The organism is Streptomyces sp. MP131-18, assembly GCF_001984575.1.
Classification (GTDB): Bacteria; Actinomycetota; Actinomycetes; order Streptomycetales; family Streptomycetaceae; genus Streptomyces; species Streptomyces johnsoniae.
In genome coordinates, this window is sequence record NZ_LZNS01000001.1 from 3,345,881 (window position 1) to 3,574,734 (window position 228,854).

200 protein-coding genes, 3 pseudogenes and 1 riboswitch (1 of these 204 cut by a window edge) are annotated in these 228,854 nt (G+C 73.9%); of the genes and pseudogenes, 95 read left to right on the forward strand and 108 right to left on the reverse strand.

Features of this window, described 5'->3' with window-relative positions:
* A pseudogene (locus tag STBA_RS14895) lies at positions 1-207 on the forward strand (ABC transporter ATP-binding protein); the annotation flags it as partial.
* Positions 204-2,768, forward strand: coding sequence for an ABC transporter permease (locus STBA_RS14900; RefSeq protein WP_077059715.1), 2,565 nt, complete (start codon positions 204-206; stop codon positions 2,766-2,768). The pseudogene STBA_RS14895 and the gene STBA_RS14900, both read left to right, overlap by 4 nt.
* A gap of 89 nt (positions 2,769-2,857) precedes the next feature.
* Here STBA_RS14900 and proC read toward each other — a convergent pair whose 3' ends face one another.
* From proC to STBA_RS14925, 5 genes are all read right to left on the reverse strand, one after another.
* Entirely contained in the window at positions 2,858-3,664 is an 807-nt protein-coding gene (gene proC, locus STBA_RS14905) for a pyrroline-5-carboxylate reductase (protein ID WP_077059716.1), read from the reverse strand.
* Positions 3,665-3,719: 55 nt separating this feature from the next.
* Entirely contained in the window at positions 3,720-4,478 is a 759-nt protein-coding gene (locus STBA_RS14910) for a class I SAM-dependent methyltransferase (RefSeq protein ID WP_077059717.1), read from the reverse strand.
* A gap of 197 nt (positions 4,479-4,675) precedes the next feature.
* Positions 4,676-4,963, reverse strand: coding sequence for a hypothetical protein (locus tag STBA_RS14915; protein WP_077059718.1), 288 nt, complete (start codon positions 4,961-4,963; stop codon positions 4,676-4,678).
* The gene (locus tag STBA_RS14920; protein ID WP_077059719.1) at positions 4,960-5,292 is read right to left on the reverse strand and encodes a winged helix-turn-helix domain-containing protein; all 333 of its coding nucleotides are present in this window, start codon (positions 5,290-5,292) and stop codon (positions 4,960-4,962) included. The genes STBA_RS14915 and STBA_RS14920 overlap by 4 nt, the downstream gene beginning before the upstream one ends.
* Before the next feature lie 102 nt (positions 5,293-5,394).
* Positions 5,395-5,913 (reverse strand): hypothetical protein, encoded by a 519-nt coding sequence (locus STBA_RS14925; protein ID WP_077059720.1) that lies wholly within the window; start codon positions 5,911-5,913, stop codon positions 5,395-5,397.
* Between the two features lie 208 nt (positions 5,914-6,121).
* On the opposite strand from STBA_RS14925, the gene STBA_RS14930 reads away from it, so the two are divergent.
* The gene (locus STBA_RS14930) at positions 6,122-8,290 is read left to right on the forward strand and encodes a serine/threonine-protein kinase (protein ID WP_077059721.1); all 2,169 of its coding nucleotides are present in this window, start codon (positions 6,122-6,124) and stop codon (positions 8,288-8,290) included.
* Here STBA_RS14930 and STBA_RS14935 read toward each other — a convergent pair.
* The 3 genes from STBA_RS14935 to STBA_RS14945 all read right to left on the reverse strand — a co-directional run bounded on the left by STBA_RS14935 (position 8,287) and on the right by STBA_RS14945 (position 13,363).
* Positions 8,287-10,308, reverse strand: a complete 2,022-nt coding sequence (locus tag STBA_RS14935) for a phosphatase PAP2 family protein (protein WP_079251930.1) — start codon at positions 10,306-10,308, stop codon at positions 8,287-8,289. The genes STBA_RS14930 and STBA_RS14935 overlap by 4 nt on opposite strands.
* Before the next feature lie 115 nt (positions 10,309-10,423).
* Positions 10,424-12,289, reverse strand: coding sequence for a dihydroxy-acid dehydratase (gene ilvD / locus STBA_RS14940; protein WP_077059723.1), 1,866 nt, complete (start codon positions 12,287-12,289; stop codon positions 10,424-10,426).
* Positions 12,290-12,430: 141 nt separating this feature from the next.
* Entirely contained in the window at positions 12,431-13,363 is a 933-nt protein-coding gene (locus STBA_RS14945) for a hypothetical protein (RefSeq protein ID WP_216355929.1), read from the reverse strand.
* Positions 13,364-13,399: 36 nt separating this feature from the next.
* Between STBA_RS14945 and STBA_RS14950 the strand changes: the two genes are divergently transcribed.
* The gene (locus STBA_RS14950; RefSeq protein ID WP_077059724.1) at positions 13,400-14,332 is read left to right on the forward strand and encodes a Ppx/GppA phosphatase family protein; all 933 of its coding nucleotides are present in this window, start codon (positions 13,400-13,402) and stop codon (positions 14,330-14,332) included.
* A gap of 10 nt (positions 14,333-14,342) precedes the next feature.
* Here STBA_RS14950 and STBA_RS14955 read toward each other — a convergent pair whose 3' ends face one another.
* Positions 14,343-15,080: an ABC transporter permease gene (locus STBA_RS14955; RefSeq protein WP_077059725.1), complete on the reverse strand. Its 738-nt coding sequence runs from the start codon at positions 15,078-15,080 to the stop codon at positions 14,343-14,345.
* Positions 15,077-15,949, reverse strand: a complete 873-nt coding sequence (locus STBA_RS14960; RefSeq protein WP_079251931.1) for an ABC transporter ATP-binding protein — start codon at positions 15,947-15,949, stop codon at positions 15,077-15,079. The genes STBA_RS14955 and STBA_RS14960 overlap by 4 nt, the downstream gene beginning before the upstream one ends.
* 72 nt (positions 15,950-16,021) lie before the next feature.
* Between STBA_RS14960 and STBA_RS14965 the strand changes: the two genes are divergently transcribed.
* On the forward strand, positions 16,022-16,864 hold the full coding sequence (locus STBA_RS14965) for a sugar phosphate isomerase/epimerase (protein ID WP_077059726.1): 843 nt from the start codon (positions 16,022-16,024) through the stop codon (positions 16,862-16,864).
* The gene (locus STBA_RS14970) at positions 16,861-17,592 is read left to right on the forward strand and encodes a TetR family transcriptional regulator (protein ID WP_077059727.1); all 732 of its coding nucleotides are present in this window, start codon (positions 16,861-16,863) and stop codon (positions 17,590-17,592) included. The genes STBA_RS14965 and STBA_RS14970 overlap by 4 nt, the downstream gene beginning before the upstream one ends.
* A 10-nt stretch (positions 17,593-17,602) precedes the next feature.
* Here the strand turns inward: STBA_RS14970 and STBA_RS14975 are convergent, their stop codons facing one another.
* Positions 17,603-19,273 carry a sigma-70 family RNA polymerase sigma factor gene (locus tag STBA_RS14975; RefSeq protein WP_143659485.1) on the reverse strand — a complete coding sequence of 557 codons (1,671 nt, stop codon included), beginning with the start codon at positions 19,271-19,273 and terminating at the stop codon, positions 17,603-17,605.
* 126 nt (positions 19,274-19,399) lie between these two features.
* Between STBA_RS14975 and radA the strand changes: the two genes are divergently transcribed.
* Together radA and disA are read left to right on the forward strand one after the other, a co-directional pair.
* Entirely contained in the window at positions 19,400-20,797 is a 1,398-nt protein-coding gene (radA, locus tag STBA_RS14980) for a DNA repair protein RadA (protein ID WP_077059729.1), read from the forward strand.
* Positions 20,798-20,839: 42 nt separating this feature from the next.
* Positions 20,840-21,964: a DNA integrity scanning diadenylate cyclase DisA gene (gene disA, locus STBA_RS14985; RefSeq protein ID WP_077059730.1), complete on the forward strand. Its 1,125-nt coding sequence runs from the start codon at positions 20,840-20,842 to the stop codon at positions 21,962-21,964.
* Between the two features lie 38 nt (positions 21,965-22,002).
* On the opposite strand, the gene STBA_RS14990 is transcribed toward disA, so the two are convergent.
* A complete protein-coding gene (locus STBA_RS14990; RefSeq protein ID WP_077059731.1) occupies positions 22,003-22,815 on the reverse strand; it encodes a hypothetical protein in 813 nt (270 codons plus the stop codon).
* Positions 22,816-22,949: 134 nt separating this feature from the next.
* On the opposite strand from STBA_RS14990, the gene STBA_RS14995 reads away from it, so the two are divergent.
* A complete protein-coding gene (locus tag STBA_RS14995; protein WP_077059732.1) occupies positions 22,950-23,867 on the forward strand; it encodes an A/G-specific adenine glycosylase in 918 nt (305 codons plus the stop codon).
* Positions 23,868-24,354: 487 nt separating this feature from the next.
* Here STBA_RS14995 and STBA_RS15000 read toward each other — a convergent pair whose 3' ends face one another.
* On the reverse strand, positions 24,355-24,774 hold the full coding sequence (locus STBA_RS15000) for a GNAT family N-acetyltransferase (RefSeq protein WP_077059733.1): 420 nt from the start codon (positions 24,772-24,774) through the stop codon (positions 24,355-24,357).
* A gap of 81 nt (positions 24,775-24,855) precedes the next feature.
* Positions 24,856-25,542, reverse strand: coding sequence for an NAD(P)H-dependent oxidoreductase (locus STBA_RS15005; protein WP_079251933.1), 687 nt, complete (start codon positions 25,540-25,542; stop codon positions 24,856-24,858).
* A gap of 100 nt (positions 25,543-25,642) precedes the next feature.
* Here STBA_RS15005 and STBA_RS15010 point away from each other — a divergent pair, with 100 nt between their 5' ends.
* Entirely contained in the window at positions 25,643-28,321 is a 2,679-nt protein-coding gene (locus STBA_RS15010; RefSeq protein ID WP_077063337.1) for a BTAD domain-containing putative transcriptional regulator, read from the forward strand.
* Between the two features lie 61 nt (positions 28,322-28,382).
* Here STBA_RS15010 and STBA_RS15015 read toward each other — a convergent pair whose 3' ends face one another.
* A complete protein-coding gene (locus STBA_RS15015; protein WP_077059734.1) occupies positions 28,383-29,213 on the reverse strand; it encodes an NAD(P)H-binding protein in 831 nt (276 codons plus the stop codon).
* Between the two features lie 81 nt (positions 29,214-29,294).
* Here STBA_RS15015 and STBA_RS15020 point away from each other — a divergent pair, with 81 nt between their 5' ends.
* Positions 29,295-30,185, forward strand: a complete 891-nt coding sequence (locus STBA_RS15020) for an AraC family transcriptional regulator (RefSeq protein ID WP_077059735.1) — start codon at positions 29,295-29,297, stop codon at positions 30,183-30,185.
* Here STBA_RS15020 and STBA_RS15025 read toward each other — a convergent pair.
* Positions 30,143-30,568 (reverse strand): ATP-binding protein, encoded by a 426-nt coding sequence (locus STBA_RS15025; protein ID WP_077059736.1) that lies wholly within the window; start codon positions 30,566-30,568, stop codon positions 30,143-30,145. The two genes, STBA_RS15020 and STBA_RS15025, sit on opposite strands and share 43 nt — an antisense overlap.
* 243 nt (positions 30,569-30,811) lie before the next feature.
* On the opposite strand from STBA_RS15025, the gene STBA_RS15030 reads away from it, so the two are divergent.
* On the forward strand, positions 30,812-31,777 hold the full coding sequence (locus STBA_RS15030) for an AraC family transcriptional regulator (RefSeq protein ID WP_077059737.1): 966 nt from the start codon (positions 30,812-30,814) through the stop codon (positions 31,775-31,777).
* A gap of 377 nt (positions 31,778-32,154) precedes the next feature.
* Here STBA_RS15030 and STBA_RS15035 read toward each other — a convergent pair whose 3' ends face one another.
* The 4 genes from STBA_RS15035 to STBA_RS15050 all read right to left on the reverse strand — a co-directional run bounded on the left by STBA_RS15035 (position 32,155) and on the right by STBA_RS15050 (position 34,686).
* Positions 32,155-32,559: a hypothetical protein gene (locus STBA_RS15035; RefSeq protein ID WP_077059738.1), complete on the reverse strand. Its 405-nt coding sequence runs from the start codon at positions 32,557-32,559 to the stop codon at positions 32,155-32,157.
* A 100-nt stretch (positions 32,560-32,659) separates the two neighbouring features.
* Positions 32,660-33,271 carry a DNA-3-methyladenine glycosylase I gene (locus tag STBA_RS15040; protein WP_077059739.1) on the reverse strand — a complete coding sequence of 204 codons (612 nt, stop codon included), beginning with the start codon at positions 33,269-33,271 and terminating at the stop codon, positions 32,660-32,662.
* Between the two features lie 218 nt (positions 33,272-33,489).
* The gene (locus tag STBA_RS15045; protein WP_077059740.1) at positions 33,490-33,696 is read right to left on the reverse strand and encodes a hypothetical protein; all 207 of its coding nucleotides are present in this window, start codon (positions 33,694-33,696) and stop codon (positions 33,490-33,492) included.
* A gap of 105 nt (positions 33,697-33,801) precedes the next feature.
* Positions 33,802-34,686 (reverse strand): arylamine N-acetyltransferase, encoded by an 885-nt coding sequence (locus tag STBA_RS15050; protein WP_077063338.1) that lies wholly within the window; start codon positions 34,684-34,686, stop codon positions 33,802-33,804.
* A 567-nt stretch (positions 34,687-35,253) separates the two neighbouring features.
* Between STBA_RS15050 and STBA_RS15055 the strand changes: the two genes are divergently transcribed.
* Together STBA_RS15055 and STBA_RS15060 are read left to right on the forward strand one after the other, a co-directional pair.
* The gene (locus tag STBA_RS15055; protein ID WP_077059741.1) at positions 35,254-38,388 is read left to right on the forward strand and encodes an NACHT domain-containing protein; all 3,135 of its coding nucleotides are present in this window, start codon (positions 35,254-35,256) and stop codon (positions 38,386-38,388) included.
* 123 nt (positions 38,389-38,511) lie between these two features.
* On the forward strand, positions 38,512-41,100 hold the full coding sequence (locus tag STBA_RS15060; RefSeq protein ID WP_077059742.1) for an NACHT domain-containing protein: 2,589 nt from the start codon (positions 38,512-38,514) through the stop codon (positions 41,098-41,100).
* 98 nt (positions 41,101-41,198) lie between these two features.
* On the opposite strand, the gene STBA_RS15065 is transcribed toward STBA_RS15060, so the two are convergent.
* The 12 genes from STBA_RS15065 to STBA_RS15120 form a co-directional block, all read right to left on the reverse strand.
* Complete coding sequence (locus STBA_RS15065) at positions 41,199-43,721, reverse strand: ATP-dependent Clp protease ATP-binding subunit (protein ID WP_077059743.1); 2,523 nt, start codon at positions 43,719-43,721, stop codon at positions 41,199-41,201.
* Between the two features lie 740 nt (positions 43,722-44,461).
* A complete protein-coding gene (locus STBA_RS15070; protein ID WP_077059744.1) occupies positions 44,462-44,806 on the reverse strand; it encodes an Lsr2 family protein in 345 nt (114 codons plus the stop codon).
* Between the two features lie 163 nt (positions 44,807-44,969).
* Entirely contained in the window at positions 44,970-45,542 is a 573-nt protein-coding gene (locus STBA_RS15075) for an amino-acid N-acetyltransferase (protein ID WP_077059745.1), read from the reverse strand.
* Positions 45,499-45,918: a BlaI/MecI/CopY family transcriptional regulator gene (locus STBA_RS15080; RefSeq protein ID WP_077059746.1), complete on the reverse strand. Its 420-nt coding sequence runs from the start codon at positions 45,916-45,918 to the stop codon at positions 45,499-45,501. Before STBA_RS15080 ends, STBA_RS15075 begins: the two co-directional genes overlap by 44 nt.
* 209 nt (positions 45,919-46,127) lie before the next feature.
* Positions 46,128-46,310 (reverse strand): hypothetical protein, encoded by a 183-nt coding sequence (locus STBA_RS15085; RefSeq protein WP_077059747.1) that lies wholly within the window; start codon positions 46,308-46,310, stop codon positions 46,128-46,130.
* Positions 46,311-46,690: 380 nt separating this feature from the next.
* Positions 46,691-47,488: a type III pantothenate kinase gene (locus STBA_RS15090; protein ID WP_077059748.1), complete on the reverse strand. Its 798-nt coding sequence runs from the start codon at positions 47,486-47,488 to the stop codon at positions 46,691-46,693.
* Between the two features lie 2 nt (positions 47,489-47,490).
* Positions 47,491-48,537, reverse strand: a complete 1,047-nt coding sequence (nadC, locus tag STBA_RS15095) for a carboxylating nicotinate-nucleotide diphosphorylase (protein WP_077059749.1) — start codon at positions 48,535-48,537, stop codon at positions 47,491-47,493.
* Entirely contained in the window at positions 48,534-50,300 is a 1,767-nt protein-coding gene (locus tag STBA_RS15100) for an L-aspartate oxidase (protein ID WP_077059750.1), read from the reverse strand. Before STBA_RS15100 ends, nadC begins: the two co-directional genes overlap by 4 nt.
* Positions 50,297-51,160: a pantoate--beta-alanine ligase gene (gene panC / locus STBA_RS15105; RefSeq protein ID WP_077059751.1), complete on the reverse strand. Its 864-nt coding sequence runs from the start codon at positions 51,158-51,160 to the stop codon at positions 50,297-50,299. Before panC ends, STBA_RS15100 begins: the two co-directional genes overlap by 4 nt.
* Positions 51,157-52,116 (reverse strand): DUF2520 domain-containing protein, encoded by a 960-nt coding sequence (locus STBA_RS15110; RefSeq protein ID WP_077059752.1) that lies wholly within the window; start codon positions 52,114-52,116, stop codon positions 51,157-51,159. Before STBA_RS15110 ends, panC begins: the two co-directional genes overlap by 4 nt.
* 107 nt (positions 52,117-52,223) lie before the next feature.
* Positions 52,224-52,901 carry a response regulator transcription factor gene (locus STBA_RS15115; RefSeq protein WP_077059753.1) on the reverse strand — a complete coding sequence of 226 codons (678 nt, stop codon included), beginning with the start codon at positions 52,899-52,901 and terminating at the stop codon, positions 52,224-52,226.
* A 47-nt stretch (positions 52,902-52,948) separates the two neighbouring features.
* Positions 52,949-54,163 carry a sensor histidine kinase gene (locus tag STBA_RS15120; RefSeq protein WP_077063339.1) on the reverse strand — a complete coding sequence of 405 codons (1,215 nt, stop codon included), beginning with the start codon at positions 54,161-54,163 and terminating at the stop codon, positions 52,949-52,951.
* 102 nt (positions 54,164-54,265) lie between these two features.
* Between STBA_RS15120 and STBA_RS15125 the strand changes: the two genes are divergently transcribed.
* Positions 54,266-55,246, forward strand: a complete 981-nt coding sequence (locus tag STBA_RS15125) for an SAM-dependent methyltransferase (protein WP_253194736.1) — start codon at positions 54,266-54,268, stop codon at positions 55,244-55,246.
* Positions 55,247-55,269: 23 nt separating this feature from the next.
* Here the strand turns inward: STBA_RS15125 and STBA_RS15130 are convergent, their stop codons facing one another.
* Entirely contained in the window at positions 55,270-56,412 is a 1,143-nt protein-coding gene (locus STBA_RS15130; RefSeq protein ID WP_077059755.1) for an NADH-quinone oxidoreductase subunit D, read from the reverse strand.
* Positions 56,413-56,555: 143 nt separating this feature from the next.
* Here STBA_RS15130 and STBA_RS15135 point away from each other — a divergent pair, with 143 nt between their 5' ends.
* Together STBA_RS15135 and STBA_RS15140 are read left to right on the forward strand one after the other, a co-directional pair.
* Positions 56,556-56,978: a PH domain-containing protein gene (locus STBA_RS15135; RefSeq protein ID WP_253195235.1), complete on the forward strand. Its 423-nt coding sequence runs from the start codon at positions 56,556-56,558 to the stop codon at positions 56,976-56,978.
* Position 56,979: 1 nt separating this feature from the next.
* Positions 56,980-58,317 carry a PH domain-containing protein gene (locus STBA_RS15140; RefSeq protein ID WP_077059757.1) on the forward strand — a complete coding sequence of 446 codons (1,338 nt, stop codon included), beginning with the start codon at positions 56,980-56,982 and terminating at the stop codon, positions 58,315-58,317.
* Between the two features lie 60 nt (positions 58,318-58,377).
* On the opposite strand, the gene STBA_RS15145 is transcribed toward STBA_RS15140, so the two are convergent.
* From STBA_RS15145 to folP, 8 genes are all read right to left on the reverse strand, one after another.
* A complete protein-coding gene (locus STBA_RS15145; protein ID WP_077059758.1) occupies positions 58,378-58,725 on the reverse strand; it encodes a hypothetical protein in 348 nt (115 codons plus the stop codon).
* Positions 58,722-59,366 (reverse strand): hypothetical protein, encoded by a 645-nt coding sequence (locus STBA_RS36515; protein ID WP_077059759.1) that lies wholly within the window; start codon positions 59,364-59,366, stop codon positions 58,722-58,724. The genes STBA_RS15145 and STBA_RS36515 overlap by 4 nt, the downstream gene beginning before the upstream one ends.
* On the reverse strand, positions 59,363-60,736 hold the full coding sequence (locus STBA_RS15155) for a hypothetical protein (RefSeq protein ID WP_143659486.1): 1,374 nt from the start codon (positions 60,734-60,736) through the stop codon (positions 59,363-59,365). The genes STBA_RS36515 and STBA_RS15155 overlap by 4 nt, the downstream gene beginning before the upstream one ends.
* Positions 60,737-60,741: 5 nt before the next feature.
* Positions 60,742-62,232, reverse strand: coding sequence for a hypothetical protein (locus tag STBA_RS15160; RefSeq protein ID WP_077059761.1), 1,491 nt, complete (start codon positions 62,230-62,232; stop codon positions 60,742-60,744).
* Complete coding sequence (locus STBA_RS15165) at positions 62,229-62,522, reverse strand: type VII secretion target (RefSeq protein WP_077059762.1); 294 nt, start codon at positions 62,520-62,522, stop codon at positions 62,229-62,231. Before STBA_RS15165 ends, STBA_RS15160 begins: the two co-directional genes overlap by 4 nt.
* A 48-nt stretch (positions 62,523-62,570) precedes the next feature.
* Entirely contained in the window at positions 62,571-63,272 is a 702-nt protein-coding gene (locus STBA_RS15170; protein WP_077059763.1) for a hypothetical protein, read from the reverse strand.
* A gap of 92 nt (positions 63,273-63,364) precedes the next feature.
* Positions 63,365-63,853 (reverse strand): nuclear transport factor 2 family protein, encoded by a 489-nt coding sequence (locus tag STBA_RS15175; protein ID WP_077059764.1) that lies wholly within the window; start codon positions 63,851-63,853, stop codon positions 63,365-63,367.
* A complete protein-coding gene (gene folP / locus STBA_RS15180) occupies positions 63,850-64,719 on the reverse strand; it encodes a dihydropteroate synthase (protein WP_077059765.1) in 870 nt (289 codons plus the stop codon). The genes STBA_RS15175 and folP overlap by 4 nt, the downstream gene beginning before the upstream one ends.
* Positions 64,720-64,902: 183 nt before the next feature.
* On the opposite strand from folP, the gene folB reads away from it, so the two are divergent.
* The 3 genes from folB (at position 64,903) to STBA_RS15195 (ending at position 66,461) form a co-directional block, all read left to right on the forward strand.
* Positions 64,903-65,262 (forward strand): dihydroneopterin aldolase, encoded by a 360-nt coding sequence (folB, locus tag STBA_RS15185; protein ID WP_077063340.1) that lies wholly within the window; start codon positions 64,903-64,905, stop codon positions 65,260-65,262.
* Entirely contained in the window at positions 65,259-65,870 is a 612-nt protein-coding gene (gene folK, locus STBA_RS15190) for a 2-amino-4-hydroxy-6-hydroxymethyldihydropteridine diphosphokinase (RefSeq protein ID WP_077059766.1), read from the forward strand. The genes folB and folK overlap by 4 nt, the downstream gene beginning before the upstream one ends.
* A gap of 84 nt (positions 65,871-65,954) precedes the next feature.
* The gene (locus tag STBA_RS15195; RefSeq protein WP_077059767.1) at positions 65,955-66,461 is read left to right on the forward strand and encodes a DUF3180 domain-containing protein; all 507 of its coding nucleotides are present in this window, start codon (positions 65,955-65,957) and stop codon (positions 66,459-66,461) included.
* Between the two features lie 22 nt (positions 66,462-66,483).
* On the opposite strand, the gene STBA_RS15200 is transcribed toward STBA_RS15195, so the two are convergent.
* Complete coding sequence (locus STBA_RS15200; RefSeq protein WP_077063341.1) at positions 66,484-67,674, reverse strand: betaine/proline/choline family ABC transporter ATP-binding protein; 1,191 nt, start codon at positions 67,672-67,674, stop codon at positions 66,484-66,486.
* A 41-nt stretch (positions 67,675-67,715) separates the two neighbouring features.
* Between STBA_RS15200 and STBA_RS15205 the strand changes: the two genes are divergently transcribed.
* The 4 genes from STBA_RS15205 to STBA_RS15220 all read left to right on the forward strand — a co-directional run bounded on the left by STBA_RS15205 (position 67,716) and on the right by STBA_RS15220 (position 71,070).
* Positions 67,716-68,447, forward strand: a complete 732-nt coding sequence (locus tag STBA_RS15205; protein WP_077059768.1) for an ABC transporter permease — start codon at positions 67,716-67,718, stop codon at positions 68,445-68,447.
* A 2-nt stretch (positions 68,448-68,449) separates the two neighbouring features.
* Complete coding sequence (locus STBA_RS15210; RefSeq protein ID WP_077059769.1) at positions 68,450-69,196, forward strand: ABC transporter permease subunit; 747 nt, start codon at positions 68,450-68,452, stop codon at positions 69,194-69,196.
* The gene (locus tag STBA_RS15215; RefSeq protein WP_107485056.1) at positions 69,193-70,164 is read left to right on the forward strand and encodes an ABC transporter substrate-binding protein; all 972 of its coding nucleotides are present in this window, start codon (positions 69,193-69,195) and stop codon (positions 70,162-70,164) included. Before STBA_RS15210 ends, STBA_RS15215 begins: the two co-directional genes overlap by 4 nt.
* Before the next feature lie 75 nt (positions 70,165-70,239).
* Positions 70,240-71,070 carry a hypothetical protein gene (locus STBA_RS15220; RefSeq protein ID WP_143659487.1) on the forward strand — a complete coding sequence of 277 codons (831 nt, stop codon included), beginning with the start codon at positions 70,240-70,242 and terminating at the stop codon, positions 71,068-71,070.
* On the opposite strand, the gene folE is transcribed toward STBA_RS15220, so the two are convergent.
* The 6 genes from folE to dacB form a co-directional block, all read right to left on the reverse strand.
* Positions 71,067-71,687 (reverse strand): GTP cyclohydrolase I FolE, encoded by a 621-nt coding sequence (folE, locus tag STBA_RS15225; RefSeq protein WP_077059771.1) that lies wholly within the window; start codon positions 71,685-71,687, stop codon positions 71,067-71,069. The genes STBA_RS15220 and folE overlap by 4 nt on opposite strands.
* A gap of 95 nt (positions 71,688-71,782) precedes the next feature.
* Positions 71,783-73,786, reverse strand: coding sequence for an ATP-dependent zinc metalloprotease FtsH (gene ftsH / locus STBA_RS15230; protein WP_077063343.1), 2,004 nt, complete (start codon positions 73,784-73,786; stop codon positions 71,783-71,785).
* A 214-nt stretch (positions 73,787-74,000) separates the two neighbouring features.
* Positions 74,001-74,555, reverse strand: coding sequence for a hypoxanthine phosphoribosyltransferase (hpt, locus tag STBA_RS15235; RefSeq protein ID WP_077059772.1), 555 nt, complete (start codon positions 74,553-74,555; stop codon positions 74,001-74,003).
* Between the two features lie 23 nt (positions 74,556-74,578).
* The gene (gene tilS, locus STBA_RS15240) at positions 74,579-75,604 is read right to left on the reverse strand and encodes a tRNA lysidine(34) synthetase TilS (RefSeq protein WP_077059773.1); all 1,026 of its coding nucleotides are present in this window, start codon (positions 75,602-75,604) and stop codon (positions 74,579-74,581) included.
* Between the two features lie 152 nt (positions 75,605-75,756).
* A complete protein-coding gene (locus STBA_RS15245; RefSeq protein WP_077059774.1) occupies positions 75,757-76,911 on the reverse strand; it encodes a zinc-dependent metalloprotease in 1,155 nt (384 codons plus the stop codon).
* A gap of 62 nt (positions 76,912-76,973) precedes the next feature.
* Positions 76,974-78,344 carry a D-alanyl-D-alanine carboxypeptidase/D-alanyl-D-alanine-endopeptidase gene (gene dacB / locus STBA_RS15250; RefSeq protein ID WP_253194738.1) on the reverse strand — a complete coding sequence of 457 codons (1,371 nt, stop codon included), beginning with the start codon at positions 78,342-78,344 and terminating at the stop codon, positions 76,974-76,976.
* Between the two features lie 139 nt (positions 78,345-78,483).
* On the opposite strand from dacB, the gene STBA_RS15255 reads away from it, so the two are divergent.
* Positions 78,484-78,978 carry an inorganic diphosphatase gene (locus tag STBA_RS15255; protein ID WP_077059776.1) on the forward strand — a complete coding sequence of 165 codons (495 nt, stop codon included), beginning with the start codon at positions 78,484-78,486 and terminating at the stop codon, positions 78,976-78,978.
* Positions 78,979-79,064: 86 nt separating this feature from the next.
* Positions 79,065-79,126, forward strand: a riboswitch (guanidine-III (ykkC-III) riboswitch).
* A gap of 10 nt (positions 79,127-79,136) precedes the next feature.
* Positions 79,137-79,451 (forward strand): multidrug efflux SMR transporter, encoded by a 315-nt coding sequence (locus STBA_RS15260; RefSeq protein WP_077059777.1) that lies wholly within the window; start codon positions 79,137-79,139, stop codon positions 79,449-79,451.
* A gap of 32 nt (positions 79,452-79,483) precedes the next feature.
* On the opposite strand, the gene STBA_RS15265 is transcribed toward STBA_RS15260, so the two are convergent.
* The 4 genes from STBA_RS15265 to STBA_RS15280 all read right to left on the reverse strand — a co-directional run bounded on the left by STBA_RS15265 (position 79,484) and on the right by STBA_RS15280 (position 83,714).
* Positions 79,484-81,091 carry a threonine/serine exporter family protein gene (locus tag STBA_RS15265; protein WP_253194740.1) on the reverse strand — a complete coding sequence of 536 codons (1,608 nt, stop codon included), beginning with the start codon at positions 81,089-81,091 and terminating at the stop codon, positions 79,484-79,486.
* Positions 81,092-81,229: 138 nt separating this feature from the next.
* Positions 81,230-81,988 (reverse strand): MerR family transcriptional regulator, encoded by a 759-nt coding sequence (locus STBA_RS15270; protein ID WP_077059779.1) that lies wholly within the window; start codon positions 81,986-81,988, stop codon positions 81,230-81,232.
* A gap of 74 nt (positions 81,989-82,062) precedes the next feature.
* Positions 82,063-82,806 carry an ABC transporter gene (locus STBA_RS15275; RefSeq protein ID WP_077059780.1) on the reverse strand — a complete coding sequence of 248 codons (744 nt, stop codon included), beginning with the start codon at positions 82,804-82,806 and terminating at the stop codon, positions 82,063-82,065.
* Positions 82,803-83,714 (reverse strand): ATP-binding cassette domain-containing protein, encoded by a 912-nt coding sequence (locus STBA_RS15280; RefSeq protein ID WP_077059781.1) that lies wholly within the window; start codon positions 83,712-83,714, stop codon positions 82,803-82,805. Before STBA_RS15280 ends, STBA_RS15275 begins: the two co-directional genes overlap by 4 nt.
* Positions 83,715-83,822: 108 nt before the next feature.
* Here STBA_RS15280 and STBA_RS15285 point away from each other — a divergent pair, with 108 nt between their 5' ends.
* Both STBA_RS15285 and STBA_RS15290 read left to right on the forward strand, forming a co-directional pair.
* Complete coding sequence (locus STBA_RS15285) at positions 83,823-85,265, forward strand: histidine kinase (protein ID WP_107485058.1); 1,443 nt, start codon at positions 83,823-83,825, stop codon at positions 85,263-85,265.
* Positions 85,266-85,291: 26 nt separating this feature from the next.
* Complete coding sequence (locus STBA_RS15290; protein ID WP_107485229.1) at positions 85,292-85,957, forward strand: response regulator transcription factor; 666 nt, start codon at positions 85,292-85,294, stop codon at positions 85,955-85,957.
* A gap of 7 nt (positions 85,958-85,964) precedes the next feature.
* On the opposite strand, the gene STBA_RS15295 is transcribed toward STBA_RS15290, so the two are convergent.
* Positions 85,965-86,777, reverse strand: a complete 813-nt coding sequence (locus STBA_RS15295) for an ABC transporter permease (protein ID WP_077059784.1) — start codon at positions 86,775-86,777, stop codon at positions 85,965-85,967.
* On the reverse strand, positions 86,774-87,727 hold the full coding sequence (locus STBA_RS15300; protein ID WP_077063344.1) for an ATP-binding cassette domain-containing protein: 954 nt from the start codon (positions 87,725-87,727) through the stop codon (positions 86,774-86,776). The genes STBA_RS15295 and STBA_RS15300 overlap by 4 nt, the downstream gene beginning before the upstream one ends.
* A 243-nt stretch (positions 87,728-87,970) precedes the next feature.
* Between STBA_RS15300 and STBA_RS15305 the strand changes: the two genes are divergently transcribed.
* The gene (locus tag STBA_RS15305; protein WP_077059785.1) at positions 87,971-88,582 is read left to right on the forward strand and encodes a PadR family transcriptional regulator; all 612 of its coding nucleotides are present in this window, start codon (positions 87,971-87,973) and stop codon (positions 88,580-88,582) included.
* A 169-nt stretch (positions 88,583-88,751) separates the two neighbouring features.
* On the opposite strand, the gene STBA_RS15310 is transcribed toward STBA_RS15305, so the two are convergent.
* Entirely contained in the window at positions 88,752-89,591 is an 840-nt protein-coding gene (locus STBA_RS15310; protein ID WP_079252406.1) for a helix-turn-helix transcriptional regulator, read from the reverse strand.
* A 355-nt stretch (positions 89,592-89,946) separates the two neighbouring features.
* On the opposite strand from STBA_RS15310, the gene STBA_RS15315 reads away from it, so the two are divergent.
* On the forward strand, positions 89,947-90,435 hold the full coding sequence (locus STBA_RS15315) for an ATP-binding protein (RefSeq protein ID WP_077059787.1): 489 nt from the start codon (positions 89,947-89,949) through the stop codon (positions 90,433-90,435).
* Between the two features lie 58 nt (positions 90,436-90,493).
* Here STBA_RS15315 and STBA_RS15320 read toward each other — a convergent pair whose 3' ends face one another.
* From STBA_RS15320 to STBA_RS15330, 3 genes are all read right to left on the reverse strand, one after another.
* Positions 90,494-90,760: a DUF397 domain-containing protein gene (locus STBA_RS15320; RefSeq protein WP_077059788.1), complete on the reverse strand. Its 267-nt coding sequence runs from the start codon at positions 90,758-90,760 to the stop codon at positions 90,494-90,496.
* A 165-nt stretch (positions 90,761-90,925) separates the two neighbouring features.
* Complete coding sequence (locus STBA_RS15325) at positions 90,926-92,080, reverse strand: GTP-binding protein (RefSeq protein WP_077059789.1); 1,155 nt, start codon at positions 92,078-92,080, stop codon at positions 90,926-90,928.
* Entirely contained in the window at positions 92,080-92,334 is a 255-nt protein-coding gene (locus STBA_RS15330; RefSeq protein WP_077063345.1) for a type B 50S ribosomal protein L31, read from the reverse strand. Before STBA_RS15330 ends, STBA_RS15325 begins: the two co-directional genes overlap by 1 nt.
* Positions 92,335-92,594: 260 nt before the next feature.
* On the opposite strand from STBA_RS15330, the gene STBA_RS15335 reads away from it, so the two are divergent.
* Positions 92,595-93,572: a DUF3048 domain-containing protein gene (locus tag STBA_RS15335; protein ID WP_171987717.1), complete on the forward strand. Its 978-nt coding sequence runs from the start codon at positions 92,595-92,597 to the stop codon at positions 93,570-93,572.
* Here the strand turns inward: STBA_RS15335 and STBA_RS15340 are convergent.
* On the reverse strand, positions 93,502-94,731 hold the full coding sequence (locus STBA_RS15340) for a hypothetical protein (RefSeq protein WP_077059791.1): 1,230 nt from the start codon (positions 94,729-94,731) through the stop codon (positions 93,502-93,504). The two genes, STBA_RS15335 and STBA_RS15340, sit on opposite strands and share 71 nt — an antisense overlap.
* A gap of 65 nt (positions 94,732-94,796) precedes the next feature.
* Here STBA_RS15340 and STBA_RS15345 point away from each other — a divergent pair, with 65 nt between their 5' ends.
* The 7 genes and pseudogenes from STBA_RS15345 (at position 94,797) to lpdA (ending at position 101,729) form a co-directional block, all read left to right on the forward strand.
* A complete protein-coding gene (locus tag STBA_RS15345) occupies positions 94,797-95,807 on the forward strand; it encodes a helix-turn-helix domain-containing protein (protein ID WP_077059792.1) in 1,011 nt (336 codons plus the stop codon).
* A 45-nt stretch (positions 95,808-95,852) separates the two neighbouring features.
* Entirely contained in the window at positions 95,853-97,790 is a 1,938-nt protein-coding gene (locus STBA_RS15350; protein WP_077059793.1) for an ABC transporter ATP-binding protein, read from the forward strand.
* Between the two features lie 76 nt (positions 97,791-97,866).
* A pseudogene (locus tag STBA_RS15355) lies at positions 97,867-98,865 on the forward strand (rod shape-determining protein); the annotation flags it as partial.
* A 228-nt stretch (positions 98,866-99,093) separates the two neighbouring features.
* On the forward strand, positions 99,094-99,537 hold the full coding sequence (gene crcB, locus STBA_RS15360) for a fluoride efflux transporter CrcB (RefSeq protein ID WP_077059794.1): 444 nt from the start codon (positions 99,094-99,096) through the stop codon (positions 99,535-99,537).
* A complete protein-coding gene (locus tag STBA_RS15365) occupies positions 99,534-99,854 on the forward strand; it encodes a DUF190 domain-containing protein (protein ID WP_077059795.1) in 321 nt (106 codons plus the stop codon). Before crcB ends, STBA_RS15365 begins: the two co-directional genes overlap by 4 nt.
* The gene (locus tag STBA_RS15370) at positions 99,851-100,213 is read left to right on the forward strand and encodes a CrcB family protein (RefSeq protein ID WP_077059796.1); all 363 of its coding nucleotides are present in this window, start codon (positions 99,851-99,853) and stop codon (positions 100,211-100,213) included. Before STBA_RS15365 ends, STBA_RS15370 begins: the two co-directional genes overlap by 4 nt.
* 106 nt (positions 100,214-100,319) lie before the next feature.
* Complete coding sequence (lpdA, locus tag STBA_RS15375; RefSeq protein ID WP_077059797.1) at positions 100,320-101,729, forward strand: dihydrolipoyl dehydrogenase; 1,410 nt, start codon at positions 100,320-100,322, stop codon at positions 101,727-101,729.
* A gap of 145 nt (positions 101,730-101,874) precedes the next feature.
* Here lpdA and STBA_RS38825 read toward each other — a convergent pair.
* Positions 101,875-101,973, reverse strand: a pseudogene (locus STBA_RS38825) (SAM-dependent methyltransferase); the annotation flags it as partial.
* Between the two features lie 53 nt (positions 101,974-102,026).
* Positions 102,027-102,512: a hypothetical protein gene (locus STBA_RS15380; RefSeq protein WP_077059798.1), complete on the reverse strand. Its 486-nt coding sequence runs from the start codon at positions 102,510-102,512 to the stop codon at positions 102,027-102,029.
* A gap of 97 nt (positions 102,513-102,609) precedes the next feature.
* Between STBA_RS15380 and STBA_RS15385 the strand changes: the two genes are divergently transcribed.
* The 4 genes from STBA_RS15385 to STBA_RS15400 all read left to right on the forward strand — a co-directional run bounded on the left by STBA_RS15385 (position 102,610) and on the right by STBA_RS15400 (position 106,186).
* On the forward strand, positions 102,610-103,734 hold the full coding sequence (locus tag STBA_RS15385; RefSeq protein WP_077059799.1) for a sensor histidine kinase: 1,125 nt from the start codon (positions 102,610-102,612) through the stop codon (positions 103,732-103,734).
* Positions 103,731-104,423, forward strand: a complete 693-nt coding sequence (locus STBA_RS15390; protein ID WP_077063346.1) for a response regulator transcription factor — start codon at positions 103,731-103,733, stop codon at positions 104,421-104,423. Before STBA_RS15385 ends, STBA_RS15390 begins: the two co-directional genes overlap by 4 nt.
* Before the next feature lie 105 nt (positions 104,424-104,528).
* Positions 104,529-105,443: an ATP-binding cassette domain-containing protein gene (locus tag STBA_RS15395; RefSeq protein ID WP_077059800.1), complete on the forward strand. Its 915-nt coding sequence runs from the start codon at positions 104,529-104,531 to the stop codon at positions 105,441-105,443.
* Positions 105,440-106,186 carry an ABC transporter permease subunit gene (locus STBA_RS15400; RefSeq protein WP_077059801.1) on the forward strand — a complete coding sequence of 249 codons (747 nt, stop codon included), beginning with the start codon at positions 105,440-105,442 and terminating at the stop codon, positions 106,184-106,186. The genes STBA_RS15395 and STBA_RS15400 overlap by 4 nt, the downstream gene beginning before the upstream one ends.
* A 50-nt stretch (positions 106,187-106,236) precedes the next feature.
* Here STBA_RS15400 and STBA_RS15405 read toward each other — a convergent pair whose 3' ends face one another.
* Positions 106,237-107,208 (reverse strand): zinc-binding dehydrogenase, encoded by a 972-nt coding sequence (locus STBA_RS15405; protein ID WP_077059802.1) that lies wholly within the window; start codon positions 107,206-107,208, stop codon positions 106,237-106,239.
* Positions 107,209-107,334: 126 nt separating this feature from the next.
* Between STBA_RS15405 and STBA_RS15410 the strand changes: the two genes are divergently transcribed.
* A complete protein-coding gene (locus STBA_RS15410; RefSeq protein WP_077059803.1) occupies positions 107,335-107,820 on the forward strand; it encodes an Rrf2 family transcriptional regulator in 486 nt (161 codons plus the stop codon).
* 202 nt (positions 107,821-108,022) lie between these two features.
* The gene (locus STBA_RS15415) at positions 108,023-108,418 is read left to right on the forward strand and encodes a carboxymuconolactone decarboxylase family protein (protein ID WP_077063347.1); all 396 of its coding nucleotides are present in this window, start codon (positions 108,023-108,025) and stop codon (positions 108,416-108,418) included.
* 165 nt (positions 108,419-108,583) lie between these two features.
* On the opposite strand, the gene STBA_RS15420 is transcribed toward STBA_RS15415, so the two are convergent.
* Together STBA_RS15420 and STBA_RS15425 are read right to left on the reverse strand one after the other, a co-directional pair.
* The gene (locus STBA_RS15420; protein ID WP_077059804.1) at positions 108,584-109,183 is read right to left on the reverse strand and encodes a DUF4232 domain-containing protein; all 600 of its coding nucleotides are present in this window, start codon (positions 109,181-109,183) and stop codon (positions 108,584-108,586) included.
* Positions 109,184-109,240: 57 nt separating this feature from the next.
* Complete coding sequence (locus STBA_RS15425) at positions 109,241-110,134, reverse strand: SigB/SigF/SigG family RNA polymerase sigma factor (RefSeq protein ID WP_077059805.1); 894 nt, start codon at positions 110,132-110,134, stop codon at positions 109,241-109,243.
* A gap of 224 nt (positions 110,135-110,358) precedes the next feature.
* Between STBA_RS15425 and STBA_RS15430 the strand changes: the two genes are divergently transcribed.
* Both STBA_RS15430 and STBA_RS15435 read left to right on the forward strand, forming a co-directional pair.
* The gene (locus tag STBA_RS15430; protein WP_077059806.1) at positions 110,359-110,769 is read left to right on the forward strand and encodes a DoxX family protein; all 411 of its coding nucleotides are present in this window, start codon (positions 110,359-110,361) and stop codon (positions 110,767-110,769) included.
* 75 nt (positions 110,770-110,844) lie between these two features.
* The gene (locus STBA_RS15435) at positions 110,845-111,987 is read left to right on the forward strand and encodes a MarP family serine protease (RefSeq protein WP_077059807.1); all 1,143 of its coding nucleotides are present in this window, start codon (positions 110,845-110,847) and stop codon (positions 111,985-111,987) included.
* An 18-nt stretch (positions 111,988-112,005) separates the two neighbouring features.
* On the opposite strand, the gene STBA_RS15440 is transcribed toward STBA_RS15435, so the two are convergent.
* Entirely contained in the window at positions 112,006-112,371 is a 366-nt protein-coding gene (locus STBA_RS15440; RefSeq protein ID WP_143659488.1) for a hypothetical protein, read from the reverse strand.
* A gap of 267 nt (positions 112,372-112,638) precedes the next feature.
* On the opposite strand from STBA_RS15440, the gene STBA_RS15445 reads away from it, so the two are divergent.
* Entirely contained in the window at positions 112,639-113,505 is an 867-nt protein-coding gene (locus STBA_RS15445) for a phosphatidylinositol-specific phospholipase C/glycerophosphodiester phosphodiesterase family protein (protein ID WP_077059809.1), read from the forward strand.
* Positions 113,506-113,529: 24 nt separating this feature from the next.
* Here STBA_RS15445 and STBA_RS15450 read toward each other — a convergent pair whose 3' ends face one another.
* The 3 genes from STBA_RS15450 to STBA_RS15460 form a co-directional block, all read right to left on the reverse strand.
* On the reverse strand, positions 113,530-113,733 hold the full coding sequence (locus STBA_RS15450) for a hypothetical protein (RefSeq protein ID WP_077059810.1): 204 nt from the start codon (positions 113,731-113,733) through the stop codon (positions 113,530-113,532).
* A 106-nt stretch (positions 113,734-113,839) separates the two neighbouring features.
* Positions 113,840-114,724, reverse strand: a complete 885-nt coding sequence (locus STBA_RS15455; RefSeq protein ID WP_077059811.1) for a fumarylacetoacetate hydrolase family protein — start codon at positions 114,722-114,724, stop codon at positions 113,840-113,842.
* Between the two features lie 104 nt (positions 114,725-114,828).
* Complete coding sequence (locus tag STBA_RS15460; RefSeq protein ID WP_077059812.1) at positions 114,829-115,641, reverse strand: VOC family protein; 813 nt, start codon at positions 115,639-115,641, stop codon at positions 114,829-114,831.
* 126 nt (positions 115,642-115,767) lie between these two features.
* Here STBA_RS15460 and STBA_RS15465 point away from each other — a divergent pair, with 126 nt between their 5' ends.
* From STBA_RS15465 to STBA_RS15475, 3 genes are all read left to right on the forward strand, one after another.
* Entirely contained in the window at positions 115,768-116,664 is an 897-nt protein-coding gene (locus tag STBA_RS15465; protein ID WP_253194742.1) for an aminoglycoside phosphotransferase family protein, read from the forward strand.
* A gap of 142 nt (positions 116,665-116,806) precedes the next feature.
* Positions 116,807-118,351 (forward strand): alkaline phosphatase D family protein, encoded by a 1,545-nt coding sequence (locus tag STBA_RS15470; protein WP_079251939.1) that lies wholly within the window; start codon positions 116,807-116,809, stop codon positions 118,349-118,351.
* A 1-nt stretch (position 118,352) separates the two neighbouring features.
* Complete coding sequence (locus STBA_RS15475) at positions 118,353-119,186, forward strand: polysaccharide lyase family protein (RefSeq protein ID WP_077059813.1); 834 nt, start codon at positions 118,353-118,355, stop codon at positions 119,184-119,186.
* Here STBA_RS15475 and STBA_RS15480 read toward each other — a convergent pair.
* Together STBA_RS15480 and STBA_RS15485 are read right to left on the reverse strand one after the other, a co-directional pair.
* Positions 119,153-119,359 carry a hypothetical protein gene (locus STBA_RS15480; RefSeq protein ID WP_077059814.1) on the reverse strand — a complete coding sequence of 69 codons (207 nt, stop codon included), beginning with the start codon at positions 119,357-119,359 and terminating at the stop codon, positions 119,153-119,155. The two genes, STBA_RS15475 and STBA_RS15480, sit on opposite strands and share 34 nt — an antisense overlap.
* 34 nt (positions 119,360-119,393) lie before the next feature.
* The gene (locus STBA_RS15485; protein ID WP_077059815.1) at positions 119,394-119,981 is read right to left on the reverse strand and encodes a helix-turn-helix domain-containing protein; all 588 of its coding nucleotides are present in this window, start codon (positions 119,979-119,981) and stop codon (positions 119,394-119,396) included.
* A gap of 100 nt (positions 119,982-120,081) precedes the next feature.
* Between STBA_RS15485 and STBA_RS15490 the strand changes: the two genes are divergently transcribed.
* Positions 120,082-121,485 (forward strand): histidine kinase, encoded by a 1,404-nt coding sequence (locus STBA_RS15490; RefSeq protein ID WP_253194744.1) that lies wholly within the window; start codon positions 120,082-120,084, stop codon positions 121,483-121,485.
* Positions 121,475-122,161, forward strand: coding sequence for a response regulator transcription factor (locus STBA_RS15495; RefSeq protein WP_290443854.1), 687 nt, complete (start codon positions 121,475-121,477; stop codon positions 122,159-122,161). Before STBA_RS15490 ends, STBA_RS15495 begins: the two co-directional genes overlap by 11 nt.
* Here STBA_RS15495 and STBA_RS15500 read toward each other — a convergent pair.
* Positions 122,067-122,855, reverse strand: coding sequence for a phosphatase PAP2 family protein (locus STBA_RS15500; RefSeq protein WP_079251940.1), 789 nt, complete (start codon positions 122,853-122,855; stop codon positions 122,067-122,069). The genes STBA_RS15495 and STBA_RS15500 overlap by 95 nt on opposite strands.
* A 176-nt stretch (positions 122,856-123,031) precedes the next feature.
* Here STBA_RS15500 and STBA_RS15505 point away from each other — a divergent pair, with 176 nt between their 5' ends.
* Positions 123,032-124,546, forward strand: coding sequence for an aldehyde dehydrogenase family protein (locus STBA_RS15505; RefSeq protein ID WP_079251941.1), 1,515 nt, complete (start codon positions 123,032-123,034; stop codon positions 124,544-124,546).
* A 143-nt stretch (positions 124,547-124,689) separates the two neighbouring features.
* Positions 124,690-125,529, forward strand: a complete 840-nt coding sequence (locus STBA_RS15510; protein ID WP_253194746.1) for an SAM-dependent methyltransferase — start codon at positions 124,690-124,692, stop codon at positions 125,527-125,529.
* Positions 125,530-125,563: 34 nt separating this feature from the next.
* On the opposite strand, the gene STBA_RS15515 is transcribed toward STBA_RS15510, so the two are convergent.
* Together STBA_RS15515 and STBA_RS39285 are read right to left on the reverse strand one after the other, a co-directional pair.
* Positions 125,564-125,794 (reverse strand): hypothetical protein, encoded by a 231-nt coding sequence (locus STBA_RS15515; protein ID WP_077059819.1) that lies wholly within the window; start codon positions 125,792-125,794, stop codon positions 125,564-125,566.
* 145 nt (positions 125,795-125,939) lie between these two features.
* Positions 125,940-126,716: a transglycosylase SLT domain-containing protein gene (locus tag STBA_RS39285; protein ID WP_077059820.1), complete on the reverse strand. Its 777-nt coding sequence runs from the start codon at positions 126,714-126,716 to the stop codon at positions 125,940-125,942.
* A 342-nt stretch (positions 126,717-127,058) separates the two neighbouring features.
* Between STBA_RS39285 and STBA_RS15525 the strand changes: the two genes are divergently transcribed.
* Positions 127,059-129,233 (forward strand): ROK family protein, encoded by a 2,175-nt coding sequence (locus STBA_RS15525; protein WP_077059821.1) that lies wholly within the window; start codon positions 127,059-127,061, stop codon positions 129,231-129,233.
* Positions 129,234-129,419: 186 nt separating this feature from the next.
* Positions 129,420-132,497, forward strand: a complete 3,078-nt coding sequence (locus tag STBA_RS15530; RefSeq protein ID WP_077059822.1) for a glycoside hydrolase family 38 C-terminal domain-containing protein — start codon at positions 129,420-129,422, stop codon at positions 132,495-132,497.
* A gap of 62 nt (positions 132,498-132,559) precedes the next feature.
* Here STBA_RS15530 and STBA_RS15535 read toward each other — a convergent pair whose 3' ends face one another.
* Positions 132,560-134,035: an MFS transporter gene (locus tag STBA_RS15535; protein ID WP_077059823.1), complete on the reverse strand. Its 1,476-nt coding sequence runs from the start codon at positions 134,033-134,035 to the stop codon at positions 132,560-132,562.
* 161 nt (positions 134,036-134,196) lie between these two features.
* On the opposite strand from STBA_RS15535, the gene fdh reads away from it, so the two are divergent.
* From fdh to STBA_RS15565, 6 genes are all read left to right on the forward strand, one after another.
* On the forward strand, positions 134,197-137,448 hold the full coding sequence (fdh, locus tag STBA_RS15540; protein WP_077059824.1) for a formate dehydrogenase: 3,252 nt from the start codon (positions 134,197-134,199) through the stop codon (positions 137,446-137,448).
* A 3-nt stretch (positions 137,449-137,451) separates the two neighbouring features.
* The gene (locus tag STBA_RS15545) at positions 137,452-138,303 is read left to right on the forward strand and encodes a 4Fe-4S dicluster domain-containing protein (protein WP_077059825.1); all 852 of its coding nucleotides are present in this window, start codon (positions 137,452-137,454) and stop codon (positions 138,301-138,303) included.
* The gene (nrfD, locus tag STBA_RS15550; protein WP_077059826.1) at positions 138,300-139,337 is read left to right on the forward strand and encodes an NrfD/PsrC family molybdoenzyme membrane anchor subunit; all 1,038 of its coding nucleotides are present in this window, start codon (positions 138,300-138,302) and stop codon (positions 139,335-139,337) included. Before STBA_RS15545 ends, nrfD begins: the two co-directional genes overlap by 4 nt.
* 138 nt (positions 139,338-139,475) lie before the next feature.
* On the forward strand, positions 139,476-140,999 hold the full coding sequence (gene crtI, locus STBA_RS15555) for a phytoene desaturase family protein (protein WP_077059827.1): 1,524 nt from the start codon (positions 139,476-139,478) through the stop codon (positions 140,997-140,999).
* On the forward strand, positions 140,996-142,000 hold the full coding sequence (locus tag STBA_RS15560; protein WP_077059828.1) for a phytoene/squalene synthase family protein: 1,005 nt from the start codon (positions 140,996-140,998) through the stop codon (positions 141,998-142,000). The genes crtI and STBA_RS15560 overlap by 4 nt, the downstream gene beginning before the upstream one ends.
* Positions 141,997-142,974: a DUF5914 domain-containing protein gene (locus STBA_RS15565; RefSeq protein WP_077059829.1), complete on the forward strand. Its 978-nt coding sequence runs from the start codon at positions 141,997-141,999 to the stop codon at positions 142,972-142,974. The genes STBA_RS15560 and STBA_RS15565 overlap by 4 nt, the downstream gene beginning before the upstream one ends.
* Here STBA_RS15565 and STBA_RS15570 read toward each other — a convergent pair.
* From STBA_RS15570 to STBA_RS15580, 3 genes are read right to left on the reverse strand one after another with little or no spacing between them, the layout of a single operon-like run.
* Positions 142,923-144,512, reverse strand: a complete 1,590-nt coding sequence (locus STBA_RS15570) for an FAD-dependent oxidoreductase (protein WP_079251942.1) — start codon at positions 144,510-144,512, stop codon at positions 142,923-142,925. The genes STBA_RS15565 and STBA_RS15570 overlap by 52 nt on opposite strands.
* The gene (locus STBA_RS15575) at positions 144,509-145,222 is read right to left on the reverse strand and encodes a methyltransferase domain-containing protein (RefSeq protein ID WP_077059830.1); all 714 of its coding nucleotides are present in this window, start codon (positions 145,220-145,222) and stop codon (positions 144,509-144,511) included. Before STBA_RS15575 ends, STBA_RS15570 begins: the two co-directional genes overlap by 4 nt.
* Before the next feature lie 11 nt (positions 145,223-145,233).
* A complete protein-coding gene (locus STBA_RS15580) occupies positions 145,234-146,412 on the reverse strand; it encodes a lycopene cyclase family protein (RefSeq protein WP_253194748.1) in 1,179 nt (392 codons plus the stop codon).
* 81 nt (positions 146,413-146,493) lie between these two features.
* Between STBA_RS15580 and STBA_RS15585 the strand changes: the two genes are divergently transcribed.
* From STBA_RS15585 to STBA_RS38315, 5 genes are all read left to right on the forward strand, one after another.
* A complete protein-coding gene (locus tag STBA_RS15585; protein WP_077059831.1) occupies positions 146,494-147,279 on the forward strand; it encodes an IclR family transcriptional regulator in 786 nt (261 codons plus the stop codon).
* A 140-nt stretch (positions 147,280-147,419) separates the two neighbouring features.
* Entirely contained in the window at positions 147,420-149,846 is a 2,427-nt protein-coding gene (locus STBA_RS15590; protein ID WP_077059832.1) for an FAD-dependent oxidoreductase, read from the forward strand.
* A 73-nt stretch (positions 149,847-149,919) separates the two neighbouring features.
* A complete protein-coding gene (gene solA / locus STBA_RS15595; RefSeq protein WP_077059833.1) occupies positions 149,920-151,071 on the forward strand; it encodes an N-methyl-L-tryptophan oxidase in 1,152 nt (383 codons plus the stop codon).
* A 2-nt stretch (positions 151,072-151,073) separates the two neighbouring features.
* Entirely contained in the window at positions 151,074-152,195 is a 1,122-nt protein-coding gene (locus tag STBA_RS15600) for an aromatic ring-hydroxylating dioxygenase subunit alpha (RefSeq protein WP_077059834.1), read from the forward strand.
* A 157-nt stretch (positions 152,196-152,352) separates the two neighbouring features.
* A complete protein-coding gene (locus STBA_RS38315; protein WP_077059835.1) occupies positions 152,353-152,607 on the forward strand; it encodes a hypothetical protein in 255 nt (84 codons plus the stop codon).
* Between the two features lie 27 nt (positions 152,608-152,634).
* Here the strand turns inward: STBA_RS38315 and STBA_RS15610 are convergent, their stop codons facing one another.
* Positions 152,635-153,369, reverse strand: a complete 735-nt coding sequence (locus tag STBA_RS15610; RefSeq protein WP_077059836.1) for a D-Ala-D-Ala carboxypeptidase family metallohydrolase — start codon at positions 153,367-153,369, stop codon at positions 152,635-152,637.
* 170 nt (positions 153,370-153,539) lie between these two features.
* Here STBA_RS15610 and STBA_RS37805 point away from each other — a divergent pair, with 170 nt between their 5' ends.
* Complete coding sequence (locus STBA_RS37805) at positions 153,540-153,704, forward strand: hypothetical protein (RefSeq protein ID WP_171987604.1); 165 nt, start codon at positions 153,540-153,542, stop codon at positions 153,702-153,704.
* Here the strand turns inward: STBA_RS37805 and STBA_RS15615 are convergent.
* Entirely contained in the window at positions 153,690-154,460 is a 771-nt protein-coding gene (locus STBA_RS15615; protein WP_077059837.1) for a class I SAM-dependent methyltransferase, read from the reverse strand. The genes STBA_RS37805 and STBA_RS15615 overlap by 15 nt on opposite strands.
* Before the next feature lie 242 nt (positions 154,461-154,702).
* On the opposite strand from STBA_RS15615, the gene STBA_RS15620 reads away from it, so the two are divergent.
* Positions 154,703-155,515 (forward strand): family 16 glycosylhydrolase, encoded by an 813-nt coding sequence (locus tag STBA_RS15620; RefSeq protein ID WP_077059838.1) that lies wholly within the window; start codon positions 154,703-154,705, stop codon positions 155,513-155,515.
* Between the two features lie 218 nt (positions 155,516-155,733).
* On the opposite strand, the gene STBA_RS15625 is transcribed toward STBA_RS15620, so the two are convergent.
* The gene (locus STBA_RS15625; RefSeq protein WP_143659489.1) at positions 155,734-156,108 is read right to left on the reverse strand and encodes a hypothetical protein; all 375 of its coding nucleotides are present in this window, start codon (positions 156,106-156,108) and stop codon (positions 155,734-155,736) included.
* A 71-nt stretch (positions 156,109-156,179) separates the two neighbouring features.
* Between STBA_RS15625 and STBA_RS15630 the strand changes: the two genes are divergently transcribed.
* Positions 156,180-157,163 (forward strand): BtrH N-terminal domain-containing protein, encoded by a 984-nt coding sequence (locus tag STBA_RS15630; protein ID WP_077059840.1) that lies wholly within the window; start codon positions 156,180-156,182, stop codon positions 157,161-157,163.
* Between the two features lie 63 nt (positions 157,164-157,226).
* Positions 157,227-157,868, forward strand: coding sequence for a VTT domain-containing protein (locus tag STBA_RS15635; protein WP_253194750.1), 642 nt, complete (start codon positions 157,227-157,229; stop codon positions 157,866-157,868).
* Here STBA_RS15635 and STBA_RS15640 read toward each other — a convergent pair.
* Together STBA_RS15640 and STBA_RS15645 are read right to left on the reverse strand one after the other, a co-directional pair.
* Positions 157,865-158,239 carry a phosphoribosyltransferase family protein gene (locus STBA_RS15640; protein WP_216355932.1) on the reverse strand — a complete coding sequence of 125 codons (375 nt, stop codon included), beginning with the start codon at positions 158,237-158,239 and terminating at the stop codon, positions 157,865-157,867. The genes STBA_RS15635 and STBA_RS15640 overlap by 4 nt on opposite strands.
* Before the next feature lie 175 nt (positions 158,240-158,414).
* On the reverse strand, positions 158,415-159,821 hold the full coding sequence (locus STBA_RS15645) for an MFS transporter (protein WP_253195237.1): 1,407 nt from the start codon (positions 159,819-159,821) through the stop codon (positions 158,415-158,417).
* 208 nt (positions 159,822-160,029) lie between these two features.
* Between STBA_RS15645 and STBA_RS15650 the strand changes: the two genes are divergently transcribed.
* Positions 160,030-160,737 (forward strand): TetR/AcrR family transcriptional regulator, encoded by a 708-nt coding sequence (locus tag STBA_RS15650; protein ID WP_077059843.1) that lies wholly within the window; start codon positions 160,030-160,032, stop codon positions 160,735-160,737.
* Positions 160,738-160,865: 128 nt separating this feature from the next.
* On the opposite strand, the gene STBA_RS15655 is transcribed toward STBA_RS15650, so the two are convergent.
* Positions 160,866-162,791 (reverse strand): heavy metal translocating P-type ATPase, encoded by a 1,926-nt coding sequence (locus tag STBA_RS15655; RefSeq protein WP_253194752.1) that lies wholly within the window; start codon positions 162,789-162,791, stop codon positions 160,866-160,868.
* Positions 162,792-162,909: 118 nt separating this feature from the next.
* On the opposite strand from STBA_RS15655, the gene STBA_RS15660 reads away from it, so the two are divergent.
* Positions 162,910-163,287: a metalloregulator ArsR/SmtB family transcription factor gene (locus STBA_RS15660; protein ID WP_077059845.1), complete on the forward strand. Its 378-nt coding sequence runs from the start codon at positions 162,910-162,912 to the stop codon at positions 163,285-163,287.
* Positions 163,288-163,673: 386 nt separating this feature from the next.
* Positions 163,674-164,567 (forward strand): alpha/beta hydrolase, encoded by an 894-nt coding sequence (locus STBA_RS15665; RefSeq protein WP_077059846.1) that lies wholly within the window; start codon positions 163,674-163,676, stop codon positions 164,565-164,567.
* A gap of 30 nt (positions 164,568-164,597) precedes the next feature.
* On the opposite strand, the gene STBA_RS15670 is transcribed toward STBA_RS15665, so the two are convergent.
* Complete coding sequence (locus STBA_RS15670; protein WP_077059847.1) at positions 164,598-165,332, reverse strand: Clp protease N-terminal domain-containing protein; 735 nt, start codon at positions 165,330-165,332, stop codon at positions 164,598-164,600.
* 32 nt (positions 165,333-165,364) lie between these two features.
* Positions 165,365-167,398, reverse strand: coding sequence for an AfsR/SARP family transcriptional regulator (locus STBA_RS15675; protein WP_077063353.1), 2,034 nt, complete (start codon positions 167,396-167,398; stop codon positions 165,365-165,367).
* A gap of 114 nt (positions 167,399-167,512) precedes the next feature.
* On the opposite strand from STBA_RS15675, the gene STBA_RS15680 reads away from it, so the two are divergent.
* Together STBA_RS15680 and STBA_RS15685 are read left to right on the forward strand one after the other, a co-directional pair.
* A complete protein-coding gene (locus STBA_RS15680) occupies positions 167,513-168,400 on the forward strand; it encodes an alpha/beta hydrolase (RefSeq protein ID WP_077059848.1) in 888 nt (295 codons plus the stop codon).
* Positions 168,401-168,467: 67 nt separating this feature from the next.
* Entirely contained in the window at positions 168,468-169,295 is an 828-nt protein-coding gene (locus STBA_RS15685) for a helix-turn-helix transcriptional regulator (RefSeq protein WP_077059849.1), read from the forward strand.
* A gap of 15 nt (positions 169,296-169,310) precedes the next feature.
* On the opposite strand, the gene STBA_RS15690 is transcribed toward STBA_RS15685, so the two are convergent.
* Positions 169,311-170,078 carry a glucose 1-dehydrogenase gene (locus STBA_RS15690; RefSeq protein WP_077059850.1) on the reverse strand — a complete coding sequence of 256 codons (768 nt, stop codon included), beginning with the start codon at positions 170,076-170,078 and terminating at the stop codon, positions 169,311-169,313.
* Entirely contained in the window at positions 170,075-170,995 is a 921-nt protein-coding gene (locus STBA_RS15695; protein ID WP_077059851.1) for a helix-turn-helix transcriptional regulator, read from the reverse strand. Before STBA_RS15695 ends, STBA_RS15690 begins: the two co-directional genes overlap by 4 nt.
* Before the next feature lie 99 nt (positions 170,996-171,094).
* Between STBA_RS15695 and STBA_RS15700 the strand changes: the two genes are divergently transcribed.
* Complete coding sequence (locus STBA_RS15700) at positions 171,095-172,813, forward strand: ABC transporter ATP-binding protein (RefSeq protein ID WP_077059852.1); 1,719 nt, start codon at positions 171,095-171,097, stop codon at positions 172,811-172,813.
* On the forward strand, positions 172,810-174,636 hold the full coding sequence (locus STBA_RS15705; protein ID WP_077059853.1) for an ABC transporter ATP-binding protein: 1,827 nt from the start codon (positions 172,810-172,812) through the stop codon (positions 174,634-174,636). Before STBA_RS15700 ends, STBA_RS15705 begins: the two co-directional genes overlap by 4 nt.
* Here the strand turns inward: STBA_RS15705 and STBA_RS15710 are convergent.
* The 12 genes from STBA_RS15710 to STBA_RS15765 form a co-directional block, all read right to left on the reverse strand.
* Positions 174,623-175,468: an alpha/beta hydrolase gene (locus tag STBA_RS15710; protein ID WP_077059854.1), complete on the reverse strand. Its 846-nt coding sequence runs from the start codon at positions 175,466-175,468 to the stop codon at positions 174,623-174,625. The two genes, STBA_RS15705 and STBA_RS15710, sit on opposite strands and share 14 nt — an antisense overlap.
* Positions 175,465-176,136, reverse strand: coding sequence for an isochorismatase family protein (locus STBA_RS15715; RefSeq protein ID WP_077059855.1), 672 nt, complete (start codon positions 176,134-176,136; stop codon positions 175,465-175,467). Before STBA_RS15715 ends, STBA_RS15710 begins: the two co-directional genes overlap by 4 nt.
* Positions 176,133-176,900, reverse strand: coding sequence for an Asp/Glu racemase (locus STBA_RS15720; RefSeq protein WP_077059856.1), 768 nt, complete (start codon positions 176,898-176,900; stop codon positions 176,133-176,135). The genes STBA_RS15715 and STBA_RS15720 overlap by 4 nt, the downstream gene beginning before the upstream one ends.
* Complete coding sequence (locus STBA_RS15725; RefSeq protein WP_077059857.1) at positions 176,897-177,943, reverse strand: leucyl aminopeptidase; 1,047 nt, start codon at positions 177,941-177,943, stop codon at positions 176,897-176,899. Before STBA_RS15725 ends, STBA_RS15720 begins: the two co-directional genes overlap by 4 nt.
* 45 nt (positions 177,944-177,988) lie before the next feature.
* Positions 177,989-178,816, reverse strand: coding sequence for an ABC transporter permease subunit (locus STBA_RS15730; protein ID WP_077059858.1), 828 nt, complete (start codon positions 178,814-178,816; stop codon positions 177,989-177,991).
* Positions 178,813-179,634, reverse strand: coding sequence for an ABC transporter ATP-binding protein (locus STBA_RS15735; protein ID WP_079251947.1), 822 nt, complete (start codon positions 179,632-179,634; stop codon positions 178,813-178,815). Before STBA_RS15735 ends, STBA_RS15730 begins: the two co-directional genes overlap by 4 nt.
* A gap of 2 nt (positions 179,635-179,636) precedes the next feature.
* Complete coding sequence (locus STBA_RS15740) at positions 179,637-180,434, reverse strand: ABC transporter permease subunit (RefSeq protein WP_077059860.1); 798 nt, start codon at positions 180,432-180,434, stop codon at positions 179,637-179,639.
* A 38-nt stretch (positions 180,435-180,472) separates the two neighbouring features.
* Entirely contained in the window at positions 180,473-181,504 is a 1,032-nt protein-coding gene (locus STBA_RS15745) for an ABC transporter substrate-binding protein (protein WP_077059861.1), read from the reverse strand.
* Between the two features lie 246 nt (positions 181,505-181,750).
* Positions 181,751-182,947, reverse strand: a complete 1,197-nt coding sequence (locus STBA_RS15750) for a 4-hydroxybenzoate 3-monooxygenase (protein WP_077059862.1) — start codon at positions 182,945-182,947, stop codon at positions 181,751-181,753.
* A gap of 106 nt (positions 182,948-183,053) precedes the next feature.
* Complete coding sequence (locus tag STBA_RS15755; protein ID WP_077059863.1) at positions 183,054-183,755, reverse strand: FadR/GntR family transcriptional regulator; 702 nt, start codon at positions 183,753-183,755, stop codon at positions 183,054-183,056.
* 288 nt (positions 183,756-184,043) lie between these two features.
* A complete protein-coding gene (locus tag STBA_RS15760; protein WP_079251949.1) occupies positions 184,044-184,811 on the reverse strand; it encodes a chitinase in 768 nt (255 codons plus the stop codon).
* Between the two features lie 326 nt (positions 184,812-185,137).
* Positions 185,138-189,172, reverse strand: coding sequence for a discoidin domain-containing protein (locus STBA_RS15765; RefSeq protein ID WP_079251950.1), 4,035 nt, complete (start codon positions 189,170-189,172; stop codon positions 185,138-185,140).
* Positions 189,173-189,625: 453 nt separating this feature from the next.
* Here STBA_RS15765 and STBA_RS15770 point away from each other — a divergent pair, with 453 nt between their 5' ends.
* The 14 genes from STBA_RS15770 (at position 189,626) to STBA_RS15835 (ending at position 207,566) form a co-directional block, all read left to right on the forward strand.
* Entirely contained in the window at positions 189,626-190,684 is a 1,059-nt protein-coding gene (locus STBA_RS15770; protein WP_079251951.1) for a hypothetical protein, read from the forward strand.
* Between the two features lie 388 nt (positions 190,685-191,072).
* A complete protein-coding gene (locus STBA_RS15775; protein ID WP_077059864.1) occupies positions 191,073-191,417 on the forward strand; it encodes a hypothetical protein in 345 nt (114 codons plus the stop codon).
* A gap of 42 nt (positions 191,418-191,459) precedes the next feature.
* Positions 191,460-191,774 carry a hypothetical protein gene (locus tag STBA_RS15780; RefSeq protein ID WP_077059865.1) on the forward strand — a complete coding sequence of 105 codons (315 nt, stop codon included), beginning with the start codon at positions 191,460-191,462 and terminating at the stop codon, positions 191,772-191,774.
* Between the two features lie 66 nt (positions 191,775-191,840).
* On the forward strand, positions 191,841-192,224 hold the full coding sequence (locus STBA_RS15785; protein WP_077059866.1) for a hypothetical protein: 384 nt from the start codon (positions 191,841-191,843) through the stop codon (positions 192,222-192,224).
* A gap of 1 nt (position 192,225) precedes the next feature.
* A complete protein-coding gene (locus tag STBA_RS38320) occupies positions 192,226-193,605 on the forward strand; it encodes a hypothetical protein (protein ID WP_077059867.1) in 1,380 nt (459 codons plus the stop codon).
* Positions 193,606-193,670: 65 nt separating this feature from the next.
* Positions 193,671-194,018: a hypothetical protein gene (locus tag STBA_RS15795; RefSeq protein WP_077059868.1), complete on the forward strand. Its 348-nt coding sequence runs from the start codon at positions 193,671-193,673 to the stop codon at positions 194,016-194,018.
* A 55-nt stretch (positions 194,019-194,073) separates the two neighbouring features.
* Positions 194,074-196,389, forward strand: coding sequence for a hypothetical protein (locus tag STBA_RS15800; RefSeq protein WP_077059869.1), 2,316 nt, complete (start codon positions 194,074-194,076; stop codon positions 196,387-196,389).
* 79 nt (positions 196,390-196,468) lie between these two features.
* Complete coding sequence (gene eccCa / locus STBA_RS15805; RefSeq protein ID WP_077059870.1) at positions 196,469-200,479, forward strand: type VII secretion protein EccCa; 4,011 nt, start codon at positions 196,469-196,471, stop codon at positions 200,477-200,479.
* 13 nt (positions 200,480-200,492) lie between these two features.
* Complete coding sequence (gene eccD, locus STBA_RS15810; protein WP_077059871.1) at positions 200,493-201,929, forward strand: type VII secretion integral membrane protein EccD; 1,437 nt, start codon at positions 200,493-200,495, stop codon at positions 201,927-201,929.
* Between the two features lie 14 nt (positions 201,930-201,943).
* Positions 201,944-203,338 carry a S8 family serine peptidase gene (locus STBA_RS15815; protein ID WP_077059872.1) on the forward strand — a complete coding sequence of 465 codons (1,395 nt, stop codon included), beginning with the start codon at positions 201,944-201,946 and terminating at the stop codon, positions 203,336-203,338.
* Positions 203,339-204,826 carry a type VII secretion protein EccB gene (gene eccB, locus STBA_RS15820; RefSeq protein WP_077059873.1) on the forward strand — a complete coding sequence of 496 codons (1,488 nt, stop codon included), beginning with the start codon at positions 203,339-203,341 and terminating at the stop codon, positions 204,824-204,826.
* Positions 204,823-206,016, forward strand: coding sequence for a type VII secretion protein EccE (locus STBA_RS15825; protein ID WP_079251952.1), 1,194 nt, complete (start codon positions 204,823-204,825; stop codon positions 206,014-206,016). Before eccB ends, STBA_RS15825 begins: the two co-directional genes overlap by 4 nt.
* Complete coding sequence (locus STBA_RS15830) at positions 206,013-206,720, forward strand: hypothetical protein (RefSeq protein WP_253194754.1); 708 nt, start codon at positions 206,013-206,015, stop codon at positions 206,718-206,720. Before STBA_RS15825 ends, STBA_RS15830 begins: the two co-directional genes overlap by 4 nt.
* A 147-nt stretch (positions 206,721-206,867) precedes the next feature.
* The gene (locus STBA_RS15835) at positions 206,868-207,566 is read left to right on the forward strand and encodes a response regulator transcription factor (RefSeq protein WP_253194756.1); all 699 of its coding nucleotides are present in this window, start codon (positions 206,868-206,870) and stop codon (positions 207,564-207,566) included.
* Between the two features lies 1 nt (position 207,567).
* Here the strand turns inward: STBA_RS15835 and STBA_RS15840 are convergent, their stop codons facing one another.
* The gene (locus STBA_RS15840; RefSeq protein ID WP_143659491.1) at positions 207,568-209,835 is read right to left on the reverse strand and encodes an ATP-binding protein; all 2,268 of its coding nucleotides are present in this window, start codon (positions 209,833-209,835) and stop codon (positions 207,568-207,570) included.
* Between the two features lie 116 nt (positions 209,836-209,951).
* Between STBA_RS15840 and STBA_RS15845 the strand changes: the two genes are divergently transcribed.
* Complete coding sequence (locus tag STBA_RS15845; protein ID WP_253194758.1) at positions 209,952-211,070, forward strand: ParB N-terminal domain-containing protein; 1,119 nt, start codon at positions 209,952-209,954, stop codon at positions 211,068-211,070.
* Between the two features lie 52 nt (positions 211,071-211,122).
* On the opposite strand, the gene STBA_RS15850 is transcribed toward STBA_RS15845, so the two are convergent.
* The 7 genes from STBA_RS15850 to STBA_RS15880 form a co-directional block, all read right to left on the reverse strand.
* The gene (locus STBA_RS15850; protein ID WP_077059875.1) at positions 211,123-211,878 is read right to left on the reverse strand and encodes a tetratricopeptide repeat protein; all 756 of its coding nucleotides are present in this window, start codon (positions 211,876-211,878) and stop codon (positions 211,123-211,125) included.
* Between the two features lie 69 nt (positions 211,879-211,947).
* Positions 211,948-213,417 (reverse strand): FAD-binding oxidoreductase, encoded by a 1,470-nt coding sequence (locus STBA_RS15855; protein ID WP_077059876.1) that lies wholly within the window; start codon positions 213,415-213,417, stop codon positions 211,948-211,950.
* A 34-nt stretch (positions 213,418-213,451) separates the two neighbouring features.
* On the reverse strand, positions 213,452-214,684 hold the full coding sequence (locus tag STBA_RS15860; RefSeq protein ID WP_143659492.1) for a helix-turn-helix transcriptional regulator: 1,233 nt from the start codon (positions 214,682-214,684) through the stop codon (positions 213,452-213,454).
* Positions 214,685-214,743: 59 nt separating this feature from the next.
* Positions 214,744-216,501, reverse strand: coding sequence for a phenylacetic acid degradation protein PaaN (paaN, locus tag STBA_RS15865; protein WP_077059878.1), 1,758 nt, complete (start codon positions 216,499-216,501; stop codon positions 214,744-214,746).
* Positions 216,502-216,770: 269 nt separating this feature from the next.
* On the reverse strand, positions 216,771-217,652 hold the full coding sequence (locus STBA_RS15870) for an SDR family oxidoreductase (protein WP_077059879.1): 882 nt from the start codon (positions 217,650-217,652) through the stop codon (positions 216,771-216,773).
* Positions 217,649-218,872 (reverse strand): FAD-dependent monooxygenase, encoded by a 1,224-nt coding sequence (locus STBA_RS15875; protein ID WP_077059880.1) that lies wholly within the window; start codon positions 218,870-218,872, stop codon positions 217,649-217,651. The genes STBA_RS15870 and STBA_RS15875 overlap by 4 nt, the downstream gene beginning before the upstream one ends.
* A gap of 1 nt (position 218,873) precedes the next feature.
* Positions 218,874-226,217 (reverse strand): non-ribosomal peptide synthetase, encoded by a 7,344-nt coding sequence (locus STBA_RS15880; protein ID WP_077059881.1) that lies wholly within the window; start codon positions 226,215-226,217, stop codon positions 218,874-218,876.
* 160 nt (positions 226,218-226,377) lie between these two features.
* Between STBA_RS15880 and STBA_RS15885 the strand changes: the two genes are divergently transcribed.
* Entirely contained in the window at positions 226,378-227,205 is an 828-nt protein-coding gene (locus tag STBA_RS15885) for an alpha/beta hydrolase (protein ID WP_253194760.1), read from the forward strand.
* A 76-nt stretch (positions 227,206-227,281) separates the two neighbouring features.
* Here STBA_RS15885 and STBA_RS15890 read toward each other — a convergent pair whose 3' ends face one another.
* Entirely contained in the window at positions 227,282-228,493 is a 1,212-nt protein-coding gene (locus STBA_RS15890) for an MFS transporter (protein WP_077059882.1), read from the reverse strand.
* Between the two features lie 130 nt (positions 228,494-228,623).
* Between STBA_RS15890 and STBA_RS15895 the strand changes: the two genes are divergently transcribed.
* Positions 228,624-228,854, forward strand: partial view of a LysR family transcriptional regulator gene (locus STBA_RS15895; protein WP_077059883.1) — the 5' portion only. 663 nt of this gene lie beyond the right edge of the window; the window shows 231 of its 894 coding nt (coding positions 1-231); it begins with the start codon at positions 228,624-228,626; its stop codon lies beyond the right edge, outside the window.

The window sequence follows — 228,854 nt, forward strand, 5'->3', positions numbered from 1 at the left end:
TCGGAAGTCCTCGGCTTCCTGCGCCGCTCCGTCGACGAGCTGGGCCAGACCATCGTCATGGTCACCCACGACCCCGTCGCCGCCGCCTACGCCGACCGCGTGCTGTACCTGGCGGACGGCCGGCTGGTGGACGACATGGCGCACCCGACGGCGGATCTGGTGCTGGACCGGATGCGGCGCTTCGACGCGCACGGGCGGGTGTCGTGACCGTGCTGAAGACGTCGATGCGGAGCTTTTTCTCCCATAAGGGGCGGATGGCTCTGTCGGGCATCGCGATCGTGCTGTCCGTCGCGTTCGTGTGCGGCACGCTGGTGTTCACGGACACGCTGAACAGCACGTTCGACAAGTTCTTCGCCTCCACGGCGTCCGATGTGACGGTCGGGCCCGAGGAGGAGGAGAACGGACAGGAGACCGGCCGCGAGGGGACGCTGCCGGAGGGCGTCGTGGACCGGGTGCGGGCCGTCGACGGGGTGGAGTCGGCCGAGGGTGTGGTGATCAACACCAGCATCACGGTCGTGGACGGCGATGGGGAGAGCGTCGGGTCCGCCAACGGGGCCCCGACGATCGGCGCCGACTGGGGACCGGACACGCAGCGTTCGATGGAGCTGACCGAGGGCCGCGAGCCGGGCGGCCCCGGTGAGGCGCTGCTGGACGCGGACACCGCGCAGCGGCAGGGCGTCGCGATCGGCGACGAGCTGGAGATCGTCGCGGTGTCCGGCCGGCACGCGGTGACGGTGACGGGTCTGGTGGAGTTCAGCAGCACCAACCCGGGGGCGCCCTACCTGCTGCTCGAACCGGCGGCGGCGCGCACGGCGCTGCTGGGGGCGGCGGACGTGATCAGCTCGGTGCACGTGACGGCGGCGGACGGTGTCGCGGACGAGGAGTTGAAGGAACGGATCGGGGCGGCGCTCGGCGGCGGGTTCGACATCGACACGCGGGCGGAGAACGAGGAGGCGATGGCGGACGACGTCGGCGGCTTCCTCGACGTGATGCGCTACGCGATGCTGGGCTTCGCCGGGATCGCGGTGCTGGTGGGGGTCTTCCTCATCGTCAACACCTTCTCCATGCTGGTCGCCCAGCGCACCCGCGAGATCGGCCTGATGCGGGCCATCGGATCGAGCCGCCGCCAGGTCAACCGTTCGGTGCTGGCCGAGGCGCTGCTGCTCGGCGTGCTGGGCTCGATCGTGGGCATCGGGGCCGGGGTGGGCCTGGCCGTGGGCCTGATGAAGGCGATGAACTCGGCCGGGATCAACATGGACACCTCCGAGTTGACGGTGACCTGGTCGACGCCGGTCGCGGGCCTGCTGGTCGGGGTGGTGGCGACGGTGCTCGCCGCGTGGCTGCCGGCGCGGCGCGCGGGCCGGGTGTCGCCGATGGCGGCGCTGCGGGACGCGGGAACGCCGGGGGACGCGGCGGCGGGCCGGGTCCGCGGGGCGCTGGGTCTGGTGCTGACCGGGGCGGGCGCGGCCTGCCTGGTGGCGGCGGCCGGTGCCGAGGAGTCGGGGGAAGGTTCACTGTTCCTTTCCGGCGGGCTGCTGCTGACGCTGTTCGGGGCGATCGTGCTGGCTCCGCTGCTGGCCTCGGGCGTGGTGCGGGTGCTGGGCGCGGTGGTGCTGCGGGTGTTCGGTCCTGTGGGCCGGATGGCCGGGCGGAACGCGCGGCGCAACCCGCGGCGCACGGGCGCGACGGCGGGCGCGCTGATGATCGGGCTCGCGCTGGTCGGTTCGCTGTCCGTAGTCGGTTCCTCCGTGGTGGCGTCCGCGTCGGACCAGCTGGACCGTTCCGTGGGGGCGGACTTCATCATCGACACCTCGGGGCAGCTGATCACGCCGGAGGCGGCCGAGGCGGTGCGTTCGACACCGGGCCTGGCGCACGTCACGGACTACACGGTGGTGTCGGTGGAGCTGACGACCCCGGACGGGAGGACGACGGCGCAGGACGTGACGGCGGCCGACCCGACGTACGCGCAGGATCTGCGGGCGCCGACGGTGGCGGGGGAGCTGCCGGCGGCGTACGAGCCGGACCACCTGTCGGTGGGCGAGACGTTCGCGGAGGAGCACGGCCTGTCGGTGGGCGACGAGCTGACCGCGCGGTTCGTCGGCGGCGACGAGGGCGTGCGGCTGACGCTGGGCGCGATCACCTCGGACCGGACGCTGATCGACTCGCAGGCGATGTACCTGTCCACGGACACGGCGAGGGCGCATCTGCCGGCGGAGAAGATGCCGCTGAACATGGTGATGTTCGCGAAGGCCGAGGAGGGCCAGAAGGACGCGGTCTACGCGGAGTTGCGGGAGCGCATGGCGCCGTTCCCGCAGTACGAGGTCAGCGACCAGGCGGACTACAAGCAGGCGCTCGAGGACGAGATCGGGATGCTGCTGAACATCGTGTACGCGCTGCTCGCGCTGGCGATCATCGTGGCGGTTCTGGGCGTCGTCAACACGCTGGCGCTCTCGGTCGTCGAACGGACGCGGGAGATCGGCCTGATGCGGGCGATCGGCCTCTCGCGGCGGCAGCTGCGGCGCATGGTGCGACTCGAATCCGTGGTGATCGCGCTGTTCGGCGCGCTGCTCGGGCTCGGGCTCGGCCTCGGCTGGGGGGCGACGGCGCAGCGGGTGCTCGAGCAGGAGGGGTTCACGGTGCTGGAGACCCCGTGGCCGACGATCCTCACGGTCTTCGCGGGCTCCGCGGTGGTGGGCCTCGCGGCGGCGCTGTTCCCCGCGTTCCGCGCGGGGCGGATGAACGTGCTGCGGGCCATCGCCACGGACTGAACGCGTCCGTTGCCGACGCGGCCGTCCGGTCCCTTGCGGTGGGGGGACCGGGCGGCCGTTCTCCGTACTCGGCCGGCACTCGGCCGGCGTCAGGCGCCGGCGGCGAGCTGGCGGCTGCGGTCGCGGGCCGCTTCGAGTGCGGCGATGAGCGCGGCGCGGACGCCGTGGTTCTCCAGCTCGCGGATGGCGCTGATGGTCGTGCCCCCCGGGGAGGTGACGGCCCCGCGCAGGGTGACGGGGTGCTCGCCGCTGTCCCGCAGCATGACGGAGGCGCCGATCGCGGCCTGGACGATCAGGTCGTGCGCCTTGTCGCGGGGCAGGCCGAGCAGGATGCCGGCGTCCGTCATCGCCTCGACGAGGAAGTAGAAGTAGGCCGGTCCCGAGCCGGACAGCGCGGTGGCGGCATCCTGCTGGGACTCGGGCAGGCGCAGGGTCTTGCCGACACCGTTGAAGATGTCCTCGGCGTGCGCCAGGTGCTCCTCGGTGGCGTGGGTGCCGCCGGAGATCACGGACATGGCCTCGTCGACGAGGGCCGGGGTGTTGGGCATGACGCGCACCACGGGCGTCCCCGGGGTGAGGTGCGACTCGACGAAACCGGTGGTGATGCCCGCGGCGGCCGAGATCACCAGCCGGTCGGCGGGGGTGTGCGGGGCCAGCTCGTCCAGCAGCGCGGCCATGTCCTGCGGCTTGACGGCCAGGATCAGGATGTCGGCGTTCTTGGCGGCCTCGGCGTTGCCGACGGTCTCCACGCCGTGCCTGGCCCGCAGGGCCCGGGCGCGCTCGGCACGGCGGACGGTGACGAGCAGGTCGGCGGGGGCACGCCCGGCCCTGAGCATGCCGCCGAGCAGGGCCTCACCGATCTTCCCGGTGCCGAGAACGGCGATCTTGTGGGTCATGAGAGGGCTCACTCACTCGCTTCCCTGTGGTCGAAAGGGCGTCCTCATCCTCGCATCAGCGGATGACGACGGTGAGCCGGACGGTGTAGTCCTCGGTGACCTGCCCATCGGGGAACTCGGCGCGCACGGCCTCCTCCTCGGCGGCGAGGATGGGGCGGGACTTCTCGGGGCCGAGGACGGCGAGCCAGGAGTGGGTGGCGAGGTTGGCTATGTGGGCGGCCAGCGGGATGGTGCGGCGCCAGCCGACCTCCCGGTGGACGGGGGCCAGGCCGAGCCCGAGGCCGCGCAGCAGGGCCGGCGCGGTCGTGGTGATGTCCTCGCGGCGGAACTCGCTCAGGCGCTCCGCCAGCCGCCGTTCCTGCGCGTCGGCCCACCGGACGGAACGGTCGCGCACGTTCCACCACAGGGCGAGCGCCCCGCCCGGGCGCAGCACGCGCAGCGCCTCGGGGACGGAGCGGGCCGGGTCGGTCCAGTGCCACGCCTGGGCGTAGGTGACCAGGTCGAACGAGCCGGCGGCGAACGGCAGCGCGTCGCCCGAGCCGCGGACGAGGGGCACATCGGGCAGGGCGGCGCGGAACTGCGCGGCCATGCCGGGTCCTGGCTCCGCGGCGACGACGCGGGCGCCCCGTTCGTGCAGGGGTGCGGCGCCCTTGCCGGTGCCGGCCCCCACGTCCAGCACGGCGGAGCCGGCCAGGGGCCGCCCGGACAGCTCCTCGACGGCGTCGTAGAGGGCGGGCGGGTAGGTGGGGCGCAGGGCGGCGTACTCGGCGGCGATGGCGTCGAACGAGGTGGCAAGGTCGGACGTGGTCGTCATGACCGGTCAACTCCCCGGCTGGGACCGCCTTGAACCGGACGGGTCCGTGCCGGGGCGCGGCCTGGGGTGTTCGAGGGGGAAGCCGTCGTTCGCGTAGTTGCCGCGCGGCGCCGGCCGCAGGCGGCGGACGAGTCGGTGCAGGCCGCGCATGTCGGTGCTCCTCAGCTGTGGGTTTCCGAAGGTCGTTGCGCGGTGCGTCAGTCCAGCTCGCGCATCATGCGTTCCATCGAGGCGACGGACTTGCGGGTCTCCCCCAGCTCGTCGGTGTAGCGGCGCAGAATCTCCGTGTTGTCCTCCAGCAGCTCCGCGTACTTGACGCTCAGACGCTTGTACTCGTCCTCGCGCGAGGCGAGCATGCGGGCGCGCCAGGTGGCGGCGATCTGCCAGACGACCACGATGAGCAGCGCGAAGACGCCTGCGGTGCCGAGCCCGGCCGCCCAGACGCCCGCGGGGTCGTCCGCCAGGGTGGTCAGCGAATCGTTCACTGCGCTTCCTCTTTCTGCCGCTGCCGGTCGGCCGTCGCCGTGACCGTCTCGGCAGCCTCCGCGATGGTGCGCGGCGTCAGTTCGTAGATGAAGGGCGCCACCTCGAAGAACTTCATGGCCTTGCCGTCGGCGGACAGCTCCAGCGTGCCGACGACGAGCCCGGCGGCCTCCAGCCGCTGCAGATGCATGTGCAGCAGCGGGCGGCTCATGCCGATCTCGCGGGCGAGCCTGCTGACATAATTCCGCTCGGCGGCGAGCGCGGCGACGATCCGCATGCGATGCGGATTGCCGAGGGCGGCCAGCACTTTCAGCAGCTCGTCCCCGCTCATCGCGACCCCTCCGCTTTCCGGTGGTGCGTCTTCAGGCTCGCAGCGGCCCACCCACCTGTCAATCGGAACTGACACATGTCCGGGTCGGCTCAGGGGGAACCCTTAGGCGCGCTTGCCCCTTCTCCTGCGGGCCGGGTGCCCGGAACGCTTCGCGGTACGCCTGCGGTGCCGGGCGACAGCCGTCTCGTAGTCCAGCCGCCGCAGCTTCTCGCCCGGCGCCTCCACGGTGCTGCGCAGCGCGTACGCCAGGAAGACGCCGACGAAGCCGACCACCTTGATGCTGCGGAACGCCGACTCGTCCACCGCGTTCTCCGGGGCGGGGCGCGTGTACCTGATCCAGGTGCGGGTCGCGGCCATCGCGGTGCAGATGGCGAAGGCGATGACGACCATGGCGCGCAGCCAGCCCGCGGTCTCGGAGCTGTCGAGGCCGGAGTAGCCCAGGAACAGCAGCGTCCCGCCCATGGCCGCGAGCAGCAGCGCGGCCACGGTGAGCCCGGCGCGGCGTGCCCCGTATCCGCCGCTGTGATCGACCCAGGAGACGCCGTAGAACCTGATGGGCTCCGGCCGGGGTTCGTCGTCGGCCGCGCCGTCCGGCGGGCTCTGCGGGTGCGAGGTGGACATGCGAACGATTATGACGGGCGGGTTTCCGGCGCCGCTCCCCGGTTCCGTCGGTTGGGGCGGTTCCGCCGGTTCCGCCGGTTCCCCGCCCGTTCCCCTGCCCGTTCCTCACCCGTTCCTCACCCGTTCCCCGCCGGGGACCGGTGCGCGGGGCGCCGTCGTACGCTGTCCCCGGCACAAGGGCATCGGGCACAACGGGGGAGATGCTGCCATGACGGACAACCGCGGCCTGGTGCCGCAACGGCTGGGCGAGTACGTGCTGGAGCGGCGGCTCGGCAGCGGCGGCATGGGCGTGGTGCACCTGGCACGGACGGTGACCGGGCGGCGGGTGGCGATCAAGGTGATCCGGCCCGAGTACGCCGAACACCCGGGATTCCGCGCCCGTTTCCGCCGGGAGGTGGCCGCGGCGCGGCGGGTCAGCGGCGCGTTCACGGCGCCGGTCGTCGACGCCGACCCGGAGGACGACCCGCCGTGGCTGGCCACGCTGTACGTGCCGGGCGGCTCGCTCGCGGACCGGCTGGACGCCGCGGGGCCGCTCCCGGTCGCGGAGGCGGCGCGCGTCGGCGCCCAACTGGCCGAGGCGCTGCGGGACATCCACCGCAGCGGTCTGGTGCACCGCGACCTCAAGCCGGGGAACGTGCTGCTGGCCGAGGACGGCGTGCGCGTCATCGACTTCGGCATCTCGCGGGCGATGAGCCACAGTCACCGGCTGACGGAGGCCGGGGAGGTGCTGGGCTCGCCGCCGTTCATGGCGCCCGAGCAGCTGACGGGCGCGGACGTCACCGAGGCGGCGGACGTGTTCGCGCTCGGCGCGGTGGTGGCGTACGCGGCGACCGGGCACAGCCCGTTCGAGCCGGGCACGGAGCCGGGCGGCGATCCGCTGGCGGTGGCCTACCGCGTGGTGCACGAGGAGCCGGACCTGGGCGACGTTCCCGAGCCGCTGCGGGGCCTGGTCGCGCGCTGCCTGGCCAAGGACCCGGCGCGGCGGCCCGAGGTGCCGTCGCTGCTGCGGATGGCCTCGTTCGCCGATACCGCCGTCCACACCGTCCACACCGTCCACGCCGTCCACCCCGCGCCGCCCGCCGGCCCGCCCGCGGGCGCGGCGCCGCAGGCGCCCGCGCCGGACGCGGCCGGCGCCGGGGAACCGGCGACCGGGCCCGTACGCGCCGGGCGGCGGCGCGCGCGGCTGGTGGCGGGCGCGGTGGCGCTGGCCGTGGCGGGGGCGGCGGCGACCGGCGTGTGGCTGGCCGCGCCCGCGGACCCGGACCGCCCGGCCACCGCGGGAACGACGGTCCCCGACGGCGGGGGCGAGCGGCCGGAGCCGGCCGCGGCCGGCCCGTGGGAGATCGACCTGCGGGAGTTCGGCGTCGACGACGCGATCACCGAGGGCTTCCGCTGCCGGCCCGCGGACGGCGGCCTGCTGTGCGCGCAGGGACCGGCGTTCGCGGTGCTGCTCGGGTCCGGCGGCGAGGAGGTGTTCCGGCACCGCGGCCCGCGCGACGCCGTCGGCGGCCCCGGGGCGCTGCCGGGCGAGGGCGCGGTGCTGGCGCCGTCCGCCGCTGGCGTCAGCGCGCTCGGCCGGGACGGCGCGGAGCAGTGGCGGATCGACGCGCCCGAGCTGACCGGCAGCCTGCTGCGGGTGGGCGGCTCCCTGGCCCTCCAGAACGGCGACAGCACGCTGCGCTTCTACGCCGCGGACGCGCCCGAGGCGCGGGGCGAGTGGACGGCCCCCGGGCGGTACGTCACGCAGTCGGCGAGCGGCGCGTCCCGCCTGCTGGTGGAGACCCGCGCCGACGCGACGGGCGCCGACCCGCTGCTGATGCTGCTGGACGACGTCGGCCGCGAGCTGTGGGCCGCGCCGGTCGGGCCGCCCCCCGAGGCGGTGGGCATGACCGAACTGCTGGGCATGGACGCGGACGCGGCGTACTTCCAGGAGCACGACACGGACCTGCCGGTCGTCTCGGCCGTGCTGCGCCTCGACCTGTCCTCGGGCGCGTGGCGGCGCACGGAACTGCCGCGGTCCGCCGAGCCGTACGCCTCGGCGGCGGACGGCGTGGTCTACCTGCCGGACGCCACGGGCCTGGTCACGGCCGTGGACACGGTGGCGGGCGAGGTGCTGTGGAGCAGGCCGACCGGCGCCGACCAGCCCTCGCGGCCCGCCGCGGTGGACGGCGTGCTGTACCTGACGGACGGCGAGGGGCGGCTGCACGAGGTGGCGGCGGACACCGGCGAGGTGCTGCACGTGGGCGCCGCGCATCCGGGCACCCCGGGCGCCGGCTCGGGCGGCTGGGCCCCGGCCCCGGTGATCGCGGACGGGGTGGCCTACGCGGTGACGGTGGGGAACACGCTGTACGCCCAGCCGCTGGAACGCGGTACCTAGGGTCCGCCGCCCTGCTCCGCCGCGGGGCCCTGGGCCGTTTTCTCCGCGGCCGGCCGCGGGTCCTGCGGGGCGCTCCCGGCCGGCACAGCGCTCGGCGCCGCGCTCGGCGCCGCGGTCGGGGCCTCGGCCAACTGGACCGCCGCCGGGGGACGTTCGGGGCGGTCCTGGGCGCCGCCGGGGACGCGCGCCAGGGCGCGGCCGATCGCGGCCGAGGCCGCGAAGCCCGCGCCGACCACCGCGGCGCCCCCGGCCGCGTCGAGCAGGTAGTGGTTCGCCGTGCCCATGATCACGACCGTCGTCAGCAGCGGGTAGGCGAGGCCCGCCACGCGCAGCCAGCGGTAGGGCGCGACGCGCCACAGCACGAGCGCGCACCACAGCGACCAGCCGACGTGCAGGGACGGCATCGCCGCGTACGGGTTGGTGATGCCGGTCAGGGCCCCGTACCGCGGATCGTTCAGGTCCTGCGGGCCGTTCGCGGTGTCGATGTAGCCGAGCCCCGGCATCAGGCGGGGCGGGGCCAGCGGGTACAGCCAGAAGCCGACGAGGCCGAACAGGGTGGTCAGCGCGAGCCAGCGGCGGGCGGTCCGGTACTCGGCCGGGTGCCGAACGAGCAGCCAGCCGAGGATCGTCAGCGGCACGGCGAAGTGGAACGTCTGGTAGTAGAAGTCCATCGCGTCGGACAGCCACGGTCTGGCGGCCACGGCCCGGTTGAGCGAGTGCTCGATGTCGATGTGCAGGAAGCGCTGGATGTCCAGGATCTGGTGGCCGTGCGCCTCCGCCGTGTCACGGTCGCCGCGGGCGTACGAACGCACCCAGGAGTACGCCCAGTAGCCGACGCGGATGAGGAGCAGTTCGAGCAGCAGGTTCGGCCGCGAGGCCAGCCCGGCGCGCACCGGCCGCGACCACAGCTCCGAGCCGCGCGCGAGGAAGCGGACCGCGCAGGCGGCCAGCAGGGCGGCGATGAGCGGAATGTTCTCGCCGACGACCGCGAGCGACTCCAGCTTCGGCACCAGCGCCGTGCCTTCGAGCACCAGCGCCAGCGCCACGAACACCGGCCACATCGGGCGGTCCGCGGTGCGCCGCCCGGCCCGGCCCGCGGCCGCGCACAGCAGCCACAGCTGCTGCTCCTGCCCGGCGACCGGGGTGGCGGCCAGCGCCGCGCAGCCGACGACGGCGGCGGCGAGCAGCGGCTGCCCGTCGCCCGCGTAGCGCGCGGCGCGGCGCAGCGCGAACCCGCACACCACGGTGGCCAGTACCGCGAAGGCCGCGATCTCCCCCGGGCCCGCCGCGCCGAGGCGCAGCAGCGCGCCGTGCAGCGACTGGTTGGCCGCCGCGTCCGGCGCCTCGCCGAGACCGGCCCCGGCCAGGTGGCGCAGCCAGAACGTCACGGATTCCGCGGGCCGCAGCGCCCACGCCAGCGCGGTGGCCGCGGCGAACGCGCCACCCGCCGTTCCCGCGGCGCGGCGGCGGCCGGTCAGCAGCAGCAGACCGGCGAACAGCAGCAGCGGCGGCTGGAGCGCGGCGGCCAGGCCGATGAACGCGCCCCCCGCGGCCCGCCGGGTCGCGAGCAGCCACCCGGCCAGGGCCAGCAGGATGGCGAACAGCCCGGCCTGCGCGACCGTGGCCGTCTCCCGCAGCGGCAGCGAGACGACCAGCAGGCAGAAGCCGGCGGGCGCGGCCCACCGGCGGTGGGCCGCGGGCAGGGCGCGGGCGGCGACCAGGACGAGGGCGGCGGCCGTCAGCAGCGTGAGGAGCAGCCACAGGATGCCGCGGTGCTCGGCCGGGAGACCGCCGAGCGGTTCGAGCAGCAGTCCGGCGGCGGGCGGCGCGGGCACGCCGTTCCCGGTGTGGAGCGGCGCGCTCCCGGACGGCAGCCCGGTGAGCCGTTCGTCCGGCGCGAGCCGCCACACCTCCACGGCCTGGCGGGCGGCCAGCAGCCCGGCCGCCGCCCACAGCCCCCACACCGCGTACCGGCTGCGTGTCCCGCCCCGGCCACGCCCGGTTTCCGTCTCCGCCACCCCAGCGCCCTTTGCATCACGGCCTTGCCACGACATGGCGGCCCGATGAACGCCGCCCAAAGGGAACCTACCCGGCGCACCGGGACAGCAGGTGCGGAGCCCCCCGCGGGGCGGGTCAGCCGGCCGTGCCCTCCACCGTGCCCTCCAGCTTGGCGACGTCGCGGACGGCACCCTTGTCGGCGCTGGTGGCCATGGCCGCGTAGGCGCGCAGCGCCAGGGAGACCTTGCGGTCGCGGGAGGCGGGCAGGTACCGGCCGCCGAGGGCGGCGCGGCGCTCGGCCAGCTCCTCCTCGGACACCTTCAACTCGATGGCGCGGGACGGGATGTCGATGCGGACGAGGTCGCCGTCGCGCACCAGCGCGACGGTGCCGCCGGCCGCCGCCTCGGGCGAGACGTGGCCGATGGAAAGACCCGAGGTGCCGCCGGAGAACCGGCCGTCGGTGATCAGCGCGCACGTGGCGCCGAGGCCGCGGCCCTTGAGGAACGCCGTGGGGTACAGCATTTCCTGCATGCCGGGGCCGCCGCGGGGGCCCTCGTAGCGGACGACGACCACGTCGCCCTCCTTGACGCGCTTGGCGAGGATCGCCTCGACGGCTTCCTCCTGGGACTCCACCACGACGGCAGGGCCTTCGAACGTCCAGATCGACTCGTCGACGCCCGCGGTCTTCACGACACAGCCGTCGGCGGCGAGGTTGCCGTACAGCACGGCGAGGCCGCCGTCCGCGGAGTAGGCGTGCGCGGCGCCGCGGATGCAGCCCCGCTCCGCGTCCGTGTCCAGCGACTCCCAGCGTTCGGACTGGGAGAAGGCGCTGGCGGAACGGACGCAGCCGGGCGCCGCATGGAACATTTCCACCGCCTCGGGCGCGGGCGAGCCGCCGCGGATGTCCCACTTCTTCAGCCACTCGGCGAGCGAGTCGGCGTGCACACTGTGCACGTCCTCGTTGAGCAGCCCGGCGCGCTGGAGCTCGCCGAGGATCGCGGGGATGCCGCCGGCGCGGTGCACGTCCTCCATGTGGTACGAGCCGTTCGGCGCGACCTTGCAGACACAGGGGACGCGCCGGGAGACCGCGTCGATGTCGGCCATGTCGAAGGACAGTTCGGCCTCCACGGCCGCGGCGAGCAGGTGCAGCACGGTGTTGGTGGAGCCGCCCATGGCGACGTCGAGGGCCATGGCGTTCTCGAAGGCGGCGCGCGAGGCGACGGCCCGCGGCAGCACGGTCGCGTCGTCCTGCTCGTAGTGGCGGCGGGTGACGTCGACGACCGTGCGGCCGGCCTCCTCGTACAGCGCGCGGCGGGCGGTGTGCGTGGCGAGGACGGAGCCGTTGCCCGGCAGGGCCAGGCCGAGTGCCTCGACCAGGCAGTTCATGGAGTTGGCGGTGAACATGCCGGAACAGGAGCCGCAGGTCGGGCAGGCGGCCTCCTCGATCCGCAGCAGATCCTCGTCGGAGGTCGTGTCGGCGACCGCCTCGGACATGGCGTGGACCAGGTCCAGATTGGAGCGGACCGTGCCGTCGACAAGGGTGGTCTTCCCGGCCTCCATCGGGCCGCCGGAGACGAAGACCGTCGGGATGTTCAGCCGCAGCGCGGCCATCAGCATGCCCGGGGTGATCTTGTCGCAGTTGGAGATGCAGACGAGGGCGTCGGCGCAGTGCGCCTCCACCATGTACTCCACGGAGTCGGCGATCAGGTCGCGGGAGGGCAGCGAGTACAGCATCCCGCCGTGGCCCATGGCGATGCCGTCGTCGACGGCGATGGTGTTGAACTCGCGCGGGATGCCGCCGGCCGCCGAGATGGCGTCGGAGACGATCCGGCCGACCGGCTGGAGGTGGGTGTGGCCGGGCACGAACTCGGTGAAGCTGTTGGCCACGGCGATGATGGGCTTGCCGAAGTCCTCGCGCGCTACGCCGGCGGCGCGCAGGAGGGCGCGCGCGCCCGCCATGTTGCGGCCGTGGGTGACTGTGCGGGACCTGAGCGTCGCCATGATCCGTGTCCTCTCCTGCGAAGTCCCTGCGGAAGCCGAGTGGCCCGGGCCTCCGAGGCTACGCCTTCCGCCCGCCTGCCGGGACTCGCATACCGGAATCCGAGACGCCGGACGGACGAGGTCACCCGGCGACGGAAGGCGTCACCCGGCGACGGAGGGCGGAACGGGGCCGGGTCCGGGGTCGGCGTCGGCGTCGGGGTTGGGGTCGGCGTCGGCGTCGGCGTCGGCGTCGGCGTCGGCGGGGTGCGCGGCCAGCAGCGGGAGCGGCTTCGCGCCGGGCGGCAGCGCGCTCCGCGCGGCGAGGCGCTGCTCGCACAGCCCGGCGAGCTGGTCGTAGCCCGCCTTGCCCATCAGCTCGGTCAGCTCCGGCCGGTAGGTGAGGTACAACGGCTCGCTCGCGCCGTGCGCCGCGGGCGCGCCGGTGCACCACCAGTGCAGGTCGTGGCCGCCCGGGCCCCAGCCGCGCCGGTCGTACTCGCCGATCGACACGTACAGCAACTGCTCGCCGTCCGGCTGCTCGACCCACTCGTACGTGCGGCGCACCGGCAGCTGCCAGCACACGTCGGGCTTGGTTTCGAGCGGCTCGCGGCCCTCGCCCAGCGCCAGCGTGTGCAGGGCGCAGCCCTCGCCGCCGGGGAAACCCGGCCGGTTGAGGAAGATGCAGGCGCCGGCGACGCGGCGGGTCTGGCGTTCACCGTCCTCGTCCAGCTCGGTCCAGCCGTCCTCCCCGGTGCCCTCGGCGTGGTGTTGCCAGGTCTCGGGCGTCAGCCGCGCCGCGTGCCCGGCCACGCGGCGCTCGTCGTCCTCGTCGGAGAAGTGGGCGCCCAGCGTGCAGCAGCCGTCGGACGCGCGTCCGGCGCTGATGCCCTGACAGCCGCGGCCGAAGACGCACTGCCAGCGGGAGGTCAGCCAGGTCAGGTCGCACCGGAAGACCTGCTCCGCGTCGGCGGGATCGGGGAACTCGACCCACGCCCTGGGGTGGTCGAGCGCCACCTCCTCGCCGGCCGCGCGGCGGCGCGCGCCGTCGAACTGCTGGGTAGTTCTGCCCGGCTTCGCCCTCTTCGTCTTCGCCACTACGCCAGGGTAAGGGGCGGGGTAGCGTGGACGTTCATGAGGCTCGGTGTTCTCGACGTGGGTTCCAATACGGTTCACCTGCTGGTGGTCGACGCGCATCCAGGGGCACGGCCGCTGCCGGCCTACTCGCACAAGGCGGAGTTGCGCCTCGCCGAGCTGCTCGACGAGCGCGGCGCGATCGGCGGCGACGGGGTGGACCGGCTGGTGGCCACCGTCCGGGAGGCGCTCGAGGTCGCCGAGGACCACGGGGTCGCGGATCTGCTGCCGTTCGCGACCTCCGCGGTGCGGGAGGCGAGCAACGCGGACGAGGTGCTCGGCCGGGTCGCCGACGAGACGGGGGTCGGCCTCCAGGTGCTGTCCGGGCAGGACGAGGCGCGGCTCACGTTCCTCGCGGCGCGGCGGTGGCTGGGCTGGTCGGCGGGGCGGCTGCTGATGTTCGACATCGGCGGCGGCTCGCTGGAGATCGCGTACGGCCTTGACGAGGAGCCGGACGCCGCTGCCTCGTTGCCGCTCGGCGCGGGCCGCCTGACCGCGGCGCGGCTGCCGGGCGACCCGCCCTCGCCCGCGGACGTGCGGTCGCTTCGCCGCGACGTCCGTTCGCAAGTGGCCCGCGTGGTCGGGGACTTCTCCCGCCTGGGGGCGCCGGACCGGGTGGTGGCGACCTCCAAGACGTTCAAGCAGCTGGCCAGGATCGCCGGCGCGGCGCGTTCGACGGAGGGCCTGTACGTGCGGCGCGACCTGCACCGGGCCGACCTCCAGAAGTGCGGCCAGCGGCTGGCCGAGCTGCCGGTGCGCGAACGGCAGCAGCTGCCCGGCGTTTCGGAGGGGCGGGCCCGGCAGCTGCTGGCCGGCGCGGTGGTGGCGGAGGCGGCGATGGACCTCTTCGGCGTCGAGACGGTGGAGATCTGCCCGTGGGCGCTGCGGGAGGGCGTGATCCTCCGCCGCCTCGACCGCATGCGGACGGCGTGAGGGGCGGCCCTCAGGCCGTGCGGCGGCGCAGGGTCGCGGCGCCGAGCGCGAGAACGGCGAGCGCGCTCCCGGCGACGATGACCACGTCCCGCCAGAAGTCGGCGGTAAGTTCGCTGTTGTTGAGCACTTCCGTCATGCCGTCGACCGCGTATGACATCGGCAGCACGTTGGAGGTGTACTCAAGCACCGGCTGCATGGTGTCCCGGGGCGCGAAGAGGCCGCACAGCAGGATCTGCGGAACGATCAGCGCGGGCATGAACTGGACGGCCTGGAACTCCGAGGCGGCGAACGCGGACACGAAGAGGCCGAGCGCCGTGCCCAGCAGGGCGTTGAGCAGGGCGACGAAGAGCAGGAACCAGGGCGATCCCTCGATGTCGAGGTCGAGGAACCACAGCGCGACGCCGGTGGCGAGACCGGCCTGGACGACCGCGAACGCGCCGAACGCGAGCGCGTAGCCGGCGATCAGGTCGCCCTTCCCGAGCGGCATCGTCATCAGCCGCTCCAGCGTGCCCGAGGTCCGCTCGCGCAGCGTCGCGATCGAGGTGACCAGGAACATCGTCACCATGGGGAAGATGCCGAGCAGGGCCGAGCCGATGAAGTCGAACGAGTCGCGGTCGGCGTCGAAGACGTAGTACAGCAGGACCAGCAGCAGTACCGGGACGAGCAGGAGCAACCCGATCGTCCGCGGGTCGTGGCCGAGCTGGCGCAGCACGCGGCCTGCGGTGGCCAGGGTCCTGGTCGGGCTCATCGCGACACCTCCGCCGTGCTGCCGTCGCGGCCGGCCGCCCGGTCCGCGGCCCGCCGACGGCCGCCGCTCCCGCCGGTCCCGCCGGTCCCGCCGGTCCCGCCGTTGTCCTCGTCGTCGGCCGCGTCGCCGACGAGGTGCAGGAAGGCGTGCTCGACGGAGTCGGTGCCGGTACGGGCCCGCAGCTCCTCGGGGGTGCCCTCGGCGAGGACGCGGCCCTCGCGCATCAGCATCAGCCGGTCGCAGCGGTCGGCCTCGTCCATCACGTGCGAGGAGATCAGCAGCGTGGCCCCCCGCTCGGCCGCCAGCCGGTGGAACAGATTCCACAGGCTGCGGCGCAGCACCGGATCGAGACCCACCGTCGGCTCGTCGAGCACCAGCAGCTCCGGCGCGCCCAGCAGCGCCACCGCCAGCGACACCCTGGCCCGCTCGCCGCCGGAGAGATTGGCCGCGAGGGCGTCCGCGTGGCTGTGGAGGTCGACGTCGGTGAGCGCGGCGTCGACCTGGTCCGCGCGCTCGGCGCGCGGGACGCCGAGGACGGCGGCGTAGTAGTCCAGGTTCTGTCTGGCCGTCAGGTCGAGGTAGACGGACGGGGCCTGGGTGACGTAGCCGAGGCGGTGGCGCAGCGCGGCGCTGCCGGCCCGTTCGCCCAGCACATCGAGGCGCCCCGTCACCCGAGCCTGCGCCCCCACGACCGCCCGCATCAGCGTCGTCTTGCCGCAGCCGGAAGGCCCGAGCAGCCCGGTCACGGTGCCACGCGGCACCGAGAACTCCAGCTCCTTCAGCACCGGCTTCCCGCCGCGCACGACGCCGAGATCGCGGGCGTGGACGGCCGGTGGCGGGGAGGTTCCCTCCCGATGTTTATTAACCATGCGTTTAATTTTCCTCCCGAGTGTGCCCGCGGTCAAACGGGGAAGCGGGGCCCGGCACGTAGGCTTGGCGCCGTGGCACATCAGGTACCTGTTCCGGACGCGAAGGTCGCGCTTTCGACCGCCTCCGTGTACCCGGAAAACACCGCGGCAGCCTTCGCGATAGCCGGTCAACTCGGCTATGACGGCGTCGAGGTGATGGTCTGGACGGACCCGGTGAGCCAGGACGTGGACGCCCTGCGCGACCTCTCCGAGCGCCACGGCATCCCCGTCCTGGCCGTGCACGCACCCTGCCTGCTCGTGACCCAGCGGGTATGGGGCACCGACCCGTGGCGGAAGCTGCTGCGCGCCCGCGAGGCGGCCGGGCGCCTCGGCGCCTCGACAGTCGTGGTGCACCCGCCGTTCCGCTGGCAGCGCACCTACGCCCGCGACTTCGTGCGGGGCATCCGGCGGCTCGGCGACGAGAGCGGCGTCGCCTTCGCGGTCGAAAACATGTACCCGTGGCGCTACCGCGACCGGGAGCTGCTGGCCTACTCGCCCGGCTGGGACCCGACGGAGGAGGAGTACCCCGCCTTCACGCTCGACGTCTCGCACACCGCGACATCGCGCTCCGACACCCTGGCCATGGCCGACCGCATGGGCGAGCGGCTCGGGCACGTCCACATCGCGGACGGCAGCGGCTCGGGCAAGGACGAGCACCTGATCCCGGGGCGCGGCAGCCAGCCCTGCGCCGCCCTGCTGGAACGACTCGCCGCCACCGGCTACACCGGCCACGTCGTCGTCGAGGTCAACACACGCAGGGCGGCCTCCCCCGAGGCCAGGCGGGCGGACCTCGCCGAGGCGCTCGCGTTCACCCGGCTGCACCTGGCGACCGCGCCGCCCGCGGTGAACCACGGCGCCGGCGGGGGGACCCGATGAGCACCGAACCGGCGACCGGACGGCCGGCCCGCAGGCGCGGACGGCCCTCGCGGGCCGACCTGGCCGACGGCACGCCTGCGGCGCGGGACCGCATTCTGGCCTCGGCGCGGGCCGTCTTCGCGGAGCGCGGCTACGACAAGGCGTCGATCCGCGCCATCGCGCGCGGCGCCGAGGTCAATCCGGCGCTCGTGCATCACTATTTCGGGAAGAAGGAGCAGGTCTTCGCCGCGGCGGTGGCCGACGCCACGGCACCCGCGGCCCAGGGCCTGTCGCGGGACACGCAGTTCCGGCCGGAGGAGTTCGGCGAACGGTTCACCCGGCTGTTCTTCACCATCTGGGAGAACCCGGTCACCCGCAGCCCCCTGCTCGCCGTCGTCAGATCCGCGGTGAACAACGAGACGGCCGCCGGCATCTTCCGCGGCATCGTCACCTCGCAGATGCTCGCCCGCGTCGCCGGCGGACTCGACTCCCCCGACGCCGAGCTGCGCGCGGAGCTGGCCGCCGCCCAGCTCATCGGCGCCGTGCTGCTGCGGTACGTCCTGAAGATCGAGCCGCTGGCCGGCGCCGACGCCGAGGACCTGATCCGCCGCCTGTCCCCCGTCGTCCAGCACCACCTCACGGGCACCGCGGGCCGCCCGGTCCTGCCGCCCCCGCTGCTCTCACCGTCGGCGCCGGGCCCGGCCCCCGGGACGACCGAGACCGGCACCGGCACCGGCACGGCCGTCTGACCGTGGCGCGTCAGCCCTGACCGGCGTCCTCGTCCGGGCCGGTGCCCGGCTCGCCTGGCGGCGATTCGGGCGTCTCCGGATCGTCCGGCGGCTCGGGCGGCTCGGTGCCCTCCGGGCCGCTGCCCTCGACCGTGACCACCGCGGCGGCCGGACCGACCGTGATGCGGCCCTGCCACTCCCCAGCGGGCTCGCGCGCCCGGTCCACCGTCACCTCGATCACCGCCGACTCGCCCGGCCCGAGCGTGCCGGAGGCGCGGCTCAGCGACAGCCAGGGCACGTCCGTGACGGCCGACCAGTCGACGGGCGCGCCGCCGGTGGCGGTCAGCGTGATCCGCGTGCCCGCGTCCGTCGGCACGGCATCCACCACCAGCTCCCCGGCGGCCGGCGTCTCCTCGCCCCGGTCCGCCCCGCCGTCCGTCCCGGCGTCCGCCGGGCGCCCCGCACCGTCGTCCGTGGCGTCCGGCTCCTCTTCGCCGGCCCCGTCGCGGCCGTGCCCGTCCGCCCCGGACCCGGGCTCGGCCGCCTCCGCGGAGCCCGTGCCGCTCCCGGTCCGGCCGGTCGTCTCGTACGGCCGCTCGCCGGCACCCTCGGTGCCGTGCGTCTCCGTGTCCTCGGCCGCCGCGGCGGTGTCCTCGCCCGCAGACTCGCCCTCGGGCGGCGCCCCGCGGCAGGCGGCCCACAGCGCGAGCACGGGAACGGCGACCACCGTCACGGCCACCGCCGACGTCACGACGCGGCTGCGCAGCCGTTCGCGGCGCCCCTGCTTGTCCTTGTCGAACAGCGGGAACCCGGCCCGGTCGTAACGGGGCGCGTACTGGGAACGTGCACGCCGGATCGCAAGCCGCGCGGCCTGCACCGCCGCGCGCGGGGCGGGCAGCACCGTCAGCCGGGAAGGACCGGAGGAACCGGTCGCAGGCCAGCCCACCTCGGCCGTCGCGCGCTGCGCGATCAGCCGGCAGGACGGGCACTCGTCCACGTGCCGCAGCAGCTCGCGGCGCATGGCGGGGCCGAGCAGCACGCCGCGGTCGTCGCCGGAGAGCGCCGCAGCGGCCGGGCAGCCGGCGGCGTCCACGGCGGCCAGCGCGGCGCGGGTGCGCTCCACCTCGCGCGCCGCGGCGGTCAGCAGCGTGTGGGCGGCCGGCGCGGCCAGCCGCAGCACCCGGGCCAGCTCACGGGCGGACAGCTGGTGCCGCACCGCGAGCTCGAGTGCCTCCCGCTGCTCCGGCGTCGTGCCGGCGGCCTCGGGCCAGGACAGCGCCGCCAGCTCGCGGTGGCGCCGCGCCGCGTCCTCGCCGAACGCCCGCGGCACCGGCCTGCCTTCGCCCTCTCCCTTGTGCACGGCGAGACGGCGCAGGCAGGCCCAGCGCGCCAGCGCGTACAGCCAGGCCCTGGCCAGGGCCGGATCGGCGGGCCGCCGGCCGCTCTCGTGCTGCCGCTCGGCGAGCGCGAGCGCCTCGCCCAGCGCGGCGGTGGCCGCGTCGTGCTCGCACATGACGGACAGGCAGTAGGTGAACAGCCCGTCCAGATACGCGTCGTCGTACGCGGCCTGGCGGCGGTCCTTCCGCGGCCGGGTGGCGGAAGCACCGGCGTCGGCCGGGGAGGCGGCGGTCTTGGTGGCTGGGGACGGAGCGGCGGCGGGGCGGTGCGCGCCGCGCGCCGGTCGTTCGCGGCTGCGTGTCATCAGGTGGGACGTTAAGCGCCGCGGCACCGCCACCGCCGCCGGGTCGTCCAGGTTCCTTCTAACGGGTGACGGTGGGGCGTCTGTTCCGGCCCGTCGGTGTCGGTGGCCGGGGGTAGCGTTCGGGTCATGGCTCGAAAAGCAGACCGCCCGTCGTACCGGTGCACCGAGTGCGGCTGGGCCACGGGCAAGTGGCTCGGGCGCTGCCCCGAGTGCCACGCCTGGGGCACCGTCGAGGAGTTGGGCGCCGCGCCCGCGGTGCGCACGGTCCCCGCGGCCCGCGTCGCCTCGCCCGCGGTGCCGATCGGGCAGGTGGACGCGGTGCAGGCCGCGGCGCGCGGCACGGGCGTGCCCGAGCTGGACCGGGTGCTCGGCGGGGGCCTGATCCCCGGCGCGGTGGTGCTGCTCGCCGGGGAGCCGGGCGTGGGCAAGTCCACGCTGCTGCTGGACGTCGCGGCCAAGTCCGCGTCGGAGGCGCAGCGGACGCTGTACGTGACGGGTGAGGAGTCGGCCGCCCAGGTCCGGATGCGGGCGGACCGGATCGGCGCCGTGCACGACCACCTGTATCTGGCCGCGGAGACCGATCTGGGCTCGGTGCTCGGCCAGTTGGACCAGGTCAAGCCCGCGCTGCTGGTGCTGGACTCGGTGCAGACCGTCGCCTCGGCCGAGGTGGACGGCGCGCCGGGCGGGATGGCGCAGGTGCGTGAGGTGGCCGGGGCGCTGATCCGGGCGTCCAAGGAGCGCGGCATGTCGACACTGCTGGTCGGGCACGTCACGAAGGACGGGGCGATCGCGGGGCCGCGCCTGCTGGAGCATCTGGTGGACGTGGTCCTGCACTTCGAGGGCGACCGGCACGCCAGGCTGCGGCTGGTCCGCGGCGTGAAGAATCGCTACGGGGCCACCGACGAGGTCGGCTGCTTCGAGCTGCACGACGAGGGCATCACGTCGCTGGCCGACCCTTCCGGGCTGTTCCTCACCCGCCGGGACGAGCCGGTGCCGGGCACCTGCCTGACGGTCACGCTGGAGGGCCGCAGGCCGCTGGTGGCGGAGGTGCAGTCGCTGACGGTGGCCAGTCAGATCCCCTCGCCGCGGCGCACCACGTCGGGTCTGGAGACGTCGCGGGTGTCGATGATGCTGGCCGTGCTGGAGCAGCGCGGCCAGATAGCGGCCCTGGGAAAAAATGACATTTACACCGCGACCGTCGGCGGGGTGCGCCTGTCCGAGCCTGCCGCCGACCTGGCCGTGGCGCTCGCGCTGGCCAGCGCGGCGTCGGACACGCCCCTCCCGAAGAATCTGGTGGCGATCGGCGAGGTCGGCCTCGCCGGGGAGGTGCGCCGCGTCACCGGGGTGCAGCGGCGCCTCGCGGAGGCTTCGCGGCTCGGCTTCACCCAGGCCCTGGTGCCCGCCGACTCGGGCGGGGCGCCGGCCGGGATGCGGGTGCGGGAGGTCGCGGACATCGGGGAGGCCCTGCGGGTGCTGCCCGCGCGCGGCGCGGAGTCAAGCAGGCGGGAGGAGGTGCGCCGGTAGACTCATGTGCACCAAGCGCAGGTTCGTCCTCCGGAGGATTGCATGGCAGCCAGCGACCGCCCGGCGGGTCCCGGGAGGGCCGGGGGTGGTCCCGGGGCGGATGGCCTGCTGCGGGCCGCGCTGAGCGCGGTCGCCCCCGGGACCCAGCTGCGGGACGGCCTGGAGCGCATCCTCCGGGGGAACACGGGGGGCCTCATCGTGCTCGGCGTGGACCGGACGGTGGAGTCGCTGTGCACGGGCGGGTTCGTGCTGGACGTGGAGTTCACCGCGACCCGGCTGCGCGAGCTGTGCAAGCTCGACGGCGCGGTCATCGTGGACCGGGACATCTCGCGGATCGTGCGGGCCGGGGTGCAGCTCGTTCCCGACCCGAGCATCCCGACGGAGGAGACCGGCACGCGCCACCGCACGGCGCAGCGGGTGTCCATCCAGACCGGCTTCCCCGTGGTGTCGGTCAGCCAGTCGATGCGGCTGGTCGCGCTGTACCTGGACGGGCAGCGGCGCGTGCTCGAGGACTCGGGCGCGATCCTGTCCCGCGCCAATCAGGCGCTGGCCACCCTGGAGCGGTACAAGCTGCGGCTCGACGAGGTGACCGGCACGCTGTCCGCCCTGGAGATCGAGGACCTGGTCACCGTGCGGGACGTGGCCGCGGTGGCGCAGCGCCTGGAGATGGTGCGGCGCATCGCGGCGGAGATCGCGGAGTACGTGGTGGAGCTGGGCACCGACGGGCGGCTGCTCTCCCTCCAGCTGGACGAGCTGATCGCCGGTGTCGAGCCGGAACGGCAGCTGGTCGTCCGCGACTACCTGCCGGAGGCGGGCGGCAAGCGCTCGCGGAAGGTGGGCACGGCCCTCGCCGAGCTGGACGGCCTCGGGCACGCCGAGCTGCTTGAGCTCGCGCTGGTCGCCAGGGCCCTGGGCTACAGCGCCGCCCCCGAATCGCTTGACACTTCCGTCTCGCCGCGCGGCTTCCGGCTCCTGGCGAAGGTGCCGCGGCTGCCGGGCCTGGTCATCGACCGGCTGGTTGACCACTTCGGCGGCCTCCAGAAGCTGCTCGCCGCCAGCGTGGACGACCTCCAGGCGGTGGACGGCGTCGGCGAGACGCGGGCCCGCTCGGTGCGGGAGGGCCTGTCGCGGCTGGCGGAGTCCTCGATCCTGGAGCGGTACGTCTGAGCCGCCGCGGCGGGGCCGTGCGGGCTCCTCGGTCCTTCTCAGTCCTCCTCGAAGCGGAAGGTCGTCTGCACCACCGGGTAGTCGGCCAGCGCGGCCTCCGCCAGGTAGGAGTCGGCCGCCGCGTCAGGACCCGTGCCGTCGCAGTCGGCGGTGGAGTGCTGCCGGTCCCAGGTGAAGGTGTGGTGCGCGGAGCCGTCGGCCGGCACCGCGACCGGGTCCGAGCCGAGTCCCGTGGGGCAGTCGGCGGAGGACCACACCTGCTCGTCGGCCGTGTTGGCCACCGTGATGGTCAGCGCCTCGTGCCCGAAATCGACGCGGCAGGCGGGCCCGGTGTTCGCCACGGTCAGCCGGATCTCCGGCTCCTCGCCGGGCGCGTAGGCGTTGGCATCGCTGCGCAGGGAGATCTCCAGGGCGCCCGCCGTGCACGCCGGCAGCCCGGCGCCGCTGCCGGAGCCCGAGCCGTTCCCGTCGTCGCCGGTGCCGTCGCCCTCAGATCCGTCGGAGCCCTCGGCCGCGCCGCCGTCCGCGTCGCCGCCGTCCCCGCCGGAGCCGTCGTCGCCCGTGCCGTCCTCACCGCCGTCCTCGCCGGTCTCGTCGCCGGACGGCGAGTCGTCCCGGCCGCCCGGGCGTTCGTCGATGAGGGACTCGGAGGGCGTGGGCCCCGGGGTGATGGACTCGGCGGGGCCGCCCGCGCCATCGTCGTGTCCGGCGGGCTCGTCATCGCCGCCCCCCGAGCGCAGCGCCCAGAAGACGAGCAGCACGACGAGCGCGATCAGCAGCAGCACGACGGCCCTGCGTCGCCAGTAGATGGACGAAGGCAGCGGGCCGACAGGAGTGCGCAGAGATCCCACGCGGAAACCTTACGAGACTTCCGTCACCTCCAAGCCCCCTACCCACCACTCGCCGGGACACCGTTGCGTATCAACACGCGCAAAGCGCCGTCCGCTTTGTGCCGTGCCCCTGCCGTGCCAGGATCGCCTTTGCCATGACTGCGACGACTGCGACGACATCGACGAGTACGACGCCGCCCACCGCCCTGCACACCCCGGTCATCGACTGGTTCGACGAGCACGCCCGCGATCTGCCCTGGCGCCGCCCCGAGGCGGGCGCCTGGGGGGTCATGGTCAGCGAGTTCATGCTCCAGCAGACGCCCGTCAGCCGTGTGCTGCCGGTCTACGAGGAGTGGCTGCGCCGCTGGCCGCGCCCCGCCGACCTGGCCGCGGAGCCGCCGGGTGAGGCCGTCCGCGCCTGGGGCCGTCTCGGCTACCCGCGGCGGGCCCTGCGCCTGCACAACGCGGCCGCGGCGATAGCGGAACGGCACGGCGGCGAGGTGCCCACCGACCACCACCAGCTGCTGGCGCTGCCCGGCATCGGCGAGTACACGGCGGCGGCCGTCGCCTCGTTCGCGTACGGCCAGCGTCACGCGGTACTGGACACGAACGTGCGAAGGGTCTTCGCCCGCGTCGTCACCGGCACCGAGTACCCGCCGAACGCCACGACCGCCGCCGAACGCAAGCTGGCCCGGCTGCTGCTGCCGGAGGACCCGGCGACGGCGGCCCGCTGGGCCGCGGCCACGATGGAGCTGGGCGCGCTGCTGTGCACGGCTCGCGGCCCCGAGTGCGCGAAGTGCCCGATCGCCGACCTGTGTGCCTGGCGCGGCGCCGGCTCGCCCGCCCACGAAGGCCCGCCGCGCCGCGGCCAGACCTACGCGGGAACGGACCGTCAGGTGCGCGGCAAGCTGCTCGCCGTGCTCCGCGAGGCGTCCGGGCCGGTGGAGCGGGCCGTGCTCGACCGGGTGTGGCACGACCCGGAGCAGCGCAACCGCGCGTTGAACGGCCTGGTCGGCGACGGGCTCGCCGAGCGGCTGCCGGACGGCCGCTACCGGCTGCCGGGCGCTGTCTGACGGTGTGTCGCCCGGCCGGGCGACACACCACCGCTCCCGGAGTGACCCGGCGTCCGCCCCGCGCCGAGCCACGGGCCGATGGCGAACGCGGCGGTCGCCGCCAGCAGCCCGGGCCCGTTCCGGCGGCTGGCCCGGCAGCGGCGTGCGGCCGGGAAAAGCGGCCGAGCACGGCGGCGAGGCGCGCGGCCTGGGGTCCGTCTTCAAAGGGGCGTCCGATCAGCGAGCGGCGGATGGCGCCCCTCTGGCAAGGCGCCGGATCGTCCTCGCACGTGAGGGTGCCTCTCCCTGCGGGCACCTCCCCGGGTGCCTCTCCCTGCGGGCACCTCCCTGGGGGCACCTCCCGGACGAAGTCTGGGGGAGAAGTCCGGGGGAGAAGTCCGGGGGAGAAGTCCGGGGGAGAAGTCCGGGGAGTGCTTGGGTGATTCGGCAACGCAGCCAGAGGGGATGCCAGTCGTCGCGTGCCGGACAGTCCCTTTGATGACGGGCCCTAGCGGAACTCCCACACCGGAACGGTCACCGGACCCTCCGTGACGCCGCCCGCGGAGCGGTAGGTGGCGAGCGCCGCCTCGTTGTCCGCGTCGACCGCGACCCACATGCTGTGGCAATCGCGCTCACGCGCCAGACCGGCCAATGCCTCGACCAGGGCCCGGCCGATGCCCTGCCTCCGGTGGCCCTCGTCCACGCCCAGCTCGTAGAGGAACATCTCCGTCCCCTTGTCCGGATGCGTCATCTCCACGCCCGTGACCATGCCCACCGGGGCGCCGTCCGCCGTGTACGCGACGAACAGATGATGGCCGGGTGCGGCGAGGAACCGCTCGGCCCACTCCGGACGGGCCGGCCCGTCGTACAGCCCCTCCGCGGCGAGGACGTCGGCCACCGCGGTCACTCGTCGGATGTCAACAGCCATCCCCGCACGCTACGCGGCACGGCTCGGACGGTGGCGCCCGGCCCCGCCACGGCTCCCTGCGGGCGGCGGCATGCGGGCCGTTCATGATGCGAAGGGATGGTCGGCCCGGTGGTTGCGCAGGGCGTGGCCCAGCCAGGCGAGGCGGTCGAGCATGGTCTTGGCCGCCTCGTTGGGCCGGTCGGGGGCCAGCAGCTGCCCGTCCGTCCCGAAAGCGTCCTGGTAGTTCGGAAAGCAGACGGTGTCCCGGGTGGGGATGGCGTACACCTCGTTGAACACGCCGCGGAGGTGCTCGACGGACCGCAGGCCGCCGCTGACGCCGCCGTAGGAGACGAAGCCCACGGGCTTGGCCTGCCACTCGGTGTAGAACCAGTCGATGGCCGTCTTCAGGGGTGCGGGGAAGCTGTGGTTGTACTCGGGGGTGACGACGACGAAGGCGTCGGCCGCGGCCAGCCGGGGCGCGAGGCGCGCGACGGGCTCGGGAATGGAGCGCTCGTCGTCGACAAGGGTGTCGGGCAGCCGCTCCTCGGCGAGGTCGACGACGTCCACCTCGAAGCCGCCGTGCTCGCGCGCCCTGCCGGCGAACCACTCGGCGGGCACCGGGGCGAAGCGGCCCCTGCGGGTGCTGCCGACGATCACCGCGAGCCGCAGCGGCCCGCGGGAGGAGGAAGAAGCGGCGGCAGGGGCGGAGGAGGAGGGAGCCGGGCTCGTCGTGGTCGGGCCGGAAGGCGTGGCCGCGGTGGTGGTGGTCGCGTGGGGTGTCTCGTTCATGCCGTCCACTCTCCGCAACGCCACTTCTGGTTCGCTGATGGTCCGCTCATGGCCCGCCGTGACCGGACCGTGCGTGGACCGTGCGGGTTACCGTGACGGCATGCGTTTCGGGGTTCTGGGACCACTTCGGGTGACGGCCGCCGATGGGCGCGCCGTGCGGGTGCCCGAGGCGAAGGTGCGGGCGGTGCTGGCGAATCTGCTGATGCACGAGGGCCGGCCGGTGCCGGCGGCCCGCCTGATCGACGACGTGTGGGACGGCGAACGGCTGCCCGCCCGCCCCGGCGCCGCGCTCCAGGCGAAAGTGTCGCAGCTGCGCAGGGCGCTGGAGGCTGCCGGTCCTGGCGGCCGGGACCTGGTGGTGTCGGGGCCGTCCGGCTACGCGCTGCTGGTGGCCGGAGCGGAGGTCGACGCGATCCGATTCGCGGAGTTGCTGGCGCAGGCCAGGTCGTACGGCACCGATCCGCGGCGCCGCGCGGCGCTGCTGGACGAGGCGCTGGAGCTGTGGCGGGGTCCTGCGTTCGCCGACTTCGCGGACGCGCCGTTCGCCCGTCCGGCGATCATGCGCCTTGAGGAGGAGCGGCTGGCTGCCCAGGAGGAACGCGCCCACGCGCGCCTCGCGCTGGGCGAGCACGACGCGCTGCTGCCCGAGCTGACCGGTCTGGTGGCCCGGCATCCGCTGCGCGAACGGCTGCGGGCCCTCCAGTTGAAGGCGCTGTACCGCACGGGGCGGCAGGGCGAGGCGCTGGAGAGCTTCGAGGAGCTGCGGCGGCGCCTGCGGGACGAACTGGGGGCCGACCCGGGGCCCGAGGTGGTCGCCGTGCACCAGGCCGTGCTGCGGCAGGACCCGTTGCTCGACGCACCGCCCGCGGCGCCGCCCGGTCGCCGGGCGCTTGCGGTGCTGCCCGCGCCGCTGAACGGCCTGATCGGGCGGGAGAGCGCGGTCGACGAGGTGGCGGCCCTGCTGTCGGCGCACCGGATGGTGACGCTGACGGGGCCGGGCGGGGTCGGCAAGACGCGGCTCGCGCTCGCGGTGGCCGACCGGCTGACGGACCGGTTCCCGCAGGGCACGGCGCTGGTGGAGCTGGCGGCGGCGCCCGCGCGGCCCGAGGCGGTGACGGACGCGGTCGCCGCGGCGCTCGGCACGCGGCACGGCGACCGGCTCGCGGCGGAACTCGGACCGGGCGAACGGCTGCTGGTGCTGGACGGCTGCGAGCCCGTGATCGAGCAGGCCGCCGAGCTGGCCGAACGCCTGCTGCGGGCCGCGCCGGGGCTGCGGGTCCTGGCGACGAGTCAGCTGCCGGCCGGTATCTCCGGCGAGGCGCTGTGGGCCGTTCCGCCGCTGGACGTTCCCCCGCCGGATGCGGCGCCGCGGGCGGTCCAGGAGGCGGGCGCCGTCCGGCTGTTCGCGGCGCGGGCGGCGGCGGCCGCGCCCGGGTTCGCCCTGGGGGCGGACAACGCGGCGGCCGTCGCGGCGGTCTGCCGGCGCCTCGACGGGGTGCCGCTCGCGCTTGAGCTGGCCGCGACCCGCGTGCGGGCGCTGGGCGTGCAGCGGCTGGCCGACCTGCTGGACGACAGGTTCCGGGTGCTCACACAGGGCGCGCGGAACGCGCCGGCGCGCCAGCGCACGCTGCGCGCGGTGCTCGACTGGAGCTGGGAGCCGCTGGACGAGCCGGAGCGCGCCGTGCTGCGCCGGCTGGCCGTGCACCCGGGCGGCGCTTCGCTGAACGCGGTGGAGGCGGTCTGCTCGGACGGCGGCCCCGAGTCGTTCGGGAAGGGGCCTGGCGGGGTGGTCTCCGAGGAGCCGGGCGATGTGCTGGAGCCGCTGGCCCGGCTGGTGGACCGGTCCCTGGTGACGATGACCGAGACGGAGCACGGCCCGCGGTACCGGCTGCTCGAATCGGTCGCGGCGTACGGGGTCGAGAGGCTGCGCGAGGCCGGCGAGCACGCCGAAATGGTGCGCCGGCGCGACGCGTATTACACGATGCTGGCCGAGTGCGCCGAGGCGTATCAGCGGATCGGCAGCGAGGGCGAGTGGCTCGCCGTGCTCGACACCGAGACGGGCAACCTGCGCGCGGCGCTCGACGGCGCGCTGCTGCGGCGGGACGCCGCGCTCGCGCTGCGGCTGGTGACCGCGCTCGCCTGGTACTGGGTGCGGCGCGGGCGGTGCGGTGAGGCCGACAGGTCGCTGGCGGACGCGCTCGGCATCGTCGGCGAGAGCACGACCCACGACGATGACGGGCCGTCGGCCGCGGGTCCTTGCGGGGAGGCGCTGCCCTCCGGCACGCGGGAGCGTGCCGTTGCGTGGCGGTCCGGGCTCGGGTTGCTCGACCGGACCGCCCCGTACGAGGGACGCCCCTTCGCCGAGTTGGGTCTCGGCCTGGTGGCCCGCAGGACCGGGCGGCTCGAACCGGCGGAGCGGCACCTGAACGCGGCGCTCGACTGGTGCGGCCAGGACGGCTTCCTGACGGTGGAGGCGCTGGTGCTGACGGAGCTCGGCTTCGCCGCCGAGTTGCGCGGTGCCCCCGAGGAGGCGCTGGCGCGGCACGGCAAGGCCCTCGCCGCGGCACGGGCCGCGGGCGACGCGCGGGCGGTCGGCTATGCGCTCGAAGGGCTTGCGGGGGCGCACGCGCTGGCGGGTGACGGCGGCACGGCGGCGCGCCTGCTCGAAGAGGCGACAGCAGCGCGCGCCGGGGCGGGCGCGCCGCCGTCGCCCGCCGAGCGCGGCGACGTGGACCGGGTCACCGCGGCGGTGTCCGCGGCGCTCGACCCGGCGCGATGACCCCGCCGCCGCGCCCGCCCCGGCGTTCACGCCCGCGTGCGGCCCGCGTTCCTGCTCCGGCTCACGTCCATGCTCCGGCCGCGGCGGCGCGGGCGGCCCAGTCGGCGAACGGGACCGGTTCGCGCCCGAGCGCGCGCCGCACGCCGTCCGCGAGCTGCGCGGTGTGCCCCGCGCGGTGCAGGGCGAACAGGCCGTCCAGCACGTCGATGAAGACCGGTGGCACTCCCCCGGCCGCCAGCTCCGTGCGGTACCGCTCCGGCGTCAGCTCCTCGTAGCGGATCTCCCGGCCCGCGGCACCGGCGATGACCTCGACGGCCCCGCGCCACGACAGGTCGTCCGCTCCCGACAGTTCGTACACCTCCCCCACATGCCGGTCCGTGGTCAGCGCGGACACGGCGATCTCGGCGATGTCCTCGACATCGATGAACGGCTCGGGCACGTCCCCGATGGGCAGCGCGATCCGTCCCCGCCGCAGCGGTTCCCGCCACAGGTCCTCGTCGAAGTTCTGATTGAAGTTGTTCGGCCGCAGCAGCGTCCACTCCGCGCCGGAGGCGGTGACGGCCCGTTCCGCCTCCGCCATTCCGAGGCTGTAACCGGCGGCCCTGGACGCCTCGATGCCGCGCCCGGACAGCACCACGAACCGCCGGACCCCCGCCGCCACGGCCAGGTCCACGAAAGGGGGCGCGAATGCGGGATCGTCGTGCGCCACGAGGTAGACGGCGCGCACGCCGGTCAGCGCCGGCTTCCATGTGTCGGCCCGCTCCCACTCGAAGCGCACGTCGCCGGAACGGGATGCCGCGCGCGGGTCGAGTCCTTCGGCGCGCAGCCTGCGCACGACGCGTCGCCCGGTCTTGCCGGTCGCGCCCAGCACCAGAATGTCGTTGTCGTTCATGCCCTCAAGGCTCGCGGTTCGCGGCGGCCGAGCCCATGGCCGGCCGTTCGCGGCGCATGCCCGGCCGTACGGTTGGGGCTCATGGACCCCTTCGACGATCTGCTCCGCGGCGTGTGCACCGACGGCGCCGTGGTCGACCTGACGCGGCTCACGCCGCCGGACGCGCCCCGGCTCGGCGCGGGCGATGTGATGACCCTGTGCGTTCCGTTGCGCGGGGCGGGCCGCCTCGCGGGCCGGGAGCTGCGGCTCGGCGAGACGGCAATCGTCCGCGGCCCGGAACCGTTCGACGCCGACGGCGATATGACGCTGCTCGTCGGCAGGTGCCGGCTGCGCGGCGAGATGCAGCACCGTCTGCTGCGCGTGCTGCCGCGGATGCTGGTCGTGCCGGACGATCACGACTGCGCCGGGATGCGCGACTACGTGGCGGCCCATCTGACACGGAAGGGGCCGGGACGGCAGATCGTGGTCGACCGGCTGCTCGACTGGCTGCTGGTGTGCACGCTGCGCGACTGGTTCGACCGGCCCGGGGCCGAACCGCCCGGCTGGTACCGGGCGCTGGGCGACGAAGTGGCGGGTCCCGCGCTGATCGCGCTGCACCGGTCCCCAGAGCGTTCCTGGACGCTGGCCGCGCTGGCGGCGGAGGCGGGAGTATCGCGCACGACGCTGGCGAAGCGTTTCACCGAGGCGGTCGGCGAAGCCCCGCTCGCCTATCTGACCGGCCTGCGGATGACCCTGGCCGCGGACCTGCTGGCCGAAAGCCCGGCGTCGACGGTTGCGGCCGTCGCGCGGCGCGTCGGATACGCCGATCCGTTCGGCTTCAGCGCCGCGTTCAAACGGGTGCGCGGGCTCAGCCCGAGTGAGCACCGGGCGGCGGTGCTGCGCGGCGGCGCGGCGTCCGGCGCGGACCGGGACGGGGACGCGGACGGCATCTACAGCTGGAACCAGACCGTCTTGCCCGAGCCGGGCACGTGATGGCAGACCTCCCACTTGCGGGCGCAACGTGTCACCAGCAGCAGGCCGCGGCCGCGTTCGTCGTCCGAGGGGGGCGCCTGGTCCGGCAGGCGTGGCTCGCCGGGGGCGCGATCGTGGACGTTGACCTGGAGGTCACCGTCGGGTGACCAGCAGGCGTGCACGTCGACCGGCGGCGGCGACGGGCAGTCGAGCGACGCCTTGATGGCGTTGCTCACGACCTCGGACGTCAACAGGACGGCGGTCTCGATGAGTTCCGCATTGGCCGGGACGGCGCTTGACAGTGCGGTGCGCATCGCCTGACGGGCGTTTCGCACCCACACGGGGTGCGCCGGGAAGCGCAAGGTGAAGTCGGCGGTCCCGGACCGCGTGGGGACAAGACACATAGGAAGCTCCTCGGTTGCTCAGAAAGCCGCACACCACTACGAGTGCCTCGTCACGCCCGCGCCAACCGCGGAGATGTGGTTCGTCCCCACGCGGTGGCGCGCGCCACAGCGCGCGCGCCGGGCGCATGCGCGGGGTGCACGATGCGAAGGGGGCCGCATGTGCCGGACGATGAATATTTGCGAGTCCCGAGTACATGTTCAATCCTCCTGCGTTGCCGGACCGTCAGCGATAGAGTCACGGACATGGATGTCCTGGCAGACGTCCTCGCGGCCATGCGCACCGGGGGCTCCGTATCGGCCCGTGCCGAAATGCGCGCTCCCTGGGGGCTGAGGTTTCCCGCCACCGAGGGGGCCGCGTTCCACGTGGTACTCCGCGGAACCTGCTGGCTCGTGACACCGAACGGACCGGAAGGGGCGGAAGGGGCGGCCCGTCCGGCGGCAGAGCCCCTCGCCCTGGCGCCGGGCGACGTGCTCCTGCTGCGGGACGGCCGGGCGCACGGGCTCGCCCACGACCCGGCGGGCGCACTGACCAAGTTCGCCCCCGCGCGGCAGGAGCCATCGGCACCGATAGGGCACCTGGAGATCGACGGCCCCGGACCGCGCGCGGTGTTGCTGTGCGGCGCGTATCAGCTGTCCCGCTCCCGCGTGCACCCCCTCATGCGCGCGCTGCCCGAAATACTGCACCTCCCCGGGCGGCACGGCGCGCTCCACTCGATAACGGAGCTGCTCGGCGCGGAGCTCGACGAACGGCGCCCCGGCCGCGACGGCATCGTGCCCGCGCTCGTGGACGCGATGCTGCCCTACGTCCTGCGCGCCTGGGCCAGCGGGCGGCAGGAGCCCGCCGGCTGGGCGGCCGCCCTCACCGATCCCGCGGTGGGCCGCGCCCTGGAGGCCATCCACGCCGAGCCCGCCCGCACGTGGACCGTCGAGGACCTGGGCGCGTGCGGCGGGCTGTCGCGCTCGGTGTTCGCGCAGCGCTTCACGGCGCTCGTCGGCTCCTCGCCCCTGGCCTATCTGACGTGGTGGCGCATGACCATCGCCGGCCGCCTGCTGCGCGACTCCGACGCGCCACTCGGCACGGTCGCCCGACGCGTCGGCTACCGCTCGGAATTTGCTTTCGCCAAAGCGTTCAAGCGTGAGTACGGCACCGCGCCGGGCCGCTACCGGCGGGAGCACGCCGGGCGCGGAACGCCCCGGCCGGCCACGTAGCGCGGGCCGCACCAGCCAGTCACCACCGGTCGGCCCTGACGGCGGCGCATCCGCCGCTCCGGGCCGGACCGGCCGTTCGACCAGCTCGAAGCGAGCACCGCGGCCGCACGCGGTGTGGCGCGTCCGGTGAACGTCGCGGCGAACAATCCCCAGGCTGTGGAAACCGGCGAGCGTGCGGCTGTCGGTGACGGACGGACCGGCGTCCGGTCCTGCGTATGCCCGCATGAAGAGATACGCCGAGCATCCGCGTCCCGGGCGACGGCGCGGGCACCGAGCGGCCGTGGGACCAGTCAGCGTCCATCGGGCCCCTCGCCCTGCACGCCCCACACGCCCCACATGCCCTGCTCGCCCTGTCCCGCGCCGTCGCCCGGCGGCCCTCACGCGGCCACCGGCAGCGGCCCGATGCAGTCGGCGACCCGCGCACGGAGCAGGCGGTACGCCTCGCGGCGGCGACGCGGCGGGCCCGGGGGCCGGGGCACGGCCCGCGGGCGGGAGATGGTCTGACCGTGCCGGAACTGCTCACGGGTCAGGTCGATCTCCACACCGTTGGGCAGGCGATTCCACCAGTGGTGGCCGACCGGGCGGCCGACGAGGTGCACATCGCCGAGCACCAGATCGCCGCCGAATATGTCGTGGATGACGAGAGCCGTGATGTCGCAGTGTCCCCACGCCGGATTGTCCGGGCTCCAGGGGGAGCGGAGCATGTCGTCGGGCGAGCAGGTGTCCGCGGCCCAGCCGGTGCGGAGGGCGGCGGCGATGTCGGTGAGAGTCCACGGCGCCATGTGCTCAGCCTGCCACCCGGCACTGACAATCCCGGGCCCGTGCCGGCGCCCCTCGGCCGGACGCCGGCGGACCAGGGCCGGGACGGGCCGCGGGCCCGCCTCAGCCCTCCGCGCCCGTCGCCGCTCCGGCGGCCCGGCGCACGTGGCAGGCGGCGAGGTGGTCGTTGACCAGGCCGCACGCCTGCATCAGGGCATAGGCGGTCGTGGGGCCGACGAAGCGGATGCCGCGCTTCTTCAGCGCCGAGGACAGCGCCACCGACTTCGGCGTGGTCGCGGGTATGTCGGCCGTGCCCCGGGGCGCGGGCAGGTCTGCGGGCTCCGGCGCGTACGACCAGATCAACTCCGTCAGCTCGCCCGGCGCCCACTCGGCAATGATCCTGGCATTGGCGATCGTGGCCTCGATCTTCAGCCGGTTGCGAATGATGCCGGTGTCGCCCAGCAACCGGGCCACGTCCCCGTCGGTGAACAAGGCCACCTTCGCGATGCCGAACCCGGCGAATGCCGAACGGAAGCCCTCCCGGCGGCGCAGGATCGTCAGCCAGGACAGACCCGACTGGAACGCTTCGAGGCACAGCCGCTCGAACAGCGCGTCGTCGCCCAGGACCGGGCGCCCCCACTCGCTGTCGTGATACTCCAGGTAGTCCTCCGGGCCCACGCCCCACGGGCAGCGCAGCAGCCCGTCGGGACCCGCCATGGCAGGCGTCGATTTCATATCTCAGAGTGTGCCGGACGGCTCTGACAACGGGCCGGGCCCCGGCAGGCTGCCCGGCGTGCCCGCGCCCCGCGCCACGGCCACGGCTCCCGCGCCTCGTCGACCGCCACCCGGACGACGCGGCTTCACCACGGGCCGCCCGCCGGGCAGAGGCCGCACCCGTTCGCCCGCCCCGCGGGGCGGGCGAACGGGCCGGGGCGAACGGGCCGGGGCGAGGGCTATGGCACTTCGCGCAGGTAGAGGGCGCCGCAGCTGTGGCAGTCGGGCTCGGCCGTGCTGCCCCACTCGCCGTCCGGCAGGGTTCCGGCGTCCTCGCGGAGCGCCCGTCCGCACATCGCGACGTGGCCCTCGCCCCGGACCATGTGCCAGATCTTCACCGACTCCGGCCGCTCCTCCTCGTACTCGGCGCGCATCAAATGCAGCATGCCTCCGCACCTCCGCTCTGTCTCCCGGCCCTTCCATCCTCGGACGGTCCGCGCCACTCGGCGACCGCAGCACCCGGGCCCGGGGCCCGCGCCCGGGGCCGGGCCTCAGCCCGCGGCCACCGCGTCCCCCCTCGCGTGCCGCGGTGGGTCCTGCGTCGCCTGCCAGGTCTCGTGCCTGCCGCGCACCCGCCGCCAGAGGGCGGCCCGTTCCCCTTCGTCCGTGTCCGCGAGGGTCAGCCCGAAGATGTCGGCCAGCGCGGAGAACCAGTCGGCCGCCGTGGTCAGTTCGCGCTCTCTGCGCCCCGTGGCGTCCCGCCTGTTCAAGACGCAGCCGCGCAGCATGTCCACCCCTTCCGCGTCCCGGCGGATCACCGAGGCGGTACGGACGAACGGCGAGTCGGGCGCCGTGGACAGCTCCCTGTGGCGCGCCGCGAAGTCCCCCGGCCGCGCGGGCTCCGCCGCGAAGTCCATGCCCGCGCAGGTGACGCCGTCCGTCACGTCGAGCCGCCACCCGCCCGGCTCGGCCGACGAGGGCCGCAGCCCGTATGCGAAGGGCTCCTGACGCCAGGTGCCGGTCCGCAGCGGCAGCGGCTCGTAGGGCCCGTCCCCCAGCCCGACGTCCACGAGCCACTCCTCGCCCTCGCAGGTGACGGTCAGCGCCAAGTGGCTCGCGTCGGCGCCGGGGGCCGGGGCCGACGCGTTCGCGTGGACGCCGCCGCGGTGCCACACCACGGGGTAGCCCAGCGCGCGCAGGAGGGCGGCCAGCGCACCGTTCAGGTGGAAGCAGTATCCGCCACGTCCGCGCAGCACGCGGGCCACGGACTCCGCCGGACTCACCGCCGTGATCCGGCCGAGGTGGATATCGAGCGTTTCGTACGGCACCCGTTCCAGATGTGCCGACTGCACGGCGCGCAGCGCCGCGAGGGACGGCCGCCCCAAGTCCGGCACGCCCAGCCGGCGGAGGTACCGGCGCACATCGGCCTTTTGCATCTTCTCCACATCAACCGCCTCCCACGACAAGTGTTGCGCACATGCCCTACGCCACCTGTTGACAGTTCCTCCCCGCGCCCCAGCATTCTCCCCCCTTTGGGAGCGCTCCCACTCCTTCCTCCGGGAAACCGGGAAAAGAAGTGCGCGCATGGAACACCGATACGGAATCGGCCGGGCACGCGGGCCGGCCGCTCGTCACGTGTGCGGCTCTGCCCACGCTCAGCGGCGGGCCGCTCCCCACGGCACGGCGCAGGCGGCGCCGGGCGACGGCCCCTGGTCGACATCCGGCGGCCCGATCGCGGACGCAGCCGCCAGACCCCGTCCGGCGCGGCATGGAGACCGGCACGTCCGCGCCGCACGGGCCGCACGTGCGGCACCCGCCGGGTCCCTTCGGCCAGGTGAACGGGCTGGGGACAACACCCTACGCCTGCCCGGCCCCCGCGAACTCCCCGGCGCCCGTGCCCCTTTGGACGGCGCCTGCCTCACCCCCCCACCTTCCGGACGCGACGCACGTCGAGCGGCGGCGGCGGGGGCGGCGCGGAAGCGGTGCCCGGCTACGCTCGCCCCATGGAAGCGGCAGGTCTCGGACTCCGGTTGGCGGCGAGCGCGTTCACCCCGCTGCTGAAGCGGCTGTTCCGGCAGGAGGGCCCGGGTGCGGGGCTCGTCGACCGGCCGGTGCGGATCTCGGCGCTCGTGTCGTTCCGCGGCGAACAGCGGAAGCTGGCGGAACGTGACCTGCGCAAGCTGAGCGCCGAGGTCGTGCGCCAGGCGGCGCGCGCCCTTGGCCCGCACGATGCGCCCTCGCCGGACACGTTGACCCGTGCGACGGATCTGCTGACCCGTTCCCTGCTCCGGCTCGGCGAGTTGGACATGGACGACATCCAGGCGGTGCGGCTCGGTCACAACATCCTGGCCCGCGAGCTGATGCTGCCCGCCGACGGCCCCGTGGCGGACGACGCGTACCTGCTTTACGAACGCCTGCTCAACTCGGCCTGCCTGCACGTGCTCAACTTCTTCACGCAGCGGTCCACCTTCGTCGCCCGCACGCTCGTCGAACAGTCGAGTCAGCTCGACCGGCTGGTCCGCGTCACCGACCTGATGGCCGAGCGCCTCCCGCACCAGCCCTCCGAGGACGCCATGTTCGAGCGGCGCTACGGCCGCTACGTCACGCAGGAGTACGGCCGCCTCGCCATCTACGGCCTCGACCTCCAGCAGTCCCGCGAATGGCCGCTCGACGACGCCTACTTGAGCCTGGAAGCCCGGCAGGCCGCCGCCGCGGCCGCGGGCAGGGAAGAGGCCGCGCCGCTGCGCGCCGAGCGCGCGCTGAGCGGCGTCAGCCGCGTCCTGCTGCGCGGGCACGCCGGGTCGGGCAAAACGACGCTGGTCCAGTGGCTCGCGGTCACCGCGGCCCGCCAGGACCCCGAGGAGGGTCTGCTCCACCTGCTCGGCCGGGTCCCGTTCGTACTGACGATGCGCACGCTCACCCGGGACCGCCGGGCGCTGCCCGACCCCGGCGGCTTCCTGGCCGCCGTCGACTGCCCGCTGGCCGGCGCGCAGCCCGAACGGTGGGCGGACCGCGTCCTGGCCGCCGGCCGCGGCCTGCTGCTCGTGGACGGCGTCGACGAGATACCGGAGGACGAACGGGAACCGGTGCGCCGCTGGCTGCGCCGCCTGCACGCGACGTACCCGGACAACCTGTGGCTGGTCACCGCGCGCCCCTCCGCCGTCCGGGAGGACTGGCTGGACGCCGCCGACTTCCGCGAACTGTCCCTCGCCCCGATGCGGCAGGCCGACGTGCGGGCGTTCGTGCACCGCTGGCACCGCGCGGTCGGCGGGACGGCGGAGGACGCGGCCGTGCTGCTCGACCTGGTGCACGCCCGCCAGGACCTGGCCGCCCTGGCCACCAACCCGCTGATGTGCGCCCTGATCTGCGCGCTGCACCGGGAGCGCAACGGCCACCTGCCGCGCGGCCGGAAGGCGTTGTACGACGCCGCGCTGTCGATGCTGCTCGAACGGCGCGACCGCGAGCGCCCCGACCCGCCGCGCGGCGCGCTGCTGCTGGACGCGGACACGCAGATCTCGCTGCTCCAGAAGCTGGCGTACTGGTTGATCACGAACGGCCGTTCGGAGCTGTCCACATCGCTGGCCGCCTCGCTGATCGCGAATGCCCTGCCGGTCATCCACCGCGGCGACGAGCTGGGCCCCGCGCCCGAGGTGCTGCGTCATCTGGTCGAGCGTTCCGGGCTCCTGCGGGAGCCTTCGGACGGGGCGCTCGACTTCGTGCACCGCACCTTCCAGGATTACCTGGGCGCCCGCGAGATCGTGGACTGGCAGCACTTCCCCGCCCTGGTCGCCAAGGCGCACGAGGACCAGTGGGAGGACGTCGTCCGCATGGCCGTGGCCCATGCCCAGCCGGTGCAGCGCGGTGAACTGCTCTCCGCTCTCGTCGCACGGGGCGACAGCGACGCCGAGCACCGGGTACGCCTGCACCTGCTCGCCATGGCCTGCCTGGAGCACGCCACCCAGTTGCAGCCGGCGGTGCGTGCCGAAGTGATCGAGCGGGCGCGGCGGTTCGTTCCGCCGCGGGTGCGCGACGAGAGCCGGGTGCTCGCGGATGTCGGGTCGGTGGCGATGGACCTGCTGCCGGGTCCGGACGGGCTGTCGGAGGAGGAGGCCGACGCGGTCATCTTCGCACTGACCCGGACGCCGACGGACGGCGCGCTGGTCAAACTGCGCGCGTTCCGTGATCATCCGGCGCCCTTCGTGCACCACCTTCTGGCCTCACACTGGCACCGCTTCGACATCGACCGGTACTTCGACGAGATCGTCGCCCACCTGCCGCATGCCGACGGCCAGGTGTTCCCGGCACATACCCTCGCGGAGCTGCACCACCTGCGATCCCTGCCGGGACTGAGCGGGCTCAATCTGCGCGGCGATTTCGCCGAAGCCGATATCGTCGCGTTCCTGACCGGTCGGCCGATCACCACATTCCGGCTGCGGGACTGCGACACGATCACCGACGTCGCCTTTCTGAACGGACCGGGCCGCATCGAGTCACTGCTGCTCGACAACTGCCCGCGCATCGCGGATCTCTCGCCGCTGGCCGACGGGCCGCTCCGCGAGCTGAGCCTGTACAGCGACACGGTGCAGCCGCTGCCGCGCGGCCTCGGGGAGCTGACCGGCGTTGAGGAGCTGACGATCGGCTCCCTCTACGAGCTGGACTCGCTGGACCGGCTGCCCCGCGACGCGCCCCTGACCTCCCTCACACTGCCGTCCGAGCTGCCAGGACTCACCGGCCTCGGGGCCTGGCCGGGGCTGGTCCGTCTCGCCCTGCACTTCGCCGAACGCCCCCTCACCGCGGCCGAGGGGCGGGCCCTGGCGGGCCTGGCGGAGCTGGCGCACCTGACCACGCACGTCGAGGCGGTGCGCGGACTGGCGCGCACCGGCACGGTGCTGCCGCAGGTCACCTTCGTGCAGCTGTTCCCGTACGACCGCGTGGAGCCGTTCACCCCGGACATGCTCCGCGACGTCGTCCTGGTGTTCCCCGGTCTTGAGACGCTCATCGTCAACAACGACGCCACCGATTTCCTGCCGCTTGAAGGGCTGCCCGGCCTCCGTTCGCTCCACGTGCTCTCCCCGAGCACGGCACACGGCGTTCCCGAGCACGTCGCGATCACGGCACCAGAGGCCCGGCGCTACTGAGCCGCGCCACCGGTGACACGTCCACCGGTGACACGTCGCCGCTGCCGGCATGTCTCCGTTGCCGATACGTCACCGCTGCCGAACTCGCCCCGATCCGGACACATTTGACTTACGCTGGGACAGATGGACACAGGAGCCATCGGACTGCGCATCGCCGCGGCCGCGTTCACACCGCTGGTGAAGCGGCTGTTCCGCCAGGACGGCCCCGGCGCCGGGCTCGCCGACCGGCCGGTGCGGATCTCGGCCCTCGTCTCCTTCACCGGCGAGAAGCGCACGCTGACCGAGCGCGACCTGCGCCGCCTGGCCGACGAGTTGGTGCGGCGCGCCGAGCAGGCCACCGGTCCGCACGACCCCTTCTCCGCCGCGGAACGGACCGCTGTCGCCGAGGCCGTGGCCCGCACCCTGCACGGGCTCGGCACGCTCGACATGGACGACGCCCAGGCCGTGGGCCTGGGCCCGGAGCGGTTCGCGGGGCTGCTGCGGACCAGGGCGCCGGACGCCTGCCGCGGCCTGTCGGCGGACGGGGCGCTGCTGCACGACCGGCTGATCGACAGCGCGAGCGTCCACATCCTGCACTTCTTCACCCAGCGGTCGACGTTCGTGCCCAGGACCCTCGTCGAGCAGAGCCGGCGGATCGAGGAGGTCATCCGCCTGCTGACGCGAACGCCAGAGCCCGCCGCCGAGGATCTCCCCTTCGAGGCCGAGTACACCGCGAGCCTCGTCCAGCTGCACGACCAGCTCACCATCGTCGGCGTCGACTTCACCAACTCGCCCGACAGCTGGTCCCTCAGCGCCACCTACCTGCACCTGGGCGTCGACGTCGCGGGCGCCGGCACCGGGGAGGACCCGGAGCCCGGCGGCCCGCAGCCGCCGATCCCCGTGGACCAGGCCCTCGCGAGGTCCGAGCGCGTACTGCTGCGCGGCATGGCCGGCGCGGGGAAGACGACACTGGTGCAGTGGCTCGCCGTGTCCGCGGCGGCCGGCCGGCTGTCCGGCGAGCTGACGGGCATGCGCGGCCGGATTCCGTTCGTGCTTCCGGTGCGCCGTTTCGCGGGCCGCGACTTCCCCGCGCCCGCCGAGTTCCTGGCGGCGGCCCGCCACCCGCTGGCCGGTGCCGAGCCGAACGGCTGGGCCGTGCGCGTACTCAAGGCCGGCCGCGGGCTGCTGCTCATCGACGGCATCGACGAGGCGCCGGCCGACCGCCGCGAGGAGATCAGGCGCCAGCTCGGCCGACTGCTGCGGATGTTCCCCGGCAACCTGTGGCTGGTGACGAGCCGCCCGTCCGCCGTGCGCGACAACTGGCTGGCGGCGCAGTCCTTCACCGAGCTGAGCCTGGCCCCGATGAGCCGCGAGCAGGTCGACCGCTTCATCCGCATATGGCACGCCGCGTCCGCCGACGACGGCGGCCGGGACCACGCCCGCCTCCCCGAGTACGAGCGCAAGCTGCTGCACTCGGTCCGCATCATCCGCGAGCTGCGCCGCCTGGCCACCAACCCGCTGCTCTGCGGCCTGATCTGCGCGCTGAACCGCGACCGCAACGGCATCCTGCCGCGCGGGCGCAAGGCCCTGTACAAGGCGGCGCTCGCAATGCTGCTCGAACGGCGCGATCCGGAGCGCGAGGTCGACGCGGACGGCATCGTGCTGGAACGGGAGGCCAAGGAACGGCTGCTGCAGAAGCTGGCCCACTGGATGCTGCTCAACGACCGGTCCGAGATCGACCGCGCCACCGCCGTCGACATCCTCGCGGGCCACCTGCCCGCCATCCCGAGCGCCGGCGGGCAGGGCACCGCGGAGGAGCTGTTCGACCACCTGCTGCACCGCACCGGGCTGCTGCGCATGCCGACGCCCGACTCCGTCGACTTCGTGCACCGCACCTTCCAGGACTACCTCAGCGCCAAGGAGGCCGTGGAGCGGCACGACTTCCCGTTCCTGGTGAACAACGCGCACCGCCCGGACTGGGACGAGGTGATCCGCATGGCCATCTCGCTGGCCCGCCCGGACGAGTGCGCCCGCATGATCGAGAACCTGGTGTCCGCGAAGCCCGGGCTGCGCCCGGCCGAGGCCAAGTACTGCAAGCTGCTGGCCGCCGCCTGTCTTGAGCACGCCACCGAGATGAGCCCGGAGGCGCGCGAGATGGTCCGCCAGCGCACGCGTTTCCTGGTCCAGCCGGAGAGCGTCGCCAGCGCCCGCGGCCTCGGCTGGATCGGGCCGATCGCCCTGGAGCTGCTGCCGGACCCGGAGGGCGTGCCGGACCGCAAGGCACTCCTGCTGGCCGCGACCGCCACCGGTGTCAGGGACGACGCGGCGATCGACTACCTGGCGCGGCTGCGCTCCCACCCCTCCCTCGCCGTACGGGCGGAGCTGGCCGGCGCGTGGCGGCGCTTCGACACCGAACGGTACGCCGACGAGATCATCGCGCACCTGAACCCCGCCGGCCTGTACTTCACGGTCACCGACCTCGGCGAGCTGGCGGCCCTGCGGCGCCTCGGCGGCCGGGCCCGGGTCAAGGTCGCGGAACGGCTCACCCCGGACGAGCTGATCGACGGCCTCGCCGCGCAGCCGCTGACCCACCTCTACCTGCTGGTCCACGACGCCCGGCGCGGCCTCGACTGGCTGGCCGCGTTCCCCCGGCTGACGACGCTGCGCCTCGGCCACCATGTGGGGCCGGTGCACGGGGTGCCCGCGGGAATCACCGTGGAACAGGACTCCTGACACGGGAATGTCCCCGCGGCCCGTCGGGCCGCGGGGACATTCCGCTCGGGAGCGTGCCGGCTCCGCCGGGGCGCGCGCCGGGGCGCGCCCCGCGGTGCCTACTCCTTCGCCAGGTTGGGACCGCCCTTGGCGGCCTGCTCCACCGGCGGGGCGTCCGGCAGCGAGGACTTCTCCTCGCCGCGGAAGGTGAAGGCCTTGTCCTTCTCCTCGCCCTCGGTGTCCACGACCACGATGTGGCCGGGGCGCAGCTCGCCGAAGAGGATCTTTTCGGACAGCACGTCCTCGATCTCCCGCTGAATGGTCCGCCGCAGCGGCCGGGCGCCGAGCACCGGGTCGTACCCGCGCTTGGCCAGCAGCTGCTTGGCGTCCGCGCTCAGCTCGATCGCCATGTCCCGGTCCTTCAGCCGGTCGTCCACCTGCGCGATCATCAGGTCGACGATCTTCATGATGTCGTCCTGCGTCAGCTGGTGGAAGACCACCGTGTCGTCGACACGGTTGAGGAACTCGGGGCGGAAGTGCTGCTTCAGCTCGTCGTTGACCTTGGCCTTCATGCGCTCGTAACCGGTGGCGACATCGCCGGCCACCGCGAAGCCCATGTTGAAGCCCTTGGAGATGTCCCGGGTGCCGAGGTTCGTCGTCATGATGATGACGGTGTTCTTGAAGTCCACGACCCGGCCCTGGGAGTCGGTCAGCCGACCGTCCTCCAGGATCTGGAGCAGCGAGTTGAAGATGTCCGGGTGGGCCTTCTCCACCTCGTCGAACAGCACGACGGAGAACGGCTTCCTGCGCACCTTCTCGGTGAGCTGGCCACCCTCCTCGTACCCCACGTATCCGGGCGGGGAGCCGAAGAGGCGCGACACCGTGTGCTTCTCGCCGAACTCCGACATGTCGAGGGAGATCAGCGCGTCCTCGTCACCGAAGAGGAACTCCGCGAGCGTCTTGGACAGCTCGGTCTTACCGACGCCGGAAGGACCGGCGAAGATGAACGAACCGCCGGGCCGCTTCGGGTCCTTCAGGCCGGCCCTGGTGCGGCGGATGGCCTGCGAGAGCGCCTTGATGGCGTCCTCCTGGCCGATGACGCGCTTGTGCAGCTCGTCCTCCATGCGCAGCAGGCGGGAGGACTCCTCCTCCGTCAACTTGAAGACCGGGATGCCGGTGGAAGCGGCGAGGACCTCGGCGATCAGCTCCTCGTCCACCTCGGCGACGACGTCCATGTCGCCCGACTTCCACTCCTTCTCCCGCTGGGCCTTCGCGGCCAGCAGCTGCTTCTCGTTGTCGCGCAGCGAAGCGGCCTTCTCGAAGTCCTGCGAGTCGATCGCGGACTCCTTCTCGCGCCGCACACCGGCGATCTTCTCGTCGAACTCCCGCAGGTCCGGCGGCGCGGTCATCCGGCGAATGCGCATCCGGGAACCGGCCTCGTCGATAAGGTCGATCGCCTTGTCCGGCAGGAAGCGGTCGGAGATGTACCGGTCGGCCAGCTGGGCCGCGGCGACCAGGGCGGAGTCGGTGATGGAGACGCGGTGGTGCGCCTCGTACCTGTCGCGCAGACCCTTCAGGATCTCGATGGTGTGCGGCAGCGACGGCTCCGCGACCTGGATGGGCTGGAAGCGGCGTTCGAGGGCCGCGTCCTTCTCCAGGTACTTGCGGTACTCGTCCAGTGTGGTGGCGCCGATGGTCTGGAGCTCACCGCGGGCCAGCATCGGCTTCAGGATGCTGGCGGCGTCGATCGCGCCCTCGGCGGCGCCCGCGCCCACCAGCGTGTGCAGCTCGTCGATGAACAGGATGATGTCGCCGCGGGTGCGGATCTCCTTGAGCACCTTCTTCAGGCGCTCCTCGAAGTCACCGCGGTAACGGGAACCGGCCACCAGGGCGCCCAGGTCCAGGGTGTAGAGGTGCTTGTCCTTGAGGGTCTCGGGCACCTCGCCCTTGACGATGGCCTGGGCCAGGCCCTCGACGACCGCCGTCTTGCCGACGCCGGGCTCGCCGATGAGGACCGGGTTGTTCTTGGTCCTGCGGGAGAGCACCTGCATGACCCGCTCGATCTCCTTCTCGCGCCCGATGACCGGGTCGAGCTTGGATTCGCGGGCGGCCTGGGTGAGATTGCGGCCGAACTGGTCCAGCACCAGGGAGGTCGACGGCGTGCCCTCGGCGGGGGCGCCCGCGGTCGCGGCCTCCTTGCCGCCGGAGTAGCCGGACAGCAGCTGGATGACCTGCTGCCGCACCCGGTTGAGGTCGGCACCCAGCTTCACGAGGACCTGGGCGGCCACGCCCTCGCCCTCGCGGATCAGGCCGAGCAGGATGTGCTCGGTGCCGATGTAGTTGTGGCCGAGCTGGAGGGCCTCGCGGAGCGAGAGCTCCAGCACCTTCTTGGCCCGGGGGGTGAAGGGAATGTGGCCGGACGGGGCCTGCTGGCCCTGACCGATGATCTCCTCCACCTGCTGGCGGACCGCCTCAAGCGAGATCCCGAGGCTCTCCAGGGCCTTAGCGGCGACACCCTCACCCTCGTGGATCAGGCCCAGGAGGATGTGCTCGGTGCCGATGTAGTTGTGGTTGAGCATCCGGGCTTCTTCCTGAGCCAGGACGACAACCCGCCGCGCGCGGTCGGTGAACCTCTCGAACATCGTTAATCGCTCCTCAGAGCGGTCAGGCAGTAAAGGGGTCGGTCCCCTCCCTGTCCTTCCGCAGCTTAGTCCCGCAACGGGGGACCGCTCATTCCAACTGTCTGCTCCTGTCCCCGGCGTCGTGCCCCGAACAGGCGACAACAGTTCCAACCCCAGGGTGCGAGACGATGTTCCCGCAGGCCAAGCCCCGGCGCTCGGGGCGACTACGCCGATGGCGAACGCCCCTGACCGACACTCCCGGCCCCACTGTCACCGCCCCCCATCCATGAGTGACCCATCATCTGTTAAGAACTGCCTACCCCTCCAGGCTGACACTCCATGCCGTACCAGCCACGGACATCCGCTACAGGCGAACGGGATCACGGTGCGCAGCGGGACGCAGACCACGCGTAACTCTTCCGTACGGAACCGGGTTGCTCACGGCATGACACTCACGATTCCGCGACCGCGACCACACGTCGCTCCGGGCGCGGGGCGCCTGCGCCCGCGCGCGAGAGGCGCGTGAGAACGAGGGGGCCGCCGGGGCGCGGGGGCGGGACCGCGGGCGAGGACCCGCGGGCCCGGAGCGGCTGCGCGCCGCCGCCGGGCACTCCTCGGGGGGCCGTCCGCCTGCACGACCCCCCGGACAGGGAGATGAACCGCCGCGGCGCCCGAGCTCGCCGGAGCCGGTACGGCCCGGCGGGCGCCGCCGCGACTGAGCGCCACCGGACACGGCCGGCCCGTGGCACCCGGTCGCTACTTCAGACGCCGGCCTTCTCGTAGGCCTCGCGAATGTTGGCGGGAACACGGCCCCGGTCATTGACCTCGTATCCGTTTTCCTTCGCCCAGGCCCGAATTTTCGCCGTGTCCTGGCTACTGCTCCCGCCGCCCGTCGCGGCCGCGCGGGCCCGTCCCCTGGCGGCCCTGCCACCACCGGCACGGCGGCCGGCCTTGACATAGGGCTCCAGGGCGTTGCGGAGCTTGTCCGCGTTATCGGAGTTGAGGTCGATCTCGTAAGTCTTGCCGTCGAGCGCGAACGTAACGGTCTCGTCCGCCTCGCCACCGCTGAGGTCATCGAGGAGAAGGACCTGAACCTTCTGTGCCACCGGGCTACTCCTCATTCATCGTCGCTGAATACCAATGACTGTTGTACTGCGGATGTAATCAAACCGCCATTGCCGGAAAAACACAAACCCCGGAGCCTCTTTACTGTGCAAGCGATAAGACACGGTGGGACGTTTCGGACATAAGCACCACCTATCGCCTCAATCAGAGATGCAGCAGCATCCGACTGTTACCCAAGGTGTTGGGCTTCACCCGTTCCAACCCCAGGAACTCGGCCACTCCCTCGTCATAGGAACGCAGCAGCTCACTGTAGACATCGCCATCCACCGGGGCGTCGCCGATCTCCCGGAAGCCGTGGCGGGCGAAGAACTCCACTTCGAAGGTCAGGCAGAAAATGCGCCGCACGCCGAGCCTGCGGGCCGTCAGCAGCAACTTCTCCAGCACCTGATGCCCCACCCCCCTGCCCTTCAGCAGCGGGTCCACCGCGAGCGTGCGCACCTCCGCCAGGTCTTCCCACATCACGTGCAGGGCCCCGCAGCCGACCACCTGCGCGTCGTGGTCCCGCTCGGCCACCCAGAACTCCTGAATGTCCTCGTAAAGCGTCACCGTCGCCTTGTCGAGCAGGATGCCGCCTCGCGAGTAGCCGTCGATCAGCCGGCGCACCGCCGGGACATCTGTAGTCCTGGCACGGCGGACAGTAACTTCGCTCGAGGTATCCGGCACAACCGCGAGGCTATCGCTGCGTGCCTTCACCTTCGTCTTCGGGGGCGGGAGCATCTGATCCGGGTACTCCCGACACATCCACCACCCGCAGCGCGTCGCGCAATGCCTCGGTCTGCCCGGCCGACATCATGCCGAAGAAAGCCACCAGCGCGGCGGCCGGGTTGTCGCTCTCCGACCACGCGTCATTCATCAATGCCGCCGAGTACGCAGCGCGAGTGGAGATCGCCTCATAGCGATAGGCCCGGCCCTCCTGCTCGCGCCGGACCCAGCCCTTCTGGTGCAGGTTGTCCAAGACGGTCATCACCGTCGTATAGGCGATCGAACGCTCCCGCCGCAGATCTTCGAGAACTTCCCGCACCGTGACGGGCCGGTTCCACTCCCATACGCGGCTCATCACCGCGTCTTCCAGCTCTCCCAATGGTCGAGGCACAGGATGAAGAATAGCCCGGTGGCGACAAAACGGACAGGTCCGACGTATGCCCACCATACCCGCATGCGAGCGGGAGGGAACGTGAGGGGCCCCGGCGCGCGGAACGGCGCGAGACGGCCCGGAACGGCGCGTGGCGGCGCGGACGGGGCGTACCGGGGAAGAGGGGAGGGCGCCGCGGGGAGGCGGCGCCGGAACGCGAGGGAACGCCGTCAGGCGCGGCGTTCGGCGGGCTGCTCGCTCTCGCCCGCGGCCCGCGCGGCGAGCGCCGCGTCGACGGCGGCATCCTCCTTGTACTTGTTGACGCCACCCTGGGTCCTGATGATCGTCACGATCAGCCAGGTGAAGCCGACGGCCATCACGGCCGGCGGAAAGAGTGCGGCGACGTAGTCCACAGCGATCGGCCTCCTAGAACGCGCTCGGGCGAGCCGTTCCCCAGCCTACCGACCGCCTTGCGGGGAGTTTTCCCCACTCCTCCCGTCCTGCGCGTCCCCGCCCTCGTCACGCCGCGCGGGCGGCTGCCCCTGCTGCCCGGGCGGCGGGGCCTGGCGCTTGCGGTGCGGGGGGAAGACCTCCGCCGGGGTCGGCACGGGGCGGCCCGTGGCGGGCCGGCGCGGCTGCTGTTCAGCGTTCTCGTTCCCGTCACCGCCCGCGGTGCGGGCACCCCGGGGACCCTGGGAACCGTTCGACGTAACCATAAACCGACATTAAGTGGTAAGCAGACAAACTGCCGCTATTCGTCGGCCAACGGCGTGTTTCCCCGGGTCGGGTGACGTCAGGAGCGCGACACGTTCCGCTCGTACACCAGCCGGAGGCCGACCAGGGTCAGCCACGGCTCGTGCTCGTCGATCACCGTCGACTCGCGCAGCACCATCGGCGCCAAGCCGCCCGTCGCGATCACCGTCACGTCGTCCGGGTCGTCCGCCAGCTCCCGCGACATGCGCTCCACCATGCCGTCCACCTGGCCGGCGAAGCCGTACAGGATGCCGGACTGCATCGACTCCACCGTGTTCTTCCCGATCACGTGCCGCGGCCTGGCCAGCTCCACCTTCCGCAGCTGCGCGCCGCGCAGGCCCAGGGCCTCCACCGAGATCTCGATGCCCGGCGCGATCGCCCCGCCCGCGTACTCCCCGCGCGCCGAGACCGCGTCGTACGTGGTGGCCGTGCCGAAGTCGACGACGATGCACGGGCCGCCGTACAGCTCGACGGCGGCCACCGCGTTGATGATCCGGTCCGCGCCGACCTCCTTCGGGTTGTCCGTGAGGATCGGCACGCCCGTTTTGACGCCCGGCTCGACCAGCACCGCCGGAATGTCCCCGTAGTAGCGCCGCGTCACCTCCCGCAGCTCGTGCAGCACGGAGGGCACGGTGGAACAGATAGCGATGCCGTCGATGCCGTCGCCCAGCTCGTCGCCGAGCAGCGGATGCATCCCCATCAGGCCCTGGAGCAGCACCGCGAGCTCGTCGGCAGTGCGCCGGGCATCGGTGGAGATGCGCCAGTGCTCCACGATCTCCTCGCCGTCGAACAGGCCGAGGACAGTGTGCGTGTTGCCGACGTCGATAGTGAGCAGCATGGTCAGTCGCGCCTCTCGGGGCGGAGGTCGAGCCCGATGTCCAGGATCGGGGCGGAGTGGGTGAGCGCACCGACCGCCACGTAGTCGACGCCCGCGTCCGCGTAGGCGCGCGCGGTGTCGAGGCCGAGGCGGCCGGAGGACTCCAGGGCTGCGCGGCCCGCGACGAGCGCCACGGCCTCCGCGGTGGCCTCGGGCGTGAAGTTGTCCAGCAGGATCAGGTCGGCGCCCTCGGCGAGCACGGGCTCGATCTGGTCGAGGTGGTCGACCTCGACCTCGACCGGCACGCCGGGGAATTCCTCGCGGACCTTGCGGAACGCCTCCGCTACGCCGCCCGCGGCGATCACGTGGTTGTCCTTGATGAGCGCGGCGTCGGACAGGGACATGCGGTGGTTGACGCCCCCGCCGCAGCGCACGGCGTACTTCTCCAGGGACCGCAGACCCGGCGTCGTCTTACGGGTGTCGCGGACCCTGGTCGAGGTGCCGGCGAGGGCGTCCGCCCAGGCCGCGGTGGCGGTGGCGATCCCGGAGAGGCGGCACAGCAGGTTCAGCGCGCTGCGCTCGCCGGTGAGCAGGTCCCGGGTGCGGGTGGTCACGGAGAGCAGCACCTGGCCCGGCGCGACGCGGTCGCCGTCCGCGACGTGCCGTTCCACCTCGAACTCGTCGGTGCACACGATCGACAGCACCGCCTCGGCGACGTGCAGCCCCGCCACCGTCCCCGCCTGCCTGGCGACGAAGTCCCCGGTGGCCACCGCCTCCTCGGGAACGGTCGCCACGGTCGTGACGTCCACCCCGTTGTCCAGGTCCTCCTCGACCGCCAGATGCGCCACGTCCTCGACGTGCACCGGGTCGAGGCCGCCGGCCGTGAGCAGGTCGGCCAGGTCCGGGTCGAGCCCGCACTCCAGCGGGTCGTGCGCCGCGGCCTCGTCCCCGGCGCCGCAGCCGCAGCCCGCGCCGCAGCCGCCGGCCGCCGGTTCTTCGCCGGGCCGCGCACCGAGCGGCAGCAGGGTCAGCTCAACGGGCCTGGCGGGAGGGGTGTCGGGGCTGGTCACGGCTCGTGGGTCTCCAATTTCGCTGCTCCGTCCGCGCGGCGCGGTGCGGAGGTTGGTGGGTCCTGCGCGGCCGACAGGGCGCGGGTGGCAGGGAACGCGGTCGTGCCGGTGGGGTGAACGGCGAGGGCCGAGCCCTCGGCGGCCGGGGCCAGCGTGGCGACGAGGTGGCGCCGCCAGTGGGCATCGTCCCGCTCCGGGTGGTCCTCGCGCCAGTGACAGCCGCGGGTCTCGGGGCGCAGCGCGGCCACGGCGACCAGGACCCGGGCCACCAGGTGCAGGTTAGCCGTCTCCCAGGTGTCCGTGCCCGGCTCGGCCGGCTTCCTGTCGACGTCCGCCGCGAGCCGGTCGAGATCTGCCGCCGCGGCGGCGAGACCCGCCGCGGAACGCAGCACCCCGGCGCCCGCGGTCATCGCGCGCTGGATCGCCGTCCTGGCCGCGGTGGGCAGCAGCCCGGGCCCGCCGGGCGGCGGCGCGGGAACGGGCGGGCCCGCGGCCGGCCGGTCCGCCGCGACGGCCGCGGCGATGCGTTCGGCGAAGACCAGGCCCTCCAGCAGGGAGTTGGAGGCCAGGCGGTTCGCGCCGTGCACCCCGGTGCAGGCCGTCTCGCCGCAGGCGTAGAGGCCGGGCACCGTGGTGCGGCCCGCCAGGTCGGTGCGGACGCCGCCTGAGGCGTAGTGGGCGGCGGGCGCCACCGGCACCGGCGCGGTCACCGGGTCGATGCCGTGGGCGCGGCAGGCGGCCAGGATCGTGGGGAAGCGGCGCTGCCACATCGCGGCGCCGAAGTGCCGGGCGTCCAGGTACATGTGGTCCGTGCCCTGCTCGCGCATGCGGCGCGTGAGGGCCTTGGCGACGACGTCGCGGGGCGCAAGCTCGGCCAGCTCGTGCTGTCCGGCCATGAAACGGACGCCGGCGCCGTCGACCAGGTGCGCCCCCTCGCCGCGGACCGCCTCGGATATCAGCGGCTGCCGGCCCTCGGCCCCCGGGCCGAGGAACAGCACCGTGGGGTGGAACTGCACGAACTCCAGGTCGGAGACCTCCGCGCCCGCGCGCAGCGCGAGCGCCACCCCGTCGCCGGTCGAGACCGCCGGGTTGGTGGTGGCGGAGAACACCTGCCCCATACCGCCGGTGGCCAGCACCACGGCCGGGGCGTGCACGGCGCCCACGCCGTCCTGCCGCCCCTCCCCCATCACGTGCAGGGTGACCCCGGCCGTCCGGCCCGCGGCGTCCTTCAGCAGGTCGAGGGCCAGCGCGTTCTCGACGGTGTCGATGCCCGCCCGCCGGACCGCGGCCACCAGAGCCCGCGAGATCTCCGCGCCGGTGGCGTCGCCCCCGGCGTGCGCGATGCGGCGCCGGTGGTGGCCGCCCTCCCGGGTCAGGGAGATCCGGCCGTCGGCCTCCTCGTCGAACCGCGCGCCCAGGGCGATGAGCCGGCGCACCGCGTCCGGCCCCTCGGACACCAGCGCGCCGACCGCGGTCTCGTCGCACAGCCCGGCACCCGCCACGAGCGTGTCCCGCAGGTGCTGGGCCGGGCTGTCGCCCTCGCCGAGGGCGGCGGCGATGCCGCCCTGCGCCCAGCGCGTGGAGCCGTCGTCGAGGCGGGCCTTGGTGACGATCACGGTACGCAGGCCCGCGGCGGCGCAGCGCAGCGCGGCGGTGAGCCCGGCGACGCCCGAACCGACGACGACCACGTCGGCGCCGATCGCCCAGCCGGGCGCGGGGGCGGGCAGCGCGGCGGGCAGGGGTATGCCCGCGCGGACGGTCATGCGTTCCCGCCCAGGCCGAGGCGGACATTGTCGATGAGCCGGGTGGTGCCCACCCGGGCGGCCACCGCCATGATCGCCTCGCCGCGGTAGCCGTCCGGCACCTCGGTCAGGTCCGCCGGGTCGAGCAGGGCCAGGTAGTCGAGGGCCAGCGGCGGGTCGAGCGCCGCGGCGGCGTCGAGAACGCCCCGGGCCGCGGCGCGCGCCGCCGCGGGCGCGCGGTGCCCGCGCGCCGCGAACAGCGCGCCCGACAGCGCGAGCGCCGTGGTGCGCTCCGCCGGGGAGAGGTACCGGTTGCGGCTGGAGAGGGCCAGGCCGTCGGGCTCGCGGACGGTGGCGACGGGCACGATCTCCACGGGAAAGTCGAGATCGCGCACCATGCGGCGGATGAGCGCGAGCTGCTGCGCGTCCTTCTCGCCGAACAGCGCGTAATCCGGCCGGGTGAGGTGCAGCAGCTTGGCGACGACGGTCAGCATGCCGTCGAAGTGGCCGGGGCGGGAGGCGCCCTCCAGGCGCTCGCCCAGGGGCCCCGCCGCGACGCGGATCAGGGGCCGGCCCGCCGGGTACATCACGTCGTCCGCGGGCGCGAAGACGAGGTCGGCGCCGGCGGCCCCGGCGAGCTTCACATCGGCGTCGAGGGTCCGCGGGTAGCGGTCGAAGTCCTCGCCCGCACCGAACTGCAGCGGGTTCACGTACACGGTGACGACGATCTGCCCGTCCGGCCCGACCCGCTCGCGCGCGGCGTGGATGTTCGCCGCGTGGCCCTCGTGCAGGGCGCCCAGCGTCATCACGACGGCGCGCGGCGCGCCGGGGCGGTACCGGGCGTGCAGGTCCTCGGCGCGGTGCGCCACGGCTATGGTCATCGTTCTCCTCCGTCGTCCGTGCCCGCGGCGCTCCCGCCCGCGGCACCGTCCGCCAGCACCCCGAGCAGCGCCTCGGCCAGCTCCGGCTTCAGCAGGCCGCGGTCCAGGGCGCGGTCCGCGGTCGTGCGGGCCATCGCGAGGTAGCCGGCCAGCGCCTGCGGGGCGTGGGCGCGCAGCTCGGCGACGTGGGCGGCGACCGTTCCCGCGTCCCCGCGGGCGACCGGGCCGGTCAGGGCGGCGTCACCGGAACGCAGCGCATTGTCGAGCGCCGCGCCGAGCAGCGGCCCGAGCATGCGGTCGGGCGCGGAGACGCCCGCGGTGCGCAGCAGCTCAAGGGCCTGCGCGACGAGCGTGACCAGGTGGTTGGCGCCGAGGGCGAGCGCCGCGTGGTACAGCGGGCGGGCCCCCTCCTCGATCCACTCCGGCTCGCCGCCCATCTCGATGACCAGCGCCTCGGCGGCCAGCCGCAGCTCGGCGGGCGCGGTGACGCCGAACGAGCAGCCCGCGAGCCGCTGCACGTCGACCGGGGTGCCGGTGAACGTCATCGCGGGGTGCAGCGCGAGCGGCAGCCCGCCGGCGCGCAGCGCGGGGGCCAGGACGCCCGCACCGTACCGGCCGGAACAGTGCACGAGCAGCTGGCCGGGGCGCACCGCGCCGGTCTCGGCCAGGCCGGCGACCAGCGCGGGCAGCGCGTCGTCGGGAACGGTCAGCAGCACCAGGTCCGCGCGGGCCAGTACCTCGTCGGGGGCGACCAGCGGCACCCCGGGCAGCAGCGCCTCGGCGCGGCGGCGGGAGGCATCGGAGACGCCGGAGGCGGCCACCGGGCGGTGCCCGGCCAGGCTCAGCGCGGCCGCGAGCGCGGGGCCGACCCGGCCGGCGCCCACGACGCCGACCCGCAGGCGGGCGGGGCGGTCGCGCGCCTCGGTGCCCCTGGAGGAGTTGGCGGCGGCGTTCACGGCGGGAGGGCCTCTTTCTTCGCGCGTTCCGGTCCCCGTACTCGGTACCGGACGTCGGTCCAGCTTAAGGCCGCCCGCCACGGCCCGCGGGCCCCTCCCGCCCGGCGTCAGCGCCCGCCCGCCCTGACCAGCCCGGTCTCGTAGGCGAGCACCACGGCCTGCACCCGGTCGCGCAGGCCCAACTTCGCGAGGATGCGGCCGACATGGGTCTTCACCGTCGCCTCGGACACGAACAGCGACGTGGCGATCTCCCCGTTCGACAGGCCCTGGGCGATCAGCATGAGTACCTCCCGCTCCCGGTCGGTCAGCTGATCGAGCTCGGGGTGCGCATTCTGGTCGGGAACGGGCAGCAGCGTCACGAACCGGTCGAGCAGGCGGCGGGTGGTGGAGGGCGCGACGACCGAGTCGCCGCTGTGCACCGAGCGGATCGCGCCCAGCAGCTCGTCCGGCGGGACGTCCTTCAGCATGAACCCGGCCGCGCCCGCCTTGAGCCCGGAGAACGCGTACTCGTCGAGGTCGAACGTCGTCAGGATGAGGACCTTGGGCTCGCCAGGGCCGCCCTCGCCGCCCTGGCAGATGCGCCGGGTGGCCTCCACACCGTCCAGGCGCGGCATGCGCACGTCCATCAGCACGATGTCGATCGCGGTGGAGCGCAGCACCTCCAGGGCCTCGGCGCCGTCCCCGGCCTCCGCGGTGACCTCCATGTCCGGCTGCGCGGCCAGCACCATCTTGAAGCCGGTGCGCAGCAGCACCTGGTCGTCGACGAGCATCACGCGGATCGGCATGGTCGTTCCCCCTTCGTGTCCTTCGCGCTTCGTGTCCTTCGCACCGGTCATTCGACGCCCGTCAGCGGCAGCGTGGCGCTGATCCGGAAGCCGCCGCCCGGCCGCGGCCCCGCCACCAGCACGCCGCCGACCATACCCACCCGCTCCCGCATGCCGATCAGCCCGTGCCCGAGCCCGTCGAGGCCGCGCTCCTCGTACAGCTCGCGCTGCGCGCCGCGCCCGTCGTCCTCCGCCAGGACGGTCAGCGCGTCAGGACCGTACGCCAGCCTGACGGTCGCGCCGACGTCCGGGCCGCCGTGCTTGCGCGAATTGGTCAGCGCCTCCTGCACGATGCGGTACGCGGTCAGCTCGACGCCGCTCGGCAGGGGCCGCGGGGTGCCCTCTATGCGGAAGTCCACCGGCAGCCCGCTGTCCCTGACCTGGTCGACCAGGTCGGCCAGCTGCTCCACGCCGGGCTGGGGCACGTAGTCCTGTGCCGTGCCCTCGCCCGTCTCGCTGCGCAGCACCCCCAGCAGGCGCCGCATCTCGGTCAGCGCCTGGCGGCCGGTGCCGGAAATCGTCTGGAGCGCGTTGCGCGTCTGGTCGGGCGCGGTGTCCAGCACGTAGGCGGCGCCGTCGGCCTGCACGACCATCACCGACACGTTGTGTGCGACGACGTCGTGCAGCTCGCGGGCTATGCGCGCCCGCTCGGCGGCCACCGCAATGCGCGCCTGCGTCTCGCGCTCCATCTCCAGGCGGTGCGCCCGCTGCTCCAGCTCGGCCCAGTAGGCGCGGCGGGTGCGCAGGGAATCGCCGAGCACCCAGGCCAGGCAGAACGCGATGGTGAGGAAGACGATACTGACGACCGTCTCGGCCGCGGACTGCCCCTCCGTCTCGTTGGGCCAGCGCAGGGAGGACAGGGTGGGGGCACCGAGCGACATACCGAGCGCCAGCCACGAGGGGCCGCGCGACGGGCGGGAGGCGACGGTGAAGATGATGACGAGGAACGCGAAGTTGGCCGGGAGCGGCGGGACGTCCGCCGCCAGCTGGTACAGGCCGGTGCCGATGGCGAGGACGAGCATGTGCTCCGGCTTGCGGCGGCGCAGGGTCACGACCACGGCGAGCAGCACGGCCGCGAACATGCCGCGCCACTCCGGCCGGTGGTACCCGCCATTCTGCTCGCCCAGGGCGATCGCCATGAAGGAGACGAGCAGCAGTACGAACGCCCAGGAGCCGTCGACCCAGGTCGGGTGACGGCGCAGGAAGTCGTAAAGCCGGTTCACGTCACCCAGAGTAGGCACGATGTCCAGCTCGGGAGTCAACCGGACGACCGATACGTGAAGCCGTCAACTACTCCTCAAGGTGGACGATGGGTGGGGAACGTGGTGAGAGTCGATGAGCCTGCCGCGCCGTGGCGGGCGGCCGCCGAGCGGGCGCTGTACGGGCCCGGGGGCTTCTTCGTCAGGGAGGCGCCGGCGGCGCACTTCAGAACGGCGGTGCACGCGTCGTCGCAGTTCGCGTGGGCCGTCGCGCGGCTGCTGATACGCGTGGACCGGGCGCTGGGGCAGCCGGCCGTGCTGACGTTCACCGACGTCGGGGCGGGCCGCGGCGAGCTGGTCGCGGGCGTCGTGGAGGCGCTGCCGGAGGCGGTGGCGGACCGGCTGCGCCCCTGCGCGGTCGAACGGGCGCCGCGCCCGCCGGGGCTCGACCCGCGGATCGAGTGGCGCACGCAGCCGCCGGAGGGCGCGGAGGGGCTGCTGTTCGCCAACGAGTGGCTGGACAACGTGCCGCTCGACGTCGCCGAGACGGACCCGGACGGCGTGCCGCGCTACGTGCTGGTGACGCGGACCGGGGAGGAACGGCTCGGCGCCCCGGTCGGGGGCGCCGACGCCGCGTGGCTGCGCCGCTGGTGGCCGGCCCCGCCGGAGCCGGGAACGCGGGCGGAGATCGGCCGCCCGCGCGACGCGGCCTGGGCGGCCGCGGCGGGCAGCCTGGCACGCGGCCTCGCGGTGGCCGTCGACTACGCCCACACCCGAGAACGGCGCCCGCCGCTCGGCACGTTGACCGGCTACCGGGAAGGGCGCACGGTGCGGCCGGTGCCCGACGGCGGCTGCGACCTGACGGCTCACGTGGCGCTCGACGCCTGCGCGGGGCCGGGCGCGGTGCTGCTGCCGCAGCGCGCCGCGCTGCGCGCGCTGGGGGTGGACGGGCGGCGCCCGCCGCTCTCGCTGGCCGCCGAGGACCCGGCGGCCTACCTGCGGGCGCTCGGCCGCGCGGGCCAGGCGGCCGAGCTGACCGATCCGGCGGGCCTCGGCGGCTTCACCTGGCTGGTGCAGCCCGCGGGCATCGCGAGTCCGCTGCCCTGACGCCCCGCGGGCCGCTTGTCGATCTACTTGTCGATGTCGCCGACGACGAAGAAGAACGACCCGAGGATCGCCACCATGTCGGAGACCAGCGTCCCCGGCAGCAGCTCGCCGAGCGCCTGGATGTTGTTGAACGAGGCGGAGCGCAGCTTCAGCCGGTACGGGGTCTTCTCGCCCTTCGAGACCAGGTAGTACCCGTTGATGCCGAGCGGGTTCTCCGTCCAGGCGTAGGTGGCGCCCTCGGGCGCCTTCAGCACCTTCGGCAGCCGCTGGTTCACCGGTCCCGGCGGCAGCTCGGCCAGCCGGTCCAGGCACGCGTCGGCGAGGTCCAGGGCGTTCCGCGTCTGGGCGAGCAGCACCTCGAACCTGGCGAGGCAGTCGCCCGCCTCCCTGGTCTCGACGCGCAGCACGTCGCCCAGCTCGCCGTAGGCCAGGTACGGCTCGTCGCGGCGCAGGTCGAAGTCGACGCCGCTGGCCCGCGCGATCGGCCCGGACACCCCGTAGGCGTGCACGGCCTCGCGGCCCAGCACGCCGACGCCGCGGGTGCGGGCCCGGAACACCTCGTTGCCCAGCAGCAGGTCGTCGAACCGGCCCAGCCGCCCGCGGACGGCCGCGACGGCCTCCCTGGCGCGGCCGGTCCAGCCGGCGGGCAGCTCGTCCTTCAGGCCGCCCACCCGGTTGAACATGTAGTGCATCCGGCCGCCCGAGACCTCCTCCATGACCTGCTGGAGGCTCTCCCGTTCGGTGAAGGCGTAGAAGATCGGCGTCAGGCCGCCCAGTTCGAGCGGGTAGGAGCCGAGGAACATCAGGTGGTTGAGCGCCCGGTTCAGCTCGGCGAGCAGCGTGCGCAGCCACACGGCGCGCTCGGGGACCTCCATGCCGAGCATCCGCTCGACGGCGAGCACCACGCCCAGCTCGTTGGCGAAGGCGGACAGCCAGTCGTGCCGGTTGGCCAGCACGATGATCTGCCGGTAGTCGCGCGCCTCGAACAGCTTCTCCGCGCCCCGGTGCATGTAGCCGATCACCGGCTCGGCGTGGGAGATGCGCTCCCCGTCGAGCACCAGACGCAACCGCAGTACTCCGTGCGTCGCGGGGTGCTGCGGCCCGATGTTCAGCACCATGTCGGTGCTCTCCGCGGCCCCGCCGACTCCGACCGTCGTCTCCGCCATGCGCGTCAGTCTTCCACCTCTCCGCGCCGCCCGTACCCGCTCTAAGCTTGCGGACTATGGACACGGTGGCACAAGGACCACGCGACGGGGGGTCCGATGCGGCCGGCGAGGACTGGCAGCCGGTCCGGCCCGCGCTGCTGCGCATGCGGCGGCTGCTCCTCCTGATCTGGCTGATGCCGCTCGCGGTGGCCGGCGGCCTGCTGCCGCCGCTGCTCGGCGCCGGGGTCTGGGCGCTGCTGGCGGTGCCGCCGCTGGCCGCGGCCGGGTGGGGCTGGGGCGCCCTCGGCCGCAACTGGCAGTCCTGGCGGTATCTGGAGCGCGACGACGACCTGCTGATCAGCCGCGGCGTGCTGTGGCGCAAGCTGACCGCGGTGCCCTACGGCCGGATGCAGCTGGTCGAGGTGACCTCGGGGCCGCTGGAGCGGAAATTCGGCCTGGCGCGGCTTCAGTTGCACACCGCGGCGGCGGCCACCGACGCGACCGTGCCCGGCCTCGACCCGGCCGAGGCGGAGCGGCTGCGCGACCGGCTCACGGAGCTGGGCGAGGCCCGTTCGGCGGGGCTGTGACGTGAGCGACGGCTCGGAGGAGTTCCCCGCGGGCCAGGGCAAGCGGCTGCATCCGCTCACGCCGTGGCGGCGGGCCTGGGCGCCGCTGGCCGGCCTGTTCGCCGTGGCGCTCCAGAACGCCGACCAGATCGGCTCCTGGTCGGGCTCGCTCGGCCTGGTCTGGCCTGCGCTGCTGGTGCTGGCGGTGCTGCTGTGCGCGGCCTGCTACGGCTGGCTGTCCTGGCGCGTCACCCGCTACCTGGTCACCGACACGGAGCTGCGCATCCGCACAGGACTGCTGTTCCGCCGGGCCGCGCACCTGCGCCTCGACCGCATCCAGTCGATCGACATCACCCGGCCGCTGCTGGCCAGGGCGCTGGGCGTGGCGAAGCTGAAGATGGACGTGGTCGGCTCAGGATCGGCGGACGAGCTGGCGTTCCTCGACGAGAACGAGGCCCGGGAGCTGCGCGCGGAGCTGCTGGCCCGCGCCGCGGGGATCGCGCCGGAGGCGGCGCCGACCGCGGGCGAGGCGCCGGCCAGGGAGCTGTTCCAGGTCGATTCGCGCACCCTGGCGTGGGCGCTGGCGCTGCTCGGCTCCACCTGGGGTTTCCTGCTGCTCGCCGTGGTCGTCACGCCGCTGATCTGGACGGCGACCTCCAGCGTCTTCGCCGCGCTGGTCGTCGTGCTGCCCATGCTGGCCGCGATCTGGCGCGCCGGGCTCGGCAGTTTCCTGAGCCAGTACGGCTGGACGGTCGGCGAGTCGCCCGACGGGCTGCGGCTCGACCACGGCCTGCTCCAGCGCGACCACGCGACCGTGCCGCCCGGCCGGGTGCAGTCGGTGCGGCTGGTGGAGCCGCTGCTGTGGCGGTCGCGCGGCTGGGTCAGGGTCGAGCTGGAAGTCGCAGGCGCGGGGAACGAGAGCGGTCTGCTGCTGCCGGTCGCCAGCCGGGAGGTGGCCGCCGCGCTGATCGGCCGCATCCTGCCCGCGGTCGACATCGACGAGGCGCTGGCCTCGGTCGGCCGGGCGCCGCGCCGCGCCCGCTGGGCGCTGCCGGTGTGGCGCGTCGGCTACGGGCACGGCGTCACGGACACGGTGTTCGTGGCGCGGCGGGGGCGCCTGCGGCGCACGCACACGCTGGTGCCGCACGCGAAGGTGCAGAGCGTCCGGATGACGCAGGGCCCGTGGATGCAGCGGCTGCGGCTCGCGGACATCCATGTGGACCACGGCGCGAACGGCACGGCGACCGCGCGCCTGGCGGACGCCGCGTACGCGGCGCGCGAGGTGGCGGCGCAGGCGAGACGTTCACGCCTCGGGCGCAGGGCCGCGGCTCCCGAACGCTGGCTCACCGGCCGGGACTGACCCGGCCGCCGCTGGCCGGCCGGGGCCGGTCAGCGGCGGGTCAGTGACGGGACGCGCGGCTCAGGACGCCCGGCCGCCGCCGGCCGCGACGAGCTTCAGCAGGGCCTCGGCGGCCGTCTTGACGTGTTCGCTGTCGCCGGGCAGCACGAAGATGCCGCGCGCTCCCCAGCCGGGCGAGACGTTGTACTTGGTGCCGTTCACCGTCAGGGCCACGGTCTTGCCGCGGGTGAACCGCACGAGGTTGCCCGCGACCTGGGGCAGCGGAGCACTGTCGATGGGCTGCTGGTCGCTGCCGAGCAGCGTCAGCGTGCCCTTGTCGACGATCACGTAGCCGTGCTGGGCAACGGGCTTGAGGCCCTTGCCTATCTGCACCTGATCGAAGACGTACTCCGGCTCGGCGCTGGTCATGACTCGCCCCCTGGCGATTCGTTGGGATGGATGGTCAGCGTGCCCGCGATGTCGTCGGCGGTCTCCTCCATCGAGGCACCGAGCGTCGGGCTCGACCAGGTGACCGTCAGTTCGACGAAGCCCTGGTCGTAGCCGGGCGGCACCACGTAATACGAAACGTACTCGTTCATCACCCGGCGGCCGTCTTCGCTCCGCTCGTTCAGCACCAGTTCGTGCACGCGGCAGGCCGGCCCGGCGGGCAGCTCGACGATGCTGACGAGGGGGTCACGGTAGCGGTAGGGCTGCGGCTGGGCCGCGAGCTCGGCCATCGCCTCGACCGTGCTCTGGTCCGCGGGCGCGGGCACCGGCGCTACGAACGCGGTGACCGGTACCAGCGGTCGCGAACTGAGCGGCTCCGGCGGCACGTAGACGGCGATGGGCGACGCCTCGCGCTCCAGCGCGCCGTCGCGGATCACCTGCAACTCCGGGTACACCGCCTCCGCGTAGTCCTGGCTCAGCTCGCCACCGCGGTCGGCTATCGCCTGGGCGGCCTGCTCGGCCGTGTCGGTGGCCTTCATGTCCAGCTGAATCCAGAACTCCTCCGGATGCTGGAACGCGGCCACCCACGGGTGGGCGGGCTCCTTCGTCAGCGCATCGGTCACGGCGTCGCAGCTCCTTTTCCGCCGGAGGCCGCTCCCCCGGGCTCCATGTTCGGCGCCGGTCCGGCCGGGACCAGCCGGTTCAGCGACCACTTCCGGACGGCGCCCCTGACCGCGTACGGTACGGCACCGATGGCGAACGCCAGTCCGAAGATGACGAGGAACAGCGGTCCCTCCACATCGCCGCCCGCCCCGACGAAGAAGGCCGGGACCACGCCCACCGCCACCACCGACGCCATCAGCGCCGAGTAGGCGAACGTGTCGTTCAGCGCATAGTCGCCCGTGCGCCACGGGCGCGCGGTGCGGTCCGCCTCCTGCCGGCCGGGGAAGGCGCGCAGCTCCTGCCGGCGCAGGCCGATCCCCGCCCGGTGGCAGAAGTCCGTGAGCCGCGTCAGCTGCGGGTCGCCGCCGAACCAGGTGTCCCCGTGCAGGAACGCCAGCACCGCCCGCCGCCGGTCGACGAGCGCGACGCCCCACGGCCGCCCGCCGTCCTGGAGCACCACGGCCTCCCGCACCCCGAGCACCGGGTCGGCGGGCGGCGGCAGACGCCGCTTCACGTTCTGGGCGGTGCGCAATTCGAGCGCGTCCGCGACCAGCCGGAGCGATGACCTGCCCAGGAACCCCCGGGTCACCGGCACGCCGGGGCTCGGCCGCAGCTCGGCCACGGCCGGCTCCTCCCCGCGCGGCGCGGCGAGGCCGAGCAGGAACGCGGCCCCGGCCGTGCACAGCGCGAAGACCAGGAACGGCAGCGAGACCAGCAGTTGCCAGGCGCCCTCCCCCGAGCCGAAGCCGCCGACCGCGAAGGCGGCGAGCATCAGCACGAGGAGCTGTGCAAGCGCGAAGAACAGCAGCAGCACCGCCGGCCCGTCCTTGGGTCCTGGCCGCAGCGTGCCCGCGAACTCCGGGGCGCGCGGCGGCTCCTGTCCGGGGGACTCGTGCACGGCAAGACCCTGGTGCCGCAGGAAGTCGGCCATCCCGGACAGTTCGAGGAAGTCCTCGCGCCTGGAGTCGTTCCTGACCGAGGGGAACGTGTCGGGCGCGTCGAGCGGCACCGGCACGGCCCCGTTCGGCAGCCAGTCGCTCGGCAGGAGGCAGGCGAGCGCCCGCCCTGTGCTATCGCAAAGGTGCACGCAGCCGCCGGACTTGTTGATCGCGCCCTTGCCGAGGTCCCGCAGCCGAGTGCGGGCCGCCGAGGAGCAGGGCCGCCCCTTGAGGTGCACGGCCGAGGCGACGCCCTGCGGTCCCAGCGGCCAGGCGTGGGTGCGCGCCCGCCCGCGCACCACAAGCCGGCCCGCCTCGGCCGCGACCCGCGCCCGCCGCAGCACGCCCCAGCGCACCAGGGGGCGCTGGGCCGCGAACAGGGCGGGCTGCACCGCGTTCACCGTGCGCCGGCCCCCGCCGTCTCGTTCACCAGCGGGTGGTCGCCGTCGGAGAGGCCGGGCCAGTCCGCGAGCGAGCCCACGCCCTCCACGCCGAACAGGCCGATGTTGCTGGCCGCGGCGCCCGCGGCGGCGGACCCGGCGACGGCGCCGCTCGACGCACCCAGGCCGCCGACGTCCGCGCCTGCGTTGGCCGCGCGTCCCAGGGCCAGCGCGTCGTCCGCGGCACCGGCCTGGCCGAAGAACTGGTGCGCGCCCGCCTGGAGCGAACGCCCGAGACCGGCTTCGCCGATGGTGCCCGGGATGTTCCGCAGCCCGGCGAGGCCCTGGGAGAAGCCGGTGCCCCAGTTGCTTCCGCTCCGCAGGACGCTCATGCCCTGCGCCACATCGCCGCCGAGGCCGCCGAACCCCGCGCGCCCCCAGCCGAGCAGGCCCGACGGGCGGGCGAACGTGCCGCCGGCCCGGCCGGCCAGCGCGGCGCCGTCGCCGACGACGTCCGCCGCGATGGCGTTCCGCGCGGCCCGGTTGCCGGTGGAGATGCGCATGACGTTGCGGAACGCGCCGAAGCGGGCGACACCGCCCGCGCGGCCGAGCGTCGAGGTCAGCGCCCGGCCGGCGCCGAAGGTGAGGATGCCGATGAGGTCGAGGCCGACGTTCAGCCACTTGCCCTGGAGGGCGTTGCCGATCAGGGAGAAGACGCCCGCCACCAGCCCGATGACGCCCAGGATTCCGGCCAGGGCCTGCCCGATGACCGGAATCCAACTGACAAGCAAGGCGAGCACCCCGCAGATGGCGGCGATCCTCCCGGCCCATTCCCCGATGACGATGAGGACGTTCTTGATGACGTCGAGGACTTCCCCGACCTTGTCCCAGAAGCCGTCCTTCAGGCCGTCGCCGCCGATGAAGTCGCCGATGGCGTCCGCGGCGCGCTGCGCGGCGGCGTCCTTGTCCTCGATGACCTCCCGCAGTCTGACCCGCAGCCGGTTCAGCTCGGCCTGGGCGCCGTCCAGTTGCCCCTGGAGGCTGTTGACCTGCTGGTCGGCCTGGTCGGCCAGGTCCTCGGCGTTGTCGGCGTCCGAGTCGGCCGCGTCCTGCGCGTCCCGCTCGGCACCCTCCAGCCGGCTGCCCAGGCTGTTGATCTGCTCCTGGGCCTCCTGGGCCTGGGTGCGCAGCGTGAGGCTCTCGTTCTGCGCCTCCTGCAGCTCGGGCCAGTAGCCGGCCAGCGCGGTGGCGGCGGCGTCGTAGCGGCCCCAGGCCTTCCAGACGTCATCGGACAGCTCGGTGGCCTTCTCCCGGAAGGCCGTGCCGGCATCGGACTGCCAGCCGCTCTCGCTGTCGGTCACCTCGCCGAGCAGCGTGCGGGCGCGGTCGATCGCGTCCGCCGTGCGCCGGTAGCGCGCGGCGGCCTCCTGCACCATCTCCCAGTCCCCGGGGATCGGGTCGCGCCCGTCCTCCGCCAGCGGGAACCAGTCTGCCGGCCTGCCGCTCACCCGTTGCCCCCTTCGAGCGCGCGGACCAGCTCCTCCTCGATGCCGTCATACCCGTCGGCGGCCTGCTGGGCCTTCTCGACGAAGCTCTCCAGGCTCTCCATCAGCTTGTTGCGGTGTATTCGCCAGTTCTCCGAGAACTGCTCCAGCTCGTGGGCCAGATCGTCGTGACTCACTTGGTCGGCGTAGTCGGACGCGATGTCCTCCGAGTTCTCAAACTCGGTGGCGACCATGCGCAGCTTGTTGGCCAGCTCACGGACTTCGTCCACGGTGACATCGAGGTCGGCGGACATTCCCCCTCTTTCCTCACATTCGCGGGTCCGGCCAGCCGCCCGCTACTTCTACTTCGACCACCGGAACGAACCGGCGATGGCATCGAACATCTGCACCTGCGCATCGGCCAGCTCCCGCAGCGGGGCGCTGAACGTCAGCACCAGCCACGCGGTCGAGCGCGGCACGGGCAGATAGAACTCCAGCAACGTGTTGGGACGCTCTTCGCTCTGTCCCAGTTCCTTGGAATCGTCGCTGAGTTCGAGCCGGCGGCTGCGCACGGCCTCGCCGGACGGCAGCTGCACGACCGAAACGTCGGCGTCACCGCGGTACTTGTCCCGGATGCCGTCGGCCAGCATGGCCGTCGGCAACTGCTGGGGCATCGAGGGGTCCTCCGGCTCGGCCGTCACCATGAGGCTGGCGGGAATCGGCACGCCGAGCGCCGCATGGGTGGAGAGGTAGATCTCGATGGCGTCCCGTTCGGCGGCGGAATCCGTGACATTGGTCATGAGCTCGCGCAATTCGCGCCGCTTCGTGGCCATTTCGTCCCGGTTCGGATACGCGAGGTCCACCAGCACGGCGACGGCCCTGGCCCGCTTCTCCTCGGAGCGCAGGGGGATGCGGAACCAGTCCGTCGGCGTGATCATGTGGTAACGGGTGGGCGGAGCCACGCTTTCCGCTTCTTTGCCGCTCTCGGCTCTGCCGCCCTCGGCGCCCGCCTCGGTTCGGCCGTCCCCGGCCTCGTCCCTCACGTGTTCATCCGCCAGTGCCACGCGGAACTCCCCCGGTCGATCGCACACATACACATCAGTGTGGTGACCGTACCCAATCGGCCGATGCGCCAGCAACGGAGGGGGCGGACCGGTCAGCCGATTCCGGTGAGCCCTCCGCCGTCCTCCCCCTCGCCGCCGTCCCCGCCGTCCTCGTCCTCGCGGTCGATGAGCACGGGGGAGCCGTGGTGCGACCACACCTTCCACCCGCCGTCCCCGTCGCGGCGGAAGACGTTCGTCGCCACCACCAGGCCGCCGACCAGCGGCCCCGCCGAGCCGTCGGCCTCCGCCGGGCCGCCACTGAGGATGTTCTCCGTGCAGGTCACCAGCGCGGTGTCGCCGAGGACCGACACCTCGACGTCGGTCAGGAAGAACTGGATGTACTCGGTGTTCGCCATGATCAGCGCATAGGAACGGATCACGTCGCCACGCCCGTTGATCACCGGCCAGCCCGGGTGCACCACGCTCACGTCCTCCGCCAGCCAGTGCTCGGCCATGGCGTCCAGGTCGCCGCGCTCCAGCGCGTCGTACAGCGCGGTGTTCGCCGCGGCAACCGCCTCGACGTCCGTCCGCGCCCCGCTCACCGGGCGCCGCCCGCCGCGCCCGCCACGGCCCGGACGACCCGCACCGCGTCCGCGCTGGCCCGCACCTCGTGCACGCGCACCGCCCACGCGCCCGCGTGCGCCGCGAGCGCGGACACCGCGGCCGTCGCCGCGTCGCGCTCGCGCGCCGGCGGCGGCGCGGCACCCGGCCGGGCCAGCGCCCGGCCCAGGAACCGCTTGCGCGAGGCCGCGATCAGCACCGGCAGCCCCAGCTCCTCGCGCAGCCGGCCGGTCGCGGCGACCAGGGCCAGATCGTGCTCGGCCTGCTTGGCGAAGCCGAGGCCCGGGTCCGCGATCAGCCGCTGGGGGTCGATGCCGCCCGCGACCGCCCGTTCCACACTGGTCCGCAGCTCCGCCACCACCTCGCCGACCACGTCCGCGTAGACGGCCCTCTCGTTCATGTCGATGCTCTGGCCGCGCCAGTGCATCACCACGAACGGCACCCCGGCCGCCGCGACCGCGGGCACCATCGCGGGGTCGGCCCGGCCGCCGCTCACGTCGTTGACCAGGCGCGCGCCCGCCGCCACCGAGGCGCGCGCCACCGAGGCGCGCATCGTGTCGACGCTGACGACGACGCCAAGACCCGCCAGCTCCCGCACCACGGGAACGACCCGCCGAAGCTCCTCCGCCTCGTCCACCCGCGTCGCGCCCGGCCGCGTCGACTCGCCCCCGACGTCGATCAGATCCGCGCCCTCGGCCACCAGGTCCATGCCGCGCTTGACCGCGGACTCGGCGTCGAACCACCGTCCACCGTCCGAGAACGAGTCCGGTGTGATGTTGACCACCCCCATGACCGCGCAGCGGTCCCAGCGGGGCAGGCCGGACGCGTGACCGTGCGAGTAGCTCATGTCCCCAGAGTAGGGGCTGCGCATGCCCCGCCGGACGGCGTTCGGCGCCGGAACGGGGCGGGAACAGCCCGGCGGCGGGTGGTGCTGACCGAGTGGGCCGGGCGTCGCAGGTAGATTCGAATTCCCTTCAGTTTCCCTTCAGTGGCTCAGCCGGCGGGCCACCGACCGATCGGAGTGATCGCCGTGGACCGCATCACCCTGCGCGGCCTGCGCGCCAAAGGCTTTCACGGAGTGCTGCCGCGGGAGCGCGCCGAAGGGCAGCTGTTCGTCGTCGACGTGGTGCTGGGTCTCGACACCCGGCCGGCGGCGGCCTCGGACGACCTCGCGCGGACGGTCGACTACGGCGCGGTCGCCGAGGAGGTCACCGCCGTCGTCTCCGGCCGGCCGTGTGACCTGCTGGAGACGCTGGCCCAGCGCATTGCCGACCAGTGCCTGTCGCACGGCGCGGTGCGGGAGGCAGAGGTGACGGTGCACAAGCCGCAGGCGCCGATCACCGTTCCTTTCGACGACGTGACCATCACCATCAAGCGGAGCCGAGCATGACCCCCAGCAACGCCGCTTCATCCCCCGACCCGACCGTGCAGCCGGTACCGGCCTCGGTGGTCCAGCAGGTGGACGCCGCCGATTCGACGCTGCACAACCCGAAACGCGCCGTCCTCTCCCTCGGCAGCAACCTGGGCAACCGGCTGGAGACCCTCCAGGGCGCGGTCGACGCGCTCGCCGACACCCCGGGGCTGCGCGTCAAGGCGGTGTCCCCCGTCTATGAAACCGACCCGTGGGGCGTCGATCCCGGCAGCCAGCCCACCTACTTCAACGCCGTCGTGATCCTCAAGACGACCCTGCCGCCGTCCTCCCTGTGGGAACGCGCGCAAGCCATCGAGGAGGCGTTCGAACGCGTGCGGGACAGCCGCTGGGGTCCGCGTACCCTCGATGTGGACATCGTGACCTACCAGGGCGTCGTCTCCGACGATCCGGCGCTCACCCTCCCGCATCCGCGGGCCCACGAGCGGGCGTTCGTCCTGGTGCCGTGGCACGATGTCGACCCGGACGCCGAGGTCCCCGGCCACGGCGCGGTGGCCGGTCTGCTTCCCGCGCTGGCCGGACAGGGCGTCAGGCTCCGCGCGGACGTCACGCTGGCGCTCCCGGACTAGCGGCCCACCGGCCCGGGGACGCCGGCCCGGGGACGCCGGCACCACTGCACAGGCACGACTTCACGACGAGGGGCGCGAACAGCGGTGAACCAACTGCGGATCGGGACACTGGCCGGGCTGTTCGCGGCCGCCGTCGGGCTGAGCTGGGCCGGCGCGGGGCTGTGGGAGTCCCTGGGCAACACACCGCCCGCCGTACCGCTGCTCTCCCCCGTCATCCTCGCCCTGATCGCCGCCGCCCTGCTGGCGACGGCCCTGTCGCTGCGCTCGCGGCTGCGCGCGCAGCACGAACGCCGCCCGGGAGCCAGGCCCGTGGACCGGATGATGGCGGCCCGCGCGGTCGTGTTCGGCCAGGCGAGCGCGCTGGTCTCGGCCCTCGTCGCCGGCGCGTACGGCGGCTTCGGCCTCTTTCTCGTCATGGAGCGCCTCGACGTCGCCAACCGCCGCGACCAGGCCATCTACGCGGGCCTCGCCGTGCTGGCCGGCGCCGCCGTGGTCGCCGCCGCCCTCTTCCTCGAACGCGTCTGCCGCCTGCCCGACGGCGACGAGAACAGCGAAGGCAACGGCAACGGCCCGATGGGCTCCCCCGTCTGACCGGCGCCGGCGCGCCGTCGGGTCAACGCGCGCGCGCCGGGGCGCCGAGGGCGCTGTCCAGCTCCACCTCGGCCCGCGAGATGTCCTGCGCGTCCGCGTCGATCGACCGGCGCAGCGCCTCGTGCAGGCTGCTCGGCGTCAGCACGCCGAGGAACCGGTCCTCCTCGTCGAGCACGGCGATCCAGCCCGCGTCGTACTGGAGCATCATGCTGAACGCCTTCTTCAGCGAGGCCCCGAGCGGCAGCCACGCCTCCATCCGCCGCGCGTGCCCCGCAACCGGCTCCGACGTGTCCGCGGCGCCCCGTTCCTCGTCCTCGCGGATGGGCACCCAGCCGTGCAGACCGTCGTTCTCGTCCAGCACCACCGCCCAGCGCGCGCCCTCCGCGCGCATCCGCGCGACGGCCCGGGCCATCGGGTCCGCCAGGTGCACCACCGGCGGCTGCTCCAGGTCGCCCTTCTCCACCGGGGTGACCGACAGCCGCTTCAGCCCGCGGTCGCTGCCGACGAACGAGGCGACGTAGTCGTTCGCCGGGGCGCCGAGCACGGCGGCGGGCGAGTCGAACTGCTCGATCCGCCCCTGCCCGTACACCGCGATGCGGTCGCCGAGCCGCACCGCCTCCTCGATGTCGTGCGTGACGAACAGCACGGTCTTGCGCACCTCGGCCTGGAGCCGCAGGAACTCGCTCTGGAGCCGCTCGCGGACCACCGGGTCCACCGCGCCGAAGGGCTCGTCCATCAGCAGCACCGGCGGGTCCGCGGCGAGCGCCCGCGCCACGCCGACCCGCTGCCGCTGCCCGCCGGAGAGCTGGTCCGGGTACCGGTCGCCGTGGACCGCCGGGTCGAGGCCCACCAGGTCGAGCAGCTCGGCGGCGCGCTGCCTGGCCTTGGCCTTCCGCCACCCGAGCAGGTGCGGAACGGTGGCGGTGTTGTCCAGCACGGTGCGGTGCGGGAAGAGGCCCACCTGCTGGATGACGTAGCCGATCCGGCGGCGCAGCTGCACCGGGTCGTACTCGGCGACGTCCTTGCCGTCGAACAGGATGCGGCCCTCGGTGGGCTCCTCCAGCCGGTTGACCATCCGCATGGTGGTCGTCTTGCCGCAGCCGGACGGCCCGACCAGGGTGACCAGCTCCCCCTCGGCCACCTCCAGGTTCAGATCGTCGACGGCGACCGTCCCGTCCGCGTAGCGCTTGGTCACATGCTCGAACCGCAACATGTTCATCATTCTGTCAGGTTCACCGTCTAGGGTGTTGGAACATGAGTACGGTTGGGGCCGAGAGCTGCCTGACGAGGAACGAGTGGGTCTGCGGCGAGTACGTCAGCAGCCGCTCGGACGAGCTGGGCGACGCGCTCGTGGAGCACGTACTGATCACCGTCGGGGCCGTATCCCTCGCCGTGCTCGTCGCCTTCCCGCTGGCCCTGCTCGCCCGCAGATGGCGGCTGGCGGCCGGGCCGGTCCTGAGCCTGACCACCATCCTCTACACCGTGCCCTCGCTCGCCATGTACGCGCTGCTGCTGCCGGTCTTCGGCATCTCCGTCTCGGTGGTCGTCTGCGGCCTGGTGCTCTACTCGCTGACCGTCCTCGTGCGCAATATGCTCACCGGCCTCCAATCCGTGCCCACCGAGGCCAGAGAGGCGGCGCTCGGCCTCGGCTACGGCCGCCTGCGGCTGCTGCTCGCCGTCGAGCTGCCGCTGTCCCTGCCCGCGCTGATGGCGGGCGTGCGCATCGCGACCGTCTCCGCCGTCTCCCTGACCACTGTCGGCGCGATCGTCGGCCACGGCGGCCTGGGCAACCTGATCTACTCCGGCATGGACAGCTACTTCAAGGCCCAGGTACTGACCGCCTCCGTCCTGTGCGTCCTGCTCGCCATCGCCTCCGACCTCCTGTTGCTCGGCGTGCAGCGGCTGCTCACCCCCTGGACGCGCAACCGCGCGCCCCGTCGCGAGCTCCAGCGCGATGCCGTGCTCGACGTTCCCGGGAGGGCCTGACCATGGGCACGATCCCCGACGCGTGGGAGTGGCTGACCACCGGCGCGAACTGGTCCGGCGAGGCCGGCGTCCGCCACCGGCTGGCCGAGCACCTCTACCTGTCCGGCATCTGCCTCGCCCTGGCCTGCGCCGTGGCCCTGCCGCTGGCGCTGTGGCTCGGGCACGGCGGCGGCCGCCGGTTCGGCGGCGCCCTCGCCATCAACATCTCGAACGCCGGCCGCGCCATCCCCACGTTCGCCGTGCTGGTGCTGCTGACCCTCGGCCCGCTCGGCCGCCACGGCGACCTGCCGACCATCGTGGCCCTGGTGCTGTTCGCGGTGCCCCCGCTGCTGACCAACGCCTACATCGGCATCGCCGAGGCCGACCGCGACGTCGTCCAGGCCGCCCGCGGCATGGGCATGTCCCGGTGGCAGCTGCTCACCCGCGTCGAGGTGCCGCTGGCGTTCCCGCTGCTGATGACCGGCGTGCGCACCGCCGCCGTACAGGTCGTCGCCACCGCCACCCTGGCCGCCCTCGCCGCGGGCGGCGGCCTCGGCCGGATCATCACCGCCGGCTTCGCCACCTACGACACCGCGCAGGTCGTCGCGGGCGCCACGCTGGTGGCGGCCCTCGCCCTGGCCGTCGAGGGCCTGCTCGCCCTGGCCCAGCGGCTGCTCGCCCCGGGCCGCGCCATCCGCCGGGGGCCCCGCGGCGCCCCCGCACCGCCCGCACGACCACAACCCGATCCCGTTGAACGGAGCACCACGTGACCGCCATCCCCGTCCGCCGCCGGCCCGCGCTGCTCGCCGCCGGCACCGCCACCGCCCTCGCGCTGACACTGGCCGCCTGCGGCGGCGACAGCCTGGAAGAGGAGGAGGGCGGCAGCGGCACCGAGGAGAGCGCGGGCTCGCTCACGATCGGCGGCGCCAACTTCACCGAGGCCACGATCATGACCGAGCTGTACGCCCAGGTCCTCGAAGAAGCCGGCTACGACACCACCATCACCACCACCGAGGGCCGCGAACTGTACGCGCCCGAGCTGGAGAGCGGCGCGATCGACGTCGTTCCCGAGTACGCCGCCACCATGGCCGAGTACTACAACGCCCAGGAGAACGGCCCCGACGCCGAGCCCGTCGCCTCCCCGGACGTCGAGGCCACCGTCACGGTGCTGCGGGAGCTGGCGGAGCCGCGCGGCCTCACCGTGCTGGACGCGGGCGAGGCCGTCGACCAGAACGCGTTCGCCGTGAGCGAGGAGTACGCCGAGGAGCACGGCCTCACGACCCTGTCCGACCTCGGCGAGGCCGGGCTGCCCGTGCGCATCGCCGCCGGCGAGGACTGCCCCACGCGGCCCTTCTGCCAGCCCGGCCTCGAGGAGACGTACGGCATCGACATCACCGCCGTCGACCCGCTGGGCGTCGGCACCGTCCAGGCCAAGCAGGCCGTGCAGGACGGTGACGACCAGCTCGTGCTCGTCACCACGACCGACGCCACGCTCGATGACTTCGGTCTGGTCCTCCTGGAGGACGACCAGAACCTCCAGCTCGCGGACAACGTCCTGCCCGTCCTCAACACCGAGACCGCGAGCGACGAGAATGTCGCCGCCGCCCTCGACGAGGTCACCGCCACGCTCACCACGGACCACCTCATCGAGCTGAACCGGCAGGTCGACTCCGAACGCCGCAAGGCCGACGAGGTCGCGCACGACTACCTGGTGGAACAGGGCCTCATCGAAGGCTGACTCGCACATAACGGCCACGGCACAACCGCCAGGGCACTCTCCCGCGGGCACGCGGCGTCACGGTAAGTTTCGCCCATGGCACGTGGACGTCACCGCTCCTCAGCACTGCACAAGGTGCTGATTCCGGCCGGACTCGGCACCCTGGCGCTCGCCTGCGCCGGCGGCGCCTGGCTGCTCGGGGACGGGGACGACGCGATAGCGCTGCGCGCCCTCGTCGCCGTCGCCGCGGCGACCACGGTCGCCTGCGCCGTTCTGCTGCGGCGCTGGGACCTGGCGGCCGGACGGCAGGTCGCCCGCGAGCGGGCGGCCAAGGCCGGCCTCGCCTGGCAGATCGAGGAGCGGCAGGCCGAGCTGGAAGAGGCGCAGGAGCAGGTCACAGCGCTGGAGGAGAAGATCCAGGGCAAGCGCCTCGACCTCGGCCGGCTGCGTTCCGAGCACGCCGACCTGCTGCGGCGCTACGCCACCGCGGAGAGCGAGCGTGCCAAGGCCCTGGAGGGCCGCAGGCAGTTGGCGCTCGAAGCGGCGCAGCCGGCGAAGGCGCTGCCCGCCCAGGCCACCGACCACCGCACCGCGGGCGGCGCCCCCACCCCGCTGACCTACCGGCAGGCGCACGAGGCGCTCGCCGCGCTGACGCGCAGCGCGGCGCGGCAGCGCGAGGCCAGGGAGGCCAGAGAAGAAGCCGGGGAGGCCGGCGAGGCCGCCGAGGCGCCGGAGAGCCGGGACGCCCACCAGGCGCCTGCGGCGGTGGCGCCGCCCCCGCCGCGGTCGGGGTCGGGGTTCGACTTTTTCGGCACCGGCGCTCCCCACGGACGCCGGGACGCCCCGCGGCCCGAGCAGGCGGGGCAGACCGGACAGGCCGGGGAAGGCAGCAGGGAGACCAGCGGCAGGGGCCGGTCGGGGCGCTAGCGGGCGAGGATCAGACTCATCGCCTCGGCCCGGGTCGCCGCGTCCCGCAGCTGGCCCCGCACCGCCGAGGTGGTGGTCTTGGCCCCGGGCTTGCGCACCCCGCGCATGGTCATGCACATGTGCTCGCACTCCACCACGACGATCACCCCGCGCGGCTCCAGAATCCGCATCAGCGAGTCGGCGATCTGCGTGGTGAGCCGCTCCTGCACCTGGGGGCGCCTGGCGAACACGTCGACCAGCCTGGCCAGCTTCGACAGGCCGGTGATCTTGCCGCTGCTCGACGGGATGTATCCGACGTGGGCCTGGCCGACGAACGGCACCAGGTGGTGCTCGCAGGACGACAGCACCTCGATGTCCTTCACCAGCACCATCTCGTCGTGGCCCAGGTCGAAGGTCGTGGTCAGCACGTCCTCCGGCCGCTGCCACAGGCCGGCGAAGATCTCCCGGTAGGCGCGCGCCACCCGGGCCGGCGTGTCCCGCAGGCCGTCGCGGTCCGGGTCCTCGCCCACCGCGATGAGCAGCTCGCGTATCGCGTCCTCGGCTCGTTTCTCGTCGAACTCACCGATCGGGCCCTGCCTGAGCCCCTCCTCGCCCGCCGGCGTCACCGCGTCGGTCATGTGCTCCTCGTTCTCTCGTGCGGACCGGCACGCCCTGACAGAGACACGGCCGCGCCCCTCACCCTAGAACGTGAGGGGCGCGGGAGGCATTCCGGTCACTCGTCGCCGCGGGACTCCTCCACGGACTCCAGTGGCGCGGTGCCCTTCTCCAGGCTGCCGTTCGCCAGGTTGATCCCCTTGGTGGGGAACGTCACCGGCGGCCGGGTGGAGGGCGTGCGGCGTGCCGAGCCCGTCCAGGCCGGGCGCGGCGGACGCTTGATCACCGGCTGGAAGACCTCGGCCAGCTCCTCCTTGTTCAGCGTCTCCTTCTCCAGGAGGGAGAGCACCAGGTTGTCGAGGACGTCGCGGTTCTCCACCAGGATTTCCCAGGCTTCGTTGTGCGCGGCCTCGATGAGCTTCTTGACCTCCTCGTCCACCAGGCCGGCGACCTCCTCTGAGTAGTCGCGCTGGTGGCCCATCTCCTTGCCGAGGAACGGCTCGGAGTTGTCGGTGCCGAACTTGATGGCGCCAAGACGCTCGGTCATGCCGTACTGCGTGACCATGGCCCGCGCGGTCGTCGTCGCCTTGTCGATATCGTCGCCCGCGCCCGTGGTCGGATCGTGGAAGACCAGCTCCTCGGCCGCGCGCCCGCCCATCATGTACGCCAGGCGGTCGAGCATCTCGTTGCGCGTGGTGGAGTACTTGTCCTCCTCCGGCAGCACCATGGTGTAGCCCAGGGCCCGGCCCCGGGAGAGGATCGTCACCTTGTGCACCGGATCGCTGTTCGGCGAGGCCGCCGCCACCAGGGCGTGTCCGCCCTCGTGGTACGCGGTGATCATCTTCTCCTTCTGGCTCATGATCCGCGTCCGCTTCTGCGGACCCGCAACGACCCGGTCGATCGCCTCGTCGAGGAACCCGTTGTCGATGAGCTTCGCGTTGCCACGGGCAGCCAGGAGCGCCGCCTCGTTCAGCACGTTGTTCAGATCGGCACCGGTGAAGCCGGGAGTGCGCCGGGCGACCGCCGACAGGTCCACATCGGGCGCGACGGGCTTGCCGCGCTGGTGCACCTTCAGGATCTCGAGACGGCCCTGCATGTCCGGCCGGTCGACCGCGATCTGCCGGTCGAAGCGGCCCGGGCGCAGCAGCGCGGGGTCGAGGATGTCCGGCCGGTTGGTCGCGGCGATCAGGATGACGCCGCCCTTGACGTCGAAGCCGTCCATCTCGACGAGCAGCTGGTTGAGCGTCTGCTCCCGCTCGTCGTGCCCGCCGCCCATGCCGGCACCGCGGTGACGGCCGACCGCGTCGATCTCGTCGACGAAGACGATCGCCGGGGCATTCGCCTTGGCCTGCTCGAAAAGGTCGCGGACGCGGGAGGCGCCCACGCCGACGAACATCTCGACGAAGTCGGAGCCGGAGATCGAATAGAAGGGAACGCCTGCCTCGCCCGCGACCGCGCGGGCCAGGAGCGTCTTGCCGGTGCCGGGCGGGCCGTAGAGCAGCACGCCCTTGGGAATCTTGGCGCCGACGGCCTGGAACTTCGCGGGCTCCTGGAGGAACTCCTTGATCTCCTGAAGCTCCTCCACGGCCTCGTCCGAGCCGGCCACGTCGGTGAAGGTGGTCTTGGGGGTGTCCTTGGTGATCAGCTTCGCCTTCGACTTGCCGAAGTTCATCACCCGAGACCCGCCGCCCTGCATCTGATTCATCAGGAACAGGAAGACGATGATGATGAGCAGGAACGGCAGGATCGACAGCAGCATGCCGACGAACGGGTTCTGCGACTTGGGAGAGACGGTGTACCCGTCGGTGATCTGGTCGTCCTGGAACTTCGACTGGAGCATCTGGGCGATGTCCCAGCCCTGCTCGTCGATGTAGTTGGCCTGGACCTTATTGCTGTCCTCGATCTCCTGCCCGTTCTTGAGCTCGACCCTGATGGTCTGCTCATCGCCGGTGGTGAGCTCGGCGGACCTGACCTGGTTCTGGCTGATCGCCTGGACGACCTCGCCGGTGTCCACCTTCTTGTAGCCCTCGGACGAGCTGAACACCTGCATCAGCAGAATCACGGCAAGGACGGCCAGCACGATCCACATAACTGGCCCACGGAAATAGCGCTTCACGTCTATCCATACGGGGCGGCGCGGCCCCGTCCCTCCTGCCACGTAGAGGCACAGCCCCCGGATGGGATCTGCTGTGCGCGCGGTGTCGGCCGTAGTGCGCCCGGCCTTGTTTCAGCTGACCTACCGCGACGGTACCCCAGCACTGCCGCCCAGCGCTGCTGGGCGTGGGCAGCCATCGCTCTGCCCAACTCAACGGTAGGGCATCGCACGGTGTTCCCGGCTATCCGTTGTAGACGTGCGGGGCGAGGGTGCCGACAAAGGGAAGATTGCGGTACTTCTCGGCATAGTCGAGGCCGTACCCCACCACGAACTCACTCGGAATGTCGAAGCCGACCCACTCGACGTCGATATCGACCTTCGCCGCGTCCGGTTTGCGGAGCAGCGTGCAGATCCGCAGCGACGCGGGCTCGCGGGAGCCCAGGTTCGAGAGGAGCCACGAGAGCGTGAGCCCCGAGTCGATGATGTCCTCGACGATCAGCACGTGCCTGCCCTGGATGTCGGTGTCCAGGTCCTTCAGAATGCGCACCACACCGGAGGACTGCGTGCCCGCCCCGTAGGAGGACACGGCCATCCAGTCCATCGTCACCCGGGACGACAGGGTGCGCGCGAGGTCGGCCATGACCATCACCGCCCCCTTCAGGACCCCCACCAGCAGGAGCTCCTTGCCCGCGTACTCCGCGTCGATCTTCGCGGCCAGCTCCACGAGCTTGGCGTCGATCTCTTCCTTGGTGATGAGCACCGACTCCAGGTCGGCCCCCAGGTCCGTCTCGTGCACCCGATGCCACTGCTCTCTACTGGCTACTGGTTCGCCTGCTGGAGGACCAGTCTGCCACCCTGCCGTTTGGCCTCGACGCGGCCCGGCAGATTCAGCGGGCTCTGCCCGCGCCAGGCGGTGATGAGGCGGTCGGTCTCCTCGATGTGGCGGGCGAACAGCGAGCCGGCCGGGGCGCCGGCGGCGATGGCGGCCCGGCGCAGCACGCGGCGCCTGACTGCCGGGGGCAGATCGTGCAGCGCGGCGATCTCCAGCGTCCCGTCGGGGCGCGTCGCGGCCCGCTGGGCCTCCAGGGCCCAGGCGTCGAGCGCGTCCGCGTCGTCGCGCGAGAGCTGCGCGGTGCGGGCCAGCGCCTCCACGACACCGCGCCCGAGCGCCTTCTCCAGCACCGGCAGCGCCTCGTGGCGCACGCGGGAACGGGTGAAGGAGGGGTCGGCGTTGTGCGGGTCGTCCCAGACCGGAAGGGCCTGGACGAGGCAGGCCTTGCGGGTGGTCTGGCGGTCGACCGCGAGGAACGGGCGGCGGTAGCGGGTGGCCGCGCCGCACGAGCCCGACAGGCCGCCGGAGACGGCCGCCATGCCGGAGAGTGAACGCGTGCCCGAGCCGCGGGCGAGTCCGAGCAGGACGGTTTCCGCCTGGTCGTCGCGGGTATGGCCGAGGAGCACGGCACCAGCGCGGTGCCGCTCGGCGGCGGCGTCGAGGGCCGCGTACCTGGCGGAGCGGGCGGCGGCCTCGGGGCCGCCGGCGCGGCCGACCGAGACGGCGACGGTTTCGACGGGGGCGAGGCCGAGTGCGGTCAGCCGTTCGGCCACCTCGCGGGCGCGGACGTCGGAGCCGACCTGGAGGCCGTGGTCGACGGTGATGCCGCCGGCCCTGACACCGAGCCGGGGCGCCTCGAAGGCGAGGGCGGAGGCGAGCGCCATGGAGTCCGCGCCGCCGGAGCAGGCCACGAGGACGAGCGGGGCTTCTCCGGCACGGGCATCGTCGAGGACTTCGTGCAGGACGCGGCGGACCGCCAGGCGTATCGCAGCGACCGCGGGGTGGGGACCCATATCCGAATCACTTCTTTCTGGGAGCTCAGGCTCGGAAGCGCTGTCACGCTGGGTACGTAAATGGTGACAGAGGAGGTCTGTTACCCGAGCATCGCACGCCAGGCATGGCGCGACGGTCCCTCATACGAGTGATTCTGAACGAATCCTGCAACCTACGCCGCGGTCGGCTTCACCCGGGCGACCCACTGCTCGGGGCGGGAGATCTCCTCCTTGCTCGGCAGCGTGTTCGGTGAGGTCCACACCTTGTTGAAACCCGTCATCCCGGCCTGCTCCACGACCTGGCGCACGAAGCGCTCGCCGTCGCGGTACTGCCGCAGCTTGGCGTCCATGCCCAGCAGCCTGCGCAGCGCCCGGTCCAGGCGGCCCGCGCCGGTCTGCCGGCGCCGCGTGAACTTCTCCCTGATCTCCGCGACCGAGGGGACCACCGCGGGCCCCACCCCGTCCATCACGAAGTCCGCGTGCCCCTCCAGCAGCGACATCACCGCCGTCAGCCGGTCGAGGATCTCCCGCTGCCGCGGCGTCTGCACCAGATCGACGATGCCGAGCCCGCCGTCGCCCTCCCCCGCCGGCCCGGCCGCCTCCTCCTGGCCTTCCTGGCCGCGGCCCGTCATGGACTGCGCCGCCTGCCGGAAGCGCTCCAGCAGCGTCGCCGGGTCCACGTCCGCCTCGCCGAGGAACGCCTGGATCTCGCTCTCCAGGTGGTCGCGCAGCCACGGCACGGCCGTGAACTGCGTCCGGTGCGTCTCCTCGTGCAGAGCCACCCACAGCCGGAAGTCGTGCGGATGCACGTCCAGCTCCCGCTCCACGTGCACGATATTGGGCGCGACGAGCAGCAGCCGCCCGGCGCCCGCGACGCCGGGCCCGCCACCGGCCGGCAGCGACGGGCTGGCCGGGGCGAACGTCTCGTACTGGCCGAGGACCCGCGAGGACAGGAACGACAGCAGCATCCCCACCTCGACGCCCGTCACCTTGCTGCCGACCATCGTCAGCGCGGCCCCGCCCGGCAGGCCCGACCGGCGCTCGCGCATGCGCGCCATCAGCGGCTGGAGGACGGCGCGGAAGCCCGCCACGTTCGCCCGCACCCAGCCGAGCCGGTCCACGACCAGCACCGGGGTGTCCACGGCGCCTGAGCCGAGACCGGTGAACTCGCGGACGTGCGCCTCCGAGGCACTCGCGTGGCCCCGCAGCTCCGCGACGATCGCGCGCGCCTCGTCGCGGCTCACCTCCGGGCCGGGACGGGTGATCCGTGTCGCGGTGGACACCGCGAGATTCCAGTCGACCAGGTCCGTTCCACCGAGACTCGTCATGCTGTCAACGGTACGGTGCCCGCCGCGAAAGCGGATAGGGCACCGGAGCAGGCGGCGCCGCGCTACCGGCAGGCGCAGGTCGCGAGCGCCGCCGCGGCGGTGTCCAGGGCATCCTGCGCCCCGTCGGCACTGGTCGTGTCCGAGGCCAGGAACGCGAACGCCAGCACCCGGCCGTCCGGGGTCGCCGCCGTGCCGGCCAGGGTGTTCACGCCGGTGAGCGTGCCCGTCTTGGCGCGGACCAGACCGGCACCCGCGCCGCCGGAGCCGTCGTAGCGGCCGGTCAGGGTCCCGGTGAACCCCGCGACCGGCAGGCCGGTCAGCGCGGAGCGCAGCTCGGGCCGCTCCGGGTCGGCGGCCAGGGCCAGCACGCGGGTCAGCAGCGCGGCGGTGAGCCGGCCGTCGCGGTCGAGGCCGCTCGCGTCGGCGATCCGCACGTTGCCGAGCGGCAGGCCCAGCTTCTCCAGCCGCGCGGTGAGCGCCCGGTCGACGCCGCGGAAGTCGGCCGCCTCCCCACCCGCGATGGCCGTGGCACGCGCGATGGCTTCGGCCAGGTCGTTGTCGCTGTGCGTCAGCATCCGCTCGACCAGCGAGGACAGCGGCGCGGAACGGTGCACCGCCAGCGGCTCGGCGTCCTCGGGCGCGGTGTGCCTGCCGGGCGAACGGCCCTGGACGTCGACGCCGGCCTCGGCCAGCAGACCGGCGAAGGCCCTGGCCGCCTCGGCCGCCGGATCGGCCGTTCGCGGGGCGGGGCCGTGGGTGCTGCCATCGGTGCGGCCCGCGTTCAGCTGGAGGGGGGTGATGGTGGCGATGTTCGTGTTGCCTGCCCCGATCGGGTGATGCTGCTCGCGCGGGTAGCGGGAGATGTCATACGCCACGCGGGCGGCCCGGACGTCCTGCGCCGCCAGGGCTTCGGCAGTGCGGGCGGCCAGCCCTTCGAGGTTGCCCGCGGTCAGCGTGGTGTCCCCGCCGCCGACCAGTACGACGCGCTCGTTCTCCGCGTCCCACACCACCTCGGTGGTCAGCCGGTGCTCGGGCCCCAGGGCGTCGAGGGCAGTGATCGCGGTCACCGACTTGGTCGTGGAGGCGGGCGCCCGCCCGGACCTGGCGTCCACCGCGTACAGGGCCTCGCCCGTGGCGACGTCGACGACCGCGCCCGTCGCGTGCCCGCCGAGCGCCGGGTCCTCCAGGAGCGGCGCGAGGGTGCGTTCGACCGCCGCGGCGGACAGCGGGCGGCCCGCGCCGCCGTCCAGCGGCGGCAGCACGGGCGCCGCAGCGGGTACAGTGCCTGCAACACGCTCCGCATCTGCACGCTCACGTTCCGAGTCGGCGGCCTGGTCGCGTTCCGCTGTGCGCTGTCCGGCGTCCCACGGCCCGGCCAGGGCGACGGCCCCGGCGGAGATCGCGAGGCCCGCCGCGGCCGAGCCGATGGCCAATCGCCAGGCGGCACGGTGCTTTTGAAGCGCTTCCGCTGCCCTGCGCACTGTACGGACCAGCCCCTTTCGCGTGCGGACACCTGCGTGAGGGACACTTAACCACCTGTCGCATGCACAGATCGGCTAAGGAGTGTCCCCAGTGGAGTTCGACGTCACCATCGAGATCCCGAAGGGTTCGCGGAACAAGTACGAGGTGGATCACAAGACGGGGCGGATCAGGCTGGACCGCCACCTCTTCACCTCGACTGTGTACCCGGCGGACTACGGGTTCGTGGAGGGCACGCTGGGCGAGGACGGAGATCCGCTGGATGCACTGGTGCTTCTGGACGAGCCCACGTTCCCCGGCTGCCTGATCCAGTGCCGCGCGATCGGCATGTTCCGCATGCGGGACGAGGCGGGCGGCGACGACAAGCTGCTGTGCGTCCCCGCCTCGGATCCCCGCATGGAGCACCTGCGGGACATCCACCACGTCAGCGAGTTCGACCGGCTGGAGATCCAGCACTTCTTCGAGGTCTACAAGGACCTGGAGCCTGGCAAGTCGGTCGAGGGCGCCAACTGGGTCGGCCGCGCGGAGGCGGAGGCCGAGATCGAGGCGTCCTTCAAGCGGCTCGCGGACGCGGGCGAGAGCCACTGAGACGAGCCGGTCGCCGCGCGAGCGGCACCGGCGGGCGCGGGTGCGGTGTGCCGGGGCGCGCGAGGTGCGGGTGTGAGAGCCTGATCGGAGAGCTCGACCTGCTCCTGGACGAGGTGCGCCGTACCCAGCCATGACAAGACGGCGCGGGGAGTCTTGTGATGGCTTGGATCGTTCTGGTGATCTCCGGGGTGCTGGAAGCCGTGTGGGCCACGGCCCTCGGCAAGTCCAACGGGTTCTCGCGGCCGCTGCCGACGGCCGTGTTCGGTGCCGGGCTGGTGCTGAGCATGGCCGGTCTCGCCTACGCGCTGCGGACCCTGCCGGTGGGCACCGGGTACGCCGTGTGGGTGGGCATCGGTGCCGTGCTCACGGCGGCCTGGGGCATGGCGTTCGAGGGCGAGGCCGTGAGCGTGGTGAAGGTCCTGCTGCTCGCGGGGATCGTCGGCTGCGTGATCGGGCTGAAGCTCGCCCACTGAGCCGCCCGCTGAGCCGCGCGGCCCGGGTACCGTCAGAACCCGCGGGTGCGCTTCGCGCCGCGACGCCCGATCGGGGTCGTCAGGCCCGGCGACTTGATGAACAGCCGGGCGATCTCGTTCCCCAGGTTCACCCCGACGGCGATGGCGAGCGCGAGGGTGACCGCGGTCAGCAGGTTTTCCAGCCCGGCGTTCACGTTGCCCTGCGCGAAACCCAGCAGGCCGAGGTAGACGGCGCTGCCGGGAAGCAGCGGGCCGATGGCGGCGGTGACGTAGGGCAGCGACGAGGTGAACCGGTACCGGGACTGGAGTTGCCCGAAGAGCCCCACCATCCCCGCCCCGACGGCCGTCGCCGCGAACGGCGACAGCCCGGCCGTATCGTGCATCGCCCCGTAGATCAGCCAGGCCACACCGCCGTTGAGCGTGGCCGGGATGACGGTGTTGGGTGCCTGCTGGAGCAGCACGCAGAACGTCAGGGACAGCAGCAGCGCGGCACCGAGCTGAACGGCCGGCCGGGTGGCCCGGGCCACGACGTCCGGGTCCAGCCGCACGCCGGAGGTCTCCCCGATGTACAGCACGGCCAGTACCCCGCAGACGATGCCGACGCTGAGGTAGACGACTTCCAGCAGGCGGGCCGACGCGGTGAGGTAATAGCCCGTCAGCCCGTCCTGGACACCCGCGACCAGGGCCCGGCCGGGGATCAGCGCGAACAGCCCGCCGGTGATCATGGCGGCGGCCTGCACCTCCTCCCGCCCGGTGGTGTGGCCGGCCGCCCACACCACCCCGACCGCCGCGGGCGCCATCGCGGCCGCGACGAACTGGTAGAACTCCGGCAGCCCGCGGCTCGAAGCCAGCCAGGCCAGCCGGTCGCCGACCATGGCCCCGAGGGCGGCGAGCAGGAAGACCTGCCAGCCGCCGCCGACCAGGGTGCTGGCCGCACCCGCGAGCAGCCCGGAGGCGATGGTCAGCTGCCACTTGGTGAACGGGTGGCGGTTGCGGCGTATGGTGGCGAGCCGTCCGTACGCCTCCTCGAGCGTCACCTCGCCCGAGGAGATGTCGTCGACCAGTTGGAAGACCGCTGCAAGCCGCGTGTAGTCCGTGCCCCGGCGGCGCACCGTCCGGCTGAGCGAGACCGGGGCGTCTACCAGGGAGGGCTGGTGGGTGACGGAGATCAGCGTGAAGGTGACGGTGGCTTCGCAGCGGTCGAGCCCGTAGGCATGCGTGACGCCGAACATGGCCGCCTCGACATCCTCCGCGCCCTCGCCCCCGGCCAGGAGCAGCTCGCCGATGCGCAATGTCAGGTCCAGCACCCTGGGCACGGGCAGCGCCGATTCGTCCTCCCCCCGCGGCACGTACTCGGGGGACGGCCGCTCGGCCAGCGGAAGCCGGACCATGGTGCGCATGCGGTCCTGCCAGGGGCCCGTGCGAGTCCACGCCAGGACGGGTATGCCCTGGGCCGGGGTGAACTCGCTGTGCGGCTCCGGGCGCGAGGGCACCGTCAGCCCTTCAGGAACGGCGAACTCGGACGTCGGGTGGTCGTTCTCCGAGGACGGCAGTTCAAGCCCCTCGGGAACGGCGAAGCCGGAGGTCGTTTCCTGGTCCGTCGGCTCCTGACCGCCCGGCCGTGTGCTGTCCCCGGCCACGTCTGATCCGCTCCTCACTCCCGGATATCGGGACCGCCCGGACGGGTGCCCCTAACTCGCGAGCATAGGTTCATCCGCGGATCGCTGCCCGAAGGGCGTCCCCTCCGGGGCGGCGGGCGGGCAGGCGGGAGTCGGCCGTCAGGAGCTGCGTATGGCGTTGGCGAGAATGGCCTCCTTCAGGTAGGCGGCGAAGCCGGGGTGCAAGCCGTCGAGGTTCCGCGTGAAGCGCTCGTCGCTGGTGAACATGTCGGCGAGGCAGGCGTGGATCTCGTAGGTGCAGTCGTAGTAGTGCTCGCGGATCTGCTGCCGGTGCTCCTCCGCAAGATCCATGGCCTCCGGGGAGTCCGGCTCGGCACCGGAATCCATCAGGGCGAAGAAGCGCGCATTGAGGTCGTCCCCTGCGCTCTTGATGCGCTGCCAGTCGTCCTTGGTGTAGGTGGCGGTGCGGCGCTGCGACTCGCGGTACGGGTCGTTCCCGCCCCAGCGTTGCTCGGCCTCCTCCTGATACTCGTCGGGGTCGAAGTCCCCGAATACCTCGAATTTTTCCTCGGGGGTGAGATTGACACCCATCTTCCGTGCCTCCATGGCGCGTTCGACGGCGGCGGCCATCTCGCGCAGCTTGTCGATGCGGTCCGTCAGCAGGTCGTGCTGGCGGCGCAAGTGCTCCTGCGTATCCGTGTGCGGATCGTCGAGGAGCACGGCGATCGCCTCCAAGGGGAAGTCCAGTCCCCGGTAGAAGAGGATTTGCTGCAATCGGTCCAGGTCGTGATCGGAGTACTTGCGGTGCCCGGCGTGTGTGCGCTCGCTGGGGACGAGCAGTCCGATCGCGTCGTAGTGGTGCAGAGTGCGCACCGTGACCCCGGCGAACCGGGCGACCTGGCCGACCGAGTAGCTCACGTCCGTCTCCTTGCTTTCCGTTCGCGACCACGATGTGCCCTCACGTCACGTGAGGTGCAAGAACATGCTCGCGGTCAGGCGTCGCGGCGCCGCAGCGTCACGTATCCGCCGGTCAGGGCGGCCAGGCCCCAGGCGGCCAGGACCAGCGCCGCGGGGCCGGTGCCATAGGGATCGGTGTCCTGCGTCATCAGCACCACTCCTGCGGCGGAGGGCAGGAAGTCGCCGACGGTCTCCAGCCAGTCGATGCCGGCGATCTGCGTGAGCTGGGGAACGGCCATCAGCAGCATGATCATTGCGGTGATCGTGCCCGCGGCGCTGCGGAGCACGGTGCCGAGGCCGGTCGCCAGCAGGGCCAGCCCGGCGAGGTAGGCCGCGGTGCCGAGTGCCGAGCCCACGGCATCGGCGGCGGTGAAGGAGCCCGTCTCACCCATGAGCGGGGCCGCGGATGCCGTGCCGATCGCGCTGAGGCACAGACCTGCGGCGCCGAGGACGCCGGTGACGACGGCCGCCTTGCCTATCAGCATCCGCCCACGCGCGGGCACGCTGTGCAGGGTCGTCCTGATGGAGCCACTGGCGTACTCACCGGTGACCGCAAGCGTGGCCGTCACGACCACGGCGAGCTGGCCCAGGGTCAGGGCGTCGGCCACGGTGTGGGGCGCGGGCCGCGCGGTATCGAAGCCGTTTTCGGCGCTCGCCTGTGCGGACACGCCGACGACGGCGGCAACCCCGGCGGTGAGCAGAGCCGCGGCGAACAGGGACCAGGGCGTGGAGCGGACGGTCCACAGCTTCGTCCACTCGAAGGCGAGTGCGCCTTTCATATTCCTTCCCGCTTCCCGTACTCGACGCTGTCGGCGGTCAGCTCCATGTAAGCCTCCTCCAAGGTGGCGCGCCGTGGGCTCAGCTCGTGCAGGGGTATGCCGTGCCGGAATGCGAGATCCCCTATCTCCGCCGGAGAGCCGCCGGTCACGATGATTTCCTCCGCTTCTTTGGATTCGACGGCCATTCCCAAGCCGAGGAGATGCCGGTGCAGCAGCTCCGCGTGCGGGCTGCGGACCCGGATGGCGTTGAGCGAGCTGCGACCGATCACCTCACCGAATGGGGCATCCGCTATCAGGTGCCCCCGGCCGAGGACCACGAGATGGTCGGCGGTTTCCTGCATCTCGCTCATGAGATGACTGGAGAGCAGAACCGTCCTGCCCTCTGCGGCGAGGGACCGCACGAGATCGCGTATCCAGCGGACCCCGTCGGGGTCGAGGCCGTTGACCGGCTCGTCGAACAGCAGGACCGCCGGATCACCGATGAGGGCGGCGGCGATGCCCAGCCGCTGGCTCATGCCGAGGGAGAAGGACCCGACCCGTCTGCCCGCGACGGCCGTGAGACCGGCCAGCTCCAGGACCTCGGCGACGCGGTCCGCCGCGATCCCATTGCTGCGGGCGAGGCCGAGCAGGTGGGCGCGGGCCGTCCGGCCGGGATGAGCCGCACGGGCGTCCAGCAGGGCGCCGACCTCCCGCAGCGGGTGGCGGATCGCCGTGTAGGGACGGCCGCCTATGGTGGCCGAGCCCGCGGAGGGCGCGTCGAGGCCGGTGATCATGCGCATGGTGGTCGACTTACCCGCGCCGTTGGGGCCGAGAAAGCCGGTGACTTTACCCGGCGCGATTTCCAGGGAGAGACCGGACACCGCCGTTTTCTCCCCGTACCTTTTGGTGAGGTCTTGCAGAACAATCACGGTTCGAAGGTACGGTTCCGCGGCGCCGGGAACATCTGGTCGATCGGCAATGAATGACCTTACTTTCGTCAGTAACGGTGGTTCTCCTGCCTTGCTAGCGTGACCGGCATGAGGCATTGGTCCCTTCCACCGCAGCCGCCGGACGGCAGCCCGCTGTTGGCCCTGGCCGCGGCGCTCAGTCTGCTGCCGCTGGTGGACGTGCTCGACCTGGAGACGGCGTCGGTCCCCGCGGTGGTGCTCAGCGTGCTCGCCGGGCGCCGGATGGCGACGCTGCGCCCCGCGCGGTACATCTTCGCCGCGCTGGCCGCGACCGGGCTGCTGGTGTCCCTCGTGCAGGGCTCCCTGACGAGCTGGATCGTCGTGCTCCTGGCGCAGTTCTTCACGGTGCTGCTGCCCTGGTGGGCGGGAAGCTGGTGGCGGCAGCGGGCCGAGCTGGTGCGGGCGGGCTGGGAGCGGGCGGAGCGGCTCCAGCGGGAAAAGGCGCTGGCGACCGAGCAGGCGCGGCTGAGGGAGCGTGCCCGGATCGCCCAGGACATGCACGACTCGCTGGGGCATGAGCTGAGCCTCATGGCGCTCGTGGCCGGCGGTCTGGAGCTGGCGCCCGACCTGGACGAGACCCACCGCGCCGCGGTCGCACAGTTGCGGGCCGGCGCGGTGACCGCGACCGAGCGGCTGCACGAGATCATCGGGCTGCTCGCCGAGGAGCCGACGCCCGAGGGGGCGGAGGAGGACATCGTGGGACTGGTGCGGCGCGCCCGGCTCTCGGGGGTCTCCGTGGTGCTGGAGGAGCACGCGGACGGGGCGTCGGACGCGCAGGAGTGGCCCGCGGCCACGCGGCACGCGGCTCGGCGCGTCGTACAGGAAGCGCTGACCAATGCGGTGAGACACGCACCGGGGGCCCTGATATCCGTGCGGGTGGGCAGATCGGCCGACGAGTTGGTGGTGCGCGTGGCGAACGAGGCTCCTGCCACCGCCGCCCGTGCGGTACCGTCTCCGCGCGCGGGGACGGGTCTGATCAGCCTGGACGAGCGGGTGCGACTGGCCGGCGGATCGCTGAGTGCGGGCCCGTGCGGCGAGGGCTTCGCGGTGGTGGCTCACCTGCCTCGTGTGCCGCCGGTGCCGCCTGCGGAAGAAGTGGCACCCGGCGCTCCTGCGCGGGAGGACCCGGACGATCAGCCGGCCGACCTCCGGCTGGCGCGGGGGCGGGCCAGGCGGCATCTGCTGCGGGCATCGACGGTGCCGCTCGCGGTGGCCGGGGTGTTGGGCGCGACGCTGCTCGGTCTCTACGTGTACACGGTCCAGACCACGTCGCTGGAGCCGACGGACTTCGAGCGGCTGCGGTTGGGGCAGCCGCGGGCGGAGTTCGCCGGTGTGCTTCCGCAATCGGTCAGCAATCCCTCGCCGTTGCTGGTGGAGCCGTCGGCACCCGCCGGGTCGGACTGCGAGTACTACCGGGCCGACGACAATGTGCTGGATCTGTCGGAAAGCATGTACCGGCTGTGCTTCGACGAAGGTGTCCTGGTCGCCAAGGACGCCCTGCGCCGACGATGAGGGGACAGGAGGAGGTTATGGCCGAGGTGCTGCGGGTGCTGATCGCCGATGACGAGGCGATGATCCGGGGCGGAGTGCGGGCGATCCTCGCCTCCGATCCAGGTATCGACGTCGTGGCCGAGGCGGGGGACGGCCGGGAGGCGGTGGAGCTGGCCCGGCTGCACCGCCCCGACGTGGCACTGCTCGACATCCGGATGCCGGGCGCGGACGGGCTGACGGCGCTGGCCACGATCCGGTCGGCGCTGCCCGGCACGGCGGTGATCATCCTGACCACCTTCGGCCAGGACGAGTACATCGCCCGGGCGCTGGACGAGGGGGCCGCCGGGTTCCTGCTGAAGGCGTCGGACCCGCGGGAGTTGATCGCGGGGGTGCACGCGGTGGCGAGCGGCGCCGCCTGCCTGTCGCCGCGGGTCGCCCGCCGGGTCATCGGCGAGCTGAGGGAGGGCGCCGTGTCACGCGGCCGACGCGCGCGGGAGTTGGTGTCCGCGCTCAGCGACCGCGAGCGCGAAGTACTCGGGCTGCTCGGGGCCGGTCTGTCCAACGGGGAGATCGCCGGCCGCCTGCACCTGGTGGAGGGCACCGTCAAGGCGTATGTCAGTGCGGCCCTGAGCCGGCTTGCGGTGCGGAACCGGGTGCAGGCGGCGATCATCGCCTACGAGGCCGGGCTGGTGGAGGAGGGGGGCCGGGGATGATGCAGGGCTAGACGCTCAGCCGGTGGTAGCGGCCGAGGGCGAGCGGGAAGAAGACGGCGAGGAGCACGAGGGGCCAGAGGACCGACAAGGCGACGGTGTGGTCGGCGGCCCAGGAGTCGTTGGGCCAGCCGGGGTTGGCGAACAGTTCGCGGACGGCGCCGGCCGTGGCGGACATCGGGTTCCAGTCCGCGAGGGCGGCGAGCCAGCCGGGCATGGTCGACGGGGAGGTGATCGCACTGGAGAGGAAGGCCACTGGCCAGATGAGGATTTGGACCGCCTGGACCATCTCGGGCCGCCCGGCCACCAGGCCGAGGTAGATGCCGACCCACAGCATGGCGAAGCGAAGCAGCAGCAGGAGGCCGATGGCTGCGGCCGCTTCGGCGAGGCTGCCGTGCCAACGCCAGCCGATGAGCCAGCCGGCGCCGAGCATGACCAGCAGGCCGGCGGCCGAGTTGATCATGTCGAGCAGGCTGCGCCCGACCAGTACCGCGGAGGGAGCGATGGGCATGGCACGGAAGCGGTCGAGAACGCCTCGGTTGATGTCCTCCGTGAGGGCGACCATCGTGGATTCCAGGCCGAAGGCCATGGCGAGGGCGAGCATGCCGGGAACCAGGAACTCGGAGTAGTCACCGCCGCCCTCCACCGCCATACCGCCACCGATGAAGTAGGTGAACATCACCAGCATCATCACGGGAAACACCAGGCCGATGACAAGCTGGCCGGGCTGGCGGCGCCAGTGGAGGAAGCCGCGGCGCGTCATGGAGGCGGAGTCGGTCAGGAAGCGGCGGGTGCGTGAGACCGGAACGATCATCGTGCTCATGCGGCAGTCTCCTGGGGGTGGCCGGTGAGGTGCAGGAAGACCTCGTCGAGGGTGGGGCGGCGCAGGGCGATGTCCTCCGCGTCGATACCGGCGGCCGACAGGGCCCGGACGGTCTCGGCGAGGGCGGCCATGCGGTCGGCGACCGGGGCGCTGATCAGCCGGCGGTCGGCGTCGGTGGCGGGCCGGCCGGTCCCCGTGGCCGACCCGACCACGGCGGCGGCCGCGGCGAGGCGCTCGCCGTCGCGGACGATCACGTCGATGCGGTCGGCGCCGACGAGGGCCTTGAGTTCGTCCGCCGAGCCCTCGGCGATACGCCGTCCGCCGTCGATCACCGAGATGCGGTCGGCGAGTTGGTCGGCCTCCTCCAGGTACTGGGTGGTGAGCAGGACCGTGGTGCCGCCGCCGACCAGCGAACGGACCGCCTGCCAGACGTCCGTCCGGCCGCGGGGGTCGAGGCCGGTCGTCGGCTCGTCGAGGAAGAGGATCTCCGGCTGCATGATGAGGCTGGCGGCCAGGTCGAGGCGGCGGCGCATGCCGCCGCTGTACTGGCGGACCGCCTTGCTGCCGGTGTCGGCGAGGCCGAAGCGTTCGAGGAGTTCGCCCGCGCGGCGGGCGGCGCCGCGTCCGCCGAGGTGGTACAGCCGACCGAAGAGTTCGAGATTCTGCCGGCCGCTCAACTCCTCGTCCAGTGCCGCGTGCTGGCCGAGCAGGCCGATGCGGTACCGGACCTGGTCCGGCCGGGTGGTCACGTCGAAGCCCGCTACCTGGGCACGGCCGCTGTCGGGGCGCAGCAGGGTGGTCAGGACGCGGACGGCGGTCGTCTTACCGGCTCCGTTGGGGCCGAGGATGCCGTGCACCGTTCCACGCGGGATGGTGAGGTCGAGGCCGTCGAGGGCCTTCTTCCTCCCCTCTCCCCTGCCGAAGGTCTTCCGCAGGTCCCTGACGAGGATCGCGTGTTCTTCGGGCTGAGCGCCGCGGTGCTCGCCCGGGTGGTCGTTGGACTCTTCGTGGGTGGGCAACCGGTTCCCCTTCCGTTCCTTGCACGTGTGACTGCCGGATCCAGTAGTCAAATTTGATTACCGGCCCGGGACGGGGAGGATAGCCAGGCGGAGCCCACTAGTCAAACTTGATTACCATAGGCGGTGAGAGACTGCTCAGATCACGGATCTCGGTCGAGGGGAAGGCGAGGGTTCATGTCGGTGACGCGGCTGCTCGTTCTGGGAGCGGTGCGCCAGCACGGGCGGGCGCACGGCTATCAGGTGCGCAACGACCTGGAGTTCTGGGGGGCGCATCAGTGGTCGACCGCCAAGCCCGGCTCGATCTACCACGCGCTCAAGCAAATGGCGAAGCAGAGCCTGCTGATCGCCCACGAAGTCGCGCCGAGTGCGGCCGGGGGACCGCCGCGCACCGAGTACGAGCTGACGGAGGCCGGCGAGGAGACCTACCTGGAGCTGCTGCGCGGGGCCCTGCGCGCCCACGACGAGCGGATCGACGTGCTGACCAGCGGTGTCGGGTTCATCGTCGATCTGCCGCGGGCGGAGGCGGTGTCCCTGCTCAAGGAACGCGTCGAGGCACTCGACGCCTGGCGGGCCGAGGTGCTCGACCACTGGACGCCCCAGTCGACGCCGGCCGAGTGGGGCCACATCGGCGAGATCATGCGTTTGTGGGTGCACAACGCGGAGAGCAGTGCGGAGTGGACCAGGGGCCTGATCGAGCGCCTGGAGTCCGGCGCCTACGTGATGGCGGGCGAGGGCGAGCGCAGCGTCGAGGTGCTGCCGGAGGGCATGGCCAACCCGTTCGGCTGAGCCGAAGGCCGGACGGGCGGCACCCTGCGCGCGCTCGTTCCGTGCGCCGGGCGCGACGGCTCGGGCGCGACAGGCCGGGCGCGACAGCTCGGGCGCGGCCCCGCTCGTGCGCTCCGCGCGGACAGCCCCTGCACCGGCGGCCCGCTCCGGACGTCACACGAGCTGAACGTCACACGAGTTGACGGAGGCGGTGGATCAGGTCCCGGGTCCCGGACTCGTCGAGGGCTTCCGCCGCCAGCCGGTCCAGCACCACCTGGTAGGCCGCCACCTCCTCCCGCTTGTCCAGGTACAGCGCGCCGGTCAGCTGCTCCAGGTAGACCAGGTCCGGCAGCTCGCGTTCCGCGAAGCGCAGCAGCGTGAACGCGCCGGACTCCGCCACGTGCCCGCCGCGGAAGAACGGCACGACCTGGAGCGTGATGTTGGGGTGCTCGGAGAATTCGAGCAGCGTGCTGAGCTGCCCCTCCATCACGTCGCGCCCGCCGTACGGTCTGCGCAGCGCGGCCTCGTCCAGCACGCAGTGCAGGTGCGGCCCGCTTTCGGAGACCAGCAGCTTCTGCCGCGCCAGCCGCAGCGCGATGCGCCGGTCGACCTCCGTCCGGGACGGCGTGCCCTTGTGGCCGCTCACCACGACCGCGTGCGCGTACTCCTCGGTCTGGAGGAGCCCGTGCACGAACTGCAGTTCATAGGTGCCGATCCGCTCGGCGGCCGCTTCGAGGCCGATGTATGTCTGGAACCAGCTGGGCAGCACGTCGCTGTAGCTGTGCCACCACCCCGCCTGCCCGGAGGAACGGGCGAGGCCGAGCAGCGGCTCGCGCTCGGCCTCGTCGGTCACCCCGTACAGGGTGAGGAGGTCGGCCACGTCCCGCGGTTTGAAGCTGACGCGGCCCAGCTCCATTCTGCTGATCTTCGACTCCGAGGCCCGGATCGAATACCCGGCCTCCTCGCGGGTGACCCCGCGCGCCTCGCGCAGCCGTCGCAGCTGCGAGCCGAGCAGGATACGGCGCACCATGGAGCCGCCGGCCTTCTGACCGCCGGTGGCGTTGGTACCCGATCCCCCCGCCATCCGCTGAGTACTCATGCGCTCCCTCGCCCTCCAACTTCTGCCGGTGCGAAGTCTGCCACTTCAGGGCTTCGTTGGGTGTGCGCCCGGTTACAGCCGATCAATTTTTTTCGTGCACGTGCATCTGCCCTTGCATTTGCCGTGAGCCTTGGGAAGCATGAGTTCTACGCGCCGTGCAGCGGCGCGGCAGTACGTCCTCGCCTCGCCCTCCCGGACGGCGGCGGGGGGAACGGGGGTTGTAACTCATGACGTCAGCCCGCCCAGGACAGCAGTGCCGCCGTCGCATCGCCAGGAGAGCCGCGCCATGGGGACCGAAGGACCGCCCATGCTCGACCTTTTAGGGCATCAGTTCCTTCCGGTCGACATGCGGACACTGTCCGGCACGGCGACGCTCGGTCTGGTGTCGCGGCCCGAGTCGGTCCGGAAGGCACGCGACTTCACGCGCAGCACGCTGCAAGGCTGGCGGCTGCCCGAGCAGTTCGACGCGGTCGCCCTGGTCGTCTCCGAGCTGGTGACGAACGCGCTGCGGCACGGCGTGAGGGCCAGGTCCGCCGACTACGAGCCGGCCGCGCCGCCCGCGGTCGAGCTGGAGCTCATGCGATGTTCACGGCGGCTGATCTGCGCGGTGCGGGACCCCAGCGCGGCGGCCCCCCGGGTCGGTGAGATGGAGGGCGCCGCCGAGTCGGGCCGCGGCCTGCACCTCGTCGAGTGCTTCAGCGACAACTGGGGGTGGCGACCGCTGACCGGCACGCGCCACGGCAAGGTGGTCTGGGCGGTCTTCCGCACCGGCTGACCCGCGGATGGAACGACGGAACGACGGAACGACGGAACAAACGGGGCGCGACGCGGGATCAGCCGAGCAGGTGGTCGAACTCGCCGTCCTTGACGCCGCGTAGCAGCGCCTCGACCTCGGCCGTCGTGTATACGAGCGCCGGCCCCTCCGGGAACCGGGAATTGCGGACGGCCACGTCCCCGCTGGGCAGTTTGGCGAACTCCGCGCACGTCCCCTGCGAGTTGCTGTGGCTGCTCTTGAACCACACCGCGCCCCGGAGCTTATGTGCGGCGATGCCGTTGTACGCGTCGGGCACTGGTCTCTCCCGGTCGTGCGAGTGGTGCATAGGGAGCCCCACGCACAACCATGAGACTCAACTGTCCCAGATCATAACGTCGTTCAATTGCATATGCACGGGATAATGCACGTGCACGACGCGGCGTCGCCGCACCGTCACGCGTGGTCGAGACCACCAGTGAGACGGTTTGCGCCCCCGCACAGTTCCCGTTCGTCACAGAACCGGGTCGAGCAGCTCGTCGAACGCGGAGGCGAGCTGCCGCCACGCGGCGCGCCCCGCCGCATACTCCGCCTCGCTGAGCAGGCACGATGCGAGCATCGCCCGGACCCCGTGCCGGTCGAGCCCGGGTCCGGTGAACACCAGATGCTGCACGCGGTCGCCGAACTCGGGGTCCCAGTCGATCGCCGCCGCCGCCCGCCGGACCGCGGGCGCCATGCTCCACGCCACGTCCGGCAGCGTGGCCAGCCAGGGACCGGCGTTCTCGACGCACAGCGCCCCGCCCGCCGCGTCCCAGGACAGGAGCGTGTCCGGCCGGTCGGCCAGCCAGAACCTGCCGCGGCTGCGCGCCGCCGCGCACGTGAGATCTTCCAGGGCGGCATAGAGCCGTCCGGGGTGGAACGGCCGCCGGTGCCGCCACACCAGCGTTCCGACGCCGCCCTCCTCGGCGTCCTGCGGCAGCAGCGCGCTGGCCGGGTGCTGCCGCTCGGCCGCCGCCGCGACGTCGAACCCGGCCGCGGCGAGCAGCGGGAACGCCGGGTCGGCCACCGAGACCCGTTCGGCGGTGGGGTGGAGCTGTGTCAGCAGCTCCAGGTCACCGGTCGCGAGCGGCTCGTCCCCCTGCACGACGGCCACGACAGTCGCGTATTCGAGCTGCCGCGCCCAGGTGTCCGCGACGGTCCGCTGGTCGGTCGCCGCGGCGGCGAGCCCGCCGTCCGCCAGGTCGTCGCCGCAGGACAGGTAGGGCAGGACGAGCGCGGGATCGACGGCCGTCACCACGCCCGCCAGCCGCAGAACGCCCGCCGCGTGCTCGACGACGACCTCGGCCATGGAACGCGGCTCGACGGAATCCCACAGCTCGACGACGGCGAGTGCGCAGGTCCGCCCGTCGGCCAGCCGCCGCAGCTCGGGCACGAGATCCTCGCGCAGCGCGCAGCACGCGCAGCCGTTCACCAGCGCGGCTTCGGCCGCCTCCCGCACGCCCGTGGCGTCCCGGACGGTGCGGGTGACGGTGCCGCGCACCGCGCCGGTCAGGTCGTGGTGGAGCGCGACACTGTCCGGCACGGCCCGCAGCAGCTGTTCGACGGCGTCGCGGCGCGCCTCGGCGTGCAGTCCAGCGACCAGAACGACGGGCAGCGCCGACGCGCGCATCAACGCTCCCCCCGCTTGCCGTACCGGCGCTCGAACCGCTCCACGCGCCCCGCGGTGTCCAGCACGCGCGCGGTGCCGGTGTAGAAGGCGTGGCTGGCCGAGGAGATCTCCACGTCGATGACGGGGTACGTCTCACCGTCCTCCCACTCGATCGTGCGGTCACTGGTCGCGGTCGAACGCGTCAGGAAGGCGAAACCTGCGGCGCGGTCCCGGAAGACGACCGGCCGGTACTCGGGGTGGATGCCGGGCTTCATGGCGGCTCCTTTCCGCAGCGGGGAGGGCGCTCCGGGTCGGTCCCGGGCGCCGTCGGCGAGGTACGTGTACCCGGTGGCCGCCAGGGCTGACAGCCGGACGGGGACCGTTCCGCGCCGCTTCGCCACTATACAGAAACGGAAACCATTTTCATTAAGAGGAGGATCACACCGACTCGCGGCCCGGGCAGCCGGGGCGTGCCGCACCGGCGCGGGGCGCGGGGTTTCGTGCTCCACTGGGAACGGAACGAGGGGTGATGCCGATGTCACGGACGGTTCCCAGGGAAGCACGAGGGCGGCGAAGGACGCGGGCCCTGGCCGTGTGCGCGCTGCTGGCGGCGCTCGCGGCGGCGGGCGCCGCCGGGTGCCAGGTCGAGGACGGGGACGAGGACGGCGGCGAGCGCAGATCCCCGTTCACCGGGCGGCCCGCGGAGCGCGGTGCGCCCGTGCTCGCCGTCAAGATCGACAACGCCCCGCAGGCCAGGCCGCACACCGGGCTCGGCGAGGCCGACCTCGTCTACGTCGAGCAGGTGGAGGCCGGGCTCAGCCGGCTGGTGGCCGTCTACGCGAGCCGGCTGCCCGACCGCGTCGGCCCGGTGCGCAGCGCGCGGGAGTCGGATCTGGAGCTGCTGCGGCAGTTCGGGGAGCCGGCGCTCGCGTACTCGGGTGTGCAGAGCAGGCTGCGGGAGGCCGTCGAGGACGCGCCGCTGTTCCCCGTGTCGCCGGACGCGGCACCGGACGCCTACCGGCGCGACGAGGCGCGGGCCGCGCCGCACAACCTGTACGTGCGCCCCGCCGCCGTACTCGACGCGGCGCCCGGGGCGAGCGCCGCGGACGACATCGGGTTCACGTTCGGCGCGCCGCCGGAGGAGGGCGGCGAGGAGGCGGCGAGCCACCGCGTGGCCTATCCGAACGCCGCCTTCGACTTCACGTGGTCCGCGGACCTGGAGGCGTGGGAGGTCGCGATGGACGGCACCCAGGCGCCCGGCGTGGCCCCGGCGACCGTCGTCGTGCAGGAGGTCACCGTCCGGGAGTCCGATTATCACGACTACCTGGGCAACTTCACGCCCTACACGGAGACGGTCGGCTCGGGCGAGGCGGTCGTGCTGCGCGACGGGCGCGCGTTCGCCGCGGAGTGGGAGCGGCGGAGCGAGCGTTCCGGCACGGAGTTCACGACGCCGGACGGGAGTCCGCTGAACTTCGCGCCCGGCCAGGTGTGGGTGGTGTACGCGCAAGCCTGACGAGAGCGGGCGTCAGCGCGAGGCTGACCAGCAGCGAGGCCGCCGCCATCACGCCCATCGCCCCGCCGGGCGGCAGCCACTGCGCCACGGCCCCGGCCAGCGAGGCCCCGACGGCCTGCATGGTCATCGTGCCCGCGGACTGGAGGCCGAGCGCCTGCCCGCGCACGTTCTCCGGCGTGCGCGCGATCAGCTGTTCCTGGAGCAGCAGGGAGGCGCTGTAACCGGTGCAGGCGATCAGCGCGGCCGCGGCGGCGAGCGGGAGCGGCAGCCGCAGCGTCGCCGGGAGGGCGAAGAGGAGGAACGGAACGGCCAGCAGCAGCCGCAGCGGCGTGATCAGCCGCGGGCGCCAGGCGGCGGGCACGAACCGGCCCATCGCCGCGTCCCCGATCAGCATGCCGAGTGCGGCGGCCACGAACAGGACGCCCGCCGCGTCCGGTGCGTACGGCACGAACAGCGCCTCGCAGCCGACGATCAGCCCGTTGGGCACCCACAGCGCGAGGTAGAGGGACCGGCGCGCGGGGCAGGACATGAGGCGGCGGTTGACGCGCCAGGTCTCGCGGACCGAGGCCCTGCCGGTGCCGGCCGGCGGCCGGTCGGCGAGGCCGAGGCGCGTGACGAGGGCCGAGAGCGCGAAGAGGGCCGCGGAGATCAGCAGCGCCCCGCGTGCGGAGGCGAACGCGATGAGCAGGCCGCCCACCGCGAATCCGCCGATCTGGGTCAGGCCGCTCGCCATGGCGAAGACGGAACGGCCCAGCACGTAGCCGCCGTCCGGCAGCATCCGCAGCAGCAGGCCCCAGCGCAGGCCGCCGGTGACGGAGGTGACCAGGCCGGTGCCGAGGATGACCAGCAGCGTCGCCCAGACCGGCAGCCCGGGGACGGCGAGCAGCAGCGCCCCGCCCCCGAACAGCAGCGGGGCGGCGGTCAGCACGGCGCGCGGCCGGAGCCGGTCGGCGGCGGACATCAGCAGGGTGGCGCCCGCAACCTGCGAGAACGAGGCGCCGAACATGCTGACCGCGGAGAGCAGCGGTGAGCCGGTCGACTCGTAGACGAGGGTGCCGAGCGCGAGTCCCTCGACGGTGCCGGCGGCGATCTGGACGCCGGTCGCGGTGAAGAGGGGAGTGAATCCGGGCACCCGGAACAGTTCGCGGTAGGTCTGCATGCCGGGCAGTCTCGGAGCGCCGCGGCGGGGGGCGGTACGTTTTCGCCGGGAGGCGAAACTTCGCGATGGGCGTATGGCTGGTGGGGGCGGATGTGCTGGCGCGGAGCCGGTTCGCGGTCTCCGCACTCTCCGAGACGCTCGCGACGCTGCTGGCGCTGGCGGGCGCGGGCACCCAGCCGGGCCGTGAACGGCAGCTCGCCGCGCACCGCGCGGCGTTCCGGGCGCTGCTGGCGCGGGAGCCGTTCGCCGCGCAGTTCGTGGCACACGCGCTGCGCCCGCGCTGGCTGCCGGACTTCCTCGTCGTCCCGCCGCTGCCGGGGGACGTGACGTTCCACGACGAGCTGCGGCGGCTGCGGGCGACGCCGCGGGCGGTCGTGCACGCCGATCTGGCCGAAGGGCGGCACAGGAACGGGGACGGCGGGCCGCCGCCGCCCGCCTGGGACGTGCCGGACCCGGCGGGGCGCGCCGCGGACCTGCTGGAGTGGGTGTGGGAGCGCGCGGTGCGCGCGGACTGGGCGCGGCACCGGCGGCTGTTCGAGGCGGACATCGTCTCCAGGACGCAGGCGCTGAGCGCGGGCGGCTGGGCGGCGGCGCTGGGCGGCCTGCGCCCGGGGATGCGCTGGCTGGGCGACGGGCGGTTGCGGATCAACGCGTACGCGTACCCGCCGCGCGATCTGGCGGCGGCGCAGCTCCTCTTCATCCCGACGACGAGCCCGCGGGGCTGGGTCGGCTGGGAGGAGCCGCACCGGTACGCGGTCATCTACCCGTGCGCGGGGCTGCTCGCGGAGCGCGCGCCCGCCGCCGCGCCGCCCGAGGCGCTGGGGAGGCTGATCGGCCCGGCGCGCGCGACGCTTCTCGCGGCGCTCGCCGCGCCGCGCAGTACGACGCAGCTCGTCGCGCTCACCGGTTTCGCGCTGGGCTCGGTGGGCGGCCATCTGCGGGTGCTGCGGGACGCGGGCCTGGTCAGCCGCCGCAGGTCCGGCCGTTCCGTGCTGTATTACCGCACCGCGCTGGGCGACGCGCTGGCCGGGGCCGAGACCGGGGCCGAGACCGGGGCCGGGCCGTCGCCGCCCTGAGCGTCGGTTGACTTAAAGCATTATTGAAGTTCTAGGCTTCCGGTCATGAGCATGGAGATGACCGCATGGAACGCCCTCTACAACGCCAGACACGCCAAGGACGATCAACGGCCGTTCTCCCGGGAGACCTTCCGGCGCATCGCCGGGTTCGCGCGCCCCCATCGGGGGGCGCTCGTGTGGTTCCTCGTGCTGAGCGTCGGCTCGGCGCTGCTCGCCGTGGCCACCCCGGTGCTCGCCGGTCGCGTCGTCAACGCCATCACCGACGGCGCGGCGGAGCGCACAGTCGTCTCGCTCGCCCTGCTGATCGCCGGTATCGCCGTCGCCGAGGCAGGCGTCGGTCTGCTCGCCCGCTGGCTCTCGGCCCGCATCGGCGAGGGGCTGATCCTCGACCTGCGCACCGCGGTCTACGACCACGTGCAGAAGATGCCGATCGCGTTCTTCACCAGGACCAGGACCGGCGCCCTGGTCAGCCGCCTCAACTCGGACGTGATCGGGGCGCAGCGCGCGTTCAGCGGCACGCTCTCCGGTGTGCTCGGCAACGTGGTGATGCTGGTGCTCACGTTCGGCGTGATGCTCAGCATCAGCTGGCAGATCACGCTGCTCGCGCTGCTGCTGCTGCCGGTGTTCGTGCTGCCCGCCCGCCGCATGGGCGCGCGGCTGGCCCGGCTGTCGCGCGAGGCGGCCAACCACAACGCGGTGATGTCCACGCAGATGACGGAACGCTTCTCGGCGCCGGGCGCGACGCTGGTGAAGCTGTACGGGCGGCCGGCGGAGGAGTCCGCGGAGTTCGCCGCCCGCGCCGGGCGGGTGCGGGACATCGGCATCAGGACCGCAATGCTCCAGATGGTGTTCGTCACCTCCCTGACCCTGGTCTCCGCGCTCGCCCTCGCCCTGGTGTACGGCCTCGGCGGCTGGTACGCGCTGCGCGGCGGACTCGACTCGGGCGCGGTGGTGGCGCTGGCCATGCTGCTCACCCGGCTGTACGCGCCGCTGACCGCGCTGGCCAGCGCGCGGGTCGAGGTGATGAGTGCCCTGGTCAGCTTCCAGCGGGTGTTCGAGGTGCTTGACCTGAAGCCGCTGATCGAGGAGCGGGCCGACGCCAGGCCGGTGCCGCCGGGGCCGGTGTCCGTCGAGTTCGACGCGGTGGACTTCGCCTACCCCGCGGCCGACCGGGTCTCGCTGGCGTCCCTGGAAGAGGTCGCCACGCTGGACACGCGCGGCGGCGAGCAGGTGCTGCACGGGGTGTCGTTCCGCGCGGAGCCGGGGCAGCTGATCGCCCTGGTCGGCTCCTCGGGCGCGGGCAAGTCCACCATCGCCCAGCTGACGCCGCGGCTGTACGACGCCGACCGCGGCGCGGTCCGCATCGGCGGCGTGGACGTGCGCGACCTCACCGCGGAGTCGCTGCGCGGCACGCTGGGCATGGTCACCCAGGACGGCCACCTCTTCCACGACACGATCCGCGCGAACCTGCTGCTCGTCCGCCCGGAGGCGGCGGACGAGGAGCTGTGGGACGCGCTGCGCAGGGCGCGGCTGGAAACGCTGATCGCCGCGCTGCCCGACGGCCTGGACACGGTGGTGGGCGAGCGCGGCTACCGGCTCTCCGGCGGCGAACGGCAGCGGCTGACGATTGCCCGGCTGCTGCTGGCCCGGCCGCGGGTGGTGATCCTGGACGAGGCGACCGCGCACCTGGACGCCACCTCGGAGGCGGCGGTGCAGGAGGCGCTGGCCGAGGCGCTCGCGGGGCGCACCTCGGTGGTCATCGCGCACCGGCTCTCCACGGTGCGGGCGGCCGACCTCATCCTGGTGGTCGAGGGCGGGCGCATCGTCGAACGCGGCACGCACGACGAGCTGTTGGCCGCCGACGGCCGGTACGGGGAGCTGTACCGCACGCAGTTCGAGACGCATGTCGAGGAACGGGTGACGGCAGGGGTTCCGGCGGTGGTCCCGGCGGTGGTCCCGGCGGGCGGGGAGCCCGTCGGCTGACGGCCCGTCGGGCGGGTCTCCCCCGGTCGGCGCACTTCAGCGGGCGGCGCCTCCACAGCGCACACAACATGATCATATGACCCTCAGCCTTGATCATCTTCGCCGCTGCGCCGTGGCCGCGGACCTCGGCGCCGCCCGCACCCGCGTCTACGCCAAACAACACGGCCTGATCGTCGACGAACCCTCCGTCGTCGCCATGAACACCAAGACCGGAGCACTCATCGCCGTCGGCGCCCCCGCCGAGCGGATGGCCGGGCGCACCCCGGCCAACATCCGCGTCATCCGGCCCGTCAACGGGGGCACCGTCGTCGATATCGAGATGGCGCAGCGCATGCTGCGCGCCATGGTCGGCGCCAAGCTGCGCCGCACCTGGCGCCTGCGCCCGCTGCTGCGCGCCGCCGTGTGCATCCCGCACGACGCCGACCCGCTCGCCAGGCGGGCGGCGCTGGAGACCCTCGTCGGGCTCGGCGCCCGCCGCGTGGAACTGGTGGACAGCCTGATCACCGCGGGCATCGGCTGCGGCCTGCCCGTCGAGGAGCCGGAGGCCACGCTGATCGTGCAGGTCGGCGCCGCCACCACGGAGATCGCGGTGCTCTCGCTCGGCTCCATCGTCGCGGCCGACAAGGTCCCCATGGGCGGCGAGACGATCGACCGCGCCCTGGTCCAGCACCTGCGCAACCAGCACGAACTGCTGCTGCCCAGCCAGGCCGTCCGCCCGCTGCACGCGGCGCTGGCCGGCCCGTTCCCGCGGGTCACCGAGGTATCTGGGCGCGATGTCGCCACCGGCCTCGCCCGCACCGTCAAGGTCGACCCGGAGGAGCTGCGGGCCGCGGTGCAGCCGCCGCTGACCGGGCTGCTCGACACGATCCGCGCGGTGCTGCACCGCTGCCCGCCCGACCTGGTCGCCGACCTCGCCGAACGCGGCGTGACGCTGACCGGCGGCGCCGCGCGCCTCCCCGGCCTCGACACCGCGATCCGCGGCAACACCGGCATGCCCGTCAACGTGGCCGAGGAGCCGGGGCTGTGCGCCGTGCAGGGCCTGGGCGCCCTCATCGAGGGCAAGGTCAGGCCGCTGGGCCGGCCGGGCCCGCGCGGCGGCCGCGGCGCCGGCTTCCGGCAGCGGCGCCGCGCGCAGGCGCAGGGCGCCGCGGAACGGACGGCGGAACTTCCGGCGCCGGCGGCCGACACGGCGCGCGCGGCCGGTGTCGCAGCCGGTGCCGCGGCCGGTGCCGACGCGGCGCGCGCGGACGAACGCGAGGCCGCCAGGTCCTGACCGCGCGCCCCGCGCGTACGATGCGCGGCCATGAACGCAGCCGCCGAAGGCCCGGGACCGCGCCGCGGTCCCGGCCGCCCGCCGTGGCCGGTGCTCGCGGCCGTCGCGCTCGGCGGCGGCCTCGGCGCGGCCGGGCGCTACGGCGCCGGCCGCCTGTGGCCGGTGCCGCCGCACGGGTTCCCCTGGACCACGTTCGGGGTGAACGCGCTGGGGTGCGCGCTGATCGGCGTGCTGATGGTCGTGGTCACCGAGGCGCGCACGGCGCACCCGCTGGTGCGCCCGTTCCTCGGCACGGGCGTGCTCGGCGGGTTCACCACCTTCTCCACCTACGCCCTGGACGTCGAACGCCTGATGAGCGACGGGCACCCGCGCCCGGCGCTCGCCTACCTGATCCTGACCCCGGCGGCGGCGCTGACTGCGGTGTGGCTCGCCGCGGCGGCGACCCGCCGCCTGACCGTGCGGAGGGCCCGATGAAGACGGAACCGGCACTGCGGCTGACCGTGGTCGTCACCGAGACCGACGTGTGGCGGCACCGGCCGGTGTACAGCGAGATCGTGCGCCGGGCGCACGACGCGGGCCTGGCCGGGGCCAGCGTGTTCCGCGGGATGGAGGGCTTCGGCGCCTCCTCGACGATCCACACCGCCCGCATGCTCTCGCTCAGCGAGGAACTGCCGGTCGCCGTCGTGATCGTCGACGCCCCCGCGCGGGTCCGCGCGTTCCTGCCGCGGCTCACCGGGCTGGTGGACGCGGGGCTCGTCACCCTGGAGGACACCGAGGTGATCCACGCGTGAACTGGCTGCTGGTCGTCGTGGGCGGCGCCGTCGGCGCGCCGCTGCGCTACCTGACCGACCGCGCGGTTCAGGCGCGGCACGACACGGTCTTCCCGTGGGGAACGTTCGCCGTCAACGTGGCGGGCTGCGCGCTGATCGGCCTGCTCACCGGGGCGGCCACCGCGCTGGGGCTGCTGCTCGGCACCGGCCTGTGCGGCGCGCTGACGACGTACTCGACGTTCTCCTGGGAGACGCTGCGGCTGGTCGGGACGGGTGCGCGGCTGACCGCCGCGGCGAACGTCGCCGGCAGCGCGCTGGCGGGCCTCGCCGCGGTGTCCGCGGGCGCGGCCGTCGCCGAGGCGTGGTGGGCGGCGCCCTGACCCGGCCCGGCGCGGCGGGAAGACCGGGCGGGCGCGGCACGCGGGGGGCGGCAGGGGACAATGGGCAGCGACCACCGTGAGAGCGCGAAAGAAGGCGTGAGGGTTCATGACCACGCACTACGACGTCGTCGTCCTGGGCGCGGGCCCGGGGGGCTACACCGCGGCGGTCCGCGCCAGCCAGCTGGGGCTGCGGACCGCGGTCGTCGAGGAGAAGTACTGGGGCGGTGTGTGCCTGAACGTCGGGTGCATCCCGTCCAAGGCCCTGCTGCGCAACGCCGAGTTGGCGCACCTGTTCACGCACGAGGCGAAGACCTTCGGCATCCGTGCCGAGGGCGCCGTCACCTTCGACTACGGCGCGGCGTTCCAGCGCAGCCGCAAGGTGGCGGAGGGCCGCGTCAGCGGCGTGCACTACCTGATGAAGAAGAACGGCATCACGGAGTACGACGGGCGCGGCACGTTCACCGACGCCCGCACCCTCCAGGTGGCGCTGAGCTCGGGCGGCACCGAGACCGTGACGTTCGACCACTGCATCATCGCCGCGGGCGCGACGACCAAGCTGCTGCCCGGTACCTCCCTCAGCGAACGCGTCGTCACCTACGAGGAGCAGATCCTTACCGAGGAGCTGCCCGGCAGCGTCGTCATCGCCGGCGCGGGCGCGATCGGCGTCGAGTTCGCCTACGTCCTGCACAACTACGGCGTCAAGGTGACGATCGTCGAGTTCCTTGACCGGCTGGTGCCGCTCGAGGACGCCGAGGTCTCCAAGGAGCTGGCCCGCCAGTACCGCAAGCTCGGCATCCAGGTCCTCACCTCCACCCGCGTCGACGCCATCGACGACTCCGACCCGAGCTCCCCGGTGCGCGTCACCGTGACGAACGGCAAGGGCGAACAGCAGGTGCTGGAGACCGACAAGGTGCTCCAGGCGATCGGCTTCGCGCCGCGCGTGGAGGGCTACGGCCTGGAGAACACGGGCGTGGCCCTGACCGAGCGGAAGGCGATCGACATCGACGGCCGCTGCCGCACCAGCGTTCCGCACATCTTTGCGATCGGCGACGTGACGGCGAAGCTCATGCTGGCGCACGCGGCCGAGTCCATGGGCATCGTCGCGGCCGAGACGATCGGCGGCGCGGAGACGATGGAGCTGGACTACCCGATGATCCCGCGGGCCACCTACTGCCAGCCGCAGATCGCCAGCTTCGGCTTCACGGAGGAGCAGGCCAAGGAGCGCGGCTTCGACGTGAAGACGGTGAAGTTCCCGTTCACGGCGAACGGCAAGGCGCACGGCCTCGGTCAGCCCTCCGGCTTCGTCAAGATCATCAGCGACAGCACGCACGGCGAGCTGATCGGCGCGCACCTGATCGGCCCCGAGGTGACCGAGCTGCTGCCGGAGCTGACCCTGGCCCAGCAGTGGGACCTCACGGTGCACGAGGTCGCCCGCAACGTCCACGCCCACCCGACGCTGGGCGAGGCCGTGAAGGAGGCCATCCACGGCCTGGCCGGGCACATGATCAACATGTGACCCCCGGCTGACGCCGCCTCGAACGGCCCGCTCCCGACCGGCGTCGGGGCGGGCCGTTCTGGTCGTTGTCGGCCGTTGCAGGTCGTCTCGGGCCGTCGTCGCACGGCCCGGAGACGGCCCGGGAAGGGGAGGCGAGAACCTCCGCTCAGGCGGGCGAGCGGCCGACGGCCAGCGGGTGGGAACTGGCGGCGGGGAGTTCGGGGTAAGGCTCCGCCAATCGGGCGGCCGTGAGCGCAGATCGGAAGCGGGAGCATGTGCGGGCGCAGCTGCGCCCGCGGCCCTCGGCGCGGCGAGGCCCTACCGGAGGAGCCACGCATGCTCGTGCCGGGAGGCCAGGGCCGCCGGGTCATCGGGGCCCAGGACACGCGCCCGGTCAGCCGCGACCTCGCCCATCAAACGCGCCGCCGCCGCGGGGCCCGCGGTCCGGGTGGCTTCCTCGGCCTGTTGGTGACGGCTGTCGAGATCTTCCCGTTCCGTGTCGGCGTGCTCGGTGCAGGGAGCCGTGCCGCCCGTCTCGCGCTCCTGGACGAGGGTGGTCACCGCCGCGGGCCGCGGGAGGGTGTTCGGGAAGTCCGGGTCCCCGCGGGCGCCGATCCGCTCGATGAGCTCCGCCGTGGTGGGCCGCTCGGCGGGGTCCTTCGCCAGGCAGGCGGCGACCAAGTCGCGAACGGGGCCGGGCGGCACCCCATCGAGCTGCGGCTGGCCGGCGACCACACGATGGAGGACCGCCAGCGGCGGGCCCTCACCGAACGGCGGGCTGCCACCAGCGGCGAAGGCGAGCACGCCGCCCGACGCGAAAACGTCACGGGGCGTCGTTCAGCGCGTTCGGCTACTCCCACCGTCGTACGCGCCCGGTGCCGGGCGCGCCTACGGTGGGGGGATGGGCGTGGAACTGCTGCTCACCGTCGCCGTCGGGTGCGTGACCGCCGCCGATCTCGCCAGCAACGTGCCGGGGTCGCGCGAGGACGACTGGATCAGCTGGGCGCTGCTCGCGGTCACCGTGCTCGGGCTGCTCGCGCACCGGCGCAAGCCGCTGCTCGCCGCCGTGGTGACGGGGGCCGCGAGCCTGACGTGGACGTTGTACGGCCACATCGGTGAGCTGCTGAACCTGCCGGTGATGGTCGCCCTGTACTTCGTGGCGGTGCAGGGCGACCGGCGCCGGACGCTGCGCGTCGCGGTGGTGGGCGCGCTGCTCTCGGGCGCCGCCGCGGTGATCTCGGGGCAGGAGGAGGGGGCGGTGCCGTCCCCGGTGCTGGAGATGCTCATTCCGCTGGTTCCGCTGCTGCTGGGCGAGGTGGTGCGCGGCCGGCACGAGCTGGCCCGGCGCGCCGAGGTGGAGCACCGGCACGAGACGACGCGCCGGTTGCGCGAGGAGCGCGTGCGGATCGCCCGCGAGTTGCACGACGTGGTGGCGCACACCGTCTCGGCGATGACCGTGCAGGCCGGGGTCGCGCTCGACGCGTTCGACCGCAGACCCGAGGTGGCGCGGGCCGCGCTCCAGCAGGTGCGGGACTCGGGCAAGGAGGCGGTGCGCGAGCTGCGCACGACGGTGACGATCCTCCGCGAGAACGACACCGACGCACCCGCCGCGCCCGCGCCGCGGCTGGCCCAGCTGGCGGAGCTGACCGAACGCCTCCCGCTGCCGGTGACGCTGCACCTCGCGGCCGGCCCGCCGTCGGCCGGACCGCTGCCGCCGGTGGTGGAGCTGACCGCCTACCGCATCGTGCAGGAGGCGCTGACCAACGTGGTGAAGCACTCGAACGCGCGCCACGCCGCCGTGTCCGTGCGCGCCGCGGACGGCCGGCTGCTGGTGGAGGTGACCGACGACGGCCCCGGGGGCGCGCACGCGGGCGGCGGCACGGGGTTCGGGCTGCTCGGCATGCGCGAACGGGCCACGGCGGTGGGCGGCAGCCTGGAGTACGGGGTCGTGCCAGGCGGCGGCTTCCGGGTCAGCGCGAGCCTGCCCGCGGCCTCCCTGTGGTCCGCGGCGCGGGGCGCGGCATGACCGCGCCACGCGTCCGCGTCGTGCTGGCCGACGACCAGACCGTCGTCAGGGCCGGTTTCCGCGCGCTGCTCGACCTGACGGACGACCTGGTGGTGGTCGCGGAGGCGGCGGACGGCGCGCAGGCGGTGGAGGCGGTCCGCACCACGCGGCCCGACGTGGTGCTGATGGACATCAGGATGCCGCGGATGGACGGCCTCGCCGCGACGCGGGCGATCGCCGCGGACCCGGCCCTGGACGGGGTCGCGGTGCTGGTGCTGACGACCTTCGAGGCGGACGAGTACGTTTTCGAGTCGCTGCGCCGCGGCGCGGCCGGCTTCCTGCTGAAGGACATCGATCCCGACGACCTGCGAGACGCGATCCGCACGGTCGCCGCGGGCCGCAGCCTCCTCGCGCCCGCGGTGACCCGCCGGGTGATCGAGGAGTTCGCGCGGCTGCGCGCACCGCTGGCCGACGGCGCGGCCCGGCTGGCGCCGCTGACCGCGCGGGAACGCGAGGTGATGGCCCTGGTCGCGGCCGGTCTTTCCAACGAGGAGATCGGCAGGAGGCTGCTGATGTCCCCGCTGACGGCCAAGACGCACGTCAGCCGCGCCATGACGAAGCTGGGCGCGCGCGATCGCGCCCAGCTGGTCGTCCTCGCCTACGAAACGGGCCTGGTGCGCGCCGGGGACCCCGGCCGTTCCGCGGGGTAGCGGCGGCGGGCGTCGGCTGTCGGCGGTGGGGGTACTCCCGGCGCAGTAGCGGGCGACTCCGCTCGGCAGATGGCGGGGCGGGCGCGGCTGCCTAGCGTCGGGGACATGATCGATGTACACGAGCTGACGAAGCGGTACGGCGCGAAATCCGCCGTCGACGGGCTCTCGTTCACGGTGCGGCCCGGCCGGGTGACCGGATTCCTCGGGCCGAACGGCGCGGGCAAGTCGACCACGATGCGGCTGATCCTCGGCCTCGACGCGCCCACCTCGGGCAGCGCGCTGGTCGGCGGCCGGGCCTACGCCGAGCTGGCCGCGCCGCTGCGCACCGTCGGCTCGCTGCTGGACGCGAAGGGCGTGCACGGCGGGCGTTCCGCGTACGCGCACCTGGCGGGCATGGCGGCGGGCAGCGGGATACCGCGGCGCCGGGTGGACGAGGTGCTCCGGGAGGTGGGTCTCGACCCGGCGACCGCGCGGCGGCGGACGAAGGGCTTCTCGCTCGGGATGGGCCAGCGCCTCGGCATCGCCGCCGCGCTGCTCGGCGACCCGGCGGTGCTGATCCTCGACGAGCCCGTCAACGGTCTCGACACCGAGGGCATCCGCTGGATCAGGGAGCTGATGAAGTCGCTGGCGGCCGAGGGGCGGACGGTGTTCCTGTCCAGCCATCTGATGAGCGAGCTTGAGCTGACCGCGGACCACCTGGTGGTGATCGGGCGCGGCCGGCTGCTGGCCGACGCGCCCATGCGGGAGTTCATCGAGTCGCATTCCGGCGGCCAGACCCTGGTCCGCAGCCCGGAGGCGGAACGGCTGCGGGAGTTGCTCCGGGCGGCGGGCGGCCGGGTGTCGCTCGACGCGCGCGGCGGGTGGCTGGTGGACGGGCTGGCGACGGCGGCGATCGGCGAGCTGGCCCGCCACCACGGGGTGGCGCTGCACGAGCTGACGCCGCGGCTGTCGTCGCTGGAAGAGGTCTACACGGCGATGGCCGGGGCCACCGGCGAGTACCGGACGGAGGCGGCCCGGTGACGCGGCGGTTCCGCCAGGCGCTGGCGTTCGAGTGGGTCAAGTTCCGCAGCGTTCGTTCCACGGTGTGGACGACCGCCGTCATGGCCGCCCTGCCGGCGCCGGGCGCGGCGTTCGTCGCCGCGACGGGGAGCCTCCAGCCGGACGACACGGTGCTGGGCGGCAGCCTGACCCTGTCGGTGCCGGCGCTGATGCTGGCGGCGGTGGTCGGGGCGCTGACGGTGTGCGGGGAGTACGGCAGCGGCACCGTCAGGACGACGTTCGCGGTGGTGCCGCGCCGCGGAACGGTGCTCGCGGCCAAGGCGGTGCTGGTCGCCGGGCTGCTGTACGCGCTGGCGCTGCCCGCCACCGCGGGCGCGTACCTGGTCGGGGACGCGCTGCTGGACGACGGGTACGCGCAGGGGGAACCGCTGCCCGCGCTGTTCGGCGTGGCCGCGGCGTTCTCGGTGGCCGGGCTGCTCGGGCTCGCCGCGGGCACGCTGATCCGGCACGCCGCGGGCACCGTCACGGCGGTGATCGCGGCGCTGCTGCTGCCCTCGATGATCGGCCCGCTGTTCGGCGGGGCGGAACGGTGGGTCGCCGGGAGCAGCCCGACGGCGGCGCTGGAGAAGCTGATGCAGACCTCGGACGCCTCGACGGACGCGGTCGGCTCGCTCGGCGCCTGGCCCTCGCTGCTGCTGGTGACGGGCTATACGGCGCTGGCCCTGCTGGCCGCGGCGGCGCTGCTGCGCCGCCGCGACGTGTGACGCGGCGGCGCGTGACGCGCCGCCGCGTCACGCGGCGGCGGCCGGTCCTGTCAGGGCAGGAGCAGGGTCTTGCCGAGCGTATCCCTGCGCTCGATGGCGGAGTGCGCCGCCGCCGCGTCGGCCAGCGGGAACGTCCGGCCGATGACGGGGCGGAACTGGCCGGCCGCGGCCGCCTCGACGACCCGCGCGAGCTGCCGGGTCCGCTCCGCCTGCGGCAGTTGCAAATGTTCGATGCCCCGCAGCTCGATGCCGCGGCGGGCGGCCTCGGCCGGGTCGGGGGTGAAGAAGCCGCCGCCGGGCGCGCCGTGCGCGGAGAACCGCCCGCCGTCGGCGACCAGGCCGAACGCCGCCGAGCCCGCCTCGCCGCCCGCGCCGTCCCACACCAGGTCGACGCCCTGGTCGCCGGTGCGGGCGCGCACCTGGTCCGCCCAGCCGGGCAGCGTGTAGTCGACGGCGGCCTCGGCACCCAGGTCCCGGACGAGTGCGAGCTTGCGCGCGCCGCGGGCGGCGCCGATGACGCGCGCCCCGGCCGCGCGCGCGAGCTGCACGAGCAGCACGCCCATGCCACCGGCCGCGGCGGTGACCAGCACCCAGGTGCCGGCCCGGGGGCGCATCGGCTCGAACAGGCGCATCGCCGTGACCCCGTCGTGGGCGAGCGCCGCGGCCTCCCGCAGCCCGAGCCCGTCGGGCACGGGCACGACGTCCTCCAGGGCGGCGACGGCCCGTTGCGTGTACGCGCCGTTCGTCACGGCGACCGTGACGACGGGCCGTCCCCGCCAGGACGGGTCGACGCCGGGGCCGGTGGCGGCGATATGGCCGGCGACGCCGCTGCCCGGCACGAACGGCGGGTCGGCCGGGAACCAATCCCGCGCCGCGCCGCTCCTGATCTGCGCCTCCACGAAGATGGTGTCGACGGCCGCGGTCGCGATGACGACCTGGCCGGGGCCCGGCACGGGGTCCGGCACCTCCGCCGGCACCAGCACCTCGGGGCCGCCGAACTCCGCCACCCGGATCTCCTGCATTGCGCTCACCTTTTCCCGCTGGGTTGTCCTGACCCCAAGACTTCAACTTCAAGCAGACTTGAAGTCAACTCGGCGCGGCGGGCGGTGGGCTTGCGACGTGAATCCTGGACGTCTAGCATCCAGGTTATGCGGATGGGCGAGGGTGTCGAGTGGGCGCTGCACAGCTGTCTGAACCTGACCTGGATCGAGCCGGGTGAGGCGATGACGGCGGCGCGGCTCGCCGCGTTCTACCAGCTGCCCCCCGCCTATCTCAACAAGCAGCTCCAGGCGCTCGCCCGGGCGGGCATCGTCACCTCCACCCCAGGACCGCGGGGCGGCTTCCGGCTGGCCAGGGCGCCGGAGGAGATCACACTCCTCGACGTGGTGACGGCGATCGAGGGCACCGGCGAGGCGTTCCGCTGCGACGAGGTGCTGCGCCGGGGGCCCGGCGGCCGGGAGGACGTCGACTACCGGCAGCAGTGCGTCGTCGCACAGTCCATGCGGCGGGCCGAGCTGGCCTGGCGCAAGGAGCTGGCCGGCCGGACGCTGGCCGAGGTGAAGGCCACCGTGGAGAAGCGCCACCCGGGCACCCCGGCGAGTACGCGGAGCTGGTTCGCCGGCCTGCGCACCTGACGGCGCGGCAGCGCATGCGGCCGACGGCGTCGTGCGGCGTCCTGCGCCGCAATCCTGGATAAAAAATGTCCTGGATATCTGGGAACAGGTACCGGCAGGACGAACGGACAGAACGAGGAGACCCGACATGACCAGCGGCCCGACCACCCACCAGCAGCCCCGGCTCAGCGTGCGCAAGCTCGCCCGCGACGGCTACCGGGCGATGCTCGCCCTGGAGTCCTCGATCGGCGCCGGGCGCGTGCCGCAGCGCACGCTCGAACTGCTGCGCCTGCGCGTCAGCCAGATCAACGGCTGCGGCTTCTGCGTCGACATGCACGCCCGCGAGGCGAAGCAGGCCGGCGACAGCGACGAACGGCTGTTCGCCGTGGCCGCCTGGCGGGAGACGCCGTACTTCACCGACGCGGAGCGCGCCGCGCTCGCCCTCGCCGAATCGGCCACGCGCATCGCCGACGCCGCGGGCGGCGTCCCGCAGGACGTCTGGGCGGAGGCCGCCCGCCACTACGACGAGGAGTCCCTGGCCACGCTCGTCATGGCCATCGCCGCGATCAACGCCTGGAACCGCATCAACGTCGCCGTCCGGCACGTCGCGGGCACCTGAACGGCCCCGGCCGGGGGCGGCCTACCGGGACGACCGCGGGGCCGTCGTCGAAGGCACTGCCCGGCTCGCGACGACCGGCGCCCTCCGGCGGCATCGCCGGATCATTGCCGGATCACAGACGCAGTCCCGTAGCCGCCGAGTCACGCACGGTCTGGAGAGGCGGCCCTACCGGGGGAGCGGGCGCCAGGCTTGGACGCCGGCCTCGCCGGTGGTGCCGAGGTCGATGCCGCCGTCCGGCGTCAGCACCTGCCCCTCCTCGCCGGGCGCGGGCGCGGCCCGGATGTGCTCGGCGACGACCGGCGCCCCCTGGCCGCCGAGCACGGTGTTCCGCCACAGCAGCCCCGCGGTGGCCCGTTCGCCCGGCCGGAGCGTGAACGGCTCGGGCGCGTCGTCGAAGCCCTCGACGACCGCGATGTCCGCCGAGCCCTCGGCCACCTCGGCGTCGAGGGGCCGCAGCCGGGCGTCGAGCAGCGTCAGTTGCGGATAGCCGTGCACGGCGTACGGCTCGGTGCCGCAGTTGGTCAGCTCGATGCTCAGTACCCGCAGCCCCATCGCCGCCTCCACGAGGCCCGCCGTGACGCGCACGCCGGAGTCGGCGCAGCCGGGCGCCTGCTCCGGCGCGGCGGAGGGCGGCACCATGGCCGGCTCCGCGGCCGGGGCGGCGGCGGGGGCCGCGGTCCCGGTGCCGCAGCCCGCGGCGGCCAGCAGACCGGCCGCGGCCAGCACGAGCAGCGGCGCGCGGCGGTGCGCCCTGGGGGTTCTCATCGCCCGATGATCGCACGGGTGTGCGGGGGGCGGATCGGAGGGCGGATCGGGGACGGATCAGGGGTGCCCCGGGACGTCCCCGTCCGCCTCGATCTCGTCGTGGATGCGCGTGCAGATCCGGTTCAGCAGGCGGGAGACGTGCATCTGGGAGATGCCGAGCCGCGCGCCGATCTCGCGCTGCGTCAGCTCCCGGTAGAACCGCAGGTAGAGGAGGTGCCGTTCGCGTTCGGACAGGGCGCGCAGCTTGGGGCGGACGGCCGCCATGCGCACCACCCGTTCGTACCCGGCATCCGGGCCGCCGACGGTGTCGGCCAGGCTGTAGCCGCCGTCGCCGCCGCGGCTGAGGTCCGCGTCCAGGGACAGCGGCCGGTAGCTCTCCAGGGCGGCCATGCCGCCCCTGACCTCCTCCTGCGTCAGCCCGCCGGCCTCGGCCAGCGCCGCCACGCCGGGCGGCCGGTCGTCCACGCGGCACTCCAGGCTGCGCTGGGCGGCCCTGACCCGGTTGCGCAGCTCCTGCGTGCGGCGCGGCACGTGCAGTCCCCACAGGTGGTCCCTGAAGTGGCGCTTGACCTCGCCGACGATGGTCGGCACGGCGTAGCTCTCGAACGCGTGGCCGCGGCGCGGGTCGTAGCCGCGCACGGCCTTGACCAGGCCGAGGGCGGCGACCTGGGCCAGGTCCTCCTGGCTTTCGCCGCGGTCGCGGAAGTTGCGGGCCAGCCGGTCGGCCATCGGCAGCCAGGCGCTGACCACTTCGTCGCACAGCCGCCTGCGTTCCGGGCCGTCCGGCAGCGCCGCGATGCGCTCGAACTGGGGGCCGGTGTCCGGCGCGTCGTCGTGCGGGTGCCTGCGGCGGCGCTGGCGGGGCGGCGCGGGGCGGGTCGCCCCGTGCCGGGTGGTGCGGGGTGCGGTGCGGTTCTTCGTGCGCGGTGTCGTGCGGGTCGAGGTCCTCATCACTGCTCTCCGAGGCGTCGACGGCAGATTCGCATTGATACCTTCTGCCCGGCCTTGCACTGAGTTGTTCCGGGCCTTCTGGGCCCCTGCCCGAGCACGGGAGCGGTAAACGGGCCACCGCGAACGGGCCCGCGCTCCGGTTGCCGGGCCGCCGGGGCGGCAGCAGAGTGGAAGCAGGTCCTGTCCTGCCCTGCCCGCAGGGCAGGCACTCTCCGGAGGCATCCATGGACATCCTGGTGCTTGTCGGGCGAATCCTTTTCGTCCCCCTCTTCCTCAGCTCCGCCGTCGGTCACCTGACCCAGAGCAAGGGCATGACCGGTTACGCCGCCGCCAAGGGCGTTCCGCTGCCGCAGGCTTCCGTCCTGGGTTCCGGGGCGTTCATGCTGGTGGGCGCGCTCAGCGTGCTGCTCGGCGTGTGGCCGGACCTCGGCGCCCTGCTGCTGGCCCTCTTCCTCATCCCGACCGCGGTGTTCATGCACCCGTTCTGGAAGGAGACCGACGCGGGAACGCGGCAGAGTGAGATGATCCAGTTCAACAAAGATCTCGCGCTCGGCGGCGCGGCACTGATGCTGCTCGGGCTGTTCTCGATCGCGGGGGACGACATCGGCCTCCTCTGGACCGGGCCGCTGTTCTAGCGGCAGCCCCACGGGAACCTCGCCGCCCCCCGTCGCGTTCTCTGTCCGAACGAACGGCACCAAGGGGGTGGCGGGGTGAATCCGCTCGACGCGCTGCTGCTGCTCGCGGTGGTCGTCGCGGCGGTCTCCGGCTTCCTGCGGGGGCTGATCGCCGGCGTCGTCTCGCTGGTCGGCTTCGTCGGCGGCGCCGCGCTCGGGGTGTGGCTGCTGCCGTTCGTCGTGGATCACATGGAGCCGGGCTCCGCCTCCGCCACGATCGTCGCGCTGGTGGTCGTGCTCGTGCCCGCCGCCGTGGGGCAGGCGCTGGCCTGGCCGCTGGCGGTGCAGTTGCGGGACTCGGTGCGGTGGGCGCCCGCGCGGTGGCTCGACGGCGTGGGCGGCTCGGTGTTCAACGCGGTCGGCGTGCTGCTCGTCGCCTGGATAGCCGCGAGCGCGCTGACCCCCACCCCCTCCCCCGGGCTCAACCAGGCGGTGTCGGACTCCCGCGTGCTCGGCGCCGTCCAGGACCGGATGCCGGACCAGGCGCCGACGTGGTTCAACCGGGCCACCGACGTGCTGGGCGACGCCGGATTCCCGCAGGTCTTCAACCCCTTCGAGAACGCGCCGACCGCCGAGGTGCCCGAGCCCTCCGGCGACAATGTGACGCAGGCCGCGGTCGCCGCCGCGCAGAACAGCACGGTGAAGGTCACCGCGAGCGCGGGCTTCTCCGGCCAGGAGGGCAGCGGATTCGTCTACGCGGACGAGCGCGTGATGACCAATGCGCACGTGGTCGAGGGGGCCGATGTGACGGCCGTGCAGGTCGGCGGCGTCGGCCGGCGCATGGAGGCCAGCGTGATCCTCTTCGACCCGGACACCGATGTGGCCGTGCTCAGCGTGCCGGGCCTCCAGGCGCCCGCGCTGACCCTCGCCGGCGATGCGGAGCGCGGCGACCCCGGGGTGGTCGCGGGGTATCCGGAGGACGGGCCGCTGGACGTGCGGGCCGCGACGGTCGCCGGCCGCACCTCGGCGCGGGGGCAGGACATCGACGGCAGCAGCGTCGTCACCCGCGACATCTACACCGTCCGCTCCCTGGTGCGCCCGGGGAACTCGGGAGGTCCCCTGCTCACCACGGACGGCCAGGTCTACGGCATGGTCTTCGCCCGTTCCGTCACCGATGCGCAGACGGGGTACGTGCTGACCGCGGACCAGATCCGCGGCCACGCGGAGCAGGCCGGCTGACCGACCGGGCGGCGCGGGTCACGCGTCCCGCCGCTCGACGGTGCCGCCGTCGGCCTCGATCAGACCCAGCAGCTCCTCGGTGTCGCGTGCCACCCGCTCCGGGCGGCCGGGGCGCAGCAGCTTCCCGGCGCGGTCGCCCCAGCCGGGCGAGACGGTGTACCGGGTGCCGGCCACCTTCATGGCGAGGGTCTTGCCGCCGCTGAAGCGGGCCTTGGCCGCCGCCACCTTGCTCATGGGGGCGCTGACGATCTCCTGCCGGTCGGAGCCGAGCAGCTTCAGCCGCCCGCGCTCGACGGCCACGAAGCCGTGCTGCGCGACGGGCCGCACGCCCTTGCCGATATGGACCTCGTCGAACACGCGCGTGGCAGTTCCGTTGGGGCTCATTTTCTGCCTCCATTGCTTCCACGATACGGAAGTCAACGAGTAGCCGGAGGGCTGTAGCTGAAACATCATCAGCTCCTGCCCGGCAGCGGCGGCGCGCGGCTGCGGCCGGGCGCCTCTGGTTCATATTCTTCCCAAATGCCGCGGACCATGCGTGCAGCGGGGAACGCGCGGATGACCGGTCGAAGAAAACTTCGATTCCGGCCTCCTGCGGCGGCCGCGCGCCCGGATACTCACACGCGTCCGGTCCCGCCGCTCCGGGGAGTCACCGTGGAAAATCCCAGTCGCCGTCGTGTCCTTGGCAGTGCAGCCGCCCTCTCCGCCACGCTCGTCGGCGCGGTCGCCGCACCGGCCCGCGCCGAGGGAGGCGGGTGGCGGCCGGTCCCCGCGCCCCTGCGCCGGGCGCACGCCCACAACGACTACGAGCACGAACGCCCCCTGCACGACGCCCTCGCCCACGGCTTCACCAGCGTCGAGGCCGACATCTGGCTGGTCGACGGGCAGTTGCTCGTCGCGCACGACGAGGTCGACCTCGACCCGCGCCGCACTCTGGAGGCGCTGTACCTCGATCCGCTGCTGGCCCGCGTCCGCGCGCACCGCGGCCACGTGTACCGCGGGCACCCGGCCTCGCTCCAGCTGCTGATCGACCTCAAGAACACCGGCGAGGCCACCTACCGCGAACTGTCGCGCCGGCTGCGCCCCTACCGCGGCATCCTCAGCTCCGCGGCGCACGGCCGGGTGCGCACCGGCGCGGTCACCGCCGTGATCTCCGGCGACCGGGCCGCCCGCGTGCCGATGGAGCAGGAACGGGTGCGCCACGCGTTCTACGACGGCCGTCTCGACGATCTCGGAACGGGGGTGCCCGCCTCGTTCATCCCGCTGATCAGCGGCAATTGGACCAGCAGCTTCACGTGGCAGGGCACGGGGCCGATGCCGGCGGCGGAGCGCGAGCGGCTGCACGGCATCACCGCCGCGGCGCACGCGGCCGGGCAGCGCGTCCGCTTCTGGGCGACGCCCGACCTGCCGGGCCCGGAACGCGAGGCCGTCTGGCGCGAGCTGATCGCGGCGGACGCGGACCACCTCAACACCGACGACCTCGCCGGACTCGCCGCGTTCCTCCGGGCGGAGGACCGGTAGCCGCGGGCGAACGCCCGCCGGGGGTCAGTGGCTCCTGGCGGGCAGATCCTCGACCCAGGCGTACCGCGTCCCCCGCCCCTCGGTGCACTGGAGCTCGTACAGACCGCTGCTCTGCCGTGCCGCCAGCATCAACGGCAGCGGCACGCGGCCGGTGATGACGACGTCGATGGTCCGGCCGTCGCGAGGACCGCCGTCGAACCGGACGCTGATCACGTGGTGCTCAGCCATGGCGCCAACCTATCCGGGCGGCCAGGACCCGCGCGCCACCCGGAAGGGTGGCGCGCGAAACGCCAGTTGGACGCGGGCCGCGGGGCCAGGCGGTCCGCGCCGCAGGTCAGGGCGCGGGGCGGAAGACGGAGCGCTGCCGTCCGAGGCCGGAGATCTCCAGCTCCACCACGTCGCCGGCGCCGAGGTAGGGGAACCGTCCGGAGAGGGCGACGCCCTCCGGGGTGCCGGTGTTGATGACGTCGCCGGGTTCGAGCACGAGGTACTGGGACAGGTCGTGGATCAGCTCGGCCACGCCGAAGATCATGTCCGCGGTGGTGGAGTCCTGCCGCGGCTCCCCGTTGACCCACGAGCGCAGCCGCAGCTCCCGCGGGTCCCCGGCCTCGTCCGCCGTGACCAGCACCGGGCCGAGCGGGTTGAACGTCTCGCAGCTCTTGCCCTTGGACCACTGCCCGCCGGACTCCTCCAGCTGGAAGGCACGTTCGGAGACGTCGTTGCTGACCGCGTAGCCGGCGACGTGCGCCAGGGCCTCGGCGGGCGAGGAGAGGTAGCGGGCGCGGCGGCCGATGACCACGGCCAGCTCCACCTCCCAGTCCGTCCTGACCGAGCCGCGCGGGATCAGCACGTCGTCGCGGGGACCGACGACCGTGTTGGGCGACTTGTAGAAGAGGATGGGCCGCTGGGGCGGTTCCGCGCCGGACTCGGCGGCGTGCGCCGCGTAGTTCTGCCCGATGCACAGCACCGCGGAGGGCCGGGCCACGGGGGCGCCGATCCGTTCCCCTTCGATGGAGGTCTCCGGCAGCGCGGCCGGGTCGGGCACGAGGGCGGGGTCCTCGGCGAGCGCGGCCAGGAACGCGCCGTCGATGTCCGCGGTGACGGGCCGCAGGTCGTGGTGGCGCTCGCCGGTGCCGTCGCCGCTGCCGGTGCCGATGCCGTCGCCTGAGACGAGCACGGGACGCTCGTGGCCCGGTTCGCCGATGCGCATGAGACGCATGATGGGGTGACTCCTCGCTGTACGTGCCGTGGCGTGCTTGATCGCACTCTCCCCCAGCAGGCACGTTTCACTCAACCGTTCGGGTCACCGGGCCGTACCGCGCCTCACGCGGGCCGGGTCGCCGGCGGCTCCCCGCTGGCCGCCGAGACGTCGATCACCGCGAACGTCATACCCTGCGGGTCGGCCACAGCGGCGAAGCGGCCGAAGGGGCTGTCCACCGGCCCGTCGATCAGCCGGCCGCCCAGCTGCTGCACGGTCTCCACCGCGCCGTCGCAGTCCGGCACCGCGAAGTAGATCTCGGCGTGCGGCGGCATCCCGTCCGGGGCCGTGGGCGGCATCGCCATCCGGCCGAGCGCCGGGGTGCCGCCGAACCCGTACACCTTGTAGTCGAGCGAGGCGTCCGGGTCCTCCATCCGCTGCACGTCGTAGGGGAACACGGCGGGGAAGAACGCGTCGGCCGCCGCGGGATCGCGCGTCACCAGCTCCGCCCAGCGATATGTGCCGGGCTCGTCGCGCCGTTCGAACCCGTGGTGGCTGCCCGCCTCCCACACGCCGAACAGCACCCCGCCCGGGTCGGCGGCCGTCACCATCCGGCCGAACTCGCCGACCTCCATGGGCTCCATCAGCACCCGGCCCCCGTGCTCCCGCACCCGCTCGGCGGTGGCCGCGGCATCGGGCGATGCGAGGTACAGCGTCCACGACGGCGGCACGTCCTGGCCCGCCATCTGCGGTGCGAGGGCGGCGACGGCCCGGCCGTCCAGGGTGGCCTGCGCGTAGCCGCCGTACTCGGCCGAGTCCGTCCCGAAGTTCCAGCCGAACAGCTGCTCGTAGAACCGCTTGCCGGCCGCCACATCCGGCACGGTGGCGTCCGCCCAGCAGGGCGTGCCCGCGGAGAAGCCCGCGACAAGGTCGGACATGGCCGGCCATCCTTTCCCTCGCTGATCGTCACCGATCACGGTGGTCATCGCCGTTCACGGTGGTCACGCTGATTCGCTGCCGAACCAGGCCATTCCACGCTAGCCACTCCGGTGATAATCGGCACGGTGAGCGATTCCGTCGAACCCTCCGGCTGGCAGCGCGTTGCCCGCCTCGATCCCGTCCGCATGGCCGACGCCCTGTACGAGCACACCGGCGTCCGGCTCACCGTCGAGGGCCCCTGCCCCGGCGGCCAGGTCGGCACGGCCTACGTCCGCCTGCCGGACGGCCACCGCGCCGTGCTGAAGTGGCGTCCCGGCACCCGCCTGGCCGACCTGCGGGCCGGCCCGGTCGCCGTCACCGACGTGCTGCGGGCCGCCGGCTACCCCGCGCCCGCCACCGAGCTGTCCGCGCAGGTCGGGCCCGACGTGGTCCTCGTCCAGGAACTGCTGCCCGGCACGCCGCCCGGCCGGCTCGGCCACGCCGCGCTCGACCGCGCCCTCGCCCTGAACGACCTCCAGGCCGGCCGCCTCGCGGGCCACCCCGAGGTGCCCGAGACCGAGCTGTACCTGACCGGCGACGGGCCCGGCTTCTGCCTGCACGGCCCGCTGCGCGAGTTCAGCCGGCGCAGCGCCGCGCTGGAGGCGTGGATCGCGGAGGTCGGCGCGAGCGCCCCGGGACGGCTGCCAGGCGTGGACGCCGTGCACCACGACTTCCACCCGGGGAACCTGCTGACCGGGCCAGGCGGAACGGTCACCGGCGTCGTCGACTGGGACGGCGCGGGCCGCGGCGACCGCCGCTTCGACCTGGTCACCCTCCGCTTCGGCCTTTACCCCGACGCGGCGGAGCCGGGCGTCGCCGAGCGCCTGGACGAGATCCTGGACGGCTTCCCCGAAGAGGTGCTGCGCCCGGCGTGGGCGTGCATGAGCCTGCGCATGACCGACTGGGCCATCCGCCACTTCACGGCCGCGGAGGCCGAGGCGTGGATCGGCTTCGCCGAGCGCGGCGCGGCCCGGCTGGGCTGACCCGCGGCAACAGCGGTGCCGCGCGCTCACCTTCACGACTCCCGCACGTCGCCGACCCGAGGGGCGCACGTCATCCCGCTCGGCGAGGGTGCTCCTCGACCGGCGCCGAACGGGCGCTCGAGCAGGAGCCGCGGCACCGCACATGGACGCACACCCCCCGAACTCCCCGCCCCACCCGCGCCGTCGTTCGCTGCTCAAGGCCGCCGGCGTCAGTTCGGCGGCCCTGCTCGCCGGGATCGGCGTGCCCGGCACCGCCGAGGCCGCCTGGTCGGGCGCGCGCCTGCGCGACGACCCGTTCCGGCTCGGCATCGCCTCCGGCGATCCCTCGGACGACGGCTTCGAGTTGTGGACGCGGCTCGCGCCCGAGCCGCTGGCCCCCGACGGGCACGGGGGCATGCCGCTCGCGCCGTTCGACGTGCGCTGGGAGGTCGCGGAGGACGAGCGCTTCCGCCGTGTCGTGCGCCGGGGGCACGCGCTGGCCACGGCCGAGCTGGCGCACTCCGTGCACCCGCGGGTCCGCGGACTGCGCCCCGAGCGGCTGTACTTCTACCGGTTCCGCACCGGCCGCTGGACCAGCCCGGTGGGGCGCGTCCGCACCGCGCCGCGCGCCGGAACGCGGCCGGCCTCGTTCACCTTCGCCACCGCGTCCTGCCAGGCGTGGTACCACGGCTGGTTCTCCGCGCACCGGCATCTGGCGGCGGACGCGCCCGACGTGGTGTTCTTCCTCGGCGACTACATCTACGAGTACGCCATCACCGCGGCCAACCTGTGGCGGGAGGGCGTGACGCCCGGCGAGGGCCACGACCGCGAGACGGTCACCCTCGCCGAGTACCGGCTGCGGTACGCCCTCACCAAGACCGACCCCGACCTCCAGGCCGCGCACGCCGCCGCCCCGTTCGTCATCACGCCGGACGACCACGAGGTGCAGAACAACTACGCGGACGAGACCTCCGCGTACGGCATCCCGCCCGAGGACTTCCGGCTGCGCCGGGCGGTCGCCTACCGCGCGCTGTACGAGAACGCGCCGCTGCCGCGCGCCGCGCTGCCGATCGGCGGCCCCGACGCCCGCTACCAGCGGCGGCTGGTGATCGGTGACCTCGCCACGTTCAACGTGCTCGATACCCGCCAGCACCGCGCCCCCGCGCGCGGCAGCATCCTCGGCACCTCGCAGGAACGGTGGCTGCTCGACGGGCTGCGCGGCTCGCGCACCACGTGGAACGTGCTCGCGCAGCAGGTCGCCGTCATGCACGTCACGGACGACCGCGTCGACCAGTGGGACGGCTTCCCCGCCGCGCGGCAGCGGCTGCTCGACACTTTCGCGGACCCGTCCGTCACCAACCCGGTGGTGCTGACCGGCGACACGCACCGGGCGACCGCGGGCGACCTGCACGCCGACTTCGCCGATCCGGGCTCGCCCGTCGTCGGCTCGGAGCTGATCACCACCTCGATCGCCTCCGACGGCGACGGCGCGGACACCGACCCGTACGAGCCGGACTGGACGCAGCATCCGTGGGTCAAGTTCTACAGCGGGCGCCGCGGTTACACGCTGTGCCGGATGACGCCGCGGGAGCTGACCGCGGACTTCCGTACCGTGCCCTGGGTGCAGCGCGACGCGCACGCCCCGGTGTCCACACTCGCCCGTTTCGTCACCGAGGCAGGACGCCCGGGTCTGGAAAAGGTGAACTGACATGTCCTATCTGGCTCATCCGGTGCGCGGTCTGCGCGCCTCGGGGCGGATCGCGACCGTCGACCTGACGTGGCACGCGGCGCCGTGGATGCCGCTGGTGGACCACTTCGCGGTGTACGCGGCCCGCGGCCGGGCCCCGCGGGAGAGCGAGGAGTCGCTGCTCGCGCGCACCCTCTACCCGCACCTCACGCACGCGGTGCTCGGCCCGCGGGCCGTCACCTGGCACTACCGGGTGGTCGCCGTCATGGCCTCGGGCGCGCGGGGCCGGGCCGCGACGGCCTCGGCGACGACCACCGCCTCGTACGCGACGGGGCGGCCCCTCGCGGCCGTCGGCGAGTTCGACCACAAGGGGCTGGAATTCGCGCTGTCCCCGGCGGGCAGCGCCGACTACCTCGACACGTTCCCCGACGGCGTCGACTACCGGCAGGGCAGCAGCAGTCCGGGGACCCACTGGCCCTACCTGCACCCGGGGCCCGCGGACGGCTGGGCGGGGCGGCGGCGGCACACGTTCACCCTGCGGTTCGCGCTGGACGCGGTGCCGACCGCGGACCCCGGATTCGCCCTGTGGCTGACGGACACGCACGCGACGGCGCCCGGCGAGGCCGAACTGTCCCTCAACGGCACGCGGATCGACGGCATCACCTTCGAGAAGGGCGCCACGAAGGGCTCCCTGGAGGGCGACGCCACCAGGACGGGCAGCCCCCTCAAGCCGTCCTTCGTCGAACTGCCCCTGCCCGCCGCCGCGTTCACGACCGGAGAGAACGTACTGACGCTGGAGAAGACGGCAGGCTCCTGGCACGCCTACGACGCGATCGGCGTCTTCGCCCCGCACTGAGGCGCCGGGCCACTGCGGTGGACCAGCCGCAGGCCGGTCTCCACCAGCGCCCAGCCGAGCCGCCGCCCCACGGCCCGCACGCGGCGGCGCGCGAGCGCCGGCCGCGGGGCGGCGGCGGCCCGCAGCTCGCGGGCGCGGTAGTGCTCGACCGCCAGGTGAACGTCGGGGTGCATGCCGCTTCTCCTCGGTGTCGAAAGGACCCGCCGCTCAGGGGCGGAACGGGAATCCGTGCAGGTGCAGGGCGACGCTCTCCCGGCCCTCGGTGTCGCCGGCCTCGGCGGCGGCCCGCCCGCGCGCCTTCCACTTGTCCACCACCGCGTGCAGCTCCTCGCCGAGCGACGCCAGCTCCGGGGCGGTCAGCGGCAGCAGGGACTCGGCGCTGACGGCGGCGGCGCGCCACTCCTCGCCCCATGCCGCCTGCTCGTCGAGATACCGCTCGTACATCTCGCCGCGCTGGCGGAACAGCAGGCGCACCGCCCCGCTGAGGGCGGCGGCCCGCTCCGGGGCGTCCTGGAAGTCCCGGTCGCTGAACGTCAGTTTGCGCTGCGCGAGCTCCCACCAGCGCTCGCGGCTGTCTGTGCTGCGGCCCTCGGCCTCCTGGATGAGCCCGTGGGCGGCGAGCTTGCGCAGGTGGTAGCTGACGAGGGAGACCGCCTCGTCCGCCTGCTCCGCGAGCTGCGATGCGGTCGCGGCGCCCGCCACCGTGAGCGACCGGTAGAGCCGCAGACGCAGCGGGTGCGCGAACGCCTTGAGCGTGCCGAGGTCGGTGATCGTGCGGGAGGTCTCGGGAGTCATGTCACGAACCTAGATGGGAAAGGAAAACTGCGCAAGTTTTTTTGAGCAATAATTCTTTCGCATCACGGGCGGCTCCGCGCCGCTGCGTAAGCTGGCGGCCGTGATATCGCTGCCGCCCGGGCTGCTGCTCGCCGCCGTCGCGGCGGCGGGGGCCGCTCTCAGTGCCGTGCACAGTCCCTGGTGGGTGCTGCCCGCCGCCACCGCCGCGTTCCTGTGCGGGGGCCGCCCCGGGAGCGCCCGCGTCGCCGCGCCGGTGCTCGCGGTGCTGCTCGCCGCCGGCTGCGCCGCCGCCCTCCTCTCCCCCGCCTGGCTGGCCAGGGGCAGCACCTTCGTCGCCTACCTCGCACTCGGCACCCTGCTGCCCTGGTGGGCGGGCCGGTTCTGGCGCCACTACCGCGAGCTGCTGCGGGGCGGCTGGGAGCGGGCCGCCCGGCTCGAACGCGAGCAGCGCCTGATCGCCGAGCAGGCGAGGCTGCGCGAGCGGACCCGCATCGCCCAGGACATGCACGACGCGCTCGGCCACGATCTGAGCCTGATCGCCCTGTCCGCCGGGGCCCTGAAGCTCGCTCCCGGCCTCGGCGCGGAGCACCGCGCGGTCGCCGGGGACATCAGGGCCAGGGCGGGGGACGCCGCGGAGCGCCTCGGCGAGGTCGTCGGTCTCCTCCGCGAGGGCCCAGAGGGCGCAGAGGCCACCGAGGGCGGCGGACCGGCGCCCGAGCACGTTCCCGGCCTGGTGCACGCCGCGCGGGCGGCCGGTCTGACGGTGACGCTGGACGTCGAGGGTGCGGCAGAGGACCTGCCGCCGCGCGTCGTGCGGGCCGCGTTCCGCGTGGTGCAGGAAGGCATCACCAACGTCACGAAGCACGCAACGGGGGCCGCCGCCGCGGTCCGCCTCGTACACGACGCCGACCGCGGCGAGACCCGCGTCGAGGTGCGCAACGGCCCGGCGCCCGCGGGCCGCGGCACGGCCGCCGCGGGCGGCCACGGCCTCATCGGCCTGGCCGAACGGGTCCGGCTGGCCGGTGGCAGCCTGGCCCACGGGCCGGCGGCGGACGGCGGGTTCGCCGTGACGGCGCGCCTGCCGCACCGCGCCCCCGCGGCGCCGCCGCCCGCGCCCACCGCGGTCGCGCGCGAGCACCGCGAGGCGCGGCGCCGCACGGGGCGTTCGCTGCTGGCCGTGGCCACGCTGCCGCTCGGCGGTTTCGTGCTGCTCAGCGCGGTGCTGATGGCGTGGAGCACGGTCGCCGCCTCGCGGGCGGTGCTCGACGCCGCCGTGTTCGACGGCCTGCACCTCGGGCAGAGCCGGGCCGAGGTCGCCGCCGTCCTGCCGGACCACCAGACCCCGCACCGCGTGCCGGACGGGCCCGCCCCGCCCGGCGGGCGGGGGACGGCGTGCGAGTACTACGCGATCACGGCGAACCCCCTGGCCGACCGGGCCGGCGACGCCTATCGCCTCTGCTGGCGGGACGGGCGGCTGGTCTCCAGGACGGCCCTTGTCCACTGAGCCCCGGGAGGCGCCCGTGATCCGGGTCCTGATCGCCGACGACGAGCCGATGATCCGCGCCGGGGTGCGCGCCGTGCTGGCCACCGACCCCGGTATCGGCGTCGTCGCCGAGGCGGGCGACGGGCGCGGCGCGGTCGACCTGGCGCAGCGCCACCGGCCCGAGGTGGCCGTCCTCGACATCCGCATGCCCGGCACGGACGGCATCGCCGCGGCGGCCGAGATCCGCCGCACCCTGCCGGGGACGGGTGTGGTGATGCTGACGACGTTCGGCGAGGACGACTACATCCTGCGGGCCCTGCGCGGCGGCGCCCAGGGCTTCCTCATCAAGTCGGGCGAGCCGGAGGAGCTGATCGCGGGCGTGCGGGCGGTGGCGGAGGGCGCCGCCCACCTCTCGCCGAAGGTCGCGGCCCGCGTCATCACCCACCTCGCCGCGGCCCGCCCCGCGCCGGGGCCCGCGGCCGGGCGGGTCGCGGCGCTGACGCCGCGGGAACGCGAGGTGCTGGCGCTGCTGGGCGCCGGAGTGTCCAACCGGGGGATCGCGCGCCGCCTCGGCCTGGTCGAGGGCACGGTCAAGGGGCACGTCAGCTCGATCCTGTCCCGGCTCGGCGTGCCGAACCGGGCCGCTGCCGCGGTGGTCGCCCACGAAGCGGAAATCGTGCCGCCACGAGGGACGTGACCGCGGGGAGCGCCACGAGCATCGCGGCGGCGGTCACGGCGGCGCCGAGCGCGGCACCGGCCAGCACGTCGTGCGGGTAGTGCACGCCGATCACCACGCGCAGCGCCGCCGTCGCGGCGCCCGCCGTCACCACGGCCGCCGCGGCCCTGGGCCACAGCCACACCAGACCGGTGGCGAGGGCGACGGCGAGCGTGGCGTGATTGCTGGGGAACGACCAGTCGCCCGGCGGCGGGCAGGCCGCCAGCGCGTCGGCCCCGGGCACCGCCCGGCAGGGCCGTTCCTGGTCCACGACCAGCTTCAGCGACTCGCTCAGCCCGTACGCGGCCACCGTGGCCGCGCCCGTGAGGAGCACCCCGGCGACCAGGCGCGGGTCGGTGCGGCGCAGGCCGCGGCGGCCGGTCCACAGCAGCAGCAGGCCCAGCACCACCAGGCCCGCCTCGGTGGCGGCCTCGCCGAGGAACGCCGCCCAGTGCGGCACGTCCGCCACGCCGTCCGTCACGGTGCGGTAGAGGTCGGCGGACACCCCGCCGGTCACGGTCTCGGGTCCGGGCGAGCCGAGCCCGCCGGGCGAGAGCCACCTCAGGATCAGGGCGCACGCGGCGGTGACGGCGGCGGCCAGGGCCAGCCGCGCGGCGCGGCCACCGGTATTCAGTCGTGGATGCGGTTGATGCGGTTGATGCGGTTGTGGGCACATGGCCACGGGACCGTAGGCGGCGGCCGGGGGCCGCGGCCCTGGCGAAGGGCAGGGTCCGCCCCCGACCTTCGTCGGGCTTGACGCGGCGCGCGGTTCCGGCGTGGCGTCGGCGGGGAACGCGGCAGCAGCCGCCAATCTGGCTATATCGGATAAAAACCCTGCACGAGAGGTCCCGCATGGCCACGCAGACGCCCGCCCGGAGCCACCCCGCGCCCCCGGCCCCCCGGCCCGCCCCCGCCCCGTACACCGGCTTCGACCGCATGCCGATCGCCGGCGCGTGGCGGGCCGGGCGCGCGGACTCGGCACAGGTCGACGTCGACCCCTACACCGGTGACACGCTGACCGAGATCCCGCTCGCCGACGCGTCCGACGTGGACGACGCCTACCGGGCGGCGGCCGAGGCGCAGCGCGCCTGGGGCGCCGCGCCCGCCGCGGAGCGGGCCGCGGTCCTCGGCCGGGCCTCCGTGCTCATGGCCGAACGGGCGGACGAGATCGGCGACTGGCTGGTGCGGGAGGCGGGGTGCATCCGTCCGCGGGTCGCGATGGAGCTGGACATCTGCCTCGCGATCACGCGGCTGGCGGCCTCCCGCACGTTCCTGGAGATGCGGACGGTGCCCTCGGACACCCCGGGCAAGGAAAACCGGGTGTACCGCCGCCCGGCCGGGGTGATCGGGGTGATCGGCCCGTGGAACTTCCCGCTGTTCCTCGCCAACCGCTCCGTCGCCCCCGCGCTGGCCGCGGGCAACGCGGTGGTGCTCAAGCCGGCCGGGGACACCCCGGTGACCGGCGGGCTGCTGCTGGCGAAGATCTACGAGGAGGCCGGGCTGCCGCCCGGCGTGCTCGGCGTCGTCATCGGCCGGGGCAGCGAGATCGGCGACGCGATGGTGCGGCACGAGGTGCCGCGGGTCATCTCGTTCACCGGCTCGACACCGGTCGGCCGCGGCATCGCCCGGCAGGCCGGGCTGAAGAAGCTCGCGCTCGAACTCGGCGGCAACGGGCCGCTGGTCGTCCTCGACGACGCCGATCTGGACGCGGCGGTCTCGGCCGCCGTGTACGGCAGCTACTTCCACCAGGGCCAGATCTGCATGGCGACCAACCGCGTAATCGTCGACGCCTCGATCCACGATGCGTTCGTGCAGCGCTGCGTGGCGCGGGCCGAGGCGCTGGTCACCGGCGACCCGCGGGACGACCGCACGGAGATCGGGCCGATCATCAACGACCGCCAGCTCGCCTCCGTCCGCGAGAAGGTGCAGCGCGCCGTTCAGCAGGGCGGGCGGCTGCTGGTCTCGGGCGAGCCCTCGGGGCCCACCGGACGGGTGCTGCCGCCCCACCTCCTCGTCGGCGGGCAGCACCTCGCCACCGCGTCGGAGGAGGTCTTCGGCCCGGTCGCGACGATCATCGAGGCCCGCGACGAGGACGACGCCCTGGCCCTGGCGAACCAGACCGAGTACGGCCTGTCCAGCGGCGTCTTCACGCGCGACGTGGAGCGCGGCCTGCGGTTCGCGCGGCACGTCGAGGCGGGCATGACGCACGTGAACGACACCACGGTGCACGACGACGTGAACGCGGCGTTCGGCGGCGAGAAGGACTCCGGGCTCGGGCGGTTCGGCGGCGGCTGGGTGTTCGACGAGTTCACCAGCGAGCACTGGATCAGCATTCAGCGCACCCCGCGGGAGCTGCCCGTCCGGTGACCTGCCCGCGGGCCTGCGATCGCGCGGGGCGCGCCGCGAACCTGCGCGCGTGCCACGTGCGGGGCCGGCCGATACCGCGCATCCGCGCTGGACCTGCCCGCACCTTCTTTACCGTGGCGCTCACCCCTGGTTCCGTGCATAGCGTGACGACTCAAGGCGCTTCGCACGCTCCCCACCCGACCATCGAGCCGACCGCGGAGATCGATACCACGCTGAGAAGTCAGGCGCGCACCTGGAACCACTGGCTTGGCGGCATGCACAGCTTCGCCGTGGACCGTGAAGCGGGGAACAAATTTGCGGTGACCTACCCCGGGCTGCTGGAAAGGGTGCGCACCACCCGGCACTTCCTGGGCCGCACCGTGCGTTACCTCGCGCGCGACGTGGGCATCAGGCAGTTCCTGGACGTGGGCTCCGGCCTGCCCACGGCGGGCAACACGCACGAGATCGCGCAGCAGGTGGCCCCCGGATCACGCGTCGTCTACGCCGACAACGACCCGCAGACGGTGCTGTACGCCCGCCAGCTCCTCGGCTCCATTCCCGCGGGAGCCGTCTCCTACCACGAGGCCAGCCTGCACGAGCCCGAGGCGGTCCTCGCCGCCGCGAAGGAGACGCTCGACCTGTCGCGGCCGGTCGCGCTCGTGCTGAGCGGCATCCTCGGCCACGTGCCCGACGACGACGAGGCACGCGCCATCGTGCGGGAACTGCTGGCCGCCCTGCCGAGCGGCAGTTACCTGATGTCCCACGACATCTGCGATACGGAGGCGGACTGGCGTGACATCCAGAGCCGGCACAACAGGATCGCCCCGCTCGCCTACCACCTGCGCTCGCCGGCGCAGATCGCCGGCTTCTTCGAGGGGCTTGAGCTCGTCGAGCCGGGGGTGGTCGCGCTGACCTCCTGGCGCCCGGACCCCGGCGGCCGGTACTCGCCCGAGTGGGCGGCGCTGGTGGCGGACCTGGTGGGCGGCGTCGGCCGCAAGAGCTGAGCCCGCCCGGCCCACGGGGGCGGCGTCCGGGGCGTCACCAGTTCTCCGCGTCCCGCACGTTCTGGATGAACGCGTTGGCGGACGCCCCCTCGTCCACCAGATCGGGGACCAGGTCGACCGAGCTGAGCAGCGAGGCGCCCGCCCCCTCCGTCTCCCGCCACTCCTCGGCGATGGCCTGCTGGGTGTCGGCGGGCCGGGTCTCCAGCCACCGCCGGTTCTCGGGACTGAGCTGCCGCAGGAAATGGGCGAGCAGATCGGTAACCATGCCGTCGTCTCCCGGACGTGGGGTGGCGGCCGGCGGCCGCCCGTGACAGCACCAGTCTGCGAGAGGAACGGGCGGGGCGCACGACGCGGCCCCGTTCCGGAACGTGATCGTTCCGGAACGGGGCCGGGTGGCCGGCGGGCGCCGGTCAGTACGCGCTGTCGACGTTGTCCATGGAGCCGTAGCGCTCGGCGGCGTAGTTGCAGGCCGCGGCGATGTTGGCGACCGGGTCGTAGATGTTCTTGCTGGTGCCCTCGACGTGGTACTGCTCGAAGGTCGGGTCGATGACCTGGAGCAGACCCTTGGACGGGATGTTCTCCTGGGCGTTGGTGTCCCACAGGTTGATCGTCTGCGGGTCACCGCTGGACTCGCGCATCAGGTTGCGGTGGATGCCCTCGTAGGAGCCGGGGATGTCCTTCTCGTCCAGGACCTCGAGCGCCTCGTCGATCCAGCGGTCGATGTCCTCGTCCGAGGCGGGCTGGGGCTCGGGCTGCTCGTGGCGGGGGATGGTGACCAGCGTGCCGTCCTCGCGGTACTCCGCGCCGCGGCCGCGGTCCGCGACCTCAGTGGCGCCGTCGTCGCCGTCGCCGCCGCGGTCGTCACGGCTCGCGCCGTCGTCGGCACGCTCGGTGTGCTCGGCGCTCTCGGCGTTCTCGGTGTTCTCAGCGTTCTCGTCGTTTCCGTCGTTCTCGTCGTTCTCGGCGCCGGGGGCCTTCCCGATGACCCCGTCGGAGTCGTTCGGGGCGAAGGCTGCCGGGGCCGCGGTCCGCTCGGCGGCCTCGGTGACACCGTGGGCCGCCGCGTCGTCGGCGGCCGCGGTGGGCGCGAAGGGCAGGGTGAGGGCCGCGGCGCCGGCGGTCACGATGCCGGCCAGCGCGACGGTGCGGGTCACGGTGGTGCGGGTGTCGTTGGTGCTGGCGGTCATGAAGACGTACCTCGTTCCTTGGGCGAACGGGAGGGAGATGGGTGCCGCGGATGGCGACGTGGCCCAGCATGGGAACTGCCGTGGCGCCCCTGCAAAGACCCCTTCTGCGATCCCGCTTCGTAGGCCACGAACGGCGCCGCACCGCCGTCCGGAGGGGCGGCCCGCGGCCTGCCCGGGGGCGGGGCGCGGCCCGCTCCTATTCCCCTTCGGATGTGACGGGCGTCTCGTGCCGGGCATCACGTGAGGGCCCCCGCCCGTTCACCCCCGGGATCGGCGCCCGGTACGCAGCGTCACGCGGCGCCCGCCCCGCGCCAGGCGGTCGGAACGGTGTTGTATGGGCTCATGCCCGACCTCCCGGAGTTCTCCCTCACCCGCGCCCAGCAGGAGGCGTTGCGCAGGTGGTCGCGGGAACGGCCGGACCGGGACGTCCGCGCGCGGATCATCCTGGACGCGGCAGCCGGCGTCTCGGTCTCCGACAGTGCCCGCACGCTGGGCGTCTCCCGCCCCACCGTGTCGTCCTGGCGCAGCCGTTACGCCGCGCAGGGCCTCGGTGGCCTGGAGCACCGGCCGCGCAGCGGCCGGCCGCCGCGCATCGACGAGGCGGACGTGATCGCCTCGACCCTGGCGGGGCCGCCCCCGCCGCGCCGGGCGTGGTCGGCCCGCGCGCTCGCCGACCACCTCGGCATATCCCACACGGCGCTGGGCGCGGTGTGGCGCCGCTGGGGCGTGGCCGGCGGCGATGCCGCCGCCGTCACGCTGCCCACCGCCCCGCCGCTGCCGCTGCGCCGTCCGCGGCTGCTCGGCCTGTGGCGCGCGGCGGACGCCGCCGTGATCCTGCTGGCCGAGCCCCCCGAGCCCGCGGCCGGCGCGCTGCCTGCCGTGCCCGCGCCCGCCGAGGAGCGGCGGGCACTGAACGGCGCGCTGAACGCCGCGCTGGGCACGGCGCTGACGGCCGAGGGGCCGCGGGCCGAGGCCCTGCCCGCGCTCGCGGAGCTGCTGGCCGAGGTGGGCGCGGCGCACCGGGCGCCGGGCGTGCACGCCGTGGCGTTCGGCGGCGCCGGGGCGCCGGCGGAAGACGAGGGCGGGCCGGCCGCCGCGGGCGTCGCCTGGCACACCGCGCCCGAGTTCATGAGCTGGCCCGCCACCCTGGGCGTCGTCTGCCAGCTCCAGCTGCGCCACCGCCCGGCCGCCGCGGCGGCCACGCACGGTTCGCTGCTCGACGCGCTGCGCGCCGGTCAGGCGGCGCCGCTGGTCTGGCGGTGCCCCGCGGAGGGCGCGGCGCCCGAGCCGCCGGCGCGAACGCCCCGCGCGTTCGACCAGCTGGCGCTCGGCTCGTTCAACGAGAAGCTGGTCATCGAGAGCATCAGGGAGGCGGGCTCGCTCAGCCGCGTGGAGATCGCGCAGCGCACCGGGCTCACCCCGCAGGCGGTCTCCCGCATCACGCGCAACCTGCTCACCTCGGCCTTCCTGGTCGAGGACTCCGTGCTTCCCGGCGGCAAGGGCAAGCCGCGGGTGCCGTTGCGGCTGCGCGCGGACGCGGCCTGCGCCATCGGCATCCACCTCGACCCGGAGATGATCACGCAGGTCGTCGTCGACCTGTGCGGCGGCGTGCTCGACCAGCGGGTGCTGCCGCTGCACGAAGGGGCGGACCCCGCCTCGGTGATCGACAGCATGACGCGCATGGCGCGGGAGGCCGTCGCCGCCTCGCGGGCCGTGTCCGACACCCTGCTCGGCGTCGGCATCGCGGTGCCGGGTCCGCTGGACGCGGGCGCCGGGGTGCTGTACGACCCGCCGCTGTTCAGCGGCTGGCACGACGTTCCGCTGCGGGCCCCGCTCGCCGAACGGCTCGGCGTGCCGGTCACCGTCGAGAAGGACGCGACCGCGGCGGCCATCGGCGAACGCTGGATCGGCGCCGCCGCCCGCACCGGCGACTTCGTCTACCTGTACCTGGGCGCGGGCGCCGGGGCCGGGGCGTTCCTCAACGGCGACGTGTACCGCGGCAGGACGGGCAACGCCGGGGAGTTCGGCGAACTGTGCGCGTTTGCGCTCGGGCACGTCACGCCCGAGGGCGGGCCAGGCCGGGTGCCGGAGTGCGCGCCCATGTCATCGGCGCTGGACAAGGCCGCCGCGGCCGGGCTGACGTGGCCGCAGGCACCGGGCGCGTACGAGTCGCTGTGCGCCGCGGCGGCGGCGGGGGACGCGCGGGCCGTACGGGCGTTCCGTGAAGTCGCGCGGGTTGTCGCCCGGGGCGCGACCGGCGTGACCGACCTGCTGGACACGACCCTGCTGATCGTCGGCGGCCCGGCCGTTCCGGCACCGGTCGCCGGTCTCTTCCTGTCCGAGATCTCCGCAGCGGTCAACCGGTACCCGCTGGCCAGCAGGCTGCGGCGGGTCCACGTCGAACACTCGCTGCTGAACGAGTCGGCGGCGGCGGTCGGCGCGGCCTCCGGCGTGTTCCACGCCTCCTTCGCGCCCCGCCTGCGCACCCACGCCCGCGCCGGGGCGCGGGCCACCTGACGACTCATCCGGCAGGAAAAACCTTTTACACTCTGCCCGTCCCCGGTCCTGGTCAACCGCGATCCATACCGGGCTGCGCCGATTTCTGAGGCATGCACGGCGTTGACTTCATCCATCCATTGGATTTTCATAATAGGTCGGTTCGCACGTTGCCGCGGGCCGCACCCGCCACCCCACGGAGTACCGATGCACCGCGACCCCGCCCAGACCGAACGACGCCTGCACCGCGTCCTGACCCAGCGCCTGTGGCCCGCCGTCCACCGGCCGGGCATCCCCCTCGACGTCGCCGGCTGGGCCGCACCGGGCGAGCCGGTGCCGGTCGCCGACGGCATCGCCGCGCCGTACCGGCCCATGCGCGTCGGCGAGCCCTGGGGCCCCGCCTGGGCCACGCACTGGTTCCGCATCTCCGGCACGGTGCCGCGCGAGTGGGCGGGGCGGCGCGTCGAGGCCGTCGTCGACCTCGGCTTCGACGGCACCAAGGCCGGTTTCTCCGCGGAGGGCCTGGTCCACCTCCCGGACGGCACGCCCCTGAAGGCGCTGAACCCGCGCAACGCGTGGCTGACCGTGGCCGAGAAGGCGGCGGGCGGCGAGGAGTTCACGTTCCACGTCGAGGCCGCCGCCAACCCGCTGATCCTCGACAGCGGCCCCGGCGGCGTGCCGTTCCTGCCGACCGGCCTCGGCGCACGCGCCGCCTGGCTGGAGGGCGCGGCGGACGAGGCGGGCGCGCCGCTCTACCGGCTGGCCCGGGCCGAACTGACCGTGTTCCAGCGGGACGTGTGGGAGCTGTGCCAGGATCTCGACGTGCTGTCCGGCCTGGTGGCCGAGCTGCCCGCGGAGTCCACCCGCCGTTGGCAGGTTCTGCACGCCGTGGAACGCGCCCTGGACGCGGTCGACCTCCAGGACATCCCCGGCACCGCCCCCGCCGCGCGCGACGCGCTGGCCGCGGTCCTCGCCGCGCCCGCCCCGGCCGACGCGCACCGCATATCGGCGGTCGGCCACGCGCATATCGACACCGCCTGGCTGTGGCCGCTGCGCGAAACGGTCCGCAAGGCCGCGCGCACCGTCGCCAACGTGACCGCGCTGATGGACGACCACCCGGCGTTCCGCTTCGTGATGTCGCAGGCCCAGCAGCTGGCCTGGCTGAAGGAGCAGCGGCCCGAGGTGTACCGGCGGGCGCAGGAGAAGGCGACGGCCGGGCAGTTCCTGCCGGCCGGCAGCCTGTGGGTGGAGCCCGACACCAACCTGACCGGCGGTGAGTCCCTGGCCCGCCAGTTCGTCCACGGCAAGCGGTTCTACCTGGAGGAGTTCGGCGTCGAGACCGAGGAGATGTGGCTGCCGGACACGTTCGGCTACAACGCCGCCCTGCCGCAGCTGATGAAGCTGGCGGGCGTGCGCTGGTTCATGACGCAGAAGATCTCGTGGAACAGGACGAACACCTTCCCGCACCACACCTTCTGGTGGGAGGGCATCGACGGCACCCGCGTTTTCAGCCACTTCCCGCCCGTCGACACCTACAACGCCGAGCTGTCGGGGCAGGAGATCGCCCACAGCGAGCGGAACTTCAAGGAGAAGGGCCCGGCGGGCCGCTCGCTGGTGCCGTTCGGCTGGGGCGACGGCGGTGGCGGCCCGACCCGCGAGATGCTGGGGCGCGCGGAACGGCTCGCCGACCTGGCCGGTTCGCCGCGGGTGACCGTCGAAGGACCGGCGGACTTCTTCGAGGCCGCGCACCGCGAGTACGGCGCGCAGGCGCCGGTGTGGTCGGGCGAGCTGTACCTGGAGCTGCACCGCGGCACACTGACGACGCAGCTCGCCACCAAGCAGGGCAACCGCCGCGCCGAACACCTGCTGCGCGAGGCCGAGTTGTGGTCGGCAACGGCCGCCCTGCGCGTCGGCGCGCCCTACCCGTACGAGGATCTGGACCGGCTGTGGAAGACGGTGCTGACGCACCAGTTCCACGACATCCTGCCCGGCTCGTCCATCGCCTGGGTGCACCGCGAGGCGGAGGCCACGTACGCCGAGGTCGCCGCCGAGCTGAACGGCCTGGTCGAACGGGCGCTGCGGGCCGTGGCCGGCCCGGCGGACGGGGACGGGGACGGCGGCGGTTCGGTCGCCTTCAACGCCGCGCCGCACGCCCGCGGCGGCGTGCCCGCGCTGGGCGGCGCGGTCGCGGACCCGGCCGCGGACCCGGCCGCGGCGGAAGGGCCGGTGGCGGCCGAACGGGGTACGGACGGCGAGCTGTTGCTGGACAACGGGCTGCTGCGCGTGACGGTCGACGAGCGCGGTCTGGTCACCTCGCTGAAGGACCTGACCACGGGCCGGGAGGCGCTGCCGCCCGGGTCGCCCGCCAACCTGCTCCAGCTGCACCAGGACTTCCCCAACCAGTGGGACGCCTGGGACATCGACGACTTCTACCGCAACACGGTCCGCGACCTGACGGAGGCCGACGAGGTCGCGCCCGCGGCCGACGGCATCCGCGTCGTCCGCACCTTCGGCGACTCCCGCGTCGAGCAGCTGCTGACGCTGCGGCGCGGCACGCGGCGGCTGGACGTGGACACGGTGATCGACTGGCAGGAGCGGGAGAAGCTGCTGAAGGCGGCGTTCCCCCTCGATCTGCGGGCGGAACACTCGCGCGGGGAGATCCCGTTCGGCCACCAGGTGCGCCCGACCCACGCCAACACCAGCTGGGACGCGGCGAAGTTCGAGTTCTGCGCGCACCGCTGGCTGCACGTCGAGGAGCCCGGGTTCGGCGTGGCGCTCGTCAACGACTCCAGCTACGGCCACGAGGTGACCCGCGACGTCCGGGCGGACGGCGGCACCACCACGACGCTGCGCCTCTCGCTGCTGCGCGCGCCCAGGTTCCCCGACCCGGACGCCGACCGGGGCCGCCACCGCCTGGCGTACGCGCTGGTGGTGGGCGCCTCGCTCGCGGACGCCGTCCGCGAGGGCTACCGGTTCAACCTGCCGGAACGCCGCGTGCCCGGCGCGTCGGCCGTCCCGCCGGTGGCCGTCACCGACCACGAGGCGGTCGTGATCGAGGCGGTCAAGCTCGCCGACGACCGGTCGGGCGACCTGGTGGTCCGCCTGTACGAGGCGCTGGGCGGCCGGGCCACGGCCACGCTGCGGGTGGACGTCCCCGGGGCGGTGGCCGTCCCCGTCGACCTGCTGGAGCGCCCACTCCCCGGCACCGCACCGCTGCCGGGCCCGGAAGTCCCCCTGGCCCTGCGCCCGTTCGAGATCCTGACCCTGCGCATCACAACGGCCTGACCGGCCCCGAACGCCGCCCACCGCCCGGGGTGGTGGGCGGTGGGCGGCGGGGGGCCGGGGGCTCAGACCAGTGCGGGCTCGGTCGGCCGGCGTTCCGGGGTGGTTTCGGCCGGGGCCGGGGGCTGTTGCCTGGCCCGGTGCGGGAGCAGGAAGCCGAGCGCGAAGGCGGCGACGGTGAGGGCCAGGGAGAGCAGGGTGACGTGGCGGGCCGCGCCGACGAAGTCGGCCACCGCGGGGGCGGCGCCGACGCCGGAGAAGAAAACGGTGCCGAGGACCGCGACGCCCAGGCTGCCGCCGAGTTGCTGGAACGACTCCAGCAGGCCGGACGCGGACCCGACCTCCTGGTCGTCGACGTCGCCCATGATGATGTCGAACAGCGGCACGAAGATCATGCCCATGCCGAAGCCGTAGAGGACCAGCGGCAGCGCCAGGTCTCCGCCGTCCACGCCGGTCCCGGCGCGGCCGAGCACGAGGTGCGTTCCGGCGAGTCCCGCGGTCATCAGCGCCAGGCCCAGGTGCAGGATGCGGCGGCCGAGGCGCGCCATCGCCATCGCGCCGAACGCGGAGCCGAAGAACGCACCGACCGCCCAGCTCGCCATGGTCACGCTCGCCCGCAGCGGCCCGAAGCCGAGCCCCATTTGCAGGAAGAGGCCCATGGCCAGCGAGAATCCGACGATGGAGCCGAAGAAGACGACGACGAACGCGACGCCCGAGGTGTAGGAGCGCTTCGCCAGCACGCTGAACTCCACCAGCGGCGTGCGCCCCGACCGCTTGCGCCGCAGCTGCTGGGCGACGAAGACCGCGAGGGCCGCCGCGCCGCCCGCGGCTACCGCGAACAGCCAGGCGGGCCAGCCCAGTTCGCGGCCCTGCACCAGCGGGTGGACCAGCAGGAAGATCGCGACGCCCGCCACCAGCGCGCCGGTCACGTCCAGCCGCACGTCCCGCCTGCGGCGCCCGCGGGGCAGCGCCGCGGAGCCGGCGAGCAGGGTGAACGCGCCGATCGGCAGGTTGATGAGGAAGACCATCCGCCAGCCGGTGCCCAGTACGTCGGCGTCGACGAGCAGGCCCGCGACGACGGGGCCGAGGATCGTGGACAGTCCGATGACGGGGCCGAGCGCGCCGAAGGCCCGGCCGATCTCCTGCGGCGGGAACAGGTCGCGGATCAGGCCGAACGCCTGCGGGATCATCACCGCGCCGAACAGCCCCTGCGCGACGCGGGCGCCGATGAGGGTGCCGGGGGACCAGGCGAGCGCGCACGCCGCCGAGGCCAGGACGAAACCGGCGACGCCGATCAGCAGCATCCGCCTGCGGCCGAACATGTCGCCGAACCTGCCGCCGGTCAGCAGGCCGACCGCGAGGGCCAGGGTGTAGGAGGCCGCGATCCACTGGAGGCTGGTCTCCGTGCCGCCGATATCGGCCTGGATCGAGGGGGCGGCCACGTTGACCACCGTGGCGTCCAGCAGGTTCATGATCATCGCGCCGAGTATCGCGAAGAGACCGAGCCAGCGCCGGTCGCGGGGGGCAGTGGTGTTGTCCATGACGACGACGATGCCGGACTTTTAGGAACGGTCCGTTCCTAAACGCTCTCCCGTCGGCATTTCTCTTTCGCCTCACCCCGCATGCGCCCCACCGGGCGCCGCCGCATCATCGTCACAGGCCGGAAAGGCCGAAAGCGGCACAAAAGGAGGGATGGCGGGCGATGGGCGTGCGCACCTGGATTCAGGACTGGCCCGTGTACCGGCAGCTGACGGGCCAGGACCCGCTCGGCCGCGGCGCGGCGGCCCGTTCGCGCCGCACCGCCGGGCTGCGGCCCCGCACGGACACCGCCGACCGCGTGGTGGACTCCATCTGCCCCTACTGCGCGGTCGGCTGCGGCCAGCAGATCTACGTCAAGGACGAGCGGATCATCCAGATCGAGGGCGACCCGGCCTCCCCCGTCAGCCGCGGGCGCCTGTGCCCCAAGGGGTCCGCCACCCTCCAGCTCGTCACCGGCGACGCCCGCCGCCACCAGGTGCTGTACCGCCGCCCGCACGGCACCGGCTGGGAGCCGATCGGCCTGGACGAAGCGATGGACATGGTCGCGGACCGCGTCATCCGCACCCGGCGCGAGACGTGGCAGTGGGAGGAAGAGGGCGCCCGCGTGGCCCGCACCCTCGGCATCGCCAGCCTCGGCGGCGCGGTGCTGGACAACGAGGAGAACTACCTGCTGAAGAAGCTGTTCACGGGTCTTGGCATCATCCAGATCGAGAACCAGGCCCGCGTCTGCCACAGCTCCACCGTGGCGGGCCTCGGCACCTCCTTCGGCCGCGGCGGCGCCACCACCTTCATGCAGGACCTCCAGAACGCCGACTGCATCGTCATCCAGGGCTCCAACTACGCCGAGGCACACCCCGTCGGCTTCCAGTGGGTCATGGAGGCCAAGGCGCGCGGCGCCACCATCGTGCACGTCGACCCGCGCTTCACGCGCACCAGCGCCCTGGCCGACCTGCACGTCGGCATCCGCGCGGGCAGCGACATCGCGTTCCTCGGCGGGATCATCAACCATGTCCTCACCCGCGGCAAGGAGTTCCGCGAGTACGTGCTCGCCTACACCAACGCGGCCACGATCGTCGGCGAGGACTACCGCGACACCGAGGACCTGGCCGGCGTCTTCTCCGGCCTCGACGAGGAGGGGCGCCGCTACGACCCGGCGAGCTGGCAGTACGAGGGCGCGGCGGTCCGTTCGCTGGCCGGGGAGCCGGACCCGCACCGCAACCTGCGGCTGGACGACATCGCGGTCGAGCACGGCGCGGGCGGCTCGGAGTCCCACGGCTCCGGCGGCCAGGACGTACCGCCCCGCCCCCGGCGGGACGAGACGCTGACCCACCCGCGCTGCGTCTTCCAGATCCTCAAGCGCCACTACGCCCGCTACACCCCCGAGCTGGTCGAACGGGTCTGCGGCGTCCCGCCGGAGCGGTTCGCCCAGGTGTGCGATGCCCTGACCCGCAACTCGGGTCCCGAACGCACCAGCGCGTTCGTGTACGCGGTCGGCTGGACGCAGCACACCGTCGGCTCGCAGTACATCCGCGCCGCCTCCGTGCTCCAGCTGCTGCTCGGCAACATCGGCCGCCCCGGCGGCGGCATCCAGGCGCTGCGCGGCCACGCCAGCATCCAGGGGTCGAGCGACATCCCGACCCTGTTCAACCTGCTGCCCGGCTACCTGCCGATGCCGCACGCCCAGGCCCACCAGGACCTGGAGTCGTTCGTCGCCGCCGTCCGCACCCGCAAGGGCTACTGGTCCGAGATGGGCGCCTACATGGTCAGCCTGCTCAAGGCGTACTACGGCGACGCCGCCACCGCGGACAACGGCTTCTGCTTCGACCACCTGCCGCGCCTCACCGGCTCGCACAGCACCTACGACACCGTCATGGCCCAGCTGGACGGCGTCTGCAAGGGCTACTTCCTGCTCGGCGAGAACCCGGCCGTCGGCTCGGCGAACGCCCGCCTCCAGCGCCTCGGCATGGCCCACCTCGACTGGCTCGTCGTGCGCGACTTCTCCCTCATCGAATCCGCCACCTGGTGGCAGGACGGCCCCGAGATCGACACCGGCGAACTGCGCACCGAGGACATCGGCACCGAGGTGTTCTTCTTCCCCGCGGCCGCGCACGCCGAGAAGTCCGGCTCGTTCACCAACACCAACCGCTGGCTCCAGTGGCACCACGCCGCCGTCGAGCCGCGGGGCGACGCGCGCAGCGAACTGTGGTTCGCCCACCACCTGGCCCTGCGCATCCGCGAGAAGCTGGCCGGCTCCGACCGGCCGGAGGACCGGCTCTTCCTCGACCTGGCCTGGGACTACGCGGAGACAGGACCGCACCGCGAACCGGTCGCCGATGCCGTGCTCGCCGAGATCAACGGCCGCGGCCCCGACGGCGCCCCGCTGTCGGCGTACACGGAGCTGAAGGACGACGGGTCCACCTCGTGCGGCTGCTGGATCTACTGCGGCGTCTACGCCGACGGCGTCAACCAGGCCGCGCGGCGCAAACCGCACACCGAGCAGGACTGGGTCGCCGCCGAGTGGGCCTGGGCCTGGCCCGCCAACCGCCGCGTGCTGTACAACCGCGCCTCCGCCGCGCCCGACGGCACGCCGTGGAGCGAACGCAAGGCGTACGTGTGGTGGGACGCGGCGGCGGGCCGCTGGACCGGCCACGACGTGCCGGACTTCCCCGCCGCCTGCCCGCCGGATCACGTGCCGGAGGCGGACGCGTGGGGCGTGGCGGCGCTCCGCGGCGACGACGCGTTCATCATGCAGGGCGACGGCAAGGGCTGGCTCTACGCCCCGGCGGGCCTCGTCGACGGACCGATGCCGACGCACTACGAGCCGCAGGACTCGCCGTTCGGCAACGCGCTGCACCCGCGCCACCGCCGTTCACCCGTGCGGCTGACGTTCCCCCGCGAGGGCAACGCCTACCATCCCTCGGACGGGGCCGCCGGCGTCTACCCCTACGTCGTCACGACCTACCGCCTCACCGAGCACTTCACGGCGGGCGGCATGAGCCGCTGGTCGCCCTACCTCGCCGAACTCCAGCCGGAGCTTTTCGTCGAGGTCTCCCCGGAACTGGCCGCGGAGCGCGGCCTCACGCACGCCGGATGGGCGACCGTCATCACCGCGCGGAACGCGATCGAGGCGCGCGTCCTCGTCACGCGCCGCATGGCGCCGCTGCGCGCGGACGGCCGCACCGTGCACCAGATCGGGCTGCCCTACCACTGGGGCCCCAACGGGTACACCCGCGGCGACGCGGCGAACGAACTGTCCTCGATCGTTCTCGACCCCAACGTGCACATCCAGGAGGTCAAGGCGCTGTCCGCGGACATCCGCCCCGGGCGCCGCCCCCGCGGCCCGGCGCTGCGTGCATTGGTCGAGGACTACCGCGGACGCGCCGGATCGGACGAGCAGACAGGCATGGAGGTCTGACCCATGACCACGCACGAACCGCACCTGCTGCACGGCCCCGAGCCGGACGTCGCCGACGCGGGCCACCCGCGGCCGCCCGAACGCGTCGGCTTCTTCACCGACACCTCCGTGTGCATCGGCTGCAAGGCGTGCGAAGTGGCCTGCAAGGAGTGGAACGCCGTCCCCGAGGACGGCCTCGACCTCACCGGCATGAGCTACGACAACACCGGCGCGCTCGGCGCCTCCTCGTGGCGGCACGTCGCGTTCATCGAGCAGGACAAGCCGCTCGGCGGCCAGCAGACGCAGCCCGAGCTGCGCTGGCTGATGGCCTCCGACGTGTGCAAGCACTGCACGCACGCCGCCTGCCTCGACGTGTGCCCGACCGGCTCGCTGTTCAGGACCGAGTTCGGCACCGTCGTCGTCCAGGAGGACATCTGCAACGGGTGCGGCTACTGCGTGCCCGCCTGCCCCTACGGGGTGATCGAGCAGCGGGAGGGCGACGGCAGGGCCTGGAAGTGCACCCTGTGCTACGACCGGCTCGGCGCCGGGCAGGAACCGGCCTGCGCGAAAGCCTGCCCCACCGAATCGATCCAGTTCGGGCCGCTGGACGACCTGCGCGAGAAGGCGGCGGCGCGCGTTGAGCAGCTGCACGCCACCGGCGTTCCCGACGCGCGCCTGTACGGCGAGGACCCGGCGGACGGCGTGGGCGGCGCGGGCGCGTTGTTCCTGCTGCTCGACGAGCCAGAGGTGTACGGGCTGCCGCCCGACCCGGTCGTCACCACACGCGACCTGCCGGCGATGTGGCGGCACGCGGGCGTCGCCGCGGCGGCGCTGCTCACCGGCCTGGCGGCCGTCTTCGCGGGAGGCAGGCGATGAGCGGGGCGGAGGTCACCAGGGCCGGGCTGCGGGGCGAACGGCCGGGCAGCGAGGCCCTGTTCGGCAACGGCATGAACGGCGGTCCGGGCGGTGGCCCGGACGGCGGGCCCGCGGGCGGGCGGCGCCGCGGTGCCCGGGAGGCCGAGTTCACCTCGTACTACGGGCGGCCGGTGCTGAAGGTGCCGCACTGGGCGGCCACGGATATCGCCGGGTACCTCTTTCTCGGCGGGCTCGCCGGGGCCGGCTCCGTGCTCGCGGCCGGCGCGGAACTGACCGGCAGGCGCGGCACCGCGCGGGCCATGAAACTCAGCTCCCTCGGCGCGGTCTCGCTGTCGGCCGCCGCGCTGATCCACGACCTCGGCCGCCCCGAACGCTTCCTCAACATGCTGCGGGTCTTCAAGCCGACCTCCCCCATGAGCATCGGCTCCTGGCTGCTCGTCGGCTACGGCCCGCTGGCCGGGGCCGCCGCGGCGGCCGACGTGACCGGCCGCTTCCCGCGGGCCGGCCGCGCCGCGGCCTGCGGGGCGGCCGTGTTCGGCCCGGCGGTCGCCGCGTACACCGGCGTGCTGATCGCCGACACGGCGGTGCCCGCCTGGCACGAGGGCCACCGCGAACTGCCCTACCTGTTCACCGGCTCCGCCGCCGCGGCGGCGGCCGGCATGGCGCTGCTGACGGGCCCGCTGCCGGAGAACCGCCCCGCCCGCCGGGCCGCCGTGCTCGGCACGGCGGCCGAACTCGCCGCCATGCACGCCCTGCGCCGCCGCACCGGAATGATCGCGGAGACCTACCGGCAGGGCACGGCCGGCCGCCTGCTGCGCGCCGCCGAGGTCCTGGGCACGGCGGGCGCGGCCGGCGCGGCGCTGCTGTCAGGCCGCAGCCGGCGGGCGGCGACGCTCAGCGGCGCGGCGCTGCTCGCCGCGTCGGTGTGCACCCGCTTCGGCCTCTTCCACGCGGGCCTCGCCTCGGCCCGCGACCCCAAGTACACCGTCGAGCCGCAGCGTTCCCGCCCCGGAGGTGTGGGCCGAACGGGGTGAATCGTGGCCTGCCGCGAGCGCCGGGACCCGTTGCGGGGAACGCCTGCGACGGGCCGCCCGGACGGGTGCCCGGCATACGGAAGGACGCGCGATGCCACAACACCCCAGAACCGCAGAACCGAACTCCGGAGCCGGCCGGTGAGGCGGCTGGCCGGGCCCACCGGCCACGTCGTCGTGGTGGGCGCGGGTCTCTCCGGGCTCGCCGCGGCGCTGCACCTGCTCGGGGCGGGGCGCCGCGTCACCGTCGTGGAGCGGTCCCCGGCACCCGGCGGCCGGGCCGGGCGGCTCGACCTGGGCGGCTACCGCATCGACACCGGGCCGACCGTGCTCACCATGCCGGAGCTGATCGACGAGGCGTTCGCGGCCGTCGGGACCTCGCTGCGCGACCGCCTCGACCTCGTTCCGCTGCACCCCGCCTACCGGGCGCGGTTCGCCGACGGCAGCCGCATCGACGTGCACACCGGCGCGGAGGCGATGGAGGCCGAGGTCCGCAGGTGCGCGGGCCCGCGCGAAGCCGCGGGCTACCTGCGGCTGCGGCGGTGGCTCGAAGCGCTGTACCGCGCCCAGCGGCGGCGCTTCATCGACGCCAATTTCGACTCGCCGCTCCAGCTGCTCCACCCCGACCTCGCCCGCCTCGCGGCCCTCGGCGGATTCGGCCGCCTCGACCGGCAGATCGGCCGCTTCCTGAACGACGAACGGCTGCGGCGCATCTTCACCTTCCAGTCGTTGTACGCGGGCGTGCCGCCGGCCCGCGCGCTCGCGGCGTACGCGGTCATCGCCTACATGGACACGGTCGCCGGCGTGTACTTCCCGCGCGGCGGCGTGCACGCCCTGCCGCGCGCGCTGGCCGAGGCGGCGGCCGAGGCGGGCGGCACGTTCCACTGGGCGCAGGAGGTCACCCGGCTCGAACGCGCCGCCGACCGCGTCACCGCCGTGCACACCGCCGCGGGGCCGCGCATCCCCTGCGACGCCGTCGTCCTCAGCTGCGAACTCCCCACCGCCTACCGGCTGCTCGGCCGCGTCCCGCGCCGCCCGCTGCCGCTGCGCCACGCGCCGTCCGCGGTCGTGCTGCACGCCGGAACCTCCCGCACCTGGCCGGAACTCGGCCACCACACCCTGTCGTTCGGCCGCGCCTGGCGCCGCACCTTCGAGGAGCTGACCCGCGGCGGGCGGCTGATGACCGACCCGTCGCTGCTCATCACCCGCCCCACCACGCACGACCCGTCCCTCGCCCCGCCGGGCAAGCACCTGCACTACGTGCTCGCCCCCTGCCCCCACACCGGCATCGGCCCGGGCCCCGACACCTGGCAGGCGCTCGGCCCGCGCTACCGCGACGAGCTGGTGGCCGAGCTGGAGCACCGCGGGCTCACCGGCCTCGGCGGCGCGATCGAACAGGCGCACCTGGTCACCCCCGCCGACTGGGCGCGGCAGGGGCACGCCGCCGGAACGCCGTTCTCCGCCGCGCACACCTTCGCGCAGACCGGCCCGTTCCGGCCGCGGAACCTGGTGCGCGGACTCGCGAACGCCGTGCTCGCCGGCTGCGGCACCACGCCGGGCGTGGGCGTGCCGCCCGTGCTTCTCTCCGGGAAGCTGGCCGCGGCCCGCGTCACCGGGCTCCGCGGCGGCGACCGGTCCCGCACGACCATCGCGCTCGCGTCGTGACCGCCCGCGAACTCGACGCCGCCGGCATCACCGGGCCGGGACTGCGCGCCGCCTACGCGCAGTGCCGGCGGCTCAACGCCCGGCACGGCAAGACCTACTTCCTCGCCACGCGCCTGCTGCCCGCCGACCGCCGCCCCGCGGTGCACGCCCTGTACGGATTCGCGCGCTGGGCCGACGACATCGTCGACGACCTGGGCCGGGAGACAGCGCCGCGGGAGCGCGCGCGGGCCCTGGACGCGCTCGCCACGCGCCTCGCGGCCCGCCTCGCCACCGGGCCCGCCCAGGGGAGCGGAACGGACGAGGAGTTCCCCGTGGTGCGCGCCCTGGCGCACACCACCGCGCGCTACGGCATCGACCCCGGCTACTTCACCGCGTTCCTTGGCTCGATGCGCAGCGACCTGGTCGTCACCGACTACCCCACCTACGCGGACCTGCGCCGCTACATGTACGGCTCGGCCGCCGTCATCGGGCTCCAGATGCTGCCGGTGCTCGGCACGGCCGTGCCGCGCGCCGAGGCCGCGCCGCACGCCGCCGCGCTCGGCGAGGCGTTCCAGCTGACGAACTTCCTGCGCGACGTCGGCGAGGACCTCGACCGCGGCCGGGTGTACCTGCCCGCCGACCTGCTCGCCGCGCACGGCGCCGACCGCGAACTGCTGTGCTGGAGCCGCAGGACGGGTTCGCGGGACCGGCGCATCACCGCCGCGCTGATGGCCGCCGCCGCGCTGACCCGCGGCGTCTACCGCGAGGCCGCGCCCGGCGTCGCGATGCTCGATCCGGTGGCGCGGCCCTGCATCCGCACCGCCCTGACCCTGTACGGCGGCATCCTCGACGCCGTCGCCGCGGACGGCTGGTCCGTGCTGCACCGCCGCGCCGCCGTGCCGCGGCACCGGCGCGCCGCCGTCGCGTTCGACGGCCTCGCCCGCGCCCTGGCCGCCCGGCGGCGCGCGCGGGCCGCCGACCGCGCCCCGGCGCTCGCACCGGCGGAACGGAGCCCCGCATGACCGCCCGCGCCCCCTACCCGCTGCGCCTGCGCCGCCGCGCCGCCTGGGAGGACCAGCGCCCCACCTGGCGCGCCGCCGGGCCCGCCCTCATCGCCGAGGCGCTGGCCCGCGCCACGGCCAGGACCGCGGGCAACTGGTACGTGCTCGCGGGGTCCGCGGACATCGCGGCGGGACGCCCCTTCGGCCGGACGGTCGGCGGCGTGGAGGTCGTCGCCTGGCGCGACCGGGCCGGCCGGCTGCTGGCCGGGCAGGGGGCGTGCCCGCATCTGGGTGCGCCCCTGAAGGACAGCCGGGTCCGCTGCGGCCGGCTGCTGTGCCACTGGCACGGACTCGCCCTGGACGGCAGGCCGTTCGCCGGCTGGGAGCCGTTCCCCGCGCATGACGACGGCGTGCTGGCCTGGGTGCGCCTGGACGGGCTCGGCGGCGAGGAACCGCTGGCCGCGCCGCCGGTGCCCGCCCGCCCCGGGCCCGCGGGCACGCTGCACTCCGTGTTCACCGGCACCGGCAGGTGCGAGCCGGCTGACGTGGTCGCCAACCGCCTCGACCCGTGGCACGGCGCCTGGTTCCACCCGTACTCCTTCGTGGACCTGACCGTCGTGGCGGACGCGCCCGACCGCCTCGCCGTCGACGTCTCCTTCCGCGTCGCGGGGCGCGCCGTGGTGCCGGTGCGCGCGGTCTTCACCGCCCCTGGACCGCGCACCGTCACCATGCTGATCGAGGAGGGCGAGGGCCGCGGCTCGGTCGTGGAGACGCATGCCACCCCGCTGGGCCCGGGCCCCGACGGCGCGCCGCGGACCGCCGTGATCGAGGCCGTCGTCGCGACCTCGCACCGCCCCGGCTTCGCGCTCGCCCGCGCCGCGGCCCCGCTGGCCAGGCCGCTGATGCGGGCCGCGGCGGCGCGGCTGTGGCGGGACGACCTGGCCTACGCGGAGCGCCGCTGGGCGCTGCGCGAACGCGGCGCGTTCCCGGGCTGAACGGGCTGAACGGGCCGGCCGAGCGCGGCCAGCGCCCGGAAGGCGGCGGACCGCCCGCGCCGCGGCACCGTCCGCAGCGGGTGGCCGCGCACGCCCCAGCGCGCGAGCAGCGCGTTCGCGGCCAGGAAGCCGGTGGTGGCGGCGCGTTCCATCAGCGCGACCGGCAGCGGGGTGCGCACCAGGTCGCCCGCGAGCATCACCGCCGGGTGGGGGGTGCGCACGGTCGGCCGCCCGGCGTGGCCGCCGACGGGGAACAGCGGGCAGTCGGCGCGCCATTCGTGCCGCGCGTCGACGGTCCGTGCGCCGCGCAGCTCCGGGTACACCTCGTGCGCCGCGGCCAGCAGCCGGCGCCGCTCGGCCCGCGGGTCCGCGCCCACCGGCCGGGCGTAGCCGTGGAGTTCGAGCACGCAGCCGCCGGTGCGGGCGGCCCACCGCGCGGCCTCGCCCTCGAAGGCGTTCAGCACGGTGATGTTGTCGAGCGCGCCGTAGCCCGCGGTGCCGAGGAACCCGGGCCGGTCGCGGGCCACCGGCCGGTCCAGCCAGTACCGCGACACCAGGAACGGCGGCGCGGTGCGCAGTTTGCCGACGCGCGCCCGCCACTCGGCGTCGCCGAGCGCGGGCGAGCGTGCCACGAGGCCGCGCAGGCCCTCGGTGTCGAGGGCGAGCACCGCCGCGTCGAACCGTTCCGCCGGCGCGTCCGCCGTCACGTCGAGGCCGTCCCCTGCCGGGGTGACCCGTTCGGCGGCGGCGCCGGTGCGCAACTCGGCGCCGAGCCGCGCGAGGTAGGCGGCCAGCGGCTCCCACAGGGCCTGGGGGAACGGCTCGGACGGCACGTCGAACAGCAGGCCCTCGGCGGAGCCGAGGAAGTAGATGTGGAACATGAGGGCCATCTCTGCGGCGGACAGTTCGCGCGGGTCGGCGAAGAAGCTGCGGGAGAAGACCTCGAACGCCAGATGCCGGGCGGCGGCGGGGAACCCGATGCCGGCCAGGAAGTCGTGCGCGCTGGTCCCGTCGAGGCGCCGGTAGACGTCCGGCACCCGCACGTCCAGCAGCGGCAGCGCCGCGGCCGTCCGCATCCCGGCGAGGTCCAGGACGTGGAAGGAAGGGCTGAGCGCGACGAAGCCGAGCGCGTTCCACGGCGGGGTGCGCGGCACGCGGGCGAAGCCGTCGCGGGCGCCGTCGCGGTGCTGGAGCGGGTAGTCGGGCAGGCCGGTCAGCATGCGCAGCCCCGGATCGGCGCGGCGCAGCAGCTGCCGCAGGTTGTAGTACTGACGGAAGAACGCGTGGAAGCCGCGCGTCATCGTGGCGGCCGAGCCGTCGGCCAGCGTCACGGGGTGGCCGGCGAGGCGGCCGCCGAGACCGGCATCGCGTTCGAACAGCGTGACGCGGACGCCGCGTTCCGCCAGGGCCGTGGCGGCGGCGAGCCCGGCGATGCCGCCGCCGATCACGGCGGTGCGCGGCGGCGTCCCCGCCACCCGCGCGCGCCCGCCGGCCGCCGGCAGCACCGCGGCGCGCCGGTCGCGGCCGGGGCCGGTCACGGGGCGGTCCCGACGAGGGTGTGCACGATGCCGCGCTGCCAGCCCGGCATGGTCCCGGCGCGCACGCCGTGGAAGCCGGCGCGCACCATGCGGTCCGCGAAGGCCGCGGCCGTGTCGAAGCCGGCGACGCTGTGCCACAGGTGCCGGTACAGCAGCCGGTCGCCGGTGAGGGCGCCGACCGGGCAGACGAGGCCGCGGCAGACGGCGGTCCACACCGCGCGGTGCAGCGGCCGGCCGCTGAGCGTGTACTCGTGCACCGCGAGCCGCCCGCCGGGCGCGAGCAGCCGCCGCACGGCGGTCAGCAGCCCGTCCGGGTCGGTGACGTTGCGGAAGAGGTAGGCGGCGAGGACGCCGTCGAACGGGCCGGTGACGCCCGCGCGTTCGAGGTGTTCCGCCGGGGCGTGCACGAACGCGACGCCGGGGGGCCACCGTTTGGCCGCGGCCCGCGCCAGCATGCCGGCCGAGGCGTCCACCGCGGTGATCCGCGCGCCGGGGTGGGCGGCGAGCAGCGCGGCCGTGGAGGCCCCGGTGCCGCAGCCCAGGTCGAGCAGCCGCGGCCGCCCGCCGCCCGGGGCCTGCCGCGGCCCGAGGCGGCGCGCGGAGCGGCGCAGGTGGGCGTGGTAGCCGGGGTTGACGGCGACCAGCCGGTCGTAGCCGACGGCGGCGCGGTCGAAGGCCGCGGCGAGTTCGCGGTCGCGAAGCAGCGTCATGGGGTGTTCCCTCACTTTCCCGAAGCGTTCCGGCGCGGGCGGAACGGCAGTTCCGCCGCGGTGCGCAGCATGGGTCCTACCGGCATGCGCAGTCCGACCGCGGCGTCCTCCCACCAGCGGGTGCGCCCGTCGAGGAACCGCAGCAGGCGTTCCGTCGGCACCTCGTGGAAGAGCCGGGTCAGCACGTCGGGTCCGCTGACCCGCCCGGCGTCGAGGGCGGCGAGCAGCACCGCGTCCATGCCGCGGGAGCGTGCCGAGTGCGGGGGCGGCGGCACCGGCGGCCGGCCGCGCCGGAAGGCGTCGGCGATGGCGCGGCTCTGCCGCTGCACGGCGGCGAACGCGTAGCCGGTCGCGGGCCGCGCGGCCCCGCCCGCGACGCCGATGCGGAACACCGACCGCCCGGCACGGCGCGGGAAGGTGCCGTCCGTCATCGGGATGACGCCCTGTTCGACGGCGGTGACGTGCGGGTCGGCGAGCCCGAGCACGTGCCGCGTGTAGTGCCGCAGCGCGCGGTCGTAGGCGGCGTCGGCGAGCGGGGCGGGCGAGAACTCGGTGTACTCGACCAGTGCTTCGCGCTCCCCGAGCGGCAGCAGGTAGCCGAACGACAGGCCGCGCGGCGGCTGCGGGGTTCTGAAGTCCATCAGTTCGGCCACGCCCGGCTCGAACGCGCCGCGCCCCGCCCGCACGAACCAGCCGCGGAAGTGCTGGAGCAGCGTGGTGCGGGCGGGCGGCAGGTGCCGCGGCGGTCTCGAGTCGAACGCCCAGCGGGCGCGCAGCACGACGGGCCGCCCGTCGGGCGCGGTCCCGCGCACCTCGGCGCCGCCGCCCGGCGCGTCCCGCACGGAGCTGACCGCCGCCGTCACGGCCCTGAACCCGGCCCGTTCCGCGAGCCGCCCGCGGATCAGCGCCTCGAAGCCGCCGGACCGCAGCATCTTGTAACGCAGCGCCCCCGGGCGCCTTTCGGCGACGTCCCCGGCCCGGCCGCGGACGCGCAGCCGCGGGAAGGCGGCGACCACGGCCTCGTCGTACTCCCCGGGACCTGCCTCCCACCAGCACCAGGTCCGTTCGGCCGGGCGCAGCGGGCCCTCGGGCGCCGTCACGAGCACCACGTCCGCCCCGGCCGCGCCGGTGAGCCGGTGCGCGAGGGAGAGCCCGGCCGCACCGGCCCCGACGACTACGGCATCCACCACCCCCCGATGCTCCACCAGCCGGCCAGGACCGCTGCCGCCCGACACGGGTCCACCGGGGTGACGGCGCCTACGATTGGGCCCATGACAGACGGTGATGACGGGCGGCGGGGGGTGGCCGGGTCCCTTCAGTCGGTGGACCGGGCCGTGAGCGTGCTCGAGGTACTGGCGAGGAACGGCGGGGCCGGGGTCACCGAGATCGCGGACGAGCTGGGCGTGCACAAGTCGACCGCGTCGCGCCTGCTCTGGGCGCTGGAGAGCCGCGGTCTCGTGGACCAGGAGAAGGAGCGCGGCAAGTACTACCTGGGGGCCGGGATCCTGCGGCTGGCGGGGGCCGCCGCGATCCGGCTCGACATCTCGCAGGAGAGCGCGCCGGTCTGCCGGTGGCTCGCGGACGAATCCGGCGAGACGGCCAACGTCGCGGTGCTCGACGGGGATGCCGCGGTCAACATCATGCAGGCCAGGGGCACGGCCGAGGTGGCGGCATACAACTGGCTCGGGCGGCGCACCCCGTTGCACGCGACGGCCAGCGGGAAGGTGCTGCTCGCCGCGCTGCCGACGCCCGTCAGGGAGACCCTGCTCGCGCAGGAGCAGGAGCGGTTCACCGAGCGCACGGTGACCGCGCCCGCGGCGCTGCGGGCGGAGGCGGACGCGGTGGCGGCCGACGGCTTCGCGGTCACGCAGCAGGAGCTGGAGGACGGGCTGAACGCGGTGGCCGCGCCCGTGCGCAGGTACGACGGGACGGTGATCGGGGCGATCGGCGTCTCGGGCCCCGTGTACCGGATGGGCGGGGACCGGCTGTCGGCGCTGGCCGAAAGCTGCATGGCGGCGGCGGCCGAACTGTCCAGGCGCCTGGGCTACGGCAGTTGATTTCCGGCCATTTTCGGTTCGTTTTCCGTTGTGTGCGCCGTGCCTTCTCCCCCTTGACAGTGCCCGGAGCGCTTCTCACCATGTCCCACATGGCGCAACGCAGCGCGCCATGCGCAACGCATCGGTGAGAGGAGCGGGCCATGGCAGCGGAGGCAGGAACGCATGTCGTCATCATCGGCGCGGGCATCGTCGGCTGTGCGCTCGCCGACGAACTGACCGCCCGCGGGCTGCGGCACGTGACCGTGCTCGATCGCGGGCCGCTGTTCGCGGGCCCCGGCTCCAGCTACCACGCGCCCGGTCTGGTCTTCGCGACCAGCCCGGCCAAGGTGCTCTCCGAGTTCGCCCGGTACACGATCGACAAGTACCGCTCGCTCGGCTGCTTCTCCGCCGTCGGCGGCCTTGAGGTCGCCACCACGCCCGAGCGTCTGGCCGACCTGTCCCGCCGGGCCGGCCTCGCCGCGTCCTGGGGCGTCGAGGCCGAGCCGGTCACTCCCGGCCGGTGCGCCGAACTGTGGCCGCTGCTCGACACCGGCCGCGTACTCGGCGGCCTCCACACCCCGGACGACGGGCTCGCCGACGCGGCCCTGGCCTGCCGCCTCCAGGCCGAACGCGCCATCGCGCGCGGCGCGACGTTCCGCGGCGGGCACACCGTCACCGGCCTGGAACGCGACGCCGACGGGCGCGTGCGGGGCGTGCGCACCGACCGGGGCGACGTGCCCGCCGACGCCGTCGTGTGCGCCGCCGGCTTCTGGGGCCCGGTCGTCGGCGCGATGGCCAAGGTCACCGTGCCGCTCCTGCCACTGGCCCACCAGTACGCGCGCACCGCGCCGCTGCCCGCCCTCGACCCCGCCGCGAACCTGCCGATCCTGCGCCACCAGGACCGCGACCTCTACCTCCGCCAGCACGGCGACCGGCTCGGCATCGGCTCCTACGCCCACCGGCCCATGCCCGTCGACCCCGCCGCCCTGACCGCGTCGGAACTCCCGTTCTCCGAGGCGGAGTTCGCGCCTTCCCTGCGGGACGCGGCCGAGCTGGTCCCCGCCCTGCGCGGCGTGGGGGACGCGGCGGAAGTGGACGGCTTCGACGGCGTGTTCTCGTTCACGCCGGACGGCATGCCGCTCATCGGCCAGGTCCGCGAGGTGCCGGGCCTGTGGCTGGCCGAGGCGGTCTGGGTGACGCACTCGGCGGGCGTGGCCCGCGCCGTCGCCGAATGGCTGGCCGAGGGCCGCCCCCGCACCGACATCCACGCCTGCGACGTGCACCGGTTCGAGGAGGCGCAGCTCTCCCCCGCCTACGTCGCCGACCGCGGCGCGCAGAGCTTCGTCGAGGTCTACGACATCATCCACCCGCTCGACCCGCCCGCGCGGCCCCGGCCGCTGCGCACCAGCCCCTTCCACCCGCGGCACGGCGAACTCGGTGGATACTTCCTGGAGTCCGCGGGCTGGGAGCGCCCGCACTGGTTCGAGGCGAACGCGCCGCTCGCCGAGTCGCTGCCGCCCGGCGCCGCCCCGCCCCGCGACTCCTGGGCCGCGCGCCACTGGTCGCCGATCGCCGCCGCCGAGGCCCTGGCCACGCGCGAACGCGTCGCGCTGTTCGACATGACCCCGCTGAAGCGCCTGGAGGTCTCGGGCCCCGGCGCGCTCGCTTTCCTCGACCGCCTCACCACCGGCCGGGTCGGCCGCCGGCCGGGCGCGGTGGTCTACACGCTGCTGCTCGACGAGGCGGGCGGGGTCCGTTCCGACATCACCGCCGCCCGCCTCGCCGAGGACCGCTGGCAGATCGGCTGCAACGGGCCGCTCGACACGGACTGGCTGCTGCGGCACGCGCCCGCGGACGGCTCGGTCGCCGTCCGCGACCTGACGCCCGGCACCTGCTGCCTGGGCGTGTGGGGCCCGCTGGCCAGGGAACTCGTCCAACCGCTGGCCGACATCGACGTCTCGCACGAGGCGTTCCGCTACTTCACGGCCAGGCGCGGGCACATCGGCCATGTGCCGGTCACTGCCCTGCGGCTGAGTTACGTCGGCGAGCTGGGCTGGGAGCTGTACACCAGCGCCGACCTGGGCCTGCGGCTGTGGGACACGCTGTGGGAGGCCGGGCAGCGGCTCGGCGTCCTCGCGGCCGGGCGCGCCGCGTTCAACAGCCTGCGGCTGGAGAAGGGCTACCGAGCCTGGGGCGTGGACATGACGCAGGAACACGACCCGTACGAGGCGGGCCTCGGCTTCGCGGTCCGCGCCGACAAGGGCGACTTCATCGGCCGCGACGCCCTCGCGGACCGGTCGGAGGCAACCGCGCGGCGCCGGCTGGCCTGCCTCACGCTGGACGACCCCGCCGCCCTCGTACTCGGCAGCGAGCCGGTGTACGCGGCCTCGTCGGCGGGGCCCGTCGGCTACGTCACCAGCGCGGCCTTCGGCCACACCGTCGGCCGCGCCATCGCCTACGCCTGGCTGCCCGCCGCCGTCGCGGTGCCGGGCACCGGCGTGCACATCGAGTACTTCGGCGAGAAGGTGCCCGCCACCGTCCGCGCCGAGCCGCTGCTCGATCCGGAGATGACCCGCATCCGCCGCTGAGGCGGGCCGCGCGCGGCCGCCACGACCGCGCGGCCGCCACGACCGCGGGGACAGGACGCGAGAAGGGAGAGGCATGGCTTCCCGTTACGACGTCATCGTGCTCGGCCTGGGCGGCATGGGCAGCGCCGCCGCCGACCACCTCGCCGCGCGCGGCGCCCGCGTGCTCGGCCTCGAACGCTTCGGCCCGGTCCACGACCGCGGCTCGAGCCACGGCGGTTCGCGCATCACGCGGCAGTCCTACTTCGAGGGCCCCGACTACGTTCCGCTGCTGCTGCGCGCCTACGAGCTGTACGAACGTCTCGAACGCGAGGCGGGCCGCGACATCGCGCTGCTGTGCGGCGGCCTCATGATCGGCCGCCCGGACAGCACGACCGTGGCGGGCAGCCTGCGCTCGGCCACGGCCCACGGGCTGCCGCACGAGCTGCTCGATGCCAAGGAGATCCGCGCCCGCTTTCCCACCCTCGCCCCGCAGGACGACGAGATCGCGCTGTACGAGGCCAGGGCCGGGCTGCTGCGCCCGGAGGCCACGGTCGCCGCGCAGCTGAAGCTGGCCGCGGCGGCGGGCGCCGAGCTGCACTACCAGGAGCCGGTCACCGACTGGACGGCGCTGCCCGGCGGGCGCGGCGTGCGCGTCACGACCCCGGACGACGTGTACACCGCCGGCCATCTGGTGGTCTGCCCCGGCGCCTGGGCGCCGGAGCAACTGGCGGACCTCGGCGTGCCGTTCACCATCGAACGGCAGGTCATGTACTGGTTCGCGCCGGTCGGCGGCACCGCGCCGTTCGAGCCGGAGCGGCACCCCGTCTACATCTGGGAGGACGCGGCCGGCACCCAGATCTACGGCTTCCCCGCGATCGAGGGCCCCGACGGCGGCGCGAAGGTCGCGTTCTTCCGCAAGGGCAGCGTCTGCACGCCCGACACCATCGACCGCACGGTGCACCCCCGGGAGGCGCGCGAGATGGCCGCGCACGCCGGCGCCCGGCTGCCTGACCTGCCCGGCCGTCTGCTGCGCGCCGTGACGTGCATGTACACCACCACCCCCGACGAGCACTTCGTGATCGCCCCGCACCCGGCGCACGAACAGGTCACCGTGGCCTGCGGATTCTCCGGCCACGGCTTCAAATTCGTCCCCGTCGTCGGCGAGATCCTCGCCGACCTCGCCCTCACCGGCACCACGCCCCACCCCATCGAGCTGTTCCGCCCGAGCCGGCTGGGAGGCCGGTAGCCATGACGACGACGCCGATCACCCGAGCCGGCCTGCTCCCGACCCTGCCCGGCTCCGCCTACACCGACCCCGCCACGTTCCGCCGCGAGCAGGAACTGATCTTCGAGACCCGCTGGTTCTGCGCCGTGCGCGCCGGCGACCTGCTGACGCCCGGCTCCTTCCGCACGGTCACCGTGGGGCGCGAGAACGTGCTGATCACCCGCGCGCGCGACGGCGCCCTGCGCGCGTTCCTCAACGTCTGCCGCCACCGGGGCGCCCGGTTGTGCACCGAGGAGTCGGGCCAGGTGCGGCGCAACCTCCGCTGCCCGTATCACGCCTGGACCTACGGGCTCGACGGCCGCCTGGTCGCCGCGCCCAACCTCCGCGACGTGCCCGGCGTGGACCGCGCCGAGTACGGCCTGATCGGCGTCGCGCTGCGCGAATGGCTCGGCTACGCGTGGGTGTGCCTGGCCGAGACGCCGCCGTCGTTCGAGGAGACCGTCATCGGCTCCGTCACCGCCCGCCTGGGCGATCCGGAGGCCGTCGAACGCTACCGGCCCGCCGATCTGGTGCTCGGGCGGCGCATCGGCTACGAAGTGCGCGCCAACTGGAAACTGATCGTCGAGAACTTCATGGAGTGCTATCACTGCGCCTCGATCCACCCCGAACTGGTGCAGGTGCTCCCCGAGTTCGCCGGCGGGTACGCGGCGCAGTCCTACGTGGGGCACGGCGCCGAGTTCTCCGGCGACGCCGAAGGCTTCACCGTGGACGGCCAAGCCGGCTTCGGCCGCCTGCCCGGCCTCGCCGAAGAACAGGACCGGCGCTACTTCGCCACCACGGTCCGCCCGCAGGTCTTCCTCAACCTCGTGCCCGACCACGTCATCCTGCACCGCATGTTCCCCCTGGCCCCCGACCTGACCCGGGTGGAGTGCGACTGGCTGTACGCGGCCGACGTCATCGACTCCGGCGCCGACATATCCGCCTCCGTGGAGCTGTTCCACCGCGTCAACGAACAGGACTTCGCCGCCTGCGAACGCACCCAGCCCGCGATGCACTCCCGCGCCTACGGAACGGGCGGCGTGCTGGTGCCGACCGAACACCACATCACCGAATTCCACCACTGGGTGACATCCCTGCTCCGATGACGCCCCCGCCGGGGACGTTCCCCCCGCCGGCCGGACGACGGCCCGCCCCGGCCCTCAGGACCGAACTGCCGGAAGCCGTGAGTCCGTGAGTCCGTGAGTCCGGATATGTGGGCTGCCCGTCTTGAGGCCGCGCCGGGCGGCACACGGACTGTGAGACGTGGAAGCCACGGCTGACGTGACCGTCGTCGTGGGTGACGGGGTCGTGTTGCCGGTCGTGGCCGGGCCGGTACAGGTGCTGCACGGCGTCGGGTACCTGGTCCGGCGCGCCTCGCCCGGCGGGCGGACGGTGGTCAGCGGCACCGGTCGCACGCTGGCCGCAGGCCGCCTCGCCGGTGTCGGCTTGCCCCTCGGCCCGGTGCCCGCCCGGCACGGGCGTGGGGCACCGGGAGCCGGACCGGCCTCGGTGCCGTAGGGCGCCGGGGCCGGTCCGTGGGCCAGGTCAGATCCCGCAGCTGGGGGCCGACCAGTAGCGGGAGGAGCGGGTCGAGAGGTGTACGTGGTCGTTGTGGCCCGAGTAACCGGGGCCCAGGATCGAGGCGAAGCCGTGGTTGCGGGCCTGCCGGGCGAGCGTGCAGAACGAGTGGCTGCCGACCAGGTCGACGCCGTCACCGTACATGTGGCGGCTGTTGGAGGCACCGCCCGCGGCATCGTTGCACGCGCGGGAGCGGAAGCCGCTGCTGACTTGGAGCGGACGGTCGTTGAGGGCGTGCCGCATGGCCTCCAGCTTCCACATGCTGACCAGGGCGTTGGCCCGGGCCGTGGAAGCGCTCACGGCACCGCCGGACCAGCTGGAGTTGCACTTGTTCATTTCGCTGTAGGTGAAGTGGATCGGGGTGCAGTCGTTGTCCTGGAGGGCGTAGATCCGGTTGAACGTGTTGGGCCCGGCGACGCCGTCGGCCGCCAGCCCGTACGCCCGCTGGAAGCGGGTGACGGCCGCCTCCGTGGCCGGCCCGAACTTGCCGTCCAGGGCCAGAACGTTGCCGTAGCCGGGGTAACCGGACACCCGGATCTGGAGCTGGCGGACGTCCGAGCCCTCCATCCCCTCCTTGAGGGTGCGGTTCCAGGTGTAGCAGCCGTCGGCGTGGGCGGTACCGGCGGTGGCGACCGTACCGACCACCGCTGCTGACGAGATCATGACAATAGCCAGTAGGACACGCACAACGCGCGCGAACATACTTCCTCCGTTGATAACGAGGGACGGACCTCATGAGAGTGACCGACGCAGTCAACGCGCGTCAACCCGGCGTATCGCGCAGCATCACGGCCGCCTGCCGCCGCTCGGCCCGTCCGGCCGCCGTCCGGCTTCGGCGTGACGGTCGTCCGGCTTCGGCGTGACGGAGGGTGGTGCTGTCCGGCTCGGCCGCGCCGCCGCCGCCCGCAACGCCGTCGGTGCACCGCTCCCCCCCGGCCGAACGCACCGACGTCGACCGCATCGCGGCGGCGGCCCGCCGCGCCCTGGGCGCCGCCGCGTTCGCCCGCCGCCTCGCCGTCGGGTCAGCCGGCCCCTGAGGGGGCCGGTGCCCAGTCGCCGTCCGGCAGCCGGTAGACGGAGACGTGGGACCTCGACTCGGCGGTGAACTCCGCGCCCTGCCAGTCCGCGTGCCGGAACTCCAGCTCGAACCCGGCCAGTTGGGCCATGAGGTCCAGCTCGGCCGGCCAGACGTAGCGGTGCGGGCTGCGGAACACCCGCGCCCGCTCGCCTTCCTCGAACCAGATGTTGTGGGACACGACCTGCTGGCGCAGGACGTCGAAGGTGTCCAGGCAGACGTACCCCTCCTCGGACTGCGAGACCACCGCCTGCCGGCCGGGCGGCAGCTCCCTCAGCTGGGGCACCCACAGCTCGATGACCAGCCGTCCGCCCGGCGCGAGATGACGGGCGGCGTTCCGGAAGCACGCGACCTGTTCCGGCTGGGTGAGCAGGTTGGAGACCGCGTTGTAGACGAGGTAGACGAGTTGGAACACCCCCGGTACGCGGGCGGTCGCCATATCGCCGACGACGACCGGGATCGTCGCCTCGTCCGCCTTCGTGCGCAGTTGGCCGAGCATCGGCCGCGACAACTCGACACCGGCGACCGGCACTCCGCGTCGCGCCAGCGGGACGGCCACCCGGCCCGTTCCGATGGCGAACTCCAGCGCCCGTCCTCCGGCGGCGAGTTCGGCGAGGCGGTCCACCGCCGGCTCCAGGACCTCGGGGGCGAACATGCCCGCGCCCGGCGTGTCGTAACTCTGGGCAACCTGGACGTTCCAGACGTCTTCGTGTCGCATGCCGCCGAACGATTCCGGAAGCGGTCCCCGGTGTCGACCGGTTTTCGTCCACCCCGCTCGATGAACGCAACTGATTGTTTGTGATTGCTTGAGTTGGGGCCGATTGACGCGGTATCGCGGCGGGACGACGGTGACATCGCATCCGAACGAACGAACGACCGGCCGACCGGCCGGCTGCGCGGTTTCACGGGCGGCGCGAGTATTCCGCGCCGCCCGGTACCTGACGAGAAGGGTGAAACGGCATGGCGCACAACAGACGACGTTTCCTGGTGGCCGGCGGCGCCGGACTGGCCGGCACGGCGCTCGGCCTGGCACGGCCCGCCACGGCGGCCACGGCGGCCGCCTGGGAAACGGTCATCAACGACTCGTTCACGAGCTACGCGTCGCTTGAGGCGACGTGGAACTACCGCTACCCGTGGGGCTCCGACCACAACGGCACCGCCCGGATGTACGCGTCCAGCACCGACCACAACCACGTCTATCTGGACGGCAATGCCCTGACGCTCAAGGCGACCCGCATCAACTGGGACGAGGGAAACAGCTCGGCCGACCCGTATTTGCCGATCCGCTACCACTCCGGCGCGGTGCACGCCAAACAGCACGTCGTGGTCAGCGACGAATTTCCCCAGTGGGAGGTGAAGGGGGAGTTCCAGGCCCCGTCCGGGCGCGGCACCTGGCCGGCGTTCTGGCTGACCGGCGTCAACAGCTGGCCGCCGGAAAGCGACATCCTGGAGTACAAGGGAGACGCACGGAACTGGTTCAACACCTATAAGAACGCCTCCGGTGGCTGGTCCAACACCATCGTCAACGTCTCCGACCCGGGCTCCTGGCACGGCTACCGCGCCTGGATCTCCAAGGCCGGCGCCACCGACGTCGACATCCACTACTACCTCGACGACCAGTGGGTCGGACAGCACCGGGGCGCCGACTTCGTCGGCAGGCCGATGTGGATCATCATCAACCTTCAGATGGAAGGCTCGTCGGGCTCCTCGGGACCCACCACCGACACCCACTACCGCGCACGCAACATCTACGTCGGCCGCTCCCGGGCCTGACACCCGCGGCGGGCGGGGCCGGGTGCCGAGGCGGCCGGCCCCGCCCGTGCCAGCCGTGGGGCCGGCCGGCGGAGGCGGTACGTTCCGGAGCGGCGCAGGCCCGGGCCCACGAGCACCCGCAGGAGGGCGAACTTCTCACGGCCGCCCTCCGCGGCGCTGGTCTCCGTGATCGAGGCCGTCCCCGCCCGGGACCGGACGCCGCTGGAGCGAGGGGCCGTTCAGGAGGACGGGGGTGTGTCCGCGGGGTCCAGCCTGTCCACCACGCCCTGAACCGCGCCTTGGGCCGAGCCGACCTTCAGCGCGAAGCGCGCGTGGGAGAGCGGGCGCGTCAGGGGGTTGCGGCGGTGGGCGCGTGCCGCCTTCTGCGCGGCCTTGATGGCTTTGACGGCCAGGGCGAGCCGCTGTAGGTTCTCGGGCTCCGTGACATCGACCAGCTCAGCGGCGGAGGAGACCACCTTGTCGACGGCGCCCTCCAGTGCGGGGGCACGGCGGATGTCGGCAGGTTCGTGGAAGGATTCGAGCAGCACGAGGACTTCACGCAGCCGGGCTATGGGTTCTGCTATGGGTTCTGCTATGGATTCTGCTGTCGACATCCGCACAGTATGCCGTGCCGCCGCACGCCCAGCCGCGGCGCTGTCGTCCGGTGAGGGGGAGAATGAGCTGCATGGCCATGGTGAAAGACGTCGATGTCCGCGGTATGCAGCACTGCGAGACGACGGCGCTCGGCGTGCTCCTGCGGCATGAGGGACTCGACTTGTCCGAGCCCATGCTGTTCGGTCTCGGCTCCGGGCTGTCCTTCATCTACTGGGACAGCAAAGCCATGGGCTTCCCCTTCCTGGGCGGCCGGGTCAAGCCGTTCGTGCTCACCAGGAACGTGGCCGCCGCACTCGGACTCGAGCTCCGGGTCGGGGAGACCACCTCACCGCGCAAGGCATGGCAGCACGTGGCGGCGCCCATCGACGCCGGCCGGCCGGTCGGCCTTCAGCTCGACAGCTACCACCTGGACTACTTCGGCACCAGGGTGCACTTCGGCGGGCACGTCGTGGCCATGTACGGCTACGACGAAGAGAACGCCTACCTGGTGGACACCGCCCCGCAGGGCGGCGCCGTCTCGACCAGCCTCACCGGCCTGGCCAAAGCCAGGGCCGAACGCGGCCCGATGACCGCCAGGCACCGCTCCTTCACCCTCACGGCACCCGGCGGCCCGGCAGCACCGCAGGACCGCATCATCCCCGCGATCAAGACCTGCGCCGACGCCTTCCTGAACCCGCCCATCGCGAACCTGGGCCACCGCGGCATCGAGAAGGCCGCCAGGCAGGTGCCGAAGTGGCTGACGCGCAGCGACAATCCGCGGGAGGACCTGCCACGGGCCGCACTTCTCATGGAGCAGGCCGGCACCGGCGGCGCCCTGTTCCGCAATCTTTACCGGGACTTCCTCGCCGAGTGTGTCCGGCTGATCGACAGCAGCCACCTGCGCACGGGCCATCGCCTGTACACCGAGGCCGCCACCCGCTGGACACAGGTGGCCGCACTCGTCGCGGCAGCAGGCGAATCCGGCGACGCGGAGAACCTCGTGCAGGCCGGTGCCATCCTCCACGAGCTCTCGCGCATCGAACGCGACGCGATGCAGGCACTCAGCATGCTCTAGCCCGGCGCCCGCCGCCCGGGCCCGGGCGTGACCGCCGGCGTGCGGAGTGGTGTGATTCCTTGCGTGCACGGACACCGACTTCTGCGGGCCACGCTCCTCGCCCTGCTGCTCGTGGGGGGCGCCTGTGCCGCGTTCGTGGTCGGTGACGGGGTGCCGGGGCGGGGAACGGCGTGGCCGTTGTTCGTGGCCGGGTATGCGCTGGGGACGCTGGTGTTCGTGCCCAAGCCGGCGCTCAGCGCCGCCGCGGGCGCGGCATTCGGGATCGGGCCAGGACTCGCCGTGGCCGCCGCGGGCACCACGCTCGGTGCCCTGGCGGCGTTCGCCACCGGGCGGTTCGCGCTGCGCCCGCTGCTGCCGCGACACGGTGTCGTCGCGGCGCTCGAACGGCGGCTGTCGGAGCGGGCGTTCACCGGCGTGCTGGTGCTGCGGCTGCTTCCGGTGGTGCCGTTCGCGGCCGTGAACCTGGGTGCCGCGGCCTGCCGGGTGGGGTGGCTGCCGTTCGCCGCCGCGACGCTGCTCGGCACCGTGCCGGGCAACGCGGCCGCCGTGCTGGCCGGGGCGGCGGCGGCCTCGCCGTCCTCGCCCGCGCTGTGGCTCGCCGCCGCCGCGGGCCTCGCCGTGACCGGCGCGGCGGCGGTGTGGCGGCGTGCCCGTCCGCGGGCTCGGGCGGCCGGCAGGTCGGCCGCGGCCACCAGGGCGGATTAGGTCCCGAGCGCTTCCCGGGCCGCGGGCCGCACTTCGTCGACGACGGCGGCGCAGCCGACGAACGGCGCGCCGGTGGCGGCGACCAGCTCGCGGACGGCGAGGGCCTGGCCGCCGGTCCCGATCCAGTCGTCCACGAACAGCACCACGTCCCCCGGGCCGAGCGCGGACCGCCGCATCCGCAGCTCGTGCCGCAGCCCGCGGTAATCCGGCCGCGTGCGCACCGTCAGCTTCGCGCCGGGGAACAGCCCGTCTCCCTTGCGCACGGCGGCGAACCCGGCGCCGAGCGCCAGTGCCGCCGCCCCGCCCAGCAGGAACCCGCGGGATTCGATGCCGCAGACCGCGGTGACGCCCACACCGCGGAACGGCGCCACCAGCTCGCGGATCAGGCGGCGAACGTGTCGGCGTCCCGGAACGCCGGCCAGATATCCGCATGGCCGTCAACCCAGCCGAACCGGCTCAGCAGCAGCTCGCGCGCAGAAGCGGTCATGCCCCGGCATCCTGCCGCGCCACCCCCCACGGGCCGAACGTTTTCCCCTCACCGCCACCTCAGCCCACCGGCTCCGCGGAGCGTGGCCCGCGCCTTGACCTGGTGCTCAGGAGTGCCACGAGGCAGGCGGCGGCCAGCAGGATGGCGAGGGCCACGGTCAGCGCGGTCGTGTAGCCGTGCACGGTTGCGGCGTCCGGCGTGGTGTCCGGGTGTGCGGTGAAGTGGGCGGCGGTGGCGCTCGCCGCGACGGTGTTGAGGAGTGCGGTGCCGAGTGCCGCGCCGAGTTGCTGGGACGCGTGGTAGGCGGCCGAGGCGGCGCCGATGTCGTGGTGGTCCATGCCCGCGGTGGCCAGGCCCGCGGTCGGCGGCATGACGCAGCCGAGGCCGAGGCCGGTGAGGACGAGCGCGGGCACCAGGTACAGGGCCAGGACGTGGCTGCTGTCCGCACTCAGGCGGGTCAGGATGGCGAGACCGGCGGCGGCGGCGAGCAGTCCGGGAACGATGAGCGCCACCGGCGGGACGCGGCCGTGCAGCCGTCCGGCGATCAGCGTCGAACCGGCCAGCGCGGCCAGCGCGTTGATGATGAGCGTCAGTCCGGCCTGCACCGGCGTGTAGCCGAGCACCGTCTGCGTGTAGTAGCTCATGAAGAGGTAGAAGCCGAACATCGCCACGAACATCAGCGAGATGGCGAGGAACGCGCCGCCCCTGGCGCGGTACAGGACGACGCGCATCGGCAGCAGCGGGCCCCGGCTCCGCAGCTCGACGGCGGCGAACGCGGCCAGCAGCAGGACGCCCGCGGCGAGCAGGGCGTGCACCCGCGGCGCGCCCCAGCCGTGCGGTTCGGCCTCGTTGAACGCGTACACCAGCGAGGCGAAGCCTGCGGTGCTCAGCAGGGCCCCGGGCACGTCGAGCCGCCCGCCGCCGCGGCCCGGCGGGTCCGCGGGCACCAGGGCGGTGCCGAGCACGGCGAGCAGCGCGACGGGCACGTTGATGTAGAGGCACCAGCGCCAGTTGGCGTACTCGGTCAGCAGGCCCCCGGCGACGAGGCCGATGGCCGAGCCGGCGGCGCCGACCGCGGCGAACACGCCCAGGGCCCGGCCGCGTTCGCGGGTGCCGGTGAACGTGGTGGTCAGCAGCGAGAGTCCGGCGGGCGCGAGCAGGGCGGCGAAGACGCCCTGGAGGGCGCGCGCGGCGAACAGCGTTCCGGGGTTGGGGGCCGCGCCGCCGAGGGCGGACGCGGCGGCGAAGCCGGCGAGACCGATGGCGAACGCGCGCCGGTGGCCGAGTGCGCCGCTGACCCGGCCGCCGATCAGCAGCAGCCCGCCGAACGCCAGCGCGTAGGCGGTGATCGCCCACTGCCGGTTGGCGTCGGACATGCCGAGTGCCTGCTGCGCGGAGGGCAGCGCGATGTTGACGATCGTCCCGTCGAGCACGACCAGCAGCTGGGCCGCGCTCACCGCGAGCAGCGTCCACCGCCGTTGCCGCCCGAAAGCCCCCGACTGCGACTCCGACTCCGACTCCGACTGTGACTCCTGTGATTCCTGCGTCGTGTCCGCCACCGGCCACCCCTGTCTAACGTGATTCGATTTCCCTAACATCGTTAGAGATGGCGAACACGCTACTACACTGGCGCCACCGGTGGACGGGCACGGATCAGGAGTCGGGTGAGGCGCGATGGCCAAGGCGGGCGACGTGCGGAGCGTGTGGCTGCGGCCGCGCCGCGCCACCAGGGGCGAGCCGCCGCTGACGGTCACGCGCATCGTCGAGGCGGCCGTCGCGCTCCTCGACGAGGAGGGCATCGACCGGCTCACCATGCGCAGACTCGCCGACCGGCTCGCCGTCGTCGCCCCGTCCCTCTACTGGCACGTCGACACGAAGGACGACGTCATCGACCTGGCCGTCGACGCCGTCTTCGGCGAGGTGCCGGCGGGCACAGGACACGCCGCCCACTGGCGCGAGGACGTCACCACCGTGCTGACGGCTTGGCGCACCGCGCTGCTGCGCCACCCCTGGGCCGCGGCCGTCCCCGCCCGTCGGCGGCCGACCATCGGGCCCAACTTCCTGGCCTGGATGGAGGTCCTCCAGTCCACGCTGGCCCGCGCCGGGTTCGCGGGGCCCGCCCTCTCGGCCGCGACCTGGGCCCTGTACAACCACGTGATGGGCAGCGCCTCCACCGAGACCGCCCTGCACATCACCGACGAGGAACGCCGCATCGGCCAGGAGCAGTTGCTGACGCACCGCGACCGCTACCCCACCCTGGCCGCGAACGGATACCTGTACGACGACGACTGGACGGGCAGCTTCACCGCCGGGCTCGCCTACCTGCTCGACGGCCTCGAAGCGCGACTAGGGTCCGTCTTCAAAGGGGCGTCCGATCAGTGAGCGGCGGATGGCGCCCCTCTGGCAAGGCGCCGGATCGCCCTCGTACTGGGCGTACTTGGGTGATTCGGCAACGCAGCCAGAGGGGATGCCAGTCGTCGCGAGCCGGGCAGCCCCTTTGAAGACGGGCCCTAGCGACCGCGGCCCGCGGTAACGCCCACGCCCGGGTCCCAGGCGTTCCGGCGCAGCAGGCGCAGCCCGTTGAGGCCGACGAGTACGGTGGAGCCCTCGTGCCCGGCGACGCCGAGCGGCAGCGGCAGGTGGCCGGCCAGGTCCCAGGTCACCAGCACGGCGATGAACGTGCCCGCGATGACGAGGTTCTGCACGACGAGGCGGCGTGCGGAGCGCGCGAGGGACAGCACGGCGGGAACGGCGGCGAGCTCGTCGCGGACCACGACCGCGTCCGCGGTCTCCAGGGCCAGGTCCGCCCCGGTCCCGCCCATGGCGATACCGGTGTGCGCGGCGGCCAGGGCGGGGGCGTCGTTGACACCGTCGCCGACGTGCAGCACCTTCCGCCCGGCCGCCCGGGCCTGCGCGACCGCCGCCACTTTGTCCTGCGGGAGCAGCCCGGCGCGGACGTCGGCGATCCCGGCCTCCGCGGCCAGCCGCGCGGCGGCCCGTTCGTTGTCACCGGTCAGCAGCGCGGGCGGCGCGCCGGTGAGCGCGGTCAGCGCGGCCACGGCACCGGCCGCATCGGGGCGCAGCCGGTCCGCGAGGCCGATCACCCCGGCCGGTACGCCGTCGCGCAGCACGACGACGGCGGTGTGGCCCCGTTCCTCCAGGTCCGCCGCCGCGGCGGGCACGGCGGGCAGGAGCGCTGCCGGGGCACCGACGCGCACGGTGACGCCGTCCACGGTGGCGGTGACCCCGACGCCGGGGACGGCGGCGAAGTCCGCCGCCGCGGCGAGGCGCAGGCCGCGGGCACGCGCCTCGCCGACGACGGCGCGGGCGAGCGGGTGTTCGCTGGGACGTTCGGCCGCGGCGGCGAGGGCCAGCAGCGCGTCGGCGCCGATGCCGGCGCCGTCGAGCGGGTGGACGCCGGTGACGCGGGGCGTGCCCTCGGTCAGGGTGCCCGTCTTGTCGAACGTGACGGCGTCGACCTGTGCGAGGCGTTCCATCACGACGGCGGACTTGACCAGCACGCCATGCCGGCCGGCGTTCGCGATGGCCGAGAGCAAGGGCGGCATCGTCGCCAGGACGACGGCGCACGGGGAGGCGACGATCATGAACGTCATGGCCCTGAGGAGGGACGACTCCAGGTCGGCGCCCAGCGCGGGCGGCACGAGCAGGAGGACGAGGGTGGCGGCCACCATGCCGACGGAGTAGCGCCGTTCGATTTTCTCGATGAACAGCTGGGTCGGCGCCTTGGTCGCGGAGGCCGACTCGACCAACCGCACGATGCGCGCGACGACCCAGTCGGCGGGGTCGCGTTCGACGCGGACGCGCAGGGCGCCGGTGCCGTTGACCGTTCCTGCGAAGACCTCGTCGCCCGGCACCTTGGCCGCGGGCAGCGGCTCCCCGGTGACGGTGGCCTGGTCGACGTCGCTGCGCCCGTCCAGGACCCGGCCGTCGGCGCCGACGCGCTCACCCGGCCTGACCAGGATCGCGTCGCCGACGGCCAGCGCCTCCGCGGGAACGGTCTCCTCGCCGCCGTCGGGCAGCAGCCGGGTGGCGGTGGCCGGGGCCAGGTCGAGCAGCCCGCGCACGGAGTCCGCGGTACGGGCGGTGGCCATCGCCTCCAGCGCCCCGGAGGTGGCGAAGATGACGATCAGCAGCGCCCCGTCGCGCACCTGCCCGATCGACGCGGCGCCCAGGGCGGCGACGACCATCAGCAGGTCGACGTCCAGGGTCCGGTTCCCGAGCGCTTTGAGCCCTTCCAGACCCGGCCCCCAGCCGCCGGTGACGTAGGTGGCGGCGTAGAGGGCGCCGCAGAGCGGGGCCGGGGCGCCGAGCAGGTCGAGCGGCAGCGCGAGGAGGAACAGCAGCAGCGCCGCCGAGGCCCAGCGCGCTTCGGGGAGCCCGAGTATGCGGGTGCGGCGGCGCGGGGCGGCGGTCATGGCAACAGTCATGGCGGCGGAGGCCCTTCGGGAGGCGGGCGGAGGACTGGCTCCCGGGGCACCATACAGGAAAGAATGAACAACCATTCATGCGAATGGTGCTCCGTAGGATGGGCCCATGGGCCACGGAGCGAAACCCGCCACGGACCGCACCGCGGCGCCGCACAGCCGCCTGACCGCCGAGAACGCGCCGAAGGTAGCCAGCACCCTCCAGGCCCTGGCGACCCCCTCCCGCCTGCTGATCCTGGCCCGGCTACGCGAAGGCCCGTGCGCCGCGACGGAGTTGGCCGCCGCGGTCGGCATGGAGCAGTCCGCCTGCTCGCACCAACTGCGCCTGCTGCGCAACCTCGGCCTGGTCACCGGCACCCGCCGGGGCCGTTCCGTGGTGTACGCGCTCCACGACGACCACGTCGCCGAGTTGCTCGACCAGGCCCTCTACCACGTCGAACACCTCAGCCTCGGCCTCACCGACCCCCCGCCGCCGCGGGAGGCGTGACAGGAACGGCATCGAGGGAGGGCATTCAGGAACGTGGCCCGGCTGACCGTGGTGCCCCGCGCGCGGGGGGAGCCGGTGTGATCGGTATGGTCGTCCTATGGCCTACAACTTCGTCTTCGTCCGCGTCCGGACCGCCTGAGACGTGACCCTGCCGGTCGAGTGACCCCACGGCGCCGCCGTGTGCGTGACGCTCGGCCCTGCCTGTCGACGCGCACCGACACCGGCTGACGCGGCGGCTGCTTCGCGCTGCCGCCGGCCTTTCCGTGCCCGTCACCGAAGCCCGACGCACCACCCCGTGGCGGGTGGGTCGGCCTTCTTCTCGCACGACCTTCTCGCACAACGGCGGCCGCACCGCGCATGCCGCCTTCGGAATTGGACTTTTTCTCATGGCTTCTGTCTCAAGCGACTCCCGTTCGCGACGGGCCGGCGATGCCGGCACCACCTTCGTCCTCGTGCACGGCTCCGGCTCCAACTCGTTCATGTGGAGCCCGGTCCAGCGCGAACTGGCGCTGCTCGGCCACCGCAGCCTCGCGGTCGACCTGCCGGGGCACGGCTTCGACGCCCAGTACCCGGTCGCCTACCAGGCCCCGCAGGATCTCGACGCCTGGGCCGCCGAGCCGTCGGCCCTGGCCGGAGTCACCCTCCAGGACAACGTCGACATGGTCGTCGACGTCGTCCGCCGGGTGGCCGAGCACGGGCCGGTCGTCCTGGTGGGCGCCAGCCTCGGCGGAACCACCATCACCGGAGTGGGGAACGCCGTTCCCGAGCTGGTGAACCGGCTCGTGTACATCTCCGCCTGGTCGTGCGTGCAACGGCCGAGCCCCGTCGCGTACATGCAGGAACCCGAGTTCGCCGGCAGCCTGCTGGCCCCCTTGCAGGCGCTGAACGTCGGGGACCCCGCCGCGCTCGGCGTCGGCCGGGCCAACTACCGCACCGCCGACCCGGCCCTGCTCGCCGCGCTCAAGGCGGCGATCATGGCGGATGGCACGGATGAGCAGTTCCGCGCCTTCCTCAGCATTCTCCAGCCGGACGAGTCCCTGGCGGTGATGACGGCCGACGCCCGGGGGCACGCGGAGACCTGGGGCACGATCCCGCGCACCTACATCCGGCTCACCGGCGACCGGTCGCTGCCGGTCGCCATGCAGGACCGGCTGATCGCCGAGGCGGACGCCCTGACGCCCGGCAACCCCTACGAGGTGCACACCCTGGACACCAGCCATGCCGGATTCCTGCTCCGGCCGGCGGGGCCGGCCGGCATCCTCGACCGGCTGACCGTCTGACCGTCCGAGCCGCGGGGTGGCGGCGCGCCGTCACCCCTTCTCGGTCCCGGAGGCCACCACCGCCTCGGCGATGGTGGCCTCCGCGGCCGCCTTGTCGACGCCGAGGCCGCCGAGCAGGCCGGTGCCGCCCTCGAACTCCAGCAGGGCCAGCAGGATGTGCTCGGTGCCGACGTGGGGGTGGCCCATCCGCAGGGCCTCGCGGAAGGTGAGCTCCAGCACCTTCTTGGCGCCGGGGTCGAAGGGAACGAGGTCGGGCACCTCATCGGCCGCCGGCGGCAGCGCGGCGGTCCCGGCCCGGCGGACGGCTTCCGGCGCGACACCCTGCGCGGTGATCGCCCGCACCGCGGTGGCGTCCGGCTCGACGAGGAGGCCGAGCGCCAGGTGCTCGGGGCGGATCAGGTCGTTGCCCGCGGCGTGGGCCTCGTTCTGCGCCGCCATGACGACGTTCCTGGCCGCCTCGGTGAACCGGCTGAAGCCCTGGGCGGGGTCGAGGTCCCCGGCTTCGCCCGGGCCCTTGGCGACGAAGCGCTTCTGGGCGGCCTGCCGGGTGACGCCCATGCTGCGGCCGATGTCCGTCCAGGAGGCGCCTGAACGCCGTGCCTGGTCCACGAAATGGCCGATGAGGTGGTCGGCGACGTCGCCGAGGTGCTCGGCGGCGACGACGGCGCCGGACAACTGGTCCAGGGCGTCGGTGTGCACTTTCTTGATGGCTTCGATCAGGTCGTCGAGCCGGACGGGCTGGGTCGTGCGGACTGGATTCGCCATGCGTCAACCGTAGGTTGACGCTCGACCGAGTGTCAACCCTGGGTTGACGGCGGTGCCGGTCCGGTGTCCCCGAGCGCCGCCGCCAGGGCGTCGAGGTGGTCCGCGACCGGGCCCAGGGTGAGCACCCCGCTGCCCGCGCCGGCCAGCTCGCCCGCCGCGGGGGCGAGCGCCTGCTGGGCGCGGATCATCGTCCGCCGGTCGCCGACGGCGATCGCGGCCCGCGCGGCGAGCGCCCACAGGGCCTCGAACAGCAGGTCGTGCGGCGGGTCCGGGAGCGCGCGCAGGGCCGCCGCGGCGCAGGCCGCGCGGTCCTCGGCGAGCAGCAGCAGCGGGCGCGCCCACGGTTCGTAGGGCCCGAAGTCGGTGTCCCGGCCGGTGTCCCGGCCGACGCGGGCCGGCCGGCCGTGCCGCACGCGCAGGCACAGCAGGGCCAGCGGCAGCAGACCGCGTTCCAGGCCAGGCATGCCCGCGCCGTCCAGCAGCGCGGCGGCGTCCCGGTAGGCCGCCTCCGCCGCCTCCGCCGCCTCCGCTACCTCCGCCGACGCAGGCGTCCGGCAGGTCGCGGCGAGCCGCAGCGCGCCGTACCACGCGGTGAACACGCCCACGAGCGGCAGTTCGTGCCGTTCCGCCAGGCGCTCGGCAGCGCCCGCGTGGCGGTCGGCCCCGGGGAAGTCGGCGAGCGCCGCGCGCGCCTGGAGCCGGATCAGGTGCCCCAGCACCTCGTAGGTGACCAGGCCGTTCCGGCCGGCCAGCGCCACCAGCTCGGCGCCGACCGCGTCCCGGCGCGGCGCCAGGCCCGCGCGGTGGCAGCTCTGCATGAACACCCCGTTGAGGGCGAACGCCAGCAGCCCCTGGTCACCGAGGCGGCGCGCGATCTCCTCCGCCTCCCCGGCGGCGCGCGCCCCGCGCGCGCCGCCCGTGCCGCGGGATTCCAGCGCGATCGTCGCCAGCAGACGGGCCCGCGCCGCCGGGTGCGCGTCCGGTGGCAGCGCGGCCAGCGTCCGTTCGGCCGCGGCCACCACGCGCGACGCGAGACGCGGGTCGTCGGAACGGGTCCAGATCGCCGGAACGTCGTAGGCGCCGATCACGCGGGCCGTCAGTACCGCGTCGCCCAGCTCCTCGGCCGCCGCGATGGCCGCCTCGCGGTGCTCGCGCGCCGCGGCGAGCCCGCCGCCGCCGGTCACCGCCAGGTTCCGCAGCAGGCCGACCGTCGATTCGAGCCGGGCGCGCGCCCCGGGCGCAACGGCGCGGTCGTAGGCGGCGGCCGTCCGCGTCCACACCCGTTCCGCCCGGTCCTCCGGCCCGTGCGGGGCGTCGAGGTGACCGGCGTGCGCCAGGATGTCGGTCTCCAGGCGCAGCAGCCGCGGCCCCGGGTCCACGCCCAGCTGCTCGACCAGCAGCGTTCTGGCCCGGCGCAGCACCGCGAGCGCGTCCCCCTGGCGGCCGGTGCGGTACAGCGCGAGCGCCAGCAGGCGCCACGCGTCCTCGCGCCACGGGTGCTCCGCCACGTGCGCGTCCAGGTCCGGCACCGCCTCGGCGTCCCGGCCCAGGCCGAGCAGGGTCTCGGCGCGGCGCTCCACCGCGTGCAGCCGCAGCTCGCCGAGCCGGGACCGTTCGGCCCCGGCCCAGCCCTCGCCGGCGAAGTCGGCGTAGGCGGGGCCGCGCCACAGCGCCAGCGCCTCGTCCAGCACACCGAGCACCTGACCGGGTGCCCGCGCGCCGGGCGCCAGCGCCTGCTCGAAGCGCCAGGCGTCCACCGTTCCCCGGTCCGCGCGCAGCGCGTACCCCGGGCCCTCCGTGACCAGCAGCCGGGCCGGCGCCCGCGGTGGCCGGTCCGGCTCAAGAGCCCGGCGCAGCGCGGCGACGAAGGTGCGCACCGCCGGGACCGCCCCCTCGGGCGGCTGCGCCCACAGGTCGCCGACCAGCACCGGAACGGGAACGACGCGGCGGCGGGCGACGATCAGCCGGGCCAGCACGGCGCGGTGCCGCGGCCCCTTCAGCGGGATGGCGTTCCCGGCGCCGTCCCAGGCCGTCACCGGACCCAGCACCCCGAACGCGACCCGCACCGTCGCCATCCTTCCCTCGGCACCGCCCCGGCCACGGTAACGCGCTCACCGGCTGCTCATCCGGGCCCGACAGGCTGGAAACATCCAGTTCGGCCACCAGGAAGGACCAAGACCGTGACGCCTGTCATCGAGGGTTTCGACCGGCTGCGGGTGCCCGTCGCCGAGGGCGTGTCCCTGCACGCCGCCGTGGGCGGCTCGGGGCCGCCGCTCGTGCTGCTGCACGGCTTCCCGCAGACCCACCTCATGTGGCGGCACGTCGCCCCCGCGCTCGCCGCCGACCACACCGTCATCTGCCCCGACCTGCGCGGCTACGGGGCGAGCGACAAGCCCGCCGCGGCCGACGACACCACCTACGCCAAGCGCACGATGGGACACGACGTCGTCGCGCTGGCCCGCGCCCTCGGCCACGAGCGCTTCGCACTGGCCGGGCACGACCGCGGCGCCCTCGTCGCCTTCCGCGCCGCGCTCGACCATCCGGCCGCGATCACGCACCTGGCCTGCCTCGACGTGCTGCCCACCCCCGACATGTGGGACGTGATGCACGGCGTCACCGCGGCCGTCGGCTTCCACCTCTACCTGCTGGCGCAGCCGCCCGGCCTGCCGGAGGAGCTGATCGCGGGCGCCCCCGACGCGTTCTTCGGCCACTTCCTCGACGTCTGGTCGAACGACTCGGACGCGATCCCCGCCGCCGTTCGCGCGGCCTACCTGGACGCCTGCCGCCGCGCGGTGCCGTCCATCGTCGCCGACTACCGCGCCTCCGCGGGCATCGACCTCGCCCACGACCTGGCCGACCGGGACGGCGGCAACCGGCTGCGGATGCCGGTCACCGTGCTCCAGCAGGACTGGGGCGCCGCACTCGGCTACGACGCGGCGGCGCTGTGGCGCGCCTGGGCACCCGGCCTGCGGCACGTCTCCGTCGACTGGGGCCACTTCATGGCCGAGGCGGCGCCCGCCGGGGTCGCCGCGGAGCTGCGCGCGCTCCTCGCCCGGTCTCCGAGCTGAGCGGGGGCGCGCTGCCTGGACGTGACACACCCGGGCAGGGCGCCCCGGCCGCCCGTAGCCTTGGGGCATGGCCGACAACCACCTGGGGGAGTTCCTGCGCAGCCGCCGGTCGGGCCTCGGACCCGAGGAGGCCGGCATGGCGAGTTACGGCGCGCGCCGGGTCCCGGGGCTGCGCCGCGAGGAAGTGGCGGTGCTCGCCGGCATCAACGCCGACTACTACGCGCGCCTGGAGCAGGGGCGCGAACGGCACCCCTCGCCCCAGGTGCTCGACGCGCTCGGCCGCGCCCTCCGGCTCGGCGCCGACGCCAGGGCGCACCTGCACCGGCTGGCGGGGGCGGTGGCCGCGGGCCCGGCGGAGCCCGTGCCCGACCGGGTCGGCGCGGGGCTGCGGCAGCTGATGGACTGCTGGCCGGGCACCCCGGCCCTGGTGCTGAACCGGACGCTGGACATCCTCGCCACCAACGCCCTGGCCGCCGCGCTCTACGTGCCTTTCCGGCCCGCGGACAATCTGGTGCGCATGACCTTCGCGGACCCGGCGGCCCGCGCTTTCCACCGGGACTGGGCCCTGGCCGCCGAGGCGGTCGTGGCCCACCTGCGCCACGCCGCGGGCCACGACCCGGACAGCCGGCGGCTGCACCGCCTCGTGCATGAAATGTCCGCGCACAGCGAGGACTTCACCCGCCTGTGGCGCAGCCACACGGTGCGCGGCAAGACGCAGGAAGCCAAGCGGCTCCGCCATCCCGACGTGGGGCCGCTCACCCTCGCCTACCAGACGTTCGACGTCCGCGAGGCGCCCGGCCGGCAGCTCGTGGTGTACCACGCGGAGCCGGGCACCCCGAGCGCCGAGGCCCTGCGCCTGCTCGGCACCGCCCGCGCGACACCGGCCCCCGCCTGAACGGGCTCCCGCACGTCAGTCCCGCAACGCCGCGGGAGCCGAGGCGACGAGCCCGCCGTCGATGACGAGATCCTGCCCGGTGATGTACGAGGCATCGTCCGAGGCCAGGAAGGCGACGGCCGCCGCGACGTCGTCCGGGTGGCCGAGCAGGCCGAGCGGCACCTCCGCCGTGATGCGCGGCTCAGCGCCGGGATCGGTGACGACGCCGCGGTACATGTCGGTGTCGATGTAGCCGGGGCTGACGGAGTTGACGCGGATGCCGCGCGGCGCGAGCCCGGTCCCGAGCGTGCGGGCGAGATTGTGCACGGCCGCCTTGCTCGCGGCGTACACCGAGGCCGCGGGCAGGCCGCGGTGGAGCGTCCAGGAGGCGTTGATGACGACCGAGCCGCCCTCCCGCAGCAGCGGCAGCGCCTTGGTCACGGTGAAGAACACGCCCTTGAAGTTGACATCGACGGTGTGGTCGAAGTCGGCTTCCGTGACCGAGTCGCCCGGCACGAACGACGCCACGCCCGCGTTGGCGAACACGGCGTCGAGGCTGCCGCGCCACTCCCCGGCCCGGCGCATGAGCAGGTCGAGGTCGGCCTGCGCCCCGGCGTCCGCGCGGACGGCGAGGACCCGTTCCGTTCCGGAGCCGAGGCGGTCGGCCGCGGCGTCGAGCCGGGGCTGGTCGCGGCCGGTGATGATGACGTGGGCGCCCTCGTCGAGCAGCCTGCGCGCGGCCGAGAAGCCGATGCCGCTGGTGCCGCCGGTGATCAGGACCGTCTTGTTGGTGAATCGCTTCATACCGGAGAGCGTCGGACGTCCGGCGCGGACGCGGCAGTGCCGACCGGGCCTGGGTCCGGCACCACCACCCTCGCGTCCCGCGCCAGCAGCGCCGCGAGCCTGGCCTCCGTGCCCGTGCCCGGCACGGGGGTGTGCAGCAGCAGCCGGTCGCCCGGCAGTTCGGGCAGGGGCAGCGCCGTGTACTCGAAGGTCAGCGTCCCGTGCCCGGGGATGTCCAGCGCCTTGGTGCCGTGGGTGGAGCTGCCCACGGGGAGTTCCGCCCAGATCGCGGCGAAGTCGGGGCTGACGGCGCACATGTCGGCGGCCAGGCGGCCGAACTCCGGGTCGTCCGGGTACCGGGCGGCGTCCGCCCGGAACTGGCCGACGATCTCCCGCGCCGCCTCCCGCCAGTGCGCGAGCGCCGCGCGGTAGCGGGCGCTGGTGAAGAAGGTGACCAGGCAGTTGTAGTCGTTCTCGTCGCACAGGAACGCCTGCGCAGCGGCGCGGTTGAACGCCACCACGTTCCAGTGCCGGTCGATGACGTACGCGGGCCGCGGCAGCCAGCCGTCCAGCAGCCGCCGCAGCGGCTCGGGAACCGGCCGACCGGACGGCGCCGACCGCGGCGGGTTGAGACCGGCGAGGAGATACAGGTGCTCCCGCTCCGCGGCGTCGAGCCGGAGCACCCGTGCGATGGCGTCCAGCACGTCGGCCGACACGTTGATGTCGCGCCCCTGCTCCAGCCACGTGTACCAGGAGACCCCCACCCCGGCGAGCACCGCCACCTCTTCCCGCCGCAGTCCCGGCGTCCGGCGCCCTCCGCCCCCGGGCATGCCCACGTCCTTCGGCGTCAGCCGGGCCCGCCGCGACCGCAGGAACTCCCGCATCTCGGCCCTGCGCCGCTGCCGCGCGTCGGCGGAAAGCTCTGACCTGCTGCCCATCCGCCCATGGTAGGCAGGGGCTCACTACCGCCGCAGGGCCGCATGGGGGAGCATCGGTGCGCAGGCCGGGAGGGGCGGGCGGGACACGAGAGGCGGGACGTGAAAGATCTGCACGCCGAGCCGGGCACTCCGGATCTCCGGGGCCCCGCGCGTTTCCTGTGGTGGCTGGTGGTCCGTCAGCGCCGTCGCGTGCTGGCGGGGTCGGCGTTCGCCACGCTGTGGATGACCGGCCTCGCCCTCCCGCCCCTCCTGCTGTCCCGAGCGATCGACGAGGGCCTGCGGCCCGGCCGTACGGAGACCCTGGCCGGCTGGTCAGGGGCACTCATCGCGGTCGGAGGGGTGAACGCCTGGCTGGCCATCGCGCGGCACCGCACCATGACGCGGGTGCGCCTGAACGCCACCTACCGCACGTCGCGGCTGATCGTGGCGCACACCACGCGACTGGGCTCGTCCCTGTCGCGGCGGCTGACGGCGGGGGAGGTCGTCACCCTGGGGCTCGGCGACGTGGCGGCGATCAGCAACACCCTGACGATCACGGGGCCCGGGGTCGGCGCCGTGATCGCCTACCTGACGGTGGCCGTTCTGCTGCTGTCCGTCTCGGTGCCCCTGGCTCTGATCGTCCTGGTGGGCGTGCCGGTCCTGGCACTGCTGCTCGGGCCGCTCCTCGGCAGGCTGCGGAGCGCGGAGTCCGCCTACCGGGAGCAGCAGGGGATGGTCGCGGCCCGCCTGGTGGACATGGTCGGCGGGCTGCGGGTTCTCAACGGGCTGGGCGGCAAGGCCGTGTTCGCGGCCCACTACCGGCGGGAGTCCCAGGAGCTGCGCGCCCGGGGCTACCGGGTCGGTGCGGTGACCAGCTGGGTCACGGCGCTCGGAGTCGGCATGCCGACGCTGTTCCTCGCCTGCGTGTCGTGGCAGGCGGCACGGCTCGCCGCCGAGGGGGACATCACCGTGGGCGAGCTGGTGGCGGTCTACGGATACGTGGCGGTTCTCGTGGTGCCCGTGTCGTTCTTCATCGAGGGCGCGTACGACCTGAGCCGCGGTCTGGTGGCGGCGCGCCAAGTGGTGCGGTTCCTCGGCATGGCGCCGGACGCGGCGGGGGGACCTTCGCCCGTGGATGCCCCGGCGGGGCCGGCCGCGCTCCACGACCCGGACTCGGGCGTGACCCTCGCCCCCGGCGAGCTGACCGCTCTGGTCAGCGCGCGCCCGGCCGAATCCGCCGCGGTGGCCGACCGGCTCGGCCGCTTCACCGGCTCGGCGGTGCGCTGGGGTGCCGTGCTCCTCGGCGAGGTCGCGCCGGCGCAGGTCCGCGGCCGGATACTCCTGGCGGACCAGGAGGCTCATCTGTTCGCCGGCCCGCTGCGGGACGCGATTCCGGGGCGCCACGACGCGGACGAGGCGGCCGTCGCGGCGGCGATCGAAGCGGCGCTGGCCGAGGACGTCGTGCGGGGCCTGCCCGGCGGGCTCGACGGGGCCCTCACCGACGACGCCCGCAATCTGTCCGGCGGGCAACGCCAGCGGGTCCGCCTGGCCAGAGCGCTGTTCGCGAAGCCGGACGTGCTGCTGCTGACGGAGCCCACCTCCTCGCTGGACGCCCACACGGAGGCCGAAGTGGCGGCCCGGCTGCGCGCGGCCAGGTCCGGGCACACCACTCTGGTCACCACCACCTCGCCCCTGCTCCTGGACCGGGCGGACACCGTGTACTTCCTGGTCGACGGGCGGACGGCCGCCCGGGGCAGCCACCGCGGCCTGCTGGCGAGCCGCCCGGACTACGCACGGCTGGTGTCGCGCGGCGGGCCGGCGGCGGAGGTGCCGCGATGACCTCCCGCCCGGAGCCCGCGGGCCCGGCGGCCCTGCCCGTCGCCGGGCCGGCCAGGCTGCGCCGGGCGGCATGGCACCTGATCCGGCTGGACGGCCGCGCCTTCGCCCTCGTGCTCCTGCTCAACGCGCTCGCCGCCGCGGCGGGGCTCGTGGCGCCCTGGCTGCTTGGCGCCATTGTCGACGAGGTGGAGGCCGGGTCGGGGACGGCGGCGGTCGACCGGCTGGCATGGACGATCCTGGGCTTCGCGCTGGCGCAGTTCCTCCTCGCCCGGTACGCGGCCCACGTGGGGCACCGTTTCGGGGAACGGACCCTGGCCCGCATCCGTGAACAGTACGTGGACCGGGCCCTGGCACTGCCCGCGTCGGCGGTGGAACGTGCGGGCACGGGCGATCTCGCGGCGCGTGGCGCGGGGGACATCGCGGCGGTGGGCACCACGCTGCGCGACGCCGGGCCCGATCTGCTCATCGCCGCGATTCAGGCGGTGTTCATCATCGGGGCGGTCTTCGTGCTCTCCCCGGTGCTCGGACTGTGCGGGGTCGCCGGTCTCACCGGCATCTGGTTCGCGCTGCGCTGGTACCTGCGCCGTGCGCACGGCGCCTACCTGGCCGAGGGGGCGGCGAACTCCGAGCTGGCCGAGGTCATCGCCGCCACCGCGGCGGGCGCCCGCACGGTCGAGGCGTTCGGCCTGGAGCAGCGCCGGAACGACGCCTGCGCCGACGCGATCGAACGGGGCTACCGCAGCCGGATGCGGACCCTGTACCTGCGCAGCGTGCTGTTCCCGGTCATGGACGTGTCGTACGCCCTGCCCGTCGTCGGAGTGCTCCTGGCCGGCGGCGTGCTGTACGACCGCGGAGTGGTCAGCCTCGGCGCCGTGATCGCCGCCGCTCTCTACCTGCGGCAGCTGTCGCAGCCGCTGGACGTGATCCTCATGCGGATCGAGCAACTTCAGAGCAGCATGGCGTCCTTCGCGCGGGTCGAAGGGCTGGCGGAAGCGGACGGGCCGGTCCCGGCGCCGCGTCCTGAGCCGGTCCCCGGGCCGCATGGAGACGCCGACGGCAGGATCGAAGTGGCCGGGGTCCGCTTCGCCTACGCCGGATCGCCCGACGTGCTCAACGGCGTCGACCTGTCCGTGCGGCCGGGCGAACGCCTGGCCGTCGTCGGCCCCTCCGGCGCCGGCAAGACGACGCTCGGCCGTCTGCTGGCGGGCCTCGACACCCCGCGCGCCGGTGCGGTCACCGTGGGAGGCGTTCCGGTGTCGGACCTGTCCCCGGGCCGGCTGCGCCGGCAGATCGTCCTCGTCACCCAGGAGCACCACGTCTTTCTGGGGTCCGTGCGGGACAACGTACGGATCGCCGCGCCGGACGCCCCGGACTCCGAGTTGCGGGTGGCTCTGGCCGCCGTGGGGGCCGAGGAGTGGGCCGACGGGCTTCCTGACGGTCTGGACACGGAGCTGGGCGACGCCGGGCACCGGATCGACGGGACCAGGGCGCAGCAACTGGCGCTCGCCCGCGTCGTGCTGGCCGACCCGCACACCGTGATACTCGACGAGGCGACGGCCCTGCTCGACCCGGCGACCGCACGCCACACGGAGCGGGCGCTGGCCGCTCTCCTGGCAGGCCGCACGGTGATCGCCATCGCCCACCGCCTGCACACGGCCCGCGATGCCGACCGGGTGGCGGTGATGGAGGGCGGCCGTATCACCGAGTGCGGCACCCACGAGGCTCTCGTCGCCTCGGGAGGTGCCTACGCGGCGCTGTGGCGGTCGTGGCAGGGCCTGCCCCCTCCCGGCGGGGCCGGGAGGGCGGGGCTCATCGGTCGGTGAGGACCTTGGCCAGCGCGGTGCGGGTGGCCGCCAGGGCGGTGGGCGGGGTGTCCCAGAAGACCATGTGGCCGGCGCCCGGAACGGCGGTCACGGTGGCCGCCGGGTTGGCCCCGGCCGCTTCCGCGGCGCCGTCCGCGGTGACGACCGGGCTGTCCGCGCCGTACAGGAGCACGCTCGGCGCGGGGACCGAGGGCCAGGTGGCGAAGAAGTCCTCGCGTTCGAACCCGGCGTGCGCCGCCGTCACCGCCGCCTCGGCGCAGCCGGCGAGCCAGCGGGCCCGCAGGGCCTGTTCGCGCGCGGGCCAGCGCGGCCAGGCCCTGGCGACCTCCTCGGCCGTGGTGCCGCGCCGCGCCTGCGCCAGCTGGTCGAGGAACGTCGCGAGCGGCGTCGGGTAGGGGCCACGGCCCGGGCCGCTCATCGGCGGGTCGACGAGGACGGTGCCGCGCACCGCGCCGCCGGGCCGCGCCGCGGCCACGGCGGCGATGCGCGCGCCCATGGAGTGGCCGAGCAGCGCGGGGCGGCCGAGGCCGAGGCCGTCCGCCACGGCCTCGACGTCGTCGGCGTGGGCGTCGAGGTCCCCGGGGCCGTCGTCGGACAGGCCGCGGCCGCGGGTGTCGAGGACGAGCGGCCGGACGAGGCCGGTGAGTTCGCGGGCGACGAAGTCCATGCCGACGGCCGGGGTGGTGATGCCCGGCAGCACCAGCAGCGGCGGTGCGTCGCCGCCGTAGTCGAGCACGTGCAGGCGCAGCGCGCCGGAGCGCACCCAGCGGCTGGTGGCGGGCACGTCGGCCAGGTCGGCCAGGGCCCGTTGGGTGAGGAGGCGGCCGGTCACGTCGCGTTCTCCCTGGTCGTGAGTGCGGTCAGGTGGCCGAGTGCCTCGTCGAGGGGAACGACGTCGGCGTACTTGGCCGCGAGGTCGAAGAGCGCCGCGTCGTGCGGGCCACGCGCGCGGTCGCCGGTGCATTCGCGGACGACGAGGGTGTCGAACCCGGCCTGGACGGCGTCGACCGCGGTGGCGCGGACGCAGCCGCTGGTCGTGGCGCCGCAGACGAGGACCGAGTCGCAGCCCGCCGCGGTGAGCAGCGCGGCCAGCGGGGTGCCGGCGAAGGCGGAGGCGCCCTTCTTGACGAGGAGGTGGTCCTCCGGCAGCACCGGCAGCCGCGGGTCGAGGGCGACGGCTTCGCCGCCCTCGACGAGGCTCCGCAGCCCCGGCGCCTTGCGGAGCCAGGCGACGGTGTCGCCGCGGGCCTCCGCCGGCCGGTAGGCGATGGCGGTGAACACGGTGAACACCCCGGCCGCTCGGGCCGCTTCGATCAGCCGCCCCGTTGCCGCGACCACGTCGGTGAGGTCGCTGCCGGTGGGGAACCGGTCCTCGGTGAACCCGCGGGTGAGGTCGACGACCACGAGCCCCGGGCGCCGGCCGCGCGGCACCGCCGCGCCGAACCCGGCTGTCCGGTAGAGCTGTTCGACGTCCGCCCCGTGCGGGCCCGCCCCGGTCACGCGGCGGCCCCGGCGAGTTCGCCGCCGAGCAGCCGCCCCGCGCCCGGCACGTAGGGCCGCAGCCCCAGCTCGGTGAGGATGCGGTGGCAGGTGGCGGTGGCCGCGGAGAGCACCGGGATGCCGAGGGCGTCCTCCACGGGCTGAACGGCGGGCAGCGAGGGCATCTGCACGCAGGCGGAGAGCACCAGTGCGTCGGCCCGCGACAGGTCCAGCTTTCCGGCGTGCGCGCGGAGTTCCGCTGGGTCGAGGCGGGCGACGGCGAGGTTGTCCGGCACTTCGAGCGAGAGCGCGTCGACGACCTCGGTCCCGGCGTCCTCCAGGTACGCGGCGACGGCGCGGGTGAGCGGCTTCATATAGGGGGTGATGATCGCGACGCGGCGGGCGCCGAGGGCGGCGATGCCGCTGAGCAGCGCCCCGGCGGAGGAGACGACGGGCGCGGTGGCGTTCTCCGCCGCCAGGACCTCGGCGATGGCGTCCTCCGCGGTGCAGTGGTAGCCGGGGCCCTGGGCCATGATGGCGACGAGGCAGGCGGTGGTGACGAGGTCGGGCCGCGCGTCGGCGAGTTCGGCGGCGGCCCGGCGGGTCTGGCCGTTCATGGCGGCCAGTTCTTCGGGCGTGACGTGCCGCATGCGGGCGCGCGCGGCGTGGTGGACGAACCGTTCGCCCGGCACGGCGGCCTCGCGGGCCAGGAACATCCGCGGCAGCTCGGTCTCCATGGTCAGGTTGGAACTCGGCACGATCATGCCGATGCGGTAGTCGGTCATCGCCGCACCGCCGGCTTCATCTCCGGAACGGTGAGTTCGCCCGCGTCGACGATGAGTTCGTCGTCGAGGTAGAGGCTGTTGCCGCGCATCGGGATGTCGAAGTGGCAGGCGGTGTCGTTGGGCCCGCCGAGTTCGTTGTTGGGGCCGATGGAAAACATCACGTTGCCGTAGAAGCTGCGCAGTTCCATGCCCATACCGCCGCCGAACTGGGTGAGCCCGTGCCAGTGCGCGCGCTCGTCAAGACCCCACCCGACGTGGCTCATGCCGTAGCCGCGCGGGTCGTCGAAGCTCTCGATGTAGGAGTTGAGCAGGTCGGCGTCCAGGCTCGGCGCGCCGCCCGCGCCGCGGATGTCGCGGATGAAGCCCTGTTCGATGGTCAGCTCGACGGGCGTGTGCACGTAGGTGTTGAACGGCAGCAGCACGTCGCCTGGCGCGAGGACGATCCGGCCGTCGACGCCGTCGTCCGCGCCGCCGGTGAACACGAACGCCGCGGGCCAGTGGTCCCAGCGGCCCGGGGTGTCGGTGTAGCCGTATTCGCTCAGGGTCGGGTAGACGCCGAGCCGGTAGGTGACGTCGGTGCCGTGCGGGCTGGTGATGCGCATGGTGCGCGCCTTGGCGAGGAGTTCCGCGCCGGTCTCGACGCGTTCGCGCAGCTCGGGCGTCGGCATCAGCCGGGCGAGCAGCGGGGCGGGCTCTACGGCGGTGAGGATGCGGGTGCCCGCGGCCTGGATCTCGAACTGTTCGGCGGAGAACAGCAGGAAGGTGCAGTCGACGACCATGTCGACGCTCTTGAGCGCCGCCACGGCGTGCCGGTTGCCCGCAAGCCCCGAGTCGCCGACGGCCCAGGCGCCGGACGCGCTCACCGGGGACGGCAGCCGCAGATGGAACGCCTGGGCGCCGAGTTGCCCCGCCGCCAGAAGGAACGCGTCGGCGTAGGCGCCGCGTTCGTTGCCGCGGGTCAGGACGGCGACGGTCTCGCCCTCGTGCACGGCCGACAGGGTCAATTGCTTGAGGCAGATGTCGTTGAACAGGTTCTGGTCCATGATGGCTTCCCTCCTCGGGAGGCGTGCGTGCGGGAGTTGAGCGGTTCAGTGGGGCAGGGGCCGGTCGAGGCGGCGCAGCGCGAGCACTTCGATCACGCGCATGAGGACGGTGAACACCAGCGCGCAGGCGATCATGTCCTCGGGCCGCAGGAAGCGGAACGCCTCGTAGATCCGGGCGCCGACGCCATCGGGACGGGTCATGGTCTCCATGAGGACGACGAGCTTCCAGGAGAACGCGAACGACGTCCGCAACGCGCCGACCACCGCGGGCCGCACCTGCGCCGCCAGGACGTGCCGCGCGTAGGCGGCGGGCCCGAGCCGGTAGGTGCGGGCCATCTCGTCGAGGCTGTGGTCACGGGCGAGGACGGCGCCGCTGACGACGTTGGCCACCAGGGGCGTGATCGCCACGACGAGCGCGACCACGCCCGAGGTCTCGGAGATGCCCATGATGAGGATGGTCAGGATGATGTAGACGGGGTCGGGGATGGCCAGGCCGATCACCAGGATCGGCCGCAGGAACGCCTCCGCGTACCGGCTGAGTCCGGCGGCAATCCCGATCAGCAGCCCGGCCAGCACGGACGCGGCGAGCACGGTCAGCACGCGGCGCAGCGACAGCCATGCGTCGCCGTAGAAGCCGGAGTCGGTGAGCACGTCGGCGGTGGCCGCCGCGACCTCCCCGGCGCCCGGCATCCAGCCGTCGGAGAACAGGCTGAGCACCTGCCAGGCGGCGACGCCCAGGGCCGCGGCGGTGAGCCCGGAGGCGAGCCGTCCGAGCCAGGTGACGCGCGGCCCGTTCCCTTCCGGGCCGGGGGGCGGCCCGGCGGGGCGCCGGCCCGGGGGCTTGCGGAGGCGGGCGGGGAGCACGGCCGTCATGACGCGGGCCCTTCCGTGAGGTCCCACTCGCGCAGCACGTCGGCGACGGTCTCCGCCTCCAGGCGGGCCAGGGCGGGGTCCTCGTGGCGCCTCGGGCGGGCCAGCGGGACGTCGAGCGTCTTCAGCACGCGGGCAGGACCGTGGCTGAGGATGACGACCCGGTCGGCGAGGAACAGCGCCTCGCGGATGGAGTGGGTGACGAACAGGGTGGGCACGGACGCGACTTCGTGCAGCCGGGTCAGCTCCTGACGCATCGCCCGGCCGGTGACCTCGTCGAGGCCGCTGAACGGCTCGTCCATCAGCACGACGTCGGGCTCGACGGCGAGCGCCCTGGCGATCGACACCCGCTGGCGCTGGCCGCCGGAGAGCCGCATGGGCCAGGAGCCGCGGTACTCGGCCACCCGCAGCATGCCGAGGAACCGTTCGATCCGCTCGTCCCACTCGGCCGCCGGGACGCCCGCGGCCTTCATGGCGATCTCGATGTTCTGGCCGACGGTGCGCCAGGGCAGCAGCCGGTGGTCCTGGAAGACGTAGCCGACCCTGACCCGGCCGCGGAGCCCGTCGGTGGCCTCGTCGCCGCGGTGGCGCAGCGCGCCGCCCGCGACGGGGGCGAGCCCGGCGAGCACGTGCAGCAGGCTCGACTTGCCGCAGCCGCTCGGCCCGAGCAGGGCGACGAACTCCCCCGGCCGCAGGGCGAGGTCGATTCCGGAGACGACGGTCCGGTCGGCGTGCTTGACGGTGACGCCCCGCAGTTCGAGGTAGGGGTCGCCGTCCGCGGGCCCGCTGGCGGGGACCGTTCCGCGCATGGTTTCGCTCATGTTCACAACACCCGCCAGGAGAGGACGTACCGTTCGATGGTTCGGAAGACGAGGTACTCGCCGGCCAGGAGGATCGCGACGAAGACCAGCAGCCAAAGGAGCACCTCGGTCAGCAGGAAGTGGTCGAACGCCTGCGAGAACTCGTAGCCCATGCCGCTGTTGACGATGAACAGCTCGGCCAGGACGACGACCTTCCAGGCGTGCGCGTACTCGTTGCGCGTGGCCGCGAAGACGTAGGGGACCAGCTGCGGCAGCACGACGTGGCGGGCCCTGGCCGTTCCGGACAAGCCGTAGACGTCGCTCATCTCGCCGATGTTCCGGTCCAGTTCGCGCATCCCCTGGCGCAGCATGGTGGCCACGAAGGGGAAGCAGATGAACGTCACCACCGCGTACACCCCGAGCGGGTCGCGGCGGAAGAGGTAGAGGGCGAGCAGCGCCGCGACTGTGCTCGGGACGGCGATCGCGAACGCGGTGAGGGAGGCGGTCACCCGGCTCCAGAAGCCGTCGCGGCGCATCACCCAGGCCGCCGCCGTGCCGAGCACGAGCGCGACGGCCAGGGACCACAGCACGCGCTGGGTCGTGGTGCCCACGGCCACCCAGGTGCTCGACTGTCCGAGGAAGTGCGGGAGTTCGCCGGCCACTTCGCCGATGGGCGGCACGTAGCGGGTGGCGGAGCCGCCCACCCACCACAGGGCGAGCACGCCGCCGACCCCGGCGGCGGACAGGGCCCACCGGCCGGCCGCGGCCCGCAGGCGCGTCCCGACGGCGGTGGGGGCGGCCGGTGTGGTCACAGAGGTCATGTCGGGTCTCCTTGTCCTGCTGGTCGTCGCCACGGCGGTCAGTCCGCCCGGACGACCTCGTCGAGGACGGCGACGGGATCGGAGTCCGGCAGCCGGTCGAGCGAGCCCTGCTCGACGAGCAGCCGCAGGTACTCCATCTGCTGCGCGGTGTCCTCCTCGGTCCACTCGTCCGCGTAACAGGGCAGTCCGGCGCAGTAGTCGGCCAGCGCCCGCAGCTCCGCCTCGCTCTCGCGGTCGAGGAACGCGGCGTACGGCTCGTCGAGGAACATCCGGTAGTCGCTCGCGACGACCTCCCGCACGGCTTCCCGCCAGGCGTCCTGCACGGCCAGGGCGAGGTCGGCGTTGTCCCCGAGCCAGTCCCGGCCGGCGGTCAGCATGGCGAGCGGCGGGGCCCAGTCGGTGGTCTGCTGCCAGTGGTCGGCGACGCTGAAGAGGTAGCGTCCCGGGACCTGTTCGACGGCGCGCAGGCCGTAGGGCTCGTAGTCGAAGATCGCGTCGACCTCGCCGCTGGCGAGCAGTTCCGGCAGGGCGGCCGGGGAGGACTGGACCATCTCGTAGTCCTCCAGCGGGTCGATGCCCGCGGCCTGGCGGAGGGACACGGAGATGGCCTGGGTGGTGCCGGAGTCGTCCCCGAAGTGCCCGACGCGCTTGCCCACGAGGTCCTCAGGGGACTCGTAGGGGCTGTCCTCCGGCACGACGACGGAGGCGGTGTTGATGAGGGCCGGGTAGAAGGAGACGACCTCGCTGCCCTCGTTGTTGGCGATGGCCGCGCTGGTGGCGTCCTGGTCGACGGCGATGTCGCTCTCGCCCAGCAGGAAGGTGCTGGTGGAGGCGTCGGGGTCGACCTCGACGAACTCGGCGCTGAAGCCGTGCCGTTCATCGAGGCCGAGTTCCTGCATGACGAGAACGGGCAGCGGGGCCGGGTCGGGGAGGCCGGAGAAGCGCACGATCGGCAGCCCGTCCTCGGCGCTCGCGCGCTGGTTGCCGATGTCGCCGCAGGCGGTCAGGGTGAGCGCCGTGGCGAGGGCGGCGGCGGCGGCCGGGCGCGCGCCGCGGATGGTCGATGGCATGGGTGGTCCTCTCGGGGGCGGGGACGGGGGACGGCAGGTCGGCATGGTGGGCAGTGCGGGCCTTCGGTGCGGGGGCCTCCGGCCGGGACGGGCCGGGACGTGCTGGGTCGTGCTGGATCGGGGTCGGGATCGGGACCGGGATCGGGACCGCGGGTAACAACCGAGGTCAGGGCCAGGAGGCAGGACCGTGGGGTGCGGTCGGGGAATCCGGGCCGGAGGACCGGGGCCGACGGCGGCGGTCGGGGGTCAGCTGTGGGTGGGGAGTGGGCCGATGTAGCGGGTCGCGAAGCTTCTGGCGTAGTGCTCGGAGTTGGCGAGCTGAGCGAGCCTGGACTGCTGGAGCCGCTGGCGGAAGGCGGCGTCGGGGGCACCCGGCGGGTAGGTGTGCATCATGTGCAGCAGGGCGTGGCTGAACTCCTGCGCCTGCCATACGTCGGGGACCCGGCGCGCGCTGTAGGCGGCGAGCGGGCCGGGGTCCGTTCCGTCGCCCGCCCGGTCGTACTCGGCGAGCACGCGGTCGAGTTCGACGGCGTCGGCCACCGCCAGGTTGAGGCCCTTGCCGCCGGAGGGGCTGATGATGTGCGCGGCGTCGCCGAGCAGGAACACCCGGCCGTACTGCATGGGTTCGGCCACGCGGCTGCGCATGTCCAGCATGTTCTTGCTGATGACCGGGCCCTCGTGGAGCGTCCAGCCGGGGTGGGCGAGCCGGGCGCGCAGCTCCGCCCAGATCCGGTCGTCCGGCCACATCTCCACCGTGTCGCCCACGGAGACCTGGAGGTGGAAGCGGGTGACGGTGTCGCTGCGCAGCAGGTGCCCGGCGAAGCCGCGTTCGTGCTGGGCGTAGATGGTCCACTCGGCGGAGGGCGCGGCCGTGGCGATGAGCGTGAGCCACTGGAACTCGTGCACCATCTCGTACTCGGTCACCGCGCCGGGCGGGGTGCTCGCCCGTGCCACGCCGTGCTGGCCGTCGGCCCCGGCGACGAACGCGCCGTGCAGGACCGAACCGTCGGCGAGGTGGACGGTCACGCCGTCGCCGTTCTGTTCGAGGCTTTCCGCGGCGACGCCGAGCCGTACGTCGCCGCCGGCGCGCAGCAGCCCGTCGAGCAGGTCCGCGACCACTTCCTGCTGCGGGTAGACGTGGTGCGAACGCCCCTCGTACAGCTCGGAGAAGTCGGTGTACGTGCGGCGGCCGGTGAACCGGAACTCGCAGCCGGTGTGCCGGTGGCCCTCCTTGAGCAGGCGGTCGGCCAGGCCCATGCGGCGCATCGTCTCGACCGTGCGGTACTCAAGGAGCCCGGCCCTGGTGCGGCCGAGCAGTTGTTCTTTGTCGAACTTGTCGACGACGACGCACGGGATGCCGCGCGCGTGCAGCAGGTTGCCGAGGGTCAGTCCTGCGGGTCCCGCGCCGAGGATCACGACGCGGGTGGTGGTCTCGTACGGCATTCTCACGCTCCTCGTGGGCCGCGAACCACTCACCACGGTGACTGGTTCAGTGGTCCTACCTTTCGGGGTGTCGACGGGCCGTCCGCATACGCGCGGCGGGTCCGTCCTACTCGGCCGCGACCTCGCGGGCCGCGGGCCCGCGCAGGTCACCCGCCACGTCGGCGAGGTGCTCCCGCATGACCCGGCCGGCCAGGTCGGGGTCGCGGGCGACGATGGCGTCGTACACGGCACGGTGGCCGGCGACGGTCTTGTCGTGGGGGTGGTAGCTCGACCTGTCCAGCCGGCTCCGCATGTCGTGCAGCAGCTGGTAGACGGCCGTGTGAACGGCGAGCACGGTCGTGTTGCCGGTCACCCTCGCCACGGCGAGGTGGAAGTCCGCGTCGACGGTCTCGACCGGACCGCCGTCATCGACGGCCCGCTCGAACGCCAGCAGCGCGGTGGTCAGCATCTCCTCGCCGTCCGGCGTCAGGTTGGCCGCCGCGAGCGAGGCCACGCCCGGCTCGAACGCCATCCGGAACTCCATCACCGAGTCAACGGCGGGCGTGGACAGCTCGATGACCGCCTGGAAGGGCGCCATGAGCTGCGAAGCGGTGGGCTGCCTGACGAACGTGCCCTCGCCGTGCCTGCTTTCCACCAGGCCCAGCATGTCGAGTTGGCGCAGTGCCTCGCGTACCGAGTTGCGGCTCACGCTGAACTGCTCGGCCAGCTCTCGCTCCGCCGGGAGCTTGTCCCCGTGGTGGAGGACGCCCTCCCGCATCATCTGCTGGAACTGCTGGACGACCCGCTGCGAGATGCGCTCCGAACTCACCTGCGTGAAGCGCCTCGCGGTCCTGGCACGCCCATCGTCCGACGCCACGTCTCACCACTTTCGGGAACGGAACCGCCGGCCGGTCGGCTGCGGTTACGGAGAACAGCCAACAGGCCGGTCGTTACCGCGGCGGGTCCTCATGTGTCGTTGTGGTTAAAAGATTCTACCTTTGGACCACGGCGTCAAGAGTCGTGCACGGACCGAATGAACCGTGCGCGGCCCCGGGGGTACCGGGGCCGCGCACGGCCTGCTTCGCCGGCTGGTCTCCGGCCGGTCTCGGCAGCAGTGTCAGCAGTAGAGGTTGCCGCCCGGGCCGACGCCCAGGATCTGCGTGAACTGCTGGTACTTGTTCACCCGGTTCTGGACCGTGCCCGGGTTGCCGCCGTCGCATTCGATCGCGCCGTTGATGGCGCGGATGGTGTGGCCGAAGCCGGCCTGGTTCACCATCGCGTTGTGCGCCGTCATGCTGCCGGGGCCGCTCTGCGTGTTCCAGTACCACAGGGCGGTGCGCCAGGCCACGGCCGACTCCTGCTCGACCCGCCAGGGGTTGTTGAGCAGGTCGATGCCGAGGGCGTCGCCCGCGGCCTTGTAGTTGAAGTTCCAGCTGAGCTGGATCGGTCCGCGCCCGTAATACGCGGACTGCCCGGCCGGGCAGCCGTACGGCTGGCTCAGGTCGCAGTAGTGGGGGTAGTTGGACTGGTCCTGTTCGACGATGTGGACCAGGCCGCCCGTCTCGTGGTGGACGTTCGCCAGGAAGGCCGCGGCCTCCTGCCTGCGGACTTCTGCGCTGCCGGTGTTGGCGAACGCCGGGTAGGAGCTGAGCGCCTGGACCAGGCCGCTGTAGGTGTAGAAGCTGTTGCGGCCCGGGAACATCTGGTTGAACTGGGCCTCGCTGACCACGAATGCCTGCTGCGTCCCCGGGGTGCCGCCGGGAGCGGCGCTCCGGCCGTCGGCGGCCCCGGCGGGCGTGACGAACAGGGTGGAGAGGACCGCCGCGACGGCGAGCGCGACGACGGACCTGCCGGGCGAGAGGCGGGTGAGCAGTCTGGTGAGCATGGGAGGTTCCCCTTCGTGCCAGGGTGCCGGAACGGAAGGCATCGGACGTGCGGAACGTGCGGAACGTGCCGAGGTGCGATACGGGGGAATGCCGGGGCCCTGCTGAGGTGGGGGCGGGCCCTAGGTCTAGACCATCCCAGGCGCCGGTGCGGGCGTCAATACGCACCGTGGCCCCGGCGGGGAGCCGGGGCCACGGGGGTGGCGGGGGTCAGCCCGCGCGGGCTGCGGGTGTGCCGTCGATGTTTCCGTACAGCCGGCTGTGCCGCGAGGACAGCGTCAGCTTCGCGCGGCCCGCCGAAGGCGCGGGCCTCCGGCGGGCCGCGGTGCTACTCCTCCCGCAGGTGGAACGTGAAGGTGGACGTCGTGTTTCTGAAGTCCTCGTCGTTGCCGGTCAGGGTCAGGTTGACGAACGTGGCCTCGCCGACCGCGGGGCCCTGGCCGGGCTCCGCCATCTCGTTCGCCCACACCGCCATGCCCGACTTGTGGTCGTAGCGGTCGCCGCTGCGCCGCGCGCCGGAGATGGTGACATCCGTCAGGACGGTGTCCGTCACCGGATGCTCCGGCTGCCCGCCCACGTAGTTGGTCTGGAACATGATCCCGACGTAGGTGGGATCGACGATGTCGACGTTGCTGATGCGGATGCCCTGGAACTCCTCCGAGGCGGAGAACAGCCAGATGCCGGGGAAGACCTGATCGCCCCAGAAGTGGCCGCCGGCCCGTTCGATCGTGATGTCCTCGAAGTTGGTCGGTATCTCGCCGAACCCGTTCATCGGGTAGCCGAAGTCGAGCGAGCTGATGGTGATGCCCGAGTAGACCAGGGTGTCGGCGATGCGGATGTTGCGGAACGTGTTGTCGTACCCGCCGTAGACGGCGAGGCCCGCGGCCCGCCAGGTCAGCAGGGACGTCAGGTTCTCGTAGAGGTTGTTCGTCTCGTCCGCGCCGCCCGCGTCGATCGCGGAGAACAGGGCGAAGCTGTCGTCGCCCGTGGCCCGCGTCTCGTTGTTGACGACGTGGTTGTCCGTACTGCCGTTGGTCATGTTGAGGCCGTCGGCGAACACGTTGCGGATGCGGGAGTCGCTGATGGTGACGCGGTCGGTGTTGGCGCCCCAGTAGAGGCACACCATGTGCTCGGCCCAGATGTCGTCGATCTCGATATCGGCGACGTTCGAGAAGTCGAAGACCTTGCCCGGGCCGTCGATCCGCGAGGTGTAGTTGCCGAAGTAGGCGAAGCTCGCGAACCGCGAGCCCGCCGCCGAACTGTCCGCGCGGAAGCCGACGTCGGTGTTCTCCTGGCCCTCCGGCGCGTGGAAGCGGGTGTACCAGACCCCCGCGCCCACGACCTCCACGGGCTCGCCGTACACCTGGAACTTGGCGGATGTCCGGTAGTCCCCGGGCGGCAGGTAGACGCCGGTCAGTGTGCCGGTCTCGTCCATCCGGACCCGGTCGAGAGCCGCCTGTACGTCCTGCTGGCCGAAGCCGGCCGGCTCGGTGTAGCGGGCCGGGTCCGGGTTGGCGGCGGGCGCGACCTGCTCCAGGTTGATGAAGTCGATCGCGTACTCGGTGGTGTTGGCCGCGTCCTTCTGGAGCCGGATCGTGCTGCCGGCCGGGACCGTCCCGTCCAGCATCAGGTGCGCCTCGTCGTAGATGTGCCGGGGCCCGCCGAGGCCGGGCGAGTTGCCGGGGCTCGCCTCGGCCCCGTACAGCCAGGCGTAGCGCGAGGTGAGGTCGAGCGCCTGCCGGAACTCGCCGTCCACGTAGACGTTCAGGGTGCTGTCGATGCCGCCGCCGCCGGGCGCGTCGGGGATCGAGAAACGCGTCACCAGCGTGTTGGTGTCGGCGCGCGTGGTGAACTCGACGTACTCGCCGGTCTCGTCGAGCGTGACCGCGCGCCGCCCCGACGCCTCGCCCGCCAGGTCGCCGACGTCGCGGTTGGGCCCGACGACCGTGGCGCCGCCGCCGGTTTCCGCGTCCTCCGCCTCGTACATCGCGTACGGCATCTGGGCGCCGCGGCCGACGGACAGCGGCCGGGTGCCGGTGTTGTTCCCCCGCTTGGCCGGGATCTCGTTGGCGTCCGGCGCGACGGTGGCCGTCGCGGTGTACGTGCCGTCCGCGGCCGTCCACGAGCCGAGGCCGATGGCGGAGGTCGCGTCCCCGGCCGCCAGCACGCCGTCATGGCGGCCGGTGAGGGTCGCCACCTCGGCGCCGCCGCCGTCGGTCAGCGTGAGCGTGATGTCGTGCGCCCCCGCGGCGGAGTCCAGGGAGCCGCGGTTCTCCAGGCGGACGGAGAAGCCGACCTCGTCGCCGCCGGCCGGGTTGGACGGGTCCCAGGCCACCGAGGAGACGACCAGGTCGGAGCTGGGCACCGGCTCCACCACGACCGGCTCTGCGCTTTCGTGCGCGTTGTTGGTCTCGTCCTGCTCGACGACCGTGTCCGCCGGGTCGACGATGGCGCCCACGGTGTGGCTGCCGGCCGCGTGCACGCCGGTGTCCGCGGTGACGGTGGCGGTGGCGCCCGGCTCCAGCGCGGGCACCTCGCCGGTGGCACGTTCCTCGCCGTCGACGAGGAAGGTCACCTCGGTCGCCGCGGAGGCGGCGGGGCCGCCGTTGCGGACCAGGGCCGCCAGGATCAGCGGGTCCGACTCCAGCGGGTCCTGCGGCTCGGCCGTCACCGAGACGACCGAGAGGTCCGGATTCGGCGCGGGCACGCCCAGCACCCTCAGCTCCGCGACCTGCCCGCCCGGCGCGCCGGTGTTGGCGGTGAACGCCACCTGCACGTCGGCGGCCCTGCCCTCGACGGGGATGGTGACCGCGTTGCCGGTGGACGGCGAGAAGTCGTAGTCCCGCGCGGCCACCAGGCTGGTGTAGGAGGCGGCGCCCCGGGCGCGGCCGAGTACCTCGATGCGCTGGGTGCGGTCGCCCCAGACGCCGTCGGGGTTCAGCTGGACGACGACCGAGGAGAGGTCGGCCTCTGCGCCGAGTTCGACGGAGAGCCGGGCCGGGTAGGCGCCGGGGGCGCTCTCCCAGTACGTCGACCGGTCGCCGTCGTTGGCGTGCCCGGCCACGAAGTCGTGAACGTGCGAGGTGGCGCCGATGGGCTTGCCCCCGGCCAGTTCGACGGCCTCCTGCGGCTCCTCGCCGCTGCCGCGGCGCGTCACTCTCTCGCTGTCGGCCGACTGGTTGCCGGCCGCGTCGCGCGCCCGTACGACGTACTCGACGTCCGTGTGCGTGGGCTGCGTGTCGGTGAACGTGGTGACGTCGCCCGCCACGCTGCTGCGCAGCACGCCGTCCGCGTAGATGTCGTAGCCGGTGACGCCGGTGTCGTCGGTGGCCGCGCGCCAGGTGAGCCGGACCGTGCCGGGCTCCGGCTCGGCGAGGGCGAGCCCGGTGGGTGCGGTCGGCGCCCGGGTGTCCCCCGACTGCGGTCCGTAGATCTCCAGTTCCGACAGCTGGCCCGCGTCCTGGACGGTGTTGCCGGTGAAGGCGACCCGCAGGTGTCTGGCGGTGGTGCTGTCGAAGGACAGCGTCACGGTGTTGCCGCCCGCGGCCGCGTCGAAGAGGTGGTCCTCCTGGGGCGTCAGCTCGGTGAAGTCCTCCCCGTTGTCGCTCGACTTCAGGGACAGGGTCTGCGTGCGCGGCTCCCAGTCGCCGGGGAGGCGCAGCACGACGGTGCTGACGGGGACGGCCGCGCCGAGGTCGGCCTCGATCCACTGCGGCAGGGCGTGGTTGTCGCTCTCCCAGTACGTGCCGCCGTCGCCGTCCCCCGCGTTCCGTGCGGTGTGGCCCTGGGTGTGGCTGCTCGCGGTGAACGCGGCCCCGCGCGCCAGGTTCTCCCCGGGCCCGTCCGCGGCGCCCACCGCCAGCTCGGCCAACTGGGCGGCGTCCGCGCCGCTGTTGGCGGTGATGTCGATGCGGACCCAGCGGGTCATGACGTCCGGGAGCGGGATCGTGACCGTGTTGCCGGAGCCGGGGTCGAAGGTATGGGTGGCGGCGCCGGTCAGGGTGGTGAAGCCGGTCCCGTCCCTGCTGCCCTGCACGGCCAGGGTCTGCTGCCTCGCGTCCCAGTCGGCGGGGAGCTTCAGCACGACCTCGTCGATGCGGGTGGCATCCCCGAGGTCGATCTGCACCCACTGCGGGAAGTCGCCTTCCGCGCCCTGCCAGTAGGTGTCCGTGTCGCCGTCGGTGATGTGCGCCGCGGCGTGCCCGCCGTCGGTGCTGCCGGCCGTGGCCGGGGCGCCGGCGGCCGGTCCGTCGTCGGGTGCCGCCACGGCAACGGCTGCCGGTCCGCCCAGCGTGACGAGCAGGGCGGTCAGGACCGCGACCGGGGTGCGTGCCCTGAAACGTCGACGTCTCAGCTGTCTCATCTGTCCCCCATCCGATTTCTGCACGAAGATGCATGTGATTTTGCGCATTGTCGTCAGAGAGTTGCAGTGCATTGCGAAGGTGTCCACCGGTCGCGCAGGGCCACGGCCGCCGGACGGCGCGGCGCCCGCGTTCCGTGCACGCAGCACGCAAACCGGCCGCCCGTCGTGAGCTGCGCCTTACGCGCCGCCCCGACGACCGCGGGCGCGCATCCGCAAGCGGCGCAAGCGACTTGCGGCAACCGAAGCGGCCGACGCCGCGGTGCCACGCGCCGCCCTCCCGCGCCCCATGGCCCGTTGCTTTGCACTGGCAGGCAGTGATTAAGCTGCTGATCACGGCGGAAGTGCCGCACGCGCGGTGCGCGCCCCGCCGGCTTGCTGATGCGCAATGCACAGCGCGGAAGAATTGCTGCCACCGGAGTTGTGATGCGGGTACCCAGAGGAATTGTCGGAGTCGTGGGCGCCGGAGCGCTCCTGCTGATATCCGGTTGTTCGGACGACAGCGGAAGCGGGGAGGGAGGCGGCGAGGAGTCCGCGGCGACCACCGGGGACGGCGGCGCGGCGGCCGAGCCCACCGCCCTGGCCCTGGACACCACCACGCAGAGCAGCACGTGGACGGACGACTCCGACGCGGCCCACGACGTGGAGATCACGCCGGTGGGCCTCGCCCGCGGCGACGCCGCCGACCTGGAGCGGATTCAACTCCCCGACGACATGGAGGGGCTGGTCCCCTACTACCTGACCGTCAGCTACACGCCCACCGGAGCGGCGCTGCCGGAGGGCGACCTCGACGGCTTCAACGTCGTCGGCGCCGACGGCTGGGCGGGCGAGCGGATGACCGTGATGAGCGGCTTCTCCTACGACGGCGCCGAATCCCCGCTGCCCGCGGCGTGCGACGCCGAGGCTCCCGAGCGGATCGCCGCGGGCGAGGCCGTCGAGGTCTGCCAGATCCACATGGTGCCCCCGGGCCTGGCGCCCGCCACCGTGTCCTACGTGGACGACGGGACCGGGCCGCTGCTGTGGCCCGTCGAGGCGTCCGAGCCCGAGGGCGGCGAGGGCAGCGCCGTCCTGCCCGCGGGCGAATCCGTCGACACCGCCTGGCAGAACTCCGACGAGCAGGACATCCCGCTGAACGTCACCCCCGTCGGCGTCACCGCGGGCAGCGCGGCCGACCTGAGCGACTGGGACGTCGACACCGAGGGCAAGGTGCCCTACTACGTCACCTTCGAGTACCGGAACGACAGCCCGGAGCTCGACCTCTACCCGGATATGCAGGAGAACGTGGAGCTGCGCACCGCGAGCGGTCAGGAGGCGACCAAGGTGCTCCTGCTCGACGTGTACGGCCGCGAGGTCGAGCAGTGCCCGGCCCGGGTCCCGGACGAGATGGCGGCGCCGGGCGCGACGGTCACCCAGTGCTCCATCCACATGCTCCAGGAGGGCGACGTCCCCGCCTCCCTGTCGTTCGGGCCGCGCGGCGCCGACCACGTCTACTGGTACGCGCCGGAAGCCGGTTAGGCCGCCGCTGTTCAACCGCGGACCCGCCGCAGTTGAGCGCCCGCCCCGCGCCGCCCGCGCGCCCACCCACCGGGCGGCGCGGTTCCGTGCGCAAACGCCTGAGCTGCGCGCGGAGCGCATCCCGGCCCAACGCAAGGGCGTTCACGCCATCTTGAACACGGGGGCGCCGAAGGGCGCGCAGCACGGCGGAAGAAGCCGAGCTCCCCGACGTCCGGGCAGGTCAGCGGCACCCTGCCGAGACGCGGAGCCGTTGTGACGATTCTGGGACAGGGTTGTGGACACCCGTCTGTGGCCTTGCCGGACGGGTCCGGCCACTATGGAAAACACCCGGAAGGCGCCCGTGGGCGGGCCGCCGGCAAACATGACGGAGCGGAAATGAGGAGCAGCGATGAGTAGCGATGAGGTCAAGCTCTCACCCGAGGAAGTCGACCGGGTTCAAGGCATCATCAACCAGGCCTACACCGACATGGAGGGCGTCGCACTCGGCATCGGCGGGCACGGCGCGAACGTCAGCACGGCCTACAACGGCTCCGGCACCGGCCGGGCGGTGGAGAACTACGAGGACCTCGGCCGCGCCGGGCAGGCGCTGGCCGAAGCGCTGGACGGACTGTCGATGGACCTCGGCCTGACGGCCAACACGGGCCGCGAGACGGACCTGGACGCACAGAACGTGCTGAACAACGTCCAGATGCAGGGCCCGACGCCGGACGCGGGCATCGCCGCCCGCATCTGACCGTCACGACGCCACGTACCGCGAGACCGAAGGGGCAGGACCATGAGCGGGGACACGATCCGTTTCGGCAACGAGGCGCTGGACGGCATCCAGTCGCAGACCGTTGGCCAGCAGGAGCAGTACACCGAGATCTGGGACCGCGTGCACACGCAGCTGATGAACCTGGTCGAGCAGGGCCTGGTGGACGCCGCGATCGGCGAGGTTCTGAACGAACGCGACGCGCAGTTCCGGCGCGAGGCCGGCGGCTTCGACGACAGCGTGAACTCGCAGAACCGCGCGATGCGCGACGTCCAGATGATCGGCAACGAGGGCGGTCGCGCGATGATCAACGCCGCCTCGGGCGGCGGCGGGCGCTGACCGCAGGCTGCACGGGACGGCGACGAGACGGCAACAAGACGGTGACGCACAAGGGGAGGACGCGAGATGGGTGACGGGGATCTGGAGCTGAACCCCGGCGCCGCGCGCGATGTGGAGGCGGGCGCCGGCGGGAGTGACCAACTTGCCGGTATGCGAGCGAAGTTCATCGACATCGCCTCCGCCCAGGGGCTGTTCGGCACTGCTCCGAACGGCGCCGCCGCTGAGGCGGCGCTGGAATCCGCGGCCGCCGCCATGCTTGACCAGCTGGAGCGGGCCGGCATCTCGATCCAGGACATCAGCACCAGCGCGGGCGAGACCGCGCAGATCGCCGACGAGACGGACGACGAGGCCCGGGTCCGCCTCAACAACGCCACCGAGGCCGTCGAGTACATGAACAACTTCCTCCACTCCTCCGGGGGCGGCGGCGGCGCGTATCTGGAGGTGCAGTGACATGACGACCGACGGGGACTTCAAGGGCATCGTCGCGGATATCTACAGCGCCGCGCACGTCCGCATCCTCGCCGCGGCCGGCGCGTGGATCGCGCTGGCCGGCGCGGGCACCTCGGAGGAGGACCGGCTGTCCGGCACTGCCTCCGCGGCGCAGGCCGAGACCGGCGTCGGGCTGATCGAGCTGGCGGAGCGCGTCGAGGGCACCGCCTCCTGGGCCGGGGGCGCCGGCGCGGTGGCCCGGCGGATCGCCGAGCAGCTGAGCGTCGCGGGCGAGAGCTCCGCCAGGGCGACGGAGGAGGCACTCGGTCTTGAGGCCAGGTACGACGAGGCGTCCGAGACGCCCGCGGGTCCTGACGTCGGGATGGCGGCCGTCTCTGCGGCGGAGCGCCAGCACGAGGAGAAGCAGAAGCTGATCCGCGCCGCCGAGGACGTGCGGGCGCGCCTCGGCGCGACGATCGCGCAGGTGACGGGCGGTGACGTGCCCGCGGCGCCGGGGGGCGGCGCGGGCGGCGGCGGAGCCGGTGGGGGCGCGGGCGGCTCGGGTGGCGCGGGGTCCGGCGGCGGGGGCGCCGCGGGCGCGGGCGCGGCCGGTTCCGCGGGCGCCGCGGGGCACGGCGGCTCCGGCACGCTGGTCCAGGCGGCCAACGGCGCGCACGTCGGCGTCGGCGATTACCCCTACTCGCGCGTACTCGGCCCCGACCAGGGCGACTTCGCCGGCTGGGTGCAGAGTCCGGGCACCGGCTTCCTCGTGGACCCGGCCACCGGCCGGGAGTTCGACACCGTGACGGGCCGCTGGATCGACCCGGTCACCGGGCAGCCGTTCGGCGAGGTCACCGAGTACGCGACGCGGTACTCCGGCCTCGGCACCGGCCCCGGCACGATCGCGGCCGGCTTCGGAACGGCCGGGGCGGGCGCGATCGGCGCGGGCGGCACGGCGGCTGGCCTGGCCGGCCTGTACGGCGGGATGATGCCGCCGAGCGTCGGCCACACCGGCCCCGCGCGCGGTCAGATGGTGCAGCAGGCGACGCGCAACCTCCACATGCGGGCCACGGTCGCCGGCCGGTTCGCGCTGCACGAAGCGGCCCAGGGCGGGCGGCCGTTCACGCCGCCGCCCGGTGCGGCGGCCTCGCGCGCCGGCGGCACCGGCCGGGGCGGCGCGGCCGGGCGCAGGGCGACGGCCGAGTCGCCCGGCGCGGTGCGGGCGCGGCCCAGGGACGCGGCGGCGCGGCTGGCCGGCGGCCCGCCGCCCGCGGCGGCGGCCGCGCGGACGCGGGACCGTGCGGAGGAGCGGACCCGCTACCACCGGCCCACCGAGCTGACCGAGGACCCGAGTGTGTGGGCGTCCGGCCGGAAGGCCGGGCCCGGTGTGCTCGGGGAGTGACCGGCCGTCCGGTGCCGTGCCGCGGCACCGGGGGCAGTGACCAGGGGGGACCGAAGGAGGACCTGATGGCAGACGACGCGACCGAGTACCTTCCCGAAGAGTTCCGCACCAGCGCGGGGCACCACGACGAGTCCGCCGAGGTCGCGGGCGGCCTGGCCCGCCGCGTCGGCAACGCGTCGCCCGCCGCCACCCACTTCGGCGGGTCCGGCGCCGCCGGTTTCAGCTCCTCGCTGAACACGGCGGCGGGCGACCGGTCCCGCGCGGCGCAGCGCGTGCAGGACACGCGCGGCGAGATCGCGACGGGCGCGGTGACCGCGGGCAACATCGGCGACGACACCGACGCCGAGGCCGGATACGTCCTCGGCGGCGCCCAGTTGACCGATGTGGGCCGCGATATCGCCGACCGCATCTGATTCCTCTTTCCTGGAATTCCCGTGCGCCGGGATTCCCCTGCCCCGGAGCTCAGCCGTGTCCATATCCATCACCAAACAAGACGTCATCGACAAGGCGGGCGTTGACCCGTGGGAGCTGGAAAGCGAATTCGCCTCCGACACCGATCTGGAAATGATCGATTCGCTCGCGGGAATATTCCGGAACGGTGCGGAGGAGGCCGATGACGCGGGCGGCGTCGCGGCCTACGCCTCCAGCCTGGAGGAGCGGGCCGGTACCCGAGGCAGCAACGCGATCTACGCGGACGCCTCCGAGCACCTGACGCAGACGTACGAGGACCTGGGCGCGGAGAACCTGGAGAACATCTCGTCGGTGCTGAACACGGTGGCCGGCGAGGCGGAGTCGGTCCTGGAGTCGAACGACGAGGCCATCAACGGCCCGATGGGCCTGGACTGGCTGGTGGACATGCAGCAGACGGCGGGCCAGGGCGACTGGACCGGCTTCGAGTCATGGTTCGGCGAGCAGGACGCCGGGGAGCACGACCTGGTCTCCTACACCATCCATGAGGAGACGTTCACCGGCACCAAGCCGAACTTCCCGAAGAACGACCTCAAGGAGCACATCCGCACGTACCGCCTCGACCTGGCCGCCGAGGGCGTCTCCTCCGCGTACGACCGGATGTTCGAGAACGTCGACGACTACTACGCGATGCTGCACAGCAAGGAGGGGCAGCTCGCCGAGTACGGCTACGACGTCTCCGACTCCCCGGTGCCGTTCTGGCACACCGACGGCCGGGCCGAGCACGAGGCCGAGCAGCTGGAGCGGCTGCTCGAAGAGGACGACCCGGACCCGGAGGAGCTGGAGCGCTACACCGCGGGCGTCGAGCGGCTGGCCGGCAGCGACGATCTGACCTCCCAGGAGCGCAGCTACCTGCGCAGTTTCTACGACACCCTCGAAGCCGACGACCTCGCGGCACTCGGCAATCTGGAGGGCGAGAGGTACGACGGCGCGCGGGGCAGCGTGGCCGACGGCATCAACACGCTGATGGACCCCGAGCGCGGCGGCATCGACCCGGCCGAGGAGGACTACCTCGTCCCCGACTCGGTCAAGCCGCTGATCAACGAGAACTTCCTCAACCAGGACCTGGAGGAGGACCAGGTCAACGAGCGCATCGGGCAGTACAACGGCCTGGGCGAGCTCATGTCGCACGCGAGCGTACCGCCGGGCAACCAGTTCGGCGCGGACATGGGCGCGGCGGCCCTGGGCATCCAGACGGACTACGAGCTGTGGCAGCGCGACGCACGCGCCGAGAGCATCTCGGGCAGCCCCAACTACATCCGGGACGCCGACCTCTACGACGACCTCACCGGCACGGGACAGGTGCTCACCATGGTCGCCACCAACCCGGACGCCGCCGCGCTGACCCTCGACTCGGTGGAGCGGGTCGACACGCTCGCACGGCTGAACTGGAGCCAGGACAGCGGGGAGGCCGCCGCCGGCTTCATGCGGGCCGCGACCATCCCGGCGGACGGCGAGGAGGCGAGCCGGTACCAGCTCGACGCGGCGAAGAACGTGCTCGAGGTGGTCAGCGGGGACACCGCCGTGGCCCGCGGCGACGGCCCCACCACGGACGCGGTCGAGGGCGCGGTGCTCGACACGGGCCTTGCCTACCTCGACTTCCTGGCCCGCGAGGGCACCGACGACGACGGGATGGTGCGGAACGTTCTCGGCCAGGAGGTGCCGGGCTTCGCGCTGGACGGCGAGGCGCGCAACGGCTTCTTCGACTTCGTGGCCACCCGGGAGCAGGAGCAGAAGGACGAGTTCTACGGCGGCGTCAACGCCCATGCCCAGCAGCGGATGACCCAGGCGTTCAACGAGGGCGGCGACACCGTCGAGGGCTCGCTGGAAAACCTGGCCAGGCTGCACGGCGGTCTCGACTACGCCGAGTACACCGTCGACGGCGATAACACCAATCCGGAGGACGCCTCGCAGCGGGTCGAGCAGAACTGGCGGAACGGCTTCCAGATGGCCAGTGCCATCAACGACACCATCGGCATGATTCCGGCCGCGGGCGCCGTGACCGGCGTCACCGGTCCCATCATCTCCGGTCTGGAGTCGGCCACCGTCGGCGAGCCGCCGACCGCGGACGAGCTGCGGCGCACGGCGAGTTACGACGACGCCGTCGCCGAGGAGGGGGAGGCCAGGTACTGGATCGCGCAGGGCGCCGCGAACGCCGACAACCCGCCGGTCAGCCAGGAGCAGGTCGACGCACTGCGCGGCGGGCGCGGGGACGTGGACTTCCTCCCGAACCTCGGGGATCTCGAACGGGACGGCGGCTACCACGACCACGTGGAGGACTACCGCAGCCTCCGCCGGGACATAGCCGCCCCGTGACCCGGGCGGCCCGCGCGGCCCGCGCGGCCGGCGCGGCGCCCAGAAGAACCAGGCACGTCAGAAAGGCAGGGACACGACCGTGACCAGCCCCACCACCGTGTTCCGGCGGCCCGCGCGGGCCGCCAGGCCCGCCGTGCCCGAGAGCGACCTCGTGCTCAAGGCGCCGCCGCCGCTGCCGCAGCCGGAGGACAGCAATGTCTGGATGACGGCGCTGCCCGCGCTCAGCGGGCTCGGCTCGGTGCTGTACATGCTCACGATGGGGCGCGGCGCCATCGGGTACATCGTCGGCACGATGTTCCTCGTGTCGTGCCTGGCCATGGTGGTCGGCTCGGTGCTGCGGCAGCGCGGCTCCGCCAAGAGTCAGGCGCGCAACGACCGCAGGGAGTACCTGCGTTACCTGGAGCGCACCCGCGCCCTGGTGCGGCGCACCGCCGCCGCGCAGCGCGAGGCGCTGGAGTGGAACGCGCCGGAGCCCGGCGGCCTGTGGGCCGTCGCCGGCAGCCGCAGGCTGTGGGAACGGCGCGGCACCGACGACGACTTCGGCACCGTCCGGGTCGGGGCGGGGCCGCGGTACCTGGCGACGCCGCTGGTGCCGGGCGAGTCGCCGCCGGTGGAGGATCTCGACCCGCTGTCGGCGGTCGCGCTGAAGCGGTTCATCGACGCCCACTCGGTGGTGCCGGGGCTGCCCGTCCAGGTCGCGCTGCGCCGTTTCGCCTCGGTGGCCCTGACCGCGGAGGAGCCCGGCGCGGCGCGCGCCCTCGCGCGCGCCGTGGTGGCGCACGCCGCGGCGTTCCACTCGCCGCGCGATCTGCGGATCGTGGTCTGCACCCGCGATGTCGAGGGGCCGGAGTGGGGCTGGGCGAAGTGGCTGCCGCACGCCCACCACCCCGACGATCTCGACCACGTGGGTCCGGTGCGGATGCTGCACGGGATGCTCGGCGTGCTGGAGGACTGGCTCGGCTCCGAGCTGACGCGGCGCACCCGCTTCAACCGCAACGCCGAGCCCGACCCGGACATCCCGCACCTGCTCGTGGTGCTGGACGGCGGCCTGGTGACGGGCGGCGAGGCACTGCTCGACCCGAACGGCATGCAGGGCGTCACCGTGCTCGACCTGGACGGCCGCGCCGCGCCGCTCACCGACGCGCACGGGGTCCGCCTGGACATCGCGGGCGGGACGCTGTCCGTGGTCGCGGGCGAGACCAGGGACGAACTCGGCACCGCGGACGGCCTGTCCGCGGCGGAGGCCGAGGCGCTGGCGACGCAGCTGGCGTACTACCGGGTGGACACGGCGGCCACGACGGCCGACGCGGAGGACCTGACGACCGCCGTCAACACGCTGCCCGCGCTGCTGAACGTGCCGGATCCGGGGCGCCTGGACCTGGACGCGCTGTGGCGCCCGCGGCCCATCCGCGACCGGCTCGCGGTACCGATCGGCGTGTCCGCCGACGGCGGCCTGCTCGAACTGGACATCAAGGAGTCCGCCCTCAACGGGATGGGCCCGCACGGCCTGCTGGTGGGTGCGACCGGCTCCGGCAAGTCGGAGCTGCTGCGGACGCTGGTGCTCGGCATGGCGGCCACGCACGGCCCCGACCAGCTGAACTTCGTGCTGGTGGACTTCAAGGGCGGCGCCACGTTCGCGGGCATGTCGGAACTCCCGCACGTGGCCGCCGTCATCACCAACCTGGAGGACGACCTCACCCTCGTCGACCGCATGCGCGAGGCGCTGTCCGGCGAGATGAACCGCCGCCAGGAGGTGCTGCGGGACGCGGGCAACCTGGTGTCGGTGCGCGACTACGAGCGGGCGCGGCAGCGCGGGGCGGCCCTGCCACCGCTGCCCAGCCTGTTCATCGTCGTCGACGAGTTTTCCGAACTACTCGCGCAGAAGCCGGACTTCGCCGATCTGTTCGTGCAGATCGGCCGCCTGGGCCGCTCGCTGGGCCTGCACCTGCTGCTGGCGTCCCAGCGCCTGGACGAGGGGCGTCTTCGCGGTCTTGAGGCCCACCTGTCCTACCGGGTCGGCCTGCGCACGTTCTCCGAGTCGGAGTCCCGCACCGCCATCGGCGTCACCGACGCCCACCACCTGCCGACCGCGCCAGGACACGGCTACCTCAAGACCGACACCGCCACCCTGAAGCGCTTCCGCGCCGCGTACGTCTCCGGCCCGTACCGCACGGACGGCGGGGACGGCGGCGGCGCGGCGCTCGGCGGCGGCCTGGAGGTCCGCCCGTTCCCCGCGGGCTACCTGCCGGTGCCCGCGGAGCAGACCGTTCCCGAGCCGGAACCGCAGCGGGAGCCCGACGAGTTCGAGGACAACGAGTCGCTGGGCAGCACCGTGCTCGGCGTGATGGTCGAGCAGATGACCGGGCAGGGTCCGCAGGCGCATCAGGTGTGGCTGGCGCCGCTGGACGAGCCGGAGCCGCTGGACGCGCTGCTCGGCGACCTGTCCGTCCGGACCGGCCGCGGCTACGGCTGCGCGCCGGAACGGCCGCCGCTCACCGGCGTCATCGGCATCGTCGACCGCCCCTTCCACCAGCGGCGCGACCCGATGACGGTCGACCTCGCGGGCGCCGGCGGGCACGTGGCGATCGTCGGCGGGCCGCACTCCGGCAAGTCGACGGCCCTGCGCAGCCTCATCGCCTCCCTCGCGCTGCGCCACACCGCGCTCGAAGTGCAGTTCTACTGCCTGGACTTCAGCGGCACGCTGTTCGGCATGGCCGGGCTGCCGCACGTCGGCGGCGTCGCCGGGCGGCTGGACGCGGAGAGCGTCAACCGCACCGTCGCGGAGGTCCTTTCGGTGCTGGAGAGCCGCGAGGGCCGGTTCCGGGAGCTGGGCGTGACCTCGATGGCGGACTACCGCGCCAAGCGCGCCGCGGGCCGCACCGGCGAGACGGCGGGTTCGGCGGAGCCGCACGGCGACGTCTTCCTCGTCGTCGACGGCTGGGCGGTGCTGCGGCAGACCTACCCCGAGCTGGAACAGACCCTGATGGCCGTCGCGGGCCGCATGCTGACGTACGGCATCCACTTGGTGGTCACCGGCAACCGCTGGCTGGACATGCGCATGGGTCTGCGCGACCTCATCGGCACCAAGGTCGAGCTGAAGCTCGGCGACGCCCTCGACTCCGAGGTCGACCGCAAGGCGCAGCGCACCATCCCCGGCGGCCGCCCCGGACGCGGCATCACCGACCCGAACGAGAAGCTGCACTTCCTCACCGCGGTGCCGCGCGTGGACGGCGTTTCCTCGGCCGAAGGGCTCGCGGACGGCATCGCCGACCTCGTGCGCCGCGTCGACTCCGCCTGGCAGGGCCCTCGCGCGCCGGGGGTGCGGCTGCTGCCCACCACGTTCCCCGTGCCCGCCGCCCTGCCGGACGAGCGGCCCGGCATCACGGTCGCCACCGAGGGCAACCGGCTGGAGCCGGTGACCTTCCGGCCGGGCGAGGAGGCCGGTCTTATCGTGCTTGGCGACAGCGAGTCGGGCAAGACGTCGCTGCTGCGGTCCGTCGCCCGGCAGGTGACCACCGCGTTCACGCCCGACCAGGCGCAGCTGATCATCCTGGACCACCGCATGACGATGCTCAGGGAGTTCGAGGGGCCGCACCTGCTCGGCTACTCCACGACGCACGAGCGGTCCATGGAGGTCGTCGGCGGGCTCGCGGAAGGGCTGAAGAAGCGGCTGCCCGGCACCGACGTCACGCCCGAGCAGCTGCGCGACCGCTCCTGGTGGAGCGGTCCTGAGATCTACCTCGTCGTGGACGACTACGACCTGGTCGCCACCTCCCGCGGCAACGCCCTGAAGTACCTGCTCGACTTCCTGCCCCAGGCCCGCGGCATGGGCCTGCACATCTACCTCGCGCGCCAGGCCGCCGGCGCCTCCCGCGGCGTGGCCGAGCCCGTCGTCGGCCGCCTGAAGGAGCTGAACACTCCCGCGGTCCTGCTGAGCATCCCCAAGGACGAAATGCCTATCTGGGGCCTTAAGTCCGTGAAGCGGCGCAGGGGCCGCGGCCTGATGCTGCACCGCCGGCTCGGCAACGTTCCCGTGCAGGTCGCCCGCGCCGAATCGCCCCTCACCCAGGACCGAGGAACCACGCCATGACCAGGACGACGCCATGACCGCCGATCTCACCACGAACGGCAGCCGCACCCACCAGCCGCAGGCCGGCACGGAATCCGCTTTCGTCCGCATCGGCCTGGCGGGCCCGGCCGGGCGGGCCGACCTCGCCGTGCCCGCCGGGGTGCCGCTGGCCCGCCTGATGCCAGGACTGCTGCGGCACGCCGGTCAGGAGCCGGGCCCGGACGGCGGCGTGCGGCACGGCGGCTGGATACTGCGCCGGGCCGACGGAACGCGCCTGGACGCGGCGGCCCCGCTCGCCGCGCAGGGCGTCCGCGAGGGCGACCTCCTCTTCCTCGGGCACGGCCGGGACGACACCACGCCGCCGCTGTACGACGACGTCGCCGAGGTCATCGGCGAGCACGGCGTGCGCTTCGGCTGGCCGGCCGCCGCAACGCGCCGCACCGCGGCGGCACTTGCCGCGGTGGCGCTGCTCGCGGGCTGCGGCGCGCTGGCGGTCGCGCCCGGCCGGCTGCCCGGCTGGCTCGGTCTGGCCACCGCCCTGCTCGCGCTGACCGTCGGCGTGCTGATGTCCCGCGCGTTCGGCGACGTGCGCGCGGGCACGTTCGCCGCCGTGCTGGCCGCGCCGCCCGCCATGCTGGGCGCCGCCCGGCTGCTGGGCACCGAGGCGGGCACCGTGGACGGCTTCACCGCCGGCCATCTGCTGCTGGCCTGCGCGGTGCTCGCCGTCGTGGGCGCGCTCGGCCCGGTGCTGATCGGCGGCGGCGACGGCACGTTCGCGGCCCTCGTCGTCACGGGACCGCTGGCCGCGACCGGCGCGCTGCTCGCCGCCGTGTGGGACGTGACGGCGGCCGAGGCCGCCTCGGTCACGGCCCCGCTGGCCCTGGCCCTGACCACGCTGTGGCCGACGCTCGCGCTGCGCGTCGCGCGCATGCCCGCGCCGCACGTCGCCGCGACCGCCGAGGACGTGGAGTCGCTGCCCAGCCAGCTCGCCCACGAGGCGCTGCGCGCCAGGATCGCCCGCGCCCGCCGCCTGCTGACCGGGCTGCTCGCCGGCAGCCACGTCGTCGCGGGCGGCGGCACGCTGGTGCTGTTCGCCGCGGGCGGCCTGTGGCCCGGCGTGCTCGGCGCCGTGCTGGTGGTGCTGATGCTGATGCGGGCCCGCCTGTTCAAGGAGGCGGGCCAGCGGGTCGTTCCGCTGGCCACCGCGCTGCTGACGACGGCGGGCGCCGCCGCGTTCGCGCTGGCCGACCGGCTCGGGCAGACCCTGGCGCCGCTGGGTATCGCGCTGCCCGTGGCGCTGCTGACCGCGCTGATCGCGGGCTGCGTGGCACTCTTCGCGGGCCGCCAGCACGTGAACCCGCGGCTGTCCCGTTCGCTCGACATGCTGGAGACGACGGTCCTGCTGTCCGTGGTGCCGCTCGCCCTGGCCGTCTGGGAGGTCTACTCGGCCCTCCTGAATCTGCGGGTATGAGGCGGGCGGCGCCGATGAGGACGAAGCGAACGGAACGAACGAAGCGGACGGCGCGGACGGCGCTGCCCTGCGCGCTCGCGCTGGCGCTGTGCGCCGCGCCGCTCGCCGTACCGGGCCTCGCGCCCCAGGCCGCCGCCGAACCGTGCCGCACCCAGGCGACCGGCGAGGACCTGCCGGACGGCACCGGGCCCTACCCGCTGGTCGACCGCCTCGGGCTGTGGCAGGCGTGGGACCTGGCCCTGGGCGAGGGCGTGACCGTCGCCGTCGTCGACTCGGGCGTGGACGCCACCCACCCGGACCTGGCGGGCCAGGTGCACAACGGCAGCGAGTTCAGCGGCGTGATGACCGAGGAGGAGTTCGAACGGACGGCGGTCGAGCCCGTCCAGGACTGCGAAGGGCACGGCACCGCCATCGCCGGCCTGGTGGCCGCACACCGTTCCGACCGCATGAGCGGCGTCGCGCCCGGCGCGGCCGTCTACCCCGTCCGCATGGACGACGGCGTCGACCGGGCCACGCCCCGCACCCTCGCCGCCGCCATCGACGACGCCGTCGGGGCGGGCGCCGGGGTGATCAACCTGTCCCTGGCCAGGCCCGTCGACGACGAGCCGGTCCGGGATGCCGTTGCCCGCGCCGTCGCCGCCGACGTCGTCGTGGTCGCCGCCGCGGGCAACGAGGGCAACCAGGGCGTCTCCGGCGGCCTGATGTACCCCGCCGCCTACGACGGGGTGCTCGCCGTGGGCGCCGTCGGCGACGACGGCCAGCCGCTGGACTCCTCCAACGCGGGCCCGTGGGTCGATCTCGCCGGCTACGGCGGGGAGATGGCCGTCGTCGCGCCCGGCGGCTCCGGCTACCGCGCCGAGGCGGGCACCAGCATGGCCGCCGCCCAGGTCTCGGGCGCCGCGGCCCTGGTCCGTTCCCGCTTCCCCGACCTGACGGCGGCCGAGGTCGCCCAGCGGCTGACCGACTCCGCAACCCCCGTCGCGGGCGGCCGGAACGACCGCACCGGCACCGGCATCGTCGACCCGTTCAGCGCCCTCACCCACCTCGGCGGCGGCGACGGCGCGGACGGTGCCGACGGTGCAGGCGACAACGACGAGGCCGCCGCCCGGCCCGGGCACATCCCCGTCCAGGCCGTTCCCCACGAGGAGCCGCTGTTGTCCTCGACCGCGGCGACGGCGCTGGCCTGGAGCGGCGTGCTGCTGCTCGCCGTCGTCCTCGGCCTGCTCGGCGCGCCCGCCGTGCGCCGCGCCGCCAGGCGCGGCTGGCGGGCGGGCCCGGGGCCCGGCCCGGCCGGGGGCGAACGCCGGGCCGCCGCGCCACCGGCCGCGCCCGGCGGCCACGCCTGGCTCGACGGCACGGAACGACCCGCGCGCGGCGCCGCGCACCCGACCAGGAACCGGACCCGATAGATGGCAACGACACGCGAACAGGCAGAGGCGTACGCCTACGAGAACCGCCGGCGCACCACGAGCCTCCTGCGGGGCGCCGACGAGGCCAGGTTCGACCCGCGCCGCCGGCTGAACCGGTCGCTGGGCGGCGGCATCGCCATCGGCATCCTCATCATGGCCGGATTCGGCATCGCCGGCTGGCTCGGCGGCGGCCGGGGGCCCGACCTGCCGGACACCGGCGCCGTCGTCGTCGGCGACAGCGGCGGGCGCTACGTCGTGAACGACGGCGTGGTGCACCCGGCGCTGAACCTCGCCTCCGCGCTGCTGGTCGGCGGCGGCGAGCTGACCGAAGTGCGGCAGGCCACGCTCGACGACGCGCCCCGCGGGCTGCCCGTCGGCATCCCCGGCGCGCCCGACGCGCTGCCGGACGCCGACGCGCTGGTCGACGAGGACTGGACGCTGTGCGCCACGCCGTCGGAGACGGGCGGCGCCCCGACGCGGACCGCCCTCTACCTGTCGGTCCCCGGCGTCGCGCCGGACGGCGGGGACGGCGGGGATAGCGGGGGCGGGGGTACGGGCGGCGCCACCGTGCTGATCCAGGCCGGGGACGGCGGTCTGTGGCTGCTCACCGAGGGCCGCAGGCACGCCATCGAGCCCGGCATCCGCGACCTGCTCGGGCTCCAGAGCGTCGCCGCCGTGCAGTTGCCGGAAGAGTTCATCGCCACCGTGCCCGAGGGCCCGGCCATCACCATCCCGGAACCGGGCGCCGGCAGCGGCGCCGCGCCGGACGTGGAGCTGCCGTTCGAGGCCGCGGTGGGCGATCTCGCGCACACCGCGGGGGGCGGCGCGGGACGGCAGTTCTACCTGGTGCGCCCGGACGGCCTGGTGTCCGTTCCCGAACTGGTGCACACGCTGCTGAGTGCCGAGGCCGCGGGCCACGAGATCAGCGCCTCGGACGCCGCCCGCGCGCCGCGCTCGGACGACTCCGCGCCGGGCGACCCGGCGTGGCCGGACGCACTGCCGGACGCGGAGGAGCCGGGCCGGAACCAGCCGGTGTGCGTCAGCAGCCCGCCCGGCGGCCGGCCGGGCGACGCGCCCTGGCAGGCAGAAGTGCACCTGCCGGCCGCGCTGCCGGAGCCGGCCGGGCTGACGCCGGTGACCCCGGCCGACGGGGCGCGTCTCGGGCTGCTCGACGAGATCTGGATGCCCGCCGGTTCCGGCGCGCTGGTCCGCGCGAGCGCCTCCGGCGGCACGGGCGGCACGTACGTCCTGGTCACCGACAGCGGCACCGGCTACCCGTTCGCCTCCCCCGAGGCGGTGGAACGGCTGCGGTACGCGCCGGACGAGGCGCTGTCCGTACCGCAGAGCTTCGTCGGCCTGCTGCCCGCGGGCCCCGTGCTCGACCCGCAGGCCGCCGCCAGGGAGCAGCGCGGCGGCCGGCCCGACGGCGAGGACGAAGCCGCCGAAACCCCGGACGAGAACGCCGAAGAGAACGGAGGCGGCGCATGAGCACAGGACCGAAAGCCCCCGGCGCGCGCTTCGGCCGCGGCCGGCTCGTCGCCGTGCAGAGCGCCCTCGGCTGCCTCGCCGCCGGGATCGCGTACCACGACAGCGGCCCGTGGGCCTGGGCGCTCGGCGCCCTCGGCGTCCTGCTCGCCGCGGCCGCGCTGCTGCGCAGCCGCGGCGGCTGGGCCGACCAGCGGCTCCTGGAACGGGTGCGGCGCCGGGCCCTGACCGGCGCGCCGGTCGCCGGCCCCGCCGCCGGCGCAGCGGACCACCTCGGCGTCGTCCACACCCTGCTGCCCGCGCTCGACGTGACCGAGGTGGCCGACCGCAACGGCTACGCGCTCGGCGTGCTCGCGGACGGGCGCGGCTACGCCGCGGTCCTCGCGTTCCCCGGCGGCGCGCTGCCCGCCGTGCCGGCCGGGCCCGTCGCGCAGTGGCTGGCCGAGGACCCGGCGTGCCCGGCCGCCGCGCAGCTCGTCGTGGAACAGTTCGGCCTGCCGCCCTGGGACTTCCACTACCGCTACCAGCCGACGATCTGCTACCGCCAACTGCCCACGGGCGGGCGGCCCGTCGCGCTGCGGTCGTGGCTCGTGGTGCGGCACGAGCCGATCGACGCGCCCGAGGCGGCGGAACGGCGCGGCGGCGGCGCGGCCGGGGCGCGCGCCGCGGTGGCCGCGGCGACCGCGCGGATCAGGGCGCGGCTCGCCGCGTTCGGCGTGGCGACCACGCCACTGGACGCCGACGCGCTGCGCGACCTGCTGCGGCAGATCGGCGACGCCTCGGGCGACGGCCGTGCGCTGGCGGGCAGTTGGGCGGGCAGCGCGGCCACCCACTGCACGGTCACGGCGCGCGTCGGCGGCCAGGGCGACTGGGCGCGGCTGCTCGCGGGCCTGGCCGGGTGCACCGCCGACCGCGTGGTCGCGGCGGCCACCCTCACCGCGGAGGGCGGCGAGCTGCGGATCAGGACCGCGGTCCGCATCGTCAGCACGCTCGCGCAGCACGCCGCGTCCGAACGGGACCGGCTGGTGCGGGCCGGAGCGGTCGGCCCGCCGGCCGAGGACCAGGCCGCCGGTCTGCTGGCGACCCTGCCTGTCGCCCACCCCTCGCGCCCGCTGGTCGAGGCCGCCGGGTTCTCCGGCACCGCGGCGGCCGCGGGCGGCCCGACCCCGACCACGGCCGGAGGAGCCCGATGAGCCCCGCACGCCGGGCGGCCACGCCCGATCTGACCACGCTGCCCGCCACGTCCTGGCAGGACGCGTCGGTGCCCGCCTTCGGCCTGCTGCCGGGCCAGGCGGGCGTGCACCTCGGAACGACGGCGGCCGGGCAGCCGGTGTCGCTCGCGGCGCCCGGGCCCGCCGGCTCGCGCATCGCGGTGCTGGGCGAGTCGCTGTTCAGCAGGCTGTTCGCGCTGCGGCTGCTCGGCGTCGGCGCCCGCGTCACCGCGGCCACGCGGGTGCCGGACCAGTGGTCGTCCGTCGGGGAGGCCGCGGGCGACCGGCTGGTCGTCACGGACAACGTGGCGGGCTGGCCGGCCGCGCCGCCCGCACCGCCGACGGTGGCCGACGGGCCGCAGGCGCTGATGTGCGACCTGCGGCGCGCGCCGCCCGCGGGGCTGGCCGAGGGGCCGTGGCGCACGGTGCTGCACGTGACGCGCAACGCACCGCGGCGTTCGGTGTTCTGGTCGACGGCGGACGCGGTGCTCGCGCTGGACGCGCGGTTCGCGGAGCCGGTGGGACGCCTGCTGGGCGAGGAGGCGGCCCGGCGCACCGCCGTGCTGGCGGCCGGGGAGATCATCGTCTTCCGCCCCGGCGCGGCGGCCGACGTGCTGAGCCTGGACATCTCCCCGGGCGAGACCGCCCTGCTGACACCGGGCAGACGCTCGCAGGGCACGTATTAGCCGTACGTATCAGCCGGTACGTATCAGCCGCGGGCCGGCCTGGCCCGTCGCGTGGGACAGGTGCGCATCGGCGCCAATCGACACTGTGTCGAAAGCTGCCCCGGACCCGCCATAGACTTGTGGCCCACCATCACCATGGGGTCATCTGTGGACGAAGAGCCGAGTGGGCCGGCCGGCGGCGAGCCGTGCCCGCCCGTGCCCGGGGCGGTGAGCGCCGTGCTGATCGACGACCACCCCGTGGTGCGGGCCGGCATCCGCGGCTGGTGCGCCGCCGCGGCGGAGCCGATACGCGTGCTCGCCGAGGGCGCGGACGTGGCGGTCGCCCTCGCGGGTCCTGGCCGCGAGGCCGACGTGGTGGTGCTCGACCTGTACCTGGCGGGCGAGACGCCCGCCTACACCGAGGTCAACCGGCTGGTCGCGCAGGACCGCAAGGTGGTCGTCTACACCATGCGGGACAGCCAGGAGGCGGCGCTGACCTGCCTGGACCTCGGCGCGTTCACCTACCTGACCAAGTCGGAGGGGGAACGGCACCTCGTCGCCGCGATCCACGCCGCCGCCGCCGGGCGGCCCTACACGCCGCCGGGGCTCGCCGGCGCGTTCGGCAGCGACCGCAGGCCCGGCCGGCCGACGCTGACGCCGCGTGAGGTAGAGGTGCTGCTCGAGTGGTTCCAGTGCGAGTCGAAGGCCATGGTGGCCGAGAGCCTCGGCCTGTCCGTGAGCACCGTGAACACCTATCTGGACCGGGTGCGCATCCGCTACGCGAACGCCGGGCGGCCCGCGAACACCAAGGCCAACCTCGTGGCCAGGGCCGTCCAGGACGGCCTGATCTCCCTCGACGAGCTGTGAGTCAGGCCGCGCAGGCCGCCTCCACGAACAGCCGCCCCTCGCCGCTGACCCGGCGGATGCGCACCCCGCCTGCGGGGCCGGCCGCTATCGGCGCCTCCGGGACGTCGATCACGATGCCCACCCGCACCTGCCCAGGGGCGCGCACCACGGTGGCCCGCGCCGTCCGCCTGGCCGCGGCCAGGGCCGTGATGACCGGGTCCGTCAGCGCGCGCCGCACGTCCTGCGGCAGGCCCCGCGGCTCACCGCGCACCGCGAGCTGCACGGTGACGCCGTTGCGTTCCGCGACGTCGATGCAGGCGCGCAGCTCGTGGATCAGCTGGTCCGCGGCGTAGTCGCTCTCCGCGAACAGCCGGCGCAGCCGCGTGGCCTCGCGCGCGCAGGCGCGCCGCACCTCCTCGTCCGCCGGGTCGGCCGAGTCCTCGGCGAGCGCGGTGAGCAGCGGGAAGACGGTGGCGTGCAGCGCCCGGTACCGTTCGCGCTGGTCGGCGTGGATGTGCGCGGCGGCCGCCGCCCGGATGCGCATGGTCTCCCGGTCACGCGCGGCGGCCCCGATGGCGTCGCCGCGTGCGCGCAGCAGGCCGGTGCCGAGCACGACGGCCACCTGGAAGCCGCAGACGGCGAGGGCGCTGACGGCCATCCCGGCCGCGTCCGCCCGGGCCGGCACGCCGGCGGCCAGCAACTGGACGATCATCACCGTCAGATGGCAGCCGATGAACGCCCCGACGGCACGCAGCCCACGGTGCCCGAGCAGGACCACGCCGAACCAGCCGGTCTCCATGAACGACCAGTGCGGGAAGGTCAGGAAGTCGATGCTCGGCAGCTGACTGGTGGCGGCCACCGAGGCGGCGAACACGGCGGCGAGCGCGAGCGGCGCCCAGCGCCGCGGCCACGGCCGCCCCCGCACGACGAAGACGGCGGTGACCGCGACGACGGCCGTCAGCACGCCGAACGGGACGAGCTGGAGCAGCGGATAGCGGTAGCCGGACAGGTCGCCGAGCAACGTGGGCAGAACGAGTCCGAAGTGGATGGCGGCCAGGATGATCAGCCCGGCGTGGCGCAGACCGCGGAACAGGTGACGGCCGATCAGCTCTTCGCCTTCCGCCGCGCCGGGCGCCCCCTCCCCCGGCCAGGTCAGGCGGACCGTGGTGCCCCGGCCGGGCCTGGAGGCGACGGCCGCGTGGCCGCCCGCCGCGGCCATCCGCCCGGTCACGGAGAGCTTGAGGCCTTGCCGGTACGTGGGCACGGCCGCCGGATCGAAGCCGACGCCCTCGTCGGCGACGGTCACGCGGAGCGTCGGCCCGGTGCGTTCCGCCGTGACGGCCGCGGCGGTGACCCCCGCGTGGCGCGCCACGTTCCGCAGCGCCTCGCCCATGCCGTCGCGCAGGCCGGCCACGGCCGCGCCTGGCGCGGTGCCGAGGTCGTCGGCGAGGCGGGCGGTGACCGTCAGGCCCGGATGCGCGGCGAGTTCGGCGGTCAGCTCCCGGGCGACGTCGGCCTCCCCCGCGGCGGCCTGCCCGGCCAGCAGCCGGTCGAGGTCGCGGGCGGCCTGGGTGCGCAGGTCGCCGCGGCTGACGGGCGATCCCGGCAGCGAAGCCATCAGCAGTGTCGCGGACGCGGTGTCGTGGAGAACGGCGAGGTGTTCGCGTTCCGCGGCGCGGCGCGCCTCGGCGATCTCCAGGTCCTTGCGGGCGGCGGCCGCACCGGCGAGCGCGGCGTCGGCGGCCCGGCTCTCGCGGAGCACGAGCCCGAACAGGACGCGGGCAAGCGCGGCTTCCACGAGCACCCAGGCGATCACCGGCACCGCCTCCGGCCAGGTGCCGGGGTTCGCCAGTGCGGCGCCGGCCAGATCGGCCAGGCACAGGTGCACGGCGACGAGGGCTCCGGTGACCGGCGGATGCGTCAGCTGGTAGGAGACGGCGACGAAGCTGATGGCCACCACGACCCACGTGCCGCCGTGCGCGGCCTGCGTCTCCGGAACGGTCAGCGGCCTGCTGAGGCACACGCCCGTCATGACGACGAGGTCGGCGGCCAGCATCGTCCTGGCCCTGCCGGGGGCGTCGGCGCAGGCGAGGTGCACGCCGCACCAGGCCAGGACGGCACCGCAGATGAGGGCGGTCACGGCCATCTCGTCCACCGGCATGGCGAGTACGGCGAGCAGGGAGCAGGCGCCGATGATCACGGTGCGCCCGTAGAACGCGAACTGCCGGGCGAACGTCATGAACTCCCGCTCGGCGGGCCCCGGCGGCAGGGAAGTCTGCGGTGGTCTCACCGTGCACGCCCTCGCATCGCGCTGCTCTCCGGTGTGGGTCGAACGGCCCTCACGCGTCCTGGAAAGCGCCCATAGTATGCGGAAAACCCTCGACGAGTAACGTGGAGAGATGAACGGTGGGCGTTGAACCGGGCGCATATCTCGCGGAGTACTCCGGGGTGCATCCGGTGGTGCGGGCCGCGGAGCCCGTCGAGGAGATCCCCGTCACCCCGGTGCCCGTCGCCATGCTGCGGCTGACCGATTCGCCGCGGCTCGCGGGCCTGGACATCGAGCACGTGAGCGCGCTCGCGGCCACGGACAACCCGCTGCCGCCCATCCTCGTGCACCGGCCGACGATGCGGGTCATCGACGGGAGGCACCGGGTGCGCGCGGCCGTTCTGCGCGGGCGCGAGACGATCGAGGCGCGGCTCGTCGACGGGCACGAGCACGACCTGTTCGCGCTGTCGGTGCGCCTCAACGTGACGCACGGCCTGCCGCTGTCCACGGCCGACCGCACCGCCGCGGTGCGCCGCCTGCTCGGCTCGCACCCGCAGTGGTCGGACCGGGCGATCGGGCACATCACCGGCCTGTCGGCGAAGAGCGTCGCGTCGATCCGCCGCCGCGCGAGCGGGGACGCCGCACAACTCGCGGGACGCGTCGGGCGGGACGGCAGGACCCGGCCGCTGAACGCGGCGCAGGGCCGCCTGCTGGCGAGCCGGCTGATCAGGGAACGGCCGGCCGCGAGCCTGCGCGAGATCGCGCGCGAGGCCGCCATCTCCATCGGCACCGCGCACGACGTGCGGCGGCGGCTGACCTCGGGGCAGCACCCGGTGCCCGCCGGGCTGCGCAGGCGCCAGGCGACGGCGCGCATCGAGCCGGCCGAGCCGGCGGCCCACCGGGCCGCCCAGGCCCCCAGGCCCCCGCGCGGCGCGCCGGTGACGCCGCACGACGCCGTGTCCGCGGCGGCGGCAGGAAACCGGGAGGACGGCGCCGGGGCGAAGGAGCTGCTGCGGAAGCTGAAGCGGGACCCCTCGCTGCGCTTCTCCGAGGCGGGGCGCAGCATCCTGCGCCTCATGGACGCGCAGACGGTGCCGCCCGCCACCTGGCAGCGCCTCGCCGAGGCCGTGCCTGCCCACTGCACAGGACTGGTCGCGGCGGCGGCGCGGGAGTGCGCGGCCTCCTGGCTCGCGTTCGCCCAGCGCGTCGAACGCCGCGGGGAACAGCGCGGGCCGCGCCGCGGCCCCGAGGGTCACTGAGGACGCGGTACCGCCCTGGCCACCGCGTCCGGGCCGCGGCGTGGTGTCCGGCTCAGTCCGGGCGGAGCCCGGCGGCCCTGGCCATCGTGTCCAGGCGCGACCTGGTGTGCAGGGTGAGTTCGTGGTCGGGCCCGAGGACCCGGGCGTAGCCCTGCACCACCTCGTCGAGCAGCTGCGCCGCGTCGCGGGTCCGCCCCACGGCGTGGCGGGCCGCCGCCAGGTTCCCGGCGGCGGCAAGGGTCTGGAGGTCGTCGGGGCCGAGGCTCGCCGCGTAACGGGTCCAGGTGCGTTCCAGCAGCTCGTGGCCGCGGACGTGGTCCCCGGTGGAGAACAGCACGGCCCCCAGGACCGCCGCGGTGTCCAGGGAGTCGCGGTGGTCGGCGCCGAGGAGCGCCTCGCGGCGTTCCAGCGTCCGCGTGAGCAGCGTGATGCCCTGCTCCGTCTCCTCGCCGATGACGAGCGCGGCGCCCAGGTTGTGCGCGTAGGTGAGGGTCCTGGCGTGTTCCGGCCCCTCGACGACGGTGCTGCGCTGGTACGCCTCCCGGTGCATGGCCTCCGCCTCGGGCAGCCGCCGCAGCTGGTAGAGGGTGTGGCCGAGCGCGTCGTAGAGGGAGATGGTGGTGGGGTGCCGGTGCCCGAGGTGGCGTTCGTAGTCCGCGAGGAGCTCACGCATCAGCGGCGCGGCGTCCTCGTGGAGCCCGGCTTCGAGCAGCCGGCCGACGGCGTGTTCGCGCTCGGCGATCTCCTCGGGGGGCGCGGCCCGCTCCGGCTCCTGCCCGCGCTGCTGCTTCCGGCGTCCGAACTGCATGGTGGGGAATCTCCCTCGGCTGTCGGCGGCGGCTGCCGGCTCCAGGGTGCCACCGCGGGGGCCCGCGCGTCACCACGGGGGTCGGTCGGCCCGGGTGCGGGTCCTGAAGAGGGACGGGTCCGGGGTGAGCAGTCGTTTCACCGGGGCCGGAACCTTCAGGCCGCGGTCCTCGCGGCGTTCGACCGCGCGCATCGCGGGGAGCAGCAGGCGGGTGCCCGGGTAGCGGAGCGGCTCGGTGGGGATGCGGCCGCCCGGGGTGCGGGCGAACGCCGAACGCGACCACTCGTCGGTCACGCCGAGGGCGAGCGAGGACAGCACCCGCGCCATCAGCAGGGCGGGGCCGATGCCGTCGCCCGAGTAGCCGGTGCCGTAGGCGACGCCGGGCACGGAGCGGAGCCAGCCGGCGAACGGCAGCGAGGTGACGGAGTACTCCACCGGCGCCGTCCACGCGTGGGCCACGGGCACCTGGGCCAGCTGCGGGAAGAGGCGCGCCAGTTGCCGCCGCAGCTCGCCCATGCGCAGCGGCGGCCCCCACAGGGTGCTCGGCCCGGCGTGCCCGGGGGCGACGCCCGCGCCGCCCTTGCCGAACAGCAGCCGCCCGTCGGGGGTGGTGCGGTAGTAGTTCAGGCGGCGGCGGGAGTCGCACACGGACGTGTCGTCGTCCCAGCCGATGGCCTTCAGCTGCTCGGGGGCGGGCTCGGTGAGCAGGGTGTCGCTGGCCACGGTCACCATGCGGCGGCCGAGGTCCTCCAGCTGCCCGGCCCAGGCGTTGATGGCGAGCACGGTCCGTTCGGCGCGGATGCTGCCGTAGGCGGTGCGGGCCTCGGTGGTGCCGTCCGCGGCGCGCAGCGCGAGCAGCGGGGTGTGTTCGTGGATGCGCACGCCCGCGTCGAGGGCGGCGCGGCGCAGGCCGCGGGCGAGCCGGGCGGGCTGGATCGTGGCGCAGCCGGGGTCGACGACGCCGCCGAAGTGGTGTGCGGTGCCGACGGCGCGGCGCGCCTCGGCGCCGGATATCTGGTGCAGCGGCCGGATGCCCGCGCGGTGCAGGTCGGTGAGGGTGCGTTCCCAGGCGCCGCGCTGGGCGGGCGTGGACGCGGCCCACAGCCAGGGGCCGCGGCGGTGACCGATGTCGATGCCGTGGGTGCCGGCGAAGTCCAGGATGTCGTCGACGGCGCGGGCGGAGGCCGCGCCGATACGGCGGGCCTCGGCGTGGTCGCTGATGGCGACCAGGCTGCTGAACCTGGCCCACATCGGCATGAGAAAGCCCGCGTTGGCGCCGCTGGCGCCGCCGCCGCAGATGTCGGCCTCGATGAGGACGACGTCGGTGCCGGGGGCGCGGCGCACGATGTCGAGCGCCGTCCACAGGCCGGTGAACCCGCCGCCCACGATGCACACGTCGCAGCGGGTGTCGTCGAGCAGCGGCGGGGTGCGGCCGTCGGCCGGCTCGTCGCGCAGGGCGTCGGCGAGCCAGCCGGAGCGGCGCGCCGGGGCGGGGGTGTCGGCGTCGGGCCAGGTCCTGGCCAGGGCGATGCGGGTCATGGGGCAGCCTCCGGGGTCGGATGCGGGCTTCGGGTCAGGGGCGGCGGGCGCCCGCCGGGCTCCGCTGCCGCTCGGCCGCGTTCAGCAGGTCGATGCGGGAGCTGACGCCGAAGACCTTGAACAGCTTCCTGAGGTGGTAGTTGACGGTGTGGTGGGAGACGGCGAGCCTGCGGGCGATCTGCTGGTTCGTCAGGCCCTCGCCGACGAGGTCGACCAGCAGTTGCTGCCGCTGGTTCAGGTCGGTCTCGTCCGGCTGCGCCGCCGGCGGCCCCGGCACCGGGGCGGGGACGTGCACGGGAACGGTGTCCCGGCCGGGCCCGGGCGGGGCGGCGGGGCCGCGTCCCGCGGCCGGCTCGCGGGCGGCCGAGCGCAGCGCGGACGCCTCCCGGATGAGGGCCGTGCGCAGCGTCGGCGGCATCGAGGCGGCGATCAGCTGCCGCAGCAGCGGGTTGAGGAAGACCGTCCTGGTGCCCTCGGTGCGCACGAAGCCGGTGGCGCGGACCTCCTCGATGGCGGGCAGCAGCGCGGAGACGGAGGTGGCGGTCATCGCCGCCAGGTCCTCGTACACCACTTCGTCGCCGAGGATCGCGGCGATGCACAGGAGCTGGCGGCAGCCGCTCGAATACCGGTCGAGCACCGCGCCCACGCGGGCGGTCAGCCGCGTCGGGAGCCGGTGGCCAGACAGGTCCGCCTCGCCCGCGACGCGGTGCAGGCCGCCCTCCTCCTTCAGCCCGGCCAGCAGGTCGACGAGCAACTGCGGGTGGCCGCCCGCCCGTTCCAGCAGCCGCCGCAGCGCGGGCCCCGGCGGTGCGCCGAGGGTGTCCTGGGCGAGCTGAACCGCGTCCGCGTGGGCGAGCGGGCCGAGAACGAGGCGTGCGCCGCGGCGCCCCTGGTCGTCGGCGGGCAGCGGCCGCGGGCAGCCGGGGCGCCTGGCGATCAGCCACACCACGCGCCCGCCGAGCGCGCGGTGGCGGCGCGGCGGCGGCGTGTGGTCGGGCCGGTCGGGCGTGTCGAGGACGACGAGCAGGGGGCGGCCCGCCGCCTCCGCCTGCCGGGGCCGCCCGGCGAGCTGCCCGGACAGCAGCGCGTGGGTCCTGCCGGTGCGGGGCCCGGGCCCCGCACCGCGGTGCTGGGCGAAGCGGTAGCCGAGGCGGTCGGCGACGGCGGCTGCCTCGCGCAGCAGCCGGGTCTTGCCGATGCCGGGGATTCCCTCGACCGTGAGGACGGCGCTGCCCGCGTTCAGCCCGTGCTCCAATATTTCGCGCACCAGCTGCATTTCGCGCCGGCGTCCCCGAAGTGGGGTCTCGCCCACGACGGCAAAAACGGTCATGCGGCACCGCCGTAACGGCGCACACCGACGAAACGGAAACGTCCGGCGACGAATGCGGCGTCGCAGTGGACCGAATTAGCCGCAGGGTTGAGCGCCGTTCCGTGGAGATCGGAGTAGACCGCGGACTGCGAGATGTACCAGTTGCCCATGAGGTTGACCGACAGCATGACCCCGGTGTCGAGGCAGGCTTTTTCCGCGGCCTCCTCCACGTCCCGGCTGCGCGTGTAGACCCCGACGGAAAGGGCGCCGCAGGTGCGGTTCGTGTGGGCCATCAGGTCGATTCCCTCGGCGGGCGAGCCGACGGCGACGGCGAACACGACGGGCCCCAGCCATTCGGTGAGGAGCGTCGCACGGTCGGCCGGGCGGGCGGCGTCGAGGCGCACGAGGACGGGGGTGCGGATCACGGCGCCGGGGTGCTCCGGGTGCCGCACGGCGCGGGTGGGCGCGGCGACCTCGCCGAGCGCGCCGGACATGGCGCGTTCGACGCGTGCCAGCACCGCGGGCCCGAGGAGCGCGCCGAGGACGGCGGCGGCCGCCGCGTCGTCGGCGAGCAGGTCGGCGAGGGCGGCGCCGAGGTCGTCGACGACCTGGGCGTAGGTCTTGTGGCCCTCGTCGGTGGCGATGCCGGCGCGCGGGATCAGCACGTTCTGCGGGCTGGTGCACAGCTGGCCGCTGTAGAGGGAGACGGAGAACGCCAGGTTGGCGAGCATGTCGCGGTAGTCGGCGGTGGATTCGACGAGGAGGGTGTTGACGGCCGAGGTGGCGGTGTGGACGCGGGCCTGCCGGGCGTTGCCGGTGAGCCAGTCGGCGAAGTCCCGGCCGCCGGCGTAGTCGACGATGCGGACCTCGGGGCGGGTGGCGAGCGAGGCGGCCAGCCGTTCGCCCGGGTGTTCCGCGGCGAGGCAGACGAGGTCGGGGGCGAAACCGGCGTCGCCCAGCGCCTCGCGGGCCACCGAGACGGTGAGCGCGAGCGGCAGGACGGCGGCCGGGTGCGGCTTGACGAGGACGGCGTTGCCGGTGGCGAGGGAGGCGAACAGGCCGGCGTAGCTGTTCCAGGCGGGGAAGACGCTGCCCGCGACGACGAGTGCGATGCCGAGCGGCACGGCCGTGAACGTCTTGTCCAGGTTGATCGCCGTGCCGTCGCCCAGCGGCTTGCGCCACCGGAACGCCGCGGGCAGGCGGGTCTGCTCGGCGTAGGCGTGGGCGACCGCCTCCAGGCCGCGGTCCTGGGCGTGCACCGCGCCGGCGTGGAAGGCCATCACCGGATTGTGCCCGCTCGTATGCATCGCGGCGTAAGTGAATTCCGGGCTGCGCATATTGATGCGGTGGAGTATTTCCACGCACACCGCGGCGCGGACCTCGGGTCCGGCGTCGCGCCAGGCCGGAATGGCGGCGGTCATCGCGGGCAGCAGCGCGTCCGGGTCGGAGTGCGGGTAGGAGATGCCGAGTTCCGGGCCGTAGGGGGAGCGTTCGCCGCCCGCGTCGGGGCCGGGGCCCACGGTCCCGTCGCGGCCGGGCTGTGCCACGTCCCACGGGCGGCCGAGTAATCGCCGGAATTGCGTTTCGCCTTCGTCGCCCGCTCCCCCGTTCTTCCCGTTCTTCCCGCTCTTCCCGTAGGTGCGGTAATCTTCGGAATAGGGCGACCAGTTGGCGCGGGTGCGGACGGATTCCAGTGCGTTATCGAGCGTCTGCCGGTGCCTGAAAATCAAGTCCCGCCATATATGGGGATCTTCCTGCTGCTGTGTCGCCACCATGATCCTGCTCCTTGTCGCGCGTCGGAAGGGCCCGGCCATGAACGCCGGGACAGCATAGATTAGGCGCCCGCAAGTGGACAGCAAATTTCGGCCGACTGACGTCGGCCTTGCCACCCGGCATCGTTCCGCTCGCCCTTTAATACACGACGACTCCGCCACAATGGCCGGAATTCGCCGCGTCCGGGGCAAAACAATTCCGGACGGCCGGTCAGCAGCCGCGCCAGGACCAAGGGTCCGGCGCGGCCGCCCGGTGCGCTTCGCTCATTCGCTCATTCGGTTATCGACCGCAAATAGCGGTCGAGGGCCGCGTCCGGCAGGACCCGCGCGAGGACGCTCACCCGGCGGGCGTCCGCGCCCACGCGGTAGCGCGCCTTCGGCCGCCGCACCGTCAGGACGTGCCCGACGGCCCGCGCGAAGTCCTCAGGACGGGTCGGACTCTCCTTGGCCTGCTGCTCGTTGTACGCGAGGAACTGCTCGAACTTGTCGCGGTACAGCGCCGCGACCTGCCCGGGCGCCCCCGCCATGGCGTCCCGCGCCACGTCGGAGACCTTGCCCCAGATCGGCGTCATGATGGCGCCCGGCTGCACCACGGTGACGGCCACCCCGTGCGGGCGCAGCTCGCGCCGCAGCACGTCCGTCAGCGCCTCCTTCGCAAACTGCGCCGACGCGTACGCCCCGAGGAACGGGATGGCGACGCTGCCGAGCCCCGAGGTGACGTTGACGACGCGGCCCCGCGCCTGCCGCAGCGGCGGCAGCAGCGCCTGGGTGACGGCGAGTTGCCCGACGACGTTGGTGTCGAGCTGCCGGCGCAGCTGCGCCGGCGGCACGCACTCCAGGGGCGCGGAGACGCAGATCCCCGCGTTGTTGACCAGGCCCCACAGGCCGCGCCCGCCGGTCTCCTCGCCGATCCGCTCGGCCGCGGCGGCGACCGACTTCTCGTCGGTCACGTCCACCCGCACCGGGGTGAGGCGGCCGTGGGCCGCGTCCTGCGCCAGCCGTTCCCCGTCGGTCTCCTGCCGCACCCCGGCGAACACGTGGAACCCGCCCGCCGCGAGACGCAGCGCACACACGCGGCCGAGGCCGGACGAAGCGCCCGTCACCAGAACGGCCCGCCCGTGCCCCGGCGTTGCCCGCCGTCGCCGGCCGTTCACGGGGCCACGTCCTGGAAGGTCAGGGCGTCCTCAAGCATGCGGGTCAGTTTGCGCTGCGGCATGAACCGGAAGTACGCGTCCCGCACCGGCCGCCTGATCAGGGTCTCCGACTGCTCGAACGTGCTGATGCCGCGGGAGGCGGCGACCATGCCGCGGGTGCGTTCGCGGCGCAGGTCCTCGTAGTGGCGCAGCGCGGCCGGCACGTCCTCGGCGCCGGCCAGCGCCCGGCCGAGCACCACGGCGTCCTCGATGGCCATGCAGCAGCCCTGCCCGAGGCTGGTCAGCATGGGGTGCGCGGCGTCGCCGAGCAGCGTCACCGGGCCGCGGCCCCAGCGTTCGAGGAACGCCCGGTCCTGCGAGGGCACGGCGATCACCGCGTCGTCCGGGGTGACCTCGATGGCGTGCCTGACCTCGTCGGCCCAGCCGCCGTAGGTCGCGAGGATCTCGGTGCGGTCGCCCTTCCAGCTGCGGGACCGCTCGGCCGGCATGTTCTTCGTGCCCCACCAGTACACGCGCCCGCCGCCCACGTCGACGAGGCCGAAGCGCCGGCCCGCGCCCCAGTAGTGGATGACGGAGCCGGGCGCGAACTTCGGGTGCGCGTAGGGGACGACGGCCAGCCAGCAGATGTAGCCGCTGTCCTGCGCGTCCTCGGGGCCGACCAGCTGCCTGCGCACGGCCGAGTGGAAACCGTCGGCGCCGATCAGCACGTCACCGTACGCCTCGCTGCCGTCGGCGAACGTGACCCGCACGCCGCCGTCGTCCGCGCCGGTCTCGTCCCACTCGAACGCGGTGGCGGTGCTGCCGGTGACGATGGGGATGCCCTCGATGGCCTCCAGGAGCGCCTGTTGCAGGTCGGCGCGGGTGATCAGGACACTGGGCGCGCCGATGCGGGCGATGATCTCGGGGAAGGGGAACTCCCGGATCAGCCGTCCCCGCGGCGTCCTGACGTGGTAGGACTCCAGGGTCTGTCCGCGCCCGGCCAGGTCGATGCCGAGGCCGAGCGAGTCGAGCGCGGCGATGGCGTTGCTCATCACCGACAGGCCGGAGCCCGCCGCCCGCAGCTCGCCCGCCCGCTCGTACACCTCGACGTCGAGACCGGCCTTGCGCAGGGCCGCGGCGGCGGTGAGGCCACCGATGCCCGCGCCGATCACGAGTGCCTTCCGTGGTGCCTTCCGCGGCGCCCGCCGCGGCCGTTCGGGAGTGGTGGTCGCGTCGCTCATGTCACTGTCCGATCAGTTCGGTGACGGTCTTGACCAGGTGCGCGACGTGCGGCTCCTCCATGATCGAGAGGTGGTCGCCCGGCACGTCGATGACGTCGAGCCGGCCGCTGGTGCGCTGCCGCCAGCCGTTGGCCGGGTCCGCGTGCATGCTGCCGATCGCGGTGTGCATCGAGTGCAGTACGCCGGGCAGCGGCTCCGAGGCGTGGATCAGCACCATGTCCTGGTCCCGCACGTCGGGCCGGTAGGCGAACGCGGCCCGCCAGTTGGCCTCGTACACGTGGAACAGGCGCCGCACGACCGCGCCAGAGGCGCCCGCGGGGAGCACGCCCTCCTCCGCCGCGAGCCCGGCGATGAAGTCGAACTTCTCGTCCAGCGTGGTCAGCTGGTCAGGGATCAGTTCGAGCGGCGAGTCGCCGCCGCGCCGCAGCCACAGCAGCTCCCAGAAGAACCAGCCGAGCAGCGCCTCGTCGTCGGTGGCGAGCCGCCGCCCCTCGTTCAGCGCGGTGGTGTCGAGCAGCACGAGCCGGGCGATGTCCTGTCCGGCGGCCCGCAGTTGCCTGGCCATCTCGAACGCCACGAAGCCGCCGAACGACCAGCCGCCGATCACGTAGGGGCCCGCCGGCTGCACCCGGCGGATCGCCTCGATGTAGCGGGCGGCCAACTCCTCGACGCTGCGCAGCGGTTCGGTGCCCGGGTCGGCACCGGCGGCCTGGAGGGCGTAGAACGGCTGGTCGGGGTGGAGGTGCCGGGCGAGTCCGACGTAGCACAGCACGTTGCCGCCCATCGGGTGGACGAAGAAGACCGGCCGCCGAGAGCCGCGCGGCCGGATCGGCACCAGCGGGTCGAAGCCGGTGGTGGCGCCGCCCGCGCGGAGGACCGCGGCGAGTTCGGCGACGGTGGGCGCGGCCACGAACTCGGACAGCGGCACGTTGATCCCGTAGCGCTGCTCGATCAGCACCACGAGCCGCATCGCGGTCAGGGAGGTGCCGCCGAGGTCGAAGATGTTGTCGTGCACGCCGAGCGAGGGCACGTCCAGCAGGTCGGCGAGGATGCCGGCCAGCGTCCGCTCGTAGGGGTCGCGCGGCGCGGCGCCCGCCCGGCCGCCACCGCCGCCCGCGGTCAGCGGGGCGCGGCGCAGCGCGGCGTCGTCCCGTTTGCCGCTGGGGGTCAGCGGCAGGGCGGCCAGCCACTCGACGTGCGAGGGCACCATGTACTCGGGGAGTACGGTCCGCAGTTGCTTGCGCAGCAGTTTCAGGTCGGCCTTGTCGCGCCTCCCGACGAGGAACGCCGCGAGGAACGAGTCGTTGCCCTCCCGGCGGCGCGCGACGACGGCGGCCTCCGCGATGCCGGGGTGCCGCGCCGCGAAACGGGTGATGGCCAGTTCGACCTCGGCCGGCTCCACGCGGAAGCCGCGGACCTTGACCTGCGCGTCGGCCCGCCCGAGGCACACCACGTCGCCGTCCGGCAGCGCGTACCCGAGGTCGCCGGTGCGGTACAGGCGGCCGGCGGCCGGCCCGGCCGGGTGCGGAACGAAACGTTCTGCGGTCAGCTCGGGCTGGCCCACGTACCCCTCGGCCAGGCACTCGCCCGCGAGGTACAGCTCGCCTTTGACCCCGGCGGGCACGGGCCGCAGCCGCTCGTCGAGGACGTGCACGGCGGAGCCGTCGACGGGGCGGCCGATCGGCGGCAGCGCGGGGAAGCGCGCGGGGTCGCCGCGCATCGTGAACGAGGTGACGACGTGCGATTCGGTCGGCCCGTACTGGTTCTCCAGCAGCACGCCTGGCAGCGCGGCGCACAGCCGGCGTATCTCGTCGGTGACGCGCAGCTGTTCGCCCGAGGACAGCAGCGCGCGCAGGGCCCGGGGCGCGAGGCCGAGGGCGACCGCGGTCTCGGCGAGCTGCTGGAGCGCGACGTAGGGCAGGCAGATCCGCTGCACGCCCTCCCGGTCCAGCAGGCGCAGCAGCCGCGGCATGTCCCGCCGTTCCTCCTCGCTGAGCACGACGAGCGTGCCGCCGCCGCAGAGGGTGGAGAAGATCTCCTGGAAGGAGACGTCGAAGCTGAGCGGCGCGAACTGGGCGGTGACCCCGCCGGTGACGCCGCTGGGGACGCGGTTCTGCCAGGCGACCAGCCGCGCCAGCGAACGGTGCGGCATCGCGACGCCCTTGGGGCGCCCGGTGGAGCCCGAGGTGAACAGCACGTACGCGGTGCGCTCCGGATCGGGCGCGGGCGGCCGCGGGGCGGGGGCGGGCGTTCCGCCGTCCAGCGGCTCCTCGGCGATCAGGAGTTCCTCGGCGATCAGCAGCTTTTCGGCGGGGTCCGCGGCGCCGCCCAGGGCGCCGGTGTGCGCGGCGTGGGCAATGACGCGGAACGGCCGGGCCTGCTCGACCATCATCGCGATCCGCTCCGCCGGGTAGGCGATGTCCAGCGGCACGGCGGCGGCCCCGGCCTTGAGCACGCCGACGGTGACGGCGACGGTCTCCGGCGAGCGTTCCATCGCGATGCCGACGCGGTCGCCGGGGCGGGCGCCGAGCGCGAGCAGCGCGCCGGCCACCCGGTCGGCGGCGCGGCCGAGTTCCGCGTATGTCCAGCGGGTGCCGCCGGAGACCAGCGCGATCGCCTCGGGAGTGCGCGCGATCCGCGCGTCGAGGGCGCGCACGACGTTCTCGGCGGCGGGCTCGGCGGGCAGCGCCACCGGCGGCCGCACCAGGCCGCCGGGCGCGAGGAAGGAGAAGTCGGGTGCCTCGTCGGGGTGTTCGGCGATCCGGCGCAGGACGGCGGTGAACCGGTCCGCGTACAACTCCGCCTGCGCGGCGGTGAAGGTGCCGCCGTGGAAGTCCATGCGCAGCCGCACCCGCCCGCTCACCGGGTCGGTCATCGCGTTGACCAGCAGCTGGAAGTTGGTCTCCTCCCAGGTCGTGAAGTCGAGCAGCCGGGCACCCGGCAGCGTGAGGACGGCCGCGAGCTGCCGGAAGTGGATGTAGTTGAACGCGGTCTCCAGCACGGTGCCGCCGCTGTCCTGCTGAATGGCGCTGAGCGGGTAGCGGCGGTGCGGGTGGCCGTCCTGCTCCTCGCGCAGCGCGGCGCGCGCCACCTCCGCCCAGGTCGCCGCGCCGGTGTCGAGGCGCAGCGGCACGGTGTTGAGGAACAGCCCGGTGACGCGTTCGCCGCCCGTCGTCTCGGGGCGGCCGTGGCTGACGAGGCCCGTGGTGACGTCCGCGGTGCCGGTCAGCAGCCGCAGCGTCAGGCAGTGGGCGGCCAGCAGCACCGACTTGACCGGCAGCGCGCGGTCCCTGGCCAGGTCGCGGACGCGTCCGGTGAGGTCGTCGGCGAGGGTGACCAGACGCGTGATCTGCTCCTCGCCCGCGGGGGCCTCGTGCTGCCGGAAGCCCTCGATCCGCAGCCGCGGCGCGTCCGCGAGCCGTTCGCGCCAGTAGTCGCGGGACCCCTGGGAGCTGAGCGCCTCCCGTTCGGCCAGCACGTGGTGGGCGGCGGAGGGCAGCCCCCTGCCGGGCACCGGGCCGATGCCGAGTCCGAGGCCGTGCAGGTAGTCCTGGAGGAGTTCGCTGACGAGGTTGGCGACGCTGCCGCCGTCGAGCAGCGCGTGGTGGAAGCTCAGCACGAGTTCGACGGTGCGCGGGCGCAGGAAGACCTGGAAGCGGTACAGCGGTGGCCGTTCGACGTCGTAGCGGTGGTAGCGGCGTTCGTCGACGTGGGCGCGGATCGCCGCCAGGGCGGCCGGCTCGTCGTGGCCGCGCAGGTCGGTGATGCCCAGGCCGCCATCGGCGCGGGCGTCGACGACCTGGAGCGGCTCGGAGAAGCCGCCGAGGTGGAACGAGGAGCGCAGGGCGGGGTGCCGCGCCACCAGCAGGCCGAACGCGCGGCGGAACCGCGCCTCGTCCCAGTCGAAGGCGAAGGAGTACTGGAAGACGTCGCGGTAGACGGCCGAGTCCTCCTCCGCGCGGCTGTGGTAGATCAGGCCGAGCTGGAGGCGGGTGAGGGGGTACGCGTCCTCGCGGCCTTCGAGCTGCGCCCGGTCCACGCCGGAGACCAGGGCGAACGGGCCCAGGTCCGCGTGCGCCGCGGGCCCTGCGGGCCCGGCCGTGGCGTGCCGGGCGAGACCGGCGACGGTGGGGTGCCGCATCAGGTCGGTGAGGGAGAAGCGGATGCCCGCCCGCTCGGCCAGGGCCCGGATGCGCAGCAGGGTGAGGGAATCGCCGCCCAGCGCGTAGTAGTTGTCGTGCGCGCCGACCGGCCCGGTCTCCAGCACGTCGGCCCAGATGCGGGCGAGTGCGGTCTGGACGGCGCCCTCGGGCGCGTCGGCGCCGTCCGGCTCGGCGCCGTCCGGCTCGGCGCCTTCCGGCTCGGCGCCTTCCGGCTCGGCGGTGGGCGCGGCGGCCGGGTCCGGCAGGGCGCGGCGGTCGGCCTTGCCGTTGGGGGTCAGCGGGATGGCGCCGAGCCGGACGAAGTGCGTGGGGATCATGAACTCGGGCAGCGAGGCGCCGAGTTCGGCGCGGAGCCGGTCGGCGGGCAGGTCGTCGTCGGCGACGTAGTAGCCGACGAGGTGGGTGCCGCGCCGTTCGCTCCGCCGGTCGACGACGACGGCGTCGCGGACGCCGGGCACCGAGGCGAGGCGGTTCTGCACCTCGCCCATCTCCACGCGGTTGCCCCGGATCTTGACCTGGTCGTCGATGCGGCCGAGGTATTCGAGCGTGCCGTCGGCCAGCCAGCGGGCGAGGTCGCCGGTGCGGTAAAGGCGCCCGCCGGGGCTGAACGGGTCCGGAGTGAACTTCTCCGCGGTCAGCTCGGGACGTTCCAGGTAGCCGCGGGCGACGCCGACACCGCCGATGCACAGCTCGCCGGGGACACCGGACGGCTGGAGGCCGCCGCGCGCGTCCACCACGTAGAGACGGGTGTTGTCGATCGGCCGGCCGATCGGCACCCGCGGCACGGGCAGTCCTGGCCCGGCCGGGCAGTCCCAGAAGGAGACGTCGACGGTGGCCTCGGTCGGCCCGTACAGGTTGACCAGCCGCGGCGGGCCGCCGGGGCGGGCGGCGAAGACGCGGTTGAACTGCTCGACGCGGGCGCCCGGCAGGGCCTCGCCGCTGGCGAACACCTGCCGCAGGGACGCCGCCTCGGCCAGCAGCGCGGGGTCGGATTCGAGCAGGTCGAGGAACGGGCCGAGCATCGAGGGCACGAAGTGCAGGGTGGTGACGCGCCGTTCGGCGACGGCGTGCAGGATGTCGCGCGGATCGCGCCGCCCGTCGGCGGGCAGCAGCGCGAGGCTCGCACCCTCGATGGCCCACCAGAACAGCTCCCAGACGGAAACGTCGAAGGAGATCGGCGTCTTCTGGAGCAGGACGTCGTCCGGACCGACCGGGTAGCGCTTCTGCATCCAGGCCAGCCGGTTGATCACCGAGTGGTGCTCGACCATGACGCCCTTGGGGCGGCCGGTGGAGCCCGAGGTGTAGATGACGTAGGCGAGGTCCCGCGAGGTGGCGCCCCCCGAGCCGTCCCCCGCGGCGTCCGGCGCGGCGTCCGGCGGCGCGCCGGCGCCGCCCTCGGTCAGGTCGCCGACGCGCAGGGCGCGTGCGGCGTGCCCGCCGCCCGGGCCTTCGGGTCCTCCGGGTTGTTCGTCGGGGAGCGCGGTGAGTTCGTCCACCAGCACGGCCTTCGCGCGGCTGTCGTCGAGCAGGAAGCGGATACGGTCGGCCGGGTAGCCGGGGTCGACGGGCACGTAGGCGCCGGAGGACTTGAGCACGCCGAGCAGCGCGACGATCAGCTGCGGGCCGCGCTCCATCAGCACGGCCACGCGGTCCCCCGCGCCGACCCCGCGGGCCCGCAGGGCGCGGGCGACGCGGGAGGCCCGCGCGTCGAGTTCGGCATAGGTGAGGGAGCCGCCGTCCGGCGCGTGGACAGCGATGCGCTCCGGCGTGCGCGCCGCCTGCTCGGCGATGAGGCCGTGGACGGTGCGGTCGCCCGCGTACCAGGCGTCGGGGCCCTGCCTGACTTCGGTCAGCTCCTTGTACTCGTCGGGGTCGAGCATCGGCAGGTCGAGCGCCGGGCGGCCCGGCTGCTCCGCGCCGCCGGTGAGGAGCGCGAGCAGGTGCCCGGCGACGGCCGTGATCGGCAGGTCCTCGTCGAAGACGTCGCGGGCGTAGTCCAGGTCGATGCGCAGGTCCGCGTCGTCGTCGGAGGCGTGGATCATCACCGCGAGCACCCCGTCGGCGTGCACCGGCGCCATGAGGGCGGTGTCCCGTTCGATCCCGTCGGGCACCGCGGGGTGCGGGTGGCGCAGGTAGGACAGCGTGACGTCGAAGAGGCGGCGCGCGCCGGGGGCGGGCAGTTCGCGCAGCACGTCGCCGAACGCGAGCCGTTCGTGCGGACGCAGCGCCGCCGTGCTGCCGCGGACGGCGGCGGCCACGTCGTGCAGCGTGGCACCGGCGGGCACGGCGACCCGGACCGGCAGGTTGTTCGCCAGCTGGCCGACCAGCTGCCGTTCCGCCGCCGTCCGGCGGTTGAGGAACGGCACGCCGAGCACGACCTCGCCGGCGCGGTGGACGCGCGCGAGATAGGTGGCGAACGCGGCGGCGACGAACGCGAACGGCGAGCCGCCCGCGCGGCGGACGCGCCGCACGACGTCCGCCTCGACGGTGAACGTGTGCCGGCCGCGCGCGGGTCCCGCGGCGGGCGCCGCCCGGCGGCCGAACAGCGCGGGCGTCACGCCGTCGAGCGCCGCGCGGTGGTGCGCGCGGGCGCGCGCGGGCTCGTCGGACGCGCGGTAGGCGGCGTCGGCGTCCAGCAGCGCGGCCACCCCGGGCACCCGCGTCACGTCCGGTTCCGACCCGGCCGCGCCGCCGCCCGTCAGCGCGGCGTACGCGTCCCACACCTGCCGGGCGACCTCGTTCAACGCCCAGGAGTCGACGAGGAGATGGTGGGCGTTGAGGTGCAGGTGCACCGTGGACGCGCTCTCCCGAATAATCGCAGCCGCGAATAATCGCGCGTTGCGCAGCGGGAAGGGCCGCTGGAGGGACCGGTCCCGCCACTCGGCGCAGGCCGCCGCCGGGTCCGCGGCCCCGCTGTGGTCGAGGTACTCCACCCACGGCGAGCGGTCCGCGGCCCCGATCCACTGAAAGGGAATGCCGTCCTGCTCGTCGAACCGCAGGGAGAATGTTTCGTTCGCTTTGAGCACGCGTTCGAGGGCGGCCCGCAGCGCGTCCGTATCGACATCACCCGTCAGCCGGTCGTGCAGCACCACATTGAACTGCGGATCGTCCGGAACCGCTGCTTCTGCGGCCCAGATGTCGCGCTGGTAGGAGGACAGAGGGAAACGGCGGGAAGCGAGCATCGGCCTTCCTTTGTCAGTGCGGGCACCTTCATTCGGCGCGCCCGATTCGCACTGACTCTACGATTCCTCCACTCGTCGGCACCACTGCCTATGCGAGTAGACCGCGACTACTTGTTCAGGTAGTCGTCCGCGGAATACACGTTTTTGACGGAGCCGCTTCATGTCACGGCATCAATCCCTCGTTATCCTGGCAGACATGACCGATCAGCATACTCGTACGGCAGCTCCCCTCGTCCGCGGGCAGGGCCCTGGCCTGCTGCTCGCGCACGGGGCCGGCAGCGACATCCAGGACAGTTACGGGCCCGTTCTCGACGCCCTCGCGAAGAGCCGCACCCTGGTGGGACCCGATTATCCCGGCTCGGGAACGACCCCGTCCGGAGCCGGCCCGCTCACGTTGGACGGCCTCGCCGACCACATTGTGGAAAGCTCGGTGCAAGCAGGGGTTCATTCATTCGCGATATCCGGTTTCTCGATGGGCACCACCGTTGCCGTGCGGGCCGCGATTCGCCACCCCGAGCGCGTGACCGCCCTCGTTCTCTCCGCCGGATTCGCCCGGCCGAGTCCGCGGCTGAGGCTGGCAATCGACACCTGGCGCGCCCTGGTGGAGAGCGGCGGGGACAACCGGACACTTGCCGCCTATCTTTCGCTGGTCGTGGGAAGTGTGGACTGGCTGGAGGACCGGTCGCAGGAGGAGCTCGAAGAGCAGGTGCGGCTTTTCTCACAGGGTCTCCCTCCGGGCACGGCACAGCAGTTGGAGCTGCTGAACACGATCGACGTCCGGGCCGATCTGCCGCGCATTCGCGTCCCGGTCCTCGTGGTGTCACCGCGCGGCGACCTCCTCACAACCCCTGTTCACTCTCGCGAACTCGCGGCGGGCATCCCCGGCGCGCGCCTGGTGTCGGTCGACTCCGGTCACGCCATCGCCGCGGAACGCCCCGGCCCCTGGGCCGCGTTGATCACCGAGTTCCTCGACGCGGTCGGGCACTGACCCGGGCGCGGGCGGCGGCCCGTGCGAGAGCCGCCGCCCGCCCGGCCGGCGCACCGGCCACCGCACCGCCCGGCCCTCAGAGCCGACCGGTCTCCGGCGCGCGGCCCAGCGCGACCGCCACGAACGCCGCCGCCGCGAGACCGCAGCCGAGCCACATCACCGCCGTGGTCCCGATGCCGTCCGCCGCCAGGCCGCCGGCCAGTGCACCGGCCGCGATGGCACCGTTGAACACCCCTACGAACAGCGAGGACGCGGCTTCCCTGGCCTCGGGGGAGGAAGCGAGGAGCCAGGTCTGCGTGGCCACGGACACGCCGCCGTAGGACAGGCCCCAGGTGACCAGCAGCACCCCCGCGACCAGCACGGAGCCGCCGATCAGCGGGACCAGCGCGGCGGTGACCGCGAGTACCGCGGTGATGACGAGCAGCGTGCGCCGCGGGGACCGCCCGGCGCCCGCGCCGGAGATGAAGTTGCCCACCACGCCCGCGATGCCGTAGACCAGCAGCAGCGTGCCGATCACCCCGGCCTCCGCGTCCGACACCTCTTCGAGCACGGGCCGCACGTAGGTGTAGGCGGCGAAGTGGCCGGTGACCAGCAGGGCGACGACCAGCAGGCCGGAGGCGACCTGCGGGTTGCGGACCAGCCCCATCACACCGCCGAGCCGTGTCCGTTCCTCGCCCGGCAGGGGCGGCAGCAGCATGGCGAGTGCCACGAGCACGGCCAGGGCCAGGCCGCCGATGACCACGAACGCCATGCGCCAGTCGGCGAGTTCACCGATGTAGGTGCCCGCAGGCACGCCGAGCACGGAGGCCACCGCGATGCCGCTGAAGATGAGGGACGTCGCCGGCCCCGTGGACCCGGCGGGGACCAGGCGCGGGGCGAGCCCCGCGGCGATGGCCCAGACGGCGCCCATGCCGAGGCCGACCAGCACGCGGGCCACCATCATCACGCCGAAGTTCGGCGCCCACGCGGCCATCAGGTTGCCGACCGTGAGGACCGCCATCAGCACGCACAGCAGCATCCGCCGGTCGGCGCGCCCGAACGCGGGAGTCAGCAGCGGCGCGGAGACGGCGGCCACCAGACCGGTGACCGTCAGGGTGAGCCCGGCCGTGCCCTCCGAGACGTTCAGCGAGTCGCCGATCGGCGTCAGCAGGCCCACGGGCAGCATCTCGGACGTGACGACGGTGAACGTCGCGCCCGCGACCGCGGCCACGGCGGCCCAGCCCCGCGCGTCCGCCCGTTCCGGCGCGGGCGCGGGCGCGGAGCCCGCGGTCTTCTCAGTCTGAGTCATGTATTCAGGGAACCGGCCGGAGGGCTGCGGGAACAACGGCCAATCCCTCATCCTTCTATGAGCCGGGCTACTCAATCCGCCGGGCCGCCCCGCCCGGGGCCGGGTCCGCATGCCGCAGAGAGGAAGTCCGATGAGCGGAATCGAGATTCGTGAGCTTGAGGCGTTCCTCGTGCTCGCCCGCGAGCTGCACTTCGGCCGAGCCGGGGAGCGGCTTTACGTGTCGCAGAGCCGGGTCAGCCAGCTGCTGCGCTCGCTGGAGAGCCGCATCGGCGCCTCCCTCGTCGAGCGCACCAGCCGCCGGGTCGGCCTCACGCCGCTCGGCGAACGTTTCCTCGCCGAACTCCGGCCCGCCTACGACGCG

Bases quoted from the DNA above. Each gene is read 5' to 3' on its own strand.
- STBA_RS15575 (WP_077059830.1), bottom strand. From the start codon at position 145,222: ATGACGCTGCTTCGCGACCGCGAACTCGCCGCGGCCTTCGACCGCGCC.
- STBA_RS15065 (WP_077059743.1), bottom strand. From the start codon at position 43,721: ATGTTCGAGAGGTTCACCGACCGCGCGCGGCGGGTTGTCGTCCTGGCT.
- STBA_RS15590 (WP_077059832.1), top strand. From the start codon at position 147,420: ATGGCAGCGGAGGCAGGAACGCATGTCGTCATCATCGGCGCGGGCATC.
- radA (WP_077059729.1), top strand. From the start codon at position 19,400: ATGGCTCGAAAAGCAGACCGCCCGTCGTACCGGTGCACCGAGTGCGGC.
- STBA_RS14920 (WP_077059719.1), bottom strand. From the start codon at position 5,292: ATGAGCGGGGACGAGCTGCTGAAAGTGCTGGCCGCCCTCGGCAATCCG.
- STBA_RS15320 (WP_077059788.1), bottom strand. From the start codon at position 90,760: ATGCACCACTCGCACGACCGGGAGAGACCAGTGCCCGACGCGTACAAC.
- STBA_RS15275 (WP_077059780.1), bottom strand. From the start codon at position 82,806: ATGAAAGGCGCACTCGCCTTCGAGTGGACGAAGCTGTGGACCGTCCGC.
- STBA_RS15025 (WP_077059736.1), bottom strand. From the start codon at position 30,568: ATGTGTCTTGTCCCCACGCGGTCCGGGACCGCCGACTTCACCTTGCGC.
- STBA_RS15045 (WP_077059740.1), bottom strand. From the start codon at position 33,696: ATGCTGCATTTGATGCGCGCCGAGTACGAGGAGGAGCGGCCGGAGTCG.
- STBA_RS15340 (WP_077059791.1), bottom strand. From the start codon at position 94,731: ATGCAGACCTACCGCGAACTGTTCCGGGTGCCCGGATTCACTCCCCTC.
- STBA_RS15600 (WP_077059834.1), top strand. From the start codon at position 151,074: ATGACGACGACGCCGATCACCCGAGCCGGCCTGCTCCCGACCCTGCCC.
- STBA_RS15415 (WP_077063347.1), top strand. From the start codon at position 108,023: ATGCTCGCCCTGGAGTCCTCGATCGGCGCCGGGCGCGTGCCGCAGCGC.
- STBA_RS14950 (WP_077059724.1), top strand. From the start codon at position 13,400: ATGAGGCTCGGTGTTCTCGACGTGGGTTCCAATACGGTTCACCTGCTG.
- STBA_RS15530 (WP_077059822.1), top strand. From the start codon at position 129,420: ATGCACCGCGACCCCGCCCAGACCGAACGACGCCTGCACCGCGTCCTG.
- STBA_RS14925 (WP_077059720.1), bottom strand. From the start codon at position 5,913: ATGTCCACCTCGCACCCGCAGAGCCCGCCGGACGGCGCGGCCGACGAC.
- STBA_RS15760 (WP_079251949.1), bottom strand. From the start codon at position 184,811: ATGCTCACCAGACTGCTCACCCGCCTCTCGCCCGGCAGGTCCGTCGTC.
- eccD (WP_077059871.1), top strand. From the start codon at position 200,493: ATGACCGCCGATCTCACCACGAACGGCAGCCGCACCCACCAGCCGCAG.
- nrfD (WP_077059826.1), top strand. From the start codon at position 138,300: ATGAGCGGGGCGGAGGTCACCAGGGCCGGGCTGCGGGGCGAACGGCCG.
- STBA_RS14970 (WP_077059727.1), top strand. From the start codon at position 16,861: ATGAGCACCGAACCGGCGACCGGACGGCCGGCCCGCAGGCGCGGACGG.
- STBA_RS15825 (WP_079251952.1), top strand. From the start codon at position 204,823: ATGAGCACAGGACCGAAAGCCCCCGGCGCGCGCTTCGGCCGCGGCCGG.
- STBA_RS15330 (WP_077063345.1), bottom strand. From the start codon at position 92,334: ATGAAGCCCGGCATCCACCCCGAGTACCGGCCGGTCGTCTTCCGGGAC.
- eccB (WP_077059873.1), top strand. From the start codon at position 203,339: ATGGCAACGACACGCGAACAGGCAGAGGCGTACGCCTACGAGAACCGC.
- STBA_RS15390 (WP_077063346.1), top strand. From the start codon at position 103,731: ATGACCGCGCCACGCGTCCGCGTCGTGCTGGCCGACGACCAGACCGTC.
- STBA_RS15145 (WP_077059758.1), bottom strand. From the start codon at position 58,725: ATGACCAGCGCCGAGCCGGAGTACGTCTTCGATCAGGTGCAGATAGGC.
- STBA_RS15515 (WP_077059819.1), bottom strand. From the start codon at position 125,794: ATGGTTACCGATCTGCTCGCCCATTTCCTGCGGCAGCTCAGTCCCGAG.
- panC (WP_077059751.1), bottom strand. From the start codon at position 51,160: ATGACCATAGCCGTGGCGCACCGCGCCGAGGACCTGCACGCCCGGTAC.
- tilS (WP_077059773.1), bottom strand. From the start codon at position 75,604: ATGGGTCCCCACCCCGCGGTCGCTGCGATACGCCTGGCGGTCCGCCGC.
- STBA_RS15885 (WP_253194760.1), top strand. From the start codon at position 226,378: ATGTCACGGCATCAATCCCTCGTTATCCTGGCAGACATGACCGATCAG.
- STBA_RS15425 (WP_077059805.1), bottom strand. From the start codon at position 110,134: ATGAGGACCTCGACCCGCACGACACCGCGCACGAAGAACCGCACCGCA.
- STBA_RS15245 (WP_077059774.1), bottom strand. From the start codon at position 76,911: ATGACGAGTCTCGGTGGAACGGACCTGGTCGACTGGAATCTCGCGGTG.
- STBA_RS15720 (WP_077059856.1), bottom strand. From the start codon at position 176,900: ATGACCGACTACCGCATCGGCATGATCGTGCCGAGTTCCAACCTGACC.
- STBA_RS15050 (WP_077063338.1), bottom strand. From the start codon at position 34,686: ATGCAAAAGGCCGATGTGCGCCGGTACCTCCGCCGGCTGGGCGTGCCG.
- STBA_RS15405 (WP_077059802.1), bottom strand. From the start codon at position 107,208: ATGCAGGAGATCCGGGTGGCGGAGTTCGGCGGCCCCGAGGTGCTGGTG.
- STBA_RS15620 (WP_077059838.1), top strand. From the start codon at position 154,703: ATGGCGCACAACAGACGACGTTTCCTGGTGGCCGGCGGCGCCGGACTG.
- STBA_RS15685 (WP_077059849.1), top strand. From the start codon at position 168,468: ATGGCCGACAACCACCTGGGGGAGTTCCTGCGCAGCCGCCGGTCGGGC.
- STBA_RS15100 (WP_077059750.1), bottom strand. From the start codon at position 50,300: ATGACCGTCCGCGCGGGCATACCCCTGCCCGCCGCGCTGCCCGCCCCC.
- STBA_RS15385 (WP_077059799.1), top strand. From the start codon at position 102,610: ATGGGCGTGGAACTGCTGCTCACCGTCGCCGTCGGGTGCGTGACCGCC.
- STBA_RS15890 (WP_077059882.1), bottom strand. From the start codon at position 228,493: ATGACTCAGACTGAGAAGACCGCGGGCTCCGCGCCCGCGCCCGCGCCG.
- STBA_RS15585 (WP_077059831.1), top strand. From the start codon at position 146,494: ATGACAGACGGTGATGACGGGCGGCGGGGGGTGGCCGGGTCCCTTCAG.
- STBA_RS15880 (WP_077059881.1), bottom strand. From the start codon at position 226,217: ATGCTCGCTTCCCGCCGTTTCCCTCTGTCCTCCTACCAGCGCGACATC.
- STBA_RS15525 (WP_077059821.1), top strand. From the start codon at position 127,059: ATGCCCGACCTCCCGGAGTTCTCCCTCACCCGCGCCCAGCAGGAGGCG.
- STBA_RS15210 (WP_077059769.1), top strand. From the start codon at position 68,450: ATGGGCACGATCCCCGACGCGTGGGAGTGGCTGACCACCGGCGCGAAC.
- STBA_RS15705 (WP_077059853.1), top strand. From the start codon at position 172,810: ATGACCTCCCGCCCGGAGCCCGCGGGCCCGGCGGCCCTGCCCGTCGCC.
- STBA_RS15325 (WP_077059789.1), bottom strand. From the start codon at position 92,080: ATGCGCGCGTCGGCGCTGCCCGTCGTTCTGGTCGCTGGACTGCACGCC.
- STBA_RS15205 (WP_077059768.1), top strand. From the start codon at position 67,716: ATGAGTACGGTTGGGGCCGAGAGCTGCCTGACGAGGAACGAGTGGGTC.
- STBA_RS15855 (WP_077059876.1), bottom strand. From the start codon at position 213,417: ATGACCCGCATCGCCCTGGCCAGGACCTGGCCCGACGCCGACACCCCC.
- STBA_RS15165 (WP_077059762.1), bottom strand. From the start codon at position 62,522: ATGTCCGCCGACCTCGATGTCACCGTGGACGAAGTCCGTGAGCTGGCC.
- STBA_RS15040 (WP_077059739.1), bottom strand. From the start codon at position 33,271: ATGAAATCGACGCCTGCCATGGCGGGTCCCGACGGGCTGCTGCGCTGC.
- folK (WP_077059766.1), top strand. From the start codon at position 65,259: ATGACCCCCAGCAACGCCGCTTCATCCCCCGACCCGACCGTGCAGCCG.
- STBA_RS15485 (WP_077059815.1), bottom strand. From the start codon at position 119,981: ATGACTCCCGAGACCTCCCGCACGATCACCGACCTCGGCACGCTCAAG.
- STBA_RS15785 (WP_077059866.1), top strand. From the start codon at position 191,841: ATGGGTGACGGGGATCTGGAGCTGAACCCCGGCGCCGCGCGCGATGTG.
- STBA_RS15665 (WP_077059846.1), top strand. From the start codon at position 163,674: ATGGCTTCTGTCTCAAGCGACTCCCGTTCGCGACGGGCCGGCGATGCC.
- STBA_RS15625 (WP_143659489.1), bottom strand. From the start codon at position 156,108: ATGTCGACAGCAGAATCCATAGCAGAACCCATAGCAGAACCCATAGCC.
- STBA_RS15670 (WP_077059847.1), bottom strand. From the start codon at position 165,332: ATGGCGAATCCAGTCCGCACGACCCAGCCCGTCCGGCTCGACGACCTG.
- STBA_RS15505 (WP_079251941.1), top strand. From the start codon at position 123,032: ATGGCCACGCAGACGCCCGCCCGGAGCCACCCCGCGCCCCCGGCCCCC.
- STBA_RS15480 (WP_077059814.1), bottom strand. From the start codon at position 119,359: ATGCACCCCGACGTTCACCTGGCGGTCGAGCACTACCGCGCCCGCGAG.
- STBA_RS15440 (WP_143659488.1), bottom strand. From the start codon at position 112,371: ATGAGCCCCAACGGAACTGCCACGCGCGTGTTCGACGAGGTCCATATC.
- STBA_RS15310 (WP_079252406.1), bottom strand. From the start codon at position 89,591: ATGGTGCGCCGTATCCTGCTCGGCTCGCAGCTGCGACGGCTGCGCGAG.
- STBA_RS15335 (WP_171987717.1), top strand. From the start codon at position 92,595: ATGTCACGGACGGTTCCCAGGGAAGCACGAGGGCGGCGAAGGACGCGG.
- STBA_RS15395 (WP_077059800.1), top strand. From the start codon at position 104,529: ATGATCGATGTACACGAGCTGACGAAGCGGTACGGCGCGAAATCCGCC.
- STBA_RS15475 (WP_077059813.1), top strand. From the start codon at position 118,353: ATGTCCTATCTGGCTCATCCGGTGCGCGGTCTGCGCGCCTCGGGGCGG.
- STBA_RS15200 (WP_077063341.1), bottom strand. From the start codon at position 67,674: ATGTTGCGGTTCGAGCATGTGACCAAGCGCTACGCGGACGGGACGGTC.
- STBA_RS15500 (WP_079251940.1), bottom strand. From the start codon at position 122,855: ATGTGCCCACAACCGCATCAACCGCATCAACCGCATCCACGACTGAAT.
- STBA_RS15305 (WP_077059785.1), top strand. From the start codon at position 87,971: ATGTCGGTGACGCGGCTGCTCGTTCTGGGAGCGGTGCGCCAGCACGGG.
- STBA_RS15610 (WP_077059836.1), bottom strand. From the start codon at position 153,369: ATGTTCGCGCGCGTTGTGCGTGTCCTACTGGCTATTGTCATGATCTCG.
- STBA_RS15630 (WP_077059840.1), top strand. From the start codon at position 156,180: ATGGCCATGGTGAAAGACGTCGATGTCCGCGGTATGCAGCACTGCGAG.
- STBA_RS15030 (WP_077059737.1), top strand. From the start codon at position 30,812: ATGGATGTCCTGGCAGACGTCCTCGCGGCCATGCGCACCGGGGGCTCC.
- STBA_RS15430 (WP_077059806.1), top strand. From the start codon at position 110,359: ATGGACATCCTGGTGCTTGTCGGGCGAATCCTTTTCGTCCCCCTCTTC.
- STBA_RS15650 (WP_077059843.1), top strand. From the start codon at position 160,030: ATGGCCAAGGCGGGCGACGTGCGGAGCGTGTGGCTGCGGCCGCGCCGC.
- STBA_RS15365 (WP_077059795.1), top strand. From the start codon at position 99,534: ATGAAGACGGAACCGGCACTGCGGCTGACCGTGGTCGTCACCGAGACC.
- STBA_RS14975 (WP_143659485.1), bottom strand. From the start codon at position 19,273: ATGACACGCAGCCGCGAACGACCGGCGCGCGGCGCGCACCGCCCCGCC.
- STBA_RS15420 (WP_077059804.1), bottom strand. From the start codon at position 109,183: ATGAGAACCCCCAGGGCGCACCGCCGCGCGCCGCTGCTCGTGCTGGCC.
- STBA_RS15730 (WP_077059858.1), bottom strand. From the start codon at position 178,816: ATGACGGCCGTGCTCCCCGCCCGCCTCCGCAAGCCCCCGGGCCGGCGC.
- STBA_RS15695 (WP_077059851.1), bottom strand. From the start codon at position 170,995: ATGGGCAGCAGGTCAGAGCTTTCCGCCGACGCGCGGCAGCGGCGCAGG.
- STBA_RS15220 (WP_143659487.1), top strand. From the start codon at position 70,240: ATGGCACGTGGACGTCACCGCTCCTCAGCACTGCACAAGGTGCTGATT.
- disA (WP_077059730.1), top strand. From the start codon at position 20,840: ATGGCAGCCAGCGACCGCCCGGCGGGTCCCGGGAGGGCCGGGGGTGGT.
- STBA_RS15470 (WP_079251939.1), top strand. From the start codon at position 116,807: ATGGACGCACACCCCCCGAACTCCCCGCCCCACCCGCGCCGTCGTTCG.
- STBA_RS15260 (WP_077059777.1), top strand. From the start codon at position 79,137: ATGGCTTGGATCGTTCTGGTGATCTCCGGGGTGCTGGAAGCCGTGTGG.
- STBA_RS15055 (WP_077059741.1), top strand. From the start codon at position 35,254: ATGGAAGCGGCAGGTCTCGGACTCCGGTTGGCGGCGAGCGCGTTCACC.
- fdh (WP_077059824.1), top strand. From the start codon at position 134,197: ATGGGCGTGCGCACCTGGATTCAGGACTGGCCCGTGTACCGGCAGCTG.
- solA (WP_077059833.1), top strand. From the start codon at position 149,920: ATGGCTTCCCGTTACGACGTCATCGTGCTCGGCCTGGGCGGCATGGGC.
- STBA_RS15350 (WP_077059793.1), top strand. From the start codon at position 95,853: ATGAGCATGGAGATGACCGCATGGAACGCCCTCTACAACGCCAGACAC.
- STBA_RS15005 (WP_079251933.1), bottom strand. From the start codon at position 25,542: ATGAACGAGACACCCCACGCGACCACCACCACCGCGGCCACGCCTTCC.
- paaN (WP_077059878.1), bottom strand. From the start codon at position 216,501: ATGGTGGCGACACAGCAGCAGGAAGATCCCCATATATGGCGGGACTTG.
- STBA_RS15455 (WP_077059811.1), bottom strand. From the start codon at position 114,724: ATGCGTCTCATGCGCATCGGCGAACCGGGCCACGAGCGTCCCGTGCTC.
- STBA_RS15295 (WP_077059784.1), bottom strand. From the start codon at position 86,777: ATGAGCACGATGATCGTTCCGGTCTCACGCACCCGCCGCTTCCTGACC.
- STBA_RS15285 (WP_107485058.1), top strand. From the start codon at position 83,823: ATGAGGCATTGGTCCCTTCCACCGCAGCCGCCGGACGGCAGCCCGCTG.
- STBA_RS15135 (WP_253195235.1), top strand. From the start codon at position 56,556: ATGCGGCGGCTGCTCCTCCTGATCTGGCTGATGCCGCTCGCGGTGGCC.
- STBA_RS15735 (WP_079251947.1), bottom strand. From the start codon at position 179,634: ATGAGCGAAACCATGCGCGGAACGGTCCCCGCCAGCGGGCCCGCGGAC.
- STBA_RS14910 (WP_077059717.1), bottom strand. From the start codon at position 4,478: ATGACGACCACGTCCGACCTTGCCACCTCGTTCGACGCCATCGCCGCC.
- folP (WP_077059765.1), bottom strand. From the start codon at position 64,719: ATGAGCTACTCGCACGGTCACGCGTCCGGCCTGCCCCGCTGGGACCGC.
- STBA_RS15450 (WP_077059810.1), bottom strand. From the start codon at position 113,733: ATGGCTGAGCACCACGTGATCAGCGTCCGGTTCGACGGCGGTCCTCGC.
- STBA_RS15745 (WP_077059861.1), bottom strand. From the start codon at position 181,504: ATGCCATCGACCATCCGCGGCGCGCGCCCGGCCGCCGCCGCCGCCCTC.
- STBA_RS15750 (WP_077059862.1), bottom strand. From the start codon at position 182,947: ATGCCGTACGAGACCACCACCCGCGTCGTGATCCTCGGCGCGGGACCC.
- STBA_RS15725 (WP_077059857.1), bottom strand. From the start codon at position 177,943: ATGGACCAGAACCTGTTCAACGACATCTGCCTCAAGCAATTGACCCTG.
- STBA_RS15690 (WP_077059850.1), bottom strand. From the start codon at position 170,078: ATGAAGCGATTCACCAACAAGACGGTCCTGATCACCGGCGGCACCAGC.
- STBA_RS15410 (WP_077059803.1), top strand. From the start codon at position 107,335: ATGCGGATGGGCGAGGGTGTCGAGTGGGCGCTGCACAGCTGTCTGAAC.
- proC (WP_077059716.1), bottom strand. From the start codon at position 3,664: ATGACCCACAAGATCGCCGTTCTCGGCACCGGGAAGATCGGTGAGGCC.
- STBA_RS15015 (WP_077059734.1), bottom strand. From the start codon at position 29,213: ATGAACGACAACGACATTCTGGTGCTGGGCGCGACCGGCAAGACCGGG.
- STBA_RS15535 (WP_077059823.1), bottom strand. From the start codon at position 134,035: ATGGACAACACCACTGCCCCCCGCGACCGGCGCTGGCTCGGTCTCTTC.
- STBA_RS15545 (WP_077059825.1), top strand. From the start codon at position 137,452: ATGACCACGCACGAACCGCACCTGCTGCACGGCCCCGAGCCGGACGTC.
- STBA_RS14960 (WP_079251931.1), bottom strand. From the start codon at position 15,949: ATGGTTAATAAACATCGGGAGGGAACCTCCCCGCCACCGGCCGTCCAC.
- lpdA (WP_077059797.1), top strand. From the start codon at position 100,320: ATGACCACGCACTACGACGTCGTCGTCCTGGGCGCGGGCCCGGGGGGC.
- STBA_RS38320 (WP_077059867.1), top strand. From the start codon at position 192,226: ATGACGACCGACGGGGACTTCAAGGGCATCGTCGCGGATATCTACAGC.
- STBA_RS15460 (WP_077059812.1), bottom strand. From the start codon at position 115,641: ATGTCCGACCTTGTCGCGGGCTTCTCCGCGGGCACGCCCTGCTGGGCG.
- STBA_RS15130 (WP_077059755.1), bottom strand. From the start codon at position 56,412: ATGGCGGAGACGACGGTCGGAGTCGGCGGGGCCGCGGAGAGCACCGAC.
- STBA_RS14995 (WP_077059732.1), top strand. From the start codon at position 22,950: ATGACTGCGACGACTGCGACGACATCGACGAGTACGACGCCGCCCACC.
- STBA_RS15740 (WP_077059860.1), bottom strand. From the start codon at position 180,434: ATGACCTCTGTGACCACACCGGCCGCCCCCACCGCCGTCGGGACGCGC.
- STBA_RS15010 (WP_077063337.1), top strand. From the start codon at position 25,643: ATGCGTTTCGGGGTTCTGGGACCACTTCGGGTGACGGCCGCCGATGGG.
- STBA_RS39285 (WP_077059820.1), bottom strand. From the start codon at position 126,716: ATGACCGCCAGCACCAACGACACCCGCACCACCGTGACCCGCACCGTC.
- STBA_RS15660 (WP_077059845.1), top strand. From the start codon at position 162,910: ATGGGCCACGGAGCGAAACCCGCCACGGACCGCACCGCGGCGCCGCAC.
- ilvD (WP_077059723.1), bottom strand. From the start codon at position 12,289: ATGGCGACGCTCAGGTCCCGCACAGTCACCCACGGCCGCAACATGGCG.
- STBA_RS15775 (WP_077059864.1), top strand. From the start codon at position 191,073: ATGAGTAGCGATGAGGTCAAGCTCTCACCCGAGGAAGTCGACCGGGTT.
- STBA_RS15850 (WP_077059875.1), bottom strand. From the start codon at position 211,878: ATGCAGTTCGGACGCCGGAAGCAGCAGCGCGGGCAGGAGCCGGAGCGG.
- STBA_RS15075 (WP_077059745.1), bottom strand. From the start codon at position 45,542: ATGCTCCCGCCCCCGAAGACGAAGGTGAAGGCACGCAGCGATAGCCTC.
- STBA_RS15615 (WP_077059837.1), bottom strand. From the start codon at position 154,460: ATGCGACACGAAGACGTCTGGAACGTCCAGGTTGCCCAGAGTTACGAC.
- STBA_RS15765 (WP_079251950.1), bottom strand. From the start codon at position 189,172: ATGAGACAGCTGAGACGTCGACGTTTCAGGGCACGCACCCCGGTCGCG.
- STBA_RS14930 (WP_077059721.1), top strand. From the start codon at position 6,122: ATGACGGACAACCGCGGCCTGGTGCCGCAACGGCTGGGCGAGTACGTG.
- STBA_RS15060 (WP_077059742.1), top strand. From the start codon at position 38,512: ATGGACACAGGAGCCATCGGACTGCGCATCGCCGCGGCCGCGTTCACA.
- STBA_RS14955 (WP_077059725.1), bottom strand. From the start codon at position 15,080: ATGAGCCCGACCAGGACCCTGGCCACCGCAGGCCGCGTGCTGCGCCAG.
- STBA_RS15795 (WP_077059868.1), top strand. From the start codon at position 193,671: ATGGCAGACGACGCGACCGAGTACCTTCCCGAAGAGTTCCGCACCAGC.
- STBA_RS15090 (WP_077059748.1), bottom strand. From the start codon at position 47,488: ATGCTGCTCACTATCGACGTCGGCAACACGCACACTGTCCTCGGCCTG.
- STBA_RS15565 (WP_077059829.1), top strand. From the start codon at position 141,997: ATGACCGCCCGCGCCCCCTACCCGCTGCGCCTGCGCCGCCGCGCCGCC.
- STBA_RS15035 (WP_077059738.1), bottom strand. From the start codon at position 32,559: ATGGCGCCGTGGACTCTCACCGACATCGCCGCCGCCCTCCGCACCGGC.
- crcB (WP_077059794.1), top strand. From the start codon at position 99,094: ATGAACGCAGCCGCCGAAGGCCCGGGACCGCGCCGCGGTCCCGGCCGC.
- STBA_RS15000 (WP_077059733.1), bottom strand. From the start codon at position 24,774: ATGGCTGTTGACATCCGACGAGTGACCGCGGTGGCCGACGTCCTCGCC.
- STBA_RS15655 (WP_253194752.1), bottom strand. From the start codon at position 162,791: ATGACCGCCGCCCCGCGCCGCCGCACCCGCATACTCGGGCTCCCCGAA.
- folE (WP_077059771.1), bottom strand. From the start codon at position 71,687: ATGACCGACGCGGTGACGCCGGCGGGCGAGGAGGGGCTCAGGCAGGGC.
- STBA_RS15830 (WP_253194754.1), top strand. From the start codon at position 206,013: ATGAGCCCCGCACGCCGGGCGGCCACGCCCGATCTGACCACGCTGCCC.
- STBA_RS15115 (WP_077059753.1), bottom strand. From the start codon at position 52,901: ATGCCGATCCGCGTGATGCTCGTCGACGACCAGGTGCTGCTGCGCACC.
- STBA_RS15345 (WP_077059792.1), top strand. From the start codon at position 94,797: ATGGGCGTATGGCTGGTGGGGGCGGATGTGCTGGCGCGGAGCCGGTTC.
- STBA_RS15020 (WP_077059735.1), top strand. From the start codon at position 29,295: ATGGACCCCTTCGACGATCTGCTCCGCGGCGTGTGCACCGACGGCGCC.
- STBA_RS15315 (WP_077059787.1), top strand. From the start codon at position 89,947: ATGGGGACCGAAGGACCGCCCATGCTCGACCTTTTAGGGCATCAGTTC.
- STBA_RS15815 (WP_077059872.1), top strand. From the start codon at position 201,944: ATGAGGACGAAGCGAACGGAACGAACGAAGCGGACGGCGCGGACGGCG.
- STBA_RS15780 (WP_077059865.1), top strand. From the start codon at position 191,460: ATGAGCGGGGACACGATCCGTTTCGGCAACGAGGCGCTGGACGGCATC.
- STBA_RS15875 (WP_077059880.1), bottom strand. From the start codon at position 218,872: ATGAGCGACGCGACCACCACTCCCGAACGGCCGCGGCGGGCGCCGCGG.